The organism is Paenibacillus sp. MER 99-2 (genome assembly GCF_023714095.1).
Classification (GTDB): Bacteria; Bacillota; Bacilli; order Paenibacillales; family Paenibacillaceae; genus Paenibacillus.
In genome coordinates, this window is the sequence record NZ_JAMAUZ010000005.1 from 173,015 (window position 1) to 334,707 (window position 161,693).

Below are 161,693 nucleotides of genomic sequence, written 5' to 3' on the forward strand. Positions count from 1 at the left end.
CTCACGCAGCTTTGCTTTTATCTTGCTTGGACTGCTCGCTGTGCGGCTCATATTGCATGAAGTTATCCAGCGTTATGTATCCATTCCACAGACAGGTGGACTATTCTTCCTACTCGCCTTCGGTATGATCGTCCGCTGGCGTGTGTACATGTATAAGCACTATAAAGAAGTCATTAATGCAGAGGAAGCCTAGGTCGCGTCTGAAAACTCGCTGAAGTGTATCTTTCTCCGCTCCATTTTTTCAAACACATAGACACACCAAAAGACACGTTCTCTGCATCGGTATGCGGAAGAACGTGTCTTTTATAGGTTAAGCGTTCTATAAGGCTAAGTTCTATAGCGCTAAGTTCCATGTGGTTGCGTCCCATTGGAATTCAGCCGCATAACCAAAAGGGATAGTACACTTCACTTCACATCAATTCTCATTTCATCTACATTACTCAGGGTCGGCAACCTTCACCAGTTGTTTACCCAGGTTATCCCCTGAGAAGAGACCCATAAATGCGTCAGGTGTCTGTTCGAAACCTTCTACAATGTTTTCCTCATATTGAATATGACCTGCTTTGATCCATTTAGCTAACTTCGCACGCCCTTCCTTAAAGGACTTGGCGTAGTCACCTAATAGGAACCCCTTCATTAATGCTGTATTGGTTAACAACAGGGTCTGCGGACGCATACCAATATCTGGTTTCTCCAAGTTATAGGACGAGATCTGTCCACACAATGGGATACGTGCATTGCGGTTAATGTGACGCAACACCGCATCCGAAATTTCGCCGCCAACATTATCAAAATAGACATCTACGCCATCAGGGCATACCCGTTCAATGGCAGCAGTCATATCGTTCTCTTGTTTGTAATTCAATACCACGTCGAATCCTAATTTGTCTTTGAGGTATGCGCATTTTTCATCAGAACCAGCAATACCTACGACACGAGCGCCTACGATCTTGGCAATCTGTCCTGCGATCATCCCTACCGCGCCTGCTGCGCCTGATACAACGACCGTCTCGCCTTCCTTAGGTTTACCGATATCCTCCATTCCGAAATAGGCTGTTAGCCCCGTAAGTCCAACCGCGCCCAAATATGCAGTCAATGGAGCTTCTTCGGTATCAATCAACGAAAGATCTCCTGTATTAACCGCCGCATAACGTTGCCAGCCCCACATCCCTGTCACAAGGTCACCCTTACGCAGATTAGGCTCCGAGGATTCCACCACTTGACCAATTGCTCCGCCTTTAATGACTTCGTTCAGCGCATAGGGTGGTGAATAGGACTTCGTATCCTTCATCCGACCTCGCATATACGGATCAACAGACAAATATAATGTACGAACCAGAACCTGTCCTGCTTCCGGTTCAGGAAGTGGTGTATTTATAAATTGGAAATTGTCACGGGATGGTGCACCTTCTGGACGAGATGCAAGTACGATTTGTTCATTTTCAGACATCTTAATGACCTCCTTGTAACCAGTGGATCAGCATTAACTCTCGCTTACGCTTACACTCTACCACCAGCACGATATGTTATAACCTTCTCATCAAAAGTTGTTCAAATCGTCCCCAGCTAATGAAAACAGGACTTTTTGAACACACTCTTATATTTTAAACCGAAACAGGCGGATCACAAACGTGGGCCGCCTTGAAATTCACTAAAATTATAGAGGTTGTTCAAAAAGTCCGCTTTTGATTACGAAGGATGCGCGAGCGGCATCTCAGCATCGAATATGGGATTCAGCCGAAATGTCCGTTGCTCACGTAGTCCTGCCTACGCTCCGCTACTCCATTTCTAGCTTCATCCCATCTTCTTGGTGCTGAAAACCGCCCTTTTTGAACACGCACTTATAGTGATTGAGCCTCCGTCGTATTCCCCTATTGAGCCGTTAAAATCACTGGGCCATCTGCTGTAATCGCAATGGTGTGCTCATATTGAGCAGACAAGCTTCCATCCATTGTACGCGCCGTCCAACCATCTGAATCAAGCTTACTGCGGAACGTACCGATGTTCAACATAGGCTCAATCGTAATGACCATGCCTTCTTTGAGTCGTGGTCCACGATGAGGCGGGCCGTAATGAGGCACCTGCGGCTCTTCATGCATTTTCTCGCCAATGCCGTGCCCGATAAACTCACGAACAACCGACAGCCCCTCGCCTTCAGCATATGTTTGGATCGCATGCGAAATATCCCCGATCCGGTTGCCAACGACAGCAAGTTCAATGCCTTTATACAGCGAGTTCTTGGTCACATCTAACAAATGTTGTGCTTCTGGTGTAACTTGCCCTACTGCATAAGACCACGCAGAATCAGCGAGCCATCCGTTCAAATTCACGACCATATCAATCGTTACAATGTCGCCGTCCTGCAACACATATTTCCCGGGAAAACCATGACAGATTACGTCGTTTACTGAAGCACATGTCGCAAATTGGTATCCGTTATACCCTTTTTGCTCCGGCGTTGCACCATTTTTCTTCATAAAAGCTTCTGCAAATTGGTCAATCTCCTGCGTTGTGATCCCTGGACGAATCATTTTCGCTATTTCTCTATGGCATGCGGCAAGAATCTCACCTGCTCTTTTCATCTGTTCAATCTGCTCTTTTGTTTTCAATGTAATCATGACGACTTCTCCTTGTCCGTTAAGATCTTACCTTGTCTTCTATTGTAACGCGAATCACTCAAAATAAAAAATTCAGTATAAGTAAATTGTTAAATAACCGTGAAAACACCAACAATCTATTATACGCCTGGCCCGATCTTTATGAATATATTTTTCTGAAGAAACACGAAACCCTCTTCCTCGGCCGTGCGTATATGCTAAAAACGATGGTAGACGAAAGGATGAAAGCTCATGCTCAAAAAAATTCTTGGCAAACTTCTCGACTCCAAATCTTCATCACACCGAAGGCGCTACAGCTCCTCTGACAGACGACGTTCCTATAAACGGTACAGCAGTTCGTCAGGGAAACGTTCCTATAAACGCTACTCCTCATCCGATATGAAATACCGGGATAGCCGTCATGGCTCTGGTTATTATAAGAGCAGAAAATATAGCTCAAGCTAATCAAGCTGCGCGCTCTTGAACGATAGAATGTGCATATTAGAACTCCAATATCGGTTTGTAAAACTCACTTTGGCGTGCTGTGTAAATTAACAAAAGGGTGTCCACGCTGGCTGCATTCTAAGCCAGCGCGACACCCTTTTTATGCATTCGTTCCGTATAATTTAACAACAAAAAGGACCTCCGCTATGACGTTTACAGAGGTCATTCGTCACCATCTTCGTCCTACACCTGATGTTAAACTGATCCATGCAGCTTCGGCAAAATCCGCTTCATCTCAGCCTGCAGCTCGGGTGCCCCCGCCTCATACCCAGGTCTAAGCCCCAGCAGTCTCTCCAGCATAATGACTAGATCCGGCTGAAGATCCAGTTCCTCCTGCCAGCTTGCAGGTGCTTTCCCTTTCTCTGGTTCATAGGCAGAGTACAGCATAAATAGAAGAAAATGACCGAGATCCTGCAAATCCTGATCAGGCGTTGCTGGTTCATCTTCAGGTGCAGGCAACTCACGCATACGTCGTTTCAGCTCTGGCAACAACGGCTCCCCCATTTGCCTCGCCAGGCCAAAATCAATCAGATGCAAGTGCCCATCCTTCATAATCACGTTGGGAATTCGTACATCCCCATGGATATAACCCTGCTGATGAACATGAGCGATTGGAGATAATAACTGGCTCGCCAGTTCAATACATTCTCGTTCGCTATATACCTGGCCCTGTTCGAAGATATACGTCTCCAGCGTCTCTCCCCGAATATATTCTATAGCGATGTAACTTCTTCCCTTATATATAAATGCATTCAAAAGTTTGGGAATCGCCGGGTGCTGCAGCCGGCTCATCACATCTGCTTCTCTACTCAGCAATCGGGCAGATAACTTGCCTTTGCTGGGCTTCGAACCTTTTAACGCAACCTCATCTCCTGTTTGTTCATCTATACAGAGGTATGTCAGTCCGTAGCTTCCCATACCAAGCAATTCGCATATCGTATATCTTTCCGCTATTTTTGCCCCCTTTGGCAAGGGTCGATCTGTCCACAGTCCCAGCAATCTTTGCCAGCTTCGTTGCAGCTCCACTCATTATCCCCCATTAGCATACGACCGCTACCACTCCATCATGATCATGCAGAGCAAGCTTCGTTTGCTGATTTCCTTGTTGTTATGGAGCTTATTATAACAGTACGAAGATGGGCAATCATAGCACGAACAGCAGTGGATCTTATGCCGCATGCCCGCTTACGCTTATGCCTCCTTATGCTTCTTCGGCAGCAGCCCAAATAACATGCGGAGCGTCGTTCCCTTAGGCTTGCGCTTTCTTCCCTGATAGCTGCGTAAATTGGTCACCAATTCACGATCCCGCTCTTCCTCCAGCTTTTCATTCATCCATAGGCGCTGCTTCTCCATCTGCTCTTGGAGAGCTTCATGCGTATCGGCAAGATGCTTCAAGGTTAATTCCAATTCATCCACCCGGTGCTGTAGCTGCTGCACTCGATCATCCTGCTGCGCCACTGCACCAGCCGTCACTTCAGTGACTAATTGCCCTAACCCCTCATATGATCTCAAGCTATTTGGCGGCTCGGCTCCTTCCGGGAATAACGCAGGCATGATCGTTGCCGCACATTCGCTTTCGGACGTATCACCTATTTCAACTGTGGATGCTTCTGGAGATAGAACCGTAACCACAGCATCCACCAAGGGCAAATTATGTTCTCTAAGCTCCGTCATCAGACGTTCAATGCATTCCACATCCTCGGATCGAAACAGTCTGGATTTGTTGGCAGAGCGTTCAAACCGATAGCCCTGCTCCTCAAGTGCTGCTGCATATTTTCGAAGTGTACTGGCTCCAATGCCCAGACTCTTGGCCGTTTCCGTCGTAGCTCCTGCTTCTTCAATCATCATTATTCCCTCCCGGAATGAAGTTTTGTAATCAAGGTCGTGACTTCTGCATCAACCTTTTGTAACAACCATCGGAACGGGGCAACTTGTCTACTCCGCATATGCTTGTACGATACCTGTACCATGCACATGCATTATGATTCGCTTGCCAATATGTATTCGTCAGTTCTGCTTGCGAACCCTTTGACGCTTTAGTTCTGTTTCTGTGGATTCATAAGAACTTTTGTCAGACCACTTATTCGCTTAAATCTCTGATGATCCGACAACCTACAAGAATGGTGTCATGTCGAATGCGGTCAATGCAAATGCCGTCAAAATTTTGGAAACACGATATTCATGTCAATTTTGTTAACTCCATTACTCCAATACGCTCCCGCGATAACGGATATCATTGCTGTACAGCTTTTTTGTGTGTTATCTTATGTAACGTAGAAGCCATTATCAGCATAAATTATAGGACAATACTTAACATAGGACTCAAAATAATCGGAAAAATCAAAAGGATACGGGGGATGAACGGCTGTGTTAGGCAAATCAGGTAAAGTAGCGGTGATCGGGGCAGGTCTTGTTGGTTCAAGTTGTGCATATTCAATGATTAATCAGTCGATCTGTAGGGAAATTATGATGGTTGATCGGACATACGATCGCGCTGTTGCGCAGGCTTTAGATTTTTCCCATTGTATGGACTTCACACATAATCGCACCAAAGTATACGCAGGCACTTATGCTGACTGTGGCAGTATGGATGTGATCGTGCTCACAGCTGGGGCGAACCCTAAGCCTGGTCAGACACGTCTAGATATTCTGGAAGAAGCCGAATCCATCGCCAAAGATATTGTCGTCCCTATCATGGAAAGTGGTTTCAGCGGGATTTTTGTCGTCGCAGCGAACCCGGTTGACATAGTAACTTATATGGTATGGAAGCTGTCAGGTCTTCCACGCGAACACGTCATCGGCACAGGGACTTCCATCGATTCCTCCAGACTCAAAACACTGTTGTCCGAGGTCTTCTCCATTGATCCCCGCAGTGTGCACGGTTATGCTCTAGGTGAGCATGGAGAATCACAGTTTGTTGCTTGGTCGCACGTTACCATTGGCGGCAAGCCGATCCTGCACATTATGGAGCAGCACAAAGATCGTTTCAAACATCTCGATCTGGAAGATATCGCTCGTAAAACGAAGGACGCCGGCTGGGAGATTTTCACTCGCAAAGGCTCTACCCAGTTTGGCATCGGTAATGCACTTGCTCATATCACACGCTCCATCCTCAATGACGAGCATAAGATTATCGCCGTCTCCGCGATTCTAGAGGGAGAGTACGGACAGAATAATGTCTGTGCGGGCGTTCCCGCGATTATCGGTGGCAATGGCATCCAAGAGATCATCGAATTGAATCTGGATGCATCCGAACGCGAGAAATTCGAACGCTCCTGCGCTGTATTATCTGGAAGTATAGATCGCCTTACCATGGTATAACTTGGTGAAAAGTAACCAAAGACGCCAGTGACCATTCCCGAGAGGAATGCACTGGCGTCTTTATCTATGCGTATCTATACAAGTTTAATTAAAACTTGATCTCACTTCAATTAGGTGCAAGCTGCGGCTGATCGGTTGGTCCCCATTGCTGGAGCACCCTCTTCAACTCACTGAGCATAACAGGCTTGCTGATAAAGTCGCGCATGCCGATCTCTAGACAAGCCTCCTTATCCTCCCGTTTCGAATTGCCCGTGACCGCAATAATCGTTGGAATACGATCTTGTGGAATCAATCGGTGGACAAGATCCGTCGCTTTAAGCCCATCCATGACAGGCATTTGAATGTCCATCAGTACAATATCATAGGTTTTCTGAGAGATGGCCTCAATCGCTTCGACACCATTCGTACATACATCTGGCTTGTATCCAAGCTTCTCTAGATATTCAGTCAAAATCTTCCGATTCACCGGATGATCCTCAGCAACTAATATACTGATCGGCACCTTGTCACCTTGACGTGTACGATCATGTGAGAATTGGCGTGCGGCTTCCTCTTCCGGTACATCGACACTTGTGGCAGGGACGGCGAACCGGAAGGTAGAACCTTCTTCTTCCTCACTCTCTACGCTGATGCTTCCGCCCATAATCTCGACGAGACGTTTCGAGATAACAAGTCCAAGCCCTGTACCTCCATACTTCCGATTAATAACCGGATGCAATTGGGAGAATGACTGGAACAACTGATCCAGCTTATCAGCGGGAATACCGATACCCGTGTCCTTAACAGCAAAATCAAGCACGCTGGATTCAGGTCTGCGTCCCTTAATAATGTCTACTGTGACATCAATACTTCCCTGGTCCGTAAACTTGAGTGCATTACTAACAAGGTTCACGAGGATCTGTCTAATACGCATCGCATCACCGACCATGAATTCTGGAATGCTAGGGTTGAGACGATATCTGATCTTTAGTTGCTTCTCATCCGCGCGAGGCTTGAACAGCTCCGCCACCTGCTCTAACATTTTGCGTAGCGAGAAGGGTTCGTAAGCTAACGCCATCTTGCCAGATTCCAGCTTGCTGAAATCCAGAATATCATTGAGGATATTGAGCAATGCGTCGCCGCTCTCCTGTATAATCTGGGCATACTCACGCTGTTCCTCAGATAGATCCGTCCCGATTAGTAATTCTGTCATGCCCACGATCCCATTCATCGGTGTACGAATCTCATGGCTCACCATAGACAAGAATTCGGACTTAGCCTGAGCCGCCAATTCCGCTGTCTCCTTGGCACGTACAATTTCACGTTCGCCAGTGACATCGTTGAATACGACAACGGCTCCTTGAATCTGACCTTGATCTATAATTGGCGTCACCTGGTATTCCACCAAGAAGCTGCTTCCATCCTTACGCCAGAATACATCCTCTTTGATCAAGCGCCGCTGCCCATCCATTACAGTCATATGAATAGGACACTCTTCTATTGGGAAATAACTTCCGTCTGCACGAGAATGGTGCATGATCGGATGCGAGCTTTTCCCCACAAGCTCCTTCACTTCATAACCAAACATCGATGCCGCTGCGGGATTCATAAACATCGTTATTCCATCTGCATCCAGACCATAGATGCCTTCCGTGACCGAATTCAGAATCAGCGTGTGCTGCTTGCTAAGCTCTTGAATCCGTTCGGTATATTCTTTTCGCTCTGTGATGTCAGATAAAATACCGTATACACCGACCAATTCCTGATCCACAATGATAGGCACATTCATGATGGATACATCGATCTGTCTACCTCTAGCATTGACGACACATGTCTCATAGTGCTGTGGCTTTCCCTGCTTTACTAGTTCAAAGTAGGTTTTACCATTCTGCACTTCGTTTTTGTCTAAATTGTTCAGAAAGGATCGCCCAATCAATTCACCACGCGGAATATTGAGCAATTGAACAAGATTACGGTTGACCGAACTATATCTACCTTCCAGATCCAACGAATACACGGCCGCTGGCGCATGTTCAAATAACGATTTGTACCGCTGACGACTCTCTCTTAAGCGCCGATCTGCATCCTTATGCTGTGTAATATCTCGGCTGATACTTACAACCTGCGTATCTTCACCTTCTCTGCCTGATACCGGCTTCGCCAACGTCTCCATCCAGATGTAGTGCCCTTTTTTGTGCATCACACGCATCGTGCATCCATTGCCGATTGCGGATACATCTAATGGATCTGGGTAATCCCCTGGGTAACAGTAGTCTTTGAAGGACTTGCCCATCACCTCTTCTGGTCGATAGCCAAGCAAAGGATACACCGAGGGAGACACATACAGCAATTCTCCATCTAGCGAACATTTCGTAATGAGATCCTGTGCATGATCCGCAAGAATCTGATACTTTTCCTGGGTCTCATGTAACTTACGCTCCACTTCCATGATCTCAGTTACATCTTTGGCAATTCCATATATGCCCACGACTTCTCCTTCTGACGTGATCGGCACATAAGTAATATCCGCCTGTCTCAGCGAGCCATCTCTATGATAGAACTTGAGAGAGTTACTGACTGAACGTCCAGCCAATACTTCATCAATACATTGTTGACGTGATTTCTCGCTCTCTGGCGGACATAGATGTTCCCGGTTCATGCGAATCAAGTCTTCAAGTGTGTGTCCTGAAATCCGCTCAACGGAGGGATTAGCATCAATATAGTTTCCATGGATATCCATAACATAGATGGCATCCGGGTGGTTAAAAAACAAGGATTGGTGTGAACTTCCCTCAGAAATAATGCGTTTTAGGGTTTCCGTTTTATTCATTTCCAAGGCTTACCCCTCTTTTCTTAGCCTAAATCTTCTTATAACAACGAAATATAACACTGTAATTATAACTAGGCTTACCCTCGAATAACCATGTAAACCCGCCTAGAAACAGCTTTTTTTATTTTAACAGATTCCAATATTTTTTGGATTAATATCTCGCCTTAAATTCTCAAAACCTCTCTTTAAAAAAATGGAAATTCTCTCAATGCACTATCATTTGGTATACAGACGTAAATCAATCAAGAAAAGATTGTTCCAATTTTATACAAATATAACGATACATTTTGTATCAAACAAGTTATAATGGATACAAAAAAAGGATGTGCATATGTCTGTGAAAAAAGAGAAATTAATTGAAATTTATTTTCTCCGAAGCATCTCATGTCTAGCCATCGTACTCACACACTCGATCGGTTTCTCCACCAAGTTTTATACCGACCTGTTGAATTCTTCGCATGTCATTGGAAGAAACATTTTGGATAGTCTGAACCTTCTTCTCAAATTCGGCACCCCAATGTTTGTCTTCATCTCCATTCTCCTACTCTCCTACTCATACCGCGACGGAATCCGAAAGGGATTCCTCCTCAAACGGTTCAAGTACATCTTCATTCCATTTCTTATATTCAGCGGAATTTACAGCGGACTTGCTGTATCCGGATTTCTTGACGCGGAGAATCGGAGCTTCGGAAGCCTACCCAGCGTGTTATTCCAACATATCTTTCTGGCAGGATTCCACGGATATTTCGTAGTGATTATCTTTCAATTCTACATACTGTTCTACCTGTTCAAAAAGTTCCTCGATCAATGGAATCCTTTAACTGTAATCACCGTATCATTTATCATTAATGTCGCTTATCTTGGATTTTTTAATTTCGTAGGCAAAATTGAAAGTATTCCGCTATCCGGCATCATCTGGAGTAGCTTTAATTGGTTGCCTTTTGTCGGCTGGTTATTTTACTTCTCACTCGCCTACTACTGTGGTCGAAATATAGAACAGTTCAAAGCCCTTCTTGCCAAACATAAAGTATGGGTCAGCACGCTTCCATTGGTTCTGATGGGAATCGTATTATTCTTGTACCATAGCGAAATCATTCCTGTCTCTGATTCCAAGCGGATTGATATGCTCTTGCTCACGACTTTTCTCTTCTTCGGGCTATACCAATTCGCAAGCCGACTTCAACGTGTTCCACGAAGTTTACTTCTTATCAGTGACTACTCCTTCGGGATCTATCTTGTTCACTGGCTCTACCTTCATCTGATGGCACAGTTACTACAAGCCGCCTCCTTATCATTAGGGTATTTCACGATTCCGGTTCTGTTCCTAGGAGCTCTCACGTTCTCCATCATCACGGTGTATTTACTCAATCGCGTTCGCGTTGGAAAATTCGTGGTCGGTCAGATTGGGAAGGGACGAAGCGCTACTCCTGTTCAGGTGGAGCGCAGCACAACAGGAGAAGTACCTGCCTAAGCTTAGATTTGAATTTGGATAAACCTTCAGAAGGGATGAAGTTGAACATGGTATTTCCGAACAAGGTGAAGATTGCGTATGGCAAGATGCGGGGATGGGCTGTGTTCGGGAAAATACAACCTACACTTGGATTACTGCCGAGAATACGAGGCAAAGTGTATCTGAACAAATCGGGAGAACTGCAGGTAGGTAAACGACTTAACATCATAGGGAAACCTTGGGGAACCCAGCTAACAGTGGTCAAAGGAGCACGTCTAACCATTGGAGACGATGTACTGATTAACGCAGGCGTAGGAATAGCCGCCAATATAGAGGTTGTCATTGGTAACAATGTGATGATTGGACCGCGCACAAGTATATTCGATAGTGCATACCACCGAATCGATTCTCTGGATGACGGGAGTGAGATGGCACAGCGGATAACGATTCAGGATAATGCCTGGATTGGAACAGGTGCTCTCATTCTTCCTGGCGTAACGATTGGCAAAAATGCCGTGGTTGCTGCCGGAAGCACCGTCACCAAGGATGTTCCTGATAACACCCTTGTGGCTGGAGCACCTGCCAAAGTCATTCGGGAATTAACCATCCATGACGGATGGATTAGAAGATAGCAAATAAACTCGTGCTATAACAAACAAAGATCCCCTTCAGGCATTCATGCAGATCACATCTGAACGCTGTGCTTGAAGGGGATTTCTATTGGAATAAGAGAATCCAAAAATCTGGGGATAACAGCGATCGGAAGGTTATTCTGTCATCGAAGTGGTAAGTGTAAACCTTCTTTAGTTGAACTTATATATACCGAGAAGGAGCAAGGGGGCACACTTCATCAGATCTCTTTTTTCTTGAAATAGAGAATACCTGCGAGGATAAAAAGAACGGCACTTCCACCAACAACCGTCAGCATCGTTGCCAGCGGAACGTTGTAAGCTCCAAATCCCCCGCCTTCCATCGGCGCCATAAGAATGACCGGCTGTGCCCACGGATAATATGGACCAAATGTCACCGAGTTCACGATCAGAATATTCGGTACCGTTAGAGCAAAGTTCAGCGCGAGTGGTGCGGCAAAGCTGCTCCAGATCAAGGAGACCAGCAGTTGTAGCGCAGCGAGTGGCACACAGGCAAATAGTCCAAGGGATAACTTGCCCGCAATTAATCCCCACGGTATTGGTTCTGTTATACCATGAACGAGACCTGCCAGCATAATGGCTGCAAATAGCAACACTTGTGTACCCGCTAAGAGCAACAACACAATGGTGAGCTTGGCCGCATATACACCAGTACGTGTAAGTGGTAAGACAAGCATCTGCTTCCACCCTCCGCCAGAATGTTCAAACCGACAAACGAACGAAGTAAATACGCCGGTCAGAATTGGAAGTAGCAGCAGGCCATGTAGGAGCACCATCGTGTTCATAAGCACTTTCCATTGCCCCGAAGGCGTTGCCAGCAGACCAATGAGCAGCGCGATTAACGGGCTCAGCAGAATCAGAAGCCAGATGGGTGATTTGCCCATTTTCAATCGTTCAGAAGATAGGATTCGGAAATAAGTTGTTGCAAAACCCATCTACGCCACATCCTTCCGACTGAAATGAACCATACCCATCAGCATAATCAAGATGCCTACGCCTAAGCCCAACGAAGGATAGATCAAGGAGCCTTTCCATGCCATCATCGACCAAGCAAGTGGAAAATGTGGTGATATCGTCAGCGCAAACATCCCCGTCACTGCGAGAACAATCCCAAACGTTACAGGTAGAGCCTGATTCTTGGAAACCATGGTGAGCCATAGCTCCACGGATAATACGGGCAGTGCACCAGCCAGCGGCAGAATACCTAATTTAACAATGGATATCCACGGAATCACGCTTGGGTCGAACCCGAAGATCAATCCCAGCCCGACAGTACCAATGGATAACAGTAAACAAGAAATGATCAGCAGCACACATGTCATAATGAACTTAGCTAAGTACACCGCTGGTCTTGAAATGGGTAATGCCAGCAGTTGCTTCCATGAGCCCTGTTCATGCTCCACATTCGCCATCATGGAACTAATAATGGTTGCTCCTAACATGAGCGCCAGGGGTACAAAGACGATGACATTCTCCAGTAGACCTTCCCATAGGTTTCCGCCATAAACACCTTTTAGATAATCCAATCGTAATCCAAAATTCAACGCCTGCATCAGTGTAAGACCAATCGGAGCGAGGAATACAAGAAACCAGATGCCCTTGCCACGAATCTTAAGCCAATCCGATGATAAAGCACGCCCCGTCATACGGTCGCCCCCTCACCAATCACCCGCATAAACAGGTGTTCCAACGATTGGCGATGTTCCTCTACACGATAGATGGCATGGTCATGCTCAACCAGACGTCTTACTAATAATGCGATAGCGCTATTATCCATGTACGGGAACGTTAGCACGGAACCTTGTCGTTGACCGAATTGCCCCTGCTCTCTAGCGAGCTTGATCGCGTCTTCCGGTTCGGACACCGTCAGGCAAATAGAACTGCCCGTTTGACTGTGCAGATTAGCAATGGTATCCTGCAGCACCATCTTACCCTCGCGGATAATGCCAACTCTGCTCGCCATCTGCTCCACTTCACTCAATAAGTGGCTGGATACAAGAACTGTAATACCGTGTTCCAGCGGCATGCGTTTGATCAGCTCTCGAATTTCCTGAATACCTGCCGGGTCAAGCCCATTCGTAGGTTCGTCCAAAATCAATAACTCAGGCTCACCCAACAGGGCGCTCGCGATACCCAGACGTTGCTTCATTCCCAGAGAATATCCCTTCACTGGACGTTTGGCATCCCGAGTCAGATCCACGATGGACAGAACTTCTGCAATTCTCGACTTCGGCACGTTAATAATCCGGCGCAATGCCTCCAGATTTTCCACCGCATTCAGATGACCATAGTACGAAGGGTACTCAACAAGTGATCCTATACGCCGCAGAATGTCCATGCGATCTTTGCGAATATCTTGGTCGAAGATTCGAATAACACCCTTTGTTGGCTTAATTAAGCCTAGTAGCATGCGAATCGTTGTTGTTTTGCCCGCACCGTTCGGACCTAAGAAGCCGTAAATATCTCCTTTTTTGATATTCAGGTCAAGCTCACGTACTGCTGCTCGATTACGATATGTTTTCCATAGATTAGCCGTTTGAATAATGTTATCACTCACTGTTTAATCACCTCGGATAACATCGTAACCCGCCAAGGTTAAAATCAACGTTATCTGAAGTTTAAGTTTAGTTTAAAAATCAGTTTTATCGCTTTTCACTCCTGAGCCGCCATAGAGATAGATTCGAACCCCTTCGGCTGAACTGTCCACCTTCTTGCGGAGACCCATCTCACGAACCAACAGATCCACGATGGATAGACCAAGCCCAGTCCCCTTCGTACCTGTATCCTCCAGCATGCCTGGCCCATGATCCTGAATAAGTAGTGCCGTCTGTCCCTGAATCTGCTCTGTCGAGATGCCAATATATTTGCCTACTGCTGCATATCGAACAATGTTCTGAAACAGATTATCGAGAATACGGCGCATGCCCTGTTCATCCACCTGCCAGAGTAGAGGCTCGTCCGGTAGATCAATGTCGATATCGAACTGTTCCTTCTCCCATACTGGATACCATGCCGCAGCTACTTCTCTGACGATCCGCAGCATATCCTTCTCCTCCAGCTTCAACGTATACTTTCCACTCGTCAGCAGGTTATAGGATAACATGTTGTCGATAAGTCCACCCAGATCCTCCATCTTCGCTTCCATGCGCAGTAATGAATTATTGCCCGTATGACTTAGCTGCTCTTTGTGCAGAGCGTGCATATGTCCTCGAATAACCGTCAACGGTGTGCGAAGATCATGGGAAAGCCCCGCAATGAGACGTTTGCGCAGCTGTTCTTCCTCTCTCTCCCGGTGCCGACTATCTGTAAGCTGACGTATCATATCGTTGAACGACTCCTCCAGTTGCCCAATCTCATCCTCTCGTCGGATATCAACGGGTAGCGGGATGCCTTCCTTGCCTGGCGCCATCATTGCCGTCTGTAAACGGACTAACCGCTTGCGAATACGAGCGAAGAACAGAATCGACATCAGAATGAAGAATAGAAAGATGATGGCCATGAATAGCCCTAAGTACAGGAGCTCCATCGGCCAGTTATTTTGTTGTTTTTGCATCAAGTAACGAGGAACTTCAATTACCATGAAGCCTTTTCCCTTGTCCTGATCGCCGCCTTCGATAAAAGAAACCACCGTGAGCGGATCTCGATACGTCGCTTCCTTCATAAATTGCAACGTAGTTGCCGCATCCCACACGGTTGGAACTTGCGTCACGACGCTCTTTCCGTCATCCAATGTCCATCTCAGCGTCTTCATGACCGTATCGCCTGACGATACTTCTGACAGAGTTACGCCTTCGCCTGCTAACATAAAGATTGTATTCCCACGTTCATCCACCCGGTACATGGAAGACTTGGGATACCTGCTATGTAGCTGCTTGATCCGTTGATCAATCTCGGTTGAAGTAGCATCGCCTAATCTCATTGCCTCTTTAGACCAGAGATTGCTTATATGGTTTACGTCACCATAAGGTGCATCATTGTTATAACTATTGTTCACCACAACCACGTAAATGATAGATGTAATTGGAAGAACGACAGGCACGAATAAAATGGCCGCCAAAATAAGAAACATATAACGGGACATTAAGGAACGTCCGAAACGGAGCTTTTTCTTTTTCACAGACTTCTGCTCTTGTCGCTTCTTGCCTTCGCGTGAGCCTAATCGCCACCATGTCATGGCTTCTTCACGCGGTAACCGACACCACGGATTGTCTGAATGATGGTCGGATTGGCTGGGTCACGTTCCAATTTCTCGCGCAGATGACGAATATGTACCATTAATGTTTTGTCTCCGTCCAGATAGGACTCATTCCAGACCGCTTCATAGATTTGCTCCTTCGTTCGAATCATGCCCATGTGCCTGAGCAGGTACGCAAAAATATGAAACTGTTTCCCAGATAGAATGACTTCCTCTTGCGTAAGCTCATTCATAATCCGATTATCCTTCTCATAGATGGACAGATGATCAAGCTTCACAACTTCATCCGCAGTGATATTCGTGCCAGCCTTACGCAATTGGACTTCTATTCTAGCGGCTAGTTCGTCCGGGTGAAAAGGCTTCGTGACATAATCATCGGCAAAATCAAGTCCATGCAGCTTATCGTCAATAGACGTTCTAGCCGAGAGCATGACAATTGGAATGGAAGGATGTTCCTTTTTGAGTCGCTGCCCTACCGTAAATCCATCCAGACCCGGAAGCATGACGTCAAGAATAATCAGAGAGCAGCCTTTGGCAGCCTCCGTTGCACCTTCACCACTTTCCAACCAGATGACCTCATATTCACGTTCTTCCAGATCTGCTCTAACCCATGTCGCAATTTCGATCTCATCTTCAATGTATAATAGTTTCGGCTTCATACGCTCGATTCGTTTCCCTTCTTTACCCTTTGGGTTAAATATATATTTGAAGCGCCCTAGCGATTGTCCAATCATTCTCAGCTCTTGGATCTGAACGATCAGGGCAAGCTTCTTGAATTAAATGGGTACAAATTCATGACATCGGGGTACAGTGAGTCCCTCTACATTCCATTATAACCTAATCACTCATCTGGGAAATGTTACATAAACAAGTGATGCTCTGCATCATGCAGAGTAATCAGCCACATTCGAGGGATTACGATCCAACATGCCAACATACGCTTGTGTTAAGACGGGAGGATACTTACTATGCTGCTGGAAGCCATCTATCATCAAACCAAACGCAATTGGGCTTATGCCTATGACAAGGATACCGTTCGCTTGCGTTTACGTGCCAAAAAGAACGACCTCACCGAGGTACACGCCCTGACTGGGGACAAATACGCTTGGGAACAAACGAAAGAATTGATCCCTCTAACGAAGTATACATCGGACTCGATGTTTGATTATTATGAAGGGCAAGTACGCCCTCCTTATCACCGTCTGAAATACGCTTTTCTCCTCAAAAGTGAAACCGAACAAATCTGGATGACTGAAACCGACTTCCAAGAGGAAGAACCCGATGAGCCGGGGCGAATGTTTCAGTTCCCCTACATTCATGAAGGTGCTGTATTTACGCCACCTGCTTGGGTGAAAGATGCCGTGTTTTATCAAATTTTCCCCGAACGGTTCGCAAATGGGAATGCTGAGCTTAATCCTGAGAAGGTGGAGCCTTGGGGAGGCGAGCCGACACCGTTTAATTTCTTCGGCGGTGATCTACAAGGCGTCATTGATCACCTCGATTATCTCAGCGAGCTTGGCATTAATGCGATTTATTTCACACCGATCTTCGAAGCGACAACCAATCATAAATACGACACCGAAGATTACATGCGGGTAGACCGGCACTTTGGAGATGCAGAGACCATTAAACGGCTTGTTAAGCTGTGCCATGAGCGTGAAATCCGTGTCATTCTGGACGCGGTATTCAACCATGCCGGGAAGACATTTGCACCATTTGTCGATGTACAGCAGAACGGCGCAGAATCCAAATATAAGGACTGGTTCCACATACATGAGTTTCCGCTGGATGTGAAGGATGGCATTCCCACGTATGAGACCTTTGGCTTCGAAGCCCATATGCCAAAGCTAAATACAGAGAATCCCGAGGTGAAAGCCTATTTGCTGGAGGTTGCCGAGTATTGGATCAAAGAGGTAGGCACCGATGGCTGGCGACTCGACGTCGCCGATGAAGTAGATGATGCCTTCTGGCGAGATTTCCGCCGGGTTGTGAAGGCTGCCAATCCGGAAGCCTACATCCTTGGCGAAGTGTGGAACGAATCGTCTGCATGGCTACAGGGTGATCAGTTCGATGCGTCGATGAACTATCCGTTTACCGAAGCGGTCAATCATTTCTTTGTCAAAAATACAATGCATGCCGAGCAATTTGCTAATTCTATTGGTCGTCAATTATCCCGCTATCCTCATCAGGCGAGCGAGGTCGCTTTTAACTTATTAGATAGCCACGACACACCCCGCTTGCTTACCCTCTGTGAAGGGGATCAACGGAAGATGAAGCTGGCTGCATTATTCCAATTTAGTTTCATGGGTGCACCGTGTATCTATTACGGAGACGAGATTGGACTAGACGGTGATCATGATCCTGGATGTCGCAAATGTATGGAATGGGATGAGGCGAAGCAAGACCGTGACCTGTTTGATTTTTATCAGAGACTTATTGCGCTCCGTCACGCTCATCCTGCTCTGCGTGCTGAAGGTACGATTCGATTCCTACAAGCCCGCGAAGGTGGTAGCCAGCTTGTCATGGAACGTCAGGATGAAGAAGAGCGCATTCTAATTCTGTTCAATCGCTCAGAAGAAACGGCCATCGTTGAGCTGGAGACGAGTACAGATGATTGGCATGAGCTGTTTGGCGAGAAGCACCGGATCGCACTGGAGGATGGCATACTTGCGATTGAGCTTCCGGCTTATGGATATGCAGTATTAAGCATGGCTCTGGAGTAATATAAGGTTCGTGCCAGACTTCATCGAGAAGTCTGGCGTGACCTAGAATACTGCGCGCGCCGGGTGCTGTAACTGGCACGCGGTACGAATATTACACAATACAAATACTACTCTTATGCCAGCTTTTCGTTTCAGATCTATCTATGCCAAAGAGGCGCCAGCAGAAGGTTACTACACTGCTAGGCGCCTCTTCATATTTTAATTTTATTCTGACGTTGAACCCTATGCCCCGTCTGTTTCTAACTCTGGTTCCGGAGCACGTTTTGCCTTCGGTTTCGCAAGCTTCTCCATCATTTTGCGTCCTGTCGGGGTCTGAGCCAGTCCACCTTGAGCCGTCTCACGGTGCCTGCTTGGCATAGCACTGCCCACTTCAAGCATGACATCAATCACTTCGTCCGATGGAATGGCGCTACGCACCCCAGCAAGTGCCATATCAGCAGCGGCTAGAGCGGTTACAGCGCCCAGTCCGTTGCGGACGATGCAAGGAATTTCGACGAGACCTGCGACTGGATCGCAGATGAGACCGAGTGTATTTTTTAACGCCAAACCTACCGCATGAACAACCTGCTCCGGCGTGCCTCCACGTAGCTCAACCATAGCACCCGCCGCCATACCAATCGCGGAGCCTACCTCAGCCTGACAGCCACCCTCAGCACCAGAGATAAACGAATTGTTTGCAATAACATATCCGATCGCCCCAGCACAGAACAGTCCGTTAACCAGATGCTCGTCAGTCCAGCCAAAACGTTCTTGTGAACTGATGAACACACCTGGAATAATGCCGCACGAACCCGCTGTCGGTGTAGCAACAATTCGCCCCATGGATGCATTGACTTCAGAGACACACAGGGCATATGCCATCGCAAGTGCTGAAGCATCACCTGAGCAAGTCTCTCCTTTACGAATGTATTCCGCCATCCTCTTGCCGTCTCCACCAGTCAGACCACTGCGCGAAACTGTATCTTCATTCAGTCCTTTATGAACCGCTTCCTTCATCACCTGATAATATTCAGACATCTGCTGCACGACATCTGCTTCCGGCGTATTCGTCTCTTGGACTTGTTCTTCAATCATTAACTGAGCAATGGTCTTGGATTCAGCCGTGCAGATCGTATTCAGTTCATGCAAATGCTTAAATCGCATCTGGACTCACTCCCTTCTTCAAATCAATTACACGAATATCCAGCACATGATCCAGCGACTTCAAACGGCTTAACATATTCGGGTCTGGCGCCCCATCCATCTCCATCGCAGTCAATGCTTCACCATCCCGACCTTTCCGGTCTACCTGCATATAACCGATGTTCACGCCTGAGGAACTGATGGTGGACGTCACGGATGCAAGCACCCCTGCTTTGTCCGCATGACGCAGCACCAATGTTGGGAACTCCCCACTGATCTGGACGCGAAAATCATTCAAGGCATGCACTGACACACTGCCGCCCCCAATGGACGCACCAATCAATGAACATTCACGGTCACCGTGCCACAGTTCAATTTTGACCGTATTGGGATGGGGAGCAGGTAGGCCACTTGTGAAAAACTCAACCTCCATACCCGCTTGCTCTGCATACTCTTCAGCATCCGGTATTCGCGGATCGTCTGTCGCATAATCAAGCAATCCGCCGATTAGCGCAAGATCTGTGCCATGCCCTTGATACGTATCGGCAAACGATCCGTATAGTGTTAACCGGGCGCGCTCCGGCGTACAACCCAACCACTGACGAGCAATTCTGCCAAGTCTCGCCGCACCAGCCGTATGTGAACTTGAAGGTCCCGTCATGGATGGACCAATAATTGAGAAAACATCTTTAAAACGCATCAAAAACCCTCCATTTGTATTCGTCATGTTCATCCAGATACTTAACCATAACGTTCCATTATTACTGAATGATGACATCAAAAAAGGACAGAAGAAGGCCTTAAGCCCTCTCTCTGTCCTCGATACCTGAGAGTTTCATGATCAACAGCGTCAGTCGATACAGTGCATGCCTTGTTCTTACACATACTGTACCAAGCTGTTTAATCATATACCCCTTGGGTGGCGCATCATGCGCACTCTCCAGAGTTGCGTCCAACGATGGTACATTTACCTGAGAGATTAACCGCCGCGCCGGGTGCGTAGGCAGCTTGCTCCTTCGGTGCCTGATCGCAGGCCATCTTACTTAGCCAACTCAGGTCTCTCCCGCTCGTTATCATTCGCTGTATGGAATTATTCTGATGAGATCAGAATGATGATAATTATGATTCAAAATAGTGACATTAAAGCTAAATCATATCGTGATCCGACGAAAAAACACTCTTACTCATTAAGATTAATCGACCGGAAGTTTCATGTCAATAAACTTAACGATTTGTTAGCTTCAAATCAAATGTAAGCGTTATCTACTGTGAACTTTTGTCACATCGGCACTCATGTTTATTCATTTGTTTACATCTCTGCTGTTAATTCTATGTATGTTCAGGTGTGTCCAATGGTTCGGGTGTTAAGGCAAACTTCTGTCTAAAACCTTCTGTCCAAGACCTTCTCCCCTATAGGACACACCAATGCCCAACTTACTTACTATTACTTTCTTTCTTTTTTTGTCGAGCCATTTCACTTCTGCAGTTGTTCTCCGCATCAGTCTAACCTACTTCATCGTTGCACTCTTCGTCACAGCCTCTTGATAATACGAACTTCTTGAAGGAAGCAAGCTGGTGATCCATAAGATAAGTGCCACTAACATCATGGCTGCTGAGACAACCGTATACACAAGACGAAGGGATAAATATTCTGCCACTACCCCTGCAATCAAAATAGAAGCCACTTGAAGCGCGCTCAGCATCAGTCCAATGACACTGCTCATCCTGCCCATTAGATCTACCGGAATATTATTCTGGTAAAAGGTAATCAGGCCTGTGTTGGCAAGTGCTGAGCACAGCCCAAGCAAGATAAAGGCGAACGCTGCAAGCTCGAAGGAAAACGAACGTGCAAATAGGAAATAACCAAGCGAAACCATAAGCACGCCGATCCCCATCATATGACGGATCGGAATATGTTTGGCAAACAGGGTGACAAGCAGCGAACCAACTAGATAACCGACGCCAGTAACACTCATCAATGCCCCGTATTGAGATTCAGACAAGTTCATCACCTGGCGAATAAACACGACTTCCTGTGCATCCAGCGACATGCCAATGACGAGAACAATCTGAAAAATGACGTAAATCCCTACAACGTAACCACTCTTGCGGCTAAACCTTAGCACGGCTTGCCAGTCCTGAGCGATGATCCGCGGCGACAATTTCGATGGCCCACCACGCTGCTCGCCTATACCCAATTTCGGCAACATCATAAGAATCAGAGCGGACACAGCAAACGAAACACTATTCACGTAGATCGCTACTGCGGGGGATAGATAGAACAATAATACGCCAGCTACAGCAGGCCCCGTAATAAAAGCTCCTGAGCTAATGAGTGCCTGCATCGAATTGAATCGCTTACGCCGCTCAGCCGGTACCAGCCGAGTAATGTACACCTGGGAAGAAGGTACAAATATCGAGGACGACATACTAATCAGAAACATCACAGCATACATCATCCACAGATTTGAAAATAAGGGAAGTGTCGCGACCAGCAATGCCCGTATGATATCTGCCCCAATCATCAACTGGCGTTGATCGTAGCGGTCAATGACACTGCCTGACCAGAACTTGGTGCATACTGAAGCGATTGGCGAGATGATCCATAACCCTGCTACGGCTGCTGGAGATTGGGTCATGTTCAGCACCATCAGGTTGATAGCGACAATGTAGATAAAATCACCCAGGTTGGATATACCCACTCCACCTAATAACAGTCCGGCATGCTTCCAGCCGCCAGGCTGGTTATCAGACTTTTCTACCCTCTCCCGGCTGTTCTTCATCTATCGTTTCCCCCTCGACTTTGAATAGAAAGAAGCCTGATGCATCCAATTCATAACGGCAACCGCATGAGCTTGATCCAAGAAGGTCGCCCTCCAGCCACCACGGTTCACCATCAATGTGGCCTGTACGGTTAGCAATGACCTAGCACGTTGGCGGGATGTTGCGATGGTATTCACTGTAACCACATGAGGACGGCGCATTAACACGGTCAGACGGGAGATTTGCCGCTGGCGGATCAATAGCTGCTTCTCATATATGTTCAGTCCTTCATCCTTGTAGCGTGCATATCCCCACATACCGAACACAGGCAGCAGAAGGAATAGCCCTACGCCCACCATGCCAAAATATATCGTTCCAGCAATTCCAACTAGCAGGGCAATCAGCAGTTTCCAACGGAGAAACAACCAGAGCGCCCGTGTCGGCGGCTGCGCTATATCTGTTTGTAATTCATATTGTGGCACGATGCTTGCCAGCAATTCGTTCACCTCACGCATGGGTAACAGAGGGTGAAGCATCATTTTTTTCTCCTTCTCGGAAGTCAGCACATAAATCTCAACCTCCGCATACCCGAAGGGTTGACGCAGCAGGCCTTCTCTAATGGCGACTGCCTGCACCTTGGTAGGCGAAAACACATGCTTTTTGCGTTCCAACAGACCTGAGACGATGGAGATGTTGCCACCCTCACGCTCTACCGTGAACCCAGCATACTTAATCGTGAATAACACCGCTGATAGAATCCAAGCCAGCAGGAACATGAGAGGAATTAGACCTAGCCACCAAATGGCCGGCAAACTCCCAGCTTCCTCCACTAGACGTCGATAAAAATGATCCGGTAGCAGATCATCTGCAAAGGAATAGATCCCTGTCCCAAAAACGAGCAGGAGCGGCAGATTCATGGTCGTCAATGCCCCTACAAACAATCTGCCCGCCGACAATCGCAGGAGCGGCTCCTGTTGTACAGGATCTTCCGCATGAACAGGTTCTAGAAGTTCTAAGCCATCCACCCTGTTTGGTCTAGAATCTGCACCCGTCTCATGAACTGATCCTAGACCGGGTTCTGTACCCTGCTCACGTTTAATTCCGGCATATTCATCATGGGTTCCTATCTCTACCCTGGATGTCTCCATCTGTTGTTCGAGCGTGATCACAGCAGACTCCTTCACCACTGCCTCAGTCCGCTTCTGATACAGCCATCGCTCCACTCGCTTCGCTTCATCAACACGGAGAGCGGGTAACACACCATCTGCCTCTTTGTTACCACCAGGCGTCTCAATCTTAAGCTGTGCGATTCGAAGCATTCGCTGAATTAACGGCTGCTGTGTCTGTACAGCATGAATCCGGCTAAAATAGATAGACTTCTCTTCCCGTACAAACATCCCCCGCCGTAGTACAATGCGATCCTCTTGCAGGGTATAGCTGAATTTCCGCCATTTCAACCAGCCATATAGAAGAGAGGGCAGCAAAACAAGCGCGATACCTCCTGCATAGAAATACCAAGGGATTTCGCTCCAATTCAGCCCTTTGAATACTAGTAGTACGAAGAAGGGAAGTAACGATTTTAGGACACTGAACAAAGGAAATAAAATATAACTCTTGTGTAGGCGTGTTGTTTCACTCGTTTCATTCATCTCATTCATCTCGATCTTCCACCTTGGCTAAATGTCCAATATTTCGTTTGAGTTGCTCCGCTTCCTCACGCTCCAGACCAGCGATTTCAAGTGTAGCTGCCGCGGTAACGATGCTAACCTTAGCCAGCCCATACTTTCGCAGCAACGGGCCGCTCTCCAATTCTACCTGCTGCACACGTGTCATTGGCACAATCGTGTCAGTAATCCACAGCCAGCCGGAATGAATTTCAAGCTCATCCTCAGCAACTCGGAAACTGAAATAACGATATTGGAGTGCTGGCAGAGCACAGCCAAACCAGATGAAGGACAAGATGCATAATCCGAGCGCAGCCCAGCCTGGCCACAACGTCCAATCTCGATTAAATGCTACGACCAAGTACGCAGCCGCTATAGCGCCCAATATTCCATTGGTGATCAGCGATGTCATAGCGGTTGCCCGCTTTACTTTGGGATGAAGACGTCGAAGGCTCTGTGATTTTAGTGATTTTGGACTAGAAGCATTGGATGTGGTTTCTACTAATTCGCTCTCCTCTATTGTGCCGCCTGTTGTGTTCTCTTTAGCACTTGTATCATCATTGTGTATATTGTTCATTCTCTAATCACCCTTCTCATCACCACTCCTTATTGCTTTATTACCTGCAAATTATCGTAGCATGATTGTTTTGAGTGTGGCAAACTTTCCCATATTATATTTTCAGAAAATATTGAAGTATCTTTCCATGTATATATAAAAGAGAGCATAACCCCTGGCGCGTTCACCCAAGAATTATGCTCTCTTATTTCTCTATATGTTCTATCCTACCTTAGTTCCAATGTCCTCCAACCACTCCAATTGAGATTAACCGAAACGTCCCATAATGTATTCCTGTGTCAGGCGATTGTCCGGGTTCGTAAAGATCTGTTCTGTATTCCCGTGTTCAATCATGCTACCCAAATAGAAATACGCGGTAAAATCCGAAATACGTGCTGCTTGCTGCATGTTATGCGTTACAATAACGATCCGTAGATCCTTCTTCAGTTCGGAGATCAATTCCTCTACTTTACCCGTAGATACCGGGTCAAGCGCAGATGCTGGCTCATCAAGCAACAAAATCTGCGGGTCAACCGATAGTGCGCGTGCGATACACAGACGCTGCTGTTGTCCACCAGATAGTGACAGGGCCGACTCGTTAAGTCTGTCTTTTACCTCATCCCAAAGAGCTGCCCGGCGCAGGCTTTTTTCCACAATTTCATCCAATGCCTTTTTACTCTTCGTACCGCGATAGCGGGGGCCAAACGCGATATTGTTATAAATAGACTTATGGAATGGATTGGGCTTCTGCCACACCATGCCGATCTTTTGGCGAAGCTTGATTACATCCGTACCCGGCTCGTTCAGGTCTTTGCCGTCCATCCAGATATGACCTTCTGTGCGAGATCCAGCGATCTCATCATTCATCCGATTCAAAGAACGAAGGAACGTCGATTTACCGCAGCCTGACGGACCAATAAGCGCCGTCACGCTTGCTTCAGGGAATGCCAGGCTGATCTGCTTAACTGCCTGGAAATGCCCATAATATATGCTTAACTGTTCCGTACCAAAAGGTATGGCCATGTGGGATTCCTCCTTATTTCGAAGCTGTCATACGACGGTATACAACCCGACCGATCCAGCGTGCACTTAGATTGAAAGCTAGCACGAGAATGACAAGGACTGCGGACGCACCGGCTGCAACTTCCTTGGAATCTGGACCAATGCCTTCACTGTTAACTTTCCAGATATGAACGGCCAGCGTCTCAGCTGGACGGAATGGATTGAGCGGTGATCTTGGGCTCGTTGGATTCCAATCCGTGAAATCGAGCGGTGGGCTACTCATCCCTGCTGTAAACATGAGGGCAGCTGCTTCACCAAAGATCCGGCCAGAAGCCAGGATCGTACCTGTAATTAAGCTTGGCAGAGCCACAGGCAACAAGATGGATGTGATGATCTTCCATTTGGACAAGCCAAGTGCCAATCCAGCTTCTTTTTGTTCCTTAGGAACTGCGCGGAAAGCCTGCTCTGTCGTACGTACCATAAGTGGTAAGTTGAAGATCGCAAGCGCCATCGCACCTGAGATTAGAGAGAAGCCCAGGCCAAATGTATTTACAATGAGTAAAAGTCCGAACAAACCGATAACGATTGACGGGAAGGATGACAGTACCTCAACGACCAAGCGAATGAAGCTTGTAATGCGTCCTGGCTTCGCATATTCCGCCATATAAATTCCTCCGCCCCATCCGAGCGGAATCGTAATAATCAGTGTTAACACAAGCAGGAATATGGAGTTGAAAAGCTGCGGTCCAATACCGCCTCCACCTTTGAGCATCTGCGGTGCACTGGTCAGGAAGTTCCAGTCAATGTGGCCAATTCCTCGTGCCAAGATGAAACCAAGTAACCCCAGCAACAATGCAACGATGAACAGTGCGAGCACAACAATGACATAGGTAGCAATTTTATCTACTGTTTTGGCCTTCATTCTCATACCCGGTTTCTCCTTTCAAGCAAGCGAACCAGAATAACGAATACAAAGGTCATTACGAGCAATACCAGTGCCATACTCCAGAGCGCATTATTATGAACTGAATCCATTGTCGTATTACCCATACTTAATGTGATAACACTTGTTAACGTTGAAGCAGACTCAAGCAGGGACGTCGGTACATGTGGTGCGTTACCGATAACCATTTGCACAGCCAGCGCTTCACCAAATGCACGAGCCATCCCCAGTACAACCCCTGTCAACAAGGCTGGTAGAACCGTTGGGATGATGACACGATAAATCGTTTGCCAACGTGTAGCACCTAGAGCATAGGATGACTCACGCAATCCTTTAGGAAGAGCAGAGAGAGCGTCTGCCATAATACTTGTTACTGTAGGCAAGATCATAACAGCCAAAACCAAACATCCCGCAGCAATCCCGACGCCAGCTCCACCGAAAAGAGTACGCATCAAAGGCACAATTACACTCAGACCGATAAATCCATAAACAACGGATGGGATCCCAGACAACAGCTCAATTGCAGGCTGCAGTATCTTTTTCCCTTTGCCCGGTACAATCTCCGTCATAAAGAGCGCTGCACATAGGCTGAGTGGACTTGCAATCAAAGCCGCCAGCAAGGTGGTTGTAAAGGAACCGGTGATGAACGGTAATGCTCCATAAGCTGATGGTTCGGCAGACGGATTCCACGTTCTTCCAAATATGAATTCACGTAAACTCACGCCATCCCGGAAAAAGGTCGTCAGACCCTTGGACGCCACAAAATACACAATGGAAAACATAACAACGATCAGAAAAACAACACAAATCGACGTATAAATACGACCTGTCCAATCTTCCCAGTAATGTTTCTCTCTCAAGGGCCGGCGAGGTTTCATGTTGCTGTTCATTACCGTTCCCCCTTCGGTCTGTTCCATAACAACCATCCTTCATCGTAGAATTAATGTAAAATATGGGATTATTTCATAAACCGCGCAAAGAGGCTGGACCTAAGTCCGCCTCTCTCGCTGTATGAGCAAGTTCAAAGATTATTGAGTCACTGCGCCAGTTGCATCGCGTTTAACTTTCATACCGGATACTGGAATGTAGCCCAGTTCCTTAACGTCTGTCAGTTGAATTTCGTCACTCAGCATGTAATCAAGGAATGCTTTTGTAGCTGCATCAGGTTCACCTTTTGTATACATGTGTTGGTAAGCCCATACTGGGTATGTTCCAGCTTCAACATTTTCAACGGATGCTTCTACGCCTTCGTATTTCAGAACCGTCAAGCTGTCATCCAGGTAAGAAAGTGCAAGGTATCCAATAGCTCCTGGCGTTTCGGAAACCAATTTCTTAACTGTACCTGAGGAATCTTCTTGAATAGATCCTTGGATATCTTCTACTTTTGTACCCAGTGCGAAGTTCTCGAATGTTGCACGAGTTCCGGAGCTACCAGGACGGTTAACGATAACGATTGCTTGATCCGCACCACCAACGTCTTTCCAGTTCGTGATTTTACCGGAGAAAATGTCGATCAATTGTTGCTTCGTCAAGTCTGTTACACCTGCATCTTTGTTGCTAACTGGAGCGATAGCTACAACTGCTACTTGGTGGTCAACCAATTCTTTTGCTTTTGCTTCGTCTTCCAATTTCTCTTCTGCAAATACGTCGGAGTTACCGATAGTAGCTTGTCCGTCAGACACTTGTGTCAGACCAGTACCGCTACCGCCGCCTTGCACTTGTACTGTTACGTTCTTATATTCATCAACTGCCATAAATTTCTGTCCAGCTTGCTCAACCAGAGGTTGTAATGCTGTAGATCCAACAGCCAGAATGTTACCACTAAGTTCAGTGGCAGCTTCGCCTGATCCATTGCTTGCAGAACCCTCTGTTCCAGCGTTATTGTTCGATCCACATGCTGCAAGCACGAGTACGAACGACAAGGTCATCAAAATAAACGGCAACTTTTTAAACATAGTTTTGTTTTCCTCCCCCAATTTAGTGATGGCGTTTTGTGAATTTGTGTGTTCACCATCAACTCTTTAATCATTGTAGTTTCGGTATGTCATCTCAAAATCATTGTTTTGTAAACGCAATGTTAAAAATGTAGGCTGTGTTTGGAAAATAATTGGAAACACTTCATCGCTGAGTAGGTCGCTCCGGGAACGGACGTTGTTTCAATCGCTGTTATCCCCTGATGTATATGATTTGTTTTTTCCAAGGAAAACATCCGTGGATAAAGGCGAGCGCTCCGCTTTTCCACAATCGTTCCGTTCCCTGCGCTATGTCAGCGCTGATGAAACTCCCAAACATTTCAATCTACAGCCTAGGGAAGGGTAGGAAAAAGACCAGGCCTACAATGAATTGCTCCACCGTCCATTGTTAACGGTGTTTAACAATTAGTGATGGAATTCAGGAGAGGCTGGTCATGTTTTAATGCGTTATGCTCGCCTGGTCGCTATTCCAGACACCAATCGGAAAATTAAAAAAACTGCTCACAGTAAGTGCATCAGCACCAACTATGAGCAGTTTTATACTAAATTGTTTTTATAACCTAAACATTTACACGAGAACGGAGAGGACAGAAATAACATGGAGAAGCGAAGCGTTCGGCTGAAAGCTTTCTGAAAGAAAGCCACATCGGAAGCATACGCTATCCCTGGATTTTCCCTTTAGAAAGGGAATCAAAAAATTCTGGAGATAACAGCGATCGGAAAGTTATTCTGTCATCGAAATAGAAAGTGTAACTATTTTAGTTTACTAACCTAGAATCCACAACCATAACGCCAAACCCGCAAGCGTAATTAGCAATGTTGGAATGGTTAAGATCACACCAACCTTGAAATAATATCCCCATGTGATTTTCACACCTTTACGTGATAACACATGCAGCCATAGTAACGTTGCAAGCGAGCCGATCGGTGTCATTTTGGGACCTAGATCGGAGCCGATCACATTACCGTAAATTAACGCTTCACGCACAATGCCCTCAGCATTCGAACCATGGATCGCTAGGGCGTTAATCAGCACGGTAGGCAGATTGTTCATCACCGAGGATAACACTGCAGCAATGACGCCCATCCCAACAGATGCCGCTAGCACACCATGTTCTGCGATCGCATCAAGCCAGCGACTCAGATGGTCAGTCAAACCTGCGTTACGAAGCCCGTATACGACGATATACATGCCAACGGAAAATACAACGATCGACCATGGCGCTTCCATCACTACCCGTTTCAAATTAACCGCTTCGCTCTTACGCGCAAGCCATGCGAATAGCAGTGCTACGGCACCTACGATAACCGAAACCGGAATCGGGAGAAACTCACTAAGGGTATACGCAACCAACAGTAATACTAACATGAACCATGCAATGCGGAACATACGTGGGTCGCGAATAGCTTCCTTCGGATCACGCGCAGCGGTTATATCATAACGAAGCGGTATGCTTTTGCGATAGAACAAAACTAACATCACTGTGCTCGCGACAATGGAAAATATATTGGGCACAATCATCTTCGCAGCATATTCCAGAAACGTAATGCCGAAATAATCAGCAGATACGATGTTCACTAGATTACTGACGACGAGAGGTAATGATGTCGTATCCGCTACAAAGCCACTGGCCATGACAAAAGCTAGCACCATGCGTTCATCAAACTTGAGCGCTCTTACCATAGCCAAGACAATGGGTGTCAAAATAAGTGCTGCGCCATCATTGGCAAAGAGTGCTGACACAGCCGCTCCCAGCAAGATCGCGTATATGAATAACCTGCGTCCATCGCCTCCAGCAAGTCTAGCCATATGTAGCGCTGCCCACTCGAAGAAACCCGTCTCATCGAGAATTAATGAGATCATGATAATGCCGACAAACGCTAGCGTTGCATTCCATACGATGGAAGCGACATCAGATGCATCATTTAAGCTAACAACACCGCAGAGTAGCGCTAGAATCGCCCCACCCATAGCAGACCAACCAATCCCCAGCCCTCGCGGCTGCCAGATGACCAGTGTAATGGTTAAGATAAATATTAAGATGGCTATATATGTCATGAATCCTCCTGCGCCCCTATCATCCACTTCTTCTATTATACGATTACACCGCAACCGGTACGGAATAACCAGACGATCTAGTTATACAGGGCAACAGGAGGATTGTCTATCTTTATTTTCTTACTGTAAATGGTGTAGAACGTTAATCCGTTATCACTTAGGATTTGTCGCTCTTCTTCGGCGTATCTTCTATCATTTTGAACATTCCCAAGAGTCCTTGGAGCTGTTCAGCCATGCTGTTCAAATGTGCAGAAGATGAAGCAATCTCTTCAACAGATGCAAGTTGTTCTTGGGACGAAGCCGATACGGATTCGGTGTTCGCTGCCGATTCTTGGGTAACGATAGAGATATCATTCATTGCTTGAGCAACTTGAGTAGCGCCGTGCTCCATCTGCTTCGTTGTTTCAGACAGATCATCAAGTGTATGAACAACGTCTTCTACAGCAGTACGAATCTGAGCAAATGATTGCCCTGATGTATTCACGGCTTGAATACCATCGCCTACCCGAGTCTGAGCTGCATTCATCGCATGAAGGGCTGCATCCATATCCATCCGAATGTTATGAACCAAATCCCCAATCTGTGCCGCAGAGCTTCCGGATTCCTCAGCAAGCTTGCGCACTTCTCCAGCTACGACGGCGAAGCCACGACCTGCATCACCCGCTCTTGCCGCTTCAATGGACGCATTCAGCGCCAGTAGATTGGTCTGTTTGGAGATGGAAGCAATGACATCAACCATGCTACCGATCTCTACGGAACGGGCATTCAAGGATTGTACTACCTTCGCCAGTTGTTCCACCGTTTCCTGAATGCTATTCATCTGTTCCATTGCTTCGCTCGCTGCCTCATTACCCGAATGAGCCGCACCTGAAGTATGACGCATATTCGTAGTAATGGATTGCACACGTTCAGACATAAGACGTACGTCTTCCACCATACGGCTCATTTGTCCTGAACCTTCTTTGACACTCCTTACTTGCTGCTCTGCACCTTCGGCAAGCTCCTGTACCGCCAGCGTAGAGTGCTCAATCGCTTTGGTCGTTTGTTCTGCACTAGCCGACAATTCCTGCGAAGAAGCCGATACTTGCTCTGTCGTTTCTTGCACACCCAGAATCATCATGCGGAGGTTATCAACCATTCGTTCAAAGTACTTCGCCAAGTCACCCACTTCATCTTTGCGACCTGTTTCCATTTTGACAGTCAGATCACCCTTACTTACAGCTCTAGCCGATTCTTGCAGTCGTTTGATTGGACGCAGCATCGAGCGCGTAAACCAGATAATAAAGATGAGGGTAATGAATGTAGCTGCCAGAATGACAATAAATGTTGCCATGCGAATATCTTTACTTGCTTCGGTTACTTCACTTTTAAACATCGTGCCGGCAATTTTCCACCCTGTTGCTTCATTAGTAGAGAAAATCATCATTTTCGGTGCATCATTATACACGTAATCGAATTGTCCTTCTTGTTTCTCAAACATCTCATTTAAGGTGTCACTTGTATCCTGCGTTCCAGCTTCTACAACAGGAGATACGACATAATTTTTGTTGGCATCCATAATAATGACGTAGCCTTCTTTACCTACCCTGATGGATGCCTGTTCACGCAGATCCGTTAGATCCATGGACAAACCAACTACAGCGGATTGATCGCTCAACGTTTTGGAGATAAATACAACGGCTTTTCCATCCGTATTAAGGGACACATTCGATACAGCGGCTGTGCCGGGCTTCGCCATCGCAAGCTTGTACCACTCTCGCTCCCTTGGATCGTAGGCATCGCCGCGCAAGCTACTTTCCGTCGGTTTCCCCCGAACCATGACTCCCTCTGTCGTACCTACAAAAATATTATTGGCGTCCGGATGTAAACCCAGATATTGCTCCAGCTTCGCCTGAAGCTCGGTGCTATCGCTCTCACCCTTAATTAAACTTGAATCAAGCGTATTGGCAAAATAGTTAATGTCGTTCACTTTATAACTGACTTGGCTCTCCACGATGGAATTCGCTGTACTCACACTTTGCTCGGCACTATCCATCAGTTGTTCTTGTACGCTATCCTCTGCAATAATTAACGTAACGAAGCCGATCGCCAGACTAGGCAGAATCAGCACGGCCAAGAACGATACCAATAGCTTGTTCCTTATATTCCAGACAAAACCTTTCTTTTTACTCTTCTTTTTATTATTTTTTGGTTTGGCAGGTTTAGCTGCTTTTATCTGCTTTTGATCCTGGCTCATCACGTTTCTCCCCCTCAAATATCAAAATTGTCCTCATTCTCTTTTATGTATGGACTACTCTTAAAGGCCTATATTATATATCGGCTGAATGGGGGGATTTATTTGATAAAAAAATGGACATTGCATGCCAAACAAGCCAACTTCTATACGAAGTGACTTGTTCGAGGTGTAAGGTCATATTTGGTATTAATACTATTTTCAATTCGAATAGGTTGGAGGCTGTGCCACAGGTTTCCCAAAATAATATCCCTGTGCCAGCTCTATCCCGGCAGAACGACAAAACTCAAATTCTTCGATGCGTTCCACGCCTTCGGCAAGCACCTGACCGCCAAATCGACGCGACATCTCGACAATATGAATGATTTTCTGCTGTTTTACAGGATCATCATCACAATGATCAATGAGACTCCGATCTATTTTGACAAAATCCGGTTCTAATCGATTCATCAGCTCTACCGTCGAAAACCCGGCTCCCACATCATCCAGCGCTACAGACATCCCATGATTACGATATACCTGAAAAATATGCTGTAAGGCATCCATGTGTTTAATCGGCTCGGTCTCAACAACTTCAAATACAAAGTCTTTAGGGTCTAACCTTAATCGTTCAATGACTTCAAATGTATGTGTTAAGCAGTATTCGGGGTTATATATGGAGGAAGGTAAGAAATTAACAAAACGCTTAATTCCCTGTGGCAAAAAAACGGAACTCGTCTCAATGGCCGAGATCCTTGCTGTTCGATCTAAAAAGGATTGCAATCCCGTATCCCGTGCAATTTCAAACAATTCATACGCATTGAATGATCTTCCGTTCTCAGCAGGACGTAAGAGGAATTCATATCCAATAATTTGCTGTGAAGCATCCACAATGGGCTGCATATGACTACTGAATCTTTTTTCTAAAATAATCGAAACCATATCCGCATGCTTGAACCGATTCTCCAGCATTCCCAGACTGATCCAGTCTTCCTGGTCTGCCTGCTCACGAATTGCTCTCACTTGAAATGAAATCGTGTCCAATACAGCTTGACTCAGCTTCCTGATCTTCTCCAGATTGCTCTGCAGCATGTCAAGATTGTCAAAATGCACCCAGATATAGCGATCTGAATGCTCGCTACTCATCCCCTGCGTTTGCAGCGCTTCCAGCAAAATGGGGGAAAACGGACGCAGATACAGGGTACCTTGATCCTCAATCGGATAAATTGGACTGCAGCCACTGCAATTCATGTAGAACCCCCTTGCCGTTTCATTAATATTAGTATATACCCAAAGTTTGTAAATATTATAGCACGGGTATTCAAATTAATCTCTACTGTTTTGGTGACTTCCTCTATGACGGGGAGTGAGCTTTTAGACTTATCAAAAAAACCGACAGTCTTAAGACTGTCGGTCGTCAATCTGCACATTAGGAAGCAGGAATTATGATTTTCTGTCCAACTTTCAAGTTGTGCACATCTTTAATTGCATTTACCGTTACGAGTTTGCGCCAGTCCACACCATATTTCAATCCGATGCGGTACAGGTTATCTCCTTTTTTCACCACATATACAACGTTGTCCTTTGCAGGTTTTTCCGGTTGTGGCTTAGGTGTTGGAGCCGGTGCAGGTGTCGGAGTTGGTGCTGGCGTTGGAGTAGGTTCAGCCCCTGTTGTTGGAGTTGTAACCGCGTCTCCTGTCAATTTCAAACCATACTCAGCAAAACCATCTTCGTTTGTACCGATGAAAGACATCGCTGGATTAGCTTCAACCAGAGCCTTCGCATCTGGAGAAGAAGCAAACACCACTTCGAGATCATTCAAGGCTGCTGCAGTTACACCTGCTGACGGTTTAATTGGTGCCAAAGACCAGTTACCATCAGCTGTTGGGTTAATCGTTTTGTTCTCACGAATATAATCGATAATGACTTGACGGTTCTCATCCGGTGCAGCCAGAACGATGCGTTTACCATCTGGATTGGCTAGTTTGGATGAAGAAGCACGATAGTTATTCGTAGCTACAATGAATTTTTGTGCTGGATCAACCGGTTTGCCTTCAAAACTCAGATCCTTAATCCGGCTTGCGGATTCATTAACCACTGTTGCTTTGGCATCGTATTTCGCTGGTTGTGTCACATCGATCTGATATGTCACCCCATCAATAACGTCAAAGTTATATGTTGGGAAGTCCATATTGATCAATTGCTGCTGTCCACCTTTGGCAGGGTCGATATGATTGAATTGTCCTGCAGACCATTCGAGCCATTCTTTGAGTTCAGCACCGTTGATCTCAACAGCATGTACCGTATTTGGATATACGTACAGATCTGCTACGTTCTTGATTGCAATTGTTCCTGCAGGAATATTCGTGTAGTACGAAGCACCTGAACGTCCACCTGCTTTGAATGGCGCTCCAGCAGACAATACAGGAATATTCTCATAATCCGTTCCTTGCAGATGTTTCTCAACATACCATTTCTGTGCATTCGTTACGATCTGAATGGATGGATCATCTTGAACGAGTGCGAAGAAGCTGTTGATTGGTGCAGTTGTCTCGCCAACAGGACCACGAACATATTCAAGTGTACCTTCATGCTCTTCGTGAACAGCATCAATGATCTCTTGGTCAGCGTCCACCAATGGTTTTTTGTTCGCTGTATCATAGATCGGACGTGCTTCTGTAGAAGAATCCACTACTTTCCACTTGCCGTCTACTTGCTCCAGATCCAGATCAATAATACCTAGGTGATCGCCCCAGAAACCTGGTTCAACAGATGGAACGCCATTAATTGTACCTTTTTCAAGATCTACACCTTTTTTACCTGCAAAATCAGCACTTGGGAAGACTTTGTGGGCATGTCCGAACAAGATCGCGTTAATACCTTCAACTTGGCTCAGATATAATACGGAGTTCTCCATCAGGTCTGTTTGAGGGATATCCTCGAAACCGGAGTGAGGAATAGCAACAATAATGTCAGCACCCTCAGCCTTCATTTGTGGAACGAATTTTTTCGCAGTTGCGATTATATCCTTGGCAATGACTTTACCTTCAAGATTCGCGCTATCCCATTGCATAATTTGTGGTGGAACGAAGCCAATCACGCCCACTTTGATCGTGTGCTCTTTGCCATCTTCGTCCGTTACTTTTTTGTCGAGAATTTCATACGGTGTGAAGTAGTTCTTGTCATTCGTTTCATCATCATCACCGTCATCGATATATACGTTGGCATTGATATAAGGGAAATTAGCGCCTTCCAGCGTCATATCCAAGAAATCAAGGCCATAGTTAAATTCGTGGTTACCAATGTTCCCTGCATCATAATCAAGCAGGTTCATTGCTTTATATACAGGGTGAGTTTCACCCTTTTTCAGTGGATCAATCTTGGCAACATAATCTCCCAATGGATTTCCTTGAATCAAGTCACCATTGTCAAATAGCAGGCTGTTCTTCGCCTCGTCACGTGCATTTTTGATCAGGGTTGCTGTCTTAGCCAGTCCATACTGATCGGTTTCTTTGTCAGAATAATAGTCGTAGTTGTGCAGATTGACGTGAATATCTGTCGTTTCCATAATCCGCAATTTAACTTTGGCAGCGTCCGCAGCCGATACTGGTACTGGAAATACCGCAAGCACGTTAAATGCAACCAAAGCGGCAGTCAGGCTTGATAATACTTTCTTACTCTTTTTCAAAATAACCCCTCCCGGTTATGTACATTGAATCATGCATTAGTACGCAAACGAACAAGCGCAGACCAAGATAGATTCCATGGGTTGTGCGTGCTGATCTTCTGATGAAACCATCAAAATCCCAGGTTAGTTTATCTCACATGAACATCTATTCATATCTGTGCGTGTCGTTTACATTCCAAATAATACCGCAATGTGAAGTCGTTGAAAAGCTTTATTTTTTTACGTTATCCGCACATACCTGCCCTACTTTACACAATCATGCGTAATTTCGACAAATTTCTCGCGTTTTTTTGTAAAAATAGTTTACTCATCATGCTAAATACGTATATTACATTCATCTTACATGTATATCCATTTTAGAACGATTATGTCTAACCTCAAAAAACCGCGAAGCCACATGGCCTCACGGTTGAAACCTCTTCCGAGACAGTGCATTCACGCATCGTTCGCAAAAGGTGATTCATAAGTACGAATTCTATTGTTCCCACACTTGATGTTCGTGATCTTTCCCCGTATATTCAATCCGCGTTGGTGTAATGTCCAGAATGACATAATTCGGATCCTGAGGACCGTCAAACCATGCCTTCAATTCATCATTCCACACCTGTTCACGCAAACCCTCATTTTTCGTAATTTCACACGTTCCTTCTACCTCAACAACTTCTTTGGAGCCACCCGACTCATAACCAAGCAAAAGACTTACATTCGGATTGTTCTCCAATTCTTCTACCTTATGCGTGCGACGATTCGTTGCAAGATGAATGTTCATTCCATCGTTAAACAGCGCCATATAGCGAGATTTGGGTTTGCCATTCTCCACCGTGGAGAAGCTACAAAACGGATTATTCTCTAATGCCTTTACAATGTTCTCTTCCAATTCAGTCCGGTTCATGGGAGTTGCTCCTTTCGGGTTTGGGGATATTTTGACAGAAGCTGTGTGTGACGTTACGGTTACGGATCGTTCTTTCGATCGCTGTTGTTTCTGAATTTTCTCATTGAAATTTCTATCGGTATAAAATTCAGAAACAAAGGCGAGATCATGCTTCCGAAGTAGCTTTCTTGCAGAAAGCTTTTAGCTTCGCTTCTTCAGAATCGATTCCGTTCCCTTCACTACTTTCAGAGTTCTTCAACTGGCACCGCTTATAACGATATTGTTGTATAAGCCTGTACTTATAGTGTACCCACCTCATCATTGGTGAATCCATGAACCGGACCTGCAAACGTGACAATACTGGAAATTTTATTTATTAAAATGTTTATATATCAAAATAGGCACATCTATTTGATTAGCTACTGTTAGTTCAGATCGCCAAGATAAATCTTGGAGGAGTCCTGTGCGAGCAGCATCTCTCCGATTCTTTTTGGATATAACCGAACCTTAGACAGGTCTTCAAGCGGAATCCATTCCACACCAACCTGATGGTTGTCCGGATTAGACCCCTCGTAGCTTGTCGCTGACGGATCGATTAAACTGCATGCAAAATAAAACTCGACCTGATGGTAATCCGCATCCCACTCGGCGAACTCGTGGTTTTTACCGATATACTCCCGAATGTGCATCAACTCACCCACTGTAACCGCCTGACCAATCTCTTCGAGACATTCCCGCAGTACAGTATCCTTCAATTCCTCATATTTCTCTTGTCCCCCACCAGGGAAAATATACGCTGTACCGTACTGATCCTCCACACGAATCACGAGCAATCGTGCATCTTGTACAATGACAGCTTTCGCCGAATTACGTATCGGTTTAGTCATGTTTATCTCTCCTACTCATCCAATTGTTCCTATCGCAGACAGGGTAACCCCCTCGGCCTCTAGCATAGCACGAATCTGGCGTGCAAACGTAAGGGCATGTGCCCCGTCACCATGTATGCATATCGTCTCTGCTTTAATAGGTACGCTCGTTCCTGCGGTCGTATCAACAAGCCCTTGCTTCACCATCCGAAGGATCTGAGCGAGCGATTGTTCGATATGCTGAATCAGTGCCCCCTCCTGACTTCGCGGAGTTAACCTACCATCTGCTCCATAGGTTCGATCTGCAAATACCTCGCTCACGCTACGCAAACCAATGCGATCCGCTGCTTCGATCATGGCGCTACCTGCCAAACCGTATAGATACAGTTCAGGCTGAACCTGATAGATAGCTTCCGCAATTGCCTCGGCCAAGCCAGCATCATCGGCTGCCATATTGTACAGGGCTCCATGCGGCTTCACATGATGCATCTGTCCTCCTTGAGCACGGACAAATGCATCCAAAGCACCCATTTGATAAACTACCATGTCATAGGCTTCCCGAGGCGTGATCTCCATACGTCTTCTGCCAAACCCTTGTAGATCAGGTAAACCCGGATGGGCTCCAATAGCGACATGATGTTCCATGGCAAGTTCTACAGTGCGCCTCATCGTCCCCGGATCGCCAGCATGAAAGCCACAGGCAATGTTTGCGGAGGTGACCAAAGGCAATATTGCTTCGTCCGATTCCATTTGATAAATCCCGTAACTTTCACCTAGATCACAGTTTATATCCACATGTTTCACCGAAGTTCCTCCATTCCCGCTACCATCCTGCTGCGAATAAAATTCTCAGCCAATCGTAGATGCCGCTCCTGTTCGAGCCATAACATCTCCGCTTCCCTGAATGTGATCTGTCTAAAAGTAACCCTTGTTCCAGGTCTAGCCTGCGCCAGAATTGGTAAGTCAACCCGAGCAACCTGACCAAGTACAGGATAGCCGCCTATGGTCTGATGATCTGCCATCAAAATGATCGGCTGACCGTCCGCAGGAATCTGCACCGTTCCATAGGTGACCGCTTCAGATAATCGCTGCTCTCTGGCTTGTTTCCGTTCTAGGACAGCACCTTGCATACGATAGCCCATTCGATCCGATTGAGGCGATACAAGGTAAGGCTCTTCGTAAAATGTTCTTAAGCTTTCTTCCGTAAATCCACGATCCTCTATGCCCGGTACAATACGGATAACAGGCTCCTCGTGATAGCCCGGCCATTCATTGCTGGAGAAATACCATGCAGTTGCTTTCACACGATGAACATCAGACTTCCGTTTCGTCCCCCAGAAATCCAAGATCATGCTCGCTTCTGTAGAAGGCTTTCCGATCCTCAGCTTGTCACCGACATGCAAAGCACGTCCATCGATACCACCGATTCCGGTCTTCAGATCCGTACTTCGGCTTCCCATGATTACAGGCACATCGATGCCACCTGCAACGGCCATATATGTTCGGAGCCCTGAGCGACATTGTCCGAATCGCAAGACTGCTCCGGCAGGCATTACAATGGGGCGCCACATCGGAATGTCCATATCATCTACCTTTGCTGACAGATCGGCTCCGCATAAAGAGATCAACTGGTCGTCCTCGAATCGGAGCTCTGACCCCGTCATCGTCATCTCAATTACGGCTGCATTCCGAGTGTTGCCCACTAACATGTTAGACACCCTCGCAGCAAAGGTATCCATCGCTCCTCCGGGATGAATTCCATACCGACGTTGTCCGAATCTACCTTCATCCTGAACGGTGGACAACAGACCTGAGCGGATCACTTCTATGCTCATGACATAGCCCCCTGATGTTCGAAATACTCTTGAATGGATATAGGTGTGAAGCGAACCCGATCCCCTGCAGTCAATAAACTAGGTGGATTGTCATCTGGACGAAACAATGGGATTGGGGTTCGCCCAATACACTGCCAGCCTCCAGGAGTCGCGAGTGGATATATGCCCGTCTGCTCACCGCCGATTCCAACTGTGCCAGCTTCCACACGAAGTCTTGGCGTTGCACGTCTTGGTGTGGCAATACGCGCAGATAGTCCCCCCAAATAGGGAAATCCCGGGGCGAATCCAAGCATATGCACCAGATATTCACCTGCTGTATGAATAGCGATAACCTCATCTGGCGTTAATGCATGCACTGACGCTACATATTCAAGATCCGGCCCAAACTCTCCCCCATAACATACGGGTATCGTAACCGTTCTGGCTTGTTTGGATGCTGCCGCCGATTGTAATTCTTGTAAAGAGGAGAGGAGGAGGTTACGCAAGTATATGTATGGGGAGGTGGCTGATGTATCGGCTCGTGGGTGTTCGTATGATCCACCTATTTCTATTGTCGTAGATGTAGAATCTAGACTGCTAGACATATGTTGCATTAGAAGATAAGGGTCGTAGAAAAGTGTGACCGATGCAAATGACGGAACAGCCTCTATTATACCTGGGATATGCATATGATCTTGTTCTAGCATAGAGCAGACGGACATTACCCGCTGATGAACCTCATCGGAGATCATATCCCCGCAACGTATAATGATTGTTGACTCACTTAAAGGAGACACCATCTCTTCTGTCCACATATACATCGGTGTATTCAAGCTCTCTCCTCCTCACCCTAGTTACAAGCGGGCTTTTTCAATAACCTTTATCATTTCGTGACGAACAAATGTAAACGGCTCTGCCTCTTCTGTACGAATCATAAAATATAGGGTTTGCAGAAAGACTCGTACATTCATCGCCTGCTGGCTGGTCTCTTGCAGTGTCTGGATTCCCCTAGAATCTGAACGTTGAAGAGAATCGATCCAACTCGTAATTTCGCTTAGCTCCAACAGGTTACGGCGGAGAATCGCTACGACGGCATGCGCAATTCGCTGATCCTCATCATAGATGTACACTGTACTAGACTCCATTATTTTCACAGCGAGTGCTGCCATTAGCTCCTTTAAGCCAGATCGATCGATATCAGACGATTGCGCGAGATCCTCGGCGGCATCTGCACCATGAGCTGGAGCATGTGCCCATCCCTTATCCTCGACGTACCCTCGAATATCCTTCTCTTCCTTCAAGTACGCAACCAAACGTTCCTGTACACGATCGATATCTGTTTTGTTTAGAAAAGGGCTTTGCCGATCTATACTAAGAATAGGAGGCAATAACAACACCGAAAATGTTCTTGTAAACACACTGTCCGTCCCCTGCTCACCCAGACGATAGAAGAGATGCTCATCATCTATCGCTATATGCAATATTTCTCTCAGCTGGTCAGCAGAGAACACACCATGCGCAATCCAAGTTGCAAACGTAACATAGATAAGTTCGTCCCGCAGAACCGGATCGGTGCTGCCAATATGTCGTAACATATGCCATGCCACTTCATATGGGTTCTCAATATCAGAAGGCGATGTATCGTTCCTCCGGAAAAGCTGCAACTGTTCTTTCAGCGCTACAGCTTCCATCTATCGCGTTCCTTCAGAAGTATTCAGATGCACGCTGCAGTTGTACAACTCACAACCCCAAGCCTCTGCGTTCTTTTCGATCCGGGTAACGGAAGTATTGGACAGCTTAACACTTACATCAAGTTCAGGCAGCAATCCTCTAAGGGTATTACGGAGTATCGCTCCGTGACTAACGACAAGTACTCGATCATGTGGATGCTTACGGCAGATTTCTTCAATGACCTCCATACCACGTGACGTTCCCGCATCGGCTGTCTCTCTTCCCAATTCTAGGCTGCTCCAATCTGCGCCCCACCGTGACACCCGCTCCTCTTCTGTAGTTCCTTCAACCTGACCTCCGCCCATTTCACGTAGACGTGGATCGAGATGAATCTCCTTGATACCCAGTTGATCACCGATGATTCGGGCTGTCTCACTGGCACGTTCCAGATCACTAGCATAGATCGCGTCCCATGAATCTGAGCTAAGTCTTGCGGCAAGCAATAACGCCTGTTCTCTACCTTCTTGATCCAGCGGGTTGTCCGTCTGCCCCTGTGATCGCTTCTCTTTATTCCAAGCCGTACTCCCATGGCGAATTAGAGTTAATTGTGTCATTTTGGTTCCTCCCTGTTAAGTTCCTCGTCTGTAAAATGCTTTGTCATCTTAGGCTTGGCGAATTTGTCGCCATTATAGAGGGTAGACCCATTTCGCGGAATGGATAAGCTATCCCATGACGTCTCTTTGAGCATTTTGGCGACATAAACCATCTGTCCAACATGATACGGATAATGTGCTAGCTGGCGGATGATTGCCTCCATGACGGTATGGCCCTCATTACGAATGTAGATGATATGGGATAATTGATCGGGTGTGAATGAACGAATGGCGCTCAGCAAACAGCTCCAGCCTTCCTCCCATTTGTCCAGCAATTCCTCCCGCGTAGATAGATCGTTGATAAATTCAGCATCACGTTCCCGCCACGCTTTCTCGCCATCTGTCGTTAATACATCTGTCCAACGGGATAACATATTCCCCCATAGATGCTTTACTATCACAGCAATGCTGTTTGTATCTTCATTCCAGGATTGAAATAATTGCTCCGTCTCAAGTTGCGCCATGGCCTTATCCCCGAGCTGTTTGTAATATAAAAATTGTTTCTCGGCAGTCTCCAGAAAGCTTTGATTGAGATCCATAACATCACACCTTTCCTGATATGAGAATGTTAATTTCAATTTCTACATAGCGATCAGATAATGAAGCTCATCCTTTTAAGGTTCCTACATGATTAGAATCAGAAGTTATCTCACTATTCCGGAAAAGAAAATGATCCATCTTCATTTGGGCTAAAATCGAGAACCTTTTGCACGGCATCCAGATTAAGCTGACCATAGATATGTGGGAAAAGTTCGTTTAAGTTATACAAATCCTCATATACTAACTCTGCTTGTAATACTTTCTCATTGATACCAAGCAGGAGTAGATCGGTACGTCCTTCATAATATTGCCCAGCTACCCACGGAATCTGCTCTTTCGTAGAACAATGAATGAAACCATCTGTATTCAAGCTGTCAGGAGCATAGAAGCTCTCCCCCGATAGTTGCTCCCAAGTGGAGCGGGATATGATACTGTAGATCATCGTTATACCTCCTGAATTCATATGTAAAGTTCAATGCAAAACCAATGCTATAACATTACAAGTTCGATCCGTCATTCATGTATTATAGATCATCCCGAATGCGGGAGTATATTTTCTGATCGGTGAAGACACCTTTGATTTTCAATTGCTTACGCAGTATTCCTTCATATGACATGCCAATCTTCTCCATCACACGTGCAGATCCTATATTACCTGCATTGCATCTACCACCTAGACGATTGCAGTCAAGCTCTTCAAAACAATAATGTACAATCGGCTGCATCGCTTCAGATGCAACACCCTGATTCCAATATAAACTAGATATAGCATATCCTAGCTCAGCACTATGCATAGACTCATTCAGATCAAAGATCCCGCCTCTACCAATCAGTTGACCTGTCTCTTTCCAAACAAAAGCCCATATATAAACTGTTCTACGCTCATAGTTGTCCAAGACGCGTTGAATATAATGAACCGAGTCCTCAACCGTCTCGTGGCTGTTCCACAAGCTCTGTTGACTCACACGTGGATCGGAAGCAAATTGGAAATACTCATCAACATCATTCATTGTGAGACGTCTTAGTAACAATCGCTCTGTCTCAAATTCCGGGGATTCACTAAACAGCTTATCCACATTCATCAACAGCATCTCCTTATCAATACCTTTATCGGCACCTATTTCTAAATACCTGCTTCACCATCTTACATGCGATTGATATTGCTCGGGAAATAACGATCCAACATATACACACACAGAATTCCAGCAGCATAACGAATGAGATCAACCACAAGGAAACCATGGCCCAAAATAAGTGCACCTAACAACGTTGAACGAATCTCAATCAACCATGGTGTCTGAATCAATTGTGAGAATTCGATCATCCAGCAGAACAGCAAACTAATCATCGCTGTCCATACTTTACTACGCCTAAGCCATACCATGCGTACACCAAAATAAATCATGCCTGCCCACAGTGCATCTCCTGCATGTTCACTCACCCACTTGGGTAACTGATCTCCATAATGACGCGAAGCAAGACCTAGTCCCATCGTGATGATCGTTGCTATGAAATAGACAAGTCTGCTTCTCATTGGATCTGCTTACTCTTCAATCGATACCCTTCAAGGTACTTGGTATAGGCACGATGTTTCATCCCTTCAATCTTGTCACTCATCTGAAAAGTCAGTGCCGAGAGAATCGATAACAGGAGATATCGAAGATAAGCCACATCATTCGAATTGCACTCTGAACTTATAATGGAACCTTTCAAACGATCACATCCGATCCTTGCGATTCTGATAAAGGTTACAAGAAAGGAGCGTATAATCTACGCTCCCTGCCTCTTTTCTTTTGTATAAATATTACATATATAACGCTATTTGTCACCAGATACATATCATATTACAGACCCGTGTTGTAGTTCTGAGATTATTTTACCGTAACAGGTATGCTCACTTTTTTGTTTCCCCATTTTGCTACAATGGAGGTTTTGCCCTTGGATACCGCTTGAATCTTCCCGTTTGTAACCGTCGCTACACCAGGCTTAGTGCTGGTCCATACTGCACTGTTGGTTACGACAGTCATTTTGCCCGTATCATACTGAGCCATCAAGCTGAGTGTCGTGCTTCCTTGCGGAGATAACACCAGTTTTTTCTGCCCTGTAATCAATTTTTTGAGCAAAGGTACGACAGTAACCTCTACAGTGATTGTCTGATCTTGATACGTTCCTGTCAAGGTTGCTTGTCCTTCAGTCAACGTCTTAACGGTACCATTTTTAACTGTAGCTACACCATTATTAGAAGAGGTCCAGATCACCTGTTTCGAAAGATTGATTGTTTTGCCATTCGCATATGTACCAACTACTTTCAATACCTTCGACTTCTTGATGTTGAGCTGTAATGCCTTCGGTGTTACATCGATCTTCGTAATCACATCCGTGATGGCAACCGGTACTTTCACCGTTGTTGAACCGTACTTCCCTTGTAATAATACGCGACCAGGTGTAATACCTCTGATCTTCCCGTCTTCCAACACAGCCGACGAGCTGGAAACTGTCCATACAATCTCCGAAGTGACGTCTTCTGACTTGCCATTCGCACGGGTAATCGTTACTTTCGGCAGTGTACCTTCACTACCTTTGACAAAACTATAGGAGGTAGGCGAAGCCTTGATGCTCTTAATCTTATCCTGAACCTGAACAACCAATTGAGCCTTCGCTCCATCGAGCTGTGCAAAGATCGTTGCTTCTCCGGCTGATACAGCCTTCACTTTCCCCTTTGCAATCGTTACAACGGCTGCATTGCTGGTTGACCACGTAACTCCCTCTGTCACATCCTGTTTATTATCAAAACCTTCAATGACGGCCATAACCTGAAGCGTAGCCGTCTCAGATACACTCATTTTCTGCGGGCTCTCATTGGTGATCTCAATCGAAGTGACATCTCCTGTGGCGGCAAAGACTAGTGTTGGTGCTAGCACCCCGAATACAAGAACTAGAGCGAGTGCTCCGCGAAGTGCCTGTTTCATACTAATCATGAACTTTTCATCCTCCTACTATCCAGTATTTTACTTCTATTATAGTATATCGGAATTGATATGCACAAAAGTGAATTGTAATATAACTAAGAGCAGCATCTAAATTTAAAATCGACATTTTCTTCTTTTTTAACCTAGGAGACTATACTTCTTCTTCCTTCATCTGTGAACGAAAAACATCTCTTGTTGCTTCAATAAAAGATAGCATGATCGGTGAAAGCCACTTGTCCTTATGCCACAACATTTGTGTGTGCACCTGTAAGTCCGAAATTTGCCATGGAAGAACAACAAGTTCCCCGCGCTCAACTTCAGCTTGCACGACGATTTCGGGAAGAAATCCGATACCTATGCCTGAGATCGCACATTGTTTAATGGCTTCAGCACTTTGAAACTCCAGATATGTGATGCTATCAATACCCTCTTTCTCAAATGAACGATCAAACATCGTTCGATATGGACACCCCTTTTCATTCGTCAGGAATACTTCTTCATGAAAATCTTCTAACTGCAGCACAGCTCGCTTAGCGAGAGGGTGATCTGGAGCCGCTAACAAACGGAAATTTTCTTCCACAAGTGATTCAACCACAAGCCCCTTCGAGCGAATAGGTTCATCCAGCATATACACGATATCTGTCGTTCCCTCGAATAACGTTTGCTTAAGCTCTTGATTCGGAACTGAGCGAAAGATCAGACGAACGCCGGGATGTTGCGAACGAAACCTTTGGAAAACTGGCGGAAGCCGATAGGAGCAAATAACCTCATTCGCACTTATCGTTAAGGTACCACTTAGTTTTTCATTATCATGAACAACACTGCGAGCTTCGTCCATTTTCTCAAGAATGCCTTGGGCGTGTGTTAAAAACCGTTTCCCCGCAGTTGTGAGCGCGAGTTGCTTACCCAACCGATCAAAGAGGCGCACACCCAGCTCATCTTCCAATGCTTTAATTTGCATCGTGACATTGGAAGGAACGTAGCTCAGCACTTCTGCTGCACGTGTGAAATTCAAAGTTGTTGCAACCGTGCAAAACGTATTCAGTTGACGCAATTCCATCCGATGCTTCTCCTTCTATCTTCAATTTTATTGAACACTACATTGAATTATATTCACTTTTATTGAGGATATCACGGCTCTATACTGAGCACAAGAGATCACAGTGAACATGTGGTCTTCATTTTGAAGGGAGCGAATCCACGATGGACTATGAAATATATAATTTGGGTGATGTACTTTTACAATCAGGAGTCACGTTACCAAATGCTTTTCTTGCTTATAAAACATACGGAAAATTAAATGAACAGAAGGATAATGTTATTGTCTATCCAACGGCTTTTGGAGATCATCATGTTCAGAATGAATGGCTCATTGGCAGCGGGATGGCACTCGATCCCGAGAAATACTTTATTATCGTTCCCAATTTGCTGGGCAATGGGCTATCTTCGTCTCCAAGTAATACGCCGCCTCCATTCGATCGGGCTAACTTCCCACAGGTAACCATTTATGACAACGTTCAATTCCAGCACCAGCTGCTGACTGACAAATTCGGTATTCAAAAAGTTGCTCTTGTCGTTGGGTGGTCCATGGGCGGCATTCAGGCATTTCAATGGGGTGCAAGTTACCCGGAGATGGTCGAACGAATTGCACCTTTCGGAGGCATCGCCAAACCTTGGCCTCACACATATGTGGTGCTGGAAGGGGTAAAATCTTCACTGCTATCTGTCGTTGGCTTCGACTCAAGCAAACTAAACCAACTAACCTCTACAGACATGCGTGCCGTTGGTCGGGTGTATGCAGGATGGGGACTATCCCATGCGTTTTATAGAGAGGAGCTTTATCGTGAGATGGGATTTGACTCATTGGAGGATTTTGTAGCTGGTGTCTGGGAAAATAGCTTTATGAATATGGATCCGCATAATGTTCTGACCATGTTATGGACAGGTCAGCATGCAGATATTAGTGCCAACCCTTCCTATAACGGAGATTTTGAACGAGCGCTTAAGAGTATACAAGCCCTTGCCTTCATCATGCCGGGAAGCACCGATCTCTTCTGTACAGCAGACGATAATGAATATGAGGCTGCACGTATCCCTCATGCTACCTTTAACCCGATCCCATCCATCTGGGGTCACTTTGCTGGTCGCGGCATCAACAGTGCCGACAATCAATTTATCGATGATAATCTGAAACACTTGTTGTCGCTTAGCGCAAACAAATAGAATGTCATCAGCCTAAAGAATCGTATATGAGGTCACCAGGATGAACTGATTTGACCTCTTTTTTTCAACCCGGTGATCGTGTATTCGGTAACATCCAATAAAGCGAAGCAAGACATGAACGGGGAAGAATCCTGCTGCACAATATAAAAAAGCTTAACTGGCGACTTCTCTCTGAATTCATTCGAGAGAAGTCGCTTCGTTTGCGAGCGTTCATTATAATCAAATAATAACTATACGAATTCGAACCAGCACTATTCAGTTCAGCAACACTATTTCTATCACAGCTGTGACGGTAATGTTAGTTTTTGAGAGGAGTTGCACCGAAGGATGGAGAACAAAACAAATATTTTAATCGAGAGATCAGATTGTATCCTTTATTACGCGGATTTGGATCTAACCAACGAACACGGAGCAGGCTGGATTGGCGGGAATGCGCCCGTTTTATTTGACGATCCATCCAACCTCATCCACGAACACGACCAAAAATATGTATTTTATCTAAGTCTCAAGCATCCCTTTAAACCAGATAGCATGATTTCAATTTTTATCCCAGAAGATCGTGATAAGCATTTGGAGAACAACATTTATCCAAACTGCGCGGTCAAGGTGGTTGAGCATCCCATTTCAGCAGAAAGCACGCATAATACCTTTGCTAATTCAAATCTTATCAAACACATCATCTCAGATGGTCAACTATGCAATGATGAAAAATCAATGGATCAACCCTTTTTAATTAAAGTGGGAGGCAACCCGAGACTGATTCAAAATGAAGACTATTATTTTGCCAAACTTAAGGAAGAGTCACTTTCATTCTTTGTCCAAGTAGATGAAGATGGTTATCCTGACACATTGATTCAAGCCGATGGTAGTTATCCTTTTTATTTTGGTTCATTATATATTTTCGGCAAAGCGGGAACGGAATTCGCACATCCCATTGCAGGTTTTTGGCAGTTTTCTTAAACCTAATTAGCGAGGTTAGCAGACTCTCCGATTTTCATTAAACTTGTCTTATTGAAGAAACCATACATACAAACGGACAAATGAAAGCAGAAAAAGACAGGCTGCTGAAACAACAATCCTGTATGATATGCATCAAGGAGTGATCACAACATGAAATGGATTCAGCCATTACAAACAGCTATTCAATATATTGAAGATCATCTGCTTGAGGACATGACCATTGAACAAATTGCGGCTGAAACCAACCTGTCTCTCTTTCATTTTCAACGTACATTTTCCTTATTAGCTGATGTTACGATTGCAGAATACATCAGGCGAAGACGACTAACATTAGCAGCATATGAGCTTCTACAAAGCGATGGCAAAATCATTGATTTAGCGTTCAAGTACGGTTATGACACGCCCGAGTCATTTTCCAAAGCTTTTCGCAGACAACATGGCTTTCCCCCTAGTGAAGCCCGTCGAAATAAGATCTCAATCAAGGCGTATAACCGCTTGGTTATTCAGCTTAGCTTAAAAGGAGCAGAACCCATGAATTATAAGATGGTAGAACACGATGAATTTTCGGTGGTAGGAATCCAACAATCCTTTTCGTATATCAACGGAGAACACTTGTCTGGAATCTCTACGATGTGGCAAGATGCATACCGCAGTGGAGCTGAAGATCGGTTGTTTCAATTAAATAACGGATTGATTCAAGGCATTCTTGGTGTCTGTGTAGATCAGAACGAGATTCATGAGAAACAAATGGAATACTGGATTGCTACCTCTTACGATGGAGAAGTACCTGAAGGATTCTCTACGCTTCTAATTCCTGCTTCCAAATGGTGCATATTTGAAGTACAAGGACCGATGCCCGCAAGTATGCAGGCTCTGTGGAAACAGATCATCACAGAATGGTTCCCCTCCAACCCTTATGAACATGCGGGTATCCCCGAATTCGAGGTCTATCCTGGGTCTAATCAACCACCTCAAATCTGGATACCCATTAAATGATGTGTTGATGTAATCTCCTTAGATTTTACGAGTTTTCATCGATCCAAGAACGCAGCTTGTCAGCATAAAGAGCACGTTCTTCTGGATCAGAATTAGCACCTTGTGATAGATACAATTGATCGTCCGCATATCTAGGGTAGACATGCAGGTGATAATGCCATACGTCTTGATTGCCAGCAGGTTCATTATGTTGCCGCGTAGAAATCCCATCACATCCATATGTATTCTTCATGGCAAGTGCTGTAAGCTGAGCCACGCGGTGGATTTCAGCAGCATAAACGGCAGGAAGGTCAAAGATATTTTCAAAGTGTTGATTAGGAATGATAAGCACATGCCCCTTATTGTTGAGCCACCATTTACGCGCTATAAATGCCGTTACCTTTTCGTTCTGATAGATGATATCCCTTTGTTTCGTTCCCTGATTAGACCCATCGATACCCCATATACAACAAAATGGACATTCGTATCCTTCGGGTCTATGTGAGAATGATGCTGTCATCAATTCCATTCCACTCCTATCATATGTATTACAGGTAGTTAGCTATAGCCTAGTCCATCAGCGGAAAGGATTTCTCGATTTTTGCTAAGTCCGCCTCCTCTAACTCCCAATCTAGAGCTCTCAAATTATCATTTATATGCTGTATACTCGCCGCTTTGGGGATGGTAACTATACCTTCCTGCCTTAAAATCCAGTTCATCGCAACCTGATATGCGGTTACACCATAGTTATCTCCGATGGTATCGAGTATCTTTCTCTCTGCGGAACCCATTTGCGGAAATCCTTTATTACCGAATTTAGATGGAACAAATCCAAAAGGGGAATAGCCCATAATGGTTATGCTGTTCTCTTTAGAAAAAGGTAGTACGTTCTGGCCAATGATGAAAAGGAGACACTGTACGAAGAATTGCAAAATGATTCCTCAGCGTGATTACCTGGACCAGCAAGGGTATGACTAGATCCGTGAATCCACCAAAAGCAAAGTATAGAAACGGTGAGCTCCTGGATGTAAAATATCCTGACCCGTGATGCTATGTGGTGAACGTTGGTATGAATCAACGAATAGAGCGGAGTTATCCCACGATACGAGGGATGAAGTGATTTTAAGATATACCCACCGTCCAGTTCTTGAGTTTACGATTGAAGAGATTTGGGAGCTGATTTTCTGGATGCGTTCTCCATACAACCAGGTATACCATTTTGTTCGGCGTTGTGCCTGTGCCGGTTGTCCATTTGCTTCACAAAAGGAGATTGAAACCTTGGGAGAACATCATCCGGATAAATTGGATGAATGGTGCGAAACGGAACGATACTTTAATCACCCCTGGAAGGGTATCGGCTTCAGCACGATTCGTGCTCGATTGATACTTAGTGGCCGCTATGGTCGGATGGTAGTCACTAAAGAAAGGAAGTTTGCCTAATGGATAATCTTCAGATCGTAATGGATTTCGTTGTAGAGGAAGCGCCTGCGGCGCTTCCTCCTTCCAGAGAGGCACAGCTGCAGGCACTGAAATTTTTCAGACTAGAATTGGGGATCATAGTGTAGAGGGAAGGGCAGATTCACAATGACAGGCGGTTCACTTTGATTTATCGTTGTTCATGGCGTCTCGCCATTTTTCTAAATCTTTGACCATTTCAAATGTTTTCATATGTTGCGGTAATGCATTTGTATAGTGTTTTTCAATAATGACCTGTTCTTTATGATGTAACGCTTCTTCCATCATCGCGTATACTCCATTAAAAGACGATATTCGTCCCAATACCAATAAGTCACCTAGATAGGTTAAGTTAACTCTGAGTTGAATTCGACCATCAAGATTAGTTCGGTAAATATCTCCTCTATTGAAGATCAATTGAACAATATGTTGCTGTAACGATGAGTTTGTTCTTGCGGCACTATCAGAAATTTCATTGTGCATACTATCTTCTAGTCTTAATGGTACTTGTTTCATAAATATCTTCCTCTCTAATTGTTTGTATGAAAATATCATATATGAAATCATATATGATGTCAATAGTGATTTAAAGAGTTGTTTTTAATGCATAAGTAGGTATGTCACTTGGGGCAATTAGGGAGTTTGATGGTGGCCATCTTGATTTATAAAGTGAGAAAAATAATCAGGACCACCCGTCCAACGGGTGGTTTGCTCTTGGGGTATAACCCCCTGTTGCCAAACTGCGCCTAAAGACGCTAGCCTGACAGCAGGGCCGTTCAGGCTCATTGTTATTTGTCTCTTTCACTTACCAGTTAAACTGGTTTTATTTCTTTTTGTTTGATAATCTGCCTAAAGCCATGCGATTAGCGGATCGGACGCTCATTTTTGATAATAGTAAAGTATATAAGGTTCAGGCTGAAGTAGATCGCGGCCAAACCAGGTATCAATCTGAAGACATGTCACCATGGGTGAAGAAGGCCATGAAAAACTGGAATCCAAACTTGGATGAAGTACGTAAGGATCTTCAGTGACATGGCGATATAGGAGTTCTTTGTAATTCACGTCTTACTCTTCTTCCGCTAGATGTGGCAGTGTAATATACTCTGCTCCGCCCATATATGGCTGGAGCGCAGCCGGAATTCGAATGCTTCCATCTGCCTGCTGATGATTCTCCAGTAATGGAATAAGAATACGTGGCGAAGCCACGGCTGTATTGTTTAGGGTATGGCAATATACCAGCTTCCCTTCTGCATCACGACAACGAATGTTCGAACGGCGTGCCTGGAAGTCATGCAAATTGGACGAGGAATGTGTCTCTCCGTATGCCTCCCGGCTAGGCATCCATGTCTCAATATCATACTGCTTATACGTCTTCTGCCCCATATCCCCGGTACATACCGCTACAACACGATAAGGAAGCTCTAACAATTGCAGCAATTGCTCAGCATGTCCTGTAATCTCCTGTAACATCCGTTCCGACTCTGCCGCATCTGGAGCGCAGAGAATCACCTGCTCCACCTTGGCAAATTGGTGTACACGATACAATCCGCGCACGTCCCGTCCTCCCGATCCCACTTCACTGCGGAAGCACGTCGATACAGCAGCAAGCTTCACAGGTTGTTCCACATTCACAACTTCATCCGCATAATAGGACACGAGCGGCACCTCCGAAGTACCAACCAGCCACTTGTTCTCACCGGTAAGCTCATACACTTGGTCTCGTCCTGTTGGGAAAAACCCTGTGTTGAGTAGAGCATCTTCCCTTACCATGAGCGGCACCTCTAGCGGTGTGAATCCCTGCTTCAAGAGCAGATCGAGCGCAAGCTGTTGCACGGCGCGGTGAAGTAGTGCCCCTGCTCCCTTTAGCACATAGCTGCGTGTTCCACCGATTTTCACCCCACGCGCAATGTCAATTAGGTCATGCATCTCGCCCAATTCCACATGATCCTTCATGCTATACTCAAAAGTCGGGATTTGACCCACACGGCGTAGCTCTACATTGTCCGCATCCGAAGTACCTACAGGTGTGTCTGGCGATACAACATTCGGCACGAGCCACTGCATACGCGTAAATTCCTCTTGAATCGCTTCAAGCTTAACTTTGAGCTGTTCCAACTGCTCATTCCGTTGTTTTACCTCGCTTCGCAGCCCCTCTGCCTGCTCACGCTGGCCTGCTTGCATCATCCTGCCAATATCTGCCGACAACGCGTTACGCACTCTGCGTCCTTCTTCAATTTCCTGCAATAACGCTCTGCGTTCCTCGTCTCGCTTTAACAGTTCTTGAATGTTAATATTGATTTTCTTTCCATCTGCCGCCGCCTGCACCTCTTCTGCATGCGCTCTGATCCACTTCATTTCAAGCATGGTCACCGTCTCCTTTGGCTGTAAAAATACAAAGAGCGCCCTCATCCCTTGGGACGAGGAGCGCTCTGCTCGCGGTGCCACCCAACTTGCCGAAACAGTTCATTCACTGCTCCAGCCGCTTGGTCCGCGATAACGGGCGGTTCCGGTTAACTTGGGGAAATATCGCTCCCCTGGCGAAAACGCCTCCGAGTTGGATGCTCTTCAACGGCATGTTCCGATCTGTAATTGTTGATTAACAGTATATACAAAAGCAACGTTTAAATGCAAGCGATACTGGCTTAATGTTTAAATTTTTAATCATACTTATAAATCAGGTTGTTATCCCCATCTATCCCCTGAACGGATGTCTCGATCATCTTCTCATCTGTTGTTACATCCAGAAATGTCTTGCGATCATCAATTGACATGCCGTGCATTGTGACGTTGGAGTATTGAATTCGAATTTCGTTTATCGAAGGATCATTAATGTAACCGTAGTTGACCCTAAAATTACTCTTTCCATCCATCGTCGTGCCTACAAATTTAGCTAACCAAAAGGGTGCCTGTTTATCTATAGGGCTAAGATCTATATTTTGCAATATATATTCGTTCTCTTGCTTTACAGCTTGTATCATCCCCACCTCTGTTACCGGCTCTTGGTTGAGATAGTATGTTGCAAAGATAGAACTTCCTTCATCGTAAGGGACATCAATAGTGATATTTTCAGAATTTTCTTCCCTGTTTAATCTCTTCTCCAGACCCACAGCCACTAGCTCTTGCAAATTTTCAGCTTTGATTTCTGATTCGCTATCCAGTTGAGTAAAACTGGTACTAGAATCAGAAGAAGTGTTAACGTATTCTTCTCCATCCTGTTGATCTCTACACCCAGTAATCAACAACAGGGCTACAATAATCAGTAATATTTGCTTCAGTTTCTTCACCACCTGTTAAAATTCTTGATGGCAAAAATATTAACACTTTCCTCCTCTATTTTCCAATTAATACAGGATTCATTCTGTCTCTACACTCAATGAACATATGGAATCACAAAGTCAATTAGGCTTCTGTATTAACTAAGGGGGTTACGTTCCCTTTAGCTTTTATGAATTTACGGAATACATATCGAACAAGCGGCCCAATGATGAGCAACTGTAACGGTAGCGCCAGGCTAAAGTTCCGGAGTATGGTGTGAAGATACGTTTCTACGAGAGGCTTTCCGTTCAATTGATTGGCAAGATACGCCGTAAGCATCCCATACATCGACATCATCAACACCATGCCCACGACCATGCACACTGAAATCATCAAAACGCCGATCACCTTATTCGATTTGTTGAATAGCAACGCAAAGGCAATTTTCTGAGCCACCGGCCCAACGATAAAGCTTTCCACCACAAAAGCTACAATAAAACACAGGACGAATTGAAATAGGATTTCAAGTAGAGACATGCTCCCCATTAGTCCGTTGTACAGTAAATTGAAAGTCATCATAACAACGACCATTCCTGTGCACATCATCAATCCAAAATACGTATGTTCTTTCTTGGTTGTTGGCAATTCTCTCATCCTTTCTTCTACTTGGACAATTATAGAGATGAGGAATAGGGTCACATAAGTGAACACTTTGTGAACATTAATAAGATACCTATATGTTTATGTTGAAATATAGAACATTTCATCTAGATAAACTCTTTTTTCCTATTTGACAACCCGGATTTATACCCCTATCATACTCCTTAAAATGTAAACCATATTCACGAATCAGTTAGGAGGATTACTATACAATGAACTTTCAAAAACGTATCGACCACATCGGTATCGCTGTCCGTGATCTAGAGACGACGCTTTGCTTCTATACCGAGATCGTTGGGCTTGAGCTGAAAGACCGCGTTACCCATACCAATGGTGTGATCCAACTTGCTTTCCTCGGATTCAATGGCAGTGATGAAACTGAAATTGAACTGATTCAGGGATATAGCGACAAACTTCCCTCCGAAGGAACTGTGCATCATTTTGCGATTCACGTGGAGGATCTTGATGCTGAATATCAGCGTATACAAGCGACGGACGCCGAATTTATCGATGGGGAGATTATCACATTACCGAACGGTTATCGTTACTTCTTCATCTATGGCCCAGAGAAGGAATGGATTGAATTCTTTCAGCGTTAAAGGTAAACCGATCTATCCATGATCCCGATTGGCGCACAGACAGCATCTATGATTGCTTTACATCCACTTCGTGAGATCCATCATCCGATATTCCAGTTCATGACTGGACACGTTCTGCCCACTGCCCTATAATTACACCTAGTAATACCCTTAACTTCATAGTTTCCCAGGGGAGTCGGAATTGGCCGGCTGAGAGTGTATCCCACAAGATACTAACCCTTAGACCTGATCTGGATCATGCCAGCGTAGGAATCGGAGTATATCGAATAGGCCCAGCTATATCGCTGCGCGCTACTTCTCTAACGCCTGCACGCGTCCCGGAATCCGGGGCGCTTTTTTTATGTTCTTTTGCATATCTCATTACATAAAAAAGACATCCAGATCATAGCCGGTATAATTCTGCTGATTTATGCACGATGCTTGGATATGAAGCCAAGGAGAACCCTCGCCATTTAGGCGGACCACATGAAGGAGAGAATGAAGATGAGATGGCGTAAAATGATCGGCTTGTTGCTCCTATGCGTAACCTTGATTGCAATCACGGCTTGCGGAAGCAAGGAAGCTGGCCCTGCCCAATCTAACGGAGGTACCAACACCGAGAACAGCAGTGAAGGTGATAACGTAGCACTCCGAGACGTTAAAGTTGTACTGGACTGGACACCGAATACGAACCATACCGGCTTATATGCAGCAGTAGATCAAGGATTCTACGAAGCCGAGGGTTTAAACGTGGAGATTGTGCAGCCTGGTGCGGGCGGCGCTGACACGATGGTCGCTTCGAATGAAGTACCTTTTGGTGTAAGTTATCAGGAAAGTGTAACTCAGGCGCGTACCCAAGGTGTACCGCTCGTCTCCATTGCTGCGGTTATTCAGCATAATACATCTGGATTTGCAGCACCGACGGATCGGAACATTAAATCCCCGAAAGACTTCGAAGGTAAAACCTATGGAGGCTGGGGCTCTCCAGTGGAGGAAGCCGTCATGCAATCCATTATGGAGGGCGAAGGCGCAGACGTGTCCAAGGTGAAAAACATTAACATGGGCGATGCCGACTTCTTCACCGCCGTGAAACGAGATATTGATTTTGCCTGGATCTTCTATGCGTGGACGGGGATTGAGGCTGAGCTTCGCGGAGAGCCGATCGACATGTTGTATGTCAAAGACTACTCCGAAGCACTCGATTATTACACGCCTGTATTGGTAACGAATGAAACCACGATTCAGAACGATCCTGAACTGGTTAAAGCGTTCATGAAAGCCACGTCGGAAGGGTATCAGTATGCGATTGATCATCCCGAAGACGCCGCTAATATTCTGATCAAAGCCGTACCGGATCTGGATAAGGATCTTGTAATAGCAAGCCAGAAGTGGTTAAGCCCGAAATACACAGATGATGCACCACGCTGGGGCGAACAGAAACAGGAAGTATGGCAGAACTATACGGACTGGATGTTCAGCAAGAAACTGCTGGATGAACAGATCGATGTGAGCAAAGCATATACGAACGATTTTTTACCCCAATAAAATCTCTCATATAAAATGAACATAATATTTACACGAGAACGGAGAGGACAGAAATAACGTGAAAAAGCGAAGCGGTCGCCTTTATCACCGGATTTTCCCTTTAGAGAAAGGGAATCAAAAAAAATCTGGGGATAACAGCGATTGGAAGGTTATTCTGTCATCGAAGTGGCAAGTGTAACAGTCATTCGTTCATTTTATATATTTCGAAAGGAGCCGTGAACTCCATGGCAAGCACGTTACTCAGTATTCAAGTCATCCCGAAGACGCCAAATGGTGAGGATTCATATCCGTATGTGGATCGCGCTATTGAAGTCATTCAACAATCGGGTGTGAAATATCAGGTCAATCCTCTAGAAACAACGATGGAAGGTGAGCTGGAGGAGCTGCTAGACGTTGTTCGCAAAATGCATGAAGCACTTGTGGACGCCGGTAGCCCTAGCATCATCTCCCAGATCAAAATCGCCCATAGCGGCGGTGCCGGCTTCAGCATGGATAAACTTACGGAGAAATATCGCTGATGCACTCCTATTTCAAAAGCGTATGGCCGCCCCTTGTGGCGGTTATTCTCTTTATTGCGATATGGCAAGGAGCGGTCTCGCTATTTCACATTGAAAAATGGATGCTGCCTGCCCCTTCGGACATCGCTCGTGAAGCAGCTTCACAGGCGGATCGGCTTGGTATGCATGCATGGGCGACGATCCAGTTAACACTCATCGGATTCGCCGCAGGAACGTTGGTGGGACTGCTGATTGCCATGGTGCTTCACTTGATCCCATTTCTAAAGTCCGCGCTCTATCCGTTGCTTATCCTAAGTCAGAACATTCCAACCATCGCGCTAGCACCGCTTTTGCTGATCTGGTTCGGATTCGGATTACTGCCCAAATTAATTACCATCATTCTGGTCTGCTTCTTCCCTGTTGCCGTAGCCGCCATGGATGGATTAACCCGTACAGATGCCATGATGATGAACTATATGCGTATGGCTGGCGCCAAACGTGGACAGCTGTTCTGGAAACTGGAGCTTCCGCACGCGCTGCCCTCAGTCTTCTCTGGAATCAAAATAGCCGCTACATATAGTGTGATGGGTGCCATTATTGCAGAATGGATCGGAGCAGATAAGGGCATTGGATACTATATGATGTTACAGAAGTCTGCATATCGAACAGATCGACTATTTGTAGCCATCATGATTATTGTGGCGCTCAGTCTACTGCTCTTCCTGCTGATCGCGCTACTAGAGAAGCTGCTCGTGCGCTGGCGACCACAAAAACGTTAATACTGACACTGGAAAACCATGTGGCAAGGATGTGAAACCGGGATGAGAGACGAACGGAACAAGCACGATCATCTTTCCGATAACCCAACGAATAAACACGTAACCAATGAAAATATAACGACACAGACAACCCTGCAACCGCCCGATTCTACATCAGTAACAAAAGGGAATACTCAAGTCTCTCCAGCACTTGAGGTTACGCAGGTTCATGCTTCATATCGCGAGCGGCGCAAAACATTATCTGTATTGGATAATCTGTCCCTAACGGTGGGGCAAGGCGAATTTGTAGCCATTGTTGGCCCATCCGGCTGTGGCAAAAGCACCCTTTTCCATATCATCGGCGGTTTGCTCAAGCCGCAGGCTGGACGAATTCTCATGCAAGGGCATGACGTTACCGGACAACGTGGCAAAATCAGTTACATGCCGCAACAACCCGCTCTCCTGCCTTGGCGAACCATTGAAGATAATGTGGTGTTAGCAGGCGAAGTATCGAAGACAGCTCTACCCCGAACAGAAGCGATTGCTGAAGCACGTAAATGGTTAGCGAGTGTTGGTCTAGCTGGCTTCGAACGTGCTTATCCACATATGCTCTCAGGAGGGATGCAGCAGCGTGTTGCTTTCCTACGTGCGTTACTCGGTCCACAAGAGCTTATGCTGCTTGATGAGCCTTTCAGTGCGCTTGATGCCTTGACCCGCAGTGATATGCAGCGCTGGCTGCTGGAGATCTGGGAACAGAACCGCCGCTCAGTGTTATTCATTACACACAATATTGAGGAAGCTCTTCTGCTAGCGGACCGGGTGTATGTTCTATCCAATCGCCCAGCAACCGTGCTGCAAGAGGTTATTGTTCCATTTGATCGTCCACGACGTGAATCGGTGACGGAGGATTCTGCCTTTCTTGAACGCAAACGTCAAATTTCACAGTGGATGAGAGAAGAACAGCACAAAGCCCGCCTATCTATATAGCGCGGGTTTTTAAAGCTATTGTAGTGGGTTCAGCAGAGCAGTAAGCAATCTGTGTAAAAATGTATTTTTTCACCTAATATGGGTGATCCGACATGGAATTCACTTCGTAACATGAATAGTTAGACCCTATTAATCATAAGGAGGAAATTATGGATACTCGTGCTATAGCACCGTTAATCGATGCCCATATCCACTTGGATCAATATACAACAACGCAACAACAGTCTATACTGCAATCTCTCTCCTCCCAGCAAGTTGAAGCCCTCATTGCGGTCTCCATGAATATGGATTCCTGCCAGGCCAATCTGGAACTTGCCAAGCATAACCCACGTACGGTATTTCCTGCCTTTGGCTACCACCCAGAGCAACCGCTCCCTTCTGCAGGCGATCTCCATCTGCTCCTTGGCTGGATCAAGCAGCATATAGGACAAGCTATAGCCATCGGAGAGGTGGGCTTACCCTATTACAGCAGACAAGAAGCGGAACAAGCAGGCCAAACATGGGATCAGCACGGCTACATTGAATTGCTGGAACAGTTCATTCAGCTCGCGAAGCAGTACAACAAACCTCTCGTTCTTCATGCCGTCTATGAAGATGCTGATATCGCCTGTGATCTGCTTGAAAAGTATCAGTTCCGTCGTGCCCATTTCCACTGGTTCAAAGGCTCACGCCAAACGATTGCACGGATGGCAGACAACGGTTATTTCGTCTCCTTCACCCCTGATATTATGTATGAGGAAGAGATCCGTGAACTAGCAAGGCAATATCCATCGGAGCAGGTCATGGCTGAGACCGATGGCCCTTGGCCTTTCGAAGGTCCTTTACAAGGGAAGATCACTCATCCCGCGATGACAAAACAAGTCATTCAGAGTTGGTGCGAGGTCATGGGCATGAGCCACGAACGCGCTGCACGTCTTTTCTACCAGAATGCCAAACGGTTCTACGGTTTGCCACTATCATCACAATAAGCTTATACAGGAAAAGGTCAGTCAGGCATGAAGCCTAACTGACCTTTTGAATCATCAACGATCAACTATACAATTTGCCCGCACATTAACGCTTCATGAACCCTTTGCCCTCCAAGAAAGGCTTCATCTGCAATCGCACTGGCTCTGTGAGACGTTTGGCCATCGATACAGACCAAGGTGTCTTGTTTGCGCCCTGCGTCCGTTCATTCATGTAGGCTATCGTGGTCTCATCATACTGCGCCATGCCTTCAAGTGTCTGCTCGGCATTATACTGATTCTGATGAAGAACAGCCTCTAGTGGTAAGCGCGGACGAATGCCTGTCTCCTGATCGGCAACACCAATACACATGCCATAGACCGGATATACGCCTTCGGGTAGTCCTAGCAGCTCAGAAACTTCCTCAATCCGTGTGCGAATTCCACCGATATAGACAATGCCATAGCCGAGTGATTCGGCTGCAAGGGCTGCGTTCTGTGATGCAAGCGCCACGTCAATGGTGGCAACCATAAAGTTTTCTGTCGAATCCGCATAGGTTTCCTTGTCTGGCGTATGCTGCTTCGCAGCATCCTTCAGTCGGAAGAGGTCTGCGCACCATACCAGGAAAACAGGACATTCGTTCACGTAAGCCTGGTTGCCTGCAAGCTCAGCAAGCTTCGATTTTAATTCCGAATCCGTTACCGCAATTACACTATACGCCTGCACGCTGCTGGAGGAAGAAGCCATCTGTCCAGCTGCAATGATCGTTGCCAACTGTTCCTCACTTACGGGATCTGCCTTGAATTTCCGTACAGAGCGGTGCTTCATCATTAATTCAATCGTTTCATTCATGGTTAGTCACTCCTAATCCTCGAAGTACAAACTCAATCGTTTGCTCAGCAAGTTCCTCTGTAGTTATTCCCTGATAATCCGCCAGAAAACGTGAATTTTTGGCTCGTTTATGCGCCAGAGTTGCCCCCATCACCTGTAATGTGGCATATGACACGGATTCAATACGAAAAATACCCTGATCTTTACCTTCTTGCAGTAAATCCCTTACCTTCGTCCAGATCGGATCCAGGAAACGAAAGACCGTCGGCGTGCGATGTGTCCTCAGCGTAATTTCAAGCTGCACAATGTCGCTCATCTCGGTGTCTGTCATCGTAAACTTCACAACTTGACCAACAATTCGGCGGACACCTTCCACGGGGGACATGGATTCTGCAGCCAGCTCATTCAGCATCTGACCAGGGAAGAAGTGTTCAAATAATGCCTCAAACACCTTCTCCTTGCCGCCAAAGTGATAAGAGACCAGGGACACATTCGCTCCCGCTTCATCACAGATTTGACGAACACTTGTCCCATCATACCCCTGACCGGCAAAAAGCTTCTTGGCTGCAAGCAATATCCTCGTTTTAATGTCCAATTCCGGTTCCGTCATTCCGTTCGCTCCTCTAATCCGTTCTCTTGTAAATGTTTAATGAAATTATACATAATTATCTATTATGAAAGTTTGTGCAACAAAGCGCAAGACATAGCCATTAAGCATGGCATATGTGAAGTTGTATCCTCCATCTACTATTACACCAAGCCCCCCATCGGCAATCAATGGGGGGCTTGACGTAAGTATACAGTGTAGCTCCATCTGTATAGCCTTAGATATTAAGCGTTAGATGGTGCTGGGCTTGGTGCACCTGCGGGTACACGCTGTTTCTTCACAAGGGTAACCAGCAGCGAGAGTGCAACCACAATCGCGAGAATAAGAACGATTGAACCTGCAGCAGACTGAATTCCTGGGCCACCCAGTTGAGCACTCAAGATACCTTGAACCGCATAAGTAGCTGGTAAAAATTGACCCACACCACTATAGAATCCATTCAGCAATTCACGCGGTACCATCGCTCCGGAAGATACAAGCTGCAAGGATAGCGAGATAACATTGAACAAGCTTCCTGCAGGTCCGAAGCAGATCAAGAAGAACTGCGAGAAGAACATAAACGTGCAGAGGAACAAGGCTTGGAATAACCAGAATGCAACAAATCCTTGTTCAATCTGTCCGCCAAGCGCAACGATAAGTGAAGATCCGAGTAAGGATACAACCAAGGCTGAACCTACGTTAATGAAAATTCTTGCACCAAATAGCGTCCAGCGAGAGAACGTAGTGGACAACATCCCCATAGCCGTTTGCAGATTCATCCCCATGATCATAGCTCCAACATAAGATGCCAGCACCATCATCATCGGTACCATCTGATTGTTCATTCCGTTCACCGGGTTGATGGACGTTGTTACTCCTTCCACACGGGAAGTCAGGTTAGTCGCCACATTAGCAGCTTGATCTGCTGGCGTTCCTGTTGCGGTTAACACAGTCTGCACACCTTGAGCAGTAGCCTGCTTGTTGATCGTGTTGGTTACGGACTGTGATACACCTTGCATCATGCTTTTGATCGTCACTGGATTAGCTTCATTAATTGTGTACTTAATTTCAGCGGTTGATCCAGCCGTCTGAAGCAATTCATTAAAGCCAGCCGGAATGCCGAGCACCATATGAACTTGGTGATGATTAAGCTGATCGATTGCTTCTTCCGAAGTTAGATTGGATACGGTATGAAACGGTAACGTCTCTGCCAATCGTTCGGCAATTCCTTGGGATAGTTCGCCATCCTCGTTTACAATCGCAACAGTAAGCTCATTTGTGCGATCATTAACTCCTGAATATGCAGTCATCCAGATGATGCTAAAAATCACTTGGAACATAAGTGCCGTCACGATTCCAACAATCACTGGTGGTTTTTTAAACAAAACGCGTAAAGCCTGTACCATAGATCTTATCCTCCATTGCAAAGTAGTTCGAATTTGATATAAACATTTGTTTGAATCAAACGAATGTTTAAATTTTAAGTGTATATGTCATTATTGTCAATGGAATTTCTGAAAATCAATGAAAGAAAGTAACCTTTTTTAGAAAAAAGTCACTACTCTCTTTTCATATCATTTATAGAAATAACTCAGGACATATCTCTTCGTACAAGCCTCACCTAATCTAATGGATATCCTACCGATTCCCAATGAGCTTGATTCAATTTCTAGTTGTTGCTTTATGATTTATGTTGCAGCTTCATTCGTTGCAAACGTAAGGCATTTAACACAACAGACACCGAGCTGAACGCCATCGCAGCACCAGCTAACCATGGAGCAAGAAAGCCCACAGCAGCAATTGGAATACCGATCACATTATATCCAAGCGCCCAGAACAGATTTTGCTTGATGTTACCCATTGTTCGCCGGCTCATCTCGATTGCGTCAGCAATGCTATTCAAATCCCCACGCATCAACGTAATATCCGCCGCTTCCATCGCTACATCCGTTCCTGTCCCAATGGCCATCCCAATATCGGCTGTCGCCAGAGCTGGCGCATCGTTAATTCCATCTCCAACCATAGCCACCTTACGACCATTAGCCTGCAGCTTCTTCACTTCCGCCGCTTTGCCCTCTGGGAGCACCTCTGCCAGAACGTTACGGATTCCCGCTTGTTCTGCCACAGCGCGTGCTGTTCGTTCATTGTCACCGGTAATCATGATAACGTCGATTCCCATCGCTTGTAGACGGGCTACTGCTTCGCGTGACGTTTCTTTAATGGTATCTGCAACAGCTACAATCCCTGCCCACACACCATCAATCGCAACCAACATCGCTGTACGCCCTTGTTCCTCCAGTTGGTTCATCTGAGCCACCGTACCATCTGGAACATTAACCTTGGCATCAGCAAGCAAACGCCGGGTTCCAACCAGAATCTCTTGTCCCTGAACACGAGCTCGAACACCATAGCCAGGTATGTTCTCGAATTGATCGGATTGGCTCAGAGCGATGCCTTTACCTTGAATCCCTTCCACGATAGCTTCAGCAAGTGGGTGCTCCGAATTCTGCTCTGCTGCGCCAACCCGTTCTAACAGCTCCGTTTCTGTCCAGTCTGAAGCTGTTACAACGTCTGTAAGCACAGGTTTGCCCTGAGTTACCGTACCCGTTTTGTCCAGCACAACAGTCTGAATCTGCTGGGCTGATTCTAGATGCTCGCCGCCTTTGAACAGAATGCCGTATTCAGCAGCTCGCCCCGATCCAGCCATAACCGAGGTTGGCGTAGCCAAACCTAAGGCACATGGACAGGCGATGACCAGGACAGCAATTGCTTTTTCCAATGACCCAGCGAAGTCACCGGGACTTGCGAAGAAGTACCAGACAAGGAAGGTAACGGCGGCAATGCCCACAACAATCGGGACAAAAATACCTGAGATCACATCTGCAATCCGTTGAATTGGAGCTTTGGAGCCCTGCGCTTGCTCAACGACTTTGATAATCTGGGAGAGAGCGGTATCTGCACCCACTCGGGTCGCTCTTAGGCGTAACATGCCGTTTTTGTTCAAAGTAGCCCCTGTAACAGCATCACCAGGCTTTTTGTCTACAGGTAAACTCTCTCCACTGAGCATCGATTCATCTACAGAAGACTGTCCTTCCTCCACGATGCCGTCCACCGGGATACTGTCCCCTGGTTTCACAAGAACGAGATCACCCACAGCAACATAACTCGCAGGGATAACGACCTCCTGCCCATCTCGAATGACGCGGGCTTCACGCGGTGCTAACTCAATCAAGCTTTTGATCGCCTGGGATGAGCGTCCTTTTGCTACAGCCTCGAACCATTTGCCGAGTAATATTAAGGTAATCAGAATTGCACTCGTCTCATAATAAAGCTCCACCATCGGCATAGCGGCTGTGCTTGTTTCCATTGCACCATGATCCATCGTAGTCGCAGGTAGATAACCACTGGATAACGTTAGATAAAGACTGTAGAAAAATGCCGCACTTGTACCCAAAGCGACCAGCACATCCATATTGGCGCTACCACTACGCAATGCTTTGTAGGCTCCCACATAGAACTGCCATCCAATCACAAACTGAACTGGCGTTGCCAGCAGCAATTGGAACCATGGGTTCATGAACAGATCAGGCACCCAAATCCACGATGTGAAGGAGAAGTGACCCACCATCGCCCATAACAAAGGAATCGAAAGTGCTGCGGATATCATCCATTTCCACTTCTTACGTTGCAATTCCCGCTCTCTGGCAGATGAAGTTTCCTCTCCCGTCTGTTGTAATTCTGCGCCATAACCAAGCTGTCTAATCTTAGCCGTAATGTCGGATGCTTTCAGAGCGCCTGCTGTAAATTCGACATGCCCTGTCTCCAGCGCTAAATTTACATTTGCTCGAGATACACCCGGTAAGCGGGATAGCCCTTTCTCGATCCGAGCCGAACAAGCCGCACAGGTCATGCCCGTTATATCCAGATCTACCGATTCCGTAACTGTGCCATAACCCAACGCTTCAACCTTATCTCGCAGTTGATTGATATTAATGACTTTGGGATCGTACCTAACGGTCGCCTGCTCTATTGCGAGATTAACGTTAGCCTGATTGACCCCTTCCATGCGGGATAACCCCTTCTCGATTCGGGTAGAGCACGCTGCACAGGTCATACCTGTAATTTGGAGTGTGGTGAGTAAACCAGATGCTCCCTCTACGGGTGGTAATGCTGAGCCAGTTGCAGTATTTTCTGTTGCTGGCTTATCCATGTCGTCATCTCCGTTCAATTTGTTCCCCAATACCCTATAGGGGTATATTCATTAGAAAAAATAAGGCTTAAACGATGAACTTATTCGAAAAAAATCTACCGATTCTTCTCGTCCCTTGAGTTAAACAAGGAAGTTCTGTTCAAGCCAGATCATCATAAATCATTCATATGAATCAGATGAAAATTGAGAGAAAATAATTAAGCTACATCGTATCCTTGGTCTTCAATTGCTGCCTTGATCTGATCCACGTTAACCTTCTGCTCATCATACTCTACTGCTACCGTTCCAGCTTGCAGATCGACCTGACCACTTGCACCAGCATTCTTCACAGCTTCTTCAACAGCCTTCACGCAGTGATTGCAGGACATTCCTGATACGTTCAATGTAACATTAGACATCATATATTCCTCCTTATGGGCAATGTATAAGTTCAATTAAAGAATGTTACACTTACCACTCCGATGACAGAATAACCTTCCGATCGCTGTTATCCCCAGATTTTTTTGATTCCCTTTGTCAACGGGGAAAATCCAGGGATAGCTTATGCTTCCGATGTAGCTTTCTTTCAGAAAGCTTATAGGCGAGCGCTCCGCTTCTTCATGTTATTTCTGTCCTCTACGTTCTCGTGTAAAAAGTTTAGTTGAACTTATTTAGATTAAATAACAATATTCACTTCATTAATTTCCTTACCGTAACCAGCAGTTCATCGACTACTTCATGTTCCCCTGCCTGAATTCGCTCAACGATACAGCTCTTCATATGCCCTTCAAGCAGAAGTTTCCCTACTGAATTAAGCGCTGACTGGGCTGCCGCGATCTGTGTCAGGACATCATCACAATACGTATCCTTCTCAATGAGCCCTTTAATTCCACGAATCTGTCCTTCAACACGATTCAACCGTGAAATCAGATTGCCCTTCATCTCTTGTGAGTGATGACTCTTACGGACTTGCTTCCCGTCATCGTTATCAGCATGAGCATGACATGAATTCACCGTTTGTGCAGATTCCGTCTCCAATACTTCAGGTACATCGGTTCCGGAAGGTTCCATTAAGTCCTTGGGATGGCTCTGATGATCCATCATAAACACCCCTCTTCATCATTCTGACCTAAGGATAACATACCCCATGGGGGTATTCAAGAGAAAATGTTTTTAGAGTATGTATTCCATTCTGCTGCTACGGACGACCAGACCTAACTTTTCATAAAACTCTTGTGCCCCTTGGTTAAACGAAGCAACGGTTAGCTCTAGATGATCGGCTTGAAGTTCGTTACCCAGCTCGACAAGCACCGCCATCATCTTCTGTCCAATATGACGCCCGCGATGCATCTGATCAATAATAATCTCATTAATGAAGAGCACATCTCGATCCATTAGCAGCTCTACATTCTGAATTTTATTGAGTTGGGCGCTCACGTACCCACAGATTTCTCCCTGCTCCGCTGCTTGAGCTACGTACAGGTAGCGATCTTCTGCATTCAACAAGTCTTCGAATTCCTGCTGACTCATTCTAGGCTGTAACGGTCTATATATGTCAGGACGTGCCTCGACATGCATACGGTGCAACTCATCCATTAGTGCGGACACTCCTGAATAATCTTTACTTTCGGCTCTACGGATGCTCACTTCATTCATAACTTATCCACTCCTCACCCCAGATGTTCCCAGTATTATACATCTACCATGCGACCACTGTACATCCTTATACATCAAAAGGCAGATACCCCTGAAGGTATCCGCCACAATTCAGCCATAGCTCGTTTTACTCTTTGGAAGAGGATTTTACACTGTTAAAGGCTACAGGAGATGGCTTAGCCGCCCATTCATCTGCTTGTGGCTCAATGTCTACACCACTCAGAATCTTCTTTTTCTCCATCAAAGAATCCCCATCTTCATCCAGTTTGTTACGAATTGCAGCCTCATCTTGAGGTTGATTATTCTGTGTCATGTCGGAATCCTCCTTATTCGCTGTATTCGTGATGATGTTCCTTTATATAACGTACCCACTATTGGCGGGATCATTCATTTAACAACGTTTAGGTTGAATTCAATGTAGGTCTTAAGCACCTAATTTCAACTTAATAAACCACCCCACAAACCATTCCTACCACTGAGTTAACTGATTAATCTTCAATCGAGATCGTATGTAACTTTATTCCTATATAATCCAGAAAACGTTTACACTTATATTTATTTAATGGATAATATAAACATAAAATAGAAATTAGAGGTAAATATGAACAAAAAAACATTGCTATCATTTATGTTATCTATCGTCCTGCTGCTAACACCTGTATTAACTGTCGCTGCCTCTCCACAACCATCATTAGCAAATGATAATGAGTACACATTTATTGATGAAAATAATACTACAACTAAAATAGTCCAAGAAGAGGATGGCACGATTAAAGTTTATCTTAATGGCGTGCTCGATCATTCTGCAAAGACAGATTTAGACGCTGACATACTGGTTTATACAAAGTATAACAATGAAGCTCAAAACAGCCTCTCATCTACTAGTGAGCCCTACACTACAACGATCTTGAAACCAAGTGATTACATCACAGAAGATACAGGATCAAGCATAACTATAGAAAACCCTGCATCCGATGTAGTAACACCATTCTCCACTGCAAGTTATACGTATAAAGCCTCGTATACAGATACTTTTGTAACACAATTAACAGCAAAAGGTTATACTAAGGATGGTGGCATTACTCGTACGTCTGAAAAAAAAGTAAGTATTACTAGAGGTACAGCAATTGGAGCTGCTGTATCAATAGCTATTGCTGCGTTGACTGGACCTATAACAGTTGCAGTCGTTACTTCAGCAATAGTTGGAGCATATGCTGGTGTTATATTAGATGGGATATTCACTAAAAACGTAATACCCACAGTTCACTATGAAGACCGTTGGACACTTTGGAAAGGTGTTGTGAATTCCTGGGAGTTTGACTCAAAACAAGGAACAAGGTATTTACGAGTAATATCTGATTACTCTGGATCAGTCATTACTAAACCAACTAATCTTGCCAAATTAGGATACACTTTTGATTTTACGGACTTTTTACAGACCACGATTACTAGATATACTAACCGATAAGAGCCAACAAGGAGTTGATATCAATGGTATCAAAAAACGAAAGGTGGAAAAAAATTCAGTCAACAGGTTTCCTGAAATTCTGTTTTTTGAAACCGATTTTTTTATCTCTTTGTGGGTTTATTTTCATTATAGGTATTGGTTTAATATTATACGGCTGGAATTTGGGATTCACGACAGCTTTAAATAATTTCCTATATTCATTCATATCTAAAGACATTTACTTAGTTATGTCTGCTTTTGGATTAATTGCAGTAATAAATATAATTAGCAATTGTTATATTTGGAAAACAAAAATTAAAAAATACAACGATGAACAATAAAACTTAAAAGCCGGCTCTCCTCTGAATGGAGGCCGGCCTTACTTTATCCACTCCTCACCCCACATGTTTCCAGTATTATACATCTCCCGTACAACCACTGTACATCCTTATACATCAAAAGGCAGATACCCTGAAGGTATCCGCCACAATTCAGCCATAGCTCGTTTTACTCTTTGGAAGAGGATTTTACACTGTTAAAGGCTACAGGAGATGGCTTAGCCGCCCACTCATCTGCTTGTGGCTCAATGTCTACACCACTGAGGATCTTCTTTTTCTCCATCAAAGAATCCCCATATTCATCCAGTTTGTTACGAATTGCAGCCTCATCTTGAGGTTGATTGTTCTGTGTCATGCCGGAATTCTCCCTAATCTCTGTATTAGTGATGATGTTCCATTATATAATGTACCAACTATTGGCAGGATCATTCATTTGAGAAAGTGTACGTTGTTCAGGAAACAAAGGTTTAGACTAAGCATTAACGGTATATTTATTAGAGATATTAGCTTATCTGCAAATGTTTACTAAGGGGTGAAACATGGATATCACTCAGAACAATTGGAATAAGATGCTGACAGCTGGTGTTTTTAAATTTTGCTTTCTTAAACCTTTTCTAGTCGGAATTTATACATTTGGATTTTGTATCGTTTTAATTGTAGCTATGCACATGTTTAGTTACGGTTTCAACAATACGTTGAATGCTTTCCAGATACAATGAGGTTCACCTGGCGTTATTATTTTGATCACACTGTGTATTCTGACTTCGATATCAGGTATTAAAAACTGCTATCTATGGAAAAAACACTCTGATAAATACAGCAAAAAAGTATGTAATCTCAAACAAAGGCCGGATCTCCATTGAAGGAGTCCGGCCTTTTGAAATCCATGCAAAAAGGGATTATCCCACTTTGCATATCTGTATTGGATTTTGCATGATCTATCTCTAGCAATGCTCCTTGCTAATTAAACCTGATCCTGACGCGCCAATGTAGCCAGCGCTTGTAGCGCCGAATTGATCTCGTGCTCCACCGCGTTCGCTACCGCATCCGTATGCGGATCATACTCGGCAGCCAGGTCACTGTCTGCGAAACCATCAATCGCTACGATTGCACCAGCACGAGCACCTCGCAAGGTGCTGATGATGTAGAGCGCAGCAATTTCCATCTCTGCAGCAAGCGCACCTGCCTGCTTGTACTTGCGATGTGGAATTTCTTCTACTCCGGTGAAGAAAGCATCCAGCGTAACAGTAATGCCTACTCCCACCTTAGTTGCACCTGCTGTTGATGCATCGGAAGCTACAGAGGCTCCATCCGTCCCGGTTCCCGTGCCCCGTGCAGCTTCAATCAGCGCTTGTGTAACACCGATATCTGCTACAGCTGGGAAACCATCTGGCACGAGCTGGCGAGTCAATCCATCCGTGCGAACCGCTGCAGTGCTGACAATAACGCTACCAGCTGGATAATCAGCGGTATACGAGCCTGCTGTTCCTACACGAATTAGCGTGGTCACACCTGCACGAATCAGTTCTTCGAAACATACAGCCGCTCCCGGCGAACCTACACCATGACTAACCACAGCCATCTGCACACCTTCGTATTGTCCCACAAACGTGCGGTACTCGCGGCTGAACGCCAGCTCTTTCACCTGTTCTAACTTACGAGAAATCTTCTCCGCACGCGCCGGGTCACCACAGACGATGGCATATGCCGGCATGTCCTCAGAGTGAATTTGCAAAATCGGCATCAACATCTTAATCAAACTCCTTCTTCGTCCATTCGTCTTCTGGGATCGGTAGATCCTCACCCGAGAAGCGCTGCTCCTTGAACGGATCGGCAAAATGGTGGAACCCATTATTCTCCCAGAACCCGTTGCGGTCTTCGGTCATGAACTCAAGCCCACGTACCCATTTCGCACTCTTCCAAAAGTATAACTGCGGCACAACCAGCCGTAATGGATACCCATGCTTCGGCGTAAGTGGCTCGCCATTATATTTGAAGGCCAGTAATACATCGTCATGCATAAGCTCTTCGAGTGGAACATTCGTTTCATAATCATGATCTGCATGAACCATCACGTATTTTGCCTCTGGCTTAACGCCAAGAAGCTTCACGAATTCCGAGAAACGAATGCCTTCCCACGGGGTATCAAACTTGGACCAACGGGTTACACAGTGGATATCACTCACCGTATTCACCTGAGGCATCGCCTGAAGCTCTGCGAAGGAGAATACTTTCTCCTCTTCAACTTCACCGAACACCTTCAGATCCCATGTAGACAGGTCGTATTCGGGCACTTCTCCTTCATGCAGGATCGGGAATTTCTCGGTCAACATCTGCCCCGGCGGCAGGCGATCTCCATGCTCAGCACCTACTTTGGGTGCGGGTGATTTCGTCTTTTTCAACCGTTCAGCCTTATTTTGCAACGTGCTCCCTCCCTTTTCATACACTCTCCGTGGTGGAACTTAACGAATTAACGCGAGCTTCCGCCCGCTTTCAATGCATCCTGTTGATAGGTACGGTCTTTGAAGAAGAACATCGCTACCAGTGTTACGATATACGGCAACATTTGCGTGAAGTGTGTTGGCAACGTGAAGCCCTGTAGACGAATACTGAATGCCTCCATGAAACCAAACAGCACACTAGAACCCATTACCCCGAGCGGATTCGCCTGTCCCAGCATCGTAGCCACGAGTGCAATGAATCCACGGCCAGCCGTCATACCTTCGGTAAACATGGTCACTTGTCCAAGCGACAATTGCGCCCCAGCGAGCGCACACAACACACCACACATAAGGACCGCCCCATACTGGATACCACGAACCTTGATGCCGATACTCTGTGCCGCTACTGGATTTTCACCGACCGAGCGTAGGCGGAATCCGGAGACGCTTTTAAATAGATAGAATTGAAGTCCAATCACAATGAGAATGCCCAGATAGATCAACGGACTATGACCTGAAAATACATCACCCACCCACGGGATATCCTTAATCAAAGGAATGTCCCATTTCGGGAGACCTTGCATGTCTTTATCGTAGTATGCGCCTTTCACGTCGAAAATCGCACGTAGTGCAAAGGTCGTTAGCCCTGCGGCCAAGAAATTAAGCGAGATACCGACGACGATGGCGTTTGCTTTTAGATTAATACTAATAAAGGCAAATAACGCTGAGAACAGCATAACAATAATGATAGAAAAGATCACGGCAAGCAATACATTGCCAAACAGGTAATTACCCACGATTGCTGAGAAGGCTCCAATGAGCACAAGCCCTTCCAAACCCACATTGAACAGACCAACCCGGGAGCATAAAGCACCGCCGAGCGCCGCGAGCAGGATCGGAGTCATAATCCGTAAGGTAGAGCCGAACAAGGCGGCATCAAACAGTTGTTGCATTGGACTTTTTCTCCTTTCTCCGCTTCAGGAATGAATATCCAATCTGAGCCGATACAAATAACGTTAATACAGCCTGGATTACGCTACCCACTTCCAGTGGGACATCCGTATTCCGCTCCATGCCCATCGCTCCAGTCTGTAGTGCAGCGAGCAATACGGCTGCTACCGCTGTACCGAGTGGATGAGAGCGAGCCAGCAATGTAGCCATAATGCCGCTCCAAGCATAACTAGCTGACGACAACGAACCATCAAGGAAACGGTATTGGGTGCCGAGCACTTCTCCCGCTCCAGCAAGCCCAGCGAGTCCACCACTAATAATCATGGATAACATCATCATCCGAATGCGGCGAACACCACCATACGTAGCGAATGAAGGGTTGCTACCTAACATACGAATCTCGTAACCAGTGACCGTTTTGTGAGTGAACCAATAGATTAGAATGGCTGCTACGATGGCGATAATAAAACCAGCATGTAAGCTCATTCCTTGAAATAGCTTCGGTAGCCATACCGTCTGATCAATCATGGGTGTCTGCGCCATAGCCGCAGAACCCGTTGTATCTTTAAACGGATAGGACACCATATACCCGCCGAAGTTAATGGCAATATAGTTTAATAGTAATGTCGTGATTAATAGATTCATGCCAAACCGTGCATCAAGCCAGCCCGCAAATAAAGACCAGATGCCTCCGGCAATAATGCCTGCCACAATGGCCGCTATACATACGAACCAACCCGGCCCTGGCAGATAGAGCGCCGTTAGGGCCGCACTAAGTCCACCTAGAATCATCTGGCCTTCTGCACCCATATTGAAGAATCCCGCACGGAACGCTAGCGCCACGCCAAGTCCTGCTAAGATAATCGGCGTAGAACGAGCCAATGTATTAGTGAAGAAGTAGAAGTTGCCGAAGGCTCCTTTCCACATCTCCGCATACGTATCGACCACAGACCCGCCAACAACCATAATGGCTATAGCGCCTGCCAGCAGACCAATCAATACAGCAAGCAGCGGCTGTACGAGCCCACGAAGACTTTCCTTTACCCGATTCATACCCGCTCTTTCCCTCCTGCCATTAACAAGCTGATCTGTTCTTCCGTCGCTTCATCTGCCTGCAGCTCTCCAGCGATCTCGCCTTCATACATCACCAGAATACGGTCGGATAATTGTAAAATCTCAGATAACTCAGAAGATACTAATAGGATCCCCGCGCCCTCATTGCGCTTACGCAGCAATTCAGCATGAATTGTCTCCATTGCTCCGATATCTACGCCCCGTGTAGGCTCAGCAGCAATGAGGAACGGAGTATCTTGAGCAAATTCCCGCGCAGCAATCAGCTTCTGGAGGTTACCCCCGGATAAGAACTGTGCTTTCGTCTCCGCAGAACCAGTCTTGATGCTGAACTGCTTAATCCAATTCTCCACCATGGTACGAGCTGCCTTTGCTTTGATAATGCCGCGTGATTGTAGCTTATGGTGGTGTCCCATCAATCCATTTTCACGTACACTAGCATCCTTAGCCGCTCCCCACATATAACGATCCTCAGGGATATGGGCTAGTCCATGTTCACGAATGCGTCGCACAGGCCAGTTCGTTGTATCCTGCCCTGACAACAAGACACGACCACGATCTGCTTTCCGCAGTCCGGCAATAACCTGGATTAGCTCAGATTGCCCGTTGCCGGAAATTCCAGCAATCCCGACAATCTCACCTTTTCGAATGTTCATGTGAATCTGATGAAGCGCAGAACGATCCTTGCCTCCTGACAGATTAACATCCTCCACCTGAAGCACCGTTTCAGTCGGAGCCGCCGGCTGTTTATTCATCCGCACAAGCTCACGTCCTACCATTAACCGTGACAATTCTTCGATGTTTGTGTCTTTGGCGTCGAGCGTGCCTGTAACCTGACCATCGCGAAGAACGGTAATCCGATCTGCCACATCCATAACTTCTTGTAGTTTGTGTGTGATTAAAACAAATGTTTTGCCTAACTTGGCGAGTGATTTCATATTCGCCAGCAGTTCCTTCACTTCGAGCGGTGTCAGTACCGCCGAAGGCTCATCCAATATAATGATATCTGCACCCTGATGCAGCACCTTCAAAATCTCTACACGCTGCTGCAAACCAAGCGGGCACTCGGCTACTTTTTTCCATGGATCCACGGGCATTCCATACTTCCTACCCAGCTCATTCACTTGTGCCGCGGCCTGTTTACGGTCGAACACCCCTGCAGACGCTGGCTCACGACCAATGACGATATTCTCGGCAACCGTAAAGGAAGGAAACAGCATGAAATGCTGATGTACCATGCCAATACCGCTGGCCATGGCTTGAGACGGTGTTGCGAAGCTTACCTCACGTCCACGAACCTTGATTGTGCCTGATGTAGGCTGCTCCATCCCGTACAACATGCGCATTAAGGTTGTTTTACCTGCACCATTCTCACCCACGAGGGCATGGATTTCCCCTTCACGCAAATTAAAGCGGATATCCCGATTCGCCGTGAATTCGCCGTACTTTTTCGTAATCTGATCCATCTCCAGCAGCATATCGCGCGTTCTCTCCTCTCAGTCTGTTCATTATAATAGCAGCAAAACCGGCTGCCTGAACGGGCAGCCGGCTAATTAACACATTCACATAGAACACTGTAGACTATTGTTGCAATGGATCTTTTACAACGATTTTACCGGATACGATATCATCCTTAATTGCTGTAACTTTGTCGATGACCTCTTGTCCAACAAAATCACTTAATGGAGATTCGCTATCACGTGTAACGAATGTCAGACCTACACCGTCTTCTTTCAGACCGTAGTTTACAGCGCCTGCTTTGAAGTTACCTTCTACATAATCCTTCACTGTCTCGTAAGCAACCGTATCCGTTGATTTCAACTGGGACAATACGATGTGCTCTGGATCTTCAACTGTGCGGTCCGTATCTTGTCCAGAAGTGTAGAAGCCTTTTTCCTTAGCAGCCTCGAACACGCCAAGGTCACCTACAGCAGATGCACCAGCGATGAAGTCAGCACCTTTGCCGAATTGCACCAATGCCAATTCTTTTGCTTTTGCCGGGTCATTGAATCCACCAACATAATTTACAAGGAATTCTGCATCCGGGTTAACGGACTCCAGACCTGCTTTGAAACCTTCTGTATATTTCTTAATCAGTGGAACGTCCATTGCAGCGATCATGCCGACTTTATCTGTCTTCGTGGACAATCCAGCAGCTGCACCAAGCAGGTACGCTCCTTCATATTCACGGAAACCAACGCTACGAACGTTAGGCAGATCAACAGTTGTGTCAACAATTGCGAAGGATTTGTTCGGGTTCTCAGCAGCAACCTTTTTCAGTGCATCCTCAGCTTGGAACGTCGCAGTAATAATCAGATCGTAATTTTCAGCAACAGCAGCACGCAGATTTTGCTCGAATGCAGCCGGATCTGTTGATTCGATTGTCTTCGTATCTACTTTGAACTCTTCGCCTGCTTTTTTGAAGCCTTCATCCATCTGTACAAAGAAAGGGTTAACCCCTATTTTTTCGGGAAGTACCAGAGCCATCCGAAGGGATTTCTCGGAATCGCCACCTTGAGCGGATTGTTCGTCTTTGGAAGCCGAAGTTCCACAAGCTGCCAACAAAATAGCCAACATAATGATCGATAAGACGAACGATAAACCTCTTTTCATTTCGAAAATTCCCCTTTTCAAAATTCTTTTTTTATTATCCTAGCGGAAAGTGTCGATCCTTGTCAATAAATCTTTAAGACGTATTATTCAAAAAGTGATTTAAATTTTATATTTCATATAGGTTTTGTCAGAATTATATCGTAATCCTATTTATATGCCAACCATTTTCTCTACCCATTAATAAGCTGAGATTGAGTCATGCAATTACACCAAAACATAGAAGATGGATGTAACTATATGAATTTTCAATAACGATATAGATTGTTTCAATTAAACAACAGGTGAGGAGTACGGTACTATTTAATACCAAGTATATTGATTGAATTAATTATATTATTACAATGACATCATGAGCCAAGGTAACGGATAAACGGCATGTTGACATCTAAAAGGAGAGTGTGGATCTTATGCGTACAAGGAAATGGTGGATTTCAATAATTCTAACATCGGTTTTTGTTCTGTCAGCCTGCTCGAACGGTTCGAGCACAAAGCAGGCAACCCCAGCGAGCAGTTCAACAGAGACAACCGCGGCATCAAGCAGCACGACAGGAAAAGGAGGGGATGCCATATACGCACTCGCTACCTCTCCTGATACGTTAGATCCTGCACGAAGCGGACTTGCTGTTGCTATTCGTGTTTACCGAACCCTCTTCGACAATCTGGTGGTAAAGACGGAAGATGGGACGATCAAGCCTTGGTTAGCAACAGAATGGGAGGAATCGGAGGATCATAAAACATATACGTTAAAACTACGCGAGGGCGTGAAGTTCCATGATGGCACATCCTTCAATGCCGAAGCGGTAAAATTCAGCCTCGATCGAATACTCGATCCCAACACTAAGGCTGGAAATTCAGCAGCATTAATCGTGCCTTATGAAAGCTCTGAAATAATTGATGAGTACACGATCCAATTAAATCTGTCGCAACCTTCGCGCGCTTTCCTCGGCAATTTAAGCCAAGCAGCGCTGAGTATAGTTTCACCAACAGCGGTGGAAAAGTACGGCGACCAGTTCGGGCAGCATCCTGTCGGTACAGGACCGTTCAAGTTCGTGAAATGGGACGAGAATGCACAGGTTCAGGTGGAACGTAATACAGACTATGCTTGGGCTCCCGAAACAGTCGAAAATAAAAGCGCCCCTTATTTAAACACGCTCACGTTTAAAATTTTGCCTGAAGAGGCTACTCGCGTAGGTAGTTTGCAAAGTGGGCAAGTGACTGCCATTGAGACAGTACCACCACAAAATGTGCTGGCGCTGGAGAAGCAGCCTGGCTTCCAACTGCTAAAAGTTAACACACCTGGTCTTCCGTATACGTTGTTCATCAATCAGAACAAAGAACCGTGGAATGAATTGAAGGCCAGACAAGGGTTGCAATACGGTATTGATGTTAGTTCAATCGTCAAAACACTCTATCTGGGCACGTACGAGCAAGCCTGGTCAGCTTTAACGCCTTCCATACTGGGATATGATGCTTCTCTGGAGAACGTAATCCAGCCGAATCAGGCAAAAGCAGCGCAATTACTCGATGAACTTGGTTGGGAAGTTGGAACGGACGGCATTCGAGAAAAAAATGGGCAGAAGCTTACTCTGCATTATGTAGACGGATCTCCTAATCGGGAAAAGCGAAATGACATTGCTGCAATGATCCAACAACAACTCAAAAAAATAGGTGTACAGGTTAACGTGGAAATTACGCAGGACGTCGGTACCATTGTGTTTACGAATGGGGACTATGACATCTACGGTAACAGTCAGGTTAAGGATGATCCACATGCCTTACTTCCCTTCTACCACACAGCTGCTCCAGGGGCTAGAGCAACACTGTCCAATCTTTCCAGTCCTGAGGTCGATGAATGGTTGGAACAAGGTGCCATTGAATTTGACGATACGAAGCGTGCTGAGATATATGGCAAGGTGTTGAGATACATCCAGGACAACGCAATTATCATTCCGATATATATTTTCCCATACGTTGTTGGAGCCAGCGATACATTAAAAGGATTAAAATTTGATTATTTGGCATACCCAATTTTCAATGATGTCTATGTCCAGTAAAACATTCTTGGTCTGAAGAATACAGCGACCGTTATATGAATCTACCGACATGAACGAGGCGCAATTCGCCTTACACAGAAAGGATGAGAAGTTTGGTCAACAATGTGGATTCATTTATTTCCCAGAATGAAGAACTGTACCTGGAACGATTGTTCAGGCTGTTGCGGCAGCCTAGCATCAGCACGCAAAATATCGGTATGGCGGAATGTGCTTCTCTGGTACAAGAACTGTTCTCCGATTACGGTATCAAGAATCGTCTTTATGAAACTGAAGGCCATCCCATTATTTATGGAGAGTGGCTGCATCCGGATAATGAAACAACTGTGCTTATCTATGGTCATTATGATGTTCAGCCTCCTGATCCGCTGGAGGAATGGCAGAGTGACCCTTTTGAGCCAGAAATTCGAAACGGCCGTATCTATGCAAGAGGAGCCGGCGATAACAAGGGCCAATTTGTTGCGAGCATACTAGGGGTCAAGGCTTACCTGGATATCCATGGACGACTGCCCGTGAACGTCAAATGGATCATTGAAGGTGAGGAAGAAGCCGGAAGCCGTCACCTGGCGGCTTTTGTGGAGCAGCAGCGTGAGCTTTTGCAGACAGATCTGGTCTATACAACAGATGGTTCTTCCCATGAGTCGGGAGCTCAGTCGATCCTGCTCGGCGTTCGAGGTGCCTTGGGCGTAGAACTGGTGGCTCAAGAAGCGAGATGGGACAATCATTCTGGCAATCTCGGCAACATCGTGCCCAATCCCGTATGGCGTTTAACCGAGTTACTGCACACGATGCGCAAGGGAGATCAGGTGACGATTGAAGGATTTTACGATGGCGTGAAACCACCAACACCACATGAAGAGCAAATCCTGCGTGACATCCCTTTTGATCTGGAAGGGGTTCGACGCAAGAGTGGTTACGATGCGCTTGAGATCGATAGCGATACGTATCATCGTAAGCTGATGTTTGAACCAACGCTTAATGTGTCTGGATTGTTTAGCGGTCATACAGGTAAAGGGGGGAGGTCTATCATTCCAGCACGTGCCACAGCCCGATTGGATATTCGACTTGTTGCTGGACAAGACCCGGATCAGGTATTCGAAGCACTCGCCAACCATGTACAAAAACACGACGCGAGCATTACGCTGACGCGTAAAGGTGCAGTCCCGGCCTCAAGAACACCCGCAGATCATCCGGCTGTACTTGCCATTGCTGAGGCTATTGAGCAATCCTCAGGACAACGCCCTGTTATTCAACCCAGCCTGGGAGGTACGCTGCCAGACTATGTATGGACCCAGATTTTGAATGTGCCTTCCATTATTGTTCCCTATGCAAATTACGACCAAAACAACCACGGCCCTAACGAAAATTTGGAGATCAGTTACTTTTTCAGGGCAATACGCAGTACTTATTATGTGCTGGATAAACTGTCTCACGTGACTTTCAAGACATAATAAACATTTTTATTATTGACAATCAGAGATGCCCCATGCTAGAGTCAATCCAACTTATTCGTTTTATTTATTCACATAGGATTTGTCGGATTTATTTAATGATCTACTCTACTTACCACCCATTTTTAAGGAGGCTATTCATTTGAAGAAAATCACCCAGATCACACTTGCGGCTTTGCTTGCTGCTCCGGTCACACTTGGCAGCCTTAGCTTGCCTTCTTACGCTTCTGCAGCATCTGCAGCTCCTGCTTCTGCCCCATCGGTGTCCGTTAAAGGACCAGTAGCTCAAGCACCAACAGTTTATACAGAGAGTGCAGCAGACTATGCACAGTTCCTGCAAGCGAAATACAATGTGAAATTGCCGCAGCAGCCTACCAAAGGCGACTTCATCCAGGCTATTGCAGCCATTATTGAAGCTGATGCAGCTAGCGCGAGCACAGATGAAGCAAGTGAAGTTAAGGCTCCTGCCTTCACCGATCTGAAATCGGGTGATTCTGCTTATGATGCAGCCGTTTCCTTATACAATAGCGGCGTTATTACAGGCACAGAAGTTCGTGCCAACGACAAGCTCAGCACCTATGCTGCCGTATTTATCGCAGTAAAAGCAGCAGGCTTCAAAGAGCTGGCTTACACGTATCCTGAAGCAAAAACAGCGAAAGCGCTGGCTAAGCTTGGAATCGGCGCTGGACGTGTTCAAGGTCTTGCTGCACAAGAGTTGGCTGCTGCCGTTGATACCGGCTTGATTCCAGAGAGTCTATATCCCGCCCTCCGCAAAGGTGGCATAGCGACTACTGATTTTGCTAACATCCTACTTGGTCGCGTGTTGTCTAGCCAAGGAAATTACAAAAACGAAATTGGACGTTCAGGCGATGCAGACATCTATTCCAAATTGTACGCAGCTTATCGCACAGCTGATCTCATTGAAGCACCTGAGCTGAGAGAGATTGTGGATCAGGCATTGCGTAATGATCTGGTGACAGGTTATAACCTGAAAGACACTCGTTTTGATTCCAACTTTATCGATGAACTGACGCTAACTTATGGTCATTCTGATATTCAACATGCCGTACAGTTGATTGGTCTTCTGCGCAGTGAAGGCATCCAGGCCGATGTGCAGTTCCAACCGAAGACTTCTGCCTTCATCTACCTCAAAGAGTGGGGCGAGCCTACAGAGACGCCAGATTACAAAGTTACACAGATCGAAAATGGCAATTATATCGCCTATTCCAAAGAGTACGATATTCAGTTCGAGTTCAATACTACGGCGGACAAAGCACGCTTCAATGATATTATTCTGAAGTATGCGAAGAAGAGCACGGGCAATACGTCGAACCTGATTCACGCTTCATGGTGGCAGCCGCTTTACTACTCCGCTACTGCTATTGATGGGTATCCGGTGATTGCCAATACCAAAATCTCGCTCGGTCATTACTATGCACAGTCCTTCTCTCTTAAAGAGAAAGCAAAAGATATTCAAGACGGCTTCCGCAAGCTTGCTCCAGACACAGATATCACAAGTTATACGTTCTGGGTGGATCAACCATTCCTTAACTACTTGAACGGCGAATCCGAGTAATTTTTGATATACGCACTCATGCAATAAACGTCATCTTTTGACTTACAAAATAACCGTTTTTACGAAACCTTATGGCACTTGACCCTTCGGTTTGTAAAGACGGTTTTTTCTTTATTTCTACAAATACATTGTGAAATCAAGCCTCATTTAGACACGCAGGAACAGCACTCTATAAGGAATTTAGCCATCCAAATTCACCTAATAAAATTTCTTTGTCGAGCCTATTTTTCTTGCAGGAATTACCAATATAAGGTCGAATATCTTAGGTACACAAATACGCATTGATCTTACATATTTCTGCATGAACAGGAGTTAATCATGGTATATGACGGCATTATAATCGGCCTGATCATTGGACTATTTCGGGGCGGGATTCGCAATGGCCTCCACCAGTTCTCAGCACTCAAGCTGCGAGGTGGTTGGATTTTTCCAATGCTACTGCTTGCTCAATTCGCGATCTTCTTTGTACAGGAGAAGTGGGATTGGGTTGCGTCCATTAACGGTTACCTATTTGCGCTAATTTACATCACAGGCCTTGCCTTTCTATGGTTGAACCGAAATCATACCGGTTTTACCCTGATCTGGATTGGTGTATTTCTCAATTTTGTCGTTATGGCAGTGAATGGCGGGCGCATGCCGGTATCGGTGGAGGCGTCTAGTGTGCTTGGCCCTTATTATGTCGATATGCTGCTTCAAGGTGGAGCCATTTCGAAACATCATATGATGGATGCCTCAACACATCTGGCCTTCCTAGGCGATATCATTCCACTCTCCAGCCCTTATCCACGTACGCAGGTCATTAGCATCGGGGATGTGGTTATGAACATCGGCATATTCCTGTTTATCCAGAGCATGATGGTTCCACGCAATCGCAAGTCTGCATCTATTTCAGCATCAGTGAAGACTGATGAACTGAATTTAGACTCCAAGGAAGGGAGGTCTTTTCCATGAAAAAATTCGAAGGCATTAAATATTCCCGCCTTGTCATCAACGCCATTATCGTTGCTTCGGTCGTTGTTGCACTGACTTCGGGATACAAGTTGGGAGGCTAGTCCCCCACCAGCGTTGACGAAACAGGCTGCCTGCGGCCTGTTTTTTCTTTCTGGATTTTTGGCAAGCAACTTGTTATGTTATACATCGATATAGTATAAGATGATATTAATCTTTCACACCAAGAGCAGACTAAACCAGGATGTGTCTTAGAACTCCTTAAGTGAGATTCAGGACAAGTCCTAACCAGGAGATTATTTATGAACTTTATTCGTAACCTTATCCATAAAGCAGACCGAAGCCTTATCTATGTAATTTTGCTGAGTTGCACAGGCATCGGAGTTTTTCTCTACATGAATAAGTGGTCTTATCTTAGCTTGTCCACCGATGGATGGGTCATGGTATATACCATGTTGGGAGCAGCATTGATTCTGGATTATTTCACGTTTCAGATTCCCCCCAAGGGCAATCAGCAATCGATGGACTCTTCTGTGTATCTTGCCTGCATCTTCATGTTTGGCGGGGCGTTCAGCCTATCCGTGTTACTGCCCGTTTCCCTCATCCTCTTGATCAAGGAGCGCAACTTAACCTGGTGGAAGCACATCGTCAATTTCAGCATATATACCTTAATGATTGCTGGAGCCTCCTCCATATTCCAAGGGACAGGTGGACAGCCCGGACAGATCAATGGGTATAATCTATTGCCTTATTTTGCAGCACTTGCCGCCTACTTCATCATCAATACGATGACACTGGGACTGTTCTTTCATTTTTCCACGAAAAATGCATTACAACAGATGAAGCGTGCATTCGTAACCGAATCGCTTCTGGTTTACCTCTGTACGCTGATTCTAGCGCTCGTTCTGACCATTCTCGTTGTTCACAATGGCGTACTGGGATTGATTCTGTACCTGAGTCTGAGCATTCTGCTATCACACGCATTCAAGCAACTGTTTGTGATGTATCAGAGCATCGAGGAGAAAGCCAATACGGATCAACGCACCAAGCTGTTTAATCACAGTTATTTTGAGACGATGCTAGAAAATGAACTGAGCGAAGCTCGCAGACAAGGAACTCCGCTGTCGCTAGGTCTCATCGATATTGATGATTTCAAAAAATATAATGACCGTTTCGGTCACTTACAAGGCGACAGCCTGCTCGCTTTTTTCGGTGAATTTCTAATTCAACGGACGGAGAACACAACCGTTACTGCTTTTCGGTACGGTGGCGAAGAATTCACCTTGCTCATGCCAGGTATGGAGCTGGACGAGGCGTATACGTTTATGAATAAGCTCCGCAAACAGCTAAACGATACACCGTTTGAAGGTGTCGAGGTATTCCCTCATGGTTGCCTTTCGTTCTCAGCAGGTGTTGCTCCTTATCAGGTTGATATGTACAACAAGTCCCAGCTTGTCGACCAAGCGGATAAAGCACTCTATTATGCCAAAAAGCAAGGGAAAAACAATGTGCATCGCCATGGTATTAACGAAGGTATGGAGCATGAGATCGATCTCGTACAGGATGTACGTGATATTGAGCAGCAGCTGAATCTTTTCAGATACAAGGATATCGATACTTTCAAGCATTCGAAGAGAGTGTACAAATACGCTTTGGACATGAGTGAAGTACTGGAGCTGGACAATGCGGAGAAACGCCTTTTTGTGCTGGGAGCACTGATTCACGATATTGGTAAGCTGGAGATTCCGTGGTCTATTCTGAACAAGAAGGACACGCTCACGTGTGAAGAATGGGAAACCATCAAGGGACATGTCACTTGGGGCAAAAAAATGGTGATGACAAACGAACGCTTCAACGATCTCATCCCTTATATCGAATTGCATCACGAGCGCTATGATGGACAAGGATATCCGTATGGGTTAAAAGGGAAAGAGATCCCTCGTTTATGTCGTATGCTCACGGTTATTGATTCATTTGACGCGATGACTACAGAGCGGCCATATCAAAATACGAAAAACTTACTTGAAGCGATCAACGAACTGCGTCGCTGCTCAGGCTCACAATTCGATCCGGACCTTGCGGAGTTATTCATCCGTTATATTGAGAAGCGTAACAAGCAACAACCGCTGTTCTAACATGCTGAGGACAAGAGCAGACTTGTCCCTACAACGCCAAAGCGCTATCCCCGATCTAATCGGAGATAGCGCCATTTTCATTTTCGTCAGGGGATGAATCGTACATTAGTCTGCTTGATAGGAATGCAATTGCAGATGCTACGTTGTACGAATTCTACGGATCACGTTACCGAAATTGAATTGAATAGAATTGTACGGAAACTACTCCGTACGGGCGTTATTCAGCTCATGTGAAGTCTGATGCAGCTCTTTGATCATCTGCTGCAAAAACATGTTATCCTGGCGACTGATCCCGTGCTGATTGTCTTGAACGAGCATTTGGTGAATGTTCTTCTTGAGCAACTCACTGCGACGTTCCAATACCTCTTGATTCATGTTGATGCTTCCACTCCTTAACATGGTTTGTCATGAATTAACGTTCTTTATTAAGTATAGAGGACCTTCGCCATTAGGGAAAACAGACACAGACCTGCTCACCCCTTCACATCCATGCTCACATCCCCTGACAGTATTTCAACACATGTTGTTCTTAGATATCCTTCTATATCCTCCCACATCCACCCCAAAATCCTCTGAACCTTGGAGACTATGGTCTTAAGACAAGCTTGCGTTATACTGTAGTCAGACGATGTTCCAGTTATGATAAAGGAGTTAACTAATTTCATGTCCTATAAACAAATTAAATGGATGATCCTGTTGATTCCTACAATCACCGTCGGGATCTGGGAATACATACGCCATCAGTTTCTCATGCCCTATCTTTCGATGGATGCAGGGAACTGGCTTACGCCCCTTATTGTCTATCTCGTCAGTGTGACCTTGCTCAGTCGATTGTTTCTCATGCTTGAAAGTGCCAGGGCTGCTCTGGAGCAGGAACGCGCCTCTAAGGCCGCGCTTGAAGCACGAGATCAGTTGGCTCGCGAGCTCCATGATGGGATTGCGCAATCTCTCTTCCTTCTATCTGTGAAGACAGACAAAGCCGAACGAAGTCTTGCAGGCAGCGGCCATGAACAAGACATTCAGGAGATTCGCAAAACGGTACATGAGGTCAACGCCTACGTCAGACAAGCGATTGCTCAGCTACGACATGTGCCTGCCCGAGATGCCGCTCCGGAAGGTATCGCCCTACGAGGGCAGGTCGAAACACTCGTTCGAGATACTGTACCGACAGCTCAGGTTAGGTGGGAGCTGGATGATTCTTTTTTTACACCGAAAGAACAAGTGGAGTTGATCGCCTGCATCCGGGAGGCACTTATGAATGTACGCAAACATGCTCAAGCTACTAAGGTTGAGGTTCAGGCAGCCGGAGATTCGAGGCAGTGGCATGTACATATTCAGGATAATGGCAAGGGCTTTGGTGGAGACCCGTTACATCTCAAGGATCGATATGGTCTGCGCATTACGAAGGAACGTGCCGTTCAGATGGGCTGGTTCCTGACGCTGGATTCGGAGCCGGGGTGTACTCGGATATCGATTGGAAAGGAGCATATCTAACATGGAACATGTACGTGTGTTGGTGGTTGATGATCATGCCCATGCGCGTGAAGCGATCTGCAGTATATTGGCGGAAGATACATTATTCGAAGTCATCGGCACGGCATCGAATGGACAGGAAGCCTTAGAACTGACGGAGCAGTGGATGCCTGATTTAATTCTCATGGATGTACAGATGCCTGATATGGATGGGCTGGAAGCCACACGTCTGATTAAGATGCGTTACCCTTATGTCATTATCGTTATGGTTACCGTGTCGGATGATGTAACCTATCTATTCGAAGCGCTCAAACAAGGGGCTCAAGGGTATTTGCTGAAGAATCTATCTCCTTCTACCTGGCTTGAATACTTGCGTGCCATCGTCTCCGATGATGCACCACTGAGCAGAGAGCTCGCCTACCGTATCCTTCAGGAATTCCCTGCTCCTCGTAGCGAAGATGTTCCGGATAACCCTCTTACCGCAAGGGAACTTGAGATTCTGCAATGGGTGTCTGCTGGATACACGAATCGGGAGATTGCTGATCAGCTTGGCATTTCGGAACAGACCGTGAAGAATCATCTGAAGAACATTTTACAGAAGCTGCAATTGGAGAATCGTGTTCAATTGACCCGTTATGCGTTAGAGAGCGGGATTGCAGGAAGAAAACCTCGCAAATAATCTGCAAACAAGAACGAAGGTGCATTCATGCTTTTGTCACAATTATGCGGATTAAATCATTTTTTTATAGCCCTATGTAGTCATACGCCATCATTTTGGACAAAGTTATAATGGTATAGATTGTTGTCGGATCAACAAAAGTGCGTGTTCAAAAAGAGCGGTTTTCAGTACCAAGAAGGTGGGATGAAGATAGAAATGGAGTAGCGGAGCGTAGGCAAAACTACGTGAGCAACTACATTGTTTCCGAAGGAAACAAACTTCGTAAGCCTCGACTTATTTCGGCTGAATCCCAGATTCGACGCTGAGATGCCACTCGCGCATCCTTCGTAATCAAAAGCGGACTTTTTGAACAACCTCTAAAAGAACTACAATAGGGACTACAATTCTATAACCTGAGGGTGATGATTTTTTGAGTTTAGTAAGCTTTACCCTGAAACGAAGCAAACGGCATTGGGCCATCATGGTTGCCCTGATGTTGATCTGCTGTCTTGTTATGCCGCAATGGGCGTCTGCTCATGCCTATATTGTTAAGGCTTCCCCGGCAGAGAATGAACTGTTAGTTACTGCTCCAGAGCTTCTGTCTTTGGAGTTTAACGAATCCTTGCAAACTGCCTTTTTTGATATCAAAATAACCGCGCCTGACGGGACGAGAGCCGATGACGGAAATGTACAGATCGATGCTGCACGTCCACATATTATGGAGACAGGTCTGCGCAGTGGATTAGGGAATGGCACGTATGCCGTCAACTGGAAAGCCGTCTCTGCGGATGGTCACCCCATCCAGGGTGCCTATGTGTTCCACATCGGAGAACCTTCCGGAGCACCTGCAGGACTGGCAGACCTTACTTCTGGTGCGGGTGAAGGTAGCGGGCCGATCAAGTGGATTTTATCCCTAACAGATTGGATTCAATATCTTGGCTTGTCTGTGATTCTGGGCACACTCGCCTTTCTACTGTTCCGCATCATGCCAACATCTATGGCAAGGGAGCCCCTGGATGTTCCGGGAAGCCACAAACTTCTGTGGATCAGTTACGGCGCAACTTCACTTGCGGCAATGCTTAGCCTGCCACTAAGTACATTATACGAATCTGGTGTATCCCTGAGCGAATTGAGCTGGGCACTGATCGGAAGTGCGCTTAAGCTTACATCCTTTGGCTTGATCTGGATCGTACAGATGCTTATCATCATGCTGCTGGCAGTGACCATTCTCTCTGGCTATGATCGAGACCGATCCATGCGAACCCGCATCTGGTCTTCGTACGGCTCCCTGCTTCTCGTGCTTGGCTGGTTGTTTACGCACGCAATGACGGGTCATCCTGCAGCTGCGGAACAACGGGTACTTGCGATTACCATGGATTATGTACACCTGATTGGGGCTGCGTTCTGGATTGGCGCCTTGACCGCCATGGCGATCTGCCTGCCGCCACTCACGGATCAGCTGCCTCGGAAACTACGAGCAGATGTCTACTGGACAGCTATTCGCCGCTTTACTGCTTGGGGCGTTGGTGCTGTTGCACTCTTGGTCGCTACGGGGATATATAGCAGCCTTATTATTCTACCGGCACCTATACTTACGTCGTTGTTCACTACAGGATATGGTCTTGTTCTGATTGCCAAAGTTGTATTGCTCATTGTCATGCTCGCCTTCGCTTGGCGTCATGCTCGACTCGCTCGCTCAAGCAGTGGCGATAGACTCGCCGGCAGTCTCAAAGCCGAACTTGCTGCAGGAGCAATTGTTCTTGCCCTGGCTGCTGTGTTAACTCACCTATCTCCTGGACAACCTGCACCGGTTGGTCCATTCAACGAAGTACAGACCACCGATGATGGCACAACCATTTCACTTCAGGTGAGTCCGAATGTGACTGGGGAGAACGTCTTCGAGATTGGTGTTAAGCGTGCAGATGGCAGTGTCGTTAATGACCTGGAGCAAGTCACTTTATCACTGACGCACCTGGATATGGACATGGGTATATATGAAATTACCATTCCGAAAAACGACACCGGCGTCTACAAGGCTGAAGATTATATCTCTATGCCAGGACGTTGGAATATCAAGGTGCATCTGCTTACACGCAGCCTGGATGCGCTGGATGTAGAGTTTGAAATCGACACCGCTAGTCCATAGTATATTAACGACATCACATTGATTCGTAGCTCACTCTTAAAATTAAGTTTGGGTGTAATGCAAAAAGTAGTGAAGAGGACGAAATCGATTCTGGAGAAGCAAAGCGCTCGCCTGAAAGCTTTCTGCAAGAAAGCTACATCGAAAGCATACGCTTATTCCCGGATTTTCACTTATAAATTGGAATCCAAAAAATCCGGGAATAACAGCGATCGTAAGAACGATTCGTACGCGGAACGGCCTCTTAGCACAACACCAGCACTTATTTTTTGAAATGAGACTGAAGCATATATGATAAGAACTGAGAGGGGTAATTTATTTTGAAGAAAACATCATGGACTTCCAAGCTTATATCTACTGTATCCGCAAGTGCTGTAGCACTTATGGTATTTGCCGGGTTCGCTAGCGCACACGTTACTGTGAATCCAACGGTAGCACAGACAAGTGCATGGCAGACGTATACGATTAAGATTCCTTCCGAAAAAGAACTGCCAACAACCAAAATCACGCTTAAAGTTCCGGAAGGCGTGGCTTTCAAACAATACCAACCACTCGCAGGCTGGAAGATTTCCACTGAGAAGAACGACTCCAATGAAGTTACTTCGATTACATGGGAAGTCGATGGAGATAACGAAGGAATTCTGGCTGGACAATTCCAACAGTTCAACTTTGTCGCTCAAAATCCGCAAGCCGAAACTGAAGTAGCTTGGGATGCTTTCCAGTACTATAGCGATGGTAGCATCGTAGAGTGGACAGGTGAACCGAGCGACAGCACGCCGCACAGCATTACAACTATCAGTGAAGACCCGGCAGCAGCAGGTAATGCCGCAGCGGGTGGAGATCACCATAGCAGCGCAGCGACTGGTAACGAGGGACACGATGATACTTCTACTGAGGCGGGTGCTGGTGACACTAACGCTACTGGTGATACCCAAGCTGACGACGATACAACATTAGGAGATGCTCTGACAGACACAGTGACAGGCGAACCTAACAATACAGATTCAGACCCAGGCACACTCAAGCTGCAACAGGCGACATTGATTGTATCCATTCTGGCATTGATCATGTCATTCCTGGGAATCGCTCTCGCAACACGCCGCAAAAAACGCTAATTTAGATCGTTCAAACAGTCCGCTTCACATAGTACTATGCACGCTGAGAGTAGCACAATTAAGCGGAGCATACGAAGATAAACGCAAAGGAACCGTTGACTTGGGGATATTCTCCACATGCCAACGGTTCCTTTTTTTTTACACACCTTAGCGTTCCTGATCCGTCTGAATCATAATCTCGATGTATTGAATCAGGGTTCTCTTCTGTTGCTCAATCGAATGAATCCGTGAGGATAGACCTGCAAAGAACGCCTCAATCTGCTCTCGTGTATAGTCTGCCGATTGTCCTTTCCAATCGTTAAGACGCGCGTACAGCGCTCTCGCCTCTTGCTCGTCAGCTTGCAGACGGACAAGCAGCTGCGAAAGTTCTTTTTCCGCAATTCGCAGGTCATTCAATTCCACCAGCAATTGTCCGCTCACTTATGTTCACCTCTCCTATGTAAATTTCAAGGTTTGGCGGATTCGCCTGTCCTAGTTAAAACTCACCTGAGTCTGATCCGCTTGCCTGAAGGCATCTGCCTTCTCATCAATAAAGTTCAGGAACTGGCTCGTATGCTTCATATGCCATGTGCTGAGTTCATTGATCGATGCATCGAGCTGCGTAACAATGGGTTCGAGCCTACGACTACGGCTAGAATGCAAATACTGTGCCATTCGATGTCTGATCTGATTCAGCTCCGAATTGCACTGCTGCGCGTTCTGCTTCCAGCGGCTTGCTACGCTTTTTAGTTCTTCCGGCGTTACCTGAATCAACCCGGAAGCCGCTACCGCTCCTGCCATACCTTTGGCGAGACCGCTTGCCTGAACACCTAAATTACGCATAAATCCGGCGAGATCGGTCAACACGTTGGAAGGCTGGCGCGGGGAGTAATTGATTTTTTCTCCAGTAACAGGATCATATAAATCGTTAGAAACATATCCGTTCCCATCGAATTTGTATCGATCAAGCTCGTGATAATTTTCTCCGCCAAACGTATTGTCGATCTTCTCCTTTATGTCTCCAAATCCAAAAAAACTACCCTTATTCATGTCTTTATAGTTGGAATCGATATAGTACGTTGAACCAACATGGCGATCATATCCATCGAAGAAACCACTCGCCACAAAATCACCGGGATGAGCGTAGTTCGTAACCTGCCCATCAAACCCACCCTCTTCAGCTTTACGTTTCATCTCTGGTGTGAGGCTGGAGATGACGGACGGTGCGCTAAAAGTGACCGCTGGTAATCCTGTGTAGGCGGCCGCATACTGGGCATTACCGCCTCCGAGGGAGTGTCCTGTTAATGAGAAATTCAGATCCTTATGCTTATTTTGCATATCCTTCGCATAATCTTCTGCTTCATACATTTGATTGGGCTGAACACTCAAATGTTTATCTACAAATTTATCAACATTGCCCTTGGCATTCTCTAAATAGGTTACTCCGGTAACATCCTTCACTTTCTGCACGGTTCCCGTCACCCAATCCGGTGTAAAGTCTGTCTTCTGCTCCCATTTTCTCCCGAGCTCTGGCAAACCGATCTGTGCATCGGCAAATAAGTCAGGCCCTTTGCGGCCCCATCCAGCACTTCCCTCTGTACCGCGGTACGCAATAACCGCCTCGCTTGTCTCGGGGTTATAGAAGGTTACCGCATCAAAGCCAGAATAACCGTTGCCATGTGTGTCCTCAAGAACCTTCCATCCAGGGAGTGTATCATATTCATCCCCGGCTTCCAGATCCTCATAAGCAAGCCTCGACATCTCTTTGTACGTTTCATCATCTATTTTACTCAACTACGCTCTCCTCCTAATTTAAGAAGTCGTTATATTTCTGTCCTCTCCGTTTTCATGTAAATGTTTAGTTCAATTTATATAACTCACTTTTTGAACGGGTCATAGCCTTTATCTAACAACAGCTTCTTAAACTCTTCACTCATTCCCATACTCGTTACTTCTTTTCTCTCGTAATTCACATACAGATTGAATCGTTGCTCTTCATGATCAACGACGTGGCCTTTCAGTGATATTTCAGCAACCGCTATGCTTGGAAGTTTCTTCTCGCTAGTGACGATAACATCAAGATCATATTTTTCCTTCATATGCTGGATAGCAATGTTCTCTGCTTCCTGTAACAAAGCCTCGTCTTCATTTTTATTCATGCTCTGACAGCCTCCTAAAATAAATGCAGATAGTATAATTAAACAGAATAAACACACATATTTTTGCATTGGTTTCACATGGGTCACCTTCTTCGCATTGTTTTCATGTCCTACATCCATCCTATGAAAAAGGAACATATCCTTGGTTTATAATAGTGACTCTTCTTCTGTTATCTGCATCATAGTACAAAATCAACATCAGCCACATCGGCTAGCAGAATCGTTTTTATGTAACTTTATTCCTAAATGATTCAAAGGTGCATCCCGGTGTATATTACCCTTTTTCCCGATACATGCATCATATTTGCGTAAGGTAATTTGATTATTTTTCCAATGCACGACAAAAAGAGCCTGCTCTCGAACGAGCGGCTCTGGGACACTTTACTTACATCACTTATTAAAATCAGTTGTTTAGACACATTTATTCCAATACGATCCGTAGTGCAGTCAGTGCGATACCAATAATAAAACCTGTAACCGCTCCGTTGATTCGAATCCATTGCAGATCCTGACCAACCTTATCCTCAATTAAAGAGACTAAGGATGCATTGTCCATTTTATCAACATTTTCGCGTACGAGGTTACCGATTTTGGAATGGTTTTTCTCCAGCAGTGTGGTTATGCCTTCTACGATCTTCGCATTCAGGCTCGTCAGCAGCGCCTCATCTGCTCGCAGATCAGACAACACCCGCTCAATTGCAGGCAGCGCATACGTATCCACATATTGCCCGTCTTCCATGCCAGCAAGTGCTTTGTCTCTTAGTTCAGTGAGCTTATTCAGCACCGTTTCCTCTGCATTCCAGCCGTCAAGCATACTATTCTTCCAATCATTTAGCCCTTGCTGCACACTCTCACTCATCGCTATGCGAACCGTCTGTGTCCGCACCAGATCAAGCACTTTGTAACGAAGCGCACTGCCTTCCCGTTTCATGTCCTCTACCCGGTCAAACAGATATCCTTGCAAAATACTACCGAGACGCTCTTCATTCAAATAACCCATGAACGCATTCATCGCAAATTGCATTAATCCATTCAACTGAATACCGCTGACCGCTTTCATGCCCGCTTCACCCAAGAACATGATGGTTTCTGGTTTCACAAGCCATTCTTCCGCCTGCTTCAGTCCATAATCCAGCGCTTTAACGTCGTATCCCCGCTCACGCATCTGAATGGATGCCCGCTCTAGAATCGGCCCAAGATCAAAAGCACCCGCTTGCGACTTAATCTCACGCGCCACCAGTGGAGCAATCTGCTCCACCGGCAGTCCAGCAAGAATTCGTTTGCAGAGTGTATCAATCATCGTTTTGGCGCCATCCGTATGAAGCTCTTTAGCGAATGTATCAAGTACCGTCTCCGCTGCTTTGTAGCCTGCGATCTTCTCCGTAATACTGTCTTTGTTGAGCAGATTATTCTCAACTGCAGAGACCAGCCCTTCGGTCATCTTATCTCTATTCTTCGGCAGCAATGCCGTATGTGGAATCGGAATGCCTAGCGGATGGCGGAATAATGCCGTTACAGCGAACCAATCTGCGAGTCCACCTACCAGTCCAGCCTCAAATGATCCAACCAGCATTTTACCGACTAGACTTCCCTGGAATGGCAACGATGCGGCAAATCCCGCCCCCATGATGACGAGTGACCATGCTGCTGCTTTTTTAGTTTGTTTAGGTTTAGCCATTACCCTTGCTCCTTTATGATTAATCACACCGTTCCAGCCGCTATGGGCTAGTCGTGTATAGCATCTACATTATGTACGCACTTCTAGAGGTTGTTCAAAAGTCCACTTTTGATTACGAAGGTACTTAAAACCGTCCTTTTTGAACACGTTCTTCTAATCGAAATAGACCATCGCCGTTTCGTATACTTCATCTTATCACCCGAACGCATCAAATCCAAACCTCTACCGGGCAAAAAGCGTAAATTTTCACGATGAGTATAAGTAGATCGACATGTGCTAACATCTTGTTCTGCACCAAAATACAAGACTATAATTATGAGGTACTCTATTGCTTGATAGGGTAATACATACAGAGAGCGAGTTAGTTAATCCATCTATCTTAAGGGAGGAATTCGGATCATGAAACATCTGCAAGATTCAACTACACTGTATAACGGCGTCAAAATGCCTTGGTTAGGTTTGGGTGTATTCAAGGTGAAGGATGGAGAAGAAGTTGTTGAAACGGTGAAAACGGCCATTCAGGCAGGGTACCGCAGCATCGATACTGCCAAAGGTTATAACAATGAATCCGGCGTTGCCCAAGGTATTCGTGAATCCGGAATCGCCCGGGAAGATCTGTTTATTACGACCAAAGTGTGGAATGGCGATCAAGGATATGAATCCACATTGGCCGCATTTGAAGCAAGTATGGAACGACTTGAACTCGAAGTTCTCGATCTCTATCTCATCCACTGGCCTGTAAAAGGAAAGTACAAGGATACATGGAGAGCACTAGAGAAGCTACATCAAGAAGGGCGCATCCGCGCCATTGGGGTGAGTAACTTCCAGATCCACCACCTTGAAGACCTGATGACGGATGCTAAGATCAAACCTGCGGTCAATCAAGTCGAGCTGCACCCCTTGCTGATCCAGACGGAACTAAGAGAGTACTGCGCCAAACATCAGATTCAGATCGAAGCTTGGTCACCACTGGGACAAGGTCATTTGGTAGAACACCCATTATTGCAAACGATCGCAGCCAAATATAACAAAACAGCTGCACAAGTAATTCTACGTTGGGATTTGCAAAACGGCATCGTTACTATACCCAAATCCGTTACACCAGAGCGTATTCGCGAGAATGCCGATGTATACAATTTTGAATTAACAGCAGAAGATATCGAACAGATCAACAGTCTGAACGAGAATAAACGCTTCGGTTCTGATCCAGATAACTTCAATTTCTAGAGCGAAATGATACAGTAACACATGATATTAAAATTAAAATCCCGACCTTATGCATGACTGCATTGGAGTCGGGATTTATTATCTTTGGGTCAATGTATGACCCTATTCAGCTTAACCTTTTTGACTTAGCCTTTGGATACCAGCTTGAAGTCATCAAAGTGGAAACCTGGTGCTACAACGCATGTCACGAGTACAGGTTCATCGCCAAGCGGGCGTGCTGTCTGCCATACGCCGGCAGGAACAAGCACTTGTGGTGATTGTCCAGCAGCGAGATCCATACCGAGCACGAGAACCTCTTCGTTTTCTGGATTCTCTCCATTACCACCCAGCTTCAACTCAACCGGGCTACCGCTATGCCACAACCACAGTTCATCAGATAACACCGTGTGCCACTCTGAGATTTCATGCTTGTGCAGCAAAAAGTATGTCGAGCTTGCTGAGAATCGAGGTCCCGAGTATGCTTCCGGCAGTACGGATTGTGGGATCTGATAAGAAGCTTTCCATACTTCCTTATACCAACCGCCTTCAACGTGAGGCTGCATGTCCAGTGCCGCAACCAGAGGCGATAATTCATGTGTCGTCATATCCTATTTCCTTCCTTCCACATCTAATTGGAGGTACTCTTCATCTAGAGTTTTGCCTCGCTCTCCCTACTGTAAAACATCGTTAGCTTTTTGTCACCTTTAGGCTGCATCACAACTGCCCAATTGGATTGCCTTCTCGTATGTCTCTATCTGCACAACATGCCACAGTCTTGGTTGAGAGCGTTTACAATAAACTGGATTTTCCGTTATGATATAAATATCATCGTTAACCGCCGAAGCAGAGAGGAGCCGTGTTATGAGTGTCATCGAAGATCGAATCGGACCGAAATATCGAATTGGAGATCATTCCTTCACCATAGAGCATATGCGCAGACATGACGGGAACGCCATGCCACAGCCCCACGCTCACCCTTTTTACGAGCTATACTATCTGCTTGAAGGAGAACGTGTATATTCCATGAACGGTCAGCTGCTCAACGCGAGCAAAGGTGATCTGATCTTAATTAATCCACACGACGTACACATTACGTCTAAAGGAAGCATTCCTAGTTTTGAACGTATCCTCGTCGGATTCTCTCCCTCGTTCGCCACGGGAATGGAGCTTGGCATCTGTGGTCTGCTTCCGTTCGAACGTTCACGATTACTGCATGTTCCCGAATCGGAACAGCCTGAGATACAACGCTTGTTGGAGCAAATGCTACGCGAGTGTAAAGATCGTCGTCCTTATTATGAAATTGTTGTACGCAGCCTGCTCTCCCAGCTATTAATCAGCATTCATCGCGCTTTAGAGATGACACGGCAAATGATGCCGGAGCCAATCCACCCCATGCATGACAAAATTACCGAAGTTGCCCGTTACGTGAACACTCATTATAACGAACCACTTACATTGGAGGAAGCAGCCGCTCGTTTCTATATAAGCCCATCCTATCTGAGTCGCATGTTCAGCCGGTTAACTGGTTTTCGATTTAGTGAATATCTGCGCGTTGTCCGGGTTCGGGAAGCCCAGCGTAGATTATTGTCCACACAGGAGCGTGTGCAGTTCATTGCGGAGAAGGTAGGGTTTGAACATACAGCACATTTTAACAAAACCTTTAAACAGGTCACAGGCACCACACCACTTCGTTATCGCAAAGAGCATCGGTAAGAGATCTTAGTGATGTTAGCGTAGGATACCTGTACCTGTATCCGAACATGCACGACATCTCTGTACACATCTAACGCATCAAAACAAATTAGAAATAGACCGCATAATTAACATGCGATCTACCTATAGTGAGGCTAGTATGGCATCCAGGATAGCCGAGTGGGTAGCCTTAATGACCAAACACATTTCCATCTCCATATAAAAATGCACCATTCAGTCCTTCATCGGAGATCATCGCTACACCACTTCGGCTACATCGAATCCCATTCGAATAGCCATTTATTGACGAATCAATGCACCACTTCTAACATTTGGCCCAATAGAAATCTGTCTTCCCTCGGTATCTGCTATTTCTCCCCGGCACACAATACCTGTCGTATCATGTCCTGTAATCCGCAAAAGTCGACCATCCGCACCTGTTCCTTCGATGCCTTCAAGCTCCGCTCCTTTGCACTGATGAAGCTCAATCAGCGAGCCTTCAGCTACGGTGAGCTGCAGATCGGCAATTCGTACATGTTTCGCATGTGAACATTGCACACCTTTCTGCGCAGACACACGGTATCCCTCAATCACCAATCCATCCAGAGGCATTTCCGGTAAACCACTCACCAATAACGCCGTGTCCGCCCCAGAGCAGACTACATCCTTAATTCGAATATCCCGGAACACCGGCGTCTCTTCAGTGACTTCGTGTGCAATGTCACTTCCTCGTGCCGAGCCTTCCTGATTCGCATAGAAAAATGAGAATGAGATCGCTTCCATAATAATGTCTTTCATATAGATTCGTTCAATCTCAATGTCCTCCACTACACCGCCGCGACCACGTGCACTCTTGAAACGAAGCCCAATATCTGTTCCAATAAACGTACAATCCGACACACGCACATGTCTCACACCACCAGACATTTCACTACCAATGACGAAGCCGCCATGACCGTGGTACACGGTACATCCTCGTATGGTAACGTACTCAGATGGCAAGCCTAGTTCGCGACCTTCGGCATCCTTGCCTGACTTCATACAGATCGCATCATCTCCAACGTCGAAGACACTATTCTCTACCAGAACATAACGGCAGGATTCGATGTCAAGTCCATCCCCATTCTGAGAAAACCACGGATTACGAACGCTGACGTTACGAATCGTCACATGCTCTGAAGCCCAAGGGTGTAAGTTCCAGGCTGGAGAATTCTGAAAGGTTGGTCCGTCCAACAATACTCGTTTACATCTACGCAAACTCACCATATTCGGTCTAAGAAAATCCCTGATCCCCTCGTAAGCTGACAGGTCACGTACTTGTTCTACATGCATACGATTAGCAACTGCATTTCCCTCAAGCGCGGCTTGGGATGGCCACCAGATCTCTTCCTCATTGCTTGTGTGTTCGATTACACCACCGGAGGATACTAATGCTTCCCACTGCGAAGCCGTCAGTTTGGAACGTTTGACAGGTCGCCACGCCTCACCATTGCCGTCCCATACACCTTCACCCGTAATGGCGATATCCTCTAACTGATCTCCATCAATCGGAGATTGACAGCGCACAGCCTGCCACCCCTCAAAGGTAGATGCAATCAAAGGATATTGATCAAAGTCTCGACTGAAGGTGACTAGCGCTCCAGCCTGGACATGCAGTTCAATCCGACTGTGCAAAATAATCGGACCCGTGAGCCAGACACCAGCAGGAATAACAATTCGTCCCCCACCCGCCTCCGAACAAGCCGCGATCGCAAGCCGGAATACCTCTGTATTATCGGTTACACCATCTCCTACAGCCCCAAATTCAGTAATCAGAAAATCCTGAGCAGGAATGTTAGGTAAGGAAACGTCGTATGATACTTTATCAGACGTTAATTCCTCACCAGCACGTATTGCGGAATTATATGTATTCATCGCGTAGTTATCATCCTTTCTGCTTCTTATTGGATTATATAAATTGAACAGAAGGATATTTACACTTGCCACTCCGATGACAGAATAACCTTACGATCGCTGTTATCCCCAGATTTTTTTGATTCCCTTTTCCATAGAGAAAATCCGGTGATAAAGGCGAACGCTCTGCTTCTCCATGTTATTTCTGTCCTCTCCGTTCTCGTGTAAATGTTTCGTTCAATTTATATAGATTAGGCTTATGCGGAATATTCTCGCTCCATCATATCAGTAGCAGTGGGATCAAAGGTTGATCTTTTTTGCCAACTACGAATGGAACTTGATGTTATTTGTTCGGATTCTGGGTGGTCTAACAGAATATCTCTTTCATCATACTACAACCATCTATTCCAATGTCTGTAAATTAACTAGGAAAATTGGATCATTTTTCTGTCAGAATTCGTCACAGCAAATCTTTTAACATAACAAAGATATAACACAATATAAGTGTTAGCCCTACTCAACCCATTACTTATGTCACATTTTATAACAAATTAATTGCCACATATAGGATGACTATGTATGATGAAATAACCACTTCCAATGTTTTCCTAAATATTCCTTTTCAAACTAACGTTGCAGAAAGGATGGGATGCACTGTTGATTGAATTCAAAGGGGTTCAGAAGCACTTTGGTCACTTCCACGTTCTCAAGGATATCCATCTTCGGATTGAAGAAGGTGAGGTTGTCGTCATTATCGGGCCTTCCGGCTCAGGCAAAAGCACTTTGCTCCGTTGTATTAATCGTCTAGAAACCATTTCTGGAGGCGAGCTCGTCGTTAGCGGGATTCCTTTACATCAGAAAAAGATAGACATTAACCTCTTCCGCCGTGACATAGGCATGGTATTTCAACACTTCAATCTCTATCCCCACAAAAAAGTCATTGATAACATCACCCTGGCACCGATGAAGGTGCGCAAACAACCCAAGGAACAGGCAGCTGCTACGGCTATGAAATATCTGACCCGAGTAGGCATTGCCGAGAAAGCAGACAGTTATCCCTCACAGTTGTCTGGTGGACAACAACAGCGTGTAGCGATCGCTCGCGGTCTAGCGATGGAGCCCAAAATCATGCTTTTTGATGAACCAACCTCTGCATTGGACCCCGAAATGATCGGGGAAGTGCTTGATGTCATGCGTTCCCTCGCACACAACGGGATGACAATGGTTGTTGTTACCCACGAGATGGGCTTCGCCCGTGAAGTGGCTGATCGCGTTATTTTTATGGATGAAGGTCGCATTGTGGAGGAAGCTTCTGCTGCCTCGTTCTTTGACAACCCTAGAGAGGAACGTGCCCAACAATTCCTGAGTCGTCTGATTCACCACTAATATCATTCCATTGGAAAAGGGGTCTTTAACAAATGAAGAACATATTGAAGTGGCCGTCACTCATGCTCGTATTGATTTTGGCGCTTGTCATCTCTGGTTGTAATACCGGTGGGGATTCATCATCTGGATCCGGTGGATCTGGTGACAACACCTCGGAAGCCAAAGGTACCATTGAACAGATTAAAGAACGGGGCAAACTCATTGCTGGCGTGAAATACGATACCAAGCTGTTTGGACTCAAAGACCCTGCAAGCGGTGAGGTCGAAGGCTTCGATATCGATATCGCGAAGGCACTCGCCAAACAAATTCTTAGAGATGAAACCAAGGTCGAGCTGAAGGAAGTAACATCTAAAACTCGTATTCCGTTGCTGCAAAACGGCGACATTGACATCATTATTGCCACAATGACAATTACGGATGAACGTAAGGAGCAGGTTGATTTCAGTGATGTTTATTTCGAGGCAGGGCAATCTTTGCTTGTGAAAAACGACAGTGATATCACCGGACTAGAGAGCCTTGGAGGGGTAAAGGTGTTAGCCGTGAAGGGCTCCACTTCTGCTCAGAACATTCGTGAAAAGGCGCCAGATGCCGAAGTGCTGGAATTCGATAACTATCAGGATGCCTTTAAGGCGCTGAAAGCAGGAAAAGGTGAGGCATTAACGACAGATAACATCATCCTAATTGGTATGCAGCAAACAGATAATAACTATAAGCTGGTCGGTGGCAATTTCACCAGCGAGCCTTATGGTATGGCGATTCGCAAAGGCGACTCTGCCTTTGTTTCTGAAGTAAACAGCTTACTCAAGAGCATGCAGGATAGTGGAGAGTACGACACTTTGCATGAGAAATGGCTGGGCGCCAAGCCTGAGTAACTTCGATTAACTGATGGTTCAGCGGCGATGGTATGTTGTGATCCTCCCTGTCAGGGTGAATCAGCATCGCCGCTCACATCTGAGGAACGGAGGCTTTCCCTGAATGGGCAATTTGGACTTTAACGTTCTGATCCGACATTCGGATCGTTTTCTGGAAGGATTCTGGAACACAATTCAAGTAAGCATCATGGCGTTGATCGGCAGCTTTATCCTTGGAGCGATTATTGCTATTTTCCGCATCTCTCCGATCAAGCCATTAAACTGGATTGGCACAGCTTTTGTGGAGTTTATTCGCAACATTCCTTTGCTGCTTGTCGTATTTTTTTTCTATCTAGGACTGCCTGCAATTGGCATCTCGCTCGATGGTTTCATCTCCGGCACGCTGGGTCTAACAATCTATACTGCGGCATTTATCGCCGAGGCGATTCGAGCGGGAATTCAGTCCGTACCACGTGGTCAGCTAGAAGCAGCGCGCTCTTCCGGTTTATCTTACGTACAGGCGATGAATCTGGTCATTCTGCCACAAGCAATCAAAATTGTACTGCCGTCCATTGGCAATCAATTCATTAATCTGGTCAAAAATTCATCCATCCTTGCGGTCGTAGCAGGTATGGATTTGATGTATTTTGCCGATCTCATCAACTCAGATACCTTCCAACCTCTAAGCGTGTATACCATTGTCGCTCTCTTCTATCTGGCTCTAACGTTACCCCTCAGCTTGCTCGTTCACTATATGGAGCGGCGATTTGGACAGAGTGACGCTGAATCAACCACCACGAAGGGAAAATCGAACAAGCCGAAGCCAACAGGTCAGGTCACCATGTGATCAGGTCTTATCTCGAAAAGGAGGTCGATGAATTATGGACTTCAGCGGGGCCTATGCCTGGCCCAACCTTCGTTTTCTATTACAAGGATTTCTACTTACCCTGCAAGTCGCAGGGTTATCTATTGTGTTTAGTTTCGCACTGGGCACGATTCTAGGGACGATTCGGTACACCCGCATCCCGGTGTTGTCCCAGATTGTCGCAGTCATTGTAGATACCATTCGTAATTTACCGTTATTACTTATCATTTTCTTCATCCATATCGTATTGCCTCAAATGGGGATCAAGCTGTCCGTGTTCTGGTCTACTGTTGTGGGTCTGAGTTTGTTCGAAGGAGCAATGATCGCGGAGATTGTTCGTAGCGGTCTCAAATCCATTGAACGTGGACAGATCGAAGCAGCTCGTTCCTCAGGGTTAAGTTACATGCAGACACTGAGTGGAATTATTATGCCTCAGGCGTTACGACGGATGTCTCCACCCATGGTCAGCCAGTTTATCTCGCTGCTCAAAGATACGTCGCTGGCAATCATCATTTCTCTACCTGAATTAATGCATCATGTGCAGATTCTAGGTGGTCATAGCTTCGATTATATTATTCCGGCTCTATTGCTGGCAGCCGTGCTGTATTTTGTCGTCAATTATGCCTTGTCCATCGTGGCCAAGCGGCTTGAAGCTCGAATGAATTAACAAAAAAACATAACATGTGTACCACACGGTATCCATGTTATGTTTATTTGAGTTGAAGAAACAACTTATCACCGTTACGTTTGTTATTAGTATAGATCGTTCAACATTGAAGTTGAGATGGCTTGAGCTGAGTATCACTGCCTTGGCAGCTTATGTTGTTTTATTGCTCAAGTTACGTATGGAGGGGCTACTATGCTTACTAGAAAAGCAGCTATGATTATACTTGCGCTTGTCGTGGCAATCATATTCGTCGCAATCTACACGATGGCGAATTCACCGAATAGGGTTATTCAGACATACATATCCGAACAATTCGCAACGACTAATCCATCAGGTTCTTCCACTGATCCGGTAGCTCAATTCAATCAGTATGTTACAGATCATCAACTACCGACACCAACCGTGACATTCAATACAATCAAAAAAACATTTTCCTCTAGAGAGGTTCTAGTCAGCTTTGCGGTGTTTACCTATGCTGAAGATGGTCAACTCAAGAATATCCACTCCGGCATGTTATCCTTCTCGTTAACTCGCGATCTATTGCGTTGGCAGATAAACTCTATTGATATCATAAACGATATGCAGCTAGCCAATAACACTCCATAGCCGTGCAAGGTAATATGTGCTTAGAGGTAGTTATGGTTGGGTTAAAGGTATGCATAAAAAAACAGCCAATTACCTAGGAAATTGGCTGTCGGTTTAGAATATGTGTCTTGTACTTAAAACGATTATATTCATTAATTAGTTCATCTAATATCATGGACTGCTGCAGGACTTGGCCGTCTTGCATGCCCTGATTTTCCGCCATACGACATAACTTTTGCCTGCTCCATTCAATTTGGTCGCTGATATTCTTACGCTCATTCACAGCATGCACCCCCTTTATTTGTACTATTATAGAATATATTGCTAAAAAATTTACAATGAAATCCTTTGCAAAACAAAATGTTTATTTGCATCCCAATTCTTTCACAATCAAGCCCTTTTCATCTACACTTCGGTATTGGCATAAGCCTACAAGATATAGATATTTGAATCCTTCTACCTTCCATATATCGCATCAGTGAAAGAATATCTTACATCAGGCAAGCATGTAGAGACGTATTTGCCATAGACCGTTTGCACGCAAGGTCGTTCTAACATTCCATCTCTAAGATTAATAAGTTGGATGTCACCGCTTATACTTTTTCCACCCGATTAATGAAGAGGATAATAAAGAAAAGGTTTTCGATTCACTCATTGAACTTTCAGTAGAAATGCATCGTCCGGATTTTCTCCCTCTACGTTCTGAATAAACTCAGCGTATGAACCACTAAAGGATATTCTGCCCTGATGCAGTAGATGGAGCGTACATTGAACCCTTTGGAAATCATGTAAATGATGACTGGATAATAACACCGTGCATTCCTTGTGTAGTGCAAGTTTTTCGATTCTTTTTAATATGTACTGCCTCATCTCGGGGTCAATTCCAGCCATTGGTTCATCAAAGATGTACAGTTTCCTATCCATCAGGGTAATGGCCATAATACAGAGATACCTTCGTTCTCCAACAGATAATTGCCCAAACTCCATATTCCATATCCGTCTTACCATATCAATCTCAGAATTGCTCATATCTTCATCGACATAAGGCTCATTCGTAACTCGAATACGGTTGGCATGATCGGAATATAGAAAGAAACGAAATACATCCTTCGACTTCAACGTAGGTGGGAACACTAAGCCTTGAAGCTGATAGATCATATCCTTCTCCTCAGGCACACCTCTAATTTCGGGAGGACGTTTAATGACATTGGTGATGAGATCGAATAGTGTTGTTTTGCCTGAACCATTCTTGCCAACAATCATGTTCACGGTTCCTGCCCGGAATTCTACACTCAAACGATCTAAGTTCTGACGCGCCGACTTGCGGTAGGAAAAACTTACATTGTCTATTGTAATCATGGCATCCTCCTGCTATGTCCGATGAGTTCTTGATATGACGTTTACAAGTTTAAGGGCAATCAATCCACAGATCACATAACAAGCCGAGATTATGCCAACAACCCCAATGCTCTCGTGCGGAAAAGAATGACCCGTAAACCAATCTGCAAAGATAAACGTAATATTTCTGACATATTCAAGCGGATTGAACAGTACGAACAGGAAGCTATACTCCGTAGAATATGCAAATCCTTTGGCAGATACAAAAAATAACACCAACAAACTCATACTAATTACTGCGTTCAACGACTCTTGTCTAATCGGGATAAGCATCAGAACCAATGTTAGCAAAATAAGAATAATAGCTCCCAGTATACAGCTCATAATGGCAGTAATGAGAAACGTCACGAGTTGTGCCGGTTCTAAGAACATCACACCTGTTACGAATGACACCAGAAAGATTGTAGCTATAATGAACAAAACCTGATTCAGAGCCTTGCCCCAAATAAAAGGATATTTACTTCCTGATATAAATTTGAACATTTTATAGAAGCCGTTCTCTCTCAAAGCAATTAAATGGGTAGCCACTTCAATGGACATTAACAACGTAATATATGAAATAAAAAAGCTCGTTTGAATGTAAAAATCAATTGTGGTGGGTCTAGAATCAAACCAGGAATAATTATAAATAAGAAAAGCAACGAGCGGAAAAATTAAATACCATACAAAGGCTACTTTATTGCTTAACATCATCTTTACAAAAAGCCTGAGATACTCATATGTTATTCTCATAGCGCTCTCCAATTCACCATTTGCAAATGATAACAAATGTAATTTTAATCCTTATTTTTACAATGGTCAATTCAATTTTTCAATTTTTCATACCTTATTTTCTTGTTTTTTGTTAGACGTGAACTTTTCAGGAACCTTCTGCAATCACCCTTCCCTTAGCATCTCCTCACGATAGATATTACTCCCCTGACTAACGATTTCTTTGTACATCTGCTCTGTACTTTTCTCATCTTTCACACCAACTTCTAAAACAGATTTCAGCATTTCACCAAACTCTTCTTGAAAACCTTGGGATAGATCATCGTAATATCCTCTTCTTGTATCGACTTTTTTCTGAATTAAATGGTTGATCTCAACTCCGCTGTAACTTCCTAATTTAGAGGTAAGGGCCGGTAAGCTCCCTATATAATCCTGCGTTTGAAGATGATCTGCCGATTCCTCACTCATTAAATACGCGATAATTTTCCACACTTCTTCCTTGTTAGCTGATTCTTGGTTTATTGAAAGCACATGATTGAACTGCAAGCCTGAGCTCAGCTCCGTATGTAGAGGATCGCTCGGATAGCTTACCACTCCCCATGAGAAAGAATTTTGTTGTTGCAGCTTAGGAATCATGCTTATATTGGAGGACAACATCGCAGACTTTCCTTTTAGAAAATGTTCTCCCGTCCCTTCGATTAAACCGCCTTGCTTCTGTAAGTTCACCGCTAGCTCTATCATTTTGAGCCAATCCTTCTCATTAAAGATAAGCTCTTGATTTTGGTCATCCAGCAACCTTATTTTATTTGTGGCGAGAATTGTCATCACTACATGTTGGGGTGTAGCTTCTCCGCCCTCAAATCCGTACCTGTCTCCATCAGCAAATCGATTAGACAAGGATAATAATTGTTCCCAGCTCATTTGATCTGTCGGGTAATCGACCTGTATGGAGTCAAATAAATCTTTGTTGTAAAAAATCCCCGAAACCGCAACCTGGGGTGCAAGACCCAACAGTTCTCCCGATTCGTTCGAAAGAACTTCTTTCATTTGATCATAATAATCATCAAGCTGTATTTCTTTCGTTGAATCTTGCAGATACGGGTTCATACTTTCAATTCGATCTGTTTCACGCAAATTGCGGAATGTTGGCAGATACGAAATAATTAGATCCGCATGACTATCTTCGAAAAAACGTTCGTCCTCATATAAACTATCGTTGTTTGATGAGATCACATTAAAAGTCACGCTCGGAAACTTACTCATGATATGATTGCCATAGTATTGATAGAATGTCTCCTCACTCTGAGGAGTCAGAACGGTAAGTTCCTTATTCGTTATAGGTTCAATTTTTTCTTTGGTAGATTCACCAAGCAAGCCACAACCTGTTAACAAACTGAGTAATAAGGCAATCGAGAACCAAGCTAATATATTATTTTTGTGCTTCTGTATATAATACATGCGTTAAATCCTCCTGCATTTTATCAATAATGGAATGGAGAGAATCCGGATTTTTTATTGCATCTTGTATGCCATCATTTATAATACGATCTGTCTTTTGCTTCAATTCAATATGCAGAGGTACTCGCTCCATCAGAGTACTGACCGAATGCTTTAACGTATAGAAAACATCTTGTTCTGTTCCCGGCTTTAGTTGCCTTATAGACGTGGTGAATTTATCCATACTTGAGTTAGAACGCATCTCCGTAGTTCTTTTATTGTTCAATTGCATCCATACTTCAGTGGTGGTAGCCAAGTTCTGCGCATTATTGCTTATTCCACTCATAATTGGGTAGGTTATCGTGGTACTGACATCAGGATTCTCCGTACCCACAGGTTCCGTTACAACACCCCAATTAACCTTTGGATTCAAGCTCTGAACTTGCTTCATAAAATAAGGCGTTTCCAAGATCATCGCAACTTTCCCCTGACTGAACAGGTCGATTTGAATACCTCCCTCGATACTTATACCGCCACTTGAATATGCTGTGACTGCATTAGTTATCAAGTCTTTCCAAAATTCAGTTCCAACGTGAGCCTGTTGCTGTGAAGCATCATACCATCTTCGGCTATCTGCCTTGCCCATCTCGATTATCAAATCAGCGTAATCATAATATGGTGTGTACAGACCTCGGAGGTCGGAATTGCCAGAGAAACGCTGGGTCAGCAATAGCAACTCACGCCATGTCATTCGGTCAGCAGGCTCCGGAATACCATACTCGGCAAAAACATCTTTGTTATAGAATAAAGCCTGGGATACCATGGATTGAGGGAATGCATAAATACTACCGCCCCCCATCTCATTGAGCGTAGTTAATACATGCTCATTAATCCCTGCAGTAAAGTCTTTATCTGTGGCAAAGATAGAGAGATCCTTCAGCATATTCTCGTTCTGCAGCTCCATATAAACTTCCGATGGAAAAAATAAAATATCTGGGCTTTCTGATTTTATCAAGTCTATGTAGCCCTTAACGTTCCAATCGAGGTCACCTTTCGGAATATATTTCATTGCATCCCAAATTCCCTCTCCCATGACTCCTTTGTACTCTATTATTTCTATGTTGGTATCGCTAAATTGCGTATCTATTATACTTCCATAATCTCGTCTGAAATCAGCATATGAACTGTATAGAACTTTTATATTTTTAGTCTCTGTTGATTCAGGATGACTACAAGATGTTATGATCAACAGAATTACAATCCATATTATAAAACACTTCTTCATGCTGCTTTCCTCCTACTGCGTCCCCAAAACACCGATGTGATTCAAATTTTAATATTTAATTTTATGGATAATTATTGTATTATTTGTTTTTATTTGAATTTATTCAATTAACAAAACTATAATTCCTTTTGCAGTAATATGACAATCGTTTTTTTAGGAAACCTTTGAATTACCAAATAGAAGGCTAACAATATACACGAAAAAGCCCTACTTTCATAACTGAAAATAGGGCAAATGTTACTCATATAAACTATACAAAGATCAAAATCCGCCTACACCATGATTAAAAACAGTATTTACGATAGAATGTATCCCACTATCAACACTCGAAAATAGAAGAAATAAACTAAAGAGCGTTAACACTAACTTTGCTTTTCTTTTCATAACGACCATAGACCCCCTTAATAATGTTTAAATAACTAAGTTTTATTGACTCTGATGCATGCTCCCTGTGTTCTTCAAATAAACCAACACAAAAGATGATTGTAGAAGTATCGTTAATTTTATGAGCTGACTCTAAACAAGTTATTAAATATTTAAACCCTTCTTCATATCTATCCTTGGATAGTTGATAAAGTGCTAACCCAGCCCAAAATTTAGTATATCTTTCGTCTTTGATCTGACTGTTATAGCTATTATCCAAATAACTATCCTGGTACAAGATATGAATATATGGATTAAATCTCTTGAGAGCTTGATCTACATCCAGATTATATGAATTGGCAGCTTCCATAATTTTAACCAACCCAAGCAAGGTTTCATTTTCATTTTCTTCAATAAAATCGAGATAGGAATTAAGTGCCTCATAGTCACCCATCATTAATTTGTATAAGTAAGTGTTCGCTTTGCCCCAATTATTAAACCGATCAACAAATGAAAGCTCTTCTAGCGTAGGCTCTTCAATTACATTATTCAAATAGAGGTTCGTGTACTGTAATGCCTTCTCAAATTCCCCATTCTCTCCCCATACCGTAGCCTTTAATAGATATGAATAGGATTTATAAATAAATAAAGGGTGCTTCGATACTCGATGTATATCAGATGTATCCTTTTTCATTTTAATATATTTCTCCATAACCAAAACTCGTTGTTCCAGTTCCTCGGCTAATTGAAATACCTTATCCCAATAACATAACCCGCTGTATGTATTCGCCAGATCCTTAATGGCGTCAAGTTGTCGCTCCTCATCCAGCCGATTAATATACGGTTCGAACAGCACGGCAGCTCTCAGGTTTTGATTCTGATCCTGACTCAGCGAGAGGGTGAAAATACGATAATGACATAGTGCAAGTCGTTCCGAGTGCTGGTATTTCTCACATTCAGCCACACATTCATATAACATCAGTGCAGCTTGCTTCTGTCCTCGCTCGAACATGCCCTCAGCCATCTCAAACAGTTCCGATATATACGACCGATCATCCGTAACCTGCTGTATCACCCTATGAATGCAATCCAGCTTGTCCAATTCGGCACAGCGTTGCAAGAATGGCTCCAGTCTTCTCCAGTGTGGGGAAGATTCGACGAAGCATTCTGCTCCATACAGTTCATAGAAGTGACCTGGCTCTAGATTCATGCCTTGCGTAATGAGATCCAGTTGAGCCATTGCGATGGGTCTTGTGCCTTTGATTATTGCACTAAGTGTTCCAGCATTTACACCAGATAAATCGGCAAAATACTGCAGCGTATACCCCTGTTTCCTGATGTGATCCTCAATATAGGATCGTATCGTAGTTGTAGGTTCCAATACCTCCCACCTCCACAATAATAAATCCAAAAATTTGAATTTATATGATATACACAATTTTAATCCTTATTTTTACATCGGTCAATAAAAACCGTGGCAATTCGATATCCATGTCAACTTATTTTCTTATGCCGTCGAATAATGAAGTTACTACACGATTAACGTAACCATCCTCCATCGGCTCACCCGAAACTAACATTCGGTAGAAGATAGAGCCATATACCAGGTCGATACATAACGCAATGTCACAGTCTGGCTTCAGATCTCCGCGCTCCACACCTTTTTCAATAATCCCCCATGCCTCGCGTCGTCTTGGCTGAATGTAACGAGTCTGGTATTCCACCGCAAGTCCTGGATCGGACTGGCCTTCCCCAATAATCTCCGTAATGACTTTTCCCTCACGGCTAGTCAGAAACCGAGCCAAATTCGACGCGTGTAGCTGTATATCTTCAAATACAGAACCTGTATCAGGTACAGGTAGCCTCGCCGTCGCCTCATGCATGTACCCATCCATAATGACCGCACCTTTATTGGGCCACCACTTATATATCGTTGCTTTACTAACCTGTGCTCGCTCTGCAATTTTTTCAATCGTAACCGCTGCAAATCCGTGCTCCAAAAGCAGTTCATATGCCGCCGTCAAAATTGCATTTTGTGTTTCTACATTACGAGGCCGCCCTCTCTTGCCAGTCATTCGGTTTCCTCCTCGGTGCATTCTAGATATATCATACTAAAATCATAGTTCATTGAAAAACGCCTATTTACAATACTAAACGTTTAGTATATATTTATCAACAATAAGTGTACGAAGCGTTCACTTATTAGTTATTTCACTACGCTGATACAAACTGATTCCAACATCTTAGTACCGGAGGATGATAAACATGCCAACCAAACAAGCTTCAACAACCTCAGCACAATCTCAGCTCTCGCCCTGGATTGTGCTGCTTCTTGCTTCCGCGTGTGGTTTAATCGTAGCCAATCTCTATTATGCTCAGACCGTAGTAGGTCCGATCAGCATGACAACCGGATTATCTTCTGCCGCTTCCGGGTTAATTGTGACCTTAACCCAGTTGGGATACGTAATTGGATTGTTATTTATCGTTCCGCTCAGCGACATTATTGAGAATCGGCGTTTAGCCACACTTTCCTTAATCGTATTGGTTCTAGCTCTGATCATTGCCGCATTCGCCCCTCAAGCTGGTCTATTCCTAATGGTATCGCTATTCATTGGCGTAGGCTCTGTCGTAGCTCAAATTCTAGTCCCGTACGCCACTTATCTGACCTCCGAAGAGCAACGTGGACGCGTCGTAGGTAACGTCATGAGCGGTCTTCTGCTCGGCATCATGCTCGCTCGCCCTGTAGCAAGCTTTATTACGAGCATCTGGGGCTGGCAAGCCGTATTTATCTTCTCCGCCATCATGATTGCGCTATTGACCATCCTTCTGTCCCGCACTCTCCCTGTACGTCAGCCGAAGCCTAATTTAAATTACGGACAACTCATCATTTCTCTAGGTACTTTGTTGAAAAAACTCCCTTCATTGCGTCGCCGGGCACTGTACCAAGCTAGTCTGTTTGGTGCATTCAGCTTGTTTTGGACGACAGTCCCTATGCGGCTTGCCAATGACTTCAATATGTCACAGCAAGGTATCGCCTGGTTTGCATTAGCCGGTGTGGGCGGTGCGATTGCAGCACCAATTGCGGGAAGACTGGCCGATCGTGGGTTAACGCGGATCCTTACGGGTGCTGCAATGGTGATTGCATTACTGTCATTTGCGGTAACTTATCTATTCCAAAGCAACTCCACAACAGCTCTGATTGTATTGCTCATTGCAGCTATTACCTTAGATATGGCCGTATCCGGCAATCTCGTGCTTGGGCAACGCGTCATTTATTCTTTAGGGAATGAAGCGAGAGGACGAATCAACGGGATCTTCATGTCGATCTTTTTTATCGGAGGAGCTGCTGGTTCATCCATCGGAAGTTGGTCTTATGCCTATGGGGGCTGGGCGCTAACATCCATCATTGGAATCGCTATGCCACTTCTCGCTTTCCTGTACTATTCTACGGAAAAGAACACACGCCACATTCAAGATTAATGACTCACTGCCTCTCTATGGCTGCACACGAAACGAGCCGTTCATCGCCATAATGATGAACGGCTCGTTTATTTAGACTCATTTTAGCAACATAAAAAGCATGATCGTAAATGATACACCACAGCGAAAATTTGCTTATAGAAAAAATCCATTAGAAGAAAGACGGACAACATGGTACAGTTATATCAACTTACATATCATACTATTCAGATTGGATTAAACAATAATACATTCGTTTCTTACTTCACTCAAGGAGAGGGTCAGATGAAATTTGCGTTATTTAGCCTCATGATGAATCTGCCCAATGCCATCACTGGAGAAGCGTTTACGGCACAGCAGAAATTCCAGAACATTCTGGAGCAAGCCAAGTTGGCAGAACGTCTGGGATTCGATGCATACGGAATTGGCGAGCGACATGGCGCACCTTTCCTCTCCTCATCTCCACCTGTCGTGTTGACGGCAGTTGCCGCGGCTACATCACGCATCCGTCTATTAACGACCGTTACGGTACTCAGTGTACTTGATCCTGTGCGTGTTGCGGAGGACTATGCCACACTGGATCAGTTATCCGGCGGCAGACTGGAGATGATTATCGGGAAAGGCAATGATCCGCGGCATTACCCGCTGTTTGGCATCACAGAAGAAGAGCAGTGGGATTCATTGGGTGAACGCTACCGTCTGCTCAAGCGCCTATGGACAGAGGAGGATGTGACCTGGGAAGGCACATACCGCCCGCCACTAGACAGAGTAACCACTCAACCCCGACCACTACAGCAACCCATTCCGATCTGGCATGGTAGCGCATCGAGCACGTTATCCACTGAGCTGGCAGCGCAGTACGGTGAGCCGCTATTCACCTCTAACTCGTTCCACCCTCAGGCGAAATACAAAGCGCTCATTGATCATTATCGAGAACGCCTCGATCATTATGGTCATGATGCCCAGCGAGCCGTGATTGGATCTGGAGCTGGCAGCTTGTACCTCGCCGATACGCGAGAAGAAGCCATTCGCAGATACAAACCCTATTACAATGCATTCCATGCTACTGCTTCTGCGCAGCATAACCAGTCTCCCTTCAAGGATCTGGAGGATAACATCGCGAATGGTCCTGTCTTGATTGGTAGTCCCGATCAGGTTATTGAGAAAATTGTGAATTATCACGCAGCCTACGGACATCAGGTGCTCAGTATTAGTGTCGATGGACTCAGCCATAGCGAGCAACTGGAGCAGTTAGAGCGATTCGCCCAAGAGGTTGCCCCCGTATTACGACGTGAATTGCCCAGCTCTGTCTGGGACAATGCCCCGATCTTATCTCAGCAACCCGCCACATCTACTCATTCGGCACCCCCTGCCATATCTCCGATCTTTCAGGTTTAATCCCCTCTAATCCAGAAGCCATTCTTATTCAACGCAAATAAGGCGATTCGTCTGAATCGCCCCCCGCCTTATTTCTGCCTATATTTATAACAATTCCAATTTTTGCGGTAGCGATTGGAAGTATATTCAGTCACCTTACAATAATAAAGGTAAATGTTCTACTGGATTATAATCTACCAAAGGCCTGCTCTCGCTCCATCTTTGCACTAAATCTGGATTTGCTATAAAAGGCCGGCCAAATGCAGCAAGGTCTACTATACCTTCACGAATTGCTGCTTCCGCCGTATCTGCATCTAAATGGCCAACACCAATTATCGTTCCCTCCCACTGACGTCTTATTATCTGATACAAGTTCTGTTTTTTTGCCCATATTTCAGTAAACTCTTCGGTGGATGGATGCAGAACGGTAATATTCAACTCTCGCAACAGATCAAGATATGAGCTAATCATTCCTGCTTTATCCCTCCAAGCATAGGTGGGATCATCATCCTTTTTCTCCGAAATTCGAACCGAAATACGATCCACATGAACCTCCTCTTTTACCGCCTCAACAACTTCACGTAGAAAACGTAATCTCCCGGATACATCTCCTCCATACGCATCTATTCTCACGTTAGTTCGCTCATTGATAAACTGGTCGATCAGATAACCATGCGCTGCATGTATTTCAACGCCATCAAACCCAGCTTGCATGGCATTCCGGGCGGCCAGTCGATAGGACGCAATCACTTCGTGAATATCCGATGTACTCATCGGTGTAGGCATCTCATAAGGTTTATGAAGTTTATGAACCCTTCCTTCAGCTTGAATTGCAGAAGGTGCCAGAGGGGGATGGCCGATCAGATCCGAGTGAGCCAGCCTGCCTACATGCCAAAGTTGAGCGATAATAGTTGCCCCATGTCCGTGGACAGCTTCGGTTACTCTCTTCCACGAGTTAGTCTGTTTGGCCGTGTATAAGCCAGGAATGTTGAAGGTGCCTTTCCCTGCGAGAGAAGGATTAATTCCCTCTGTAATAATTAACCCCACACCATACCTTGCTCGTCGCTCGTAGTAAGCCACCATTTCTTCCGTGACTGTACCATCCTGATCCATCGCAAATCCACGAGTTAAAGGTGCCATAACGACGCGATTTCGAAGCTTCCATTGATTAATGTTTACCGGACTTAATAAGCTGGATAATCGATTCATTTCATATCCCTCCTTGTTATATATGGATATTGTATTTAAGGATCTGCATACCGTAAAATGATTGATATATATATGTGTATCTCTCAGAGTGATACCTAACATATTGGAGGTAAGTATGGAACTTTCGGATATCGACATTCTTATCGCTGTCGCCAATACAGGAAAAATTTCTCACGCCGCCAAACGTTTGAATTACGCCCAATCCAACGTCACCACGCGTATAAGAAAGATGGAACAAGAGTATAACGTACAGTTATTTAATCGTTTTCCAAAAGGAGTTGTCCTAACCGCCAAAGGAGAGAAGTTTGTAGAGTATGCTATGCGTATTCGTAATCTGATGAATGATCTACAGCAGGAGATGGCTGATCCAGGATTGCCTGAAGGGCATTTGAGGATTGGTATCGTTGAGACAGCAGCGTCCAGCAGATTTATGGAAATAATGAATGAGTACCAAGTCACGTACCCGCAAGTGTCTATATCCTTGATCAACGCAACCTCACCTAAGTTACTGCGCAAAAAAATACAGGATAATGAAATCGACGGAGCTTTTATTAGTGGCGCTTGTGTGAAGGAAGGACTACAAGTGGAATACCAAATGCAGGATACGGTACACATCATATCTAGATATACAGATACACCCCCGCAGAGCTTATGCCAGGTGTCTTGGGCCGTCTTCCCAGAGGGATGTCCATATAGAGAAATGACTGAGAAATTTCTGCATGAAGAAGGGCTTTCTGCTCGTAACATGATTGAAGTCAGTACGATGGAAAACCTGCTTAGCTGTGTGGAGTCTGGAATTGCATTTACCATTATGCCGGGGAGTGTCGTTCATAAGCGGACACACAAGTTTTCGTTACATGATCTAGCTGCAGGCATGACACATACAACGACAACCTTCGTACGCGACAAAGAGCGCTACGTTAGTAGCGCCCTGGATCAATTTATGAAGCTGTTGAATCAGAAATGTATTACGTTTTGAATGTTTCAGGCAAAATTACTGTCCATAATCATAGACCAATTCCTGAAGCTCCCTGATGTTGTAGGTATCGTCCACAATGAGCCACTGCTTGTTCTCAAACAGGAAAGTTAGCTCGCCTTCGAGCGGTATTTTGCGAACTTCTTTATCCTGTTCATCCATGAAAATAAGGTCCAGCGTGTATGATACGAGAAGAGAATCGCCTCTATTTTCCTTCAACGTGAAATTCATATTTTCTCCACGCAGCTTCACCTGTTCTTTATAAGCCACCATAAGAGGCAAAACGATATTGCGATCAGCCATCTGTTTTTCGAAGTACTTTTCGGTCAGGAACGGCTTGATCAGTTCTCCCCTGGCTAGGGCAGACTCCATCGTCGTTGCGCTTTTCTCATCATTTTCATTGACTTCAAATTCAGTAGTCTTATAGTCTTTCGCTGTCTGTAGCGCAGCCTGCTCATCCTGATCCGTAGCCTTTGGAACCTCAATATCCACTTCGGTAGGTGTTGTTATCGTTTCTTTTGCTGATTCTGTACTCGGTTCAGTCGTTGCAGATGACGTACATCCCACTATTAACACACTCGTGATAAGAACCGTAAGCATCAGCCACATCCAATGTCGTCTCATCTCTGATCCTCCTTCTACGCAAATAACCGTAATCACCCATATTTACAATTTTTATATATAAACATTATACTACTTTTTAGATTAATATTCCAATTATATACCATTTATTAATGTATTTATCCAAAAAAGCCCCTTGATCTGCCAACTTTGCTGGCACAAGGGACTTCTTGGAGTTCATTTGTGTATGATAATGCTCTTCTTTTAATGCTTAGCTTTTACTTCCGTTACTTACTCAACCTTGAACTTACCGGCAGCATCAGCCAAATCACGTGTTAACTGATCAATGGTATCCACCATATTCGCCAACTGTTGCACGGTTGCACTTTGCTCCATCATTGTTGCTGTGACTTCTTGAACCGAAGCAGATACCTGCTCCCCTGATGCCGACAGGCTATGCGCTGACTCCAGCACATCGTCTTTGTTCTGTATCATCTCTTGCATCTGTCCTGCCATCGAAGCGATCTGATGGTTAATCTCCGTCACCTTCTCCAGAATCACGTCAAATGCCTGACGAGTCTGAATAACCAGCTCATCCTGTCTGGACGAGATCGTATGGATCTCCGCAACACTTTGATTGTTCTCGGCTACATCAGCCAGATTCTGTGTAATAATGCTCGATATTTCTTTCGACTGTCTAGAACTCTGCTCCGCCAAATTACGGATTTCCTCTGCTACAACCGCAAACCCTCTACCATGCTCTCCAGCCCGAGAAGCTTCAATAGAGGCATTCAATGCGAGCAGGTTCGTCTGTTTGGCGATCTGGCTAATCGCTTCTGTAATATGGCTGATACTGCCTGAGCTGTTCTGAAGCTTGACCGTAATCTCAGAGATTTTCTCTACTTCCCGTTCATTCATCTCATTGATCCGCATCAGTTCATTCACGACTTCGCTTCCATTATGGAATACACTTTCAATCTCATCCGCTCTCGACTTCACATCCTGTGCACTACCATTCATAGCAGTCACTTTATCGCCGAAGCTGTTGAATTTCCCTACGATCTGCTCGGTATCTTCCGACTGAGCCTCCATCGCTTGTGCTATTCCCATCAGTGTAGCGGATGTCTCATCAATGGATCGTGTAGTTTGCTTGGAGGTATCCTCTAGCTCCTCTGTACTCGTCTGTAGAACCGTAATAGATTTTCCCATATTCGTAATCAGGTTCTTGTTCTGTTCAGCCATGCTATTGAAACTATCTGCAAGATCTTTGAACTCGCTGTGGTACCTGCCCTCTGCCTTCACCGTCAGATTCCCCTGGGCAAGCTGTTTGAACAAACCTGTAAGTCTGATAATCGGTTTCGTAATATTGCGAGAGATTAACATGCCCACTCCGATGGCTATCACAATGGCAAGCAATGTAAGCCATAACATCTGCTGAAGCATATCTTGCACCGGGCGTTTAATATCGTCATAGCTATCAATAACAATAACGAGAAGATCCGCACCGGGGATCTGGTTGACACGATAATACGTATTATCGATTGTCGCTGTCGTAATCTTCACTTCGTCCGTCGCCTTTTCTTGAAGAAGTGCCTGCACATTCTGATCTTCTGCAAGCGATTCTCCTATCAAGGTCTGATCGAGTGAATCGTACATGATTGTGCCACTGCGGCTGAGCACTTCAATCTTGCCTTCGCCATTAATTTTGATATCACCCAGTTGTCCTAGGAAAAAGCTGGTGTCCATGGTCATAGCAAGCACACCAATGGTATTGCCTTCATCATCTTTGACCGGCTCTGAGAAGATGATCACCAATTGTTTGCTTTGCTTGGACACAATCGCATCACTGATGAACGATTCACCCGTAATGGATTTCTGAAAATATTCCCGATCATCTCGGGGCTGACCAATGACATCTGTCTGGGTTGCAGCCACCATGATCCCCTTCTGATCCAGCAAGTACAGATTAGGTCTTGCTTCTTCGGTATCCGATACACTGTTCGTTAGAATCGTATTAGCTTTGTTAAAATACGGATTAGCATCCGAGAAAAATTCTTCATCCGTCATACTGTTCGTGTTCCGCAGCTCCAGCAGCTCTTTGAACGTATTATGTACGGAAATTGCATGACTCATCTGCTGTTGAAGCTGTACGGCCGTCCACAACCCTTCCCCAAGGCGGTCGGCCATTCCGTTAATTTCTCCCTCACTCTTCATAACCAAAAGTTTGGATGAGACGAAATACGTTGCTGTGGTTGTTCCCAAAAGCACCAACACCACTAAGAAACTTAACATGATCGGTAGCTTAACCTTCAGCGAGATATTTCTAATTCGATAAGACAAGCCTTGTTTCTTCTTCCCCATTTACGATTTCCCCCACTTTCATGAACCATCTGAACGATGTACATGTATTATCGGTATATTGGAGTGGGAATTTGATGTGCATGTCTACTATCTGTCGTAAAAGAAATCAAAAAACTGTCCATATGCACGAGAAACCCTCCTCCACATTGATTCATGTGAAGGAGGGTTTCCCGGTATCAGACAGTTTAATGAGTCCTTATCATGTTACTTACTGTGTATTATCCACGCAATCTGCGGGAACTTAACGCGTTGTGTCCATTTTGCAGAAACGTACTGCGTGTGTTCTTCATCATCTCAATTCGGCGTTCAGCAAGACGATCGGCTGCTACATATGTCGGGATACCTTCCGAACGGGACGAGGCAAAGATGCTCTCCAGCGTGTTGTAGATCTGGCTCACCTTACTGTATGCCCGTTCCGCATTGTATCCATTTAATTCATCGGCAATGTTGATCACACCACCCGCATTAATGACGTAATCCGGTGCGTATACAATACCCATCTGGTGTAACTGGTCACCATGTCTCGGCTCAAGTAACTGATTGTTGGCACAGCCTGCCACCACTTTAGCCTTGAGCACTTTCAAGGTGTCATCATTAATTGTGCCACCTAATGCACATGGGGCATAGATATCACACTCTACTCCAGTGATGTCTGCTGGGTCGACAGCCTTAGCGTCGAAACGGTCCACGGCTTGTTTTACCGAATCCTTATGAATATCCGTCACAATCAGATGTGCGCCTTCCTCGTTCAAATATTGGCATAAGTGCATGGCTACATTCCCTACACCTTGGACAGCAATCGTTTTGCCTTCCAGAAGATCCGTACCGAATGCTTCCTTTGCTGCTGCTTTGATCCCCCGATATACGCCCCACGCCGTTGCAGGAGATGGATTACCTGACGAACCATAGCTTGGAGAAATGCCCGTAACAAAATCTGTTTCTTGGTAGATAAGGTTCATATCTTCCTCAGTTGTCCCCACATCTTCTGCAGTAACGTAACGTCCATTTAACCCTTGTATATACCTTCCGAATGCTCGAAACATCGCTTCATTCTTATCACGCCGTGGATCGCCGATAATGACCGCTTTGCCACCACCAAGATTTAGACCTGATATTGCGTTCTTATATGTCATTCCTCTTGCGAGCCGCAGGGCATCTTCAATGGCTGCATCTTCTGATGCATATGTCCACATCCGTGTGCCGCCCAGTGCAGGTCCAAGTGTCGTATCGTGTATTGCAATAATAGCCTTAAGCCCGGAGGCTTTATCTTGGCACAGAACCAATTGCTCATAATCGTGATGCTCCATTGCTTCAAACCAATTCATATTTATAACGCTCCTCTAACCAATTTAGCGACCTGAATCGCTATAGATCTGTCTGTTGACCACTCTCTATTGTACATATGAATACGAAGTTTGTGCAAAATCACATCACGATGTAAGGCATTAGCCTCTCATTAAAAAACCTTTCTCTCCTGAACAGGGAAAAAGGTGTGCATGATTTTAGATTCTCGCTGTTCGTCGGGAAAGTCAGGAAAGGACTTCAATGACGTTAATCGGATGCAAATCCCCACCGATTGCAAAGGATGCTTGCCCTGTCTCCTCTGAGACAACAAGTACCACAGCGTCTGTGAGCTCACTAAGCCCTATAGCTGCCCGGTGGCGAGTTCCCATTTTACGCTCATGCACTTCAACCTGTGACAACGGTAATACATTTCCTGCGGATACAATCTGGTTGCCCCGAATCAGCACAGCCCCATCATGTAATGGTGCACCAGGTATAAAGATCGACTCCAATAAGGCATGCGTTATTCTCGCATCTACAGCGACTCCCGAATGAATGATGGAATCCAGTGGAGTTTCACGTTCAATTACAATGAGTGCTCCGTATCTTCGATCAGATAGATGCTGCACGCTGGCTGAGAGCTCGGCAAACTTTTCAGTGAACGGAGACAGGTAACAATCCAGGTAAAATGAAGAGGCTAACACCTCGATCTGTTTGATCTCGGCTCGAATCTCAGCGAATTGTCCCAGCAAGCAAGCATGATCGTTGTCAAAACGGGATAATGTTACATTCATGCGTTCCGCCACACGATGAAGATCCGCCTTTAACTTTTGTCTCATCGAAGAACTGTCACAGTCTGCTTGCCGCTGGTTCATAGATCGCTGCCTCCTCATCTGCATCTTCTACATAATTACCCTATACATTTCCCGTAACATAGGTGATCTATTCACCTTATTCTATGTATAACAACATCTTTGCTTCCTCATCTAGATGAACGTATGTATAATATTTACATTAGATCATTATCTCGTGGAGGACGTAGAATGAGAATTATTGCAGCAACTGCATTGCACTATGAATATATTCGAGAACATGACCGTCATATCGTAGACAGCTTCATTTTGCCCAAGATCAGAAGCAATGAGATTTATATGCTGCAAAATGAAGAGGATCAGCTCATTGGCTGGATGCGGCACAGCTATTTCTGGGATAATACCCCTTTTATGAACATGATCTGGATTGATGAACCCTATCGCAACAGAGGATTCGGGAAGCAAGCCATTCTTTTCTGGGAAAATGAGATGAAGAACCTCGGGTTTGAACTGGTCATGACCTCTACTCTAGCCAATGAAGGTGCTCAGCATCTGTATCGAAGGTTAGGGTATCGTGATGCGGGAGGTTTATTGCTTGAAGGCGAGCCTTTGGAAATTTTAATGACCAAACATATATAGCTGTGAACTCTCTACGTTATGATAAAATGCAACTATTCATGGTATAGAAGGAGCGTTCGGAGAGATGCAGCTAATAGAAGTTTCAGAAAAAAACCTGGCGCAACTACAGGCCATTTACAATTATTATGTGAGCCATACGACCGTTTCCTTTCACACGGAAGAACTAACTCTAGATGAGATGCGAAGCAATGTAATGAATGGCCACCCTCGCTACCAAACGTATGTCATTGAAGAGCAGCATGCAATCATTGGCTATGCGCTGCTTACTCAACACAAGAACAAACAAGCTTATGATGGCACTGCTGAAGTAACGATCTACATAGCTCCTGATTATGTTGGAAGTGGGATTGGTACAAAAGCCTTATCGGCACTTGAATTACAAGCAAAAACATTAGGTTTCCATGTACTTGTAGCAACGATATGCACAGAGAATGAACGGAGTATCCGGTTGTTCGAGCGTCTAGAGTATGAGAAATGTGCCCACTTCAAAGAAGTAGGTTATAAATTTGGCCGCAGACTGGATATCGCAAGTTATCAAAAAATCATTGGACAAGAATCAGCTCGATAAACAAAACAGGAAGTACACCGGTACCATGAAAAAATCGCAACAGCAGCCGTGAATCTCCGGTTGCTGTTTTTCTTCAATAGACGGATACGAAGGGCGTTGTAGATCATATTTTTATCAAAAAAACTAAAAACCAAGGCACTTGCCATTGCATTTTACCTTCAACCCATGCATAATGATAGTATATATTTGATAATGATTATCATTCTTGAACTTGTCTCTCTTCTGTTTACTGTACATGAATTAACGATCATATAGATAAAGGGGAACGAACATCGAATGGATACGACTCAGCAAAAAACGACACTGCAGCTTGATGATTATCTGGATCTTCTAAACCTGGCAATGAACATTGGTGATGTGAAATGGCAAAAGGAAATCATCCGTAAGCTATCAGCAGCTTATCCAGCAGTGGAATGTAAACAGCCACAATAGATTAGAATGCAACAGTTATGCTCAATATAGCTCCTGACCAATTCGTATAGAATCAGTCAGGGGCTTTTTTTGTGTCTTATCGTATTGTGATATGCTTGGGTTGTAAACCATTCCCATCATAAACTGTATACGTAGAATTTCATTCATACCAGTTAAGGAGGTTATACGATCATGACTTTCCCATTCGTCCTTCTAGATGATTCAACCGATCTGATCATAGGACATTGTAAAGATATCGTCGGCCTAGATGGAACATTAATCAATCTCGATGAGGGTTACCACCAGATTATATTGAAGCATTTCGTATTTTCGTATGAGTTCCAACAGTACATTTTGCAAAAGAAAGAACCCCTATCAAGATATGCCTATGTCGGAATGTTGAATAAAGATGACCACACGATAGGCTACTATGGTTTTTTTATTCATGACATGACAATGTATCATAAGCTTGGTTTTCCCACACTTGCTGCAAATCTCAAGTTGAATGTATCCATCTATCGTCTGATCTCAGCGCAGGAACTTCAGATCTGGGATCAATGGAGAACATCGCTCCCTTCAGCGCTTAACCAGTGGGCTACCTACGATGAGAATGGAAGAAGAGCATGGCTAAGTGTCGTGAAGAGCCATAACAATATGAATATAGCAACAGAAATCGTTGAGAAAACTAACGACATAAAAGAAGATCAGACAAAAACATTTCAGATGGACGGTACGTATGTTACTAGTTACGCTTCATTTTTCTGTGCACTAGGTGAAGCCATGAATGGACCAGGTGGCTATTATGGATCGGATTTTAACTCGTTCATCGATTGTACTTATGGTGGATTCGGAGCAATCACCCCTTTTACCCTAAAGTGGGCTAATCATCGAGTCGCCAGATCATATCTGGATATTAGCACATGGCATCGGGAGATTGACTGGATGCGGGCAGAGAACGAACGTTTAGGTGAAGAGGATTTTGAGGTGGAAATAGGGAATAGACCATTATATGAGGCGATTATTGAAAATCTGGAACGCCAAGGAATCACGGTTATTTTACAATAGTTAAGGATGGTGACATGATGCAACTAGAAACAGAACGATTAATCATTCGTGAGATTGTAGCATCAGATTGGGAGCACATTCATACATATACTTCGCTACCCGAGGTTACCACACATACGGCATGGGGACCGAATTCGGAAGAGGATACCCAAGATTACGTGAAGTATGTGATCGAGCTACAGCAAGCAGAGCCACGAGAAGGCTATGAACTAGCCATCTGTCTGAAACAAGAGGATACACTAATTGGTGGTATTGGTATTCATGTCATGGACACCAACGCGGAACTAGGCTATGTGTTGAACCCGAGCTATCAAGGCCGAGGTTATGCAACGGAAGCCGCACATGCGATATTGGAATTTGGTTTCAATACACTTGGCGTACATCGCATCTTCGCCAAATGTCGTCCAGAGAATAGCGCTTCAGAGAAGGTCATGCTGCACATCGGCATGGAACGCGAAGGTCTGATGCGAGAACACTGGTACTACAAAGGCAAATATCATGACTCCTTCCTATATTCCATTCTGGCGAAGTCATAGCAGAAAGGGTCAGCCCACAACAGGCTGACCCTCTTTCTACATACAACAACCGTTCTCCGTAACGACCCCAATCGCCAATGAAGATAAACAGTTATTCTTGTGTTACATTACATTCTGCACAACTCTGCTGGACAGCTCGGGACTGTAGGACACCCACACATACTGCGTAACGCAGCCAAATCTCGAATAATCAGTTTGCCTTCAAGTGTATCCAGCGTACCCTGCTCTTTCCAAGCACCCAGCATCCGCGTTACACTTTCGCGAGTCGCGCCAATCATTTCTGCAAGCTCTGTATGATTCAGCTTCATCTCCAGAACAATGCCATCTGGCGTCATCTTTCCGTACGAATTACTAGCGCGGATAAGGGTCGATGCCAGCGCACCTGCTTTACCATAGAGCAGCAGATCACGAAACCTCGACTGGGTAATACGCTGTGCGAGCGCCATCCATTGCAGGAATTTCAGCGCAAGATCGCCATCTTTACTAAGCACACTCTCCAGCTCGCTCAGCGAGATAATCGCGAGTTCTCCTTTATCTGTCATCTCAGCACTGTAGCTGTGCATCTGACCACCAATGCCACCGAATTCTCCGATCAGATCGCCTTTTTGTTGAATAGACAAAATAATCTCTTTGCCATCCTCCGTGGATTTTGTCAGCTTCACACGTCCCGAACGAATGTAGTACAGGTATCCGGCTTCATCGCCTTCCAGAAAGAGACTATACCCCGACTTCACCCGCTTGGATTGCATCATAGCTTCAATCGATGCCCATTGTTCGGCTGTTACGAACGAAAGAATTCCGCCAGTTTCCCTCTGTGTCATTTTGCTTCCCTCCGTCTGTTCTCGTTCCGTCGCTTGGGTTGTTCTTTCTACGAATACCGTACCCATACCAATCGTCCCCCTCGTGTTTCCTTATGCATCTATCTTACCGCGAAAAGAGCATAAAGGTTATCGGGGGATTACCTGAACCTTACGGATAAATTCCCTGAATTTGCTGTGAGAAAAGTCACACTAGGCACTAAACCCACAGTCTGAGTTGCATTGTATGTCGCAGTAGGTCTGGCCTGAGGGCACTTGGGCAAGGATGATCAGTAAAATCCAGAAAACAAATAGGGGTTTTCCCTGAATTACACGGAGAAGGAAAAGGTCTACAATAGAAATGAACGTAGGAACGCATATACATCTACTTATCATTAATGACTCAGTCTATTTGATTAACGTTAATTCATTCGACCGGAATCTACGGTATGACCCTAAAAGGAAGTGTCTCTCATGCATGATGAACATCCATCTGGCATTCAGGAGATGATCGACCGCTTGCGCCTCAACACATCCAGCGATTTTTGCGGTCTCGCCTGTTTGTCTGGAACGCTGCTTCGCTGGAAATATACGTCCGGTGCCAGCAACGAACGTGTACAGCGCATGGAAATGCGTCCCGGACAAGACCTTGTCGGTACAGCACTGCGAACTGGGCGAACCACGCTGTCAGATGCACAATCGAATACAGACCATACACCCGGGCGGTGTCCGCTTATGCTTGCTGAACGGCTCGTATGTGCTATTGCGGTACCTGTCTTCCAGTCAGGCAAGTTGCCTGAAGCCGTATTGCTCGTAGGTAACCGAATGTCTTGCACATTTACAGCAGATATGATCCATGAAGTGGAGCAACTGGCACGTGAGCTAGAATCGCTCATTCACGGATAACTTGCGACATCGAATCTATGCACAAAGGCTTGTTTCACCTGTTAAGGTCGAGCACAGCCTTTATTTATTCATTTTATAGATAAGCCATTCTGAGATTCCTTCTCTGAGTGGCTTTCTTTTTTGGTATGATAGAGGCAGACATATGCATGCGGACAGGGGGAAAATGATGTGATTCAACTATTGGTCGTTGATGACCATGTGGTCGTACGTTCCGGGCTCATCGCCTTGTTGGACGGTAAAAATGATATTCAGATCGTTGGAGATGCAGCCGACGGGGATGAAGCCATTGCCAAAGCCCAGCAACTGAAGCCCAATGTGGTCTTAATGGATTTCAGCATGCCACCAGGCAAGGATGGATTAACAGCCACGGCTGAATTAAAAAAATTAATGCCAGACGTCGCCATTCTTATACTGACGATGCATGATGATGAAGAATATTTGTTCCGTGCTATTCATGCTGGAGCCTCTGGATATATCCTCAAGAGCGCCCCACATGAAGAGTTGCTCGCCGCCATTCGCTCGGTTGCAGACGGTAGTGCATACCTGTATCCAAGTGCAACGAAACGACTCATGAGTGAATACCTCGATAAAGCAAAACAAGAAAATGCCGGCCCGTATGACACGCTCTCCGAGCGAGAGAAAGAGATTTTGTCATGGATTGCCAAAGGGTATGCCAACAAGGAAATTGCTGAGCATCTCGTGATTAGTGTCAAAACCGTGGAATCCCACAAAAGCAATCTCATGGAGAAACTCGGTCTCCGTACCCGGCCTGAACTCGTGAAGTTTGCAATGAAAAAGGGGTTGCTGAACTTTGAATAGCGAACATGAAAATAGACTCAGTGGACTTGCCGACCAGCCTGTTCTGCAATTACTGCGTGAATTGGATAACCATATCACTGATGACCAGTTTCGCAGCAGGCTGAAAGGTTCATTGCATCAACTCAGTGATCTGAAGTTTGCTCTTGATGAATCCTCCATCGTCGCGCTCACTGACCGTAAAGGGAAAATTCAATATGTAAACGATAAATTCTGCGAGATTTCGAAGTATGATCGGAGTGAGCTGATAGGTCAGGATCATCGTGTTATCAATTCGGGTTATCATGGCAAAACATTTATGAAGAACCTGTGGGATACGATATCCTCCGGCAGGGTATGGCATGGCGAGATACGTAACCGTGCCAAAGACGGGAACTATTATTGGGTGAACACCACCATCGTGCCTTTTCTCGATAATGAAGGACAGCCTTATCAATATTTAGCGGTACGAAGTGAAGTCACTAAGCTTAAACGTGTGGAGGGTGAGCTGCAGACGATGATGTCTCAGGTCATGAACATTCAGGAAGAGGAACGGCGACGGATCTCACGCGAGCTCCATGATGGGATCGGTCAGAGTCTATTCTCTCTTGTCATTCAGATGGATCGCCTGCTCGCAGATCAGCCACATCCCGGCGTCGAATCCCTGCGAAAACAAGTGACCGGGATTATGGAGGATGTTCGTGGTATGGCTTGGGAGCTCAGACCTTCTGTATTGGATGATCTGGGGGTTGTACCCGCGATTCGCACCTACATAGAGAATTACAATCGCCACTACGGAATTGAAGTCAAGCTGGAGTGCAATCTACGTAGACGACTGGATATGAACCGTGAGATCGCGATGTACCGAATCATTCAAGAAGCGTTAACCAACATTGCGAAGTACGCGGATGTATCCGAAGCACAAGTAACCGTTGAAGATGCTGAGGATGCAACTGTGGTCATCATTGAGGATCAAGGTATTGGCTTCAACGGAACGAAGTTGGGGAACGGCGTTGGCATGTTCAGCATGGAAGAACGTGCGCGCGGAGCTGGCGGAACACTGAGGGTATCCTCCGAGCCAGGTGAAGGGACAACCGTCACCCTTGTTCTGCCAAGGGCAACAACGAAGTAGCGCGAGGATGAACGACTGATTTGGATTGAATAGTGCATTTGAAGTAGATGCTGCGCTGAGGTAAATACAACGTTAACATTCGAGCACGACTGGCGAATCACAATCATGCGTGACCAGCATAACTAGCGAATACTATGCTTGCAGAGCGCACGTCGATCGTATAGAGCTATTGTGTAGCTACGAATATACTAAAGTACACATTGTAGACTGTTAAGGTTCGTTCCTTAGGCAGTCTTTTTTTCTATTTTTGAGGTAGCTTTCACTCTATCTAGAAGGTAAACTTGGTCAATTTTACAAAGTGAAAGTGAATTATCAGGTATAATCCTTATTTATTATAAATATATTGACTCAAATTACGTTTCGTCATTAAAATTAAGAGTGCTACGTACAAAATGTATAAATGCTCATTTCATGTTCTAACTGTAATTAGCGATAGAAAAGGATGGTCAATCATGGCAGAGAAACGTTCTTCTAAGGGTGGGGAAATTCCCCAAATGCACAATCTGGATGAAATAGATCGTAAAATATTGGCTGCTCTGCATCACAATAGTCGGATGTCTTATACCGATCTGGGACAACAGATTGGTTTATCTCGCGTAGCCGTGCAGGCACGAATTAATGCGCTATCTGAAAAAGGCGTTATTGAACGATTCACGGTTGTCATCAACCCCGGCAAGGTTGGACTACAGGTCTCAGCCTTTTTCAATGTGGACGTAGAACCTCCTTTTCTGGACGAGGTAGCGGAGAAGCTGGATGAAGAACCAGCGGTGACCAGCCTATACCATATGACAGGCCCAAGTACTCTGCATATGCATGGTATTTTTGCTGATATGGAAGAGATGGAGCAGTTTCTACTAGAGAAACTCTATAAAATGCCGGGAATTGTCAAAGTAGAGTCACAACTATTGTTAAAACGTTATAAAAGCCGGATGGGCATGAGACTGTAGGAGGATAACAGCATGAGTTGGAAAGTTTATAGCGGTCTCATCACAGGGATGATGCGAACCGGAATTTTGGGATATGGCGGTGGCCCTTCGGTAATTCCCTTGATTCGTTATGAAGCCGTTACACGTTATAAATGGGTTAGTGATGAGGAGTTCGGGGAAATCTTAGCTATTGCTAATGCTCTCCCAGGTCCCATTGCGACCAAAATGATTGCATATTTAGGCTATAAAACCAAAGGTCTCTTGGGCGCGATTATAGCTGTGTTAGCCCATATACTGCCGACAAGTATTGCCATTATTGCACTGCTTGGCTCGATGTATGCCTTGCGAGAATCCAAAGTCGTCGCAGGCATGGTGGCGGCTGTGCGTCCGGTCATTTTTGTCATGCTCGGCATGATGGCTTATGAGTTCGCCATGAAAGCGTGGAAAGGACTCGGCAAAACCTTTGCCCTACTATTTGGGGTCATTGCGTTTGTACTCTTATTGCTACTAGACATTCACCCCGGTATCGTTATCGCTGTCTTTCTAGTCTATGGGTTCTTCCATTTCGATGTGGTTCAGCGCTTCAAGTCGAAGGACAACGCCGATAAGGGGGTGTCCTAGACGATGCTACAGACATGGTGGGAGTTATTTTGGGGATTTTTTGTAGCTAATATATTAGGATACGGGGGCGGTCCAGCCTCCATTCCGCTTATGCAAGAAGAGATCGTGAATCACTATAAGTGGCTGACGACAGAGCAATTTGGTGATGTGCTTGCCATTAGTAATGCACTCCCAGGACCCATCGCTACCAAGATTGCCGCCTTTGTTGGTTATCAGGTTGCTGGCTGGTTTGGTGCATTCATTGCCAGCTTCGCTACGATTGTGCCTTCGGCCGTCGCATTAATTCTATTGCTGCGCTTGCTTAACAAATACCGTACCTCTTCAAAGGTCAAAGGCATGACGCTGTTAGTACAGCCCGTCATTGCCGTGCTCATGATTCTGCTCACATGGGAGTTCGGCCAAGTCTCAACCGAGTCGATCGGCATCTGGCAAACCTTAATTATTGCTGGAATCTCGCTGTGGGTCATGACCAAAACCAAGCTTCACCCTGCTATTCTTATTGTGATCGCCTTTGCTTATGGCGCATTCGTTCTGCCTCATTTCATGTAATTCAACTGTTCGCTTGTGAAGACGAATTGCTCATTATTGATACTTTAAAAAAACATTAGCACATTAAAAAAACGGTGATACCTGCTCACAAGAACAGGTATCACCGTTTTTCTTTTGTTATCTTAGCATGTTGAAGCTAGTACTTCATACAACATGCTTACTGTTATTCACCTTAGTCTTATGAAGAGATTACTTCGCTTCAACAACGATCGTCACTTTCGTTTTCACGCCAGCATAGGTGACCGTAATTGTTGCTTTACCCTTACCGTTCGCTTGAATAACGCCGTCCTTCACTGATGCTGTAGCAATACGGGAAGACTTCCATAGCGCTGGTTTGGATACGTCTGCTTCGCTACCATCTGCAAATGTTGCTGTTGCGATTACGGTCGCTTTGTCACCTGGCTTCATCGTCAGCGTAACTTTATCAGTTTGCAGATATTTCAAGGTATCCACATCCACCGCAATCGTAACCGATTTACTGCCATACTTTGCTGTAATTTTAGCTTTACCTGAACCGATTGCTTTTACAGCGCCTTTGCTCACCTGTGCAACCTTGTAGTTATTTGTTTTCCATTCTGCTTTATCTGTTACATCACGCTCGCTACCATCACTCAATAGAACGGTAACCGTCAAGTTTTCCGTGTCGCCTGATTTCAGAGAAAGTGCTGGCACGGATGCTTCGATCCGTGAGATTACGTCAACTTCAACCTGAATAGTGACTTTCTTGGAACCGTACTCTGCCGTGATATTTGCTTTACCACTGCTGTTCGCTGTGATAACGCCTTTTTTCACATCAGCCACGCGTGCATTGCTTGACTTCCAAGTTGCTTCTGAGGATACATCTTTCGTCAATCCATCCTCATCCGTAGCAGTAAGCTCAATTTGTTTCGTTTCCTTCGTAGACAACACAACGAAGTTCTCATCTGCTTCCAGATCACTAGCCATGCCAACTTCTACTGGCAACGTCAACGTTTTTCCTTCGATTTTGGCTGTAATCGTCGCTTTACCCGTTGCTACACCCGTTACATTACCTTTGCTGTCGACTTCGGCGATTTTGTCACTGCTGCTGCTCCATGTTGCATCCTCAGACACATCCTTCGAGGTGTCTCCAAACACCGCAAAAACTTTAGCGGCGAATGTGCCACCCACTGCAACCGAAGCTTTTTTCTTCTCCATCTCATACTTGTCCGCTACATCGACATTGACCGTGAACTTAACGGTTTTGCCGCCATAGGCAACGGTAATGGTCACTGTACCGGATTTGTATGCAATCAGTTCGCCGTTAGATACATAGACGATATCTGCATTACTGGAAGTCCATGTTGCTTTAGACGTTACGGTTTCTTTACTTCCGTCGATATATTCTGCTTTTACGACAAGGTTCTTGGTTTTGGTATTATCCGCAAGGCTCATAGCAACCTTGTCCTCAACACCATCGATATCCAGGTATCTCGCTGTATCTACATCCACTGCAATCTCTACCGTTTTACCACTGTGTGTTGCTTTGATCGTAGTTGATCCACTGCCCACAGCTGTAATTTTGCCTTTGAATACGGTAGCGACTTTCTCATTGCTGGATGTCCATGTGGCAAGATCTGTGACTGGCTTATCCTCGCTATCTGGATAAGAAGCCGTTAGTACAATGTCTGCTGTATTCTTGCTTTCTAGGTTTGTGCTATCGACACGCAAGAACACGCTTTGTTTACTTGCACTCAGTTTGCTAGTCAGATCAACATCCACATCAATCGTTACGGACTTTGTACCGTAAGTTGCTGTGATTTTGGCTGAACCAGCAGCGTAACCTTTGATTTTACCTTTAATTGCATCTGCTACCTTCTCGTTGCTCGTCGTCCACTCTGCAAGCTCAGTCACAACTTTTGTTGAACCATCTGGATATGTTGCTGTCAGCTCTACATCATCTTGACCATTCAATAACAGATTGATCTGTTTCTTATTCACATCTACACGCTTAACCACTTCAACGTTAACATCTACCGTTACACTTTGTTTACCAACCTTACCTGTGATCACGGCTGTACCTGCACTTTGGCCGGTAACCTCTCCATTCACTACAGTCGCTACTTTGTCATCACTAGAGGACCATTCCGCAATTTTCGCTGCTGCTTCCTCTACAGTGTTGTCACTGTATGTTGCTGTTAGATTGATCTTCTTCGAAGCTCCGATTCGCAGATCCAGCGTCTGTACATCCTTGGATAACGCTTTGACCTTTTTCGTCACATTGACATGAATCGTTTCTTGTTTGCCTTGATAAATTACTGTAATCGTCGCTTCACCCTCAGCTTTGGCACTAACGGTTCCAGTACTTCCAGCCGTTGCAACTGAAGGGTTACTACTGTTCCATTCCGAGCTGATCGTCACACTCTGCGATGTATTATCGCTATATACCCCTGTAGCCGTCACTGAAGTCGAATCACCCACTTCGAGCGATAACTCATTTTTAGACAAGACAATTTTGGATAGTTCTTTATCTGCCGCAGCGGCCAGGCCTACGTTGGAAATACTCAGTACCAGTACCAGCATCATCACCATATACTTGGTCAATCTTGGCTTTAACATCATTTCCCCCCGATTGTAATCATTTTTTTCCTTACGTTTAATGTCGGCAGGTTCTTTCCAGATGTTTAGACTTTCAGGAAAATTAGTGGAAATTAATTCTTATTCCGATGCAATAAGCGTTCAGGATCATATAGGATACGTTCCCGCATACGCTATAATAGCGGCATTGAAATTGATGGATGATTGGGGGACAACGATGACGAAGTCTTTCGACTACATTGAATATTGGGAGCAAACCTATCGCTCTGGGGAAACGTCAGGAAGGGGGTCTTATGGTGTACTGGCCGAATTTAAGGCTGAGATTGTGAATGAGCTTATCCAGCGCGAAGGCATCACCAGCGTAATTGAGTTTGGATGTGGGGATGGTAATCAGCTGCAATACATGAACTATGGTACGTATCTCGGAATGGACGTAGCAGCAGCATCTGTTCGTTTATGTGCTTCTAAGTTTGCGAGCGATACATCCAAAAGCTTCATGTTATATACACCCGGTCTGTGGATTAACCGAGGTTTTCTTCAGGCGGATCTGACCATCTGTCTTGATGTTCTCTACCACATTACAGATGAACAGGATTTTCGTAATACCTTACATGATATCCTGCACGCCTCCGGAGAGTGGGTTGTCCTGTATACCCGGCTAAAAGAGACAGGCAACCCAGGGGTTGATACGATTCAAGATCGCAATCTGTTCCACTATCTGTACGATTATCCGGAATTCAAAGTGCAGGAGATCATCCCGCAGCGTTATCCGGATCAATCTTCAGCTGATTTTGTTCTTTTGAGACGTAGTCTTTAAACGCCTGAGCGCACTCCGTAAACCTTCTATTCCGTCTTAGTCTATATTTTTTGTGAGTTCCCTTACCTCAAAAGGAAACATCCCCAGCTTATACTTTTTAAGTAGTTGCTGTTCTCTAGCGGCATAACAAACAACACAGTGGCAAGATGTGCTCATGTAAGAATTCTGGTAGATTCCACAGAAAACTCTACTTTGCACACTCAACCACTGTGTTTTTCTATTTATAGATTAATTTAGTTATCATGACTCATCAATAATTGCAGTAGGCTGTTGAAAGGAATTAAAAGAACCCGGGACGCCCTTGCAGCTTCGCCAGTGCTTCCATATAGAAATAATCACCATAGATAATTGGAACATTAATCCCCCGTCCCTCTGGATAATGCACGGTTCCCTGCATAATTAAGCCTTCTTCTGCTGCAGACTCACCTGAGCTATAGCGCTCGTACAAGCCCCGAGCGATGCGCTCCCCTGCCGCAGCGTATTCCGCTCCGCGTGGCGACAGCTTCGCGAGCTCGAGCAGTCCACTCGCGGCAATGGCCACAGCGGACGAGTCCCACGCCACCTGATGCTCCGCAGGTGCGCGAAAATCCCACATCGGCACGATCTCTTCGCCAAGCATGGCGAGGAAGAAATCGGCCGCGCCTTCCGCTGTCTCCAGATAGCGGGCTTCGCCCGTATGCCGGAATGACAGCGCAAACCCGTGCAGCGCCCAGGCGGTGCCCCGCGCCCAGGCGGAACCCGGAGCATGGCCTTGGCCGCCATGCTCCCGAAGCTTCTGCCCCGTGTGTGGATCGAACTCCACCACGTGGCAGATGGACCCGTCCTCGCGTACGAATTCACGCGCTACGGTGTCCGCATGTGCTTCCGCCAGCCAGCGGAAGCGCGGATCGCCGCTCTGCTCTGACGCCCAGTAGAGCAGCGGCAGGTTCATCATGCTGTCAATGATGGCTACGCCGCGCGTGTCCATCGTTGACGAGCTGAAATTCCATGCGCGGATGAACTCACCGCGCACATGGAAGCGGGCAGCAAGTAGATTGGCGGCGAGCATACCTCGCCGCTTGCCATCTGCGCTGCCCGTCTGGCTGTAGTTGGCTACGCCACTAAGCAGCCAGATGAACCCTAGATCGTGATCGACAGAGTTCGGATCACGAAGACACCCCTCCAATTGGCGCTCACAGCTTTCAGCAATACGCGCCAAGGAGGCAGCCGCCTCAGCATTCGGCGCTGCTTCATGGACCAGCCAGAGTAGTCCCGGCCAGAAGCCAGCCGTCCACCACTCCGGGTCATTCTGATCATATCTGCCTTGCGGAGCGATATGCGGAAAGGTATCTTTAATCCGCTCTGCATTGCGAAGTACTTTTGCTGCCCCTTGCCGCCATGCTTCTTCTACCCAATTAGCCGTTTCTGTCATACGTTGTATCCTCCTCTAATCAATCTTTCTGGTCTATTTAATAGGGCTGCTACAACAAGCGCACTACCCTACTTTTTCATGTTCAAATGCATTCCATAGCGATCAGCGCAACGATGCCCATCCCATTCCCCTCTACACGCTAGGCCGAGTGATGAACTTCATTCTGCACCAGGTCTCCTGCACAGAAGGAGCTGTGGTTTCCATACCCTGATTCGGTGTACGTTCCAATACAAGCTCGGTAACATATAGCCTCAAGGGAAGATGATCATGGTCAACCGTATCCACCACTTCAAGTCGAGCAACCCAACGGTCTGAGCTGTGTTCGGATTCATAGGTCATGCTCACCACGACTTTATCGGTCTTCCATTGAACCACACCATCATGGATCACAGGTTCAACGTGGCTGACTAAGCGCTGAATCACATTTTTGTATGCACTCACACAAGCACTAACATTTGTACCTGTACTTGCATTTGTACTTATACCTGTACTGGATTTCATACTTGGATTCGTATCTACATTTTCAATTGGACTTGAAAATCCATTTGTTTCTCCATTGGGTCTTGTCTCAGCACCAAGTTTCATCTCACCTACTCGCGCCACATCATCTATGCTCATATCTATACAATCAGAATCGTAAGCGGACTTCCATGTAAAATGATCCTCTACCCACAGCTCAGCCTCCTGAGCCGCCGGAGGACAACTCCAATTCAAATGTCTCGTATACCGATCCAACGTAGGTGCTTTCCTATAGGCTGACGTGAGGTCGAACGTGATGGCTGCGCTATGCAGTGATGTATGCTTCATCTCAAGCATCTTTGCCTCAGCTTCTCTTCCCGATTGCTGCACCATTCCTTCAATGATCGGTACGTTATGTCCCTGAGAACCGATCTGGAGAATGCTCTCCCGTCCAGGACTGAAATAAGCCTGGCTATACGCACCTGCACCTGGATCACAGAGAATATTGTCACCCGCTGCATGAAGAATGAAATGTCCCAGATCATTGTGGTTATGGGGTTCGTCGTTATGCCCACCTTTCACCGAGAAAGCAACCTCGATGCCTGCCATCTCTTCGTCATGCATCAGTTGAGCTTTACCCATGATCCACGATAGATCCTCCAGTACGATAAATGTCTGAGACGGGGGCTGCCCAGCCTGCTCACGATGATCATCAAGTACAGCCCTGTCCGTCCATAACAGATTACGTGCGACATGAGCCCAGCGCCTACATGGATCATCTGTCACAAGAGGAATGGACAACCGCCAGTTGACTTCCCCTTGCGCTCGCTTAGCTAACCTCGATAACAAGCCTGACGGAATAACCTCCCGTTCATGACTGTCCGAATAATTAACAAATGTACCTGCAGACAGATGGATATGCTGCGGAAATAACGCAATGGCTCTCGTCTTGGATTCAGATAACATATCGAGTGTACCTGCACTGAAGGTTCTCAACATCTCTGCATAATACGTATAGAAGCCAAACCCATATACCCAGTAACCAATCCCCTCTGCACACCCGCCATCCTCGCCATATCCATGCAGAAAGGCATCCATTGCTTGCAGAGTATGCTCTACTGCCTTGACCCGAAGCGACTGATCCTCCAACAGAAGGAGTGCAGCCACCCCACAGCCACCGCTACATACCGCCGACCAATTGTGTTCTGCACGTTCCCATCCGTACGTTCGATCCTCGCGATATAGCGGCGCGAAAATACGGCGCTCCATCTCGGAGCGAACCCGTCGCTCTACTCGCTCATCGATAATGCCACCCAGCATGACAATAATTTCTGCGAGCATTTGAGCAGTCTCCGCTGCAAACAGATCAATCCATGTGTAAGCATTCGCTTCTTCTCCAGGGGGTATGTGGGCAGACAAGCACCAGGTATGTTCATTACACACACTCCAGATCAGATCCTCTAGCAGAGATACGTATGTAGAATTTTTCGACGTAGCCGAAGCCGTTAATACACCAAGAGCCACGATTCGCCCACGACGTTCAAAATAAGCTGCTTCATACGCCTTTCGTTCCCCAGCATCCCTGAATTGGCGCAAAAGGGTAAACGATAATTCAGGCATAGGCTCACAACTTGCCCTTAACGCATACGTCTCAATGTCCTTCCAGAAATCATTGTATTCCTGATCATTACGTGTATTCGCAATCCTGCCTTTCCATTCGGAAACGCTTTCCAAAGCTTTCGAAGTTCCCTGTTCCAATGCCTCCGCAATCTGCTTCGTCGTCCAGTTCAGTCCAGGATGGACGGTCATGAGACAAGCCTCCTTACCACTGTAACCGATTTCAATTTGAGCTATTGCTTGATATGCTTATGATCATTTTAACACTCTTTAGGGAGTACCTTCCAATTTTTAAATAGAACTACTCATTTCCGCCTCCCCATACCGAATCGCAAATAAGCGAAGAAAGTGCGCACAGCCTTCCTCCGCTCACGATATTATTGCGTGTTCAAAAAGGGCGGTTTTTAGTACCAAGAAGATGGGATGAAGATAACTACCTCTATTATTGTATTTTCAACGGGCTGTTCTGTACTACATCCAACCACTGGCGAGCGATCAGTTCATGTCCTGCTGCTGTTGGATGAACGCCGTCCCATAACCAATAAGCAGCTTCTGCCTGCTGAAGTGCATCGTTGAACTGCTGTTGAAGCGGTACAAATACAGCATCAAACTCATGGGCAAGCTCACGAACCAAGTGCTGATATTCACCAATTCGCTCCTGCCAACGATCCCAATTTTCTACGGTTGCTCCTGTTTGCAAAATAAAAGGCTCCAAAAGCACCAGCCCCGTATCCGGCATCACTTCACGTGTCTCTTCCAAAAGGTGCCGATACGCTCGTCCCAGACGATCGGTGAACCCGCTTGCTTCACCATTCATGCTACGCCAAGCATCGTTAACACCAATCAGAATGCTAATTAGATTCGGCTTCAAGCTGAACGTATCCTCATTCCAGCGTGCATACAAGTCGGATGCGCGGTCACCACTAATACCTCTATTGTAGAAAAGCGGCTGTCTGGCCGCCAGATCTACACTCAATCTGCTTGCAATTAGATAGGCGTACCCGTGACCGAGAAAATGATTGGGGTCATCATTACGGGATCTTCCTCCATCTGTGATCGAATCTCCCTGAAACAATATAACGGATGAATGTGTACTCGTCATTGATACCGTTCCTTCCTTCGAATAATAATAGAAATGAACATCGGACTATCTCATTCCCCATTTTATCCCTTTCCCGTTCAATAGAAAATAGCGTTTTCATATTTAAAATAAGAAAGAACCTAGACATATGTCTAGGTTCCCTTTTGCTCCTTCGCTGTATAACCGCCGCCTTGATATGCTGTTTCATCCTGCTTATCAGGTGCACCATGACGTTTAGCTTCCTCCCATAGATCTGCCGCATCATCCAAGGGAATATATCCTATTTTCTCTTTAAGGTATCCGATATCGTAATAATTATCTGTATTCGCTGAAGTTCCGTATAGGTTAAGGTACGTAAGATTTGTATCTGCCTCAACACAACAATGGGCTAACTGCACCATATCCCGTGGCGAAATCCAGATATGTGCGGAACGTTCGGAATGTGGATGAGTGTCCCCAGAGAAGTTGCCAATTCGGATATTAAATGAAGACAAGCCATGCTTATCCACGTAATACCGTCCCAACAACTCTATGTAACACTTGCTGAGCCCATAGAAGCTATCTGGCCGATACGGATCATCAACCTCAATATCCTCGCCTGTTTTATAGAACCCTGTTGCATGGTTTGAACTTGCAAATATGACGCGTTTCACACCATTCAACCGAGCAGCTTCATACAGATGATATGCCCCAGTCACATTAATCGGCAGCACTTTGCCCAAAAAATCCTCTTCATCCTTTGCCCACGCAATATGCAGGATCGTATCCACACCTTGAGTGAGTTCCTTGATTCTTTCCGCATCCGTAACATCCAGTTTCACAATGCCTGCCTCATCGTCCTGCTGCAGATCAGCAGCGACGATATCATACTTTTCCAGTGCTCTTAGTCCCGTAAGTAGGCTTCTACCTATCACACCAGCCGCTCCTGTGATTAACACTTTGCGCCTTATCGTTCCCATTGAGTTCGCTCCCTTCGCTCCTCAGCATAATGTTCTATCATGTAAGACACCTCTATAAGAGGTTGTTCAAAAAGTCCGCTTTTGATTACGAAGGATGCGCGAGCGGCATCTCAGCTTCGAATATGGGATTCAGCCGAAATGTCCGTTGCTCACGTAGGTTTGCCTACGCTCCGCTACTCCATTTCTATCTTCATCCCATTTTCTCGGTACTGAAAACCGACCTTTTTGAACACGCACTATATGAGCATCATTAACCGATTCAGCCGAAGGTTTACTCCTAATCACTGGAAATTTTATAGCAGCATTACCCCATCCAATACCTCAAAATCATCATCGCAACAATACCAACAAGGACGGTTCCAAGCAGACTTCGCGTCCAGATCGCAACAATAAGCGTGGGCAAGGCTGCCCATAACGCTGGATTGTGTGTAATCGGTACGAGTTTGTTGCCAGACATGAAGAGTTCCTGTCCAATTAGAGCAGCCATAACAGCCACTGGTACGTATTCAAGCCAGCGTAGCAGCCACATTGGAATCTGTATTTTACTGAACAACATCAAGGGCAGCACACGGGGGATAAACGTTAACAATGCCGAGCCCATAATGATCCAGAATACATCCCATCTTACTTCCATCTTTCCATCACCACTCCCATGGTTGCCGCAATGACTGCGGCTACAATAATACTCATGCTGCCTAGTGACGCCATGCTCGCGATAATAACACATACCACTGCGATGATCGCGACATTAATATGTAGCTTTTTATTTTTCCGTTGTACAAGTTGAAGCACGATCAGACCGATGAACATAGCAGGTAATGCAAAATCAAGCCCTAACCGCTCTGGATTCGTAATCCAGCGCCCAAAGTACGCTCCCGCCATATTCGCTGCGAACCAGTTCAGATACGCGGTAATATTCAGTCCATGCATCCAGCGCTCACTTAATCTCTCGCGCCCGATCGCACGAGTCATGGCTACACCGAACGACTCATCGGTGAGCAGAGAGCCAATCCACATATTTTTGAGTGGAGTCAGATGGCGAAAATACGGGGACACTGCTGCACTGAGCAACAAGTGACGAAGGTTAACAAAAAAAATCGTAAATATAATTGCAGCTGCCGACCCATTCGATGCTAGCATACCAGCAGCAATAAATTGGGCAGATCCTGCGTATAAGATCAGACTGAGCAGAGCCGTTTCCGCTAAACTTAGACCCGCTGTCATTTCAATAACACCTGCGGCAAAACCAATACTTAAATAGCCTAACAATGTTGGGATACAGTCTTTAACTCCTTGCATAAAAGAAGCTGTATCCTGCACATCTGCTGCGGTTGAAGACTCAGCCTCGACCATGACTGCTTTACTCAATTCGGGTACAACCCCTTCCTATTCCTGTTGGTGTATAGGTGTTTTTCACACATTAACCTAGAAATATACCACAAGATGAAAGATTCGGGGAGAGGTAAAATTTTTTATGCAAAAGTACTCAAAAAGACCTAATCCAAACGACCTATGCAGCCGAATATATATTACATGATCACCTAAGTTATGATGGGACAAGCTTAAGCTTGATTATGTCGTGATCCAAAACAATAACAACGTAGGTTGTCGCTGTTTTTGCTCAAACGGGTTGATCCATATTATTGCGGGTGTTGCTTAGAGGGGGAATATGTATGAAGAAGAAACGTGAGGTTGTTGTCAAAAGGGCTATACAAATGAGAGAGAAACTGATTCTGTCATTTGCGATTGTCCTACTCATTCCAACGATCAGCCTAGGCATCATCTCGTTCCAGACTGCTGAAGGTAAAGTGGAAGAAAAGATGTACGAAAGTGCCATGAGCAGTGTGAATGTGCTTAACCAGACCATTGATGAGATCATTGGTGCTACACGAAAAAATGTCGATTTCCTGGCTTCCCAGATGGATGCAGGCAATGTAGGCCCCACCCAAGGGGACGAAACAGAAACCATTCGTACCCTACTTGATGCATATAAAGAAACTCACGATGACGTAGAGCTTGCCTCGATCGGTACAGATCAAGGGGTGTATGTCAATTCTCCCGTAACCGCGGTCAATAAGGCAGGGTATGACCCTCGTGAACGGCCGTGGTATCAAGCCGCAACACAGAACAAAGATATTCCAACCGTAATCACACCATATATCTCTAGCAACACAGGTAACGTTGTTGCCTCAGTAGCTCAGACCACAGCAGATGGTCATGGCGTCGTCTCTGTCAGCCTTTCGCTTGAAGGCTTGTCGCAGACCGTTAACAACACCAAGATTGGTACCAAAGGTTATGTGTACATCATTGATAACGCCAATAAAATCATCGTTCACCCTACCGTGGAGCCAGGGACAGAAGGAACAACCGCTCCATTCCAAGACATTTTTAATCAGAAAAATGGTTCTCTCACGTATACATTAGAAGGTCATAAGGAGCATGCATTCTTCACAACGAATGAAACAACCGGCTGGACAGTTGTAGGTGTTATTGACAGTGATGAAGTCACTGCCTCCGTTCGTCCTATTCTGTATACCACGCTAATTGTCGTTTCCATTGCCGTTGCCGTAAGCTCCATTATCATTTACTGGATCGTACAATCGATCACACGCCCACTGAATCGCCTGGTGCAGGCATCTAATGAGATTAGTGATGGTAATTTGGCAATAGAGGTACCCGTTACTGGACAAGATGAATTCGGTAAACTGAGCACCAGCTTCAACAAAATGAGCCAATCTCTGCGCAGCGTAATTCAAGATGTAAGACAGACTGCTGATGAATTAACCAGCTCATCTAACCAGCTTGCCGTGAACGCATCCGAGACAACCAAAGCAACAGAGCAGGTTGCACTGATTACCGAAGAATCCGCAACAGGCATTGAGAAACAAGCCAGCCGTCTGAAGCATACTTCTCAGCAGATGAATGAACTTGCCGGGGGCGTTGGACAGGTGACTGACAGCACTCAGCAAGTGTCCGAAGCTGCTTTGCAGGCTAGCGAACTAGCTAAGCAGGGCAATGCCTCCATTCAAACTGTCGTCACTGAAATGGATTCGGTAAGCCGCTTTGTCGATAATATGACCAAAACAGCGGAACGACTGGGACACCATTCTACCTCCATTGGCGAGATGGTCTCGGTGATTACCGATATTGCAGCTCAGACCAACTTACTTGCCCTGAACGCTTCTATTGAAGCCGCACGAGCTGGTGAGCATGGACGCGGGTTCTCCGTTGTTGCTAGTGAGGTTCGCAAGCTCGCAGAACAATCCAGCGAGTCTGGCCAACGTATTGTTGAGCGCGTTGCTTCCATTAGACAGGAGATTGAGCAGGCGAACAAGGATGCCCAAGCTGGGCAACAGGATGTGGCAAGCGGTATTCGTGCAGTTCGTTCTGCAGATGAGGCTTTTGCACAGATCAATCAAGCCGTAGATGTAGTTAATCACCAGCTGGAAAGTATCGCTGCTGCTTCACAGCAGATGGCTGCAAGTACAGCAGAAGTGGTTCAATCTATCGACCACATTCATTCTATTTCGGAAGCAAATGCAGATGGTACAGAGAATATATCCGCAGCAACAGAGGAACAAGTCGCTTCAATGCAAGAGATTTCATCCTCAGCTGACTCTCTTGCGCACTTAGCACACAGACTGCAGAAGCTAGTTGACCAATTCAAACTATAATCCTTCTGATCCATCCGCTTGGCATCGTTAAAGTTATGGTGTTATGAATACTTCATAATGGAGTATTACAATACAAAATGCCCCGCCGGCTAGAGTTAGCCAAGCGGGGCATTTTCCTTGGATAGAACAATCCATAAGAAGACGATCTATAAAACAACAGGTTCACATGTTACATCATATGGATACATCCTCTACCTTTTTCACTTCCATTTACACCTTGTCTCTTGCCTGAATTTATACCTAGGTTGGTTCAGCTACTCTTGCTGTCACCATGGTAACCCTGCTCTCCATAAGGCTGAAGCTTCTCCATCCATGCCTGCAACAGCTTCGCTAGCGCATCTTTTGTATCAAAAAACGGATTATCTTGCTTCTTCAACTTCTCCACCACTTCAATCGTAAAGGCAGACTCCCCATACTCATTCCATTCTGCTTGTAATGATCGATTGAGATGTGTTCCCATTTGGAGCATGAACTTCTGTCCATTCATCGTTTTCAAATTAGGGGTGCTATCCAAAAACACCTTACCATTTTGTTCATTGCGAATTTGATATACACCTGCCTCAATTTTAACCTCCTTGGCCTGTTCTTGAAGTTCTTTGCGGCGATTCATACGTTCCAACTCCCCTTTCTTCACTTTATTCTCTTCAACCTCTTCAACCGTTTTTGAACGGGCTCCTTTGGAGCCTGCCCCCGTACTGCTCTGTGCTTCATCAACCTGATCAACCTCTCGCCAATATTGACTGCCATCCGCTTTTCGACCGAGAAATCCATAGTCAACGAGATAGCGCCGGAGTTCAACATCATCATGATAGACCTGCTTTAACAGCACTTTGACTTGTTTTTCCGTGTAGATTCGTCCGGGTTCGAATCGTTTGATGATTTCAGTCAGCACAATAAACTTGTGCTTTTGCTGCATCTGGAACGTCGTTAACATGCCGTCCGTACCTTCGGGGAAATACTTAGTTAACACCTTGACTCGATCCTGATCCGATATATCGAATGATCCTCTATTCATTTGACCTACTTGTTTATTCACAGGTGTCACGAATTCAGCCGGTGCATGGGTATCTTTACTTTTGAGAAGCTCCATCAATGCTAGGAAAATTTTCGCTTGCCGCTCTTTTTCCTTCAACATATATCTATGGTTACGAATAGTGGAAGCACTGCCGATCCCAAGTGCCTCCTGCACTTCAGCATCTTTCTTCCCTGCATAGAATTGAGCGAGCAAGCTACGCTGTACATCCGATAATCCGGTTATCGTTTTGTCCTGCTCCAGCAAATATTCAAATACCGATCCGTGCGTTTTCTCCAAATGAACTCGAATGTAACGCTCTGCCTCATACAACACGCCGTCTTCGGGATAGATGATGCCTACTTCTGTGCTGTATCCGCAGCAAGTACACACATAACTCGATGCTTCCTTCAAGTATCCTCGCTTGATCTCTTCTAATGAAGCTGTCTGCAAAATAACGTCCGTTGATTTCATGGAAGAACTCTCCCCTTATCCTCTATCGTTAATCTCATAAGAATGAATTTATTATTTTATCGCTTAGACTGGTTCAAACCAACTTGATTACACATTTATTATAGATAAAAATTAATTACGTTTGTTTATTTATAGATATAATATAATTAAGTCTATCCAAAGTCAACAAACACCCTTACTCATAGAAGTAAGCTATTGGTCAGAACATGTACCCGGAAGTATGTCCCCACTTCAACTTATAAGCTGGAAAACAAAAAAAGACTGCAGGGTTACAACCCCACAGCCTTAAACATCTTTTTCTACAACACGTTCTATAGTTTGAAACGCTCAATCATGCTTTGAAGATCCTCTGCCATACGGGATAGAGCCGCAGAGGACGCCGCAACCTCTTCCATCGTTGCCAGTTGCTCCTGCGCAGCGGCTGAACCATCCTCGGTTCCTGAGGCAATCTGATCCGATAGAAGGATCGTATCATTCACCGCTTTGGTTACATGCCCCATTCCACCATCAATCTGACGGGACGCAGCCGATACTTCCTCTGCTTGTGCCGCCACCTGCTGAACAGCATCCCGAATATCTTGGAAGGCTCCTCCCGCTTCTGTAATCATCTGCGAACTCTTCATCATACTTTCCCCTGTTTGGGCAAAGGTCGACTGTACGGCATTGGTCTTCTCTTGCATTTCCTGCATTAACTCATTAATACGCTCAGCCGAACTGCCCGAGCTCTGGGCAAGTATCTTCACTTCATTAGCAACAACGGCAAATCCGCGACCTTGCTCACCTGCTCGTGCCGCTTCAATTGTTGCGTTTAATGCCAAAATGTTCGTCTGTTTAGCAATTGCCGTGATCTCCGTAACAATCTGAATGATCTCATCATTTTTGGCACGCAGATCCTCAATCACAGCTTCCACTGCTTTACTCTCATCATTGACTTGGTGCATATATGCTACCGCTCCATCTACTGTAACCATGCCTGCCTCGGATTTTGTAGATGCTTCCAGTGCGATTCGCGCAGTACTTTCGGCACTCGTTGAAATTTCCTTAACACCTAAGGACATCTCTCCAATTAGTTGCCCTGTAGCCGACAGACTGTGATTTTGTTTCGTCGTTCCTTCCGCCGCACCTTGCATCAGCTCAGCCACCTGCTCCGTCGCTTTGGATGTCTGTTCTGAACTCGCCATCAGCTCTTCCGATGAAGCTGCCAATTGACTCGATGTGCCGTGAACTTCGCCAAGAACTTCACGCAGAGACGAGGTCATCGTGTCAAAGCTATTCGCTAACTGACCAAATTCATCATTCCGCTTCATGCCGATATGAACGGTAAGATCCCCTGCACTCACCTGCGAAGCTGCTTGGGTAAGCTGCGTCAATGGACGATGGATGCTACGGATGATAAAGATCAGCAAAATAATACCGATCAAGAGCGAACCGCCTACAACCATGTACGTCCGAATCAAAATGGGTCTTACTGCTTCAGCCGCTTCAGAAGGAACCAGCTCGCCAACAATCTTCCACCCCGTCGCTGGATTTGTGAAATATACAGCTTGCAATTCCTGACCTTCATAGGTGTATTTCACGGTACCCCGGTCTTGCGTGTACATCTCATTAATATAACTTGCATCAGACTGTACCCCAGATTCAATATTGTAATGGAAGAGGAACTTTCCTCCATTATCCAGCATATACAGCTTACCTTCTTTACCGATATGTATGTTATCTACCGATTCCTTCAAATGATTGAGACTTACATTGGCACCAAATACCCCTTTACCATCAGCTAGTTTGGCCGCCGCGGTCACAACCCACTCCCCTGTTGTCGCAGATTGGAACGTGTCAGAGATAATAGGCTCCGATCCAGCCATAGCCTGTTTGTACCAACTTCGCTCACGCGGATCGTAAATCTGCGCACCTGGGTCAGGCGATTTCATCCAACTACCATCCTCAGCACCTATAGTCAGTACAGCGAGTTCATCATGGTTTTCTGACATGCGATCCATCTGTTTTTGCAGCGCAGGCGATTTGTTAATTACATCGCTAGACGTTACCCCTGCAGCTAGCTGTGCAGCATTATCCTTCTCCATATCGAGCATTTCATTGATCTGTAAACTAAGCATTTCTGTTTTGGCTTGTGCAGAATGAATGAGTTCTTCATTTACACGCTCCGCTGCCTTTGTGTAGGATAACCAGCCTACGCTAATGCTCGGTATAATCAGGAACAAGAGCAATGAAGCGATTAGCCGTTTTTTGACAGTCAAGGTAAACCAGTTTTTCATTAATTTCTTCATTATGTCTATCCTCCATTAAATTCATCACCCTTCTTTTTATCGGATAGACATACGAAAAATATTACGTATAGATATTAAATAGTTCGGATTTTGGAGATTGGGTGTCATATTTACAAGATGGCAACATGAGCATACTTAATTTTGACCACTTGTTCGAGATCGTTTACAATTGCTCATAAAGCTGGTTATTCATGAAACGTTTGGAAGGAGAGGATTCAAATTATACGCAAGTCGCAAGTGCAACAACCTGTTTCTAAGCTATTTATCTCGTTATCCCGTATCATGCTCGTACTTATGTTGTGTGCTAGCCCCGTGCTGGGACAGGCCGGGAATGTCGCTTCGGCCGCTCAAGCGGCTAACACTGTTCATATTGAAGTGAATGGTCAAGAACAGACCTGGAAGAATCAGCCCCTTATTTTTCAAGGGTCAACCTTCGTACCGCTTCGAGATGTTGTGCAATCCTTAAAGGGTACGCTCAAATGGGATGCGCCTACGAAGACAGCGACCATTACGGTTGGAAGAGACACCCTCATTCATCAGGCAAGCAGCAGCTCCATTCAAGTTAATCACGTTCAACTGTCTACAGGCGTTAAATCCCGGACGGTGAATGGTACATTGATGATTCCGGTTCGTCCACTTGCCAATGCACTCAAGGCAGATATCAAGGTACAACGTACCACCTCCGGACAGATGAGTGTAAACGTACAGACAGACCAAGTCAGCGTATTAAATGCTGAACTTGCGAGTGTGGATACGTATCTGCGCGAAGCTGAGTTTCCTGGCATGGCATTGATTGCTAAGGATGGCGAGGTGTTACTGCGCCAAGGCTACGGCCTTGCTGATGAACACACATTGAATCGTCCGGATCAGAAGACTCGTATCGCTTCACTAAGTAAGTCATTCACCGCTGCATCCATCCTGCACTTAGCAGAAGAAGGGTTGCTCGATGTGCAAGACCCGATCTCCAAGTATATCTCCGGCATTCCACAAGGGGATAAAATTACGCTACACATGTTGTTATCCCAAACTTCGGGTATTCCTTCCGCATTTGGCCGAGGAGAAGGGACTTCTCTGGAGGAAACGGTAGAGGAGATTCGGCACAAAACGCTGAAGTTTGAACCAGGTAGTGCTTATCTATACAGCAACAGCGGCTACGTGTTACTCGCCTATGTTATTGAGCAAGTATCTGGCAATAGCTACGCTGATTATGTACAACAAACGATTCTGAAACCGCTGGGAATGAAAAACTCAGGAGAAGCCTCCCGTCAAGTTCATACCATCAGTGGATTTGTTTCCGAAAATAACGCTTGGGTGCCTGCACCTTATTACGTTTCACAATCGGGTTCTGGAACGATCTACTCCACGGTAGACGATATGTTGAAATGGGATCGTGCGCTTTACACCGATCAGATCTTGAGCCAAGATACGATTGAACAAATGTATAAGCCTTACTCCAGCAAAAACTATGGTTACGCTTGGATTCTGAAAGAAAATGATCAGAACCGTACCGTTTTCCATAACGGTAGTGGTGGTGGCTTCGCCACTGCGTTCTCTCGCAATCTATCCGATGACATCACGATCATCCTGCTCGGCAATCATGCAGGCATGGATATGACTACTCTGATGAGTGAGGTAGAAGCCGAGACAGCCAAAGCATTGCATTTGCAATAATAATGTTCTTCATTTTATAAAACTACATTGATGTATCACCAAAAAAGGACGTCTCCTTGATTAGCCATCTCCCAATCTATGTAACAGGGAAATGACTCTCATGGATTCGTCCTTTTTGCTATGTGTAATAGCTATAACCACGCACTCTATATCACACACTACAGTCTACATCAGTTCAAGTTACATCATCGTTTTTATCTCACTTCACTCGATCGACACAGGTGATTTCCCCTGAAAAGGAATCTGACCTAGGAGCGCTTGAGCAACACTATTCATTGCGAGCGGCCGACTCTCGTAAGCTGCTACATAAACCTTCACGGTAGGTAGAGCAAGCAGGTCATACGGGCTGCGTAGCGCTACAACTGCTAGCGGTTTTCCGATTTGCTGCAACGCTTCAATTAATCTACATTGTGATTCGCCAGACACACTACTGGCATTGTAAGTACCCACGATAATTTGCTCCACTTCTTGCGCTCTCGCAGCCTGTAATATACTCGCAGAGGAAGTGGAGACATTCTCTACATTAACATACAGATCAATAACCTCCAGCCCATAACGCGACAATACAGCACCCAACGTGGATGTTTCACTTAATTGTTCATCAACAGCACTGGTCACCGATGATGCAACCGTGATGACCAATGTACGCTGCATTTTCAGGGGCAACATCCTAATCTGATCACGTACAAGTGTGATGCTCCTCTCACTGATCCGCTGAGCTACAGCCTGATGGAGCGGACTGTTACGCTCTGTCCCATTATCCATAGCGGGCATATCCGGCTGTGCGAAAGATCGATTAACATCCTCAATTCGATTGTCTTCATTCATTACGCTATCTAATAAACCATGCTTGCTCTTATACCTCAACAGCCGTATCACCGACTCATCTATACGTTCTTCGCTAATTCGCCCCTGCTGTACCGCAGCGATTAGCGCCTCATAAGCCTCTATCTGTAACCTCGGCGTGTGACTAATGAGTACCAGATCTGCTCCAGCCTCTACAGCCATCACTGCCGCTTCAACCGTTCCATAGTGTACAGCAATGGCATCCATCTCCATACAGTCTGTTACAATCATACCCTCATAACCGAATTCCTCGCGGAGCAACCCGTGAAGCACGGATCGTGACAAAGTGACAGGTAGACGCTCTGATTCGAGCGCGGGAAAATAAATATGTGCCGACATCACCGAATCCACACCGGCTGCTATAGCTGCACGAAACGGAACCAGCTCAACTTGATTCATCCGCTCTCGGTCATGATGAATAACGGGTAGATCAAGATGGGAATCTGTGTCGGTGTCCCCGTGACCTGGGAAATGCTTGGCTGTTGCTACAACTCTAGCATCCTGATAACCCGTTACGGCTCTAACCCCATACTCTGCCACGACATCAGCCTTCTCCCCAAATGAGCGTACACCAATGACAGGGTTAGCGGCATTATTATTTACGTCCAAGACCGGCGCAAAATTCATGTTAATCCCCATAGATCTCAACTCTATGCCACTTATATATGCCGCTTGATAAGCGTCATCTTGGGAACCGGCAGCAGCAATCGCCATCTGTCCAGGCATTAACGCGATCCCCTCCGTAATCCTGGATACCATGCCGCCCTCCTGATCAATGGAAATCCATAGTGGAGTATGGTTACTTGCGGAAGCAATGCTCTGTATTCCCTGTGAAAGTTTCTCTACCTGCTCAGGCGATTCCACGTTACGCGCAAAATATATAACGCCACCAACCGGGTACTGCTGAATGAACGTTTCAATATCTCCGGCAGCTTCGGTGCCATGGAATCCAATCAATAACATTTGCCCAACCTTTTCCCGTAAACTCATAGACTGCAGAATGCTCCGATACCTTTCCCCTTGCTCACTCATCTCCATTCTCCTCCCGATAAACCATTGTCCATCATATGAAAATATGAAGCGTGATCGATCTTATGTCCATATCCTACATTTGTTTGTCCGTTTGATCCATTAAATATATATCATACTGATCGAAGGATGCATTGATGATATACAAACTTTTAAATATTGATCAGATAGAAACATTTTTACAATTTTACCGTTTATATAATGTAGGGATATTATGGAATTAAAAAAGGAGATGCGTGCATTTCAATAGGCAATAAAGGAGAAGATGCGATGCAAAAGATAGCTGGCTGGTTATTGGTCGGTGTGCTCTTAGCAGGATTGACGACCACAGCACCCTCTATAGTGAACGCTAAACAGAACATATCCGAGTCCGTGACATCCAACTCCGTTATAAGTGCTACGGCCGCTCCATCTGTGTATGCCAGTAACCGTACGTTCCAAAAAAGCAGCAATAACCCCCTCCTTTGGAAGGGAGGAAACGTTACCTTAACCACAACTTCTGTTCAGCGGGAAGGCGTTCCAGCTTTTGAGCAACATGTCATTCAGTCCATCGTCGTTACCCAAGGGAAGCAGCAATATACGATGCAGACCGAAGATTGGGAGGACAAGCTGCTCCAGATTACAAGTATCGCTGCCTCTAACTCGAAGACATGGATTGCCATACAAGCTGAACGTAGCGCAGGAAGTTCATTGATTCTCCTGAACCTTGAAACGGGCGAGTGGAAGAATCTTCAGGATCGATTACACCAGGCTGGTCAGAAAAATGTAGAAACCATCACGGCTTATGCATGGGCACCTTCTGAGGATCAGATCGCCTTCTCTTATGGAGATACCTCCAGAAGCTCCATATCCATCTACGATGCACAACAAGACCGCCTGACGAAGCTACCACGGACAACGAACTACATCACGACCTCAATGATCCTGTGGCAAAAGGACGGCACATGGTTAGATTACATCAGTGAATACCCATCAGATCAATTCATTATGTACAGATACACGTTAGCCAGTAACAAGGTAAAACCGATAAAGAAAATGAAACGACAAGAATTCCAAGAATGGATCAAGCTTAATCAAGCTCTTAGATCTAAATAATAGAGGTGTGTAATGAAGAAAACCTTGCTACTCTTATGGATGAGCCTGTTCCTGCTGTTCTTATTACCAAGTCCTGGACATGCTGCAGCGAACACGTCAAAGATTTTTTTGGATGGTGAGCAATTAAGTCTACCTAATGATGTTCAAGTAACAATCGTTAATAAAAACGTGATGATTCCCATTCGGGTCGTTGCCGAAAATCTAAAATTCCAGGTCAACTGGAATCAGAAAGCAAGCCAAGTGAAGATTCAACAAGATAACCAAATACTCGCTTTAACCGTTAATCAGAAGAAAGCCATGGTGGGTGACAAGGAAGTAAGTTTAAATACCGCCCCGCAGATCATCAACAATACAGTCGTGGTACCGATTCGATTTGTCAGTGAACAGATGGGATTAACGGTGAAGTGGAACAACCAAGACAAAATCGTATACTTAGTGAATACCATCAAAACTCCTGCCCAAGAACCCAACACAAATACAGGGCAAGATGATAGCTCTACCTTAGCCCAAGTGACAGATATCCTGTTTACAAACAACCAACTCGTGGTATCTATGGATCAAGATGTGCAACCGATCATTACCACACTGAAGAACCCTGACCGGCTGGTTGTTGATTTACCAAGAACCGTATTCGGTAATATGGCACAACCTCTGGATCAAGGGATGAATGGAAAGTTAGATGTGAGCGGATTACCTAATGTGACCGATGTAAGATATTCACTGTTCAAAAATGATCCAGGTCAAGTTCGAATTGTCGTCGAATTGAATCAAGTCAAAAGTGTTCAGTTCAGCCAGGAGCAGGTCGCTGGCAAACTCATCGTGGATCTGAACGTTTCCGGTGAGAACGTCATCCCCGTCATTGTCACGCCAGTAGGTGAACCAGGACGCAAAGTGGTCGTCATTGATCCAGGGCATGGCGGAAATGATCCAGGAACAATAAGCATTACGAATAAACCTGAGAAAGACTTCACCCTCGCTGTAGGGCTGAAAGTACAAGCACTTCTTCTACAGGAGGAAAACATTCAACTGGTTATGACACGTGTTACGGATGTATATCCCACACGCCCTGAACGTGTCAAACTCGCCAACGATCTGAATGCAGATGTGTTTGTATCCATCCATGGCAATAGTGTAGAGTCTGCTCCCAAAGTATCAGGAACAGAGACATTTTATTACCAACGCAGTAGCAGCAAGGATTTGGCGAACGTTATCCATAAACATTTGATTCAAGCTATGGGGCTTAAAGACCGCGGTGTGAAAAATGGCAATCTAGAGGTCATTCGGAATACCACGATGCCTGCGGTACTGTTAGAACTCGGCTTCCTCAGTAATGCCGAAGAAGAAATTGCTCTGTTATCCGAGGACATGCAGATGAAGGCTGCTCAAGCGATTGTAGATGGAATCAAGGAATACCTCGGGCTCTAAATCATATTGAATATCACTTAGAAGGGATGTGCTCGATTGAGAGCTAAGTTAGGATGTGCACTCATCTTGTCCATTTTAATGATTGTTGGAATCGGTTGTGCTCAGAAGCCTGTTACTGAATCCGGATCGAATGAACCAAGCAGTGTCCAAGGGCAGGGACAATCCCCGAGCCCAGCGGAAACCACGGTAGAACCAGAGACAAGAATCTCACAAGCTGTGGAGGTCTATTACGCAGATGCAGAATTACTGGGGCTGGAGCAACAAAAGCAAACCATTGATTTCAAGGAAGAAACAGAGAAGTATCAAAAGACGTTCGAAGCATTACAGAGCAGCTCGGATGCAAACCTCATTTCCTTATGGGATCAGGTGGAGCTACTCTCCACAACGTTTGAGGATGGTGCACTTACGTTAGATGTCCATATTCCAGAGGAAGCCAGCCTGGGATCCAGTGGAGAACTGCTTGCACTTGATGCACTGACCCAAACGATGTTTCAATTCGATGAAGTCAGCAGTATTGATGTGTTAGTGGATGGCGAAGCATCCGAGAGCTTGATGGGACATTCTGAACTGGAACACCCCATTCAACGTACACCATAGCTACAAAGGAATGTAATGATTCAGCACTGAATCATTGGCTGACACGATGATAAGCAAGCAATGCTTGTCATCGTGTTTTTATATTTTCATGATATAAAAAGAACGCCCCGTAAGGGCGTTCTCGTCATTCTCACGAATCTCACGAATCTCTCATTAACGATCTATCCCACTCGCCAATCACAGCACAAGCTCATCCCCAGGTGATAGCGAATGAATCATCTTATTAGGCGCAGCTTCCTCACCTTCACTTAACCTAGCTTCACTAAGCGTATTATCGCTTAGAAGATGATCCCTAAGTTTATCCGTCTCTTTGCGATTGGTGTGCACTAGAATCGTGTGTCTTGCAGGAAGTCTACGTATCATTCTGGCTGCATCCATCCACCCTTGATGAACCTTGTAACGAACCTTCCGTACCTCACACTTCCCATGCTCTTCAGGAGCTCGTGACAGTTGACCTGCATAGGTGCCCTCCGACACATGTCCAGTAAGCAGCACCATATTGTTCTGATCTCCGGCTAACTGACTATAATACCAGCGGGCAAGGGCAGACTGCATCATGCCATCTGGAATAAACCATAGCGAGGCTCCATGCTGCTCCAACCATTGTTCCCGCTCTTCTTGCGTAACTGGTGTCTGCCACCTAGACCCGTTCAAGCATTCCTTAATCGTTTCGGTCAGAGATCTCTTGTTCGCTACTTCGCTCTCTCTCAGCCAGTACGGTGAATGTAGAAGCTGCTTCATTCCCTTCATCAATCCCTGTTCGACGAATAAAGGAATGTCAGGGTACTGTTGCTCTGCCCATAACATGATCTCTTGCCCACGCCCTACCACAGGCATAGGCAACAGCACTTTCCCGCCACGCGCAATCGTCTCTCGAATCGCATGATCCAACTGTTGTAACTTATCAGCCTGCGTATCCCGATCTGTACCGTAGGCAGCATCCATGATAGCGAGATCCAGTAGTTCTTCTAACGGTTTCATAGGCTGTATCGACAAGGCTCTGCTCTCGCTAGAGGTAGTGGCCTCCACTGCCTTAGTATTAGGTGCTAACTGCCAGCTCAAAAGCTGTTTATCGTCCATTGCTATCGGATCATGGGCAGGAGAAGAGATCGCCGCTTGCTCCGCTTCTCTAAACGACGTAGATAAGGACGCATTGATCGCTTGATCACCTGCAAATTCGGCTTCCTGACCCACAGCGATGTTGCCTCTTAATGCTGTTTGATCCACCCGACTGCGCATCGGTTTGCTCCTCTGCGTGCTATACAATCGATTGGCGCCACGTAAAGTCGCCAAAGGATCATCCTCTTGTAGCAGTATGGATTCAGAAGTATAGTCGCCAGAGTAAAATATGCGCCGTTCCTCCATCTCAATCGCAAACCATACAGAGCCAGCGAGATGACCCGTACGCCCCCAGATCGCCCACACACCTGGGATAAGCTCAAACCAAGTTCCACGCGCTGCCTCTTGTTCCAAATAACGATACCGGATAGACTGCACGTCACTCTCTTCATAGGGCACTGCATATCCTGCACGCTCTGTATTGTTTCGCCATGCCTTGAAGTACGTGTCCAACTGTTCTCGTGTCTCACGCGTCGTCCACACTTCACCCTGATAGCCCAGGTTATACAACAGAGGGATGGCTACAGAGTGATCCTCATGTGCATGAGACAACAGCACTGCATCGAGCTTCGGTACAATCTGTTTATCAAGGAGGGGGTACTCCCCTGCTCCACCTTTTTTGACGCCACAATCCAGTAATAGACGTTGTGTACTCCCGCTAAGGAGATACGAAGAGCGGCCATGTTCCCCTGCACCGCCCCATACGTTCAGTTTGATCATGATGCATTCCACTTTCTCTTCGAATTCAGAATTTCAATCCCTAGCAACATAAGTACCGTCATCCCTACAGTAACGACTGCCATCGCCATACCTAATGAAACCTGACCCTGTTCAAACTGGGCAAAAATATACGTCGCCGACGTCTGCATCGACGGCGGAAGAATTAATAACGAGGCGACCAGTTCTCTTGTCGCAATCGTAAAGGTCATCATCCACCCAGCAAGCATGCCAGGAATAATTAAGGGAACGAGAATACGCCGTAGGATGTACAGCGGCTTGCCGCCAAATACCTGACCTGCCTGAAATAACGATCCGTCAATTTGAGTAAAGCTTGATTTTACATATTGCACGGTATAAGGAAGGAACAGCACAACATAGGTGAGAACAACCATGCCATAGGTGTTATAGAGCGTGAATGGCATCCAAGGTGAATTCCAGAACAAAATCAGTCCAACAACCATGACGATCCCCGGCACAGTGTTCGGCAGTAGGCTGAACAAATCAATGATACGCTGCATCCATGAAGATGATTTGCCGATGGTCAGCGCAAGCCCCGTACCGATGAACACTGCGACCGTTGAAGCCGCGAGCGACAGCCCTAAGCTATTTCCGATCGCCTTCAAACTAACAGAACCCCACGACAAGAGATCACGGTAATGCTCTAGCGTTAAGTTATCCCAAGCTAACCCGACTCCGCGTAACTTCATCGTTGAAGCCGCAATAATGGAGAAATACGGAATGCCTACAGAAAGAATCAAGAGAAGGGCAAGATACGTACCACAGAGCACTCCAGTCCAGCCCCGGAGAGAATAGCGCTTGGAACGTTGTCCCTTTCCTCCTATTAAGCGGTAGGTGAACTTGCGAGACATTGTAGACTGCATGTACCACATAACGAGACAGACCGATAACAGAATGGAAGCGAGTGACGTTGCCTTACCAAAGTCAATTGGCCAACTGGAGATATACTTATGAATCTCAGAAGTCATAACGTAGTAGCCAATCTTTCTACCGAAGGTGGCAGGTGTTCCGAATTCCGCAATCGTTTTGACAAATACCAGCATGATGCCCATGCCATAAGAAGACAACAACAATGGAAGAATAATACGCCGGAACCGATAGCTCGCAGGCGCACCGTGTACTGCTGCCGCTTCTTCCAGATTGCCGCCGATGCGGATCAATGCGTCCCGAAGCAGTAAGTATAGGAACGGGAATAGATGCAGGCTCATAATGAGCACCATTCCCCAGAAACTGAAGAACAGCTCACTCCAATTCGAAGCCGAGGGAATCCATTGCTGGAGATAGCCCCCTTTTTGCATGAACAGAATCCAGCCCATAGAACCAATGTACGGTGGAGTCATAAACGGGATCATCAAGATTACGTCTACCCAGCGATGCTGACCCATTCGAGTCTTAGACATCATCCAGGCGAGCGGCAAGGCGAGCAGTGTTGTTCCAATAACCACACAGACACCAAGCCATATGGAATTCAGCAGTACCCCGGACAAATGATGCCCTGTGATTGTACGAATAGGAGCCGTCCAGTCCCACTGGCCATCCGGATATATACTTTGCCAGAATATAAAAAGCAGAGGTACGCCAATGCTTACCGTCAACAGAAAGAGGGCCAGAATCACGCCGACCCTCCGTAGAATAGTTTGATTATTCATCTTATTTGAAGATTTCAGAGAAGCGTGCTGCCGTCTCATCTCCGTGCTCACTCATCCAAGTCCAATCCACTTTGAGTTGTGGAATATCTTTCACGTTTGCGCGATTCGTTGCTTCAATATCTTCACGTCCTGGAATCAGGTAAGCATCGGTAACCAGCTTTTGTGCTTCGTCAGACAAGAGATAGTCGATAAATGCTTTGGCATTATCTACATTCGGGCTTGATTTCAAAATAGCTGCCGGTCTTGGGCTAATCACTGTTCCCTCTTCAGGGTACACAATATCCAGTGGCTCACCTTTGGCTTTGGAGGAATACGCCATGTAATCTACACCAGCTGCTACGATGCTCTTCGCACCCGTAATTACTGGATCAAGTGCTTCCTGATTTGCTCCTGCCATAGCTACGCCATTAGCTTTGTAACTGCTCAGCAGATCCCAACCCTTGTCCCCATTCGCACTCAAGTAACCTGTGATAAAGTCCAGTGCAGAACCGGAGAGCGTTGGATCGGGAATGTTCACTGCATCTTTCCATGCAGGTGTAGCGAGCTCAGCCCATGAAGTAGGCGGCGTGGATACGAGCTTGGTGTTGTAGACGATCCCCAGAGCAGATGCACTGCTGCTGAAATAGTTGCCTTCGGCATCCGACCAATCCTTGTTCAATTTATCGGCGTTCGCCGCTTCTGGATAAGGCAGGGTTAGTCCATCTGCTTTCAGTGCCTGCGCGGAAGGTAAAGAAGCAAGAATGACTACGTCTGCTACCGGATTTGATTTTTCAGCTTCCATCCGAGCCAGAATCTTACCTGTCGTTCCTTGGAACATTTCCACCTCAATGCCCGTTTTCGCTGTAAATCCACTTACGATATTATCAGCCAACTTCTGCGGCCCTGCGCTATACAATACCAGTTTGCCGCCTGTTTTATCCGTTGTTTCTGCAGCCGCTGCCGTGTTACCCTCGCCTGCCGGTTGAGCCGCTGAACCTGTAGTCGTATTACCTGTGCTACATCCAAACAAGCTGATACTCATTACCGCGGATAAAATCAGCATTGCGCTTTTCTTACGTGTATTCATTCCAAACATGTTATTACATCTCCCTTAGTTGGTTTTATAGTGGTGGTCAATCACTTAATTTACTGCTGCGATCTTATTTCTCGTAAAGCTTGTCTCGCCGTCTATATTCATTCGATGTATGCGCTCAGGAGACACATAGAGATCTACCTGCTCGCCTATACCTACTCTGTTGTTCCGATATGCCGTCCACACGCCCAGCCCATCCATCTGCACCCGAACCTCATATCGCTCGCCCACATAACTAACACTGAGCACGACCCCGTGATATCGGAGATCATCATGATTGATCTTGTTCCAGGAGACATATTCCGGTCGAACCATGGATTGATTCGGCGTCAGCCAGTTCGATTTACCGATAAATGAAGCAACAAAGGCTTCGCTCGGTGTAGCGTAGATGGTTTCTGGACTGCCTTTTTGCAATATTCGTCCCTTCTCCATCACGACAATCTCATCCGACATCGACATCGCCTCAACCTGATCATGCGTCACATATAATGCGGTCAATCCCATATCTCGTACCAGTGACATCATCTCAATCCGCATCTCTTCCCGTAATACAGCATCTAGTGCGCTTAGTGGTTCGTCGAACAAGATCACACCTGGTCGAACGGCCACCGCTCTGGCAAAAGCAACCCGCTGTTGCTGTCCACCGGACAACTGGTGAGGATAACGATCCTCCATCCCTTGCAGGCGTACCATATCGAGTGCTTCTTTTACTTTTTGCCGCAGATCGGACTTCTGTTTACCAGCCCTTAAGCCAAACGCTACATTTTCATATACCGTCATATGCGGCCACAAGGCGAAGTCTTGAAACACCATGCCCAGATTCCGCTTATGTGTTGGCACATCAATCCGCTTCTCTGCTGAATAGATACACTCGCCATCCGCGTATATAGCTCCCGCATCCGGCTGTTCAAGTCCTGCCAGCATACGTAGCAGTGTTGTCTTACCACAGCCTGATGGGCCGAGCAGCGTTGTAAACTGTCCGTGTTCAAGCGTGAGATCAGTAGGCAATAACGCCGGAGTACGATTGAATGATTTTTGAACCTGTCGTATTTCTAATTTCATAAGCATCCCTGCCTGTCTTCTAGTACTGTTATCAGTCTAACGTTCGCCTTCGAGAGTTGTATGTTAGGAATGTAAAATGATAATTAACTTTTTAGATGAATTCTGTTGATGTTCATAGATTAAATCTATATAAGGCGACCTAATGATGTTTTCTATAGTTTGTTCTCTATTTAGTGGACTACAAGTTTGAAAAAATGAGAGGAGTGAGTATCTATTGAATCTGATCAAATTACAAATTGTTGAGCTGATTGATAAGCATCATCACATGACCAGCGTTGCTGAGATTTTAGGCATTAAGCAGCCTACAGTTACATTTCATATGAAGTCATTAGAAGAAGAGATGGGTGTGCGGTTATTTGAATCACGAAGTGGGAAAACATTTCTGACCGAGGCGGGACAAGCGCTGCTCCATTATTCTGTGAAAATCAATGCCCTAACCCAAGAGGCTCGCCGAGTCGTTCGGGAATATGACAGTCTCTACCGGGGAACCCTGCACATTGGAGCAAGTTATGTACCTGCAACGTACCTATTACCTCCGATACTGAATGCTTTCTCTCAAGAGTTTCCGGGGATTCGAATTCATTTGTCGGTTAAACCGGCCCCTGTCATCCGAGATATGTTAGTACGACACCAGATCGATCTAGGGATCATTTCATCTGAGCCGTTTGTCGGTCCTATGCTTCAGACAGAGACGTTGTGCGAAGATAATCTCGTTCTCATTTGCACACCCCAGCATGCTCTGGTTCAAAAGGAAGACCTACAGCCTGAGCACATTGCTCAAGTGCCGTTTGTCCTGCATGGGAATCAATCCAATACCCGCCGCATAACGAATCAGTGGCTGGAGCAGCATGAGGTTCGATTACGTGGTACGGTCGAGATGGACTCGCTGGAAGCAATCAAACAATTAGTACTATTAGGAGGTCATATCTCATTTACTTCACGTATGGCTGTTAAGTGGGAGGAGAGCCAAGGACTCATTCGGGTTCTTCCCATTCCCGGGGAACTGGCACCTCGCCATATGTACATGGTTCATAACAAGGATCGGCATCCCTCCGTTCAGATCCATCGTTTCGAGGAAGTTTTGCGTGAGTGGAGTCTGCGTGCAGTAATAACCTAATGAAGTTAAGCCATTCATAAAGTGCTGACGTTGTACACGCTGATCACAGGTTCCCTATGACGTTATCAACAGATTACCTAGAGAAACTATCGTTCGCCATTCATCAAATCTATGCAGGGTTAACGCAATGTGCTTCTCCCGTTAATCACTTCGACATACTCGAACGATAAAGTGGGGTCTGTACAATAATTCAACCTAGGGAGTGATTGGTTTTGAAAAAGTGGAAAAAGGTAACGGCGTCGTTGATGCTAAGCATCGTGACATTGGGAAGTGGACTTACGGTACTGGAAGCACCACAGGCCTCTGCTGCAGCAAATGCGGTTCCTGCATATGAGGTTAAGTTTTTGGCTAAACCCGAACTGGTATTGAATGCGGATGGTACTCCACGTACTGAAGTTGTTCAGACGCTTGGTCTTGATTCCACGCCAACTGCCATTCAGACAGAGTACTTTGACACCAATGCGCGGGAGCTGGACGAAGAAGGTTGGAACGTACGTTTTCGCAAAAAAGAAGATAAAAATAATTATGAACTGACGTACAAGAAGCGCTACCCGATCATCAATGGAGATGTAAATGCAGCTCTTACACTGGCTAACCAAGAGGGATTCGATTCCTCAGATGATAACTACGAGGCTGAGATCGATTGGGGATATGGCAAACAAACACTTAGCTTCTCGAATACCAAAAAAGTAGATTCCCCTAAAAATAGTGGCATTAACCTGCCTTCAGATCAAGAAGCATTGAAGATGTTGTTGGACAAGCTACCAGGTAAGCTGAACAAATGGTCTTCCTCCAACTGGGGTAAACAAAAGTTGACCGACTCCCGTGTCTATGGCCCAGTAACTTTCCAGCGGTACAAAGGAACTTGGAATGGACAGGAGATGACCTTAGAAGTATGGCCTATCCGTAATGCAGCTGGCACTGGAGTAGAGAATATTGTTGAGGTTTCTTTCAAAACAGACAATGCTTCAACCGTCTCCGATCTCCGTAATCAACTAATGCAGGTACTTGAAAACAAACAGTGGCTTCTTCCAGCAGATGGCTTGAAAACACAGCTTATTCTGGAGAGATACTAAGTTGCAGGTATAGCAAGGTACAGATGAAATCTGCAGTACGAATATAGGTATGAGTAAGCGTAAGGTAAGAATACGGTAAGAATAAAGGGCTAAGTAAGTTGAGGCACGAGTTGAGATTCAGGTTGAGGTAAGCGTATTAATTAATGTACCCATCAGAGACACACTTTGTAGAGATAAACGTTAAAGGACATGCATTGGAGTTCGCTCCAGTTCATGTCCTTTTATTTTTGATCGTGTGGTGTATTTCATGTTATCCACTTAGGATTTAGAGATGGTTAATATTAGAACGCCGCGTAATGAGTTTGGTGCATCACACTGACCTGCCATGTAGCCTAGTCTACGTGTCCAATACAGAAACGGGATTGAGATGAAGTCTGTTAATATACTTTAAAGTTCTGTGCCGTCTCAATGCCAAGTGCACTTTGAATAAACGTATTGGCTACTCGTTCCACAGGTACAGGATTGAATCCGATAAAGACACCTTTATACTTCTCTGCCGATTCCTCGAATAAGTTAGGGCTAACTGAATTCAACCGTATACCTCGGGGCAGTTCATAAGCTGCTGCTTTTGCAAACGAATCTATTGCACCATTAACCATGGCACTTGAAGCACCCTTCACAATTGGATGATCCTTGATGATTCCGCTAACCAAGGTAAAGCTACCCTTGTCATTAACGTAGTGCTGACCAATCAGCACAATGTTGACTTGCCCTAACAATTTTCCGTGGACACTGATCATATTATCTTCGGGCGTTAACTCTTCCAGTTTGGCATAATGCGTCTGACCCGCCGCCACAATGACATAATCAATAGAGCCAATGGAATCAAACAACGCAGTAATACTATCCGTTGAAGTCATATCCACCTGATAATCACCAGACTGTCTACCTGCTGTAATCACTTCTACAGGTAAATCCTTTAACTTAGCAACAATAGCCTTCCCTAACGTCCCACTTCCGCCAATAACCAGCGCTTTTTTCATACGATTCCTCCTCCATAGTGTAAAAGGTATATAAGCATATAGAAAAAAACATGTAGAGATGTATCTCTAAAGTTGAAGTTATTCCATTTAAACAAACATTATTGAAATAATCAAACTATCCTGTTTATTGGTTCACCATGGTGATATGGCGAGCATTACATCGAGCGTTATGATCCCACGGTTATGGTTATGATCCGATCCATAGTTAGCGTAAAAATACGGAATGAACTCGTTCAGATTTATTTTTAGATATATCAGTTTTAAACAAATAAAAAGCCCTTGCTAAGCGCAAGAGCTCTTTCATGTATTTCAATAAGCGGGTGATGGGAATCGAACCCACGCTATTAGCTTGGAAGGCTAAAGTTCTACCATTGAACTACACCCGCACAAGATAAAATCGGGATGACACGATTTGAACATGCGACCCCCTGGTCCCAAACCAGGTGCTCTACCAAGCTGAGCTACATCCCGATATAGAAAAAAAATAATGGCGCGCCCTGAGAGATTCGAACTCCCGGCCTTTTGATTCGTAGTCAAACGCTCTATCCAGCTGAGCTAAGGGCGCAAATATGGAGCGGAAGACGGGAATCGAACCCGCGACCCT

General features: G+C 45.5%; 148 protein-coding genes, 3 tRNA genes and 3 riboswitches (1 of these 154 cut by a window edge). Of the genes, 56 read left to right on the forward strand and 95 right to left on the reverse strand.

Annotation, left to right across the window (positions count from 1 at the left end; genetic code table 11):
* A protein-coding gene (locus tag M3636_RS20875; protein ID WP_174715264.1) for a CcdC family protein crosses the window boundary here: on the forward strand, positions 1-193 show its end. 296 nt of this gene lie to the left of the window's left edge; 193 of the gene's 489 nt are visible here — the last part of the coding sequence; its start codon lies beyond the left edge, outside the window; its stop codon occupies positions 191-193.
* 243 nt (positions 194-436) lie between these two features.
* Here the strand turns inward: M3636_RS20875 and M3636_RS20880 are convergent, their stop codons facing one another.
* The 4 genes from M3636_RS20880 to M3636_RS20895 all read right to left on the reverse strand — a co-directional run bounded on the left by M3636_RS20880 (position 437) and on the right by M3636_RS20895 (position 4,949).
* Positions 437-1,450 carry an NADP-dependent oxidoreductase gene (locus M3636_RS20880; protein ID WP_128100056.1) on the reverse strand — a complete coding sequence of 338 codons (1,014 nt, stop codon included), beginning with the start codon at positions 1,448-1,450 and terminating at the stop codon, positions 437-439.
* Between the two features lie 421 nt (positions 1,451-1,871).
* Positions 1,872-2,618, reverse strand: coding sequence for a type I methionyl aminopeptidase (gene map / locus M3636_RS20885; protein WP_128100055.1), 747 nt, complete (start codon positions 2,616-2,618; stop codon positions 1,872-1,874).
* A 678-nt stretch (positions 2,619-3,296) separates the two neighbouring features.
* Complete coding sequence (locus M3636_RS20890; RefSeq protein ID WP_251383866.1) at positions 3,297-4,127, reverse strand: serine/threonine protein kinase; 831 nt, start codon at positions 4,125-4,127, stop codon at positions 3,297-3,299.
* A gap of 165 nt (positions 4,128-4,292) precedes the next feature.
* Entirely contained in the window at positions 4,293-4,949 is a 657-nt protein-coding gene (locus M3636_RS20895; protein WP_128100052.1) for a MerR family transcriptional regulator, read from the reverse strand.
* A 519-nt stretch (positions 4,950-5,468) separates the two neighbouring features.
* On the opposite strand from M3636_RS20895, the gene M3636_RS20900 reads away from it, so the two are divergent.
* Positions 5,469-6,422, forward strand: coding sequence for an L-lactate dehydrogenase (locus tag M3636_RS20900; protein ID WP_128100051.1), 954 nt, complete (start codon positions 5,469-5,471; stop codon positions 6,420-6,422).
* A gap of 106 nt (positions 6,423-6,528) precedes the next feature.
* Here M3636_RS20900 and M3636_RS20905 read toward each other — a convergent pair whose 3' ends face one another.
* Entirely contained in the window at positions 6,529-9,231 is a 2,703-nt protein-coding gene (locus M3636_RS20905) for a PAS domain-containing hybrid sensor histidine kinase/response regulator (protein WP_251383867.1), read from the reverse strand.
* A gap of 331 nt (positions 9,232-9,562) precedes the next feature.
* On the opposite strand from M3636_RS20905, the gene M3636_RS20910 reads away from it, so the two are divergent.
* Complete coding sequence (locus M3636_RS20910; protein ID WP_251383868.1) at positions 9,563-10,702, forward strand: acyltransferase family protein; 1,140 nt, start codon at positions 9,563-9,565, stop codon at positions 10,700-10,702.
* 47 nt (positions 10,703-10,749) lie between these two features.
* Positions 10,750-11,313 (forward strand): acyltransferase, encoded by a 564-nt coding sequence (locus M3636_RS20915; protein WP_174715326.1) that lies wholly within the window; start codon positions 10,750-10,752, stop codon positions 11,311-11,313.
* Between the two features lie 218 nt (positions 11,314-11,531).
* On the opposite strand, the gene M3636_RS20920 is transcribed toward M3636_RS20915, so the two are convergent.
* The 5 genes from M3636_RS20920 to M3636_RS20940 form a co-directional block, all read right to left on the reverse strand.
* Positions 11,532-12,266 carry an ABC transporter permease gene (locus M3636_RS20920; protein ID WP_251383869.1) on the reverse strand — a complete coding sequence of 245 codons (735 nt, stop codon included), beginning with the start codon at positions 12,264-12,266 and terminating at the stop codon, positions 11,532-11,534.
* Positions 12,267-12,977, reverse strand: a complete 711-nt coding sequence (locus M3636_RS20925) for an ABC transporter permease (RefSeq protein WP_251383870.1) — start codon at positions 12,975-12,977, stop codon at positions 12,267-12,269.
* Positions 12,974-13,888, reverse strand: coding sequence for an ABC transporter ATP-binding protein (locus M3636_RS20930; protein ID WP_251383871.1), 915 nt, complete (start codon positions 13,886-13,888; stop codon positions 12,974-12,976). The genes M3636_RS20925 and M3636_RS20930 overlap by 4 nt, the downstream gene beginning before the upstream one ends.
* A gap of 72 nt (positions 13,889-13,960) precedes the next feature.
* Positions 13,961-15,505 carry a sensor histidine kinase gene (locus M3636_RS20935; RefSeq protein ID WP_251383872.1) on the reverse strand — a complete coding sequence of 515 codons (1,545 nt, stop codon included), beginning with the start codon at positions 15,503-15,505 and terminating at the stop codon, positions 13,961-13,963.
* Complete coding sequence (locus tag M3636_RS20940; RefSeq protein ID WP_251383968.1) at positions 15,502-16,185, reverse strand: response regulator transcription factor; 684 nt, start codon at positions 16,183-16,185, stop codon at positions 15,502-15,504. Before M3636_RS20940 ends, M3636_RS20935 begins: the two co-directional genes overlap by 4 nt.
* A gap of 309 nt (positions 16,186-16,494) precedes the next feature.
* Here M3636_RS20940 and M3636_RS20945 point away from each other — a divergent pair, with 309 nt between their 5' ends.
* Entirely contained in the window at positions 16,495-18,249 is a 1,755-nt protein-coding gene (locus tag M3636_RS20945) for an alpha-glycosidase (protein WP_251383873.1), read from the forward strand.
* Positions 18,250-18,471: 222 nt separating this feature from the next.
* Here M3636_RS20945 and sdaAA read toward each other — a convergent pair whose 3' ends face one another.
* From sdaAA to M3636_RS21075, 26 genes are all read right to left on the reverse strand, one after another.
* On the reverse strand, positions 18,472-19,392 hold the full coding sequence (sdaAA, locus tag M3636_RS20950; RefSeq protein ID WP_251383874.1) for an L-serine ammonia-lyase, iron-sulfur-dependent, subunit alpha: 921 nt from the start codon (positions 19,390-19,392) through the stop codon (positions 18,472-18,474).
* The gene (gene sdaAB / locus M3636_RS20955) at positions 19,382-20,071 is read right to left on the reverse strand and encodes an L-serine ammonia-lyase, iron-sulfur-dependent subunit beta (RefSeq protein ID WP_128100043.1); all 690 of its coding nucleotides are present in this window, start codon (positions 20,069-20,071) and stop codon (positions 19,382-19,384) included. Before sdaAB ends, sdaAA begins: the two co-directional genes overlap by 11 nt.
* Before the next feature lie 111 nt (positions 20,072-20,182).
* Positions 20,183-20,317: riboswitch (glycine riboswitch) on the reverse strand.
* Between the two features lie 4 nt (positions 20,318-20,321).
* Positions 20,322-20,447: riboswitch (glycine riboswitch) on the reverse strand.
* Between the two features lie 432 nt (positions 20,448-20,879).
* Positions 20,880-22,154 carry an MFS transporter gene (locus M3636_RS20960; protein WP_251383875.1) on the reverse strand — a complete coding sequence of 425 codons (1,275 nt, stop codon included), beginning with the start codon at positions 22,152-22,154 and terminating at the stop codon, positions 20,880-20,882.
* Positions 22,155-23,792, reverse strand: a complete 1,638-nt coding sequence (locus tag M3636_RS20965) for a PH domain-containing protein (RefSeq protein ID WP_251383876.1) — start codon at positions 23,790-23,792, stop codon at positions 22,155-22,157.
* Complete coding sequence (locus M3636_RS20970; RefSeq protein WP_251383877.1) at positions 23,785-24,375, reverse strand: PH domain-containing protein; 591 nt, start codon at positions 24,373-24,375, stop codon at positions 23,785-23,787. Before M3636_RS20970 ends, M3636_RS20965 begins: the two co-directional genes overlap by 8 nt.
* A 246-nt stretch (positions 24,376-24,621) precedes the next feature.
* The gene (gene pstB, locus M3636_RS20975; protein ID WP_128100037.1) at positions 24,622-25,377 is read right to left on the reverse strand and encodes a phosphate ABC transporter ATP-binding protein PstB; all 756 of its coding nucleotides are present in this window, start codon (positions 25,375-25,377) and stop codon (positions 24,622-24,624) included.
* Between the two features lie 13 nt (positions 25,378-25,390).
* Complete coding sequence (gene pstA, locus M3636_RS20980) at positions 25,391-26,278, reverse strand: phosphate ABC transporter permease PstA (protein ID WP_128104270.1); 888 nt, start codon at positions 26,276-26,278, stop codon at positions 25,391-25,393.
* A gap of 2 nt (positions 26,279-26,280) precedes the next feature.
* Positions 26,281-27,189 (reverse strand): phosphate ABC transporter permease subunit PstC, encoded by a 909-nt coding sequence (gene pstC / locus M3636_RS20985; protein ID WP_128100036.1) that lies wholly within the window; start codon positions 27,187-27,189, stop codon positions 26,281-26,283.
* Between the two features lie 138 nt (positions 27,190-27,327).
* On the reverse strand, positions 27,328-28,254 hold the full coding sequence (locus tag M3636_RS20990; RefSeq protein ID WP_128100035.1) for a phosphate ABC transporter substrate-binding protein PstS family protein: 927 nt from the start codon (positions 28,252-28,254) through the stop codon (positions 27,328-27,330).
* A gap of 784 nt (positions 28,255-29,038) precedes the next feature.
* Positions 29,039-30,331 (reverse strand): arsenic transporter, encoded by a 1,293-nt coding sequence (locus M3636_RS20995; RefSeq protein WP_251383878.1) that lies wholly within the window; start codon positions 30,329-30,331, stop codon positions 29,039-29,041.
* A gap of 157 nt (positions 30,332-30,488) precedes the next feature.
* Complete coding sequence (locus tag M3636_RS21000) at positions 30,489-32,567, reverse strand: methyl-accepting chemotaxis protein (RefSeq protein WP_251383879.1); 2,079 nt, start codon at positions 32,565-32,567, stop codon at positions 30,489-30,491.
* A 198-nt stretch (positions 32,568-32,765) separates the two neighbouring features.
* Positions 32,766-33,794, reverse strand: coding sequence for an EAL domain-containing protein (locus M3636_RS21005; RefSeq protein WP_251383880.1), 1,029 nt, complete (start codon positions 33,792-33,794; stop codon positions 32,766-32,768).
* A 178-nt stretch (positions 33,795-33,972) separates the two neighbouring features.
* Positions 33,973-36,231, reverse strand: coding sequence for a bifunctional 2',3'-cyclic-nucleotide 2'-phosphodiesterase/3'-nucleotidase (locus M3636_RS21010; RefSeq protein ID WP_251383881.1), 2,259 nt, complete (start codon positions 36,229-36,231; stop codon positions 33,973-33,975).
* A 475-nt stretch (positions 36,232-36,706) separates the two neighbouring features.
* On the reverse strand, positions 36,707-37,123 hold the full coding sequence (locus M3636_RS21015; RefSeq protein ID WP_128100031.1) for a pyridoxamine 5'-phosphate oxidase family protein: 417 nt from the start codon (positions 37,121-37,123) through the stop codon (positions 36,707-36,709).
* Positions 37,124-37,527: 404 nt separating this feature from the next.
* The gene (locus M3636_RS21020; protein ID WP_251383882.1) at positions 37,528-37,989 is read right to left on the reverse strand and encodes an NUDIX domain-containing protein; all 462 of its coding nucleotides are present in this window, start codon (positions 37,987-37,989) and stop codon (positions 37,528-37,530) included.
* 15 nt (positions 37,990-38,004) lie between these two features.
* Positions 38,005-38,772, reverse strand: coding sequence for a LamB/YcsF family protein (locus tag M3636_RS21025; RefSeq protein WP_251383883.1), 768 nt, complete (start codon positions 38,770-38,772; stop codon positions 38,005-38,007).
* Positions 38,769-39,803, reverse strand: a complete 1,035-nt coding sequence (locus tag M3636_RS21030; protein ID WP_251383884.1) for a 5-oxoprolinase subunit C family protein — start codon at positions 39,801-39,803, stop codon at positions 38,769-38,771. The genes M3636_RS21025 and M3636_RS21030 overlap by 4 nt, the downstream gene beginning before the upstream one ends.
* Positions 39,800-40,603, reverse strand: a complete 804-nt coding sequence (pxpB, locus tag M3636_RS21035) for a 5-oxoprolinase subunit PxpB (RefSeq protein ID WP_251383969.1) — start codon at positions 40,601-40,603, stop codon at positions 39,800-39,802. Before pxpB ends, M3636_RS21030 begins: the two co-directional genes overlap by 4 nt.
* A 33-nt stretch (positions 40,604-40,636) precedes the next feature.
* A complete protein-coding gene (locus M3636_RS21040) occupies positions 40,637-41,473 on the reverse strand; it encodes a DUF2785 domain-containing protein (protein WP_251383885.1) in 837 nt (278 codons plus the stop codon).
* On the reverse strand, positions 41,474-42,067 hold the full coding sequence (locus M3636_RS21045; RefSeq protein WP_251383886.1) for a histidine phosphatase family protein: 594 nt from the start codon (positions 42,065-42,067) through the stop codon (positions 41,474-41,476).
* Positions 42,064-42,645, reverse strand: a complete 582-nt coding sequence (locus tag M3636_RS21050) for a DUF1572 family protein (RefSeq protein WP_251383887.1) — start codon at positions 42,643-42,645, stop codon at positions 42,064-42,066. The genes M3636_RS21045 and M3636_RS21050 overlap by 4 nt, the downstream gene beginning before the upstream one ends.
* Before the next feature lie 113 nt (positions 42,646-42,758).
* Positions 42,759-43,088 carry a DUF952 domain-containing protein gene (locus M3636_RS21055; RefSeq protein ID WP_128100026.1) on the reverse strand — a complete coding sequence of 110 codons (330 nt, stop codon included), beginning with the start codon at positions 43,086-43,088 and terminating at the stop codon, positions 42,759-42,761.
* A gap of 82 nt (positions 43,089-43,170) precedes the next feature.
* Positions 43,171-43,728, reverse strand: coding sequence for a GNAT family N-acetyltransferase (locus M3636_RS21060; RefSeq protein WP_164848582.1), 558 nt, complete (start codon positions 43,726-43,728; stop codon positions 43,171-43,173).
* A gap of 62 nt (positions 43,729-43,790) precedes the next feature.
* Positions 43,791-44,180, reverse strand: coding sequence for a ribosomal maturation YjgA family protein (locus tag M3636_RS21065; protein WP_128100024.1), 390 nt, complete (start codon positions 44,178-44,180; stop codon positions 43,791-43,793).
* A 337-nt stretch (positions 44,181-44,517) separates the two neighbouring features.
* A complete protein-coding gene (locus M3636_RS21070) occupies positions 44,518-45,624 on the reverse strand; it encodes an Ig-like domain-containing protein (RefSeq protein ID WP_251383888.1) in 1,107 nt (368 codons plus the stop codon).
* Between the two features lie 142 nt (positions 45,625-45,766).
* Complete coding sequence (locus M3636_RS21075) at positions 45,767-46,675, reverse strand: LysR family transcriptional regulator (RefSeq protein WP_251383889.1); 909 nt, start codon at positions 46,673-46,675, stop codon at positions 45,767-45,769.
* Between the two features lie 143 nt (positions 46,676-46,818).
* Here M3636_RS21075 and M3636_RS21080 point away from each other — a divergent pair, with 143 nt between their 5' ends.
* The 3 genes from M3636_RS21080 to M3636_RS21090 all read left to right on the forward strand — a co-directional run bounded on the left by M3636_RS21080 (position 46,819) and on the right by M3636_RS21090 (position 49,794).
* On the forward strand, positions 46,819-47,838 hold the full coding sequence (locus tag M3636_RS21080; RefSeq protein ID WP_251383890.1) for an alpha/beta fold hydrolase: 1,020 nt from the start codon (positions 46,819-46,821) through the stop codon (positions 47,836-47,838).
* A gap of 327 nt (positions 47,839-48,165) precedes the next feature.
* On the forward strand, positions 48,166-48,798 hold the full coding sequence (locus tag M3636_RS21085; protein ID WP_251383891.1) for a hypothetical protein: 633 nt from the start codon (positions 48,166-48,168) through the stop codon (positions 48,796-48,798).
* Between the two features lie 150 nt (positions 48,799-48,948).
* Positions 48,949-49,794 (forward strand): AraC family transcriptional regulator, encoded by an 846-nt coding sequence (locus M3636_RS21090; RefSeq protein ID WP_251383892.1) that lies wholly within the window; start codon positions 48,949-48,951, stop codon positions 49,792-49,794.
* A 25-nt stretch (positions 49,795-49,819) separates the two neighbouring features.
* On the opposite strand, the gene M3636_RS21095 is transcribed toward M3636_RS21090, so the two are convergent.
* Together M3636_RS21095 and M3636_RS21100 are read right to left on the reverse strand one after the other, a co-directional pair.
* Positions 49,820-50,293, reverse strand: coding sequence for an HIT family protein (locus tag M3636_RS21095; protein ID WP_251383970.1), 474 nt, complete (start codon positions 50,291-50,293; stop codon positions 49,820-49,822).
* A gap of 49 nt (positions 50,294-50,342) precedes the next feature.
* Positions 50,343-50,705: an aldo/keto reductase gene (locus M3636_RS21100; protein WP_251383893.1), complete on the reverse strand. Its 363-nt coding sequence runs from the start codon at positions 50,703-50,705 to the stop codon at positions 50,343-50,345.
* Between the two features lie 184 nt (positions 50,706-50,889).
* On the opposite strand from M3636_RS21100, the gene M3636_RS21105 reads away from it, so the two are divergent.
* Positions 50,890-51,213, forward strand: coding sequence for a hypothetical protein (locus M3636_RS21105; RefSeq protein ID WP_251383894.1), 324 nt, complete (start codon positions 50,890-50,892; stop codon positions 51,211-51,213).
* Positions 51,213-51,338, forward strand: coding sequence for a hypothetical protein (locus tag M3636_RS29605; RefSeq protein ID WP_285859100.1), 126 nt, complete (start codon positions 51,213-51,215; stop codon positions 51,336-51,338). The genes M3636_RS21105 and M3636_RS29605 overlap by 1 nt, the downstream gene beginning before the upstream one ends.
* Before the next feature lie 31 nt (positions 51,339-51,369).
* Here M3636_RS29605 and M3636_RS21110 read toward each other — a convergent pair whose 3' ends face one another.
* Positions 51,370-51,744, reverse strand: coding sequence for a hypothetical protein (locus tag M3636_RS21110; protein ID WP_251383895.1), 375 nt, complete (start codon positions 51,742-51,744; stop codon positions 51,370-51,372).
* Between the two features lie 269 nt (positions 51,745-52,013).
* Between M3636_RS21110 and M3636_RS21115 the strand changes: the two genes are divergently transcribed.
* Positions 52,014-52,259, forward strand: coding sequence for a hypothetical protein (locus M3636_RS21115; RefSeq protein WP_251383896.1), 246 nt, complete (start codon positions 52,014-52,016; stop codon positions 52,257-52,259).
* Between the two features lie 34 nt (positions 52,260-52,293).
* Here M3636_RS21115 and serS read toward each other — a convergent pair whose 3' ends face one another.
* The 3 genes from serS to M3636_RS21130 all read right to left on the reverse strand — a co-directional run bounded on the left by serS (position 52,294) and on the right by M3636_RS21130 (position 55,128).
* Complete coding sequence (serS, locus tag M3636_RS21120) at positions 52,294-53,592, reverse strand: serine--tRNA ligase (RefSeq protein WP_251383897.1); 1,299 nt, start codon at positions 53,590-53,592, stop codon at positions 52,294-52,296.
* Positions 53,593-53,885: 293 nt separating this feature from the next.
* A complete protein-coding gene (locus M3636_RS21125) occupies positions 53,886-54,515 on the reverse strand; it encodes a hypothetical protein (protein ID WP_251383898.1) in 630 nt (209 codons plus the stop codon).
* A 112-nt stretch (positions 54,516-54,627) separates the two neighbouring features.
* Positions 54,628-55,128, reverse strand: a complete 501-nt coding sequence (locus tag M3636_RS21130) for a DUF2798 domain-containing protein (RefSeq protein ID WP_251383899.1) — start codon at positions 55,126-55,128, stop codon at positions 54,628-54,630.
* Positions 55,129-55,355: 227 nt separating this feature from the next.
* Here M3636_RS21130 and M3636_RS21135 point away from each other — a divergent pair, with 227 nt between their 5' ends.
* The 6 genes from M3636_RS21135 (at position 55,356) to M3636_RS21160 (ending at position 60,476) form a co-directional block, all read left to right on the forward strand.
* Entirely contained in the window at positions 55,356-55,742 is a 387-nt protein-coding gene (locus M3636_RS21135) for a VOC family protein (protein WP_251383900.1), read from the forward strand.
* A gap of 158 nt (positions 55,743-55,900) precedes the next feature.
* Positions 55,901-56,012, forward strand: a riboswitch (TPP riboswitch).
* Between the two features lie 213 nt (positions 56,013-56,225).
* Complete coding sequence (locus M3636_RS21140; RefSeq protein WP_174715263.1) at positions 56,226-57,266, forward strand: ABC transporter substrate-binding protein; 1,041 nt, start codon at positions 56,226-56,228, stop codon at positions 57,264-57,266.
* Positions 57,267-57,490: 224 nt separating this feature from the next.
* The gene (locus M3636_RS21145; RefSeq protein WP_056703822.1) at positions 57,491-57,784 is read left to right on the forward strand and encodes a thiamine-binding protein; all 294 of its coding nucleotides are present in this window, start codon (positions 57,491-57,493) and stop codon (positions 57,782-57,784) included.
* On the forward strand, positions 57,784-58,542 hold the full coding sequence (locus M3636_RS21150; protein WP_128100014.1) for an ABC transporter permease: 759 nt from the start codon (positions 57,784-57,786) through the stop codon (positions 58,540-58,542). Before M3636_RS21145 ends, M3636_RS21150 begins: the two co-directional genes overlap by 1 nt.
* A gap of 114 nt (positions 58,543-58,656) precedes the next feature.
* Positions 58,657-59,508: an ABC transporter ATP-binding protein gene (locus M3636_RS21155; RefSeq protein ID WP_483311535.1), complete on the forward strand. Its 852-nt coding sequence runs from the start codon at positions 58,657-58,659 to the stop codon at positions 59,506-59,508.
* 149 nt (positions 59,509-59,657) lie between these two features.
* Positions 59,658-60,476 (forward strand): TatD family hydrolase, encoded by an 819-nt coding sequence (locus M3636_RS21160; RefSeq protein WP_251383902.1) that lies wholly within the window; start codon positions 59,658-59,660, stop codon positions 60,474-60,476.
* Positions 60,477-60,561: 85 nt separating this feature from the next.
* Here M3636_RS21160 and nfsA read toward each other — a convergent pair whose 3' ends face one another.
* The 8 genes from nfsA to M3636_RS21200 all read right to left on the reverse strand — a co-directional run bounded on the left by nfsA (position 60,562) and on the right by M3636_RS21200 (position 68,028).
* The gene (gene nfsA / locus M3636_RS21165) at positions 60,562-61,305 is read right to left on the reverse strand and encodes an oxygen-insensitive NADPH nitroreductase (protein WP_251383903.1); all 744 of its coding nucleotides are present in this window, start codon (positions 61,303-61,305) and stop codon (positions 60,562-60,564) included.
* The gene (locus M3636_RS21170) at positions 61,298-61,894 is read right to left on the reverse strand and encodes a TetR family transcriptional regulator (RefSeq protein ID WP_128100010.1); all 597 of its coding nucleotides are present in this window, start codon (positions 61,892-61,894) and stop codon (positions 61,298-61,300) included. The genes nfsA and M3636_RS21170 overlap by 8 nt, the downstream gene beginning before the upstream one ends.
* A gap of 221 nt (positions 61,895-62,115) precedes the next feature.
* Positions 62,116-63,276: a YhgE/Pip domain-containing protein gene (locus M3636_RS21175; RefSeq protein WP_251383904.1), complete on the reverse strand. Its 1,161-nt coding sequence runs from the start codon at positions 63,274-63,276 to the stop codon at positions 62,116-62,118.
* A 275-nt stretch (positions 63,277-63,551) separates the two neighbouring features.
* Positions 63,552-65,984 carry a heavy metal translocating P-type ATPase gene (locus M3636_RS21180; RefSeq protein ID WP_251383971.1) on the reverse strand — a complete coding sequence of 811 codons (2,433 nt, stop codon included), beginning with the start codon at positions 65,982-65,984 and terminating at the stop codon, positions 63,552-63,554.
* Positions 65,985-66,277: 293 nt separating this feature from the next.
* The gene (locus tag M3636_RS21185; protein WP_128104266.1) at positions 66,278-66,478 is read right to left on the reverse strand and encodes a copper ion binding protein; all 201 of its coding nucleotides are present in this window, start codon (positions 66,476-66,478) and stop codon (positions 66,278-66,280) included.
* A gap of 271 nt (positions 66,479-66,749) precedes the next feature.
* Complete coding sequence (locus tag M3636_RS29610; RefSeq protein WP_285859120.1) at positions 66,750-67,160, reverse strand: metal-sensitive transcriptional regulator; 411 nt, start codon at positions 67,158-67,160, stop codon at positions 66,750-66,752.
* Between the two features lie 72 nt (positions 67,161-67,232).
* Positions 67,233-67,715, reverse strand: coding sequence for a GNAT family N-acetyltransferase (locus tag M3636_RS21195; protein ID WP_251383905.1), 483 nt, complete (start codon positions 67,713-67,715; stop codon positions 67,233-67,235).
* Between the two features lie 127 nt (positions 67,716-67,842).
* The gene (locus tag M3636_RS21200; protein WP_056703799.1) at positions 67,843-68,028 is read right to left on the reverse strand and encodes a hypothetical protein; all 186 of its coding nucleotides are present in this window, start codon (positions 68,026-68,028) and stop codon (positions 67,843-67,845) included.
* 288 nt (positions 68,029-68,316) lie between these two features.
* Between M3636_RS21200 and M3636_RS21205 the strand changes: the two genes are divergently transcribed.
* On the forward strand, positions 68,317-69,183 hold the full coding sequence (locus M3636_RS21205; protein ID WP_251383906.1) for a glycine zipper 2TM domain-containing protein: 867 nt from the start codon (positions 68,317-68,319) through the stop codon (positions 69,181-69,183).
* A gap of 486 nt (positions 69,184-69,669) precedes the next feature.
* Here the strand turns inward: M3636_RS21205 and M3636_RS21210 are convergent, their stop codons facing one another.
* The 7 genes from M3636_RS21210 to M3636_RS21240 form a co-directional block, all read right to left on the reverse strand.
* Complete coding sequence (locus M3636_RS21210; RefSeq protein WP_251383907.1) at positions 69,670-69,855, reverse strand: hypothetical protein; 186 nt, start codon at positions 69,853-69,855, stop codon at positions 69,670-69,672.
* 609 nt (positions 69,856-70,464) lie between these two features.
* Positions 70,465-71,250: a nucleoside phosphorylase gene (locus M3636_RS21215; RefSeq protein ID WP_128100005.1), complete on the reverse strand. Its 786-nt coding sequence runs from the start codon at positions 71,248-71,250 to the stop codon at positions 70,465-70,467.
* A 1-nt stretch (position 71,251) separates the two neighbouring features.
* On the reverse strand, positions 71,252-71,923 hold the full coding sequence (locus M3636_RS21220) for a sulfite oxidase-like oxidoreductase (RefSeq protein ID WP_251383908.1): 672 nt from the start codon (positions 71,921-71,923) through the stop codon (positions 71,252-71,254).
* A 47-nt stretch (positions 71,924-71,970) separates the two neighbouring features.
* A complete protein-coding gene (locus M3636_RS21225; protein ID WP_128100004.1) occupies positions 71,971-72,894 on the reverse strand; it encodes an ABC transporter permease in 924 nt (307 codons plus the stop codon).
* Positions 72,878-73,945, reverse strand: coding sequence for an ABC transporter permease (locus M3636_RS21230; protein WP_128100003.1), 1,068 nt, complete (start codon positions 73,943-73,945; stop codon positions 72,878-72,880). The genes M3636_RS21225 and M3636_RS21230 overlap by 17 nt, the downstream gene beginning before the upstream one ends.
* Positions 73,942-75,441 (reverse strand): ABC transporter ATP-binding protein, encoded by a 1,500-nt coding sequence (locus M3636_RS21235; RefSeq protein ID WP_145408050.1) that lies wholly within the window; start codon positions 75,439-75,441, stop codon positions 73,942-73,944. Before M3636_RS21235 ends, M3636_RS21230 begins: the two co-directional genes overlap by 4 nt.
* Positions 75,442-75,544: 103 nt before the next feature.
* On the reverse strand, positions 75,545-76,576 hold the full coding sequence (locus M3636_RS21240; protein ID WP_251383909.1) for a BMP family lipoprotein: 1,032 nt from the start codon (positions 76,574-76,576) through the stop codon (positions 75,545-75,547).
* Between the two features lie 407 nt (positions 76,577-76,983).
* On the opposite strand from M3636_RS21240, the gene M3636_RS21245 reads away from it, so the two are divergent.
* The 5 genes from M3636_RS21245 to M3636_RS21265 all read left to right on the forward strand — a co-directional run bounded on the left by M3636_RS21245 (position 76,984) and on the right by M3636_RS21265 (position 84,737).
* Complete coding sequence (locus M3636_RS21245; protein ID WP_251383910.1) at positions 76,984-78,630, forward strand: ABC transporter substrate-binding protein; 1,647 nt, start codon at positions 76,984-76,986, stop codon at positions 78,628-78,630.
* A gap of 83 nt (positions 78,631-78,713) precedes the next feature.
* Positions 78,714-80,078 (forward strand): M20/M25/M40 family metallo-hydrolase, encoded by a 1,365-nt coding sequence (locus M3636_RS21250; RefSeq protein ID WP_483311533.1) that lies wholly within the window; start codon positions 78,714-78,716, stop codon positions 80,076-80,078.
* Between the two features lie 142 nt (positions 80,079-80,220).
* A complete protein-coding gene (locus M3636_RS21255; protein ID WP_251383912.1) occupies positions 80,221-81,654 on the forward strand; it encodes a hypothetical protein in 1,434 nt (477 codons plus the stop codon).
* A gap of 318 nt (positions 81,655-81,972) precedes the next feature.
* Positions 81,973-82,605 carry a DUF5317 domain-containing protein gene (locus M3636_RS21260; RefSeq protein ID WP_251383913.1) on the forward strand — a complete coding sequence of 211 codons (633 nt, stop codon included), beginning with the start codon at positions 81,973-81,975 and terminating at the stop codon, positions 82,603-82,605.
* A 299-nt stretch (positions 82,606-82,904) separates the two neighbouring features.
* Positions 82,905-84,737, forward strand: coding sequence for a bifunctional diguanylate cyclase/phosphohydrolase (locus M3636_RS21265; protein WP_251383914.1), 1,833 nt, complete (start codon positions 82,905-82,907; stop codon positions 84,735-84,737).
* A 201-nt stretch (positions 84,738-84,938) separates the two neighbouring features.
* Here the strand turns inward: M3636_RS21265 and M3636_RS21270 are convergent, their stop codons facing one another.
* Complete coding sequence (locus tag M3636_RS21270) at positions 84,939-85,112, reverse strand: hypothetical protein (protein ID WP_164848580.1); 174 nt, start codon at positions 85,110-85,112, stop codon at positions 84,939-84,941.
* A gap of 288 nt (positions 85,113-85,400) precedes the next feature.
* On the opposite strand from M3636_RS21270, the gene M3636_RS21275 reads away from it, so the two are divergent.
* The 4 genes from M3636_RS21275 to M3636_RS21290 all read left to right on the forward strand — a co-directional run bounded on the left by M3636_RS21275 (position 85,401) and on the right by M3636_RS21290 (position 90,126).
* A complete protein-coding gene (locus M3636_RS21275; RefSeq protein ID WP_251383915.1) occupies positions 85,401-86,231 on the forward strand; it encodes a sensor histidine kinase in 831 nt (276 codons plus the stop codon).
* Between the two features lies 1 nt (position 86,232).
* The gene (locus tag M3636_RS21280) at positions 86,233-86,889 is read left to right on the forward strand and encodes a response regulator (RefSeq protein WP_251383916.1); all 657 of its coding nucleotides are present in this window, start codon (positions 86,233-86,235) and stop codon (positions 86,887-86,889) included.
* Positions 86,890-87,298: 409 nt separating this feature from the next.
* On the forward strand, positions 87,299-89,014 hold the full coding sequence (locus tag M3636_RS21285) for a copper resistance CopC/CopD family protein (protein ID WP_251383917.1): 1,716 nt from the start codon (positions 87,299-87,301) through the stop codon (positions 89,012-89,014).
* 317 nt (positions 89,015-89,331) lie between these two features.
* The gene (locus tag M3636_RS21290) at positions 89,332-90,126 is read left to right on the forward strand and encodes a YcnI family copper-binding membrane protein (protein WP_251383918.1); all 795 of its coding nucleotides are present in this window, start codon (positions 89,332-89,334) and stop codon (positions 90,124-90,126) included.
* A gap of 147 nt (positions 90,127-90,273) precedes the next feature.
* Here M3636_RS21290 and M3636_RS21295 read toward each other — a convergent pair whose 3' ends face one another.
* The 4 genes from M3636_RS21295 to M3636_RS21310 all read right to left on the reverse strand — a co-directional run bounded on the left by M3636_RS21295 (position 90,274) and on the right by M3636_RS21310 (position 93,942).
* Complete coding sequence (locus M3636_RS21295) at positions 90,274-90,546, reverse strand: hypothetical protein (RefSeq protein ID WP_056703751.1); 273 nt, start codon at positions 90,544-90,546, stop codon at positions 90,274-90,276.
* Positions 90,547-90,597: 51 nt separating this feature from the next.
* Entirely contained in the window at positions 90,598-91,866 is a 1,269-nt protein-coding gene (locus tag M3636_RS21300) for a Tle-like phospholipase domain-containing protein (protein ID WP_483311536.1), read from the reverse strand.
* A gap of 116 nt (positions 91,867-91,982) precedes the next feature.
* The gene (locus M3636_RS21305) at positions 91,983-92,264 is read right to left on the reverse strand and encodes a hypothetical protein (RefSeq protein ID WP_128099992.1); all 282 of its coding nucleotides are present in this window, start codon (positions 92,262-92,264) and stop codon (positions 91,983-91,985) included.
* A gap of 421 nt (positions 92,265-92,685) precedes the next feature.
* A complete protein-coding gene (locus M3636_RS21310) occupies positions 92,686-93,942 on the reverse strand; it encodes a DUF445 domain-containing protein (RefSeq protein WP_251383920.1) in 1,257 nt (418 codons plus the stop codon).
* A gap of 399 nt (positions 93,943-94,341) precedes the next feature.
* Here M3636_RS21310 and M3636_RS21315 point away from each other — a divergent pair, with 399 nt between their 5' ends.
* Positions 94,342-95,169 carry an aldo/keto reductase gene (locus M3636_RS21315; RefSeq protein ID WP_145408071.1) on the forward strand — a complete coding sequence of 276 codons (828 nt, stop codon included), beginning with the start codon at positions 94,342-94,344 and terminating at the stop codon, positions 95,167-95,169.
* 125 nt (positions 95,170-95,294) lie between these two features.
* Here the strand turns inward: M3636_RS21315 and M3636_RS21320 are convergent, their stop codons facing one another.
* Positions 95,295-95,753 (reverse strand): cupin domain-containing protein, encoded by a 459-nt coding sequence (locus M3636_RS21320; protein WP_056703735.1) that lies wholly within the window; start codon positions 95,751-95,753, stop codon positions 95,295-95,297.
* A gap of 256 nt (positions 95,754-96,009) precedes the next feature.
* Here M3636_RS21320 and M3636_RS21325 point away from each other — a divergent pair, with 256 nt between their 5' ends.
* A complete protein-coding gene (locus M3636_RS21325; protein WP_251383921.1) occupies positions 96,010-96,861 on the forward strand; it encodes a helix-turn-helix transcriptional regulator in 852 nt (283 codons plus the stop codon).
* A 279-nt stretch (positions 96,862-97,140) separates the two neighbouring features.
* Here the strand turns inward: M3636_RS21325 and M3636_RS21330 are convergent, their stop codons facing one another.
* A complete protein-coding gene (locus M3636_RS21330) occupies positions 97,141-98,754 on the reverse strand; it encodes a glycoside hydrolase family 28 protein (protein ID WP_251383922.1) in 1,614 nt (537 codons plus the stop codon).
* Between the two features lie 636 nt (positions 98,755-99,390).
* Here M3636_RS21330 and M3636_RS21335 point away from each other — a divergent pair.
* From M3636_RS21335 to M3636_RS21355, 5 genes are all read left to right on the forward strand, one after another.
* Entirely contained in the window at positions 99,391-100,119 is a 729-nt protein-coding gene (locus M3636_RS21335) for an amino acid ABC transporter ATP-binding protein (RefSeq protein ID WP_164848579.1), read from the forward strand.
* 32 nt (positions 100,120-100,151) lie between these two features.
* Positions 100,152-100,991 carry a transporter substrate-binding domain-containing protein gene (locus tag M3636_RS21340; RefSeq protein WP_251383923.1) on the forward strand — a complete coding sequence of 280 codons (840 nt, stop codon included), beginning with the start codon at positions 100,152-100,154 and terminating at the stop codon, positions 100,989-100,991.
* Between the two features lie 103 nt (positions 100,992-101,094).
* Complete coding sequence (locus M3636_RS21345) at positions 101,095-101,817, forward strand: amino acid ABC transporter permease (RefSeq protein WP_251383924.1); 723 nt, start codon at positions 101,095-101,097, stop codon at positions 101,815-101,817.
* A 34-nt stretch (positions 101,818-101,851) separates the two neighbouring features.
* Positions 101,852-102,502, forward strand: a complete 651-nt coding sequence (locus M3636_RS21350) for an amino acid ABC transporter permease (protein ID WP_145408077.1) — start codon at positions 101,852-101,854, stop codon at positions 102,500-102,502.
* A gap of 192 nt (positions 102,503-102,694) precedes the next feature.
* On the forward strand, positions 102,695-103,108 hold the full coding sequence (locus M3636_RS21355) for a hypothetical protein (protein ID WP_251383925.1): 414 nt from the start codon (positions 102,695-102,697) through the stop codon (positions 103,106-103,108).
* Between the two features lie 73 nt (positions 103,109-103,181).
* Here the strand turns inward: M3636_RS21355 and M3636_RS21360 are convergent, their stop codons facing one another.
* The 7 genes from M3636_RS21360 to M3636_RS21390 all read right to left on the reverse strand — a co-directional run bounded on the left by M3636_RS21360 (position 103,182) and on the right by M3636_RS21390 (position 110,356).
* A complete protein-coding gene (locus M3636_RS21360) occupies positions 103,182-103,370 on the reverse strand; it encodes an aspartyl-phosphate phosphatase Spo0E family protein (protein WP_251383926.1) in 189 nt (62 codons plus the stop codon).
* A 368-nt stretch (positions 103,371-103,738) separates the two neighbouring features.
* Positions 103,739-104,446 (reverse strand): ATP-binding cassette domain-containing protein, encoded by a 708-nt coding sequence (locus M3636_RS21365; protein WP_145408080.1) that lies wholly within the window; start codon positions 104,444-104,446, stop codon positions 103,739-103,741.
* Between the two features lie 12 nt (positions 104,447-104,458).
* Positions 104,459-105,217, reverse strand: coding sequence for a hypothetical protein (locus M3636_RS21370; protein ID WP_251383927.1), 759 nt, complete (start codon positions 105,215-105,217; stop codon positions 104,459-104,461).
* A 144-nt stretch (positions 105,218-105,361) separates the two neighbouring features.
* A complete protein-coding gene (locus M3636_RS21375; protein ID WP_251383928.1) occupies positions 105,362-106,654 on the reverse strand; it encodes an ABC transporter substrate-binding protein in 1,293 nt (430 codons plus the stop codon).
* On the reverse strand, positions 106,626-107,918 hold the full coding sequence (locus M3636_RS21380; protein ID WP_251383929.1) for an ABC transporter substrate-binding protein: 1,293 nt from the start codon (positions 107,916-107,918) through the stop codon (positions 106,626-106,628). The genes M3636_RS21375 and M3636_RS21380 overlap by 29 nt, the downstream gene beginning before the upstream one ends.
* 346 nt (positions 107,919-108,264) lie before the next feature.
* On the reverse strand, positions 108,265-109,662 hold the full coding sequence (locus M3636_RS21385) for a helix-turn-helix domain-containing protein (protein ID WP_251383930.1): 1,398 nt from the start codon (positions 109,660-109,662) through the stop codon (positions 108,265-108,267).
* A gap of 118 nt (positions 109,663-109,780) precedes the next feature.
* The gene (locus M3636_RS21390) at positions 109,781-110,356 is read right to left on the reverse strand and encodes a TetR/AcrR family transcriptional regulator (protein WP_128099977.1); all 576 of its coding nucleotides are present in this window, start codon (positions 110,354-110,356) and stop codon (positions 109,781-109,783) included.
* Positions 110,357-110,546: 190 nt separating this feature from the next.
* Here M3636_RS21390 and M3636_RS21395 point away from each other — a divergent pair, with 190 nt between their 5' ends.
* On the forward strand, positions 110,547-111,761 hold the full coding sequence (locus M3636_RS21395) for an MFS transporter (RefSeq protein ID WP_251383931.1): 1,215 nt from the start codon (positions 110,547-110,549) through the stop codon (positions 111,759-111,761).
* A gap of 264 nt (positions 111,762-112,025) precedes the next feature.
* Positions 112,026-113,138, forward strand: a complete 1,113-nt coding sequence (locus tag M3636_RS21400; protein ID WP_251383932.1) for an LLM class flavin-dependent oxidoreductase — start codon at positions 112,026-112,028, stop codon at positions 113,136-113,138.
* Positions 113,139-113,273: 135 nt separating this feature from the next.
* On the opposite strand, the gene M3636_RS21405 is transcribed toward M3636_RS21400, so the two are convergent.
* The gene (locus tag M3636_RS21405; RefSeq protein ID WP_251383933.1) at positions 113,274-114,326 is read right to left on the reverse strand and encodes an oxidoreductase; all 1,053 of its coding nucleotides are present in this window, start codon (positions 114,324-114,326) and stop codon (positions 113,274-113,276) included.
* Between the two features lie 115 nt (positions 114,327-114,441).
* Between M3636_RS21405 and M3636_RS21410 the strand changes: the two genes are divergently transcribed.
* Entirely contained in the window at positions 114,442-115,305 is an 864-nt protein-coding gene (locus M3636_RS21410; RefSeq protein WP_251383934.1) for a LysR family transcriptional regulator, read from the forward strand.
* A gap of 15 nt (positions 115,306-115,320) precedes the next feature.
* On the opposite strand, the gene M3636_RS21415 is transcribed toward M3636_RS21410, so the two are convergent.
* The 4 genes from M3636_RS21415 to cdaS form a co-directional block, all read right to left on the reverse strand.
* Positions 115,321-115,926, reverse strand: a complete 606-nt coding sequence (locus M3636_RS21415; protein ID WP_251383935.1) for a hypothetical protein — start codon at positions 115,924-115,926, stop codon at positions 115,321-115,323.
* Positions 115,927-116,154: 228 nt separating this feature from the next.
* Entirely contained in the window at positions 116,155-118,224 is a 2,070-nt protein-coding gene (locus M3636_RS21420) for a methyl-accepting chemotaxis protein (protein WP_251383936.1), read from the reverse strand.
* Between the two features lie 218 nt (positions 118,225-118,442).
* Complete coding sequence (locus M3636_RS21425) at positions 118,443-119,549, reverse strand: Glu/Leu/Phe/Val family dehydrogenase (protein ID WP_251383937.1); 1,107 nt, start codon at positions 119,547-119,549, stop codon at positions 118,443-118,445.
* A gap of 204 nt (positions 119,550-119,753) precedes the next feature.
* The gene (gene cdaS / locus M3636_RS21430; RefSeq protein WP_251383938.1) at positions 119,754-120,383 is read right to left on the reverse strand and encodes a sporulation-specific diadenylate cyclase CdaS; all 630 of its coding nucleotides are present in this window, start codon (positions 120,381-120,383) and stop codon (positions 119,754-119,756) included.
* A 168-nt stretch (positions 120,384-120,551) separates the two neighbouring features.
* On the opposite strand from cdaS, the gene M3636_RS21435 reads away from it, so the two are divergent.
* The 5 genes from M3636_RS21435 to M3636_RS21455 all read left to right on the forward strand — a co-directional run bounded on the left by M3636_RS21435 (position 120,552) and on the right by M3636_RS21455 (position 123,539).
* Positions 120,552-120,959 (forward strand): GNAT family N-acetyltransferase, encoded by a 408-nt coding sequence (locus M3636_RS21435; protein WP_251383939.1) that lies wholly within the window; start codon positions 120,552-120,554, stop codon positions 120,957-120,959.
* Positions 120,960-121,023: 64 nt separating this feature from the next.
* Entirely contained in the window at positions 121,024-121,527 is a 504-nt protein-coding gene (locus M3636_RS21440; RefSeq protein ID WP_251383940.1) for a GNAT family N-acetyltransferase, read from the forward strand.
* 276 nt (positions 121,528-121,803) lie between these two features.
* Positions 121,804-121,959, forward strand: coding sequence for a hypothetical protein (locus M3636_RS21445; RefSeq protein ID WP_164848578.1), 156 nt, complete (start codon positions 121,804-121,806; stop codon positions 121,957-121,959).
* Between the two features lie 171 nt (positions 121,960-122,130).
* Entirely contained in the window at positions 122,131-123,003 is an 873-nt protein-coding gene (locus M3636_RS21450; protein WP_251383941.1) for a barstar family protein, read from the forward strand.
* 17 nt (positions 123,004-123,020) lie between these two features.
* On the forward strand, positions 123,021-123,539 hold the full coding sequence (locus M3636_RS21455) for a GNAT family N-acetyltransferase (protein ID WP_251383972.1): 519 nt from the start codon (positions 123,021-123,023) through the stop codon (positions 123,537-123,539).
* Positions 123,540-123,646: 107 nt separating this feature from the next.
* Here the strand turns inward: M3636_RS21455 and M3636_RS21460 are convergent, their stop codons facing one another.
* Positions 123,647-124,426, reverse strand: a complete 780-nt coding sequence (locus tag M3636_RS21460; protein WP_128099967.1) for a Crp/Fnr family transcriptional regulator — start codon at positions 124,424-124,426, stop codon at positions 123,647-123,649.
* Between the two features lie 384 nt (positions 124,427-124,810).
* Here M3636_RS21460 and M3636_RS21465 point away from each other — a divergent pair, with 384 nt between their 5' ends.
* The 6 genes from M3636_RS21465 to chrA all read left to right on the forward strand — a co-directional run bounded on the left by M3636_RS21465 (position 124,811) and on the right by chrA (position 129,265).
* On the forward strand, positions 124,811-125,242 hold the full coding sequence (locus M3636_RS21465; RefSeq protein ID WP_128099966.1) for a GAF domain-containing protein: 432 nt from the start codon (positions 124,811-124,813) through the stop codon (positions 125,240-125,242).
* 168 nt (positions 125,243-125,410) lie between these two features.
* Complete coding sequence (locus tag M3636_RS21470; protein ID WP_128099965.1) at positions 125,411-126,061, forward strand: response regulator; 651 nt, start codon at positions 125,411-125,413, stop codon at positions 126,059-126,061.
* Positions 126,054-127,169 (forward strand): PAS domain-containing sensor histidine kinase, encoded by a 1,116-nt coding sequence (locus M3636_RS21475; protein WP_128099964.1) that lies wholly within the window; start codon positions 126,054-126,056, stop codon positions 127,167-127,169. The genes M3636_RS21470 and M3636_RS21475 overlap by 8 nt, the downstream gene beginning before the upstream one ends.
* A gap of 452 nt (positions 127,170-127,621) precedes the next feature.
* Positions 127,622-128,116 carry a chromate efflux transcriptional regulator ChrS gene (gene chrS / locus M3636_RS21480; RefSeq protein WP_128099963.1) on the forward strand — a complete coding sequence of 165 codons (495 nt, stop codon included), beginning with the start codon at positions 127,622-127,624 and terminating at the stop codon, positions 128,114-128,116.
* Positions 128,117-128,128: 12 nt separating this feature from the next.
* Entirely contained in the window at positions 128,129-128,716 is a 588-nt protein-coding gene (gene chrB, locus M3636_RS21485) for a chromate efflux transporter ChrB (protein WP_145411083.1), read from the forward strand.
* A gap of 3 nt (positions 128,717-128,719) precedes the next feature.
* Positions 128,720-129,265 carry a chromate efflux transporter ChrA gene (gene chrA, locus M3636_RS21490; RefSeq protein WP_128099962.1) on the forward strand — a complete coding sequence of 182 codons (546 nt, stop codon included), beginning with the start codon at positions 128,720-128,722 and terminating at the stop codon, positions 129,263-129,265.
* A 189-nt stretch (positions 129,266-129,454) separates the two neighbouring features.
* Here the strand turns inward: chrA and M3636_RS21495 are convergent, their stop codons facing one another.
* Positions 129,455-131,845 carry an Ig-like domain-containing protein gene (locus tag M3636_RS21495; RefSeq protein WP_251383942.1) on the reverse strand — a complete coding sequence of 797 codons (2,391 nt, stop codon included), beginning with the start codon at positions 131,843-131,845 and terminating at the stop codon, positions 129,455-129,457.
* A gap of 193 nt (positions 131,846-132,038) precedes the next feature.
* On the opposite strand from M3636_RS21495, the gene M3636_RS21500 reads away from it, so the two are divergent.
* Entirely contained in the window at positions 132,039-132,638 is a 600-nt protein-coding gene (locus M3636_RS21500; protein ID WP_251383943.1) for a class I SAM-dependent methyltransferase, read from the forward strand.
* Between the two features lie 280 nt (positions 132,639-132,918).
* Here the strand turns inward: M3636_RS21500 and M3636_RS21505 are convergent, their stop codons facing one another.
* The 6 genes from M3636_RS21505 to M3636_RS21530 form a co-directional block, all read right to left on the reverse strand.
* The gene (locus tag M3636_RS21505; protein WP_251383944.1) at positions 132,919-134,049 is read right to left on the reverse strand and encodes a YyaL domain-containing protein; all 1,131 of its coding nucleotides are present in this window, start codon (positions 134,047-134,049) and stop codon (positions 132,919-132,921) included.
* Between the two features lie 132 nt (positions 134,050-134,181).
* Positions 134,182-136,317: a heparinase II/III family protein gene (locus M3636_RS21510; protein WP_251383945.1), complete on the reverse strand. Its 2,136-nt coding sequence runs from the start codon at positions 136,315-136,317 to the stop codon at positions 134,182-134,184.
* A 250-nt stretch (positions 136,318-136,567) separates the two neighbouring features.
* Entirely contained in the window at positions 136,568-137,227 is a 660-nt protein-coding gene (locus tag M3636_RS21515) for an SGNH/GDSL hydrolase family protein (protein WP_251383946.1), read from the reverse strand.
* Positions 137,228-137,358: 131 nt separating this feature from the next.
* Positions 137,359-138,156: an NAD-dependent epimerase/dehydratase family protein gene (locus tag M3636_RS21520; RefSeq protein WP_251383973.1), complete on the reverse strand. Its 798-nt coding sequence runs from the start codon at positions 138,154-138,156 to the stop codon at positions 137,359-137,361.
* Positions 138,157-138,469: 313 nt separating this feature from the next.
* The gene (locus tag M3636_RS21525; protein ID WP_128099957.1) at positions 138,470-138,799 is read right to left on the reverse strand and encodes an AzlD domain-containing protein; all 330 of its coding nucleotides are present in this window, start codon (positions 138,797-138,799) and stop codon (positions 138,470-138,472) included.
* The gene (locus tag M3636_RS21530) at positions 138,790-139,518 is read right to left on the reverse strand and encodes an AzlC family ABC transporter permease (protein ID WP_251383974.1); all 729 of its coding nucleotides are present in this window, start codon (positions 139,516-139,518) and stop codon (positions 138,790-138,792) included. Before M3636_RS21530 ends, M3636_RS21525 begins: the two co-directional genes overlap by 10 nt.
* Before the next feature lie 320 nt (positions 139,519-139,838).
* Here M3636_RS21530 and M3636_RS21535 point away from each other — a divergent pair, with 320 nt between their 5' ends.
* Positions 139,839-141,839, forward strand: coding sequence for a methyl-accepting chemotaxis protein (locus M3636_RS21535; RefSeq protein WP_251383947.1), 2,001 nt, complete (start codon positions 139,839-139,841; stop codon positions 141,837-141,839).
* A 250-nt stretch (positions 141,840-142,089) separates the two neighbouring features.
* On the opposite strand, the gene M3636_RS21540 is transcribed toward M3636_RS21535, so the two are convergent.
* Together M3636_RS21540 and M3636_RS21545 are read right to left on the reverse strand one after the other, a co-directional pair.
* On the reverse strand, positions 142,090-143,325 hold the full coding sequence (locus M3636_RS21540; RefSeq protein ID WP_251383948.1) for a DUF2087 domain-containing protein: 1,236 nt from the start codon (positions 143,323-143,325) through the stop codon (positions 142,090-142,092).
* Between the two features lie 311 nt (positions 143,326-143,636).
* Positions 143,637-145,610: a methyl-accepting chemotaxis protein gene (locus M3636_RS21545; protein ID WP_251383949.1), complete on the reverse strand. Its 1,974-nt coding sequence runs from the start codon at positions 145,608-145,610 to the stop codon at positions 143,637-143,639.
* Positions 145,611-145,847: 237 nt separating this feature from the next.
* Here M3636_RS21545 and M3636_RS21550 point away from each other — a divergent pair, with 237 nt between their 5' ends.
* Positions 145,848-147,281 carry a serine hydrolase domain-containing protein gene (locus tag M3636_RS21550; RefSeq protein WP_251383950.1) on the forward strand — a complete coding sequence of 478 codons (1,434 nt, stop codon included), beginning with the start codon at positions 145,848-145,850 and terminating at the stop codon, positions 147,279-147,281.
* Between the two features lie 204 nt (positions 147,282-147,485).
* On the opposite strand, the gene nagZ is transcribed toward M3636_RS21550, so the two are convergent.
* The gene (nagZ, locus tag M3636_RS21555; protein WP_251383951.1) at positions 147,486-149,159 is read right to left on the reverse strand and encodes a beta-N-acetylhexosaminidase; all 1,674 of its coding nucleotides are present in this window, start codon (positions 149,157-149,159) and stop codon (positions 147,486-147,488) included.
* Between the two features lie 267 nt (positions 149,160-149,426).
* Here nagZ and M3636_RS21560 point away from each other — a divergent pair, with 267 nt between their 5' ends.
* From M3636_RS21560 to M3636_RS21570, 3 genes are read left to right on the forward strand one after another with little or no spacing between them, the layout of a single operon-like run.
* A complete protein-coding gene (locus M3636_RS21560) occupies positions 149,427-150,251 on the forward strand; it encodes a TolB-like translocation protein (RefSeq protein ID WP_251383952.1) in 825 nt (274 codons plus the stop codon).
* Positions 150,252-150,263: 12 nt separating this feature from the next.
* Positions 150,264-151,676 carry an N-acetylmuramoyl-L-alanine amidase family protein gene (locus M3636_RS21565; RefSeq protein ID WP_251383953.1) on the forward strand — a complete coding sequence of 471 codons (1,413 nt, stop codon included), beginning with the start codon at positions 150,264-150,266 and terminating at the stop codon, positions 151,674-151,676.
* Positions 151,677-151,712: 36 nt separating this feature from the next.
* A complete protein-coding gene (locus tag M3636_RS21570; protein WP_251383954.1) occupies positions 151,713-152,273 on the forward strand; it encodes a GerMN domain-containing protein in 561 nt (186 codons plus the stop codon).
* 177 nt (positions 152,274-152,450) lie between these two features.
* Here M3636_RS21570 and M3636_RS21575 read toward each other — a convergent pair whose 3' ends face one another.
* The 4 genes from M3636_RS21575 to M3636_RS21590 are packed head-to-tail and all read right to left on the reverse strand — an operon-like array spanning position 152,451 to position 157,913.
* The gene (locus M3636_RS21575) at positions 152,451-154,112 is read right to left on the reverse strand and encodes an MBL fold metallo-hydrolase (RefSeq protein ID WP_251383955.1); all 1,662 of its coding nucleotides are present in this window, start codon (positions 154,110-154,112) and stop codon (positions 152,451-152,453) included.
* Entirely contained in the window at positions 154,109-155,779 is a 1,671-nt protein-coding gene (locus tag M3636_RS21580) for an ABC transporter permease (protein WP_251383956.1), read from the reverse strand. Before M3636_RS21580 ends, M3636_RS21575 begins: the two co-directional genes overlap by 4 nt.
* Before the next feature lies 1 nt (position 155,780).
* Positions 155,781-156,854 (reverse strand): ABC transporter substrate-binding protein, encoded by a 1,074-nt coding sequence (locus M3636_RS21585; protein WP_128099948.1) that lies wholly within the window; start codon positions 156,852-156,854, stop codon positions 155,781-155,783.
* Positions 156,855-156,899: 45 nt separating this feature from the next.
* Positions 156,900-157,913, reverse strand: coding sequence for an ABC transporter ATP-binding protein (locus tag M3636_RS21590; RefSeq protein WP_251383957.1), 1,014 nt, complete (start codon positions 157,911-157,913; stop codon positions 156,900-156,902).
* A 214-nt stretch (positions 157,914-158,127) separates the two neighbouring features.
* On the opposite strand from M3636_RS21590, the gene M3636_RS21595 reads away from it, so the two are divergent.
* Positions 158,128-159,030: a LysR family transcriptional regulator gene (locus M3636_RS21595; protein WP_145411070.1), complete on the forward strand. Its 903-nt coding sequence runs from the start codon at positions 158,128-158,130 to the stop codon at positions 159,028-159,030.
* A gap of 212 nt (positions 159,031-159,242) precedes the next feature.
* Positions 159,243-160,106 (forward strand): CYTH domain-containing protein, encoded by an 864-nt coding sequence (locus tag M3636_RS21600; protein ID WP_128099945.1) that lies wholly within the window; start codon positions 159,243-159,245, stop codon positions 160,104-160,106.
* Positions 160,107-160,483: 377 nt separating this feature from the next.
* On the opposite strand, the gene M3636_RS21605 is transcribed toward M3636_RS21600, so the two are convergent.
* The 4 genes from M3636_RS21605 to M3636_RS21620 form a co-directional block, all read right to left on the reverse strand.
* On the reverse strand, positions 160,484-161,089 hold the full coding sequence (locus M3636_RS21605) for a short chain dehydrogenase (RefSeq protein ID WP_251383958.1): 606 nt from the start codon (positions 161,087-161,089) through the stop codon (positions 160,484-160,486).
* Between the two features lie 315 nt (positions 161,090-161,404).
* Positions 161,405-161,475 (reverse strand) — tRNA-Gly (locus M3636_RS21610).
* An 11-nt stretch (positions 161,476-161,486) separates the two neighbouring features.
* Positions 161,487-161,560, reverse strand: a tRNA-Pro gene (locus M3636_RS21615).
* Between the two features lie 17 nt (positions 161,561-161,577).
* Positions 161,578-161,654 (reverse strand) — tRNA-Arg (locus M3636_RS21620).
* Positions 161,655-161,693 lie beyond the last annotated feature (39 nt).

Excerpts from the sequence above, each read along its gene's own strand:
- M3636_RS21000 (WP_251383879.1), bottom strand. The coding sequence starts at position 32,567 with ATGAGCCAGGATCAAAAGCAGATAAAAGCAGCTAAACCTGCCAAACCA.
- M3636_RS21075 (WP_251383889.1), bottom strand. The coding sequence starts at position 46,675 with ATGGAATTGCGTCAACTGAATACGTTTTGCACGGTTGCAACAACTTTG.
- M3636_RS21605 (WP_251383958.1), bottom strand. The coding sequence starts at position 161,089 with ATGAAAAAAGCGCTGGTTATTGGCGGAAGTGGGACGTTAGGGAAGGCT.
- M3636_RS29610 (WP_285859120.1), bottom strand. The coding sequence starts at position 67,160 with ATGGATCATCAGAGCCATCCCAAGGACTTAATGGAACCTTCCGGAACC.
- pstB (WP_128100037.1), bottom strand. The coding sequence starts at position 25,377 with ATGGCCATACCTTTTGGTACGGAACAGTTAAGCATATATTATGGGCAT.
- M3636_RS20945 (WP_251383873.1), top strand. The coding sequence starts at position 16,495 with ATGCTGCTGGAAGCCATCTATCATCAAACCAAACGCAATTGGGCTTAT.
- M3636_RS21095 (WP_251383970.1), bottom strand. The coding sequence starts at position 50,293 with ATGACAGCATCATTCTCACATAGACCCGAAGGATACGAATGTCCATTT.
- nfsA (WP_251383903.1), bottom strand. The coding sequence starts at position 61,305 with ATGAATGAAACGATTGAATTAATGATGAAGCACCGCTCTGTACGGAAA.
- M3636_RS21160 (WP_251383902.1), top strand. The coding sequence starts at position 59,658 with ATGGATACTCGTGCTATAGCACCGTTAATCGATGCCCATATCCACTTG.
- pxpB (WP_251383969.1), bottom strand. The coding sequence starts at position 40,603 with ATGTATATGTGGACAGAAGAGATGGTGTCTCCTTTAAGTGAGTCAACA.
- M3636_RS21350 (WP_145408077.1), top strand. The coding sequence starts at position 101,852 with ATGGACTTCAGCGGGGCCTATGCCTGGCCCAACCTTCGTTTTCTATTA.
- M3636_RS21005 (WP_251383880.1), bottom strand. The coding sequence starts at position 33,794 with ATGAATTGCAGTGGCTGCAGTCCAATTTATCCGATTGAGGATCAAGGT.
- M3636_RS21305 (WP_128099992.1), bottom strand. The coding sequence starts at position 92,264 with ATGAATAAAAATGAAGACGAGGCTTTGTTACAGGAAGCAGAGAACATT.
- pstA (WP_128104270.1), bottom strand. The coding sequence starts at position 26,278 with ATGAAGGCCAAAACAGTAGATAAAATTGCTACCTATGTCATTGTTGTG.
- M3636_RS21420 (WP_251383936.1), bottom strand. The coding sequence starts at position 118,224 with ATGGGGAAGAAGAAACAAGGCTTGTCTTATCGAATTAGAAATATCTCG.
- M3636_RS21300 (WP_483311536.1), bottom strand. The coding sequence starts at position 91,866 with ATGTCGAGGCTTGCTTATGAGGATCTGGAAGCCGGGGATGAATATGAT.
- M3636_RS21195 (WP_251383905.1), bottom strand. The coding sequence starts at position 67,715 with ATGAATGAAGTGAGCATCCGTAGAGCCGAAAGTAAAGATTATTCAGGA.
- M3636_RS20940 (WP_251383968.1), bottom strand. The coding sequence starts at position 16,185 with ATGAAGCCGAAACTATTATACATTGAAGATGAGATCGAAATTGCGACA.
- M3636_RS21560 (WP_251383952.1), top strand. The coding sequence starts at position 149,427 with ATGCAAAAGATAGCTGGCTGGTTATTGGTCGGTGTGCTCTTAGCAGGA.
- M3636_RS21270 (WP_164848580.1), bottom strand. The coding sequence starts at position 85,112 with ATGAATCAAGAGGTATTGGAACGTCGCAGTGAGTTGCTCAAGAAGAAC.
- M3636_RS21060 (WP_164848582.1), bottom strand. The coding sequence starts at position 43,728 with ATGAATGTGGATAAGCTGTTTAGTGAATCCCCGGAATTTGAGACAGAG.
- M3636_RS21585 (WP_128099948.1), bottom strand. The coding sequence starts at position 156,854 with ATGTTTGGAATGAATACACGTAAGAAAAGCGCAATGCTGATTTTATCC.
- M3636_RS21170 (WP_128100010.1), bottom strand. The coding sequence starts at position 61,894 with ATGACGGAACCGGAATTGGACATTAAAACGAGGATATTGCTTGCAGCC.
- M3636_RS21330 (WP_251383922.1), bottom strand. The coding sequence starts at position 98,754 with ATGAATACATATAATTCCGCAATACGTGCTGGTGAGGAATTAACGTCT.
- M3636_RS21215 (WP_128100005.1), bottom strand. The coding sequence starts at position 71,250 with ATGTTGATGCCGATTTTGCAAATTCACTCTGAGGACATGCCGGCATAT.
- M3636_RS21030 (WP_251383884.1), bottom strand. The coding sequence starts at position 39,803 with ATGAGCATAGAAGTGATCCGCTCAGGTCTGTTGTCCACCGTTCAGGAT.
- M3636_RS21230 (WP_128100003.1), bottom strand. The coding sequence starts at position 73,945 with ATGAATCGGGTAAAGGAAAGTCTTCGTGGGCTCGTACAGCCGCTGCTT.
- M3636_RS21080 (WP_251383890.1), top strand. The coding sequence starts at position 46,819 with ATGGACTATGAAATATATAATTTGGGTGATGTACTTTTACAATCAGGA.
- M3636_RS21500 (WP_251383943.1), top strand. The coding sequence starts at position 132,039 with ATGACGAAGTCTTTCGACTACATTGAATATTGGGAGCAAACCTATCGC.
- M3636_RS21515 (WP_251383946.1), bottom strand. The coding sequence starts at position 137,227 with ATGACGAGTACACATTCATCCGTTATATTGTTTCAGGGAGATTCGATC.
- M3636_RS20895 (WP_128100052.1), bottom strand. The coding sequence starts at position 4,949 with ATGATGATTGAAGAAGCAGGAGCTACGACGGAAACGGCCAAGAGTCTG.
- chrS (WP_128099963.1), top strand. The coding sequence starts at position 127,622 with ATGGCAGAGAAACGTTCTTCTAAGGGTGGGGAAATTCCCCAAATGCAC.
- M3636_RS21150 (WP_128100014.1), top strand. The coding sequence starts at position 57,784 with ATGCACTCCTATTTCAAAAGCGTATGGCCGCCCCTTGTGGCGGTTATT.
- M3636_RS20965 (WP_251383876.1), bottom strand. The coding sequence starts at position 23,792 with ATGAATGAGATGAATGAAACGAGTGAAACAACACGCCTACACAAGAGT.
- M3636_RS21565 (WP_251383953.1), top strand. The coding sequence starts at position 150,264 with ATGAAGAAAACCTTGCTACTCTTATGGATGAGCCTGTTCCTGCTGTTC.
- M3636_RS21325 (WP_251383921.1), top strand. The coding sequence starts at position 96,010 with ATGAGTGTCATCGAAGATCGAATCGGACCGAAATATCGAATTGGAGAT.
- M3636_RS21045 (WP_251383886.1), bottom strand. The coding sequence starts at position 42,067 with ATGACACAATTAACTCTAATTCGCCATGGGAGTACGGCTTGGAATAAA.
- M3636_RS21320 (WP_056703735.1), bottom strand. The coding sequence starts at position 95,753 with ATGACGACACATGAATTATCGCCTCTGGTTGCGGCACTGGACATGCAG.
- M3636_RS21110 (WP_251383895.1), bottom strand. The coding sequence starts at position 51,744 with ATGAAACAAGTACCATTAAGACTAGAAGATAGTATGCACAATGAAATT.
- M3636_RS21535 (WP_251383947.1), top strand. The coding sequence starts at position 139,839 with ATGAAGAAGAAACGTGAGGTTGTTGTCAAAAGGGCTATACAAATGAGA.
- M3636_RS21395 (WP_251383931.1), top strand. The coding sequence starts at position 110,547 with ATGCCAACCAAACAAGCTTCAACAACCTCAGCACAATCTCAGCTCTCG.
- M3636_RS21415 (WP_251383935.1), bottom strand. The coding sequence starts at position 115,926 with ATGAGACGACATTGGATGTGGCTGATGCTTACGGTTCTTATCACGAGT.
- M3636_RS20935 (WP_251383872.1), bottom strand. The coding sequence starts at position 15,505 with ATGACATGGTGGCGATTAGGCTCACGCGAAGGCAAGAAGCGACAAGAG.
- M3636_RS21525 (WP_128099957.1), bottom strand. The coding sequence starts at position 138,799 with ATGGAAGTAAGATGGGATGTATTCTGGATCATTATGGGCTCGGCATTG.
- M3636_RS21365 (WP_145408080.1), bottom strand. The coding sequence starts at position 104,446 with ATGATTACAATAGACAATGTAAGTTTTTCCTACCGCAAGTCGGCGCGT.
- M3636_RS21225 (WP_128100004.1), bottom strand. The coding sequence starts at position 72,894 with ATGCAACAACTGTTTGATGCCGCCTTGTTCGGCTCTACCTTACGGATT.
- map (WP_128100055.1), bottom strand. The coding sequence starts at position 2,618 with ATGATTACATTGAAAACAAAAGAGCAGATTGAACAGATGAAAAGAGCA.
- cdaS (WP_251383938.1), bottom strand. The coding sequence starts at position 120,383 with ATGAACCAGCGGCAAGCAGACTGTGACAGTTCTTCGATGAGACAAAAG.
- M3636_RS21065 (WP_128100024.1), bottom strand. The coding sequence starts at position 44,180 with ATGAGAAGCAGACTTGTCTATTTCATAGCAACGATCATCACGATGGGA.
- serS (WP_251383897.1), bottom strand. The coding sequence starts at position 53,592 with ATGCTTGAAATGAAGTGGATCAGAGCGCATGCAGAAGAGGTGCAGGCG.
- M3636_RS21590 (WP_251383957.1), bottom strand. The coding sequence starts at position 157,913 with ATGAAATTAGAAATACGACAGGTTCAAAAATCATTCAATCGTACTCCG.
- M3636_RS21465 (WP_128099966.1), top strand. The coding sequence starts at position 124,811 with ATGCATGATGAACATCCATCTGGCATTCAGGAGATGATCGACCGCTTG.
- chrA (WP_128099962.1), top strand. The coding sequence starts at position 128,720 with ATGCTACAGACATGGTGGGAGTTATTTTGGGGATTTTTTGTAGCTAAT.
- M3636_RS21140 (WP_174715263.1), top strand. The coding sequence starts at position 56,226 with ATGAGATGGCGTAAAATGATCGGCTTGTTGCTCCTATGCGTAACCTTG.
- M3636_RS20925 (WP_251383870.1), bottom strand. The coding sequence starts at position 12,977 with ATGACGGGGCGTGCTTTATCATCGGATTGGCTTAAGATTCGTGGCAAG.
- M3636_RS21250 (WP_483311533.1), top strand. The coding sequence starts at position 78,714 with ATGAGAAGTTTGGTCAACAATGTGGATTCATTTATTTCCCAGAATGAA.
- M3636_RS21435 (WP_251383939.1), top strand. The coding sequence starts at position 120,552 with ATGAGAATTATTGCAGCAACTGCATTGCACTATGAATATATTCGAGAA.
- M3636_RS20910 (WP_251383868.1), top strand. The coding sequence starts at position 9,563 with ATGTCTGTGAAAAAAGAGAAATTAATTGAAATTTATTTTCTCCGAAGC.
- M3636_RS21445 (WP_164848578.1), top strand. The coding sequence starts at position 121,804 with ATGGATACGACTCAGCAAAAAACGACACTGCAGCTTGATGATTATCTG.
- M3636_RS21015 (WP_128100031.1), bottom strand. The coding sequence starts at position 37,123 with ATGAACCGGACTGAATTGGAAGAGAACATTGTAAAGGCATTAGAGAAT.
- M3636_RS21510 (WP_251383945.1), bottom strand. The coding sequence starts at position 136,317 with ATGACCGTCCATCCTGGACTGAACTGGACGACGAAGCAGATTGCGGAG.
- M3636_RS20880 (WP_128100056.1), bottom strand. The coding sequence starts at position 1,450 with ATGTCTGAAAATGAACAAATCGTACTTGCATCTCGTCCAGAAGGTGCA.
- M3636_RS21575 (WP_251383955.1), bottom strand. The coding sequence starts at position 154,112 with ATGATCAAACTGAACGTATGGGGCGGTGCAGGGGAACATGGCCGCTCT.
- M3636_RS21370 (WP_251383927.1), bottom strand. The coding sequence starts at position 105,217 with ATGAGAATAACATATGAGTATCTCAGGCTTTTTGTAAAGATGATGTTA.
- M3636_RS21245 (WP_251383910.1), top strand. The coding sequence starts at position 76,984 with ATGCGTACAAGGAAATGGTGGATTTCAATAATTCTAACATCGGTTTTT.
- M3636_RS21040 (WP_251383885.1), bottom strand. The coding sequence starts at position 41,473 with ATGGAAGCTGTAGCGCTGAAAGAACAGTTGCAGCTTTTCCGGAGGAAC.
- M3636_RS21275 (WP_251383915.1), top strand. The coding sequence starts at position 85,401 with ATGTCCTATAAACAAATTAAATGGATGATCCTGTTGATTCCTACAATC.
- M3636_RS21070 (WP_251383888.1), bottom strand. The coding sequence starts at position 45,624 with ATGATTAGTATGAAACAGGCACTTCGCGGAGCACTCGCTCTAGTTCTT.
- M3636_RS21085 (WP_251383891.1), top strand. The coding sequence starts at position 48,166 with ATGGAGAACAAAACAAATATTTTAATCGAGAGATCAGATTGTATCCTT.
- M3636_RS20915 (WP_174715326.1), top strand. The coding sequence starts at position 10,750 with ATGGTATTTCCGAACAAGGTGAAGATTGCGTATGGCAAGATGCGGGGA.
- M3636_RS21205 (WP_251383906.1), top strand. The coding sequence starts at position 68,317 with ATGAACAAAAAAACATTGCTATCATTTATGTTATCTATCGTCCTGCTG.
- M3636_RS21450 (WP_251383941.1), top strand. The coding sequence starts at position 122,131 with ATGACTTTCCCATTCGTCCTTCTAGATGATTCAACCGATCTGATCATA.
- M3636_RS21135 (WP_251383900.1), top strand. The coding sequence starts at position 55,356 with ATGAACTTTCAAAAACGTATCGACCACATCGGTATCGCTGTCCGTGAT.
- M3636_RS21265 (WP_251383914.1), top strand. The coding sequence starts at position 82,905 with ATGAACTTTATTCGTAACCTTATCCATAAAGCAGACCGAAGCCTTATC.
- M3636_RS21210 (WP_251383907.1), bottom strand. The coding sequence starts at position 69,855 with ATGACACAGAACAATCAACCTCAAGATGAGGCTGCAATTCGTAACAAA.
- M3636_RS21405 (WP_251383933.1), bottom strand. The coding sequence starts at position 114,326 with ATGAATCGATTATCCAGCTTATTAAGTCCGGTAAACATTAATCAATGG.
- M3636_RS21200 (WP_056703799.1), bottom strand. The coding sequence starts at position 68,028 with ATGACACAGAATAATCAACCTCAAGATGAGGCTGCAATTCGTAACAAA.
- M3636_RS20970 (WP_251383877.1), bottom strand. The coding sequence starts at position 24,375 with ATGAACAATATACACAATGATGATACAAGTGCTAAAGAGAACACAACA.
- M3636_RS21505 (WP_251383944.1), bottom strand. The coding sequence starts at position 134,049 with ATGACAGAAACGGCTAATTGGGTAGAAGAAGCATGGCGGCAAGGGGCA.
- M3636_RS21400 (WP_251383932.1), top strand. The coding sequence starts at position 112,026 with ATGAAATTTGCGTTATTTAGCCTCATGATGAATCTGCCCAATGCCATC.
- M3636_RS21390 (WP_128099977.1), bottom strand. The coding sequence starts at position 110,356 with ATGACTGGCAAGAGAGGGCGGCCTCGTAATGTAGAAACACAAAATGCA.
- sdaAA (WP_251383874.1), bottom strand. The coding sequence starts at position 19,392 with ATGCGATTTAAGCATTTGCATGAACTGAATACGATCTGCACGGCTGAA.
- M3636_RS21235 (WP_145408050.1), bottom strand. The coding sequence starts at position 75,441 with ATGCTGCTGGAGATGGATCAGATTACGAAAAAGTACGGCGAATTCACG.
- sdaAB (WP_128100043.1), bottom strand. The coding sequence starts at position 20,071 with ATGCGTTTTAAAGATGTTTTCTCAATTATTGGTCCATCCATGACGGGA.
- M3636_RS20990 (WP_128100035.1), bottom strand. The coding sequence starts at position 28,254 with ATGTTTAAAAAGTTGCCGTTTATTTTGATGACCTTGTCGTTCGTACTC.
- M3636_RS21455 (WP_251383972.1), top strand. The coding sequence starts at position 123,021 with ATGCAACTAGAAACAGAACGATTAATCATTCGTGAGATTGTAGCATCA.
- M3636_RS21185 (WP_128104266.1), bottom strand. The coding sequence starts at position 66,478 with ATGTCTAATGTTACATTGAACGTATCAGGAATGTCCTGCAATCACTGC.
- M3636_RS21355 (WP_251383925.1), top strand. The coding sequence starts at position 102,695 with ATGCTTACTAGAAAAGCAGCTATGATTATACTTGCGCTTGTCGTGGCA.
- M3636_RS21055 (WP_128100026.1), bottom strand. The coding sequence starts at position 43,088 with ATGATCTACAGTATCATATCCCGCTCCACTTGGGAGCAACTATCGGGG.
- M3636_RS21545 (WP_251383949.1), bottom strand. The coding sequence starts at position 145,610 with ATGAAGAAATTAATGAAAAACTGGTTTACCTTGACTGTCAAAAAACGG.
- M3636_RS21280 (WP_251383916.1), top strand. The coding sequence starts at position 86,233 with ATGGAACATGTACGTGTGTTGGTGGTTGATGATCATGCCCATGCGCGT.
- M3636_RS21410 (WP_251383934.1), top strand. The coding sequence starts at position 114,442 with ATGGAACTTTCGGATATCGACATTCTTATCGCTGTCGCCAATACAGGA.
- M3636_RS21175 (WP_251383904.1), bottom strand. The coding sequence starts at position 63,276 with ATGGTACAGGCTTTACGCGTTTTGTTTAAAAAACCACCAGTGATTGTT.
- pstC (WP_128100036.1), bottom strand. The coding sequence starts at position 27,189 with ATGAACAGCAACATGAAACCTCGCCGGCCCTTGAGAGAGAAACATTAC.
- nagZ (WP_251383951.1), bottom strand. The coding sequence starts at position 149,159 with ATGAGTGAGCAAGGGGAAAGGTATCGGAGCATTCTGCAGTCTATGAGT.
- M3636_RS21380 (WP_251383929.1), bottom strand. The coding sequence starts at position 107,918 with ATGAAGAAGTGTTTTATAATATGGATTGTAATTCTGTTGATCATAACA.
- M3636_RS21240 (WP_251383909.1), bottom strand. The coding sequence starts at position 76,576 with ATGAAAAGAGGTTTATCGTTCGTCTTATCGATCATTATGTTGGCTATT.
- M3636_RS21540 (WP_251383948.1), bottom strand. The coding sequence starts at position 143,325 with ATGAAATCAACGGACGTTATTTTGCAGACAGCTTCATTAGAAGAGATC.
- M3636_RS21425 (WP_251383937.1), bottom strand. The coding sequence starts at position 119,549 with ATGAATTGGTTTGAAGCAATGGAGCATCACGATTATGAGCAATTGGTT.
- M3636_RS21375 (WP_251383928.1), bottom strand. The coding sequence starts at position 106,654 with ATGTATTATATACAGAAGCACAAAAATAATATATTAGCTTGGTTCTCG.
- M3636_RS21340 (WP_251383923.1), top strand. The coding sequence starts at position 100,152 with ATGAAGAACATATTGAAGTGGCCGTCACTCATGCTCGTATTGATTTTG.
- M3636_RS21440 (WP_251383940.1), top strand. The coding sequence starts at position 121,024 with ATGCAGCTAATAGAAGTTTCAGAAAAAAACCTGGCGCAACTACAGGCC.
- M3636_RS21460 (WP_128099967.1), bottom strand. The coding sequence starts at position 124,426 with ATGGGTACGGTATTCGTAGAAAGAACAACCCAAGCGACGGAACGAGAA.
- M3636_RS21090 (WP_251383892.1), top strand. The coding sequence starts at position 48,949 with ATGAAATGGATTCAGCCATTACAAACAGCTATTCAATATATTGAAGAT.
- M3636_RS21530 (WP_251383974.1), bottom strand. The coding sequence starts at position 139,518 with ATGGTCGAGGCTGAGTCTTCAACCGCAGCAGATGTGCAGGATACAGCT.
- M3636_RS20960 (WP_251383875.1), bottom strand. The coding sequence starts at position 22,154 with ATGAAGAACAGCCGGGAGAGGGTAGAAAAGTCTGATAACCAGCCTGGC.
- M3636_RS21180 (WP_251383971.1), bottom strand. The coding sequence starts at position 65,984 with ATGACCTGTGCAGCGTGCTCTACCCGAATCGAGAAGGGGTTATCCCGC.
- chrB (WP_145411083.1), top strand. The coding sequence starts at position 128,129 with ATGAGTTGGAAAGTTTATAGCGGTCTCATCACAGGGATGATGCGAACC.
- M3636_RS20905 (WP_251383867.1), bottom strand. The coding sequence starts at position 9,231 with ATGAATAAAACGGAAACCCTAAAACGCATTATTTCTGAGGGAAGTTCA.
- M3636_RS21020 (WP_251383882.1), bottom strand. The coding sequence starts at position 37,989 with ATGACTAAACCGATACGTAATTCGGCGAAAGCTGTCATTGTACAAGAT.
- M3636_RS21345 (WP_251383924.1), top strand. The coding sequence starts at position 101,095 with ATGGGCAATTTGGACTTTAACGTTCTGATCCGACATTCGGATCGTTTT.
- M3636_RS21580 (WP_251383956.1), bottom strand. The coding sequence starts at position 155,779 with ATGAATAATCAAACTATTCTACGGAGGGTCGGCGTGATTCTGGCCCTC.
- M3636_RS21260 (WP_251383913.1), top strand. The coding sequence starts at position 81,973 with ATGGTATATGACGGCATTATAATCGGCCTGATCATTGGACTATTTCGG.
- M3636_RS21310 (WP_251383920.1), bottom strand. The coding sequence starts at position 93,942 with ATGGCTAAACCTAAACAAACTAAAAAAGCAGCAGCATGGTCACTCGTC.
- M3636_RS21495 (WP_251383942.1), bottom strand. The coding sequence starts at position 131,845 with ATGATGTTAAAGCCAAGATTGACCAAGTATATGGTGATGATGCTGGTA.
- M3636_RS21145 (WP_056703822.1), top strand. The coding sequence starts at position 57,491 with ATGGCAAGCACGTTACTCAGTATTCAAGTCATCCCGAAGACGCCAAAT.
- M3636_RS29605 (WP_285859100.1), top strand. The coding sequence starts at position 51,213 with ATGGATAATCTTCAGATCGTAATGGATTTCGTTGTAGAGGAAGCGCCT.
- M3636_RS21050 (WP_251383887.1), bottom strand. The coding sequence starts at position 42,645 with ATGGATCTCAATCAAAGCTTTCTGGAGACTGCCGAGAAACAATTTTTA.
- M3636_RS20920 (WP_251383869.1), bottom strand. The coding sequence starts at position 12,266 with ATGGGTTTTGCAACAACTTATTTCCGAATCCTATCTTCTGAACGATTG.
- M3636_RS20995 (WP_251383878.1), bottom strand. The coding sequence starts at position 30,331 with ATGACATATATAGCCATCTTAATATTTATCTTAACCATTACACTGGTC.
- M3636_RS21315 (WP_145408071.1), top strand. The coding sequence starts at position 94,342 with ATGAAACATCTGCAAGATTCAACTACACTGTATAACGGCGTCAAAATG.